General features: G+C 69.5%; 175 protein-coding genes, 1 tRNA gene and 2 pseudogenes (1 of these 178 cut by a window edge). 79 read left to right on the top strand and 99 right to left on the bottom strand.

Annotated elements, in window-relative coordinates; translation table 11 throughout:
• Nucleotides 1-158: 158 nt before the first annotated feature.
• The 4 genes from AQJ27_RS17755 to AQJ27_RS17740 form a co-directional block, all read right to left on the bottom strand.
• Nucleotides 159-2456, bottom strand: coding sequence for a HelD family protein (locus AQJ27_RS17755; protein WP_079065055.1), 2298 nt, complete (start codon nt 2454-2456; stop codon nt 159-161).
• Nucleotides 2457-2604: 148 nt separating this feature from the next.
• Nucleotides 2605-2919, bottom strand: coding sequence for a thioredoxin family protein (locus tag AQJ27_RS17750; RefSeq protein WP_096239889.1), 315 nt, complete (start codon nt 2917-2919; stop codon nt 2605-2607).
• Nucleotides 2920-2933: 14 nt separating this feature from the next.
• Nucleotides 2934-3362: a MerR family transcriptional regulator gene (locus AQJ27_RS17745; protein ID WP_054233164.1), complete on the bottom strand. Its 429-nt coding sequence runs from the start codon at nt 3360-3362 to the stop codon at nt 2934-2936.
• 28 nt (nt 3363-3390) lie between these two features.
• The gene (locus AQJ27_RS17740) at nt 3391-3906 is read right to left on the bottom strand and encodes an Lrp/AsnC family transcriptional regulator (protein WP_201264305.1); all 516 of its coding nucleotides are present in this window, start codon (nt 3904-3906) and stop codon (nt 3391-3393) included.
• 107 nt (nt 3907-4013) lie between these two features.
• On the opposite strand from AQJ27_RS17740, the gene AQJ27_RS17735 reads away from it, so the two are divergent.
• Nucleotides 4014-4901: a Rossmann-fold NAD(P)-binding domain-containing protein gene (locus AQJ27_RS17735; RefSeq protein WP_067369207.1), complete on the top strand. Its 888-nt coding sequence runs from the start codon at nt 4014-4016 to the stop codon at nt 4899-4901.
• A gap of 33 nt (nt 4902-4934) precedes the next feature.
• Here the strand turns inward: AQJ27_RS17735 and AQJ27_RS17730 are convergent, their stop codons facing one another.
• On the bottom strand, nt 4935-5705 hold the full coding sequence (locus AQJ27_RS17730) for a DUF2127 domain-containing protein (RefSeq protein ID WP_067369204.1): 771 nt from the start codon (nt 5703-5705) through the stop codon (nt 4935-4937).
• A gap of 119 nt (nt 5706-5824) precedes the next feature.
• Nucleotides 5825-7522 (bottom strand): MFS transporter, encoded by a 1698-nt coding sequence (locus tag AQJ27_RS17725; RefSeq protein WP_067369201.1) that lies wholly within the window; start codon nt 7520-7522, stop codon nt 5825-5827.
• Between the two features lie 161 nt (nt 7523-7683).
• Here AQJ27_RS17725 and AQJ27_RS17720 point away from each other — a divergent pair, with 161 nt between their 5' ends.
• On the top strand, nt 7684-8301 hold the full coding sequence (locus AQJ27_RS17720; protein WP_079065042.1) for a TetR/AcrR family transcriptional regulator: 618 nt from the start codon (nt 7684-7686) through the stop codon (nt 8299-8301).
• A 185-nt stretch (nt 8302-8486) separates the two neighbouring features.
• On the opposite strand, the gene AQJ27_RS17715 is transcribed toward AQJ27_RS17720, so the two are convergent.
• Nucleotides 8487-9908, bottom strand: a complete 1422-nt coding sequence (locus AQJ27_RS17715; RefSeq protein WP_388123618.1) for a cation:dicarboxylate symporter family transporter — start codon at nt 9906-9908, stop codon at nt 8487-8489.
• A 193-nt stretch (nt 9909-10101) separates the two neighbouring features.
• On the opposite strand from AQJ27_RS17715, the gene AQJ27_RS17710 reads away from it, so the two are divergent.
• The 5 genes from AQJ27_RS17710 to AQJ27_RS17690 all read left to right on the top strand — a co-directional run bounded on the left by AQJ27_RS17710 (nt 10102) and on the right by AQJ27_RS17690 (nt 15856).
• Nucleotides 10102-11835: an ATP-binding protein gene (locus AQJ27_RS17710; RefSeq protein ID WP_067369195.1), complete on the top strand. Its 1734-nt coding sequence runs from the start codon at nt 10102-10104 to the stop codon at nt 11833-11835.
• Entirely contained in the window at nt 11832-12512 is a 681-nt protein-coding gene (locus AQJ27_RS17705; RefSeq protein WP_067369191.1) for a response regulator, read from the top strand. The genes AQJ27_RS17710 and AQJ27_RS17705 overlap by 4 nt, the downstream gene beginning before the upstream one ends.
• A 266-nt stretch (nt 12513-12778) precedes the next feature.
• The gene (locus AQJ27_RS17700) at nt 12779-14149 is read left to right on the top strand and encodes an extracellular solute-binding protein (protein WP_067369188.1); all 1371 of its coding nucleotides are present in this window, start codon (nt 12779-12781) and stop codon (nt 14147-14149) included.
• The gene (locus AQJ27_RS17695; protein ID WP_079065041.1) at nt 14146-15009 is read left to right on the top strand and encodes a carbohydrate ABC transporter permease; all 864 of its coding nucleotides are present in this window, start codon (nt 14146-14148) and stop codon (nt 15007-15009) included. Before AQJ27_RS17700 ends, AQJ27_RS17695 begins: the two co-directional genes overlap by 4 nt.
• Nucleotide 15010: 1 nt before the next feature.
• Nucleotides 15011-15856: a carbohydrate ABC transporter permease gene (locus AQJ27_RS17690; protein WP_067369185.1), complete on the top strand. Its 846-nt coding sequence runs from the start codon at nt 15011-15013 to the stop codon at nt 15854-15856.
• 32 nt (nt 15857-15888) lie between these two features.
• Here AQJ27_RS17690 and AQJ27_RS17685 read toward each other — a convergent pair whose 3' ends face one another.
• Nucleotides 15889-16365, bottom strand: a complete 477-nt coding sequence (locus tag AQJ27_RS17685) for a GNAT family N-acetyltransferase (RefSeq protein ID WP_067369182.1) — start codon at nt 16363-16365, stop codon at nt 15889-15891.
• Between the two features lie 304 nt (nt 16366-16669).
• Between AQJ27_RS17685 and AQJ27_RS17680 the strand changes: the two genes are divergently transcribed.
• Nucleotides 16670-17299 carry a helix-turn-helix domain-containing protein gene (locus AQJ27_RS17680; protein WP_067369381.1) on the top strand — a complete coding sequence of 210 codons (630 nt, stop codon included), beginning with the start codon at nt 16670-16672 and terminating at the stop codon, nt 17297-17299.
• Nucleotides 17300-17368: 69 nt separating this feature from the next.
• On the opposite strand, the gene AQJ27_RS17675 is transcribed toward AQJ27_RS17680, so the two are convergent.
• Nucleotides 17369-18394, bottom strand: coding sequence for an ATP-dependent 6-phosphofructokinase (locus AQJ27_RS17675; RefSeq protein ID WP_067369179.1), 1026 nt, complete (start codon nt 18392-18394; stop codon nt 17369-17371).
• A 218-nt stretch (nt 18395-18612) separates the two neighbouring features.
• Here AQJ27_RS17675 and pta point away from each other — a divergent pair, with 218 nt between their 5' ends.
• The 3 genes from pta to pyk all read left to right on the top strand — a co-directional run bounded on the left by pta (nt 18613) and on the right by pyk (nt 23497).
• The gene (gene pta, locus AQJ27_RS17670) at nt 18613-20691 is read left to right on the top strand and encodes a phosphate acetyltransferase (protein ID WP_067369176.1); all 2079 of its coding nucleotides are present in this window, start codon (nt 18613-18615) and stop codon (nt 20689-20691) included.
• A 35-nt stretch (nt 20692-20726) separates the two neighbouring features.
• On the top strand, nt 20727-21944 hold the full coding sequence (locus AQJ27_RS17665; protein ID WP_067369378.1) for an acetate kinase: 1218 nt from the start codon (nt 20727-20729) through the stop codon (nt 21942-21944).
• Nucleotides 21945-22063: 119 nt separating this feature from the next.
• Nucleotides 22064-23497: a pyruvate kinase gene (gene pyk, locus AQJ27_RS17660; RefSeq protein WP_067369173.1), complete on the top strand. Its 1434-nt coding sequence runs from the start codon at nt 22064-22066 to the stop codon at nt 23495-23497.
• Between the two features lie 76 nt (nt 23498-23573).
• Here the strand turns inward: pyk and AQJ27_RS17655 are convergent, their stop codons facing one another.
• From AQJ27_RS17655 to AQJ27_RS17635, 5 genes are all read right to left on the bottom strand, one after another.
• Nucleotides 23574-24122, bottom strand: coding sequence for a hypothetical protein (locus tag AQJ27_RS17655; protein WP_067369170.1), 549 nt, complete (start codon nt 24120-24122; stop codon nt 23574-23576).
• Nucleotides 24123-24268: 146 nt separating this feature from the next.
• On the bottom strand, nt 24269-25585 hold the full coding sequence (locus AQJ27_RS17650; RefSeq protein ID WP_067369168.1) for a hypothetical protein: 1317 nt from the start codon (nt 25583-25585) through the stop codon (nt 24269-24271).
• Nucleotides 25575-26204, bottom strand: a complete 630-nt coding sequence (locus AQJ27_RS17645; RefSeq protein ID WP_067369164.1) for a DUF6114 domain-containing protein — start codon at nt 26202-26204, stop codon at nt 25575-25577. The genes AQJ27_RS17650 and AQJ27_RS17645 overlap by 11 nt, the downstream gene beginning before the upstream one ends.
• Before the next feature lie 120 nt (nt 26205-26324).
• Nucleotides 26325-26957: a DUF6230 family protein gene (locus AQJ27_RS17640; RefSeq protein WP_067369161.1), complete on the bottom strand. Its 633-nt coding sequence runs from the start codon at nt 26955-26957 to the stop codon at nt 26325-26327.
• A 653-nt stretch (nt 26958-27610) separates the two neighbouring features.
• Nucleotides 27611-28588: a tetratricopeptide repeat protein gene (locus AQJ27_RS17635; protein WP_067369158.1), complete on the bottom strand. Its 978-nt coding sequence runs from the start codon at nt 28586-28588 to the stop codon at nt 27611-27613.
• 278 nt (nt 28589-28866) lie between these two features.
• Between AQJ27_RS17635 and AQJ27_RS17630 the strand changes: the two genes are divergently transcribed.
• Nucleotides 28867-29493, top strand: coding sequence for a TetR/AcrR family transcriptional regulator (locus tag AQJ27_RS17630; RefSeq protein WP_067369154.1), 627 nt, complete (start codon nt 28867-28869; stop codon nt 29491-29493).
• Nucleotides 29494-29816: 323 nt separating this feature from the next.
• Here the strand turns inward: AQJ27_RS17630 and icmA are convergent, their stop codons facing one another.
• From icmA to AQJ27_RS17610, 4 genes are all read right to left on the bottom strand, one after another.
• Nucleotides 29817-31517: a coenzyme B12-dependent isobutyryl-CoA mutase large subunit gene (gene icmA / locus AQJ27_RS17625; protein ID WP_067369149.1), complete on the bottom strand. Its 1701-nt coding sequence runs from the start codon at nt 31515-31517 to the stop codon at nt 29817-29819.
• A gap of 74 nt (nt 31518-31591) precedes the next feature.
• Nucleotides 31592-31930 (bottom strand): DUF3817 domain-containing protein, encoded by a 339-nt coding sequence (locus tag AQJ27_RS17620; RefSeq protein ID WP_067369146.1) that lies wholly within the window; start codon nt 31928-31930, stop codon nt 31592-31594.
• Between the two features lie 89 nt (nt 31931-32019).
• Entirely contained in the window at nt 32020-32529 is a 510-nt protein-coding gene (locus tag AQJ27_RS17615) for a MarR family winged helix-turn-helix transcriptional regulator (RefSeq protein WP_067369143.1), read from the bottom strand.
• An 11-nt stretch (nt 32530-32540) separates the two neighbouring features.
• A complete protein-coding gene (locus AQJ27_RS17610; protein WP_079065054.1) occupies nt 32541-33905 on the bottom strand; it encodes an MFS transporter in 1365 nt (454 codons plus the stop codon).
• 115 nt (nt 33906-34020) lie between these two features.
• Here AQJ27_RS17610 and AQJ27_RS17605 point away from each other — a divergent pair, with 115 nt between their 5' ends.
• On the top strand, nt 34021-35007 hold the full coding sequence (locus AQJ27_RS17605; RefSeq protein WP_067369140.1) for an ArsR/SmtB family transcription factor: 987 nt from the start codon (nt 34021-34023) through the stop codon (nt 35005-35007).
• A 20-nt stretch (nt 35008-35027) separates the two neighbouring features.
• Here the strand turns inward: AQJ27_RS17605 and AQJ27_RS17600 are convergent, their stop codons facing one another.
• From AQJ27_RS17600 to AQJ27_RS17580, 5 genes are all read right to left on the bottom strand, one after another.
• Nucleotides 35028-35660, bottom strand: coding sequence for a TetR/AcrR family transcriptional regulator (locus AQJ27_RS17600; protein ID WP_067369137.1), 633 nt, complete (start codon nt 35658-35660; stop codon nt 35028-35030).
• Nucleotides 35657-36313, bottom strand: coding sequence for a DUF4166 domain-containing protein (locus AQJ27_RS17595; protein ID WP_067369372.1), 657 nt, complete (start codon nt 36311-36313; stop codon nt 35657-35659). Before AQJ27_RS17595 ends, AQJ27_RS17600 begins: the two co-directional genes overlap by 4 nt.
• 23 nt (nt 36314-36336) lie before the next feature.
• Complete coding sequence (locus AQJ27_RS17590; protein WP_067369133.1) at nt 36337-37086, bottom strand: hypothetical protein; 750 nt, start codon at nt 37084-37086, stop codon at nt 36337-36339.
• Nucleotides 37087-37235: 149 nt separating this feature from the next.
• On the bottom strand, nt 37236-37529 hold the full coding sequence (locus AQJ27_RS17585) for an MTH1187 family thiamine-binding protein (protein WP_014176340.1): 294 nt from the start codon (nt 37527-37529) through the stop codon (nt 37236-37238).
• Entirely contained in the window at nt 37526-37873 is a 348-nt protein-coding gene (locus tag AQJ27_RS17580) for a DUF3817 domain-containing protein (RefSeq protein ID WP_067369129.1), read from the bottom strand. Before AQJ27_RS17580 ends, AQJ27_RS17585 begins: the two co-directional genes overlap by 4 nt.
• A 202-nt stretch (nt 37874-38075) precedes the next feature.
• Here AQJ27_RS17580 and AQJ27_RS17575 point away from each other — a divergent pair, with 202 nt between their 5' ends.
• The 4 genes from AQJ27_RS17575 to AQJ27_RS17560 all read left to right on the top strand — a co-directional run bounded on the left by AQJ27_RS17575 (nt 38076) and on the right by AQJ27_RS17560 (nt 40735).
• The gene (locus AQJ27_RS17575; protein WP_067369126.1) at nt 38076-38708 is read left to right on the top strand and encodes an AIM24 family protein; all 633 of its coding nucleotides are present in this window, start codon (nt 38076-38078) and stop codon (nt 38706-38708) included.
• A 1-nt stretch (nt 38709) separates the two neighbouring features.
• Nucleotides 38710-39360, top strand: a complete 651-nt coding sequence (locus AQJ27_RS17570) for an AIM24 family protein (protein WP_067369123.1) — start codon at nt 38710-38712, stop codon at nt 39358-39360.
• Nucleotides 39357-40166, top strand: a complete 810-nt coding sequence (locus tag AQJ27_RS17565; protein ID WP_060900268.1) for an AIM24 family protein — start codon at nt 39357-39359, stop codon at nt 40164-40166. The genes AQJ27_RS17570 and AQJ27_RS17565 overlap by 4 nt, the downstream gene beginning before the upstream one ends.
• A 92-nt stretch (nt 40167-40258) precedes the next feature.
• Entirely contained in the window at nt 40259-40735 is a 477-nt protein-coding gene (locus tag AQJ27_RS17560) for a MarR family winged helix-turn-helix transcriptional regulator (RefSeq protein WP_067369120.1), read from the top strand.
• A gap of 86 nt (nt 40736-40821) precedes the next feature.
• On the opposite strand, the gene AQJ27_RS17555 is transcribed toward AQJ27_RS17560, so the two are convergent.
• From AQJ27_RS17555 to AQJ27_RS17545, 3 genes are all read right to left on the bottom strand, one after another.
• Nucleotides 40822-42081: an MFS transporter gene (locus tag AQJ27_RS17555; protein ID WP_067369109.1), complete on the bottom strand. Its 1260-nt coding sequence runs from the start codon at nt 42079-42081 to the stop codon at nt 40822-40824.
• A gap of 333 nt (nt 42082-42414) precedes the next feature.
• Nucleotides 42415-43371, bottom strand: coding sequence for a methylmalonyl Co-A mutase-associated GTPase MeaB (meaB, locus tag AQJ27_RS17550; protein WP_067369106.1), 957 nt, complete (start codon nt 43369-43371; stop codon nt 42415-42417).
• A 105-nt stretch (nt 43372-43476) separates the two neighbouring features.
• Nucleotides 43477-44679 (bottom strand): acetyl-CoA C-acetyltransferase, encoded by a 1203-nt coding sequence (locus AQJ27_RS17545; RefSeq protein ID WP_067369103.1) that lies wholly within the window; start codon nt 44677-44679, stop codon nt 43477-43479.
• Nucleotides 44680-44825: 146 nt separating this feature from the next.
• Here AQJ27_RS17545 and mce point away from each other — a divergent pair, with 146 nt between their 5' ends.
• The 5 genes from mce to AQJ27_RS17520 all read left to right on the top strand — a co-directional run bounded on the left by mce (nt 44826) and on the right by AQJ27_RS17520 (nt 52443).
• Nucleotides 44826-45266, top strand: a complete 441-nt coding sequence (mce, locus tag AQJ27_RS17540) for a methylmalonyl-CoA epimerase (protein ID WP_067369100.1) — start codon at nt 44826-44828, stop codon at nt 45264-45266.
• A gap of 265 nt (nt 45267-45531) precedes the next feature.
• Nucleotides 45532-49383, top strand: coding sequence for a polarized growth protein Scy (scy, locus tag AQJ27_RS17535; RefSeq protein ID WP_067369097.1), 3852 nt, complete (start codon nt 45532-45534; stop codon nt 49381-49383).
• 183 nt (nt 49384-49566) lie between these two features.
• Nucleotides 49567-50502: a coiled-coil domain-containing protein gene (locus AQJ27_RS17530; RefSeq protein WP_067369093.1), complete on the top strand. Its 936-nt coding sequence runs from the start codon at nt 49567-49569 to the stop codon at nt 50500-50502.
• A 217-nt stretch (nt 50503-50719) separates the two neighbouring features.
• Nucleotides 50720-51670, top strand: coding sequence for an ABC transporter ATP-binding protein (locus AQJ27_RS17525; protein WP_067369370.1), 951 nt, complete (start codon nt 50720-50722; stop codon nt 51668-51670).
• A gap of 2 nt (nt 51671-51672) precedes the next feature.
• The gene (locus AQJ27_RS17520; protein ID WP_067369090.1) at nt 51673-52443 is read left to right on the top strand and encodes an ABC transporter permease; all 771 of its coding nucleotides are present in this window, start codon (nt 51673-51675) and stop codon (nt 52441-52443) included.
• 54 nt (nt 52444-52497) lie between these two features.
• Here the strand turns inward: AQJ27_RS17520 and AQJ27_RS17515 are convergent, their stop codons facing one another.
• Complete coding sequence (locus tag AQJ27_RS17515; protein WP_159064365.1) at nt 52498-53460, bottom strand: hypothetical protein; 963 nt, start codon at nt 53458-53460, stop codon at nt 52498-52500.
• 201 nt (nt 53461-53661) lie between these two features.
• Here AQJ27_RS17515 and AQJ27_RS17510 point away from each other — a divergent pair, with 201 nt between their 5' ends.
• The 3 genes from AQJ27_RS17510 to AQJ27_RS17500 all read left to right on the top strand — a co-directional run bounded on the left by AQJ27_RS17510 (nt 53662) and on the right by AQJ27_RS17500 (nt 56865).
• The gene (locus tag AQJ27_RS17510) at nt 53662-54552 is read left to right on the top strand and encodes a hypothetical protein (RefSeq protein WP_067369083.1); all 891 of its coding nucleotides are present in this window, start codon (nt 53662-53664) and stop codon (nt 54550-54552) included.
• A 235-nt stretch (nt 54553-54787) separates the two neighbouring features.
• The gene (locus AQJ27_RS17505) at nt 54788-56023 is read left to right on the top strand and encodes an ABC transporter ATP-binding protein (RefSeq protein ID WP_067369080.1); all 1236 of its coding nucleotides are present in this window, start codon (nt 54788-54790) and stop codon (nt 56021-56023) included.
• Entirely contained in the window at nt 56020-56865 is an 846-nt protein-coding gene (locus AQJ27_RS17500; RefSeq protein ID WP_079065039.1) for an ABC transporter permease subunit, read from the top strand. The genes AQJ27_RS17505 and AQJ27_RS17500 overlap by 4 nt, the downstream gene beginning before the upstream one ends.
• 22 nt (nt 56866-56887) lie before the next feature.
• Here the strand turns inward: AQJ27_RS17500 and AQJ27_RS17495 are convergent, their stop codons facing one another.
• The gene (locus tag AQJ27_RS17495) at nt 56888-57220 is read right to left on the bottom strand and encodes a hypothetical protein (RefSeq protein WP_054233208.1); all 333 of its coding nucleotides are present in this window, start codon (nt 57218-57220) and stop codon (nt 56888-56890) included.
• Between the two features lie 220 nt (nt 57221-57440).
• On the opposite strand from AQJ27_RS17495, the gene AQJ27_RS17490 reads away from it, so the two are divergent.
• On the top strand, nt 57441-58469 hold the full coding sequence (locus AQJ27_RS17490; protein WP_067369070.1) for an LLM class flavin-dependent oxidoreductase: 1029 nt from the start codon (nt 57441-57443) through the stop codon (nt 58467-58469).
• Between the two features lie 256 nt (nt 58470-58725).
• Here the strand turns inward: AQJ27_RS17490 and AQJ27_RS17485 are convergent, their stop codons facing one another.
• The gene (locus tag AQJ27_RS17485; RefSeq protein WP_067369067.1) at nt 58726-59118 is read right to left on the bottom strand and encodes an SCO5389 family protein; all 393 of its coding nucleotides are present in this window, start codon (nt 59116-59118) and stop codon (nt 58726-58728) included.
• Nucleotides 59119-59362: 244 nt separating this feature from the next.
• Between AQJ27_RS17485 and nucS the strand changes: the two genes are divergently transcribed.
• The gene (gene nucS / locus AQJ27_RS17480; protein ID WP_060901300.1) at nt 59363-60034 is read left to right on the top strand and encodes an endonuclease NucS; all 672 of its coding nucleotides are present in this window, start codon (nt 59363-59365) and stop codon (nt 60032-60034) included.
• Nucleotides 60035-60130: 96 nt separating this feature from the next.
• Here nucS and AQJ27_RS17475 read toward each other — a convergent pair whose 3' ends face one another.
• From AQJ27_RS17475 to AQJ27_RS17460, 4 genes are all read right to left on the bottom strand, one after another.
• Nucleotides 60131-62701, bottom strand: coding sequence for an ATP-binding protein (locus tag AQJ27_RS17475; RefSeq protein ID WP_067369064.1), 2571 nt, complete (start codon nt 62699-62701; stop codon nt 60131-60133).
• Between the two features lie 270 nt (nt 62702-62971).
• A complete protein-coding gene (locus AQJ27_RS17470; RefSeq protein WP_030596935.1) occupies nt 62972-63295 on the bottom strand; it encodes an STAS domain-containing protein in 324 nt (107 codons plus the stop codon).
• Nucleotides 63296-63502: 207 nt separating this feature from the next.
• Entirely contained in the window at nt 63503-64351 is an 849-nt protein-coding gene (locus AQJ27_RS17465) for a 3-hydroxyacyl-CoA dehydrogenase family protein (protein WP_054233213.1), read from the bottom strand.
• 125 nt (nt 64352-64476) lie between these two features.
• Nucleotides 64477-65118 carry a TetR/AcrR family transcriptional regulator gene (locus tag AQJ27_RS17460; protein WP_067369061.1) on the bottom strand — a complete coding sequence of 214 codons (642 nt, stop codon included), beginning with the start codon at nt 65116-65118 and terminating at the stop codon, nt 64477-64479.
• A gap of 211 nt (nt 65119-65329) precedes the next feature.
• Between AQJ27_RS17460 and AQJ27_RS17455 the strand changes: the two are divergent.
• The 3 genes and pseudogenes from AQJ27_RS17455 to AQJ27_RS17445 form a co-directional block, all read left to right on the top strand.
• Nucleotides 65330-66031, top strand: a pseudogene (locus AQJ27_RS17455) (ABC transporter ATP-binding protein); the annotation flags it as partial.
• Between the two features lie 22 nt (nt 66032-66053).
• Entirely contained in the window at nt 66054-66803 is a 750-nt protein-coding gene (locus tag AQJ27_RS17450; RefSeq protein WP_067369056.1) for an ABC transporter permease, read from the top strand.
• A 13-nt stretch (nt 66804-66816) separates the two neighbouring features.
• Nucleotides 66817-67389 carry a cob(I)yrinic acid a,c-diamide adenosyltransferase gene (locus AQJ27_RS17445; RefSeq protein WP_067369052.1) on the top strand — a complete coding sequence of 191 codons (573 nt, stop codon included), beginning with the start codon at nt 66817-66819 and terminating at the stop codon, nt 67387-67389.
• On the opposite strand, the gene AQJ27_RS17440 is transcribed toward AQJ27_RS17445, so the two are convergent.
• Complete coding sequence (locus AQJ27_RS17440; protein WP_067369049.1) at nt 67386-67940, bottom strand: hypothetical protein; 555 nt, start codon at nt 67938-67940, stop codon at nt 67386-67388. The genes AQJ27_RS17445 and AQJ27_RS17440 overlap by 4 nt on opposite strands.
• A 164-nt stretch (nt 67941-68104) precedes the next feature.
• Here AQJ27_RS17440 and AQJ27_RS17435 point away from each other — a divergent pair, with 164 nt between their 5' ends.
• The 3 genes from AQJ27_RS17435 (at nt 68105) to AQJ27_RS17425 (ending at nt 71920) form a co-directional block, all read left to right on the top strand.
• Nucleotides 68105-69334, top strand: coding sequence for a sensor histidine kinase (locus AQJ27_RS17435; protein WP_067369046.1), 1230 nt, complete (start codon nt 68105-68107; stop codon nt 69332-69334).
• The gene (locus AQJ27_RS17430) at nt 69331-69972 is read left to right on the top strand and encodes a response regulator (protein ID WP_067369044.1); all 642 of its coding nucleotides are present in this window, start codon (nt 69331-69333) and stop codon (nt 69970-69972) included. The genes AQJ27_RS17435 and AQJ27_RS17430 overlap by 4 nt, the downstream gene beginning before the upstream one ends.
• A 109-nt stretch (nt 69973-70081) precedes the next feature.
• A complete protein-coding gene (locus AQJ27_RS17425) occupies nt 70082-71920 on the top strand; it encodes a glycoside hydrolase family 18 chitinase (RefSeq protein WP_067369040.1) in 1839 nt (612 codons plus the stop codon).
• A 71-nt stretch (nt 71921-71991) separates the two neighbouring features.
• Here AQJ27_RS17425 and AQJ27_RS17420 read toward each other — a convergent pair whose 3' ends face one another.
• From AQJ27_RS17420 to AQJ27_RS17290, 27 genes and pseudogenes are all read right to left on the bottom strand, one after another.
• Nucleotides 71992-72438 carry a DUF2550 domain-containing protein gene (locus AQJ27_RS17420; RefSeq protein WP_054233219.1) on the bottom strand — a complete coding sequence of 149 codons (447 nt, stop codon included), beginning with the start codon at nt 72436-72438 and terminating at the stop codon, nt 71992-71994.
• Nucleotides 72439-72567: 129 nt separating this feature from the next.
• Nucleotides 72568-72942, bottom strand: a complete 375-nt coding sequence (locus tag AQJ27_RS17415; protein WP_067369037.1) for a F0F1 ATP synthase subunit epsilon — start codon at nt 72940-72942, stop codon at nt 72568-72570.
• Nucleotides 72943-73105: 163 nt separating this feature from the next.
• Nucleotides 73106-74542, bottom strand: coding sequence for a F0F1 ATP synthase subunit beta (atpD, locus tag AQJ27_RS17410; RefSeq protein ID WP_054233221.1), 1437 nt, complete (start codon nt 74540-74542; stop codon nt 73106-73108).
• A complete protein-coding gene (locus tag AQJ27_RS17405) occupies nt 74542-75456 on the bottom strand; it encodes a F0F1 ATP synthase subunit gamma (RefSeq protein WP_067369031.1) in 915 nt (304 codons plus the stop codon). Before AQJ27_RS17405 ends, atpD begins: the two co-directional genes overlap by 1 nt.
• A gap of 21 nt (nt 75457-75477) precedes the next feature.
• Nucleotides 75478-77067: a F0F1 ATP synthase subunit alpha gene (gene atpA, locus AQJ27_RS17400; protein WP_054233223.1), complete on the bottom strand. Its 1590-nt coding sequence runs from the start codon at nt 77065-77067 to the stop codon at nt 75478-75480.
• Nucleotides 77068-77191: 124 nt separating this feature from the next.
• Entirely contained in the window at nt 77192-78016 is an 825-nt protein-coding gene (locus tag AQJ27_RS17395) for a F0F1 ATP synthase subunit delta (RefSeq protein WP_067369028.1), read from the bottom strand.
• Nucleotides 78013-78561, bottom strand: a complete 549-nt coding sequence (locus AQJ27_RS17390) for a F0F1 ATP synthase subunit B (RefSeq protein WP_067369019.1) — start codon at nt 78559-78561, stop codon at nt 78013-78015. Before AQJ27_RS17390 ends, AQJ27_RS17395 begins: the two co-directional genes overlap by 4 nt.
• 38 nt (nt 78562-78599) lie before the next feature.
• Nucleotides 78600-78836, bottom strand: coding sequence for an ATP synthase subunit c family protein (locus tag AQJ27_RS17385; RefSeq protein ID WP_015657805.1), 237 nt, complete (start codon nt 78834-78836; stop codon nt 78600-78602).
• Nucleotides 78837-78912: 76 nt separating this feature from the next.
• Nucleotides 78913-79731: a FoF1 ATP synthase subunit A gene (gene atpB, locus AQJ27_RS17380; RefSeq protein WP_483027179.1), complete on the bottom strand. Its 819-nt coding sequence runs from the start codon at nt 79729-79731 to the stop codon at nt 78913-78915.
• Between the two features lie 225 nt (nt 79732-79956).
• Nucleotides 79957-80397, bottom strand: coding sequence for a Cg1360 family ATP-synthase-associated protein (locus AQJ27_RS17375; protein ID WP_067369016.1), 441 nt, complete (start codon nt 80395-80397; stop codon nt 79957-79959).
• 284 nt (nt 80398-80681) lie between these two features.
• Nucleotides 80682-82058, bottom strand: a complete 1377-nt coding sequence (locus AQJ27_RS17370) for an MraY family glycosyltransferase (RefSeq protein WP_067369012.1) — start codon at nt 82056-82058, stop codon at nt 80682-80684.
• Nucleotides 82059-82184: 126 nt separating this feature from the next.
• Complete coding sequence (locus AQJ27_RS17365; RefSeq protein WP_067369009.1) at nt 82185-83426, bottom strand: serine hydroxymethyltransferase; 1242 nt, start codon at nt 83424-83426, stop codon at nt 82185-82187.
• A gap of 112 nt (nt 83427-83538) precedes the next feature.
• Nucleotides 83539-83781: pseudogene (locus AQJ27_RS17360) on the bottom strand (protein-tyrosine-phosphatase); the annotation flags it as partial.
• Between the two features lie 90 nt (nt 83782-83871).
• A complete protein-coding gene (locus tag AQJ27_RS17355) occupies nt 83872-84537 on the bottom strand; it encodes an arsenate reductase/protein-tyrosine-phosphatase family protein (RefSeq protein ID WP_054233230.1) in 666 nt (221 codons plus the stop codon).
• Nucleotides 84534-85181 carry an L-threonylcarbamoyladenylate synthase gene (locus AQJ27_RS17350; protein WP_054233231.1) on the bottom strand — a complete coding sequence of 216 codons (648 nt, stop codon included), beginning with the start codon at nt 85179-85181 and terminating at the stop codon, nt 84534-84536. The genes AQJ27_RS17355 and AQJ27_RS17350 overlap by 4 nt, the downstream gene beginning before the upstream one ends.
• A 53-nt stretch (nt 85182-85234) precedes the next feature.
• Nucleotides 85235-86080, bottom strand: a complete 846-nt coding sequence (gene prmC / locus AQJ27_RS17345) for a peptide chain release factor N(5)-glutamine methyltransferase (RefSeq protein WP_054233232.1) — start codon at nt 86078-86080, stop codon at nt 85235-85237.
• A gap of 123 nt (nt 86081-86203) precedes the next feature.
• Nucleotides 86204-87280 (bottom strand): peptide chain release factor 1, encoded by a 1077-nt coding sequence (gene prfA, locus AQJ27_RS17340; RefSeq protein WP_054233261.1) that lies wholly within the window; start codon nt 87278-87280, stop codon nt 86204-86206.
• A gap of 137 nt (nt 87281-87417) precedes the next feature.
• Nucleotides 87418-87639 (bottom strand): 50S ribosomal protein L31, encoded by a 222-nt coding sequence (rpmE, locus tag AQJ27_RS17335; RefSeq protein ID WP_033323852.1) that lies wholly within the window; start codon nt 87637-87639, stop codon nt 87418-87420.
• A 195-nt stretch (nt 87640-87834) separates the two neighbouring features.
• Nucleotides 87835-88977, bottom strand: coding sequence for an LCP family protein (locus tag AQJ27_RS17330; RefSeq protein WP_067369006.1), 1143 nt, complete (start codon nt 88975-88977; stop codon nt 87835-87837).
• Between the two features lie 209 nt (nt 88978-89186).
• Nucleotides 89187-91061, bottom strand: a complete 1875-nt coding sequence (locus AQJ27_RS17325; protein WP_067369003.1) for a trypsin-like serine protease — start codon at nt 91059-91061, stop codon at nt 89187-89189.
• A gap of 126 nt (nt 91062-91187) precedes the next feature.
• Nucleotides 91188-93248 carry a transcription termination factor Rho gene (gene rho, locus AQJ27_RS17320; RefSeq protein WP_067369000.1) on the bottom strand — a complete coding sequence of 687 codons (2061 nt, stop codon included), beginning with the start codon at nt 93246-93248 and terminating at the stop codon, nt 91188-91190.
• Nucleotides 93249-93636: 388 nt separating this feature from the next.
• Nucleotides 93637-94566: a homoserine kinase gene (gene thrB, locus AQJ27_RS17315; protein WP_067368997.1), complete on the bottom strand. Its 930-nt coding sequence runs from the start codon at nt 94564-94566 to the stop codon at nt 93637-93639.
• A gap of 468 nt (nt 94567-95034) precedes the next feature.
• Nucleotides 95035-96093 carry a threonine synthase gene (gene thrC, locus AQJ27_RS17310; RefSeq protein WP_067368991.1) on the bottom strand — a complete coding sequence of 353 codons (1059 nt, stop codon included), beginning with the start codon at nt 96091-96093 and terminating at the stop codon, nt 95035-95037.
• Nucleotides 96094-96099: 6 nt separating this feature from the next.
• Nucleotides 96100-97389 carry a homoserine dehydrogenase gene (locus AQJ27_RS17305; protein ID WP_067369365.1) on the bottom strand — a complete coding sequence of 430 codons (1290 nt, stop codon included), beginning with the start codon at nt 97387-97389 and terminating at the stop codon, nt 96100-96102.
• 252 nt (nt 97390-97641) lie between these two features.
• The gene (lysA, locus tag AQJ27_RS17300) at nt 97642-99033 is read right to left on the bottom strand and encodes a diaminopimelate decarboxylase (RefSeq protein ID WP_067368986.1); all 1392 of its coding nucleotides are present in this window, start codon (nt 99031-99033) and stop codon (nt 97642-97644) included.
• Between the two features lie 17 nt (nt 99034-99050).
• The gene (nrtL, locus tag AQJ27_RS17295) at nt 99051-100241 is read right to left on the bottom strand and encodes an ArgS-related anticodon-binding protein NrtL (RefSeq protein WP_067368985.1); all 1191 of its coding nucleotides are present in this window, start codon (nt 100239-100241) and stop codon (nt 99051-99053) included.
• A 385-nt stretch (nt 100242-100626) separates the two neighbouring features.
• Nucleotides 100627-101088, bottom strand: coding sequence for a response regulator (locus AQJ27_RS17290; RefSeq protein ID WP_067368984.1), 462 nt, complete (start codon nt 101086-101088; stop codon nt 100627-100629).
• 233 nt (nt 101089-101321) lie between these two features.
• Here AQJ27_RS17290 and AQJ27_RS17285 point away from each other — a divergent pair.
• Nucleotides 101322-101393 (top strand) — tRNA-Arg (locus AQJ27_RS17285).
• A 329-nt stretch (nt 101394-101722) separates the two neighbouring features.
• On the opposite strand, the gene AQJ27_RS17280 is transcribed toward AQJ27_RS17285, so the two are convergent.
• The 4 genes from AQJ27_RS17280 to AQJ27_RS17265 form a co-directional block, all read right to left on the bottom strand.
• Nucleotides 101723-101902 carry a hypothetical protein gene (locus AQJ27_RS17280; protein WP_235613529.1) on the bottom strand — a complete coding sequence of 60 codons (180 nt, stop codon included), beginning with the start codon at nt 101900-101902 and terminating at the stop codon, nt 101723-101725.
• A 524-nt stretch (nt 101903-102426) separates the two neighbouring features.
• The gene (locus tag AQJ27_RS17275) at nt 102427-103800 is read right to left on the bottom strand and encodes a tyrosine-type recombinase/integrase (RefSeq protein ID WP_067368978.1); all 1374 of its coding nucleotides are present in this window, start codon (nt 103798-103800) and stop codon (nt 102427-102429) included.
• Nucleotides 103797-103967 carry a helix-turn-helix transcriptional regulator gene (locus AQJ27_RS17270; protein WP_067369362.1) on the bottom strand — a complete coding sequence of 57 codons (171 nt, stop codon included), beginning with the start codon at nt 103965-103967 and terminating at the stop codon, nt 103797-103799. Before AQJ27_RS17270 ends, AQJ27_RS17275 begins: the two co-directional genes overlap by 4 nt.
• Nucleotides 103967-105229 (bottom strand): replication initiator, encoded by a 1263-nt coding sequence (locus AQJ27_RS17265; protein WP_235613538.1) that lies wholly within the window; start codon nt 105227-105229, stop codon nt 103967-103969. Before AQJ27_RS17265 ends, AQJ27_RS17270 begins: the two co-directional genes overlap by 1 nt.
• Here AQJ27_RS17265 and AQJ27_RS58670 point away from each other — a divergent pair.
• A complete protein-coding gene (locus AQJ27_RS58670; RefSeq protein ID WP_067368972.1) occupies nt 105158-105388 on the top strand; it encodes a hypothetical protein in 231 nt (76 codons plus the stop codon). The genes AQJ27_RS17265 and AQJ27_RS58670 overlap by 72 nt on opposite strands.
• A gap of 57 nt (nt 105389-105445) precedes the next feature.
• On the opposite strand, the gene AQJ27_RS17255 is transcribed toward AQJ27_RS58670, so the two are convergent.
• The 7 genes from AQJ27_RS17255 to AQJ27_RS17225 all read right to left on the bottom strand — a co-directional run bounded on the left by AQJ27_RS17255 (nt 105446) and on the right by AQJ27_RS17225 (nt 109547).
• Nucleotides 105446-105691, bottom strand: a complete 246-nt coding sequence (locus AQJ27_RS17255) for a SpdD protein (protein ID WP_067368969.1) — start codon at nt 105689-105691, stop codon at nt 105446-105448.
• A 25-nt stretch (nt 105692-105716) separates the two neighbouring features.
• Nucleotides 105717-105911 carry a hypothetical protein gene (locus tag AQJ27_RS17250; RefSeq protein WP_067368965.1) on the bottom strand — a complete coding sequence of 65 codons (195 nt, stop codon included), beginning with the start codon at nt 105909-105911 and terminating at the stop codon, nt 105717-105719.
• A gap of 15 nt (nt 105912-105926) precedes the next feature.
• The gene (locus AQJ27_RS17245) at nt 105927-106118 is read right to left on the bottom strand and encodes a mobile element transfer protein (protein WP_096239860.1); all 192 of its coding nucleotides are present in this window, start codon (nt 106116-106118) and stop codon (nt 105927-105929) included.
• 12 nt (nt 106119-106130) lie between these two features.
• Nucleotides 106131-106757: a DUF2637 domain-containing protein gene (locus tag AQJ27_RS17240; protein ID WP_067368962.1), complete on the bottom strand. Its 627-nt coding sequence runs from the start codon at nt 106755-106757 to the stop codon at nt 106131-106133.
• A gap of 88 nt (nt 106758-106845) precedes the next feature.
• Nucleotides 106846-108225, bottom strand: coding sequence for an FtsK/SpoIIIE domain-containing protein (locus tag AQJ27_RS17235; RefSeq protein WP_067368958.1), 1380 nt, complete (start codon nt 108223-108225; stop codon nt 106846-106848).
• Nucleotides 108225-108581, bottom strand: coding sequence for an SCO3933 family regulatory protein (locus tag AQJ27_RS17230; RefSeq protein ID WP_010985166.1), 357 nt, complete (start codon nt 108579-108581; stop codon nt 108225-108227). The genes AQJ27_RS17235 and AQJ27_RS17230 overlap by 1 nt, the downstream gene beginning before the upstream one ends.
• A 177-nt stretch (nt 108582-108758) precedes the next feature.
• Nucleotides 108759-109547, bottom strand: a complete 789-nt coding sequence (locus tag AQJ27_RS17225) for a GntR family transcriptional regulator (RefSeq protein ID WP_010985167.1) — start codon at nt 109545-109547, stop codon at nt 108759-108761.
• Between the two features lie 107 nt (nt 109548-109654).
• Between AQJ27_RS17225 and AQJ27_RS17220 the strand changes: the two genes are divergently transcribed.
• From AQJ27_RS17220 to AQJ27_RS17205, 6 genes are all read left to right on the top strand, one after another.
• Nucleotides 109655-110062 (top strand): NUDIX hydrolase, encoded by a 408-nt coding sequence (locus AQJ27_RS17220; protein WP_067368948.1) that lies wholly within the window; start codon nt 109655-109657, stop codon nt 110060-110062.
• A gap of 46 nt (nt 110063-110108) precedes the next feature.
• Nucleotides 110109-110537: an ATP-binding protein gene (locus AQJ27_RS17215; protein WP_067368946.1), complete on the top strand. Its 429-nt coding sequence runs from the start codon at nt 110109-110111 to the stop codon at nt 110535-110537.
• A gap of 179 nt (nt 110538-110716) precedes the next feature.
• A complete protein-coding gene (locus AQJ27_RS60500; RefSeq protein ID WP_341866080.1) occupies nt 110717-110875 on the top strand; it encodes a hypothetical protein in 159 nt (52 codons plus the stop codon).
• Nucleotides 110872-111249, top strand: coding sequence for a hypothetical protein (locus tag AQJ27_RS52155; RefSeq protein ID WP_079065037.1), 378 nt, complete (start codon nt 110872-110874; stop codon nt 111247-111249). The genes AQJ27_RS60500 and AQJ27_RS52155 overlap by 4 nt, the downstream gene beginning before the upstream one ends.
• Before the next feature lie 406 nt (nt 111250-111655).
• A complete protein-coding gene (locus tag AQJ27_RS52150; RefSeq protein WP_079065036.1) occupies nt 111656-113371 on the top strand; it encodes an ATP-dependent nuclease in 1716 nt (571 codons plus the stop codon).
• 305 nt (nt 113372-113676) lie between these two features.
• Nucleotides 113677-114138, top strand: a complete 462-nt coding sequence (locus tag AQJ27_RS17205) for a DUF4265 domain-containing protein (protein ID WP_067368940.1) — start codon at nt 113677-113679, stop codon at nt 114136-114138.
• Between the two features lie 389 nt (nt 114139-114527).
• On the opposite strand, the gene AQJ27_RS17200 is transcribed toward AQJ27_RS17205, so the two are convergent.
• From AQJ27_RS17200 to AQJ27_RS17190, 3 genes are read right to left on the bottom strand one after another with little or no spacing between them, the layout of a single operon-like run.
• On the bottom strand, nt 114528-117503 hold the full coding sequence (locus AQJ27_RS17200) for a DUF499 domain-containing protein (protein WP_067368937.1): 2976 nt from the start codon (nt 117501-117503) through the stop codon (nt 114528-114530).
• A 2-nt stretch (nt 117504-117505) separates the two neighbouring features.
• Entirely contained in the window at nt 117506-120289 is a 2784-nt protein-coding gene (locus tag AQJ27_RS17195; protein WP_159064364.1) for a DUF1156 domain-containing protein, read from the bottom strand.
• Entirely contained in the window at nt 120286-123444 is a 3159-nt protein-coding gene (locus tag AQJ27_RS17190) for a helicase-related protein (RefSeq protein ID WP_159064363.1), read from the bottom strand. Before AQJ27_RS17190 ends, AQJ27_RS17195 begins: the two co-directional genes overlap by 4 nt.
• Before the next feature lie 1813 nt (nt 123445-125257).
• Here AQJ27_RS17190 and AQJ27_RS17180 point away from each other — a divergent pair.
• Nucleotides 125258-126274, top strand: a complete 1017-nt coding sequence (locus AQJ27_RS17180) for a DUF6215 domain-containing protein (RefSeq protein ID WP_067368926.1) — start codon at nt 125258-125260, stop codon at nt 126272-126274.
• A gap of 100 nt (nt 126275-126374) precedes the next feature.
• Here the strand turns inward: AQJ27_RS17180 and AQJ27_RS17175 are convergent, their stop codons facing one another.
• The 3 genes from AQJ27_RS17175 to AQJ27_RS17165 form a co-directional block, all read right to left on the bottom strand.
• Nucleotides 126375-126926, bottom strand: a complete 552-nt coding sequence (locus tag AQJ27_RS17175) for a beta family protein (RefSeq protein WP_235613528.1) — start codon at nt 126924-126926, stop codon at nt 126375-126377.
• A 427-nt stretch (nt 126927-127353) separates the two neighbouring features.
• On the bottom strand, nt 127354-128337 hold the full coding sequence (locus tag AQJ27_RS17170) for a hypothetical protein (protein ID WP_235613527.1): 984 nt from the start codon (nt 128335-128337) through the stop codon (nt 127354-127356).
• Between the two features lie 1028 nt (nt 128338-129365).
• Nucleotides 129366-130013 (bottom strand): helix-turn-helix domain-containing protein, encoded by a 648-nt coding sequence (locus AQJ27_RS17165; protein WP_067368920.1) that lies wholly within the window; start codon nt 130011-130013, stop codon nt 129366-129368.
• Nucleotides 130014-130138: 125 nt separating this feature from the next.
• Here AQJ27_RS17165 and AQJ27_RS17160 point away from each other — a divergent pair, with 125 nt between their 5' ends.
• Both AQJ27_RS17160 and budC read left to right on the top strand, forming a co-directional pair.
• On the top strand, nt 130139-130555 hold the full coding sequence (locus AQJ27_RS17160; protein WP_201264303.1) for an ester cyclase: 417 nt from the start codon (nt 130139-130141) through the stop codon (nt 130553-130555).
• Nucleotides 130556-130909: 354 nt separating this feature from the next.
• Entirely contained in the window at nt 130910-131686 is a 777-nt protein-coding gene (gene budC, locus AQJ27_RS17155) for a meso-2,3-butanediol dehydrogenase (RefSeq protein WP_067368914.1), read from the top strand.
• Between the two features lie 162 nt (nt 131687-131848).
• Here budC and AQJ27_RS17150 read toward each other — a convergent pair whose 3' ends face one another.
• Together AQJ27_RS17150 and AQJ27_RS17145 are read right to left on the bottom strand one after the other, a co-directional pair.
• Nucleotides 131849-132373 (bottom strand): CAP domain-containing protein, encoded by a 525-nt coding sequence (locus tag AQJ27_RS17150; RefSeq protein ID WP_067368911.1) that lies wholly within the window; start codon nt 132371-132373, stop codon nt 131849-131851.
• Between the two features lie 459 nt (nt 132374-132832).
• Entirely contained in the window at nt 132833-133672 is an 840-nt protein-coding gene (locus tag AQJ27_RS17145) for a patatin-like phospholipase family protein (protein WP_067369353.1), read from the bottom strand.
• 232 nt (nt 133673-133904) lie between these two features.
• On the opposite strand from AQJ27_RS17145, the gene AQJ27_RS17140 reads away from it, so the two are divergent.
• From AQJ27_RS17140 to AQJ27_RS17105, 8 genes are all read left to right on the top strand, one after another.
• Entirely contained in the window at nt 133905-135575 is a 1671-nt protein-coding gene (locus tag AQJ27_RS17140) for a M1 family metallopeptidase (protein WP_235613526.1), read from the top strand.
• A 406-nt stretch (nt 135576-135981) separates the two neighbouring features.
• Nucleotides 135982-137946 (top strand): N-acetylmuramoyl-L-alanine amidase, encoded by a 1965-nt coding sequence (locus AQJ27_RS17135; RefSeq protein ID WP_067368903.1) that lies wholly within the window; start codon nt 135982-135984, stop codon nt 137944-137946.
• 687 nt (nt 137947-138633) lie between these two features.
• Nucleotides 138634-141216: a Pls/PosA family non-ribosomal peptide synthetase gene (locus tag AQJ27_RS17130; RefSeq protein ID WP_067368902.1), complete on the top strand. Its 2583-nt coding sequence runs from the start codon at nt 138634-138636 to the stop codon at nt 141214-141216.
• Nucleotides 141213-144461, top strand: coding sequence for a non-ribosomal peptide synthetase (locus tag AQJ27_RS17125; RefSeq protein WP_067368901.1), 3249 nt, complete (start codon nt 141213-141215; stop codon nt 144459-144461). Before AQJ27_RS17130 ends, AQJ27_RS17125 begins: the two co-directional genes overlap by 4 nt.
• A 128-nt stretch (nt 144462-144589) precedes the next feature.
• On the top strand, nt 144590-145594 hold the full coding sequence (locus AQJ27_RS17120) for a TauD/TfdA family dioxygenase (protein WP_067368896.1): 1005 nt from the start codon (nt 144590-144592) through the stop codon (nt 145592-145594).
• Nucleotides 145591-146673: a 2,3-diaminopropionate biosynthesis protein SbnB gene (gene sbnB, locus AQJ27_RS17115; protein ID WP_067368886.1), complete on the top strand. Its 1083-nt coding sequence runs from the start codon at nt 145591-145593 to the stop codon at nt 146671-146673. Before AQJ27_RS17120 ends, sbnB begins: the two co-directional genes overlap by 4 nt.
• Nucleotides 146674-146829: 156 nt before the next feature.
• Nucleotides 146830-147915, top strand: coding sequence for a 2,3-diaminopropionate biosynthesis protein SbnA (gene sbnA / locus AQJ27_RS17110; protein WP_067368884.1), 1086 nt, complete (start codon nt 146830-146832; stop codon nt 147913-147915).
• 260 nt (nt 147916-148175) lie between these two features.
• Complete coding sequence (locus AQJ27_RS17105; protein WP_067368881.1) at nt 148176-149936, top strand: beta-ketoacyl-[acyl-carrier-protein] synthase family protein; 1761 nt, start codon at nt 148176-148178, stop codon at nt 149934-149936.
• Nucleotides 149937-150026: 90 nt separating this feature from the next.
• Here the strand turns inward: AQJ27_RS17105 and ku are convergent, their stop codons facing one another.
• Nucleotides 150027-151133, bottom strand: a complete 1107-nt coding sequence (ku, locus tag AQJ27_RS17100; RefSeq protein ID WP_067368878.1) for a non-homologous end joining protein Ku — start codon at nt 151131-151133, stop codon at nt 150027-150029.
• Between the two features lie 182 nt (nt 151134-151315).
• On the opposite strand from ku, the gene ligD reads away from it, so the two are divergent.
• Nucleotides 151316-152182 (top strand): non-homologous end-joining DNA ligase, encoded by an 867-nt coding sequence (gene ligD / locus AQJ27_RS17095; RefSeq protein WP_067368874.1) that lies wholly within the window; start codon nt 151316-151318, stop codon nt 152180-152182.
• Between the two features lie 351 nt (nt 152183-152533).
• Here the strand turns inward: ligD and AQJ27_RS17090 are convergent, their stop codons facing one another.
• Nucleotides 152534-153337, bottom strand: coding sequence for a nuclease-related domain-containing protein (locus tag AQJ27_RS17090; RefSeq protein ID WP_067368871.1), 804 nt, complete (start codon nt 153335-153337; stop codon nt 152534-152536).
• 97 nt (nt 153338-153434) lie between these two features.
• Between AQJ27_RS17090 and AQJ27_RS17085 the strand changes: the two genes are divergently transcribed.
• From AQJ27_RS17085 to AQJ27_RS17050, 8 genes are all read left to right on the top strand, one after another.
• A complete protein-coding gene (locus AQJ27_RS17085; RefSeq protein ID WP_079065052.1) occupies nt 153435-153941 on the top strand; it encodes a protein-tyrosine phosphatase family protein in 507 nt (168 codons plus the stop codon).
• 273 nt (nt 153942-154214) lie between these two features.
• Entirely contained in the window at nt 154215-155045 is an 831-nt protein-coding gene (locus AQJ27_RS17080; protein WP_067368863.1) for a hypothetical protein, read from the top strand.
• A complete protein-coding gene (locus AQJ27_RS17075) occupies nt 155042-156379 on the top strand; it encodes a sensor histidine kinase (protein ID WP_067368860.1) in 1338 nt (445 codons plus the stop codon). The genes AQJ27_RS17080 and AQJ27_RS17075 overlap by 4 nt, the downstream gene beginning before the upstream one ends.
• A 101-nt stretch (nt 156380-156480) precedes the next feature.
• A complete protein-coding gene (locus tag AQJ27_RS17070) occupies nt 156481-156981 on the top strand; it encodes an SH3 domain-containing protein (RefSeq protein ID WP_067368857.1) in 501 nt (166 codons plus the stop codon).
• Nucleotides 156982-157061: 80 nt separating this feature from the next.
• Nucleotides 157062-158456 carry an FtsW/RodA/SpoVE family cell cycle protein gene (locus tag AQJ27_RS17065; RefSeq protein ID WP_079065030.1) on the top strand — a complete coding sequence of 465 codons (1395 nt, stop codon included), beginning with the start codon at nt 157062-157064 and terminating at the stop codon, nt 158454-158456.
• Entirely contained in the window at nt 158453-159907 is a 1455-nt protein-coding gene (locus tag AQJ27_RS17060) for a penicillin-binding transpeptidase domain-containing protein (protein WP_067368852.1), read from the top strand. Before AQJ27_RS17065 ends, AQJ27_RS17060 begins: the two co-directional genes overlap by 4 nt.
• Nucleotides 159908-160038: 131 nt before the next feature.
• Nucleotides 160039-161169 (top strand): permease, encoded by a 1131-nt coding sequence (locus AQJ27_RS17055; RefSeq protein ID WP_067368849.1) that lies wholly within the window; start codon nt 160039-160041, stop codon nt 161167-161169.
• Nucleotides 161166-161885, top strand: a complete 720-nt coding sequence (locus AQJ27_RS17050) for a TIGR03943 family putative permease subunit (RefSeq protein WP_067368846.1) — start codon at nt 161166-161168, stop codon at nt 161883-161885. The genes AQJ27_RS17055 and AQJ27_RS17050 overlap by 4 nt, the downstream gene beginning before the upstream one ends.
• Before the next feature lie 18 nt (nt 161886-161903).
• Here AQJ27_RS17050 and AQJ27_RS17045 read toward each other — a convergent pair whose 3' ends face one another.
• Both AQJ27_RS17045 and AQJ27_RS17040 read right to left on the bottom strand, forming a co-directional pair.
• Nucleotides 161904-162812, bottom strand: coding sequence for an ADP-ribosylglycohydrolase family protein (locus AQJ27_RS17045; protein ID WP_067368843.1), 909 nt, complete (start codon nt 162810-162812; stop codon nt 161904-161906).
• A gap of 69 nt (nt 162813-162881) precedes the next feature.
• Nucleotides 162882-163988, bottom strand: coding sequence for a ferritin-like domain-containing protein (locus AQJ27_RS17040; protein ID WP_067368840.1), 1107 nt, complete (start codon nt 163986-163988; stop codon nt 162882-162884).
• 150 nt (nt 163989-164138) lie between these two features.
• Between AQJ27_RS17040 and AQJ27_RS17035 the strand changes: the two genes are divergently transcribed.
• The 4 genes from AQJ27_RS17035 (at nt 164139) to AQJ27_RS17020 (ending at nt 167528) form a co-directional block, all read left to right on the top strand.
• Nucleotides 164139-165068 carry an AurF N-oxygenase family protein gene (locus tag AQJ27_RS17035; RefSeq protein ID WP_067369347.1) on the top strand — a complete coding sequence of 310 codons (930 nt, stop codon included), beginning with the start codon at nt 164139-164141 and terminating at the stop codon, nt 165066-165068.
• A gap of 209 nt (nt 165069-165277) precedes the next feature.
• Nucleotides 165278-166003, top strand: a complete 726-nt coding sequence (locus AQJ27_RS17030) for a TetR/AcrR family transcriptional regulator (RefSeq protein ID WP_067368837.1) — start codon at nt 165278-165280, stop codon at nt 166001-166003.
• 25 nt (nt 166004-166028) lie between these two features.
• Complete coding sequence (locus AQJ27_RS17025) at nt 166029-166337, top strand: hypothetical protein (RefSeq protein WP_067368834.1); 309 nt, start codon at nt 166029-166031, stop codon at nt 166335-166337.
• A gap of 102 nt (nt 166338-166439) precedes the next feature.
• Nucleotides 166440-167528: a C40 family peptidase gene (locus AQJ27_RS17020; protein WP_067368831.1), complete on the top strand. Its 1089-nt coding sequence runs from the start codon at nt 166440-166442 to the stop codon at nt 167526-167528.
• Nucleotides 167529-167543: 15 nt separating this feature from the next.
• Here AQJ27_RS17020 and AQJ27_RS17015 read toward each other — a convergent pair whose 3' ends face one another.
• From AQJ27_RS17015 to AQJ27_RS16995, 5 genes are read right to left on the bottom strand one after another with little or no spacing between them, the layout of a single operon-like run.
• Nucleotides 167544-168797, bottom strand: a complete 1254-nt coding sequence (locus AQJ27_RS17015) for a styrene monooxygenase/indole monooxygenase family protein (protein ID WP_067368828.1) — start codon at nt 168795-168797, stop codon at nt 167544-167546.
• Nucleotides 168798-168821: 24 nt separating this feature from the next.
• On the bottom strand, nt 168822-169496 hold the full coding sequence (locus tag AQJ27_RS17010; RefSeq protein WP_067368826.1) for a GTP-binding protein: 675 nt from the start codon (nt 169494-169496) through the stop codon (nt 168822-168824).
• The gene (locus AQJ27_RS17005) at nt 169477-169884 is read right to left on the bottom strand and encodes a DUF742 domain-containing protein (RefSeq protein WP_067368825.1); all 408 of its coding nucleotides are present in this window, start codon (nt 169882-169884) and stop codon (nt 169477-169479) included. Before AQJ27_RS17005 ends, AQJ27_RS17010 begins: the two co-directional genes overlap by 20 nt.
• Entirely contained in the window at nt 169881-170384 is a 504-nt protein-coding gene (locus tag AQJ27_RS17000; RefSeq protein ID WP_067368824.1) for a roadblock/LC7 domain-containing protein, read from the bottom strand. Before AQJ27_RS17000 ends, AQJ27_RS17005 begins: the two co-directional genes overlap by 4 nt.
• Nucleotides 170381-173221, bottom strand: a complete 2841-nt coding sequence (locus AQJ27_RS16995) for a sensor histidine kinase (RefSeq protein ID WP_067368822.1) — start codon at nt 173219-173221, stop codon at nt 170381-170383. Before AQJ27_RS16995 ends, AQJ27_RS17000 begins: the two co-directional genes overlap by 4 nt.
• Before the next feature lie 391 nt (nt 173222-173612).
• On the opposite strand from AQJ27_RS16995, the gene AQJ27_RS16990 reads away from it, so the two are divergent.
• Nucleotides 173613-174401, top strand: a complete 789-nt coding sequence (locus AQJ27_RS16990; RefSeq protein ID WP_201264302.1) for a protein phosphatase 2C domain-containing protein — start codon at nt 173613-173615, stop codon at nt 174399-174401.
• A gap of 18 nt (nt 174402-174419) precedes the next feature.
• Here the strand turns inward: AQJ27_RS16990 and AQJ27_RS16985 are convergent, their stop codons facing one another.
• Together AQJ27_RS16985 and AQJ27_RS16980 are read right to left on the bottom strand one after the other, a co-directional pair.
• Nucleotides 174420-174851: a MarR family winged helix-turn-helix transcriptional regulator gene (locus AQJ27_RS16985; protein ID WP_067368819.1), complete on the bottom strand. Its 432-nt coding sequence runs from the start codon at nt 174849-174851 to the stop codon at nt 174420-174422.
• Between the two features lie 12 nt (nt 174852-174863).
• The gene (locus AQJ27_RS16980; RefSeq protein WP_079065029.1) at nt 174864-175382 is read right to left on the bottom strand and encodes a MarR family winged helix-turn-helix transcriptional regulator; all 519 of its coding nucleotides are present in this window, start codon (nt 175380-175382) and stop codon (nt 174864-174866) included.
• A gap of 289 nt (nt 175383-175671) precedes the next feature.
• Here AQJ27_RS16980 and AQJ27_RS16975 point away from each other — a divergent pair, with 289 nt between their 5' ends.
• Nucleotides 175672-176499, top strand: a complete 828-nt coding sequence (locus tag AQJ27_RS16975) for a lysozyme (RefSeq protein WP_067368816.1) — start codon at nt 175672-175674, stop codon at nt 176497-176499.
• 257 nt (nt 176500-176756) lie between these two features.
• Here the strand turns inward: AQJ27_RS16975 and lon are convergent, their stop codons facing one another.
• On the bottom strand, nt 176757-179174 hold the full coding sequence (gene lon / locus AQJ27_RS16970; RefSeq protein ID WP_067368811.1) for an endopeptidase La: 2418 nt from the start codon (nt 179172-179174) through the stop codon (nt 176757-176759).
• Nucleotides 179175-179510: 336 nt separating this feature from the next.
• Here lon and AQJ27_RS55620 point away from each other — a divergent pair, with 336 nt between their 5' ends.
• The gene (locus AQJ27_RS55620) at nt 179511-179855 is read left to right on the top strand and encodes a hypothetical protein (RefSeq protein WP_159064362.1); all 345 of its coding nucleotides are present in this window, start codon (nt 179511-179513) and stop codon (nt 179853-179855) included.
• A 66-nt stretch (nt 179856-179921) separates the two neighbouring features.
• Here AQJ27_RS55620 and AQJ27_RS16960 read toward each other — a convergent pair whose 3' ends face one another.
• Together AQJ27_RS16960 and AQJ27_RS16955 are read right to left on the bottom strand one after the other, a co-directional pair.
• A complete protein-coding gene (locus AQJ27_RS16960; protein ID WP_067368805.1) occupies nt 179922-180845 on the bottom strand; it encodes a rhomboid-like protein in 924 nt (307 codons plus the stop codon).
• A 144-nt stretch (nt 180846-180989) separates the two neighbouring features.
• Nucleotides 180990-181724, bottom strand: a complete 735-nt coding sequence (locus AQJ27_RS16955; protein WP_079065050.1) for a TetR/AcrR family transcriptional regulator — start codon at nt 181722-181724, stop codon at nt 180990-180992.
• Nucleotides 181725-181926: 202 nt separating this feature from the next.
• Between AQJ27_RS16955 and AQJ27_RS16950 the strand changes: the two genes are divergently transcribed.
• The 7 genes from AQJ27_RS16950 (at nt 181927) to AQJ27_RS16920 (ending at nt 192324) form a co-directional block, all read left to right on the top strand.
• A complete protein-coding gene (locus AQJ27_RS16950; RefSeq protein ID WP_067368802.1) occupies nt 181927-183225 on the top strand; it encodes an MFS transporter in 1299 nt (432 codons plus the stop codon).
• Nucleotides 183226-183319: 94 nt separating this feature from the next.
• Complete coding sequence (locus AQJ27_RS16945; protein WP_067368799.1) at nt 183320-185077, top strand: glycoside hydrolase family 3 protein; 1758 nt, start codon at nt 183320-183322, stop codon at nt 185075-185077.
• Nucleotides 185078-185132: 55 nt separating this feature from the next.
• On the top strand, nt 185133-185810 hold the full coding sequence (locus AQJ27_RS16940; protein ID WP_067368795.1) for a spermine/spermidine synthase domain-containing protein: 678 nt from the start codon (nt 185133-185135) through the stop codon (nt 185808-185810).
• A gap of 113 nt (nt 185811-185923) precedes the next feature.
• Nucleotides 185924-186661 (top strand): response regulator transcription factor, encoded by a 738-nt coding sequence (locus tag AQJ27_RS16935; RefSeq protein ID WP_054236710.1) that lies wholly within the window; start codon nt 185924-185926, stop codon nt 186659-186661.
• Between the two features lie 47 nt (nt 186662-186708).
• Nucleotides 186709-187851 (top strand): HAMP domain-containing sensor histidine kinase, encoded by a 1143-nt coding sequence (locus AQJ27_RS16930; protein WP_235613524.1) that lies wholly within the window; start codon nt 186709-186711, stop codon nt 187849-187851.
• 282 nt (nt 187852-188133) lie between these two features.
• A complete protein-coding gene (locus tag AQJ27_RS16925) occupies nt 188134-191961 on the top strand; it encodes a multifunctional oxoglutarate decarboxylase/oxoglutarate dehydrogenase thiamine pyrophosphate-binding subunit/dihydrolipoyllysine-residue succinyltransferase subunit (protein ID WP_067368792.1) in 3828 nt (1275 codons plus the stop codon).
• A 177-nt stretch (nt 191962-192138) separates the two neighbouring features.
• Entirely contained in the window at nt 192139-192324 is a 186-nt protein-coding gene (locus tag AQJ27_RS16920) for a DUF6104 family protein (RefSeq protein ID WP_037674049.1), read from the top strand.
• Nucleotides 192325-192350: 26 nt separating this feature from the next.
• Here AQJ27_RS16920 and AQJ27_RS16915 read toward each other — a convergent pair whose 3' ends face one another.
• A complete protein-coding gene (locus AQJ27_RS16915) occupies nt 192351-193178 on the bottom strand; it encodes a hypothetical protein (protein WP_067368790.1) in 828 nt (275 codons plus the stop codon).
• Between the two features lie 233 nt (nt 193179-193411).
• Between AQJ27_RS16915 and AQJ27_RS16910 the strand changes: the two genes are divergently transcribed.
• Nucleotides 193412-194287: a DUF4097 family beta strand repeat-containing protein gene (locus AQJ27_RS16910; RefSeq protein WP_067368788.1), complete on the top strand. Its 876-nt coding sequence runs from the start codon at nt 193412-193414 to the stop codon at nt 194285-194287.
• Nucleotide 194288: 1 nt separating this feature from the next.
• Nucleotides 194289-195359, top strand: a complete 1071-nt coding sequence (locus AQJ27_RS16905) for a PadR family transcriptional regulator (protein WP_067368785.1) — start codon at nt 194289-194291, stop codon at nt 195357-195359.
• Between the two features lie 106 nt (nt 195360-195465).
• On the opposite strand, the gene AQJ27_RS16900 is transcribed toward AQJ27_RS16905, so the two are convergent.
• The 4 genes from AQJ27_RS16900 to AQJ27_RS16885 form a co-directional block, all read right to left on the bottom strand.
• Entirely contained in the window at nt 195466-196032 is a 567-nt protein-coding gene (locus tag AQJ27_RS16900) for a Clp protease N-terminal domain-containing protein (protein ID WP_067368782.1), read from the bottom strand.
• Nucleotides 196032-196241, bottom strand: a complete 210-nt coding sequence (locus AQJ27_RS16895; RefSeq protein ID WP_010984411.1) for a helix-turn-helix domain-containing protein — start codon at nt 196239-196241, stop codon at nt 196032-196034. Before AQJ27_RS16895 ends, AQJ27_RS16900 begins: the two co-directional genes overlap by 1 nt.
• Nucleotides 196242-196403: 162 nt before the next feature.
• Nucleotides 196404-197369 (bottom strand): zinc-binding dehydrogenase, encoded by a 966-nt coding sequence (locus AQJ27_RS16890; protein WP_067368780.1) that lies wholly within the window; start codon nt 197367-197369, stop codon nt 196404-196406.
• Nucleotides 197370-197638: 269 nt separating this feature from the next.
• Entirely contained in the window at nt 197639-198913 is a 1275-nt protein-coding gene (locus AQJ27_RS16885; RefSeq protein ID WP_067368778.1) for an NAD(P)-dependent malic enzyme, read from the bottom strand.
• 543 nt (nt 198914-199456) lie between these two features.
• Here AQJ27_RS16885 and AQJ27_RS16880 point away from each other — a divergent pair.
• Both AQJ27_RS16880 and AQJ27_RS16875 read left to right on the top strand, forming a co-directional pair.
• On the top strand, nt 199457-200413 hold the full coding sequence (locus tag AQJ27_RS16880) for an ABC transporter substrate-binding protein (protein WP_067368775.1): 957 nt from the start codon (nt 199457-199459) through the stop codon (nt 200411-200413).
• A gap of 38 nt (nt 200414-200451) precedes the next feature.
• Nucleotides 200452-200708 carry the 5' end (the start) of an amino acid ABC transporter permease gene (locus AQJ27_RS16875; RefSeq protein ID WP_067368770.1) on the top strand. 682 nt of this gene lie beyond the right edge of the window, so only the first 257 of its 939 coding nucleotides appear in the window; the start codon lies at nt 200452-200454; its stop codon lies off the right edge, out of view.

Here is a 200708-nt window from a genome sequence, read left to right as displayed (position 1 = left end):
GGTCAAACCCGAGCCCCACCCCGCCCACGCCCACCCCACCAGCCTCCGCCTGACCCTGCCTCCCCTGGCCACGATCTGGCTCCGCCCCGCCTGACGCGTTCAGCGGCCACGACGAGGGGCGGGGCGAAGGAGCGTGAACTCCTCGCCCCGCCCGGTGGTCAGACCGTCGCCGCCCGCAGTGCCTGAGGCAGCTCGCCCTCGTACACGATCCCGAGCGCCTGCGTCGCCCGCGTCAGCGCCACGTACAGGTCGCTCGTGCCGTACCGCGCCGGTTCGACGACGAGGACGGAGTCGAATTCCAGCCCCTTGGCCTGACGGGGGTCGAGGAGGACGACCGTCCGGGTCAGGTCGGGCTCCTCCCCCGCCGTCACGTCCTCCAGCCGGGCCGCGAGCGAGGTGTGCAGTTCGCGGGGTGCGATCACCGCGAGCCGTCCCTCGGCGGGGGTCAGTTCGGCGACGGCCTTCGCGACGGTGCCGGGCAGGTCGTCCCCGGCGGCACGTGCCCACGGCCGTACGCCCGTCGAGCGCACCGAACGCGGCGGCTCGAAGTCCGGGTGCCGCGCGCGCAGGACGCCCGCCGCCACGTCCATGATCTCGGACGGGGTGCGGTAGTTGACGGCGAGGCGCTTGTGCTCCCAGCGGTCCTCGACATAGGGGGAGAGGATCTCCGACCAGGAGCCCACCCCGGCCGCTTCCGCGGTCTGCGCGGGGTCGCCGACCAGGGTCATCGAGCGGGTCGGGCTGCGCCGCATCAGCAGGCGCCAGGCCATGGGCGAGAGTTCCTGCGCCTCGTCGACGATGATGTGGCCGAACGCCCAGGTCCGGTCGGCCGCCGCGCGTTCGGCGGCGCTGCGGTGGTCGTCCTCCTCGTGCCGCTCGGCCATCCGCTCGGCGTCGATGATGTTGTGCGCGGACAGGACCTCGGAGTCCTCCTCGTCCTTGTCCTCGAACTCGTAGGTGCGGGAGGCGTAGGACACGTCCAGCACGCCCTGCGCGTACGCCACCTGGGCGCGGCGTTCCTGGTCGGCGAGGGCGCGGGCCACGCGGTCGTCCTCGCCGAGCAGTTCGGCGGCCTCGTCGAGGAGGGGGACGTCGGCGGTGGTCCAGGCCCCGGTGACCGGGCGGCGGATCGCGGCCGCGTCCTCGTCCGGGACGTATCCCTCGGGGTCGGCGAGGAAGTCGGCGACCAGGCTCTGCGGGGTCAGCCGCGGCCACAGCTGGTCGATGGCCGACCAGACCTCGGGGTTCTCGGCGAGGTCGTCGCGGATCTGGGTGATGTCGCTCGGGTCGAGCAGGTTCGAACCGTCGAAGGGGTCGGTGCCGATGCGCTCGGCCAGCATGTCGGTGAGCGTGTTGAGGATGTGGCCCTCGAAGTACTCGCGGGCCACGTTGTGCGGCAGCTGCGCCTCACGGGTGCGCTCGCGGGCGACCTGGACGAGTCCGGCGTCGAGCATCAGGACGTCCCGGTCGTGCTCGATCGCGATGACCGGGTCGGGCAGCGCCTGGCGGCTTTGGACCACGGCGGCGAGCACCTCGGCCATGTCGGCGCGGCCCTTCACCGCGGCGGCCCGCGGGGCGTCGGTGGCGGTCGCCCGGACGCCGGGGAACAGTTCGCCGACGGTCGCGAGCAGCACGCCCGTCTCGCCGAGCGAGGGCAGTACCTCGCCGATGTAACCGAGGAAGGCGGGGTTCGGTCCGACGATCAGGACGGCGCGCTTGGCCAGCAGTTCCCGGTACTCGTACAGCAGGTACGCGGCCCTGTGCAGCGCCACGGCCGTCTTTCCGGTGCCGGGGCCGCCCTCGACGACCAGCACGCCCTTGTGCGGGGCGCGGATGATCCGGTCCTGTTCGGCCTGGATGGTCTGCACGATGTCGCTCATGCGGCCGGTGCGCGCCGAGTTCAGCGCGGCCAGCAGTACGGCGTCGCCGGTCGGGTCCTCGTGGCCGGTGCGCTCGTGGTCGCCGAGGTCGAGGATCTCGTCGTGCAGGTCGGTCACCCGGCGGCCGTCGGTGGTGATGTGCCGGCGGCGGCGCAGGTCCATCGGCGTGTGGCCGGTGGCGAGGTAGAAGGGGCGGGCGACCGGGGCCCGCCAGTCGATGAGGATGGGGGTGTGCTCGGTGTCGTCGGCGCGGACGCCGATACGGCCGATGTGATGGGTGACGCCGGAGGTGAGGTCGATGCGGCCGAAGCAGAGCGAGCCGTCCACGGCGTTCAGTGCGGCGAGCAGGCCCGAGCGCTCGGCGACGAGCACGTCCCGTTCGAGCCTGGCCTGCATGGGTGTGTTGCCCTGCGCGAGCGCGTCGCCGACGGAGGCCTCGGTGTCGCCCCGCAGCACGTCCACGCGTGCGTACAACCCGTCGATGAATTCCTGCTCGTGCAGCAATTCATCGTCGGGAAATCCTGTGGTGCCCTCTGCGTTTGCGCCCCTGTTTGACAATTCCGCTCCCGGCCGGATATACTGTGCCCAGTGAACTTCTCCGCGACTCAATTCTCCTGAAGTCGCGAATCATTCAATATACGCAGAGAAATCCCCCGAGCGCAATTGCTCGGGGGATTTCTTGTAGTTCTGCTGTATATCGGCGAGGCCGGAGCACGCCGGAAGGTCAGAGCACGTCGGACAGCTCCTCCAGCAGCCGGCGCTTCGGCCGGGCGCCCACCATCGACTTCACCGGCTCGCCCCCGCGGAACACCATGAACGTGGGCATCGACAGCACCCGGTAGGCGTTCGTCGTCAGCGGGTTGGTGTCCACGTCCAGCTGGACCACCTTGAGCCGCTCGCCCTCCTCGGCCGCCAGGGCACTGAGCACCGGCCCCATCTGCCGGCACGGCGGGCACCAGTCGGCCGTGAACTCCACCAGCACCGGGAGCTCGGCGCCGATCACCTCCGTCTCGAAGTCCGCGTCCGACACCGAAGCCACGCCTGCCACCTTGATCACCGTGTCCGCCCTTCCAGTTCGCATACGGGTTCCGGGCCGCCCGGAACCTCCGCCTCGGCCGCCAGCTCGTCACGCGCCCGCTCGGCCCGCGCCAGCTGCGCGCCGACCTCGGCCCGTACGGCCTGCAACTCGTCGATCAGCGAGTCGAGCTCGCCCAGCTTGCGCCGGTAGACCGCGAGCGAGGCCGGACAGGAGTCGCCCTCCGGGTGTCCCGCCCGCAGACACTCCACGAAGGGCCGGGTCTCCTCCAGGTCGAACCCGAAGTCCTGCAGCGTCCTGATCTGCCGCAGCAGCCTCAGGTCGTGCTCGTCGTACGTCCGGTACCCGTTCTCGCCCCGCCGCGCGGGCAGCAGCCCCCGCGACTCGTAGTACCGAAGAGTCCGCGTGGTGGTCCCGGCCCGCGCCGCCAGCTCGCCGATTCGCATGCCCCGACGGTATTCCTTGACGCCGACGTCAACGCAAGGGCAGCAGTGGCTTTCGCGGCACCGGTGAGGACAGGACGATCGAGGTCGTCGTGCGCCCCAGTGCGGAGGTCTGTTCCAGGACGTCCTCCAGGTGGAGTGTGTCCGCGACGGCGACCTTGAGGATCCAGCAGTCCTCGCCGACCACGTGGTGGACCTCGATGATCTCCGGGCGGGAGATCAGCTCCAGGGTCCTGGGGTGGCGCAGGGTGTATCCCCCGTGCGGGTCGACACGGACGAAGGCCTGGATGCCGTAGCCGAGGAGGGGTGGTGAGACATGGGCGCCGTAGCCGGTGACGGCTCCCGTGGACTCCAGCCGGCGCACGCGTTCGGCGACGGCCGCCGGGCTCAGCCGGACGCGCCGGCCCAGCTCGCTGAGCCTGATCCGGCCGTCGCTCTGCAGCAGTTCCAGGATCTGCCGGTCCACCGCGTCGAAGGCCACCGACGTTTCGTCGGCGGCGGCGCGCGGTTGCCGTGGTTCCTTCGGTGCAGCGGTCGGATCTCCCATGTCTCCCCCTTCAGACGTGACGCGTACGCCGGGAGAATTATGACCACAGAAGCCCGGTGGGTGCGGGAAGTGCGAGGGGGAGGAACGCCGTGCGCGAGATAGGTGTCATGGGCGGAAACCGCTATTTCGGAAAGCGGCTGATTGCCCGGCTGCTGGCCGCAGGAGACCACGTCACCGTCATCAATCGCGGCTCCTCCGCACCGCCCGCCGGGGCGGTCCATCTCGTCGCGGACCGCAATGACGGGAATTCCCTGGAGAAGGCACTGGGTTCACGCACCTTCGATGTCGTGGTCGACCAGGTCTGCTACTCACCGCGGCAGGCGGAGATCGCCCGACGGGTCTTCGCGGGACGCACCCGGCGGTACGTCATGACCTCCACCGTCGAGGTGTACGAGTACGAGGACTCGGCGGATCTCGTTCGGGAGGACGCCGTGGACCCCCATGCGGTGCCCGTCGACCTCGAACTGCCCTGGGACGAGCCGGAGTTCCTCGAAGACCACTACGGGGAGGGCAAGCGCCAGGCCGAGGCGGTGTTCGCGGCCGACCCCGCGTTCCCGTACGCGGCCGTCCGGGTGGCCCACGTCCTGGGCGGGGACGACGACTTCACCGGCCGCCTCCAGCACTACGCGGAGCGCATCCGCACGGGCGAGGCGATCGCCGTACCGCCCGTGAACCGCCCGGCGACGTACATCCACGTCGAGGAGATCGCCGACTTCCTGTTCTGGGCGGCGGGCGAGGACTTCACGGGACCGGTCAACGCGGCCTCCCACGGGCCGCTGACCACGCGGGAGCTGTGCGAGGCGATCGCCGCACACTTCCCGGACGGCAAGACCCTCCTGCGGCCCGTCGAGGCCGGCGAGGTCTCCCCCTTCTCCTTCGGCCGTTCCTACGGCATGGACAACTCCCGGGCCACCCTGCTCGGGTTCACCTTCGGCGACGCACGGGCATGGCTGCCGCGCGCCGTGGCCGAGACCCTGGGCTCCGACCGCCCGTAGACGATCCTCGCCGGCGCCGTGTGGCGCGGGGCGTCAGGCGTGCGCGGCTACGCCCGCCGACTCCTCGACCTCCAGCAGCGACGCGCTGTGCCGCTCCTCCTCGAACGCCTTGCGTCCGCCGCGCAGCCCGAAGAGGCGTTTGGCGAGGGCGATGTAGAGGACGGCGAGGATGTTGAGGACCAAGGTGGCGATCTTCAAGTAGCTGACGTGCTCGGTGAGTTCGTAGATCTCCAGGGGCAGGAAGGCGGCGGTGGCGACCACCGTCAGATACTCCGCCCAGCGCTTGGCGTACCAGAGGCCGCCCGCCTCGACGAGTTCGATCAGCGCGTACGCCAGCAGCAGCGCGGCCACCAGGGCCAGCGTGGAGTGTTTGTAGCCGAAGGACTTCTGGATCGTGCCGACGACCGGCGAGTGGTCGAGGTCGTAGTGGAAGTGCTTGAAGACCGGCCGGAAGACGTCGAGGTTCTCGTCGAAGAGCCGGCGCACCGAGTCCTGGCTGTTGCTGAACTTCCACACCGCGGCCGCGACCAGCACGATGAACACCCCGCGCACGGCCCGTTCGATCGCCAGGAAGCGCAGGATGAACAGATCACGCAGCACCTTGCCGCGCGGCACCAGGGGGGCGTCCTGCGCGGGGCCCGAGCCATGGGGTTCGCCCAGCACGAAGTCGCCGCAGCGCAGACAGCGCCAGGCCTCGCCGAGGCTCGTCTCGGCGCGCAGCCGCCGGCGCAGTTCCGGTTCGCCGGGCGCGTACGTCACATGACCTTTGCGCGCGCACGTCCGCCGGTCCCAGTCGATCTTCATACTCCGTGTCCTCCGCAGAACATGCCGTGCCGTGCCGGTCAGTCCGGCACGGCACGGTAGTGCATGTTCTACGAGACGGCGGCCCGAGGGTCACGGTTCCGAGGCGGGCGGGGGTGCGCTCAACGCGTCGCCGCGCCGGTGAGTTCCGGCTGTTCCTCCGCCGCCTGCTCCGGGGCCTGGCCCGGGTGCGCGCCGCCCTTCCGGGGCAGCAGGAAGGCGACCAGGACGGTCCCCACGCCCAGGATCATCGCGCCGATCAGGCTGGTGTGCGCCACCGCGTCCGAGAAGGAGGAACCGACGGCGTCCGCCATCCGCTGCGCCCCGTGGGCGAGTTGGTCGGCCTGCGCCTTCAGCTGCGCGGCCTTCTCGGTGTTCCCGGCGTGCCCCGCCCGCGCGGCCTGCTCGCCGAGCTGCCGGGCCTTGTCACCGATGCCCTGGGCGACCGCGTAGCCCGCGCCGACCGAGTCCTGCGCCGTGGACAGGGCGCCCGCCGGGAGCTTGCCGCCCGCGGTGGCGTCCGAGAGGTGCGCGGAGTACGAACTCGCCAGCACGGAACCGAGGATCGCGATGCCGAGCGAGCCGCCGAGCTCGAGCGAGGTGTCGTTGACGGCTCCGCCGACGCCGAGTTCGGCCTCGGGGAACGCGCCCATGATGGCGTCCGTGCAGGGCGAGAGCGCGAGCCCGATCGCGAGGCCCAGGATGGCGAGGGGCAGCACGAGATCGCCGTACGAGGATGCCGCGTCGACCCGGGTGAGCAGCGCGAGCGCCACCGTGCCGCCGACCATGCCCGCGGTCACCGTGATCTTCATGCCGATGCGCGGGGTGAGGTATCCGGTGAGCGCCGAGCCGACGAACACGGCCCCGGCGAGCGGCAGCATCCGCACCCCGGTGTCCAGCGCGTCGTAGCCGAGGACGAACTGGAGGTGCTGGGTGAGGTAGTAGAAGGCGCCGAAGACGGCCAGGAAGAAGAGGGCGACGGCGAGGTTGGAGCCCGCGAACCGGCGGTGGGCGAAGCGGCGTACGTCGACGACCGGGCGCGGGTGGCGCAGCTCCCACACCACGAAGGCCACCAGGCCGGCACCCGCGACGACCGCGGCGGTCACGGCTTTGACGCCCCATCCGAAGTGCGGCCCCTCGATGATCATGTAGACCAGCGAGCCGATCCAGACCACGGACAGCAGGCCGCCGACGTGGTCGATGCGGTGGTGGTGCGCGGCCCTGGACGGCGGGACGAGGACGAGGGCGCCGACGATCGCGAGCGCGGCGATGGGGACGTTGATCAGGAACGTGGACGACCAGCCGTGGTGCTCCAGCAGCGCACCGGCGACCAGTGGCCCGGCCGCGATGGCGAGTCCGGCGGTGGCGGTCCACAGGGTGATCGCCTTCGCCCGCTCCTCGCGCGGGAAGGTCGCGGCGAGCAGGGAGAGCGTCGCCGGCATGATCAGGGCGGCGCCGACGCCCATCACGGCACGGGCCGCGATGACCCCGGTGGAGCTGTCGACGAGCGAGCCCGCGACCGCGCCCCCGCCGAACACGACGAGCCCCAGGATGAGCGCGCCGCGCCGGCTGTACTTGTCGCCGATCGCGCCGAGCAGCAGCATCAGCGCGGCGTACGGGACGGTGTAGCCGTCGATGACCCACTGCAGGTCCGCGCTGGACAGGCCCAGGTCCTGGGTCATGTCCGGGGCTGCGACGGTGAGGGCGGTGTTCGCCATCACGATGATCAGCAGGCTCAGGCAGAGCACCAGCAGCGCCCACCAGCGCCGGGCGTAGGGCCGGTCCATCCCCTCGACCGGTTCGTTCATGACGAGACGCATGACTACGGTCGCCCCTTCTCTTCGCTCCATTTGCACACTGGCGTGCAGTTGCACAACCATGTGCAATGTATCTAGATGCACAACGCTGTGCAAATCAAGGAGGTGGAGCCCTTGTGGAGGGCACGACTGATCACCTCGCGCGGATCCGGGGGGCGTGCAGAATGGCAGCCATGACCACGGGTAGTGCCAGCCGCGCGGATGCGAACCGCCGCCGCATCCTCGACGTCGCGCTCGCCGAGCTGCTGCGCGACCCCGACGCGTCCATGGACCAGATCGCACGGGCCGCGGGCGTCGTACGGCGCACGGTGTACGGGCACTTCCCCAGCCGCGAGGTGCTGATCAGCACGTTGACCGACGGCGCGGTGGAGGCGGTGGCCGCGGCACACGCGGCGGGCCGGGAGAGCGGACGGGACCCGGCGGAATCACTGGTCCGCTCGACGCTCGCCGTCTGGGAGATCGCCGACCGCTACCGGCTGCTGGTCGCCCTCGCCCAGCGCAGCGTCACGGTCCAGGGCATCCGCGAGCGGCTCACGCCGGTGCGCGAGGCCTGCGCGGAGCTGCTGCGGCGCGGCCTCGACCAGGGCGTGTTCGAGTCCGCGCTGCCGGCGCCCGCACTGGCGTACGTGCACGAGCAGATGCTGTTCGCCCTCATGGAGGCGGTGAACGACGGCCTGCTGGCACCGGAAGAGGCGGGCCGCTCCGCCGCGATCACCATGCTGACCGCGGCGGGCGTACCCGCCTCCAGAGCCACCGAACTGGTGACCAAGCTGAGCGATTGAGCTTGTCCGACACATACACCGGGCGGCCAGGTCTACGGGGGGAGAACCTGGCCGCCCGGCGGCTTGGGGGCGCCCCGTCAGGGGCGCGGGGCTGTGTCATCATGCGGCTCCGCCGCGTGGGCGCGACCAGCCACGATCCACACGCGGCCTCCGAACGACCCGCAGCCCCTCTTCCAGCGGAGCGCTTACGCCTTGGCCAGCTCCTTCTCGCCGCCCTGCTCCGGCACCTCCGGGGCGACGTCGATCGCGTCGTCCTCGTCGCTGTCCAGCAGGGTCTTCTCGTCGAACGGCAGCTCACCGGCGAGTACCCGGTTCACCCGCTCCTTGTCGACCTCACCGGTCCACGTACCGATGAGCAGCGTGGCGACCGCGTTGCCCGCGAAGTTGGTCACCGCACGCGCCTCGCTCATGAACCGGTCGATACCGATGATCAGACCGACACCGTCCACCAGCGCGGGCTTGTGCGACTGCAGACCACTGGCCAGGACGGCGATACCGGAGCCGGAGACACCCGCCGCGCCCTTCGAGGCGACCATCATGAAGAGCAGCAGACCGATCTGCTGGCCGATGCTCATCGGCTGGTCCATCGCGTCGGCGATGAACAGCGAGGCCATGGTCAGGTAGATCATCGTGCCGTCGAGGTTGAAGGAGTAGCCGGTCGGCACGGTGATGCCGACGACCGGGCGGCTGACACCCAGGTGCTCCATCTTGGCGATGAGCCGCGGCAGCGCGGACTCGGACGACGAGGTGGAGACGATCAGCAGGAACTCCCGGCCGAGGTACTTCAGCAGCTGGAAGAGGCTGACCTTGGCGACGAGCTTCGTCAGCGTGCCGAGCACGATGACGATGAAGAGTGCACAGGTGATGTAGAAGCCGAGCATGATCGTGCCCAGCGCCTTCAGCGCGTCCATACCGGTCTCGCCGATGACGGCCGCCATGGCGCCGAAGGCACCGACGGGCGCGGCCCACATGATCATGCCGAGGATGCGGAAGACCAGCTTCTGGATGTGCTCGACACCCTTCAGCACCGGCTGCCCCGCACGGCCCATGGCCTGCAGCGCGAAGCCCACGAGGAGGGCGATCAGCAGGGTCTGGAGCACCTGGCCCTCGGTGAAGGCCGAGACGAACGTGGTCGGGATGATCCCGAGGATGAAGTCGACGGGGCCCTCGGCGGCGGCCTCGGCCTGCGTGTGCCCGACGCCCTTCACGGCCTCGGTCAGGTGCATCCCGCTGCCCGGGTGGATGATGTTGCCGACGACCAGGCCGATGGCCAGCGCCACGAAGGACATACAGATGAAGTAGCCGAGCGCGAGACCGCCGACCTTGCCGACCTTGGCGGCCTTGCGTACCGAGCCGACGCCGAGCACGATCGTGCAGAAGATGATCGGGGAGATCATCATCTTGATCAGGCTCACGAAGCCCGTGCCGATCGGCTTGAGCTCCTTGGCGAAGTCCGGCGCGGCGAACCCGACGGCGATGCCGAGCACAACCGCGATGATCACCGCGATGTACAGATAGTGGGTGCGGTCCCGCTTGGCGGCGGGTGCGGCAGGTGCCGTTTGGGTGCTGGCCACGGCTGCCCTCCTTGACGACGTCATCGGCATCATCCGGCGTGCGGCTCACGTCCGGCGGAACCCTGGGTGCGGCCTGCTCCGGCGGGATCCCGCGGTGCGGCTCACTCGGGGGGATCCCGGGGTGCGGCTCACTCCGGGGGATGCGGTGACTATCTCCCGCCCTGTGAGGGCGGTCACCCTTCCGTTCATTTAGTTCACGCTTATATGGAGAGGCAGACTGAACGACATGCGCTTCCTCCCCGTCCCGCGACCCCGCAGCCTGGCCGGCCAGCTCTTCGCCATGCAGGCCGTGCTCATCGCGGTGCTCGTCGCGGGGTACGCGCTGTTCAGTTACGTCAGCGACCGCAGCCAGGCCGAGGACGCGGCGGGCCGCCAGGCCATGGCCGTGGCCCGTTCGATCGCCGACGCACCCTCCGTCCGGGACGCCATCCGCACCACGAACCCCACCAAGGACCTCCAGCCGTACGCGCTCCAGGTACAGCGGGACACCGGCGTGGACTTCGTGACGATCATGAACCCGCAGGGCATCCGCTGGACCCACCCCGACGAGACGCTGATCGGCAAGCACTTCCTCGGGCACATCGGGCCCGCCCTGCACGGCAAGTCCTTCACGGAGACGTACACGGGCAGCCTCGGGGCATCCGTCCGTGCCGTCACCCCGATCCTGGACAACGGCCACATCGTCGGCCTGGTCAGCGCGGGCATCAAGGTCGAGGCGATCACCCAGCGCGTGCAGGAACAGGTGACCGCCCTCATCGGCGTCGCGGGCAGCGCACTCGTGCTCGGCGGCATCGGCACCTACGTCATCAACGCCCGGCTGCGCCGCTCCACGCACGGCATGAACGCGGCCGCGCTGAGCCGGATGCACGACTACCACCAGGCCGCGCTGCACGCCGTGCGCGAGGGGCTGCTGATGCTGGACGGGCAGTACAGGGTGGCGCTGATGAACGACGGCGGGCGGGAGCTGCTGGGGGTGACGGACGAGGTCGTCGGACACTCCGTGGCCGAGCTCGGGCTGCCCGCACCGCTCACCGGCGCCCTGCTGTCGGCGGAGCCGCGGGTGGACGAGGTGCATCTGACGGCGTCGCGCGTGCTGGTCGTGAACACCTCCCCGGTGTCCGGCGGCGAGCGGCGCGGCACGGTGGTCACCCTGCGCGATGTGACCGAACTCCAGTCCCTGATGGGCGAGTTGGACTCCGAGCGCGGCTTCACCCAGGCGCTGCGCTCGCAGGCGCACGAGGCCGCGAACCGACTGCACACGGTGGTCTCGCTGATCGAGCTCGGGCGCGCCGAGGAGGCCGTCGAGTTCGCCACCGCCGAGCTCGAACTCGCCCAGACGCTCACCGACGAGGTGATCTCGGCGGTCAGCGAGCCGGTCCTCGCCGCCCTGCTGCTGGGCAAGGCGGCCCAGGCGAACGAGCGGGGTGTGGAGCTGATGGTGTCGGAGCAGAGCGGTATCGACGACGGGCTGCTCCAGACCGGCCTGCCGGCCCGTGACCTGGTCACCGTGCTGGGCAATCTGATCGACAACGCGATGGACGCGGCGCAGGGGACGGTGGGGGCACGGGTGACCGTCACGGCCTTCACGGACGACTCCGGCCTGGTCCTGCGGGTCGCCGACACGGGCGCGGGAGTCGACCCCGCCCACACGGAGGCGGTCTTCCAACGCGGCTGGTCCACCAAACCGGCGGGGCCCGGCGGCCGGGGCCTCGGGCTGGCCCTCGTACGCCAGGCGGTGAGCCGGCACGACGGCACACTGACGGTGGCGGAGGCGCCCGGGGGCGGGGCGGAGTTCGAGGCGCGGCTGCCGTTGCCTACGGTGGCCCCTGGCGCCCCTGCCGAACCCGTGCCGGGGGCCGCCGAGGAACCGGCCCCGGCCACCGCCGAAGGGGCCACCACCGAAAGGGCCGCCGCCGAGCCCGAGTCCGCCCAGCACGCCCTGCCTGGAGGCGACGTATGACCGCCGACCCCATCCGCGTACTCGTCGTCGAGGACGACCCCGTCGCCGCCGACGCGCACGTCATGTACGTGGGCCGGGTGCCCGGCTTCACCGCGGTCGGCAAGGCGCACACGGGCGCGGAGGCGCGGCGCGCGCTGGACCGTACGCCGGTGGACCTGCTGCTGCTCGACCTGCATCTGCCGGACGTGCACGGACTGCAGCTCGCCCGCTCCCTGCGTGCCGCCGGCTATCACGCGGACGTGATCGCGGTGACGTCCGCGCGGGACCTCGCGGTCGTACGGGAAGGGGTCTCGCTCGGGGTCGTCCAGTACGTCCTGAAGCCCTTCACCTTCGCCACCCTGCGCGACCGCCTCGTGCGGTACGCCGAGTTCCACGCGTCGGTGGGCGAGGCGAGCGGCCAGGACGAGGTGGACCGCGCCCTGGCCACCCTGCGCGCCCCCGGCCCGGCCGCCCTCCCCAAGGGCCTCAGCGCGCCGACGCTGGAGCGGGTCACCCGGACGCTGCGGGACAGCGCCGAGGGCCTGACGGCGGCCGGGGTCGCGGAGTCGGTCGGCATCTCCCGGATCACCGCCCGGCGCTATCTGGAGCACCTGGTGGAGGCGGGACGGGCGGCGCGGGCTCCGCAGTACGGGCAGGTGGGGCGGCCGGAGTTGCAGTACCGGTGGGTCAAGGGCTGATCGTTCGGGGCGTCAGCCGTTCGGCAGGATCACGGCGCGAGCGTTCACCCGAGGTGTCGGGCGTCGTCGACGAGCAGGGCCGATGTCCCGGTGGGACATGAGACCCGGTGAGACTTATGTCCACCGGGACATCACACGCGGCCCCGTCTCCGCGAGCAGCCGCAAGGTCACGAGCCGCTGCAAGGTCATTGACGTGGACTAGTCCACGCTCTTACGTTCACCGGGCAGACAGCTCGGCCACCAATGACGTCGGCCAGTAGGAGGTCGTGCCCGTGCGCCCCACCGCCGCCCCGCTACTCCTCGCCACTCTGCTCACCGCGACCGCGCTCAGCGCCTGCGGATCGGGCTCCGGAAGCGATCCGGACACCGTGAAGGTCTCCTTCAAGCAGTCCACGGACAACTCGATCCGCGTCATGGACACCTACTTGGGGGAGATGAAGAAGGAGTTCGAGAAGGCCAACCCCGGCAAGAAGGTCGAACTCGTCCCGATCAAGGCCCCGGACTCCGAGTACTACACCAAGCTCCAGCAGATGCTGAGATCCCCCAAGACGGCCCCCGACCTGGTCTACGAGGACACCTTCCTCATCAACTCGGACATCACGAGCGGGTACTTGAAGCCCCTGGACCCCTACCTCGACAAGTGGCCCGACTGGAACCAGTTCGTCGACACGGCGCAGTCGGCCGCGAAGGCACAGGACGGGAAGACGTACGGCGTCCCGGACGGCACGGACACCCGGGGCCTCTGGTTCGACAAGGGCATCTTCAAGAAGGCGGGCCTGCCCGCCGACTGGCAGCCGAAGACATGGGACGAGGTGCTGGCCGCCGCACGCACCATCAAGGCGAAGGTCCCCGGCGTCACCCCGCTCAACGTCTACACGGGCAAGCCCGCGGGCGAGGCGGCCACCATGCAGGGCTTCGAGATGCTGCTGTACGGGACGGGTGACGGCACGTCGGACCCTCTGTACGACACGGCGTCGAAGAAGTGGATCGCGGGCAGTCAGGCCTTCAAGGACGCGCTCACCTTCGTGCAGACGGTCTACAAGGAGAAGCTGGGCCCCGACGTCTCGGACGCCCTGGACCCGAACTTCCCCACGACCGTCCGCGGCGAGCTGATGCCCAAGGGCAAGCTCGGCATCAACCTGGACGGCAGCTGGCTCCCGCAGGACTGGCTGAAGGGCGCGGGGCACGAATGGCCCGAGTGGTCGCAGAAACTGGGCCTCGCGTACATGCCCACGCAGACCGGCCAGGCTCCCGGCAAGGTGAGCATGTCCGGCGGCTGGACCTGGTCGATCCCCGCCAAGGCGTCCAACCCGGACCTCGCCTTCAAGTTCATCGAGACGATGCAGACCAAGGCGAACGCGCAGAAGTGGTACATCGCCAACTCCGGCATCGCGGTGCGCAAGGACGTGGCCGCCGACCCCGGGTACGTGCAGGCGCAGCCCGGCATCAAGTTCTTCACGGACCTGGTCGCGAGCACGCACTACCGCCCCGCGTACCCGGCCTATCCCAAGGTCTCGACGGCCGTCCAGGAGGCCATGGAGGGTGTGACGACGGGTGACAGCTCGGTCGACAAGGCGGCGAGCGGGTACGACGAGGAGCTGAAGACGGCCACCGACAACCAGGTGATCAGGAAGTGAGGCTGCGCCGCACCCTGACCCGCGCCCTCCCCCTGACCCCCGCCGTCGCCCTCCTGCTCCTCTTCCTGGCGGGCCCGATCGCGTACTGCGCGTACATCGCCTTCACCGACCTCCAGCTCACCGGCCAGGCGCACTCGTCCTTCGTCGGCTTCGAGAACTTCCGGGCGGCGTTCAAGGACGACGCGTTCCTGAACGCGGTCTGGCTGACGCTGGTGTTCACGGTCCTGTCGTCACTGGTCGGCCAGAACACGCTGGGCCTGGCGCTGGCCGCGCTGATGCAGCGGGCGTCGAAGCCGGTGCGCACGGTCGTGGGCGGGATCGTGATCACGGCGTGGGTGCTGCCGGAGGTGGTGGCGGGGTTCCTCCTGTACGCGTTCTTCCGACGGGAAGGCACGCTGAACGCGATCCTGGACTGGCTCCACCTGCCCACCCAGAACTGGCTGTTCACGCTGCCGATCCTGGCGGTGTCGTTCGCGAACGTCTGGCGGGGGACGGCCTTCTCCATGCTGGTGTACTCGGCGGCCCTGAACGAGATACCGAAGGAGATCACCGAGGCGGCGGAGGTGGACGGGGCGGGTGGCTGGCGCCGTATGTGGCACATCACGTTGCCGATGATCCGCCGCTCCATCGGCACGAACCTGATGCTCAACACCCTACAGACGCTGTCGGTGTTCGGGCTGATCTGGGTGATGACGAGGGGCGGCCCGGGGAACAGGAGCCAGACGCTGCCGCTCTTCATGTACGAGCAGGCCTTCCAGAAGAGCATGATCGGATACGGCACCGCGGTGGCGCTGCTCCTGCTGGTGGTCGGCTCACTGTTCTCGCTGGTGTACATGCGGCTGCTGCGGACGGAGGTGTGACATGCCGGTTCGTACGAGACTGAGATCCCGCCGCACCGGCCGCCGGCTGGCCGCCGACGCGGGCCTGCTGGCGGTGGCCGCCGCCTTCGCCCTTCCGCTCGCCTGGGTGGTCCTGTCCGCCCTCGACCCGCACGCGGGCCTCAGGGTGCGGGTCCCGGACGGTCTCACGCTGGACAACTTCGACGCGGTCCTGAAACCGGACATCACCTACACACCGCTGCTCAACAGCCTGATCCTGTGCGGGGGCGGGACGCTGCTCACGGTGGTGTGCGCGGCGCTGGCCGCGTATCCGCTGTCGCGGTTCCGCTCGCGACTGAACCGTCCCTTCCTCCTGACGATCCTCTTCGCGACGTGCCTGCCGATCACGGCGATCATGGTCCCGGTGTACGCGTTGTTCGTACGGGTGAACCTCATCGACACCGTGCAGGGCACGATCTTCTTCTTCGCCGCGTCCCAACTCCCCTTCGCCATCTGGCTGATGAAGAACTTCATGGACGGCGTACCGAAGGAACTGGAGGAGGCGGCGTGGACGGACGGGGCGTCGTCGCTCCAGTCCCTGGTACGGATCGTGCTGCCGCTGATGGGGCCGGGGGTGGCGGTGGTGACGGTCTTCTCGTTCGTGATGATGTGGGGGAACTTCTTCGTCCCGTTCATGCTCCTGCTGACACCGGACCAGATGCCGGCGTCCGTGAGCATCAACGACTTCTTCGGAAATCGGGGAACGGTGGTCTACGGACAGCTGGCCGCGTTCTCGGTCATCTACTCGACGCCGGTGATCCTGCTGTACGTACTGGTGGCCAGGCGATTGGGCGGGGGGTTCGCTCTGGGCGGCGCGGTCAAGGGGTGAGGGCCGGGCCCCTCCGCCCCGCCGAGGCGGACCTACATCTGCTCCAGCTCCAGCACTCCCACCGTCTGCCCCCCGCTCGTCTCTCCGGTCAGTTTGAATCCCAGCCCGAGGTAGAAGCCCTCCGGGCCGGTCTCGCCGGGGTGCCAGGTGACCGTGAGGCGGGTGCCGCCACGGCGCCTGATCTCGGCGGCCACGGCCTCGACCGCGAAGCGGCCGTATCCCCTGCCCTGTTCCCCGGCCGCGATGTTCAGACGCCACAGCCCGGAGCGGAGGTCGGTGCGCGCCTCGCCTCCGTCCCAGTTGATGTCGAAGAAGGCCATCAGAAACCCGACGGTCCGCTCCCCGTCCATGATGAGGCGGGGCCAGGCGACACCGGGATGCACATACGCCTCGGCCAGCGACTTCACGACGGGCGCGACCAGGTGCTCCTGATCGGGGCGGACCTTCAGTCCTATCGCGGTGTCGAAATTGCCGGGGGTGATCTTCTCAAGGCGCAGTGCAATCGTCATGTCCTCACCCTAGGTGACCGACTCAACCGATTTTTCGACGCACCCTGAGGGGCGCGGGGAACCGCGCGACCAGCCACCACCCGCCCGCAGACCGAATCCCGGCCCCGAAACCCTGGGAGGATCGGACGGGAAGGGGCAGTGAGGGCAGAGCCGTATGTTCGTACGATCCGTGATTGTGTCCGAACAGACCGTAGTCACCACCGCCCCGGCCCCATATTTTGTGCGCGTGCAGCGACCGCAGGCCCATCAGCCCACCCCGCCCTTCAACGCTCCGGCCGCCCGCAGACTGCGGGCTGCACTCGGCATGGGCCCCGAGCACGTCGCGTACGGGATGAGAGCCTCGTACGGGCTGCCTTACGTCACCCCCGACCTCGTCCTGGCCTGGGAGAGAGGCACGACCACCCCCAGTGGGCCCGAACTCACCGCGCTCGCGGGCGTGTTGTGGTGTTCGGCCGGTGAACTCATCGGCGCGCCAAGGACGTTGCGCGAGCACCGCGTGTCACGCGGGCTGGCCCAGGAGGACATCGCCCGTACCGTCGGCCTCGAACTCCTCGCCTACCAGCGGATGGAGGAGGCCGACGAGTGGCGCGGCAACGACCGGCAGTCGGTCGCCCTCGCCGACATCCTCGAACTGTCGCTGCGGGACTTCATCACCGTCACGGGACGCGACGGCAAGCTGGCCGAGCTGTTGCGCAGCGCGGTGACCACGCGCTGGCAGGCGTACGTCCGTCCGGTCGGGAAGATGATCCCGCTGGACCGGCGCCTCCTGGAGGACGTCCTCCAGGAGATGCACACGGAGTACCAGGGGCAGATGGTGGTCACGCTCAGCTGGAGCGGCGGATCGGCCGCCGCCGACGCCGACGACTCCGGCCGCGACTTCCTCGACCGGATCGTCGATCACTTCTGGGCGATGCTCCAGAGAACCACGTACTGAGTCCGCTCGAACCGAGTTCGTACGACCCAAGGCCGTACGACCCGGCCCGTACGACCCGGCCCGTAGGACCTAGAAGACCGACTCCGCCTCGTCCATCCGGTCCTTCGGCACCGTCTTCAGCTCCGTGACCGCCTCCGCCAGCGGCACCATCAGCACCTCCGTCCCGCGCAGCGCCGTCATCCGCCCGAAGTCACCCCGGTGCGCCGCCTCCACCGCGTGCCAGCCGAACCGCGTGGCGAGCACCCGGTCGTACGCGGTCGGAGTGCCGCCCCGCTGCACATGGCCGAGGATGACCGGCTTGGCCTCCTTGCCGAGGCGCCGCTCCAGCTCGTACGCCAGCGCCGTACCGATGCCCTGGAAGCGCTCGTGGCCGAACTGGTCGATGGCACCGTGGCCGTAGTCCATGGTGCCCTCGACGGGGTGGGCGCCCTCGGCGACGCAGATGACCGCGAACTTCTTGCCGCGGGCGAAGCGCTCCTCGACCATCGCCATCACGTCGGACGGGTCGAAGGGACGCTCGGGCAGGCAGATGCCGTGGGCGCCGGCCGCCATGCCGGACTCCAGGGCGATCCAGCCCGCGTGCCGGCCCATGACCTCGACGACCATCACGCGCTGGTGGGACTCGGCCGTGGTCTTCAGGCGGTCCATGGCCTCCGTGGCCACACCCACCGCCGTGTCGAAGCCGAAGGTGCGGTCGGTCGACGAGATGTCGTTGTCGATCGTCTTGGGGACACCGACCACCGGCAGCCCCGCGTCCGACAGCATCCGGGCGGCCGTCAGCGTGCCCTCGCCGCCGATCGGGATCAGCACGTCGATGCCGAACTCGCGGGCCATGTCCTGCGCGTTCTCGCAGGCCTCGCGGAGCCGGTCGCGCTGCAGTCGCGAAGAGCCGAGAATCGTGCCGCCACGGGCGAGGATGCCGCTGACCGCGTTGAGGTCGAGGGTGCGGTAGCGGCCGTCGAGCAAGCCCGCGTAGCCGTCCTCGAAGCCGATGACCTCGTCCCCGAAATTGGTGACCGCTCGGTGCACGACCGACCGGATCACGGCGTTCAGGCCCGGGCAGTCGCCGCCTGCGGTGAGAACTCCGATACGCATCGTGCTGTGTCTCCTGCTCGCTGCTGGTACGTGTGAGCCAGTCCGATTGTTCCACGAGACGAAGGGCACCGACGATTCCCTCCTTCCCACCAGGACCTTTGTCCTGGCGGGCGCCTTAGCTACCCTCAGAGGTATTGTCAAGAGGGTTCCGCTCACCCCAGTGGGCCATTTTTCCGAGCCCCGAAACCACCCAGCGCCGCAACGGATGGAGAGCACGCGTGACCCGCAGCGTCTACGTGACCGGGATCGACCGCGGCGACGGCCGCCAGGTCGTCGAGCTGGGGGTCATGGAGCTCCTGACTCGCCAGGTCGACCGGGTGGGCGTCTTCCGTCCACTCGTCCACGACGGCCCGGACCGGCTCTTCGAGCTGCTGCGCGCCCGCTACCGGCTGACCCAGGACCCGGCGAGCGTGTACGGCATGGACTACCACGAGGCGTCCACGCTCCAGGCCGAGCAGGGCGCGGACGAGCTGGTCTCCTCCCTCGTCGACCGGTTCCACCTCGTCGCCCGCGACTACGAGGTCGTCCTCGTCCTGGGCACCGACTTCGCCGACACCCAGTTCCCGGACGAGCTGGCGCTGAACGCGCGGCTCGCGAACGAGTTCGGCGCCTCCGTGATCCCCGTGGTCGGCGGACGCGGGCAGACCGCCGAGTCCGTGCGCGCCGAGACCCGCAACGCCTACCGCGCGTACGACGGTCTGGGCTGTGACGTCCTCGCCATGGTCGTGAACCGGGTGGCCCCGGCCGACCGCGCCGAGATCAGCGAGCGGATCGACCACCGTCTGCCCATCCCCTGCTACGTCCTGCCCGACGAGCCCGCCCTCTCCGCGCCCACCGTCGCGCAGATCACCCACGCCCTCGGCGGCAAGGTGCTCCTCGGCGACGACGCGGGCCTCGCCCGGGACGCGCTCGACTTCGTCTTCGGCGGCGCCATGCTGCCGAACTTCCTGAACGCCCTGACCCCGGGATGCCTCGTGGTCACCCCGGGCGATCGCGCCGACCTGGTCGTCGGCTCGCTCGCCGCGCACAGCGCCGGCACCCCGCCCATAGCCGGCGTGCTCCTCACCCTGAACGAGCGGCCCAGCGACGAGGTCCTCACCCTCGCCGCCCGCCTCGCCCCCGGCACCCCGGTGATCTCGGTGGCCGGCAACTCCTTCCCCACCGCGGCCGAACTCTTCTCCCTGGAGGGGAAGTTGAACGCCGCCACCCCTCGCAAGGCGGAGACCGCCCTCGGTCTCTTCGAGCGGTACGTCGACACCAGCGATCTCCTCAGGCGCGTCTCCGCGCCGAGCAGCGACCGCCTCACCCCGATGATGTTCGAGCACAAGCTCCTCGAACAGGCCCGCTCCGACAAGCGCCGCGTCGTGCTCCCCGAAGGCACCGAGGCCCGCGTCCTGCACGCCGCGGAGGTGCTGCTGCGCCGGGGCGTGTGCGACCTGACACTGCTCGGTCCGGTCGACCAGATCCGCAAGAAGGCCGCCGACCTCGGCATCGACCTCGGCGGCAGCCAGCTGATCGACCCGGTCACCTCCGAGCTGCGCGAGCGCTTCGCCGAGAAGTACGCCGCCCTGCGCGCCCACAAGGGCGTCTCCGTCGAGCTGGCCTACGACGTCGTCGCCGACGTGAACTACTTCGGGACTCTGATGGTGCAGGAGGGGCTCGCCGACGGCATGGTCTCCGGCTCCGTGCACTCCACCGCCGCGACCATCCGACCCGCCTTCGAGATCATCAAGACCAAGCCGGACACCAAGATCGTCTCGTCCGTCTTCTTCATGTGCCTCGCCGACAAGGTCCTCGTCTACGGCGACTGCGCGGTGAACCCCGACCCGAACGCCGAGCAGCTCTGCGACATCGCCATCCAGTCGGCCGTCACGGCCGAACAGTTCGGCGTCGAGCCCCGGATCGCGATGCTGTCGTACTCGACGGGCACGTCCGGGTCGGGCGCCGACGTCGACAAGGTGCGCGAGGCCACCGACCTGGTGCGGCTGCGCCGCGACGACCTGAAGATCGAGGGGCCGATCCAGTACGACGCGGCGGTCGAGCCGACCGTCGCGGCGACCAAGCTGCCGGACTCGGAGGTCGCCGGGCAGGCGTCCGTGCTGATCTTCCCCGACCTGAACACCGGCAACAACACCTACAAGGCCGTACAGCGCTCGGCCGGCGCGATCGCCGTCGGCCCGGTGCTGCAGGGCCTGCGCAAGCCCGTCAACGACCTGTCCCGCGGGGCGCTGGTACAGGACATTGTCAACACGGTCGTGATCACGGCGATCCAGGCCCAGACTTCGAGCAAGGCATGACCACCACCATCCTCGACCCAGAAGGCACCCCCGCAGTGACCGCCACCCGCGTCCTCGTCCTCAACTCCGGCTCCTCGTCGGTGAAGTACCAGCTGCTCGACATGCGCGACAGCAGCCGCCTCGCCATGGGCCTCGTCGAGCGCATCGGCGAGAGCACCTCCCGGCTCAAGCACACGGCGCTCACCACGGGCGAGACCCGCGAGACGATCGGCCCCATCGCCGACCACGCCGCCGCGCTCAAGGCCGTCGCCGATGAGCTGGCCAAGGACGGCCTCGGCCTGGACTCCCCCGAGCTGGCCGCGATCGGCCACCGGGTGGTGCACGGCGGGCAGCGGTTCACCGCGCCCACGGTCATAGACGAGGCCGTGCTCGACGAGATCGAGCGGCTGATCCCGGTCGCCCCGCTGCACAACCCGGCGAACCTGATCGGTATCCGTACGGCCCAGGCGCTGCGCCCCGACCTGCCCCAGGTCGCCGTCTTCGACACCGCCTTCCACACCACGATGCCGGAGTCGGCGGCGCGCTACGCGATCGACGTGGCGACCGCCGACGAGTACCGCATCCGGCGCTACGGCTTCCACGGCACCTCGCACGCGTATGTGTCCCGGGCGACGGCCGAGCTCCTGGGCAGGGCCCCCGAGGACGTGAACGTCATCGTGCTGCACCTGGGCAACGGCGCGTCCGCCTCCGCCGTACGGGGCGGCCGCTGCGTGGACACCTCCATGGGGCTCACGCCGCTGGAGGGACTGGTCATGGGCACGCGGTCGGGCGACGTGGATCCCGCGGTCATCTTCCATTTGATGCGTGTTGGCGGGATGTCCACGGACGAGATCGACACTTTGCTGAACAAGAAGAGCGGCCTGATCGGTCTGTGCGGCGACAACGACATGCGGGAGATCCGTCGCCGTGTCGACGAGGGTGACGAGCAGGCGCGGCTCGCCTTCGACATCTACATCCACCGCCTGAAGAAGTACATCGGCGCCTACTACGCGGTACTGGGCCGGGTGGACGCGATCGCCTTCACCGCCGGAGTGGGCGAGAACGCCGCTCCGGTGCGCGAGGCGGCGGTGGCCGGCCTGGAGGAACTCGGCCTGGCGGTCGACGCCGACCTGAACGCGGCTCGAGGGGACGGGCCCAGACTCGTCTCCCCCGAGGGCGCACGGGTCGCGGTCGCCGTGGTGCCGACCGACGAGGAACTGGAGATCGCCACGCAGACCTACGCACTCGTGGGCGCGTCCCACGACCTCATCTGAGCGGCACACGCCACCTCGAACGGGGGGCAGGTGCCACCTCAGCTGAGCGGCAGCGCGCCCCTTTGTATCTTCCGCCAGACGGAATATTCCGTAGCGAAACAAACCGATAGGATCGCCCTATGCGCCGTTCGAAAATCGTCTGTACTCTCGGCCCCGCGGTCGACTCCCACGAGCAGCTCGTCGCGCTGATCGAAGCCGGCATGAACGTGGCCCGCTTCAACTTCAGCCACGGCACGCAGGCCGAGCACCAGAGCCGCTACGACCGGGTCCGGGCCGCCGCGGCCGAGACCGGCAAGGCCATCGGTGTCCTCGCCGACCTGCAGGGCCCGAAGATCCGTCTGGAGACCTTCGCCGAGGGACCCGTCGAGCTGGTGCGCGGTGACGAGTTCACCATCACCACCGAGGACGTGCCCGGCGACAAGCACATCTGCGGCACGACCTACAAGGGCCTGCCCGGTGACGTCTCCAAGGGCGACCCGATCCTCATCAACGACGGCAACGTCGAGCTGAAGGTCGTCGAGGTCGACGGTTCCCGCGTCAAGACGGTCGTCATCGAGGGCGGTGTGATCTCGGACCACAAGGGCATCAACCTGCCCGGCACGGCCGTGAACGTGCCGGCGCTGTCCGAGAAGGACGTCGAGGACCTGCGCTTCGCGCTGCGGATGGGCTGCGACATGGTCGCCCTGTCCTTCGTGCGTGACGCCAACGACGTGAACGACGTGCACAAGGTGATGGACGAGGAGGGCCGCCGGGTCCCCGTCATCGCCAAGGTCGAGAAGCCGCAGGCGGTCGAGAACATGGAGGCCGTCGTCGCGGCCTTCGACGCCGTCATGGTGGCCCGTGGCGACCTGGCCGTCGAGTACCCGCTCGAGAAGGTCCCGATGGTGCAGAAGCGCCTCGTGGAGCTGTGCCGCCGCAACGCCAAGCCGGTGATCGTCGCGACCCAGATGATGGAGTCGATGATCACCAACTCCCGCCCGACCCGCGCCGAGGCCTCCGACGTCGCCAACGCGATCCTCGACGGCGCCGACGCGGTCATGCTCTCGGCCGAGTCGAGTGTGGGCGCGTACCCGATCGAGACGGTCAAGACGATGTCGAAGATCGTCGTGGCGGCGGAGGAGGAGCTCCTCTCCAAGGGTCTGCAGCCCCTGGTCCCCGGCAAGAAGCCGCGCACGCAGGGTGGTTCGGTCGCCCGTGCCGCCTGCGAGATCGCCGACTTCCTCGGCGGCAAGGGCCTGGTCGCCTTCACCAAGTCCGGTGACACCGCCCGCCGGCTCTCCCGCTATCGCGCGGCCCAGCCGATCCTGGCCTTCACCACCGACGAGGGCACCCGCAACCAGCTCGCGCTGAGCTGGGGCGTCGAGTCGCACGTCGTGCCGTTCGTGAAGAGCACCGACGAGATGGTCGACCTCGTCGACCACGAGCTCCAGAAGCTCAAGCGGTTCAACGACGGCGACATCGTCGTGATGACCGCCGGCTCGCCCCCCGGCGTCCCCGGCACCACCAACATGGTCCGGGTGCACCACCTGGGCGAGAGCGGCCGCACCGCCTGACCCGCGGCCCCCGTACGCCACTGAGGGCGCCTCCTGCGACAGGGGGCGCCCTCAGTGTTCGATGATCACGGACGGTTCACGGCAACTCGCCGGCCAACCGCTGATACGCCTCGAACTCACGCCACCGCGGGTGATCCGCAAGGAGCCGGGCCAGGGCGTGCACGGGCGCGAGCAGCAGTCGGATCATCCGGAGCGCACGCATCTGCGCATGCGCCAGCTCACGCCACCGCGGGGCGAGCTCGGCTGCCTCCTCCGGGCTCATCGGCATGGCGTCCAGCGCTCGTTCGAGCACGGGTCCGGGATCGAACAGGGGGACGTCCGCACGCGGCCCCACCTCCTGCACCAGCCAGGACCTGAGCCACAGGTCGCGCAACAGCCATTCGTTGCGCTGCGTGCCGGTCGCGCGCTCGGCGGCCGCCAGCAGGGCCGTCCACGCCTCGGCGATCGACCGCCACTGCTCGTCGCTCACCCCGGCCGGGTCAGCCTGGATGCGGGCGGCGAACTGCTGGGCCGCGGCCACCCATTGGCTCACGCCCCCATGGGCGTCGTCCGTACCCGCCGCCGACCAACGACGCGCGTGCGCGTCCAGGTCGAGCCGGCCCAGGCCGTCGAAGAGGCCACTCATCAGAACATCTCCCCCGCCGCCGCGCATGCTTGCCTGCCGAGCTGCTCCGCTCCGTTCAGGACTGTGGCCCGGCCCCTCCGCGTGAGCGGAGGAACCGGGCCACAGTCCTGTGCGGCTCCCGAACGGGTCTTGGTCGTGACCGGCCGTCAGCCGGTCACGTACTGGTGCAGCCCGGGGATGGTCAGTGTTCCGCCGAACTGGCCGGCCTGTACGACCTTCACCTTGGTGAAGTAGATCAGCGGAATGTTCAGCGGCGGCGGGTTGTCCGGGCTGAACGTGATCGGGATCAGGCCGAGCAGGTTGCCGGAGATGCTCTCGGTGTACATCACCGTCTTGCCGTTACGGATGGTGGACGTCGTACCGCTGCCGGCCTGGACGTGGTACGTCTTGCCGGACTGCGTGTCGTTCACCGTCTGGTGCAGGTCGCCGATGTCGGTGCCGTCGGAGATGACGTACTTCAGGACCTTCTTGACGGTGCCGTTGGCGGTCTTCACCTTCACGATGCCCTGGTAGTCCGCGCCCTTGAGGAGCAGCGAACTGGCGTTCAGGTACCAGGGGTCGTCGGGCAGGGTCACCGGGTTGTCGACGCCGCCCTCGGCGTCGGTGGCGACCGGGCAGTTGGCCGCGTCGGTGGTGGAGCTCGCGGAAGGGCTGGGGGACGTGACCGCGTCGGTCGCGTCCTTGACCGCCTTGGTGGTGTCCTCGGCCGCCTTGGTCGCCGTGTCGGTCGTGTCCTTCACGGTGTTCTTGACCGTGTCGGCCACCTTGCCGGTGGTGTCCTTGAGCGTGTCGGACGTGGTCTTGTCGCCGGTGTCCTTGGTCGCGCTCGCCGAGGCGGACGCGGAGGCCGACGGCGTGGGGCTCGCGGTGGCGCTCGCCGTGGAGTCGCTGCCGCCGGTGAGGATGCCCGTGATCGCGTCGCCGATGGTGCCCAGCAGGTCGCCCCCGCTGCTCGCGGACGCCGACGGGGTCGCCGTCGAAGTACTGCCACCGCCACCGCTCTGCGCCGACTTGCTCGCGGACGGCGTCGGCGTGGACCCGGCCTTGTCGTCGGAACCTGAATCCGACGAAGAGGTCTTGTCCGGGGACGAGGACGTGCTGGCCGAGGGGGTCGGCTCAGGCTTGTCGGCGGACGCGGAGGCGCTCGCCGAGGAAGAGGAGGAGGCCGAAGCGGACGGAGTCGGGCTGGCCGACGTGTCCTTGCCGTCCACGGCCTCGACGCACTTCTGGTACTCGTCGGCGGTCAGGCTCTTGGCGGGCGAGTGGTCGTCGGCCCGGGCGAGTGTCGGCGTGAACCCCATCCCCATGAGGACCGCGGTCGGCATCGCCGCGATGGCGACGGCCTTGCCCGCGGGCACATGGAACCTGGTGAACAGCGGCTTCCTCGGGGCCGCGTGGCGCGGCCCGGTTCTCACCCGGGACTCGTCCACCTCGGTCCCGCGGGTCACCTCGTCAGCCGGCACTGTGCCTCCCGTTCGCCCCGTAGGCGGAGCTCATTCCTGACAGGTCCTTCGGCTCGCGCGACTCGTCGGCGACCGCGGGACCCGCGCTGTCCGCACCGTGCTCGATGCCCGTGGACTCCGGGCTCTGCGGCAGGTGGGTGTTCGGGGTGTTCGGGGTGGTGTCGGGGGCGCCCGGGGCGCCGCCCTCGCTCTTCTGCACCGGCACGCGCTGCTCCTCGCCGGGCTCTCCAGGAACCCAGGAGACCGCCATCGCGCCGCCGGTCATGGCGAAGAGGAAGCCGATGAGGAAGCCACCGAGGTTCGACACCGGGATGGAGACCAGCGCGAGCAGGATCGCCGCGACCCCGGCGAAGGTCCGTACGTGCTTCTGGAACCAGAGACTGATGCCCAGGACCCAGAGCAGCACGCCGATGATCAGGGAGCCGGCGCCGGCGGTGGTGGACATCGCCAGCGTCAGGTGGCCGATCTGGAGGTTCGCATACGGGAAGTAGGCGATGGGGAAGCCGCCGAGCAGGATGAACAAGCCGGCCCAGAACGGGCGATCGCCCCTCCAGGTACGGAAGTTCCGCCGGAAGACTTGGAGATAGTGCTCGCTCTGCCCGGGTGACTCGGCGCTCATGGAAACGGCTCCCTGGAACGGCTTTACTGTGAGACGTACGCGCTTGAGAAGTTCACGTACTGCGGGAAAAAGTGGGGCGGGCGAGGCAGCTGCCGGCTCCCCCGCCCGCCCCTGGAGTGCCTAGTAGCACTCCTTGACGCCCTTGGACAGCGACATCTTCAGGCCGCTGAGCTTGAACGTACCGGCGGTGGTCGCCCACGCCGTCTGCTTCACATCGGTCAGGTCGGCCGAGTCGGCCTGCTGGGCGAATCCGTACGGGTTCGCCTGGTCGCCCTTGGCGATGCCCGGACCCTTGCTCGCGTCCTTTGCCGCAACACCGATGTCGATGTTGTGGAACACCGCGTCAGCCTGCAGGTCCTCGACGTCGATGTACAGGTTCTCGGCCTGGACCGGAGTGCCACCGCCGCCCGCCTTCAGGACCAGACTGACCGATCCGAGCAGCGGGATGTTCGGGGTAACCACGGACTGGCACATGTTGGTGATCGACGCGGACTTGAACGCCGAGACCGCGACGGGGTGAGCCGTCTTCTGACCGTCGAGGGTGTACCCCGAGTCGATGGCTCCGTACTGCGAGAAGCCTTCTCCGTGGAGCGAGTCCGCCGTCACCTTGAACGACTGACCCGACACACTGAACGATGCGGCGAGAGCGCCCTGCGCGAGGGCGACACCTATCGCTGCCGTGGCGGCCACGCTGGGCACCATCACGACCGCGAACCGCTTCCATCTGGTCCCGCCACGCACCTGGGACTCCATATTTCCTCCTTCTCGGACGTACATCTCCTGGCCCTGACTGCCCCATGTCGGCGGCTCAGCCGGGCAGGGATGGGAGAAGTGCTACGTCCTCGGGAAGGAGAGCGCCCGTACTCGTCGAACGTGCGCTCGACATCACCGGCGATCACCCCCGAGCGACAACCACTGGTCGCGCCTGACACACATCACGCACAACCTGCTGGACAGGCTCCGCCTGACAGCAGAGACCCCCCTGTCCAAGGGCCGGCGCCACTGCCGCCGCCCCTACTCGGTGGGGACCCAGAAAACCCCTTGACCCGATTGGCTGTCGGGGTAGGGGGAATGGACCGAGCGTCGCCGATCGTGGTGCATTCTGGCCGCCCGCACAAGGGGGTTCGTTACTGGCTAGTAACGGCCGGATAACCGAACAACGACCCGGCGGTATCGGTCGGCAACTCTGGGTGGCACCAAGGGGGACACCAAAACAGTTGATCCACGGACAGAATCCGACAGATCAACGCCCCTGACTTACTCCCAGTAACAGCGGCCGCGTTTACCAAGTTTTGGTAAAGCGCGGCCACCTGCCGCTCTCTCGGCAAATCTTTCACCTGGGCATCACAGGCCCCGGCGTTTAGGAACAGGTCAGCACACCGGGCGGAGCCCGGTCCGGGAGCCGATCAGAACAGCGCCCGCGCCAGCGCCCGGCGCGCCGCGATCACCCGCGGATCGTCGCCGCCCACGACCTCGAAGAGCTCCAACAGCCTCAGCCGTGCGGCATCCCGGTCGTCGCCCGCCGTGCGCTGCACCGTGTCGATGAGCCGCCCGAACGCGTCTTCGACGTGCCCGCCCACCAGGTCGAGGTCCGCGGCCGCGATCTGCGCCGGCACGTCCTTGGGCTTCTCGGCGGCGTCCTTGCGCACCTGGAGCGGGTCGGCACCCTGCACGCGCTGCAGCAACTCGGCCTGCGCGAGGCCGAGCTTGGCCTCCGTGTTGCCCGGGTCGTCGCTCAGCACGTTCTTGTACGCCTGCACGGCGCCGCCGAAGTCACCCGCGTCCAAGGCCTGTACAGCGGCCTCCAGGAGCGCGTCGTAGGGCCCTGCCGGCACCTCGTGCACCTCCGGGGCGCTGCCGGGCTCGCCGTCGGGGTCGACCGTCAGGCCGGTCAGGCCGAAGCGCTGCTCGGCGACCTCGACGAGCTGGTCGAGGGTCCCGCGGATCTGCGCCTCTGCGGCCGCACCCTGGAAGAGCGGCAGTGCCTGCCCCGCCACGACGGCGAACACGGCCGGGATTCCCTGGATCCCGAACTGCTGCATCAACATCTGGTTGGCGTCGACGTCGACCTTGGCGAGGACGAACCGTCCGTTGTACTCGACGGCGAGCCGTTCGAGCACCGGGCTCAACTGCTTGCAGGGCTCGCACCACTCGGCCCAGAAGTCGATGACGACCGGAACCTCGGTGGACCGCTGAAGGACATCGCGCTCGAATCCCGCCTCGTCGACATCGATGACGAGGCCGGCGGGAGACACGGCCCCGCCTCCGCCGCCCTGCCTGGCCGCTTCGGCGCGCGCCTGCTCCGCCTTCGCCTTGGCCTCCTGGGCCGCCTTCACCGCGGCGAGGTCGACGACTCCGCTCATGGACATGTTCCGTGGCTGCATGAGTACATCCTCCCCCTTCCTCGCGCACGTGTGAAAAGCGTTGTGAAAGCCGGGCCGCTTTACGACGCGACCCGACTCGATCCGTGCTGTCGGGCGCCGGGTCCCCACCTGGCGCCCATGGTTGTCGCCCGTCCACGAGTCACTGTGTACGAGCTTTCGCTACGGCTCGTAGCGTAACTGTCCCGCGACCCCCCTGTCCGCCATACCGCGGTGATCTCCCTCACGACTTCACACAACCGCCTGATTTGGTCGGCCGGAGCGGCGGATAAGGTCCTGACATGCAGAGTCGCGCCACCACCCCCCGCACGGGACGCCCGCGCAGCGCTGCCGCGGACGCCGCGATCCTGCAGGCGACGCGGGCGGCGCTGGTCGAACTGGGCTGGTCCAAGCTGACGTTGGGGGACGTGGCGACCCGGGCCGGGGTCGCCAAGACGACCCTCTACCGTCGCTGGGCGGGCAAGAACGAGCTCGTGGTCGACGCGGTGGCCGTCCTCTTCGACGAACTGGAACTTCCCGACCGCGGGAGCCTCGCCGCCGACATCGAGGGCGTGGTGCTTCAGTTCGCGGCGCTCCTGAACCGGCCCGAGACCGCGACGGCCCTGATGGCGGTGGTGGCCGAGTCGACCCGTGACGAGCCGCTGCGCGAGCGCATCCGCACGTCCATCGTCGACCGGCAGAAGCGGCTCGTCGTGGAGGGGCGGGCCCGGGCCACCGCGCGCGGCGAACTCCCTCCGGAGTCCGACCCCGAGGCCGCCGCGCGTACGGCGGACCTCATCTTCGACGTGGTCGCGGGGGCGGTGGTGCATCGCACTCTCGTCAGCGGGGAGCCCGCGGACGAGGAGTGGGTCCGCGCGTTCACCCAGGTCCTCCTCCTGGGCCTGACAGGCACACCTCCCGCCCCCTGAACAGCCGAGGCTCCCAGGCGCACGGCGAACTGCGCGAACGACGAATCGGGCGGACGCGGGATCCGCCTAGGGACGCGGGGAACTGCGCGCCCAGCCCCCACACACCCGCGGACAAAGAAGGACGCCCGGGGTCCGGGGCGCAGCCCCGACTCAAGGGGCGCGGGGAACTGCGCGCCCAGCCCCCACACACCCGCGGACAAAGAAGGACGCCCGGGATCCGGGGCGCAGCCCCGACTCGAGGGGCGCGGGGAACTGCGCGCCCAGCCCCCACGCACCCGCGGACAAAGAAGGACGCCCGGGGTTCGGGGCGCAGCCCCGGGGGGTCAGAAGCCCGCCGGTTCCGTGTACACCCCCCACTCGTCCCGGAGCACGTCACAGATCTCGCCGAGCGTAGCCTCGGCCCGCACCGCCTCCAGCATGGGCACGATCATGTTCGACCCGTCCCGCGCGGCGGCGAGCATCGCGTCCAGCGAGGCCCGTACGCGCGCGTCGTCGCGCCCACCCCGCCGCACTCCCAACTCCCGTACCTGCTCCCGCTCCACTTCGTGACTGACCCGCAGGATCTCCAGATCCCCGGTCACGGACCCGTGATGGACGTTCACGCCCACCACCCGCTTGTCACCCTTCTCCAACGCCCGCTGGTACTGGAACGCCGACTCGGCGATCTCCCCGGTGAACCAGCCGTCCTCGATGCCCCGCAGGATGCCGGAGGTGATGGGACCGATCGGGTGCTGCCCGTCGGGATGCGCCCGCAGTCCCCGCTCCTTGATCTGCTCGAAGATCTTCTCCGCGTCGGCCTCGATCCGGTCGGTGAGCTGCTCGACGTACCAGGAACCGCCCAGCGGGTCGGCGACGTTGGCGACGCCTGTCTCCTCCATCAGCACCTGCTGCGTCCGCAGGGCGATCTCGGCGGCCTGCTCGGACGGCAGCGCGAGCGTCTCGTCCAGCGCGTTGGTGTGGAGGGAGTTCGTGCCGCCCAGAACGGCCGCGAGCGCCTCCACCGCCGTACGGACGACGTTGTTGTACGGCTGCTGCGCCGTCAGCGAGACACCCGCGGTCTGCGTGTGGAAGCGCAGCCACTGCGCCTTGTCCGACTTCGCCCCGTACACGTCCCGCATCCACCGCGCCCAGATCCGCCGCGCGGCCCGGAACTTGGCGATCTCCTCGAAGAAGTCGAGGTGCGCGTCGAAGAAGAAGGAGAGGCCGGGGGCGAAGACGTCCACGTCGAGGCCGCGCGAGAGTCCCAGCTCGACGTAGCCGAACCCGTCCGCCAGCGTGTACGCCAGCTCCTGCGCGGCCGTGGAGCCGGCCTCCCGGATGTGGTAGCCGGAGACGGACAGCGGCTTGTACGCGGGGATCTTCGCGGCGCAGTGCTCCATCAGGTCGCCGATGAGGCGCAGGTGCGGCTCGGGCTGGAAGAGCCACTCCTTCTGGGCGATGTACTCCTTGAAGATGTCGGTCTGGAGGGTGCCGTTCAGGACGGCCGGGTCGATCCCCTGCCGTTCCGCCGCGACCAGGTACATGCAGAAGACGGGTACGGCCGGTCCGCTGATCGTCATCGACGTCGTGACGTCACCCAGCGGGATGTCCTTGAACAGGACCTCCATGTCGGCCGCCGAGTCGATCGCGACCCCGCAGTGCCCGACCTCGCCGAGGGAGCGCGGATCGTCGGAGTCGCGTCCCATGAGCGTCGGCATGTCGAAGGCGACCGACAGTCCGCCGCCGCCCGCGGCGAGGATCATCTTGTAGCGCTCGTTCGTCTGCTCCGCGTTCCCGAACCCGGCGAACTGGCGGATCGTCCACGTACGCCCTCGGTAGCCGGTCGGGTACAGCCCGCGGGTGAAGGGGTACTCACCGGGCCAGCCGATCCGCTCGAAGCCGTCGTACTCGTCCCCCGGCCGTGGCCCGTACACCGGCTCCACGGGATCGCCGGAGAGCGTGGTGAAGTCGGCCTCACGCTTGCGCGAGGTGTCGTACCGGGCCTGCCAGCGTCGGCGGCCCTCTTCGATGGCGTCAGCGTCCATGCTTCGAATTTACTAGGACGTCCTACTAAATGTCGATGGCAAACCGCCACGGACCACTCCCGTGGCGGTAAGAGTTACGCCTTGACGACCGCCGGAGAGTCCTCCGCGACCTTCGACTCCAGCTCCTGGGTGATCTTCCGCTCCACGAAGAACGCGGCCGTCGGAATGGTCCCCGCGAGCAGCACCCACAGCTGCTTGCCCACCGGCCACTTCGCCTTGGAGCCCAGGTCGAAGGCGAATACCAGGTAGACGACGTAGAGCCAGCCGTGCGCGATGGCGACGACGCGGGTGAAGTCCACGGCACCGTTCATGTCGAGCACGTACTTGGCGATCACACCGAGGGTCAGCAGGACCAGCAGCACACCGGTGACGTAGGCCATCACGCGGTAGCGGGTCAGCACGCTCTTCTTCATGGGGATGAGCGTAACGACCCCATTTGCGCGATCTACGAGCACCCCCGCCCCGACGCGCCTCTTTTCTCTGTTCCTCGTCTATCGCTCGTCTATTGCTCGTCGAAGTCGCTCGCGGCGATGCGCAGGGGCCGCAGCATCGCGAAGATCTCCGCGCACTCCTCGGAGTCGTAGGCCCCGAGCCCGAAGTCCATCGCCATCAGGTCGCGGGTCGCCGCGTCGCAGACCTCACGCCCCTTCTCGGTGATGGAGGCGAGCGTGCCGCGCCCGTCGTTGGGGTTGGGCCGCTTGTCGACGAGCCCGGACTTCACCAGCCGGTCCACGGTGTTCGTGACGGAGGTCGGGTGCACCATGAGGCGCTCGCCGATCTTGGACATCGTGAGCTCGCCGGCCTTGGAGAAGGTGAGCAGGACCAGTGCCTCGTAGCGCGCGAAGGTGAGTCCGTACGGCTTGACGACCGCGTCGACCTCGGCGAGCAGGATCTGGTGCGCGCGCATGATCGAGGTGATCGCGGCCATGGACGGCACGGATCCCCAGCGCTGTTTCCAGAGTTCGTCGGCGCGGGCGATGGGATCGAAGGCAAGGCTGAGCGGCTTCGGCACGGCATAAGACCTTACCCGCCGGTCATATGCTGGTCAGCCCCGTCTCGCCTTTCGGTCCCGGGCCCCTCTGCGACGGGGGTCGCGGACCCCTCCGTACGCCGCGCCTCCACCGCCAGCAGTACGCAGCAGACGGTGCCGAGCACCCCCGCGCCCACGACGGTCGCCCGCACTCCGGCGAACTCGGCCGCCACCCCCGACAGCGCCATCCCCACCCCCTGGACGGTCATCAGACCGGCGGTGTTCAGCGTCATCGCCCGCCCTCGCAGTTCCTCGGGCACGGCCCGCACGAACCACTGGTCCAGGCCGAGCGAGTACGCGGATCCGGTGCCCGCGAGCAGCAGCAGGGCCAGCGACCAGCCGAGGTCCGGCCGCAGGACGTAGCCGACGTACGGCAGCAGGGTGACGCAGACGAGCGGGAGGGCGATCCGGGTGCGGGTCGCGGGCCGCAGCCTCGAACCCGCGTACAGCTCCCCCGCGATCGTGCCGACCGGCAGGGCGCACATCAGCAGGCCGAGCCCGGCCGATCCGACGCCGAGCCCGTCGGCGTAGGGCGCGGCCAGCGCCTCCGGCGCGACGGCGAACATCGGCGGCACCCAGAACAGCAGGAGCAGGGCCCGTACGCGCCGGTCGGCGAGGATCCGGCGGGTTCCGCGGAGCGAGTCCCGTACCAGCGCGCCTTCGTGACGGGCCCGCGCGGGCCGACGCCGGGTGCCGAAACGCAGCAGCGCGGCGGAGGTCAGGAAGGTGCACACCGTGATGAGGAGCGCGCCGCGCGGTGACACGACGGTGAGCAGCACGCCGCCGAGCCCGAACCCGGCGAGCAGCGCGCCCTGCGAGACGATCCGCAGCAGGGAGCGGCCCAGCACGAACAGGTCGCCGTCGCCGAGGACGTCGGTCAGGGTCGCCGTCCGCGCCCCCTGGAAGAGCGGTGAGACGACGGCGAGCGCGCAGCGCATGGCCAGCAGTACGGCGATGGGCGCGCCCGGCACCACCATGACGGCCACGCAGCCCGCGCACACCAGGTCGCACACCACGAGGACCCGGCGGGCCGGGAAGCGGTCCGCGGCGCCGGCGAGGAGGGTGCCGCCGACGAGGTACGGGAGGAAGCCGAGCGCGAACGTCAGGGCGCTCATCAGGGGCGAGCCCGTCAGGTCGTAGACCAGGACGGACAGGGCGAGCTCGCTGACCACGAGTCCGAGCAGCGAGAACGCGTGGGCGGCGAAGACGGCGCGGAACTCCCGTACGGCGAAGACTCGGCCGTAGCCCGTGGCTTCGGGCGCGTTCGGTGGGGTGGTCGATGGGGCGTCCTCCGGGGTGGTCGGTGGGTCGGGCAGCGTCGTTGTGGCCTTCGTCTCCGCCATCTCTGCTTCCGGCATGGGCAACAGCGTGCTCACCCGCCGGACCGGGTCGTAGAGTTTCGGCTCCAGCCGAATCTTCAGCTCGAATCTTCAGCTCGAACCTTCAGGCCCGATCTTCAGGGGGTGCCGTTCCTTGCCTTCCCTTCTGCACTTCGGGGAAGACGACCTCCTCAACTGCCGTTTCGCGGTGTCGCCCCTGTGGGAGACGCAGGAGGCGGTCCGCACGCTCAACCGTCCCGCGCGGCACGGCTACCACGCGCACTGGCTGCGCCGTATCCGCGCGGCCGCCGCCGGACTCGACCTCGCACCGCTGTGGCTGCTGATGCCGCAGCGCGGCTACTGCCCCGACTGGCTCTGCCCGCCCCCGATCGGTCCTGCGGCCACCTTCGAGGACGAGATCGCGGCGGTCCGCGCGGCCGACCCCGAGGCGGCCCACGAGGAGGCCGCGAGGTCACTGGCGGACACTCCGGGCGCCCTCCAATCGTCCCGGGGCCGGTCGCTGCTGAAGGACCCGACGCGCATGGTCCAGGAGCTGGCCGACCTGATGGAGACGGCCTGGCACGCGCTCGTCGAGCCGGACTGGCCACGGCTGCGCGCCCTGCTGGAGGCGGACATCGCGTTCCACTCGCGGCGGCTCGCGGAGGTCGGCCTGGGCGGGCTGCTGCCGGAGATCGACCGTCGGTTCGGCTGGCGCTCCCACACGCTGACCATCGAGTGGAAGGGCCGGCACGAGCGGGACCTCGCGGGCCAGGGCCTGGTTCTGGTGCCCAGTGTCTTCCTCTGGCCGGAGGTGGTCAGTTCCTTCGAGCCCCCCTGGCAGCCCACGCTCGCCTACCCCGCCCGCGGCATCGGCGGCCTGTGGGCCGAACCGACGGACCACACCCCCGACGCCCTCGTGCGACTCCTGGGACGTGGCAGGGCCACCGTCCTCACGGCCCTGGACGAACCCACCACCACGACAGCCCTCGCCCACCGCCTCCGGCTCGCCCCGTCGTCCGTCTCCGCCCACCTCACGGTCCTGCGCGCCGGAGGCCTGCTCACCTCACGCCGCTACGGCCACCAGGTCCTGTACGAACGCACCCCCCTGGGGATGGCGCTGGCGTCGGGTACGGAGAGATAGCCCGCCCCGCGTCGCCCCGGTCAGCCGCGCGCGGTGCGGCGCAGGTGGTGGCGGATGGCTCGCTGGGCGACCGGGCCGAGGGTGTCGACGGCGGCGACCAGTGCGGCCAGTTGTTCCAGGGCGTCGAGGGCGGCCCGGGAACCCTCGGGGTCGACCCCCTCGTACAGCTCGATGCCGACGAAGGACGCGGCGACGGCACGCGCCAGCCCGGCCGGATCCGCGAACTCGCCGAACGGGGTCGGCGCGAGGACCCGGACCAGGACCCGCTCGATCTCGGTGATCCACAGATCCAGCCCCGCCGAGGTCGCGGGCGCCAGACGCGCGTCCGTCTGCGCCCCGGCGAGGAGCTGCCCCAGGACGGCGACATGCCCCTGGGCCCGCTCCACCTCGTGCATCTCCCGCCCGAACGCCAGGAGTTCCGCCAGCGACCCGACCTCGGCGAGCCTCTCCCGGTAGTGCGCGACCCGTTGCTCAGCTCCGTACCGGACCGCGGCCGACAGCAACTCGTCCACAGACCCGAAGTGGTAGAAGACGAGGGCCTGGTTGACTCCGGCGGTCGCCGCGATCGTACGGGCCGAGGTCTTCGCGATCCCCTGCTCGGTGAGCGTCCGCAGGGCACCCTCCAGCAGTTTCGCCCGGGTCGCCGCACTCACGCGCGCGCCTCCTCGCGGACGGGCCGCAGCCCGGGCCGCACCCCGCGGGTACGGACGTCGGTGTACGTCGCCCTGAAGCTGCCCTCGTAACCGAAGAGCGGGCCGAAGTGGCGGTTCACGACCCGGACCTGGATGTGGAAGCGACCCGTGGAGTCGTCGAAGGACTCGCGCACCTCCGCGTCGGCGCCGATGAGTTCGGGGACGCCGACGTCCACCGGGCCCTCCCGGAAGCGGTGTTCGCCGGAGCGGATCAGCAGGGAACCGTCGGGCTCGGCGCGCAGGTGCAGGTCGCTGGCGAGGTGCTGATGCGTGCCGAGGTAGTCGAGGACGCGGTCGCCCTTGGGGCTCAGCACCATCTGGGCGTCGAAGCGGCGGGAGCGGCCGGGCAGGTCGAAGGTGCGCACGAAGCTCACCGTCTCACGGCCGAAGGTGTCGGCGTAGGGCACATTCTCGATCATGAAGGGGACGTTCCGGCCCGCACGCGGGACGAGGATGTTGCGGGTGCCGCCGAGGGCCAGGAACGGCTTCACGAAGCCCCTCCCGTGCCAGACGCGGTCCATGACGCCGTGGCCGGTGCACGCCTCGCCGCCGGCCAGGCCCACGGAGAAGCGTCGCCGCAGCTCGGGGTGGAGGCGGTCGAAGTCGGCGCCCATCGCGGTGCGGAAGATGGAGGGGGTCACCGCTGCTCCAGGGTGGCCAGGACGCGCGGCGCACGGGCCTGCGCGATCGGGGTGCGCAGGCAGCGGCGGGCGGCCGGGGTGCCGGGCAGCGGGGGCGCGAGGAGCGCCAGGAGGGCGGCGACGACGGCCAGTACGGGGGTCGAGTAGAGAGCGAGCGGCGCCAGCGGGCCCGCCGCGTCCACGAGCGCGCCGTACACCGTGCCCGAGCAGGCGGCCAGCAGGACGAAGCCGCGCACGGCGCACTCGGCGAGCCAGTGGCGCAGTGCCCGCTCCGGTGTGATGTCCCGCTCCAGCCACAGTCGCAGCCGGTCGAAGGACCAGGCCGTGGCCCAGCCGATGAGGGGGCGGAAGAGGAGCCGGTCGGCCACGGCTCCGAAGCGGCCCCAGCGCGGGCGGTAGTCGTACCCGGTGAGGAAGCGGACGCCGTCGGCGTCGGGGACGTAGCGCCAGTAGCCGCTGCCCTCGGCGAGGAGGGAGAGCGGGTGCGGGGAGGCGAAGCGCAGGGCGGAGGTGCGGGTGCCGTCGGGGCGCTCCTTCTCTCCGGCGGAGACTCCCGTCCCGGCGACGGTCAGGAAGGGCAGCACACGCGTGGCGTACCGGAAGCGCTGCGGCTCGCCCTCGACGCGCGGGAGATGGTCGATGGAGGTGAACCTCAGGTCCCAGCGCTGGTGCTGCGCGGGGTCCTGCGTCCGTGCCCACAAGTCGTCGAGATCGCCTCGTACATGTGTCTCTACGTAGAGCCCCATTTACCGAACCCCCAGATCAGTGACCACTTTTGAGCGATCGCTCAATCGATCACGCCTGAGATTACCGGGGTTTGAGCGATCGCTCAAACGGTCGGGCGCGAAAAACCCCGGCCCACTGGGCCGGGGTTTCGGGTCTTCCCGCCGGAGGCCTACGCGGACAGGTGCCGCTCCACCGTCTCCACCTTGGAGGTCAGACCGTCCGTCACACCGGGGCGGATGTCCGCCTTCAGGACGACGGAGACGCGCGGCGCCCGTGCCTCGACGGCGGCGACGGCGCGCTTGACCACGTCCATCACCTCGTCCCACTCCCCCTCGATGGAGGTGAACATGGCGTCGGTGCGGTTCGGCAGCCCCGATTCACGCACGACCCGGACGGCGTCGGCGACGTACTCCCCCACGTCCTCGCCGACACCCAGGGGCGTCACGGAGAAGGCGACGATCATGAGGACTTCACGACTCCCTCGCGGCGGGCACGGGAGGCGATGACCGCGTCCTCGCTCTCGCGCCGCAGCTTGCGCTCGGCGAAGAAGCCGCCGGTGGGCAGCACGGAGAGGACGAAGTAGAGGGCCGCCGTCTTCTTGCCCCACTTGGTGCGGTTCCAGGCGTCCGCCCAGAAGATCACGTACAGGATGAAGAGGATTCCGTGGATGGAGCCCATGACGGGCACCCCGTTGAAGTCCGTGGTCCGCTTCAGCACCGAGCAGAGGAGCAGCAGCAGGAAGGAGACGGCCTCGGGGGCCGAGACCAGGCGGAGGCGGCGGAGGGCGGTGGCGGTCTTTATGTCCACGGGTCACCTTCGGTGGGAGATTCGCTTTCGGCGGGGAGCCGCTTTGTGAACGTAAGCACAAGCGTCCACCATTGTGGCACCCGGGGCGCGGCAGCCCCTCCCGGGGGTGCCCGTCTTGCCCCCTAAGGGTCCGCTCAGGGGTGAGATCCGCCTCTGGACCCTGTCCGGGCTCCCGCCCTGCCGCTACCTTCACCACGTGGCGATGTTCCGACTTCAAGGCAGCAAGGTGCTGGCCGTCGACATGACCGGGGACGCCGTGAAGGCGAAGAACGGCTCGATGGTCGCGTACGACGGTCAGATGGCGTTCAAGAAGCTGAGCGGCGGTGGGGAGGGGATCCGCGGGATGGTGACCCGGCGCATCACCGGTGAGCAGATGACGGTGATGGAGGTGAGGGGGCAAGGGACCTGCTGGTTCGCGGACCGGGCCTCCGAGATCAACCTGGTGAACCTCCAGGGGGACAAGCTGTACGTCGAGTCGAGCAACCTGCTCGCGACCGACGCGGGCCTGCGGACGGGCACGTCCTTCACGGGCCTCAGAGGCGCCTCCCAGGGCAACGGGCTGTTCACGACCACCGTCGAGGGCCACGGCCAGGCGGCGATCACGTCCGACGGCCCGGCGGTGGTGCTGCGTGTCAGCTCCCAGTACCCGCTGACGGTCGACCCGGGGGCGTACATCGCGCACCAGGGCAATGTCCGGCAGTCCTTCCAGGCCGGCGTGACTTTCCGCACGTTCATGGGCGAGGGCGGCGGCGAGGCCTTCCAGATCCGTTTCGAGGGTGACGGACTGGTCTACGTACAGCCCAGTGAGCGCAACACGATCGCGGGGGACGTGTGACATGCCGTTCCGCGAAGTGAACTCCAAGATGATCGAGGCGACGGTCCTGCCCGGCCAGCGCCTGTTCAGTCAGCGCGGCGCGATGCTGGCCTACAAGGGCGAGGTCTCCTTCACACCCAACGTCCAGGGCGGCCAGGGCGGGATCATGTCGATGATCGGCCGTCGGGTCGCCAATGAGGCCACCCCGCTGATGACCGTCGAGGGCAGCGGCACGGTCTTCTTCGGGCACGGCGGCCATCACATCCAGGTGATCAACCTCACGGGCGACACCCTGTACGTCGAGGCGGACCGGCTGCTGGCCTTCGACGGCACCCTCCAGCAGGGCACGATGTTCCTCGGCTCGCAGGGCGGCGTCATGGGCATGGTCCGCGGCCAGGTGACGGGCCAGGGGCTCTTCACGACCACCCTCAAGGGGCACGGCGCGGTGGCCGTGATGGCCCACGGGGGCGTGATCGAGGTCCCCATCTCCCCCCAGCGCCCCGTCCATGTCGACCCCCAGGCGTACGTGGCGCACCACGGTGACGTACGCAACAAGCTGTCCACGGCGCTCGGCTGGCGCGACATGGTGGGCCGCGGCTCGGGCGAGGCGTTCCAGCTGGAGCTGAGCGGCAGTGGTGCGGTGTACGTCCAGGCCTCGGAGGAGAAGCTGTGAGCGCGTACGGGACTCCGGGCGGCCCGGTGATCTACGACCCGATGACCCTGCCGGTCGACGACAACGTCAACAAGTACACCTTCTGCGTGGAGCTCAAGGGGAGCCAGTGGTTCCTGCAGAAGGGCAAGATGATCGCCTACTACGGGTCGATGGATTTCAACGGCATCGGGCACGGCCGACTGGACCGTCTCGTGCGCACATCTTTCCATTCGCCTCTGCACGCGAGCGACTGGGTGGTGGCGGAGGGCTCGGGCAAGATGCTCCTCGCCGACCGGGCCTTCGACGTGAATTCGTATGACTTGGACGAGGGCAACCTGACCATTCGCTCTGGCAACCTGCTCGCTTTTCAGCCAAGTCTCGCGCTCAAGCAGTCGATCGTGCCGGGCTTTTTGACGCTGATCGGAACCGGCAAGTTCGTGGCGGCCTCTAACGGTCCGGTGGTGTTCATGGAGCCTCCCATCCGGGTGGATCCGCAAGCGCTTGTCGGCTGGGCCGACTGCCCGTCCCCGTGCCATCACTACGACCACGGGTACATGACAGGCCTCATGGGCGGTCTACGTGCACTGACAGGCCTCGGCGGGGCCTCTGGAGAGGAGCACCAGTTCGAGTTCGTAGGGGCCGGCACGGTCCTGCTGCAGTCCACGGAGGTCCTCATGGCCGAGCAGGCCACGGGGGCCGTTCCGCATGAGCCGGGCGTGCCCGGCGGTGGCGGGGTACCCGGTCACCAGGGACAGCACGGTCAGCAAGCCGGCACACCGCGTCTTCCCGGACAGCTCGGGGACCTCCAGCGTCGCTTCGGTCTGTGAGCGGTAGTCTGCGGAGTGTGACGTCGAACGCGTGCGCGTAGTCACACCACCCTCACTAGTTCGCCTTTCAACATTTTAGGTAGACTTCATTCATGGAGACCGAGACGGCCACGCGCTGGCTGACCGATGCGGAGCAGTGCGCCTGGCGCACCCACCTGGAGGTCAACAGGCTGTTGACGTACCAGCTCGAAAGGGATCTGCAGCCGTTCGGGCTGACGATGAACGACTACGAGATCCTGGTGAACCTTTCCGAGTCGGAGGGCTTCCGGCTGCGGATGAGCGACCTCGCGGCCGCCACCCTCCAGTCCAAGAGCCGGCTCTCGCACCAGATCACCCGCATGGAGAACGCGGACCTGGTCCGGCGCGAGAACTGCGAGTCCGACCGCCGGGGACTGTTCGCCGTCCTCACCGAGCACGGCATGGAGACGATGCAGAAGGTCGCCCCGCACCACGTGGCGTCCGTACGCAGGCACTTCATGGATCTGCTGTCCCCGGAGGCCCTGGAGGAGCTGCACAAGTCGTTGCGGCCGATCGCGGAGCATTTGCGGGGGCAGCGGGGCAAGCCGTAACGCTCCGCTGAGTGCGGGCCGACCGTAGCCGCGGGTTGCCTGTCACTGCGGGTAGTCCGTGGCTGGTCGCGCCGTTCCCCGCGCCCTTAAGGGGCGTGGGTCAGCTCGGGCGTATCCCTGGAGGCTCCGTGCGGCGCCCTCGCCGCACGAGCACCCTGCGTTGAGAGCACGCCCGCCGCCACCGCCACCGTCCCCGACAGGGCGAAGCACAGGCTCAGGGGTAGGTGGCCCACCAGAAGGCCTACTCCCGCGGTGCCGCCCGCGCTTCCGGCGTTCACCGCGGTGTTGACCCAGGCTCCGGCCTGGGTACGGCGGCCCGGCGGGGCCGCCTCGTCGGCGATCAGGTAGGACGTCGTGAGCGCCGGGGCGACGAAGAAACCGGCGCAGGCCACGGCGACGGTCAGGGTGCCGAGGCCGGGAGCGAGGCCCGCGGCCGACAGGGCGAGGCCCAGGCCGCCCGCCAGCAGCGGCAGCCGCGCCCGTGCGGGCATACGCCAGTCGACGGCGCCGTTCAGGAGACCGCCCAGGGCGCTGCCCAGCGACAGTGCGGCGAGCACCCAGGCCACCACGTCGTTCCCGTGCTGATGCCGGGTGGCGTAGGCCATCACCAGAAGGTCGACGGCCCCCACGGACAGGCCGACGCCCGCCGCGACGACGACGGGCTGCAGGAGCGCGCGTCCGTCACGGAAACGGCGCCCGCGCCCTGGGCGTGCGACGGGCTTCGTGACGGCCGGACGTACGCCCGCCACGGCCGGCGACAGGACGAAGGCGAGGGTTCCGGCCCACACCAGCAGGGCGCAGAGCGCGAGCGCGGCGGCCGGGGGTGCGAACTGGACGACCGCGCCCACCAGCAGCGGACCCGAGACGAAGAGGATCTCCTCGGCGATCCCGTCCAGGCTGTATGCCCGCTGCAGGACCCGGTTGTCCTCGATGACCTCGCCCCACAGGGCGCGCACCGTGGGGCCGAGGGGCGGTGTGCAGGCGCCCGCGGTGGCGGCGAGGGCGCCGAGGGCGGGTGCGGGTGTTCCGGGCCGCCAGGCCGCTGTCGCGAGGGTCGCGAGCAGGGTGGCGTAGAGCGAGGCCATCGGGAGGAGGGCGCGGCGGGGGCCGTGGCGGTCGATCAGGGCCGCCCTCACGGGTGACAGGAGCACGCTTGTCGCGCCGAACAGTGCCATGACCGTGCCGGCGGCGGCGTACGAGCCGGTGGCCTCGGTCACGCTGAGCATCACGGCCAGCGAGACCATGCCGTAGGAGAGCCTGCCGATGAGGGCGGCGGTGAAGGTGTGGCGGGTGTGGGGGATGCGGAAGAACGCGGCGTACGAGGGCCGCGGCGTGGGCGCAGACATGTTGGGGTTCCTCGACCGGGAGGTGGACAGGGGTCGCCTGAGTGCCGCGACGACGCACCCACCGGTGTCCGTCGCGGGCCTGGGCGGGCCCTATGCCAAGAGGAGGAACATGCGCCCTAACGTAACAGCGGGCGCCAAGAGTTGACAGGTACGCACCCCCCACCTTCAAGGGGCGCGGGGATCCGGGGCGCAGCCCCGACCCCAGGGGCGCGGGGAACTGCGCGACCAGCCCCCGTCGGCCCGCGGGCGAAGAACCCGCCCGGGGGTCTGGGGGCGGAGCCCCCGGGGACGGGATGGGACGGGTAGGGGCGGCGGGGGCGAGGAAACCCCGCCTCAGCCCTCCGTCAGGCCCTCCACCAACGAGTCCGCCGCCCGGTAGGGATCCAGCTCCCCCGCCACGATCCGCTCCGCGAGCGCACTCAGGCGGCGGTCACCATGAAGGTCACCGATACGTTGGCGCAGCGCCGTGACGGCGATCGTCTCGACCTCCTGGGACGCCCGGGCGAGGCGGCGCTCGGCGAGGACACCGTGCTCCTCCATCCAGGCGTGGTGCTTCTCCAGGGCCTCGACGACCTCGTCGATGCCCTCGCCCCGCGCCGCGACCGTCTTCACGATCGGCGGCCGCCAGTCCCCGGGTCCTCGGGACTCGCCGAGCCCGAGCATGTGGTTCAGCTCACGCGCGGTCGCGTCGGCACCGTCCCGGTCGGCCTTGTTCACCACGTACACGTCGCCGATCTCCAGGATTCCGGCCTTCGCCGCCTGGATGCCGTCGCCCATGCCGGGGGCGAGCAGGACCACCGAGGTGTCCGCCTGGGAGGCGATCTCCACCTCCGACTGGCCCACACCGACCGTCTCCACCAGGATCACGTCACAGCCCGCCGCGTCCAGGACGCGGATGGCCTGGGGGGCCGCCCAGGCCAGACCGCCCAGATGGCCTCGCGTGGCCATCGAGCGGATGTAGACACCGGGGTCGGAGGCGTGCTCGGACATACGGACACGGTCGCCGAGCAGGGCGCCTCCGGAGAACGGCGAGGACGGGTCGACGGCCAGGACCCCGACCCGCTTGCCCTGCCGCCGGTACGCCGTCACCAGCGCCGAGGTCGAGGTCGACTTGCCCACGCCCGGAGAGCCGGTGAGCCCGACGACGTACGCGTTGCCGGTCAGCGGGGCCAGCGCCGCCATGACCTCGCGCAACTGCGGGGACGCCCCCTCCACCAGGGAGATCAGCCGGGCCACGGCCCGCGGCCTGCCTTCCCTGGCCTGGGCCACCAGCGAGGAGACGTCCTGCATCACAGCTCCGTTCAGATCCGTTCAGAGTCGTACGCACCGAGGTCGTTCACAGTCGTACGCGCCAGGGTCGTACGCATCAGGGTCGTACGGAAAGGGACAACGGCTTCACGCCTTGGGTACCCGCACGATCAGCGCGTCACCCTGCCCGCCGCCACCGCACAGCGCCGCCGCGCCGACCCCGCCGCCGCGCCGCCTGAGCTCCAGGGCGAGGTGCAGCACGAGGCGGGCGCCGGACATCCCGATCGGGTGACCGAGGGCGATGGCACCGCCGTTGACGTTCACCTTTTCCGTGGATACGCCGAGGTCCTTCATTGACTGCACGGCGACCGCGGCGAACGCCTCGTTGATCTCGATCAGGTCGAGGTCGGAGACGTCGAGGCCCTCCTTCTTCAGGGCGTGCAGGATCGCGTTCGAGGGCTGGGACTGGAGGGAGTTGTCCGGACCCGCGACGTTGCCGTGCGCGCCGATCTCGGCGATCCACTCGAGGCCGAGCTCCTGCGCCTTGGTCTTGCTCATCACGACCACGGCCGCGGCGCCGTCGGAGATCTGCGAGGAGGTGCCCGCCGTGATCGTGCCGTCCCGGGTGAAGGCGGGGCGCAGCTTGGCCAGCGACTCCACCGTCGTCTCGGCGCGGATTCCCTCGTCCTTGCTGAAGACGACGGGCTCGCCCTTGCGCTGCGGAATCTCCACGGGCGTGATCTCCGCCTCGAAGATGCCGTTCTTCTGGGCGGTGGCCGCGCGCTGGTGGGACAGGGCCGCGATCTCGTCCTGCTCCGGGCGGGCGATGCCCAGGCGTGTGTTGTGCTTCTCCGTCGACTCGCCCATGGCGATGTTCTCGAAGGCGTCGGTGAGACCGTCGTACGCCATCGCGTCGAGCATCTCGATCGCGCCGTACTTGAAGCCCTCGCGGGACTTGGGGAGCAGGTGGGGCGCGTTCGTCATGGACTCCTGGCCGCCCGCGACCACGATGTCGAATTCACCCGCGCGGATCAGCTGGTCCGCGAGCGCGATGGCGTCGAGACCGGACAGACACACCTTGTTGATCGTGAGCGCCGGGACGCTCATCGGGATGCCCGCCTTGACCGCGGCCTGGCGTGCCGGGATCTGCCCCGCCCCGGCCTGCAGCACCTGACCCATGATCACGTACTGCACCTGGTCGCCACCGATTCCCGCACGGTCGAGGGCGGCCTTGATCGCGAAGCCTCCGAGGTCGGCCCCGGAGAAGGACTTCAGCGAGCCCAGCAACCGTCCCATGGGCGTTCGGGCGCCCGCGACGATCACCGAGGTACTGCTGTTCGTTCCAGACATGAGGTGCGATCCCCTTACCGGCTGCACAGCCGAGGAGTGAACGAGGGTTTACTTGAATGTACTGAGCGGTAGGCCACCCGTCATCCGGCAGTCAGTGTGATCGCGCGCACGTTGCGTAACCGCCGTATGAGCGCTGCACTGACTCCATGCTGACGCGAATCGACCACATCGGTATCGCCTGCTTCGACCTCGACGCGACCGTCGAGTTCTACCGGGCGACGTACGGCTTCGAGGTCTTCCACTCCGAGGTCAACGAGGAGCAGGGCGTCCGCGAGGCCATGCTCAAGATCAATGAGACGTCCGACGGCGGCGCCTCCTACCTCCAGCTCCTGGAGCCGACCCGCGAGGACTCGGCCGTCGGGAAGTGGCTGGCGAAGAACGGCGAAGGTGTCCATCACATCGCGTTCGGTACGGCGGACGTCGACGCCGAAGCCGCCGATATCAGGGAGAAAGGCGTTCGAGTCCTCTACGACGAGCCCCGACGCGGCTCCATGGGGTCACGAATCACGTTCCTTCACCCAAAGGATTGCCACGGTGTCCTGACAGAACTGGTCACTTCGGCGGCTGTTGAGTCACCTGAGCACTGACCTCCGTATATCTGGGCCGGTAGGGTTGGGGTTGGCCGCTGCCGTTTCGGGGCGGCCCAGGGCCTGTCCGGCGACGGGCCCTGAGGTCATGCCGTCCTGAGGACGGCGTGGCCAAGGGCCGGGGTCCAGGTTTCGGGGGACGAGCGTCGGGGCGACAGCCCGTGCTCCGCTGTTGATCTGACACCATTCCCCGGGGGCCCCGTTCGGCGGATGGACGGGGTTCGTTTGGAGAGACTTGCGACCAGGGGACGGATGGGACCGCGCAGTGCGGGGCTACGAACGCCAGGAGCGAGAGCCGGCGGCTGACGTCGACCACCTCTCTCGGTTCGAGGCCGAGATGGAACGGCTGAAGACCGAGCGGGAGAAGGCCGTCCAGCACGCCGAGGACCTCGGCTATCAGGTCGAGGTGCTGCGCGCCAAGCTGCACGAGGCGCGCCGCAGTCTGGCGACCCGGCCTGCCTACGACAGCGGCGGCGACCTCGGCTATCAGGCCGAGCAGTTGCTCCGTAATGCCCAGATCCAGGCCGATCAGCTGCGCGCCGACGCCGAGCGCGAGATGAGCCAGGCCCGGGCGCAGACGCAGCGCATCCTCCAGGAGCACGCCGAGCAGGCCGCCCGGTTGCAGGCGGAGCTGCACCAGGAGGCGGTCGCGCGCCGCCAGCAGCTCGATCAGGAGCTGGCCGAGCGCCGTCAGACCGTCGAGTCGCACGTCAACGAGAACGTGGCGTGGGCCGAGCAGCTGCGCGCCCGCAGCGAGCAGCAGGCCCGCCGGCTCCTGGAGGAGTCGCGCGCGGAGGCGGACCAGGCGCTGAGTGCCGCCCGTGCGGAGGCCGAGCGGACCGCCGCCGAGGCCCGCCAGCGGCTGACGAACGACGCCGAGTCGGCCCGCGCCGAGGCCGAGGCGCTGCTGCGCCGGGCCCGCACGGACGCCGAGCGGCTGCTGAACGCCGCGTCGACGCAGGCCCAGGAGGCCACCGACCACGCCGAGCAGCTGCGCAGCTCCACGGCGAACGAGTCGGACAGCGCCCGCCGCCAGGCCACCGAGCTGAGCCGGGCCGCCGAGCAGCGCATGTCGGAGGCCGAGTCGGCGCTGCGCGAGGCGCGGACCGAGGCGGACAAGGTCGTCGCCGAGGCGAAGGAGGCCGCGGCCAAGGCCCTGGCGAGCGCCGAGTCGGCGAACGAGCAGCGCACGCGGACGGCGAAGGAACAGGTCGCCCGGCTGGTCAGCGAGGCCACCAAGGAGGCCGAGACCACCAAGTCCGACGCCGAGCAGGCCGTCGCGGACGCCAAGACCAAGGCCGAGAAGATCGTCGCGGAGGCCGAGGAGACCGCGCGCAGCCTCACCGCCGAGGAGACCGCCTCCCAGCTCTCCAAGGCGGCCCGTACCGCCGAGGACGTCCTGAACAAGGCGTCCGAGGACGCCAAGGCGACCAGGAAGTCGGCGGCCGAGGAGGCCGAGCGGATCCGCACCGAGGCGGAGTCCGAGGCGGACCGGCTGCGTGCCGAGGCGCACGACATCGCCGAGCAGCTCAAGGGCACGGCGAAGGACGACACCAAGGAGTACCGCGCCAAGACGGTCGAGCTGCAGGAGGAGGCGCGCCGGCTGCGCGGCGAGGCCGAGCAGCTGCGCTCCGACGCCAATGCCGAGGGCGAGCGGATCCGCTCCGAGGCCCGGCGCGAGGCCGTCCAGCAGATCGAGGAGGCGGCCAAGACCGCCGAAGAGCTGCTCGCGAAGGCCAAGGCGGACGCGGACGAGCTGCGGAACACGGCCACCGGCGACAGCGAGCGGGTGCGCACCGAGGCCATCGAGCGCGCCACGACGCTGCGCCGCCAGGCCGAGGAGACCCTGGAGCGCACGCGCAAGGAGGCCGAGCGCAACCGCGAGGAGGCCGTCGAGCTCTCCGACACGATCAAGGCGGAGGCCGAGCGGGCCGCCGAGGGGCTGCGCGAGGAGACCGAGCGCGCCATAGCGGCCCGTCGGACGGAGGCCGCCGAGGAGCTGACCCGGCTGCACACCGAGGCCGAGCAGCGGCTCGTCTCGGCCGAGGAGGCGCTGAGCGACGCACGGGCGGACGCCGAGCGGATCCGCCGCGAGGCCGCCGAGGAGAGCGAGCGGCTGCGTTCGGAGGCCGCCGAGCGGATCCGTACGCTCCAGGCGCAGGCCGAGGCGGAGGCGGAGCGGCTGCGCAACGAGGCCGCCGCGGACGCCTCCACGTCGCGCGCCGAGGGCGAGAACATCGCCGTACGACTGCGGTCGGAGGCCGCGGCGGAGGCCGAGCGGCTGAAGTCGGAGGCCCAGGACAGCGCCGACCGGGTACGGGCGGAGGCCCAGGCCGCGGCCGAGCGGCTGGCCACCGAGGGCGCGGAGACGCTGGCCGCCGCCCAGGAGGAGGCCGCCCGGCGCCGCCGCGAGGCCGAGGAACTCCTCGGTTCCGCGCGCCAGGAGGCCGACCAGGAGCGCGAGCGGGCCCGCGAGCAGAGCGAGGAGCTCCTCGCCTCCGCGCGCAACCGTGTCGACGAGGCCCAGGCCGAGGCCGTACGGCTGGTCGAGGAGGCCGACCGGCGCGCGACCGAGATGGTCTCCAGCGCCGAGCAGACCGCGCAGCAGGTGCGCGACGCCGTGGCGGGGCTGCACGAGCAGGCCCAGGAGGAGATCACCGGCCTGCGCAGCGCCGCCGAGCACGCGGCGGACCGGACCAGGACCGAGGCGCAGGAGGAGGCGGACCGGGTCCGCGCCGACGCGTACGCGGAGCGGGAGCGTGCCTCCGAGGACGCGAGCCGTATCCGGCGCGAGGCGGCCGAGGAGACGGACGCCGCCAAGTCGCTCGCGGAGCGTACGGTTTCGGAGGCGATCGCCGAGTCCGAGCGGCTGCGTTCGGAAGCCGCCGAGCACGCCCAGCGGGTGCGCACCGAGGCCTCCGACACCATCGCGAACGCCGAGCAGGACGCTTCGCGCAGCCGTGCCGAGGCCCGGGAGGACGCGAACCGGATCCGTTCGGACGCGGCCACGCAGGTCGACACGCTCATCACCGAGGCGCGCTCCGAGGCGGAGCGGCTGACGAACGAGACGAACGCCGAGGCCGAGCGCGTACGCGCGGAGTCCGTGGCCAAGGCCGAGCGGCTGGTCTCGGACGCGACCGGGGACGCGGAGCGGCTGCGCGCCGAGGCCGCCGAGACGGTCGGTTCCGCGCAGCAGCACGCCGAGCGGATCCGCAGCGAGTCCGAGCGGGTCAAGGCCGAGGCGGCGGCGGAGGCCGAGCGGCTCACGTCCGGTGCCCGCGAGGAGGCCGACCGGACGCTGGACGCGGCACGCCGTGAGGCCAACAAGCGGCGCTCCGAGGCGGCCGAGCAGGTCGACACGCTCATCTCGGAGACGGCGTCCGAGGCGGACAAGCTGCTCGCCGAGGCGCAGCAGAGCGCGCAGAAGACCACGGCGGACGCCGAGTCGCAGGCCGACACGATGGTGGGCGCGGCACGCAACGAGGCCGAGCGGCTGGTCTCCGAGGCGACCGTCGAGGGCAACACCATGGTGGAGCGGTCCCGTACGGACGCGGACGAGCTCCTGATCGGCGCGCGTCGGGACGCGACCGCCATAAGGGAGCGGGCGGAGGAGCTGCGCGACCGCGTCACCACCGAGATCGAGGAACTGCACGAGCGGGCCAGGCGTGAGTCGGCCGAGGCGATGAAGACGGCCGGCGAGCGCTGCGACGCGCTGGTGCGGGCCGCCGAGGACCAGCTCGCCGAGGCCGAGGCGAAGGCGAAGGACCTGGTCTCGGAGGCCAACTCCGAGGCGAGCAAGGTCCGTATCGCCGCGGTCAAGAAGGCCGAGGGGCTCCTCAAGGAGGCCGAGCAGAAGAAGAGCTCGCTCATCGCGGAGGCGACGGAGATCAAGGCCGAGGCCATCCGCGAGGCGCGGGCCGCGGTCGAGGAGGGCAAGCGCGAGCTGGAGGTGCTGATCCGCCGGCGCGAGGACATCAACGCGGAGATCTCCCGTGTCCAGGATGTCCTGGAGGCGTTGGAGTCCTTTGAGGCCCCGTCCGCAGGCAAGGACGGTGGGGTCAAAGCGGGCGCTGCCGCCGGCGCAACTCGTGCGAGTGGCAAGTCGTCAGAAGGGTAGCCATAACCACCCAATCCGTGCTTTGAACGGACCTTTGTCACAGGTTCTGGCAAGCCGTCTGACAGTTAGCCACCCAAAAGGAGTCTCATTCTCCAGATCAAACACGCATCCGCTCGATGACACACCGCTTTGGCCCCTAGGATTCCCCCTATCACCTCACCGGTCTCATTCGACAGGAACCCCATGAGCGACACTTCCCCCTACGGCTTCGAGCTTGTGCGGCGTGGGTACGACCGCGCTCAGGTGGACGAACGCATTTCGAAGCTCGTCTCCGACCGTGACAGCGCTCTGGCCCGTATCACTGCTCTCGAAAAGCGCATCGAGGAGCTCCACCTCGAAACGCAGAACGCCCAGGCCCAGGTCACCGACGCCGAACCGTCGTACGCGGGTCTCGGCGCGCGTGTCGAGAAGATCCTCCGCCTCGCCGAGGAGGAGGCGAAGGATCTGCGCGAGGAGGCCCGTCGCGCGTCCGAGCAGCACCGTGAGCTCGCCGAGTCGGCCGCCCAGCAGGTCCGCAACGACGCAGAATCGTTCGCTGCAGACCGCAAGTCCAAGGCCGAGGACGAGGGCGTCCGGATCGTCGAGAAGGCCAAGAGCGACGCCTCCCAGCTGCGCCAGGAGGCGCAGAAGGACGCGCAGTCCAAGCGCGAGGAGGCGGACGCTCTCTTCGAGGAGACCCGTGCCAAGGCCGCGCAGGCCGCCGCCGACTTCGAGACGAACCTCGCCAAGCGCCGCGAGCAGTCCGAGCGTGACCTGGCTTCGCGTCAGGCCAAGGCCGAGAAGCGCCTCGCGGAGATCGAGCACCGCGCGGAGCAGCTCCGCCTGGAGGCCGAGAAGCTGCGCACGGACGCCGAGCGCCGCGCCCGCCAGACGGTGGAGACGGCCCAGCGCCAGGCCGAGGACATCGTGGCCGACGCGAACGCCAAGGCCGACCGCATCCGCTCGGAATCCGAGCGCGAGCTGGCGGCGCTGACGAACCGTCGCGACTCGATCAACGCTCAGCTCACGAACGTCCGCGAGATGCTCGCGACGCTCACGGGTGCCGCGGTGGCCGCCGCGACCACGCCGGCCGAGGACGAGCCGATCTCCCGCGGGGTTCCGGCCCAGCAGACCCGGTAGGTTCGGGTAGTTTCCGGCAGCACTCCGGCCCGCGCTCTCTTCTCGGGAGCGCGGGCCGTTGGCGTGCCCCAAGAGGGGCGCGGGACGGTGACATTGTGCGGCTCCGCGGTGCGGGCCCGACCAGCCAGGATGACGCGGCGGTCGGAGACGGTGAACATGCGGCAAACACACCGCCGCCCAAGTGGCACGGGCCCAGACCGCGTCCTACCGTGTGCGCATGATCGAGCTTGAGGGGCTGACCAAGCGGTACGGCGAGAAGGTGGCGGTCAACCATCTGACCTTCACCGTCAGACCCGGTATCGTCACGGGGTTCCTCGGTCCGAACGGCGCGGGCAAGTCCACGACGATGCGGATGATGCTCGGCCTCGACCGCCCCACCGCGGGCGACGTACGCATCGACGGGCAGCATTACGACCACCTCAAGGACCCGCTGAAGTACATCGGCGCCCTGCTGGATGCCAAGGCCATGCACGGCGGCCGCAGCGCCTTCAACCACCTCCTCTGTCTCGCCCAGAGCAACGGCATCCCCAAGGCGCGGGTGGACGAGGTCCTGGACACCGTGGGCCTCACCTCGGTGGCCAGGAAGAAGGCCAAGGGCTTCTCGCTCGGCATGGGCCAACGACTCGGCATCGCGGGCGCGCTCCTCGGCGACCCGCGGATCCTGATGTTCGACGAGCCGGTCAACGGCCTCGACCCCGAGGGCATCCACTGGATCCGCAACCTGATGAAGTCGCTGGCAGGCCAGGGCCGTACGGTCTTCGTGTCGAGTCACCTCATGAGCGAGATGGCGCTGACCGCGGAGCACCTCGTCGTCATCGGCCAGGGCCGCCTCCTCGCGGACACCTCCATGGCCGACTTCATCGCGCAGAACTCGCGGTCGTACGTCCGTATCCGCTCCCCCCAGCGCGAGCGGCTGCTCGACGTCCTGCACGAGGCGGGGATCACCGTCGTCGAGAGCGGCAGCGGGACGCTGGAGGTGGACGGCGCGAAGTCGGAGCAGATCGGTGAGCTGGCCGCGCAGCACCAGCTCGTGCTGCACGAGCTGAGCCCCCAGCAGGCCTCCCTGGAGGACGCGTTCATGCAGCTGACCGCGGAGTCGGTGGAGTACCACGCGCACACCGATGCCCCGCCCCAGCAGTGGGGCGGCGGCTGGAACAAGGAGACCTGAGCATGGCGGCGACCCAGGTCCTCAAGTCCGAGTGGACCAAGATCCGGTCCGTCGCGTCCACTGTCTGGACGCTCAGTCTCGCCGCGGTGGTCACGATCGCGCTGGGCATCCTGATCTCTCTGCTGTCGAAGAACGAGTTCGACAAGATGGGCGACAACGACCAGCTCTCCTTCGACCCGACATACATCAGCTTCGCGGGGATGAGCCTCGGCCAGCTCGCGATGATCGTGTTCGGGGTGCTCGTGGTCGGCAACGAGTACAGCACCGGCATGATCCGCACCTCGCTGGCCGCGGTCCCGCAGCGCGCCACGTTCCTCTTCAGCAAGATCGCGGTGGCGGCGGGGCTCGCCCTCGTCGTCGGCATGATCACCAGCTTCATCGCCTTCTTCCTGGGACAGGCGGCGCTCGGCACGCACAGCGCGTCGATCAGCGACTCCGGGGTGCTGCGCGCGGTGATCGGCGGCGGCCTCTACATGACGCTGATCGCGGTCTTCTCGATGGGCGTCGCGACGATGCTGCGCAGCCCGATGCTCTCGCTCGGCATCCTCATGCCGTTCTTCTTCCTGATCTCCAACATCCTCGGCGCGGTGTCCGCGACCAAGAAGATCGGCCGCTACCTGCCCGACCAGGCCGGCAGCAAGATCATGCGGGTGGTGACCCCGATCGGCGACGACACCCCCTACGGCCCCTGGGGCGGCCTGGCGATCATGGTCCTGTGGGTGGTCGCAGCGCTCCTCGGGGGCTATCTGCTGCTGAAGAGGCGGGACGCGTAGACACTCAGGGCCCGGATTCCTCTGCACACTCAGGGCCTGGGCTCCTCTCGTCATTCAGGGCCTGGGGTCCTCGCCGTTCGGGTGGGGTTCCAGGGCGTCGAAGTCCGTCCAGCCCTCCCAGCGCCACACGTCCTTGTCCAGGTCCGGCTGGAGCGGCACGAAGCGGCCGAGTTCGAAGTCGCCCGCCTCCAGGTCGAACCAGCGCTCGTCGGCGACCTCGGTGCCCAGGCCCACGGTCCGCGCCGTCAGCCGGACAAGGAGCTTGACGCCGTACGAGCCGGACAGCTCCTTGCCCTGGATCCGCCGGAAGGGCAGTTCGGCCACCGGTGCCTCGACCGGTATCCACACGGTGAACGGCGCCCCGCGCTCGACCGCGAGCCAGTACCGCTCGTCGGCCGGTTCGCCCTGCGCGTCCAGGACCTTCAGCCACTGCTTGTAGATGACCAGGCTGCCGTCGTGCGGGGAGCGCTCCAGGTAGCGCAGATGGGCACGGGCGCGCAGATCCACGACGGACAGGTTGTCGAAGCGGTTGTAGAAGCGGACGGCGATGATCGCGTCCTCGCTGTCGGCGTGGCGCCGCGAGTAGCCGGGGAAGTCCGCGGTCCAGGCGTGCGAGACGCTGGCCCGCTGCCGCCAGACGAACGGCCGCAGCGCGAACATCTTGATCAGGACGATGCCCAGCAGCACCGCGGGCACCAGGGAGCCCGTGACGGAGGCGACCGTGGCGAGCAGCTGGTGCGCGGTGCTGTCCGGCTCGGGGTTGAGATTGTCCGTACCGACACTCGCCCGCAGCGCCGCGAGGCTGAGGTCGAAGAGCCGCTCCCCGTTCGAGAACCGCTGCGCCATCGACCGCGACGAGTGCTCGGTGAGCGTCCACGCCGTCGCGATGACGACGGAGAGCCCGGCCAGCGCGCCCAGCGTCATCAGGAGGAGGGCGTGGACGGTACGTCCGGCGATCCACCAGCGAACGGACGTACGGAAGCGCGGATGGGCCCGACCCCGCCTCGAGGACCCCACCCGACTCCACCCGCGTCTCATCAACCTCAACTCACGTCCCCCGTAACCCACTTCGCCCCCACTCGTACAATGGGACGGCATGATTCCCGGTGTCCGTTCCGGCCAACCCCGCCCGAACGGGGAGACCAGGCCCCGCCCCGGGTACACCTCGCGTGGAAGGCTGTTGCCCCTATCGCGCGACCACCCCCGAAGGGCGTCACCGTGACGACGAAGGACCGAAGCCTGCAGGCGCTGGGCCTGGACGACGTGCCCGCGAAGCAGCCGCTCACCTATCCCGGCCGTCCCACCACCGAGCCCTCGCTGCTCACCGGCGGCGAACTGCTCCAGCTCGACGTGCGGCCGCTGCGGCTCGGCGAGTGGTACGTGGAGGAGCGCCAGGAGCAGCAGCGGCTCGACGAGGCGCTCGCCGACCTCGGCCAGGTCGGCACCGGGAACCGCCACCCGGTGATCGCCGTCGGCTCCAACGCCTCCCCCGGCCAGGTCGCCCACAAGCTGACCCGGCTCGGCATCCCGGCGGCGGTGCCGATGGTGCCGGTGCGGGTGCACGGCATCGGGGTGGGCTGCTCAGGACACATCAGTCCGGCGGGGTACGTGGCGGGGACGCCGTACGTCGACCCGCGCGCCGAGACCACGCTCGTCGTCACCTGGCTGGACTCGACGCAGCTGAAGGCGGTCGACGACACCGAGTTCCCGGATTACCGGCGGGCGATACTCCCGGGCGACGCGTTCGCGATGACGATGCCCTCCGGGGAGCGGCTCGGCGGCGCGTACATCTACTTCAGCGCGCACGGGGTGCTCGCCGATCCGGCCACCGGGCAGCCGCGTCCGGGCGGCGGCGACCAAGCGGAGCTGCTCGCCGCGCTGCTGGCCGGCTCCGCCCGGCTGCGCGAACTGCTCGGCCCCGACCCGGCCGCCTGGGTGCGGCGCGCGGGAGCCGACCGCGCGCTGCGCGAGCGGGGCACGCTGGTCTTCGGTGAGGAGGGCTGGGTACTGCCGCAGACGGACTTCCTGCCGTATGTCGACGACGCGTCCGAGCTGCGGCTGTACGACGACCTGCCGCCGCTGGACGGCTCGCTTCCCCGTCGGGCGTGAGGCGTGCTCCGTATCGGGTGCGGAGGTTCCGTTTCCGGCCTGACCAGGCAGGACGGGTACCTGACAAAGGTAGGGTGCGGGTAAGGCCCCAGGTAAGACCGTTCTCCCGCCAGTCCCCCGCGTGACCTGCATATTTTTACTTTCTCTTGAGTGGAACCGTCAACGCCCCGATATCCTCCTAACCCTTACGGGGGCGTGCGCCCCGACGTCCTGAACCTTTCGATGGGTGCGGAGCATGATCGAGGCAGTCGGCCTGACGAAGCGCTATGGCGCCAAGACGGCCGTGTACAACCTTTCCTTCCAGGTGCGGCCGGGTGCCGTCACCGGCTTCCTCGGGCCCAACGGCTCGGGCAAGTCGACGACGATGCGGATGATCCTCGGCCTCGACAACCCCACCTCGGGGCAGGTCACCATCGGCGGCTTCCCCTACCGCAAGCTGCCCAACGCCCCCCGCCAGGTCGGCGCGCTCCTCGACGCCAAGGCCGTGCACGGCGGCCGGCACGCCCGCAACCACCTGCTCTGCCTCGCCCAGCTGTCGGGCATCCCGGCCCGCCGGGTCGACGAGGTGCTCGGCGTGGTCGGGCTGCAGGACGTGGCCAAGAAGCGCTCCAAGGGCTTCTCGCTCGGCATGGGACAGCGGCTCGGCATCGCCGCCGCGCTCCTCGGCGACCCTCAGGTGCTGCTCTTCGACGAGCCGGTCAACGGCCTCGACCCCGAGGGCATCCTCTGGGTCCGCAACCTGATGAAGGCGCTCGCGGCCGAGGGCCGCACGGTCTTCGTCTCCTCGCACCTGATGAGCGAGATGGCGCTGACCGCCGACCACCTGATCGTGATCGGCCGCGGTCAGCTGCTCGCCGACCAGAACATCAAGGACTTCATCTCGCACAACTCGGCCGACTTCGCCCGGGTCCGCACCCCGGAGACCGAGCCGCAGCAGCGCGAGAAGCTGACCGCCGCGCTCACCGAGGCGGGCGGCCAGGTGCTGCCCGAGCAGGACGGCGCGCTGCGCGTGATGGGCCTGGCGCTGCCCCGCATCAGCGACCTCGCGCACTCCGCCGACGTACGCCTGTGGGAGCTCTCTCCGCACCAGGCCTCGCTGGAGGAGGCGTACATGCGGATGACACAGGGCTCCGTCGACTACCGCTCGACCATCGACCAGAAGGCCGGGCTCCAGCAGGAGCTGCCGCCGGGTGCCATGCCGCCGCCGCAGCTGGCGGTCGCGGGCCAGGGCCAGCCGGGCTGGTACGCACCGCCGCCGCCCCAGCAGGGCGGGCAGCCGTTCGCGATGCCGCAGGGCGCCCCGCAGGCGGGTCCCTACGGCGCTCCGGGCACCCCGGGTGCGCCGGGTGCCGCGGATGTCAACCCGTACGCCCAGCCCGCTCCCCAGGCCCCCGCGCAGCCGCCCGTCGCGCCCCCGGCGCCCGCCGCTCCCGCCACCCCCGACCTGACCAAGCCCGAGGACGCCCGATGAGCACGCCCCCGCCCCCGATGCCGCAGCAGGCCGCCGCTGCCCCCACCTGGCAGGCGGCGCCCGGCACTTCGTACAGCTCGCCGATCCCGGTCACCCGCACCCACCTCGGCCACGCGCTCACCTCCGAGTGGACGAAGATCAAGTCGGTGCGCTCGACGCTCTGGACGCTCGGCATCTTCCTGCTCCTGGTGGTCGGCATCGGCTTCCTGGTCGCCGCGCAGACCCAGGACGCCGACTTCAGCGACGTGCCGTACACGATCCCGGCCTTCTTCGGGCTGATCCTCGGCCAGATCTGCCTGATCACGCTGGGCGTCCTGGTCGTCTCCTCCGAGTACGGCACGGGCATGATCCGCACCACCTTCACGGCCTCGCCGCAGCGCCACCGTGTGCTCACCGCCAAGCTGATCATCTTCTTCGCGGTGGCGTTCACCGTCTCGGTGTTCTCCATCGGCCTGGTCGGCCTCATGACCTCGGCCATGCACAGCGGTTCCTCGAACGTCTCGTGGGGCGGCACGGTCGTCAAGGGCGCGCTGTACGTCTCGCTGCTCGGCGTCCTGTCCCTCGCGGTGGGCTCGATGCTGCGGCACTCGGCGGGCGCGATCACCACGATGCTCGGTGTCGTGCTGGTGCCCGCGATCCTGCCCGCGTTCCTGATGCTGTCGCAGAGCATGCGCACGATCGGCGAGAAGATGCAGGAGTACGCCGCTCCCAACGCCCTCGCCAGGGTCTTCGCGCTGGACAACGAGAACGGCGGCGGCGGCGCGCAGCTCGGCCTGCTCGCCGGGGTGACGGCGGCGGCGATCGCCGGCGCGTACGTACTGCTGGAGCGCCGGGACGTGTGAGTCCGCTCCGGCCCGAAGTGGCCTAGAACCTGGGCGCGTTACGGGACCGCTGCACCCTTGAGGTGCGGCGGTCCTTCGCGTTCCAGCAGGCCTTGTGCCAGTGGCGGCGCTCGTCGACGCCCGAGTGCTCCGGCCAGGCCACCACGTGCGGGACGCCGGAGGGGATCATCTGGTCGCAGCCCGGGCAGCGGTAGGTCTTGCCCTCGGCGCTGGCGCCCGCCACATGACGCACGCTCCACTCCTCGCCCTGCCAGCTCTCCGTGGACTGCCAGCCGCCGTACCGCCCGGAGCGGTCGTCCTCCGCGCTCCGGTCGGAGGGGTCGGAACCCTTGGGACGGTTGCGACGCGGGGACACAGGACACCTCACGGAGCTATACAGGGAGCAGGGTCTGCTCCAGCCTACGCGGAGCAGACAGGGGTAGCCGTACCCCACCAACCCCCTCAGATCGCCCTCCCGTCGGCTCATTCTGCAGACAATCCGCAAATCTCTCCGACAGGCCGTGTCCTCGGCACGTGTCGGGCGGTTATGCCGGTGGGGGAGCTCCGCGTCGGAGCCGAGGAAGCAGGAAAGCACCATGCACGTTGGAAGTTTTGTACTGGCGGCCCAGTTCCCTGGCCAGGGCCAGGGGGAGGCCCTGCACCGCGCGGTGCGCACGGCCGAGGTCGCCGAGGAGGCCGGGCTCGACGCGGTGTGGCTGGCCGAGCACCACTTCGTACCGTACGGGACATGCCCGTCGGCGGTCACCCTGGCCGCCCTGCTGCTGGGCCGCACCAGCCGCATCCGTGTGGGTACGGCGGTGAGCGTACTGCCCACCGTCCACCCCGTCGCCCTCGGCGAGCAGGCCGCGCTGCTGCACGTGACGTCCGGCGGCCGTTTCACACTGGGCGTGGGGCGGGGCGGGCCCTGGGTGGACCTGGAGGTCTTCGGCATGGGCCTGGAGGCATACGAGAAGGGGTTCCCGGAATCACTCGATCTGCTGGTGCGCTGGCTGCGCGAGCCGTCCGTGGAAGGGCGGGGCGAGCGGTTCAGGTTCCGCGAAGTGCCCGTCGTGCCCCGGCCGTCGGAGTCACTGAGCGGCTCCCCCGGCCCCGAGGTCGTCGTCGCCTGCACCTCTCCGGCGAGTGTGCGGCTCGCCGCCGAGCGGGGGCTGCCGATGCTTCTCGGTATGCATGTCGGTGACGAGGAGAAGGCCGAAATGGTGTCCCTGTGGCGACAGTTGGCGCGTGTGGCGGGACGTTCGACGGACGAGATCCGCGGCGCGGCCCATGTGTCGGCCGGCGTCTGCCAGATCGCGGACCGCCGCACCGACGCCGTCGAGACACTCCTCAAGGCGATGCCGGGCTGGCTGAGGCAGGGGCTGGACGCGCATGTGACGGTCGACGGCCGCGCCCGCGCGATGCGGGACCCGCTGGCGTACACGGAACTCCTGTGCGGGCTGCACCCGGTGGGCACGCCACGCCTGTGCGCCGACCGTCTCGCGGCCACCTCGGAGCGCACCGGCATCTCCCGCTTCGCCCTCCTCGTCGAGGGCTCCGGCGACCTGGCGGCGACAGAGGAGAACGTCCAACGGCTCGGCGCCGAGGTACTCCCCCACCTCCGCTGAGACAGTTCACCGCGGACGGCGTGGGCCCGGGAGAGGGTGCGGGCGCCCTGGGCCCACCAAGGGTCTCCAGGGCCCCACAACCGACTTGTCCCGCCCCGCGGCCCGGACAACTCGGTCTCCCTGACCCGACGCACACACCCACCCACCCACGATCCGCGTCCCGCCGTCGGCCCGGGGATCCGGGGGAGCCTGCCGCCCCGTACAGATGCACCTCCCGCGTACGGAGCGGCAAGCAATGCGGCATCAAGGCGTCACGTCAGCAGTCTCGGAACTCCGGCGACTGATTCAGCAGCTGACTGCGCACCGAGGTGAAGCGTGCCAGCGTGTCGTCCACTGAGGTGTCCAGTGGGAACACCGCCACCCGATGGCAGTTCTGGAAGGCCAGCCGCACACCGAAGTGCCGCTGCAGCGCGCCGCGTATCGCGTCACTCGCGAGCGCACGCAGCAGCTGGCCACGCGCCTGCTCGTCCGGCGGAGGCGTCTGGTTGTCGGCGAAGTTGCCGCCGTCCACCTTCAGCTGAGCCACCAGGGAGCTGATCATCTCCCATGCGTAGGGCAGGGAGGTCCGGACGCAGTCGACGAATTCTGCTTCGTCGACCTCGCCTCGCTCGGCCTTCTCGAGTAGGGCCGGTGAGACGTCGAGCGACATGGGTTCTCCTCTCGCACCCCCAGACCTCGGGGGTTGCCGGACAGGTAAGGGACATTCGCGATGTCGAACACTCTGAGTACACGCATCGCGACCTCCCGTTTATACGGTAAGCAACGTACGGTGACGGCACCAGGAGAATGCGCACATAGCGAACTCCCAGTAGGCCCACAATCAGCCACGACCGAACAGGCGTCTTCCAGGGCGAATCGCGTGGACCTCTGCCCGTCGAGTAGCGTTGCGGACCATGCGTCTCGTCATTGCCCGCTGCTCCGTTGACTACGCGGGCCGGCTCACCGCCCATCTCCCGTCGGCCCCCCGTCTCATCCTGGTGAAGGCGGACGGCAGCGTCTCGATCCACGCTGACGACCGGGCCTACAAGCCCCTCAACTGGATGTCGCCGCCCTGCACCCTGAAGGAGGGCTCCGGCGACGAGGAGGGCGTCTGGACCGTCATCAACAAGGCGGGCGAGAAGCTCATCATCACGATGGAGGAAGTCCTCCACGACTCCTCGCACGAACTCGGCGTGGACCCCGGCCTGATCAAGGACGGCGTGGAAGCGCACCTCCAGGAGCTCCTCGCCGACCGCATCGAAACGCTCGGCGAGGGCTACACGCTCATCCGCCGTGAGTACATGACGGCCATCGGCCCCGTCGACATCCTGTGCCGCGACGGCGAGGGCCAGACCGTGGCCATCGAGATCAAGCGCCGCGGCGAGATCGACGGTGTGGAGCAGCTCACCCGCTACCTGGAGCTGCTCAACCGCGACCCGCACCTCGCGCCGGTCCGTGGCGTCTTCGCCGCCCAGGAGATCAAGCCGCAGGCGCGCGTCCTCGCCACGGACCGCGGCATCGGCTGCACGGTCCTGGACTACGACGCGCTGCGGGGCATCGAGGACGACAAGCTGCGGTTGTTCTGATTCGAACGACTTTGACTCAATCGGTCATGTAGTTCAGCGGTCAGAAGTGAGGGCCGGGTCCGATGTCGGACCCGGCCCTCACTTCTGTCGTGGTGCTCAGATCACCGAGCCGCCGGATGAACCGGCCGCGCTGCTGCTCGCCGGACCACTCACAGAACTGCTTTGCGGAGCGCTGGCAGTGGTGCTCGCGGGGACGCTGGAGGCGGGGCCGCTGGCGGAGGTGGTGGTGGACGGCGGCGTGGTCGGAGTGGTGGTGGGCGCGGAGGTCGATGTCGACGGCGAGGGATCCGTCGGGCTCACCGACGACGAAGGACTCGTCGGCGGCTTCGAGGTCGACGACGACGACGGCTTGGTCGTCGGCGACTTGGACGGCGACTTGGACGGCGACGTCGACGTACCCCCGCTCCCCTTCGTCCCGCTCGGGCTGTCCGAAGGCCGCTCGCTCGTGCTCGCCGGCGGGGTCGGGTCGTCCGAGGTCCCGTACGTGCCGTCGGGGCCCGGGTCCGTCGGCGTGGTCACCACGCCCGCGTCGTTGCCTCCCCCGCCACCCTTCTTCGCCTTGTCGGCGCCGAGGCTGTCGTCCTGGCCGCCCTGGCTGGCCGAGGGGTTGACCCCGACCTTCTCGGACGGGTTGTCGGTGTTGTTGTTCGAGGTCGCGCCGAGCGTCACCACGGTGCCGAGCACCGCGACGAGCAGCGCGCCCGCGCCCGCGGCCACCAGGTTGCGCCGGGTGCCGGCCACCAGACGACTGCCCACGCCCACGCCCACGCGCTTCGACGCCGGACCCGGTTCGGCCCGGTTGGTGACCAGCGTCGAGGGCTCCCCGACCGGAGCGGAGAGCACGAACGCGGCCGGTACGCCGCCGGGCGGCGATGCCGATTCCTCGTGCCGCGCGTCGGGCACCTCCTCGCCCGCCGCCGTGCGCCCGCCGGGCAGTACGGCCCCGGAGCGGTCGGCGACCAGCGCGAGGGCCCGGCGGCCCGCGACGGTGCCACGCTTGTCGGCGAGGGCAGCGCGCAGCCCGATGGAGGACTCCAGCTCGGCGCGGGCCCGGTCCAGCTGACCGCCACAGAGCGCGAGGATGCCCAACTCGTGGTGGAAGTAGGCCTGTTCGCCGACCTCACCGGCGAGCCGGGAGGCCTCCGCGCCGGAGCGCAGCGCGCGCTCCCAGGCGTTCCAGTTCAGTCCCGCGGCGAAGGCGGGCGAGGCCGTGCGGGCCAGCTGCACGGCGACGCTCTCGTCCTGCTCGTCGGCCGGGGCCGTGGTGAGCGGAACCAGGAGGGTGAGGGCGGCGAGCACGGCGTCGGCCTCGGCACAGACCCGTTCCGGGGTGACCGAGGGGTGGCCGGCCCACCAGGTGTAGTGCTGGGCCGCGGTGCGGGCCTGCTCCTCCAGCCCGTCGGCGTATCCGGCGGCCTCCAGCTGGGCCTGCACACCGGCGGCGAGCCGGTAGCGGGAGCCGACCGGGGAGACCAGCGCGCAGCCCGCAAGTTCGGCGAGCGCGGCGTCGGCGTGGGTGTCGTCCACGAGGGCGGGCAGATGCGTCTGGTGCGGCACCTCACCGCCGAGGGCGATGGCGAAGCGCAGGGTGGCGCGGGCCGATCCGCTCAGCCGGGAGGCGAGCAGCGCGGCGGGCGCGGCCCCCTCGGCGAGCGAGGGCAGCGGTACGTCGTGGCCGTCGGCCGCCTCGAAGGGCGCGTCGACCGGCAGGTCGACCGGGGCGTCCTGGAAGACGCCGAAGTCGTCGAAGGCGTTCTCCTTGGCCTGCAACTGGTCGCGCTGTCGCAGCAGGGCGCCGGCCTGCATGAAGCGCAGCGGCAGACCCTCGGACTCGAACCAGAGGTCGCCCGCCCAGTTCGCCTCCTCCTCGGTCAGCACACGTCCGACCGTCCGCTCCAGGAGCTCGAGGCCGCCACTGCGGTCGAGTCCGCCGAGGAAGACCTCTTCGAGGAGGGAGTCGGCGGAGGGCGCGGGGACGTCGGGGGTCGCGGCGATGGCGAAGGCGCACTCGGGGGTGGCGTCGAGGAGTTCGTCGAGCGCGGTGCCGCCGATCTCCACGTCGTCGAGGACGACGACCGCGCCGATCCCGTGGACGAGTTCGAGCAGTTCGTCCCGTTCGGGACGGTGGAGGGGCGCGTTGTATACGGCGGCGAACAGGTCGTACAGCAGGTCGGTCGCCGTGCGCCGGTATCCGGAGAGGCGGACGACGCCGTCGGGGGCGAGGTCCGCGCAGTCGTCGGCGACGGCGTCGAGCAGGCTGGTGCGGCCGGAGCCGGCGGGGCCGGTGAGGCGTACGGAACGCCCGCGCGCCAGCAGGCGGACGAGCCGCTCGCGCTCCTCCTGGCGCTCCAGGAGCGGCAGTCGGGGCTGGGCGGGGCCCGGCGGTACGGGTGGCAGGGCGGCGCGGGCCAGGTCGGCACGCTCGGCGGCGCTGAACTTCGTGGGCCGTTGCGGTCGCTCTCCCGGCGGGCAGGCCTCTATCTCGCTGCCGTCGACGGGATTGACCGTGAGCAGGAAGTCGCCCGAGACGAGCTGGACGGTACGGGCGAGTGCGGGTGTGTGCTGGCCGAGGTCGGCGGTGAGCGCATCACGCGGCGGGCGCGAGCGAGGCGCCTGGCCGTCGTCGTCATGGCCGTACTCTTCGGGTCCCCGGTTGTTCGGGTCCATGTTCCAAGCCCCCCAAAAGCGTCGTGTGCGGATCTTGTCGCCGGGAGTCCGGTGACAAGGACCCAGGCCCCTCCCGGCCTTGCTGCACACCGCGCTGTCGCTTCTGGTCCGGTGCCCGCTCGTAGGGTTTCGGGTGGCGGGCAGCCGAACCCTAAACCTTCGCACAGTATCTCCGACAGGCCGGGGTACCGCGCCGTCCGAGACGTCACAGTCTCGTGAGGATTGTGCGCGAGGTGCCTTTCGTGCGCCGCTCAGGAGGCGCACGCCGGGTCACACCCGGGGCAGTGACTCGACTCCGATGCCGCCCTCGATCGCGAGGATCCGGTGCAGCCGGGTGGCCACCAGCAGGCGCTGCATCTGTGGTGGGACGCGGCGCAGCACGAGCCGTCGGCCGCACCGCCCGGCCCTTCGGTGGGCCCCCATGATGACACCGAGGCCGGTGGCGTCCCAGGAGTCCAGCTCGGACAGGTCCAGCACCAGGTCGCCGACTCCGTCGTCGACGGCCGAGTGCAGGACCGTACGGGCGTCCGCCGCGCTGCGTACGTCGAGGCGGCCCCCGACGACCAGCTCGGCGTGGTCGCCCCTGATGTACATATGCGCTCCCCGAGAGTGCGTCTCGTACTCTGCGTCAGTCCCTCTGCGTCAGCGTCGGTCCGCGTTTTGCGTGTGCACCGTCTGACTGACTTGAGGCCGCAGAGGTTGCCGTCTGTAAGCGAACCGATACCGAATTCACCTCATGGGGTGACACCCCAGAGGCACGTGCGGTTTCCGTGACGGGTGATGCTGGATCACTCGCTTGATTCAGTGCTTGTAGAAGCCCTGCCCGCTCTTGCGCCCGATGTCACCGGCGTCAACCATCCGGCGCATCAGCTCCGGCGGGGCGAACTTCTCGTCCTGGGTCTCGGTGTAGATGTTGCCGGTGGCGTGCAGGAGGATGTCGACGCCTGTGAGGTCGGCCGTGGCGAGCGGGCCCATGGCGTGGCCGAAGCCCAGTTTGCAGGCGAGGTCGATGTCCTCGGCGGTGGCCACGCCGGACTCGTACAGCTTGGTCGCCTCGACGACGAGCGCCGAGATGAGACGGGTCGTCACGAAGCCGGCCACGTCACGGTTGACGACGATGCAGGTCTTGCCGACGGACTCGGCGAACTCCCGTGCGGTGGCGAGGGTTTCGTCGCTCGTCTTGTAGCCGCGCACCAGTTCGCACAGCTGCATCATCGGCACGGGCGAGAAGAAGTGGACGCCGACGACCCGTTCCGGGCGCTCGGTGGCCGCGGCGATCTTGGTGATCGGGATGGCGGAGGTGTTCGAGGCGAGCACGGTGTCGTCCCGCACGATCTTGTCGAGCGCGCGGAAGATGTCGTGCTTGACCTCGAGCTTCTCGAAGACGGCCTCGACGACGATGTCCGCGTCCGCGGCGGCGTCGAGATCGGTGGTCGCGGTGATCCGGCCGAGCGCGGCGTCGGCGTCGTGCGCCTCCAGCCTGCCCTTGCTCACGAACTTGTCGTAGGAGGCCTTGATGCCGTCGATGCCTCGCGTGAGCGCCTCGTCGGTGACATCCCGCAGAACGACGTCCCAGCCCGCCTGCGCGGACACCTGAGCGATACCGGACCCCATGAGCCCGGCTCCGATGACGGCGAGCTTCCCTGCCACTGTGCGACTCCCCTGACGCGCTGTATATGTCTGCTTCTCGGGCGGACACTAGCGCTCGTGAGGGCCTGTGTGACCGGTAAGTAATGCGCGTCACGTCTCATCTGACGGACATCACACCGGATGGCTCACCCCTCGTCGCGGACCGCGTAGTTGAGCACCTTCTCGCTCAACAGTTCCTCCATGTCGTCGAGGAGAAGAAGTACCTCACGTGACACTTCGTCCGGATTGCGGCCGGCCATCATCTCCCGCCCGATGACGGCCATGACCGTCTGGTGGACCCAGTTGATCTGTCCCGCGATCAGACCGGGCAGCGGGTCGTCGGCGGACGCGCCGGTCTCCTCGCGCAGCGCCTCCTCCAGGTTGTCGAGCACCTCCTGACCGATCGCCCACAGCCGTGAGCGGAGCGCGGGAGCCTCGTGGATGACCCGCATGAAGCGCGCGTATCCGACCATCAGGCCGACCCGGGGCGAGACCGCCGCGACCTCGTCACGCAGTTCGCGCAGCACGGCGACGGCGGCCGACTCCCCCTTCTCCCGGCCGCGTACCCAGCGGGCGAGCCGGTCGACGACGCCCTGGGAGCGGTCGAGGAAGAGGTCCTCCTTGGTCGGGAAGTAGTTATAGACGGTGTTGACGGAAACGTCCGCCGCGTCCGCGACCTCCGCGACCGTCACCGCGTCGAAGCCGCGCTCCAGGAACAGACCGGTGGCGACATCCGAGATGTACTGCCGGGTCTGCCGCTTCTTCCGCTCCCTGAGCCCTTCAGCCATGTCCGCATCGTAGCTTCGCTGGAGCCGATGAAACCTTGGTGGCATGGAAAATTTGGAGACAGCGAGATCTTGGAGACAGAGAATTCTTGGTGTCATTGCAAATTTTCAGGGACTCTGTTTCTCTGGGCGCATGGCAATCATCAGTACGGCCGGTCTGGCGCGTACCTTCCGGACGAAGCGCGGCCTCGTGGAGGCCGTCCGCTGCATCGACCTCACCGTGCGGCCCGGCGAGATCCTCGGCTTCCTCGGCCCGAACGGCGCGGGCAAGACGACCACGCTGCGCATGCTCACCACACTGCTGAAGCCCACCGGCGGCGCGGCCACCGTCGCGGGCTGCGATCTGGCCACCGACCCGGCCGGGGTGCGCCGCGCCAGCGGTTATGTGGCGCAGTCGGGAGGCGTCGACCCGCACGTGAGCGTGCGGGAGGAACTGGTCACCCAGGGGCGGCTGTACCGTCTGCCGAGGGCTCAGGCGCAGGAACGGGCCGAGGAGTTGGCGCACGACCTCGGCCTGACCGGGCTGCTCGACCGCAGGACGGCCGCGCTCTCCGGCGGGCAGCGCCGCCGCCTGGACATCGCGATGGCGCTCACGCACCGCCCGCGGGTGCTGTTCCTGGACGAGCCGACGACCGGCCTGGATCCGGCCAGCCGCGCGGACCTGTGGGACCTGGTCCGACGGCTGCGTGACGAGCACGGCACCACGGTCTTCCTGACCACGCACTACCTCGACGAGGCGGACGCCCTCTCCGACCGGCTCGTGGTCGTCGACCGGGGAGTGGTCGTGGCCGACGGCACACCGAGCGCGCTGAAGCTGGCGCACGGCGGGGCGTCCGACGCGTCGCTCCAGGACACGTTCCTCGCGATCACCGGGCGCGGCCCGGCACCCACCGACTCCGCCCCCGTGGCCGTATAGGACGTAGAGGACCCAGGAACCGATGCTTCTCCACGACACCGCGCTGATCTTCGGGCGCTACGCCCGCCAGACCCTCCGCTCCCGCTTCGCGATGCTCTTCGGCGTCCTGATGCCGCTGCTGTACCTGCTCTTCTTCGGCCCGCTCCTGACCGGCCTGCCGCTCCGCTCGCGGGGCAGCTCCTGGCAGGTCCTGGTCCCCGGCCTGCTGCTCCAACTCGGGCTGTTCGGAGCTGCGTTCGCCGGTTTCACCATCATCATCGAGAAGAGCCAGGGGATCGTGGAACGGATGCGGGTCACCCCCGTGAGCCGGCTCGCGCTGCTGCTCGGCAGGGTCCTGCGCGACGCCGCCGTCTTCGTCTTCCAGGCGGTGCTGCTGGTCCTGGCGGCACTGGCGATGGGGCTGCGCGCGCCACTCGCCGGCATCCTGATCGGCTTCGCGTTCGTTGCCCTGCTCACCCTCTCCCTCGCCTCCCTCTCCTACGCCCTGGCCATGAACGTCCGCACCCCGCAGGAGTTCGGCCCCGCCATCAACGCCCTGACGATGCCGGCCATGCTGCTGTCCGGCCTGATGCTCCCGATGACACTGGCTCCCGGCTGGCTGGACGTGCTCTCGCACTTCATGCCGTTCCGCTATCTGGTGGACGCGGTGCGGGACGCGTACGTGGGCTCGTATGCCACGGCCCACATGTTGTACGGCGTCCTGGTCGCCCTCGGCTTCGCGACGCTCTCCGTGACGGTGGGCACACGTGTCTTCCGGAAGGCCGGAGCATAACTACGCTGGCCCCATGGTCAATCTGACGCGCATCTACACCAGGACCGGCGACCAGGGCACCACCGCTCTCGGGGACATGAGCCGGGTCGCCAAGACCGATCCCCGGATCTCGGCCTACGCGGACGCCAACGAGGCGAACGCGGTCCTCGGGACGGCGATCGCACTGGGCGGCCTCGACGAGGAGGTCGTCGCGGTCCTCACCCGGGTGCAGAACGACCTCTTCGACGTCGGCGCGGACCTGTCGACCCCGGTGGTCGAGGACCCGAAGTTCCCGCCCCTGCGCGTCGAGCAGTTCTACATCGACAAGCTGGAGGCGGACTGCGACCGCTTCAACGACGAGCTGGAGAAGCTGCGCTCCTTCATCCTGCCCGGCGGCACCCCGGGCGCGGCACTGCTGCACCAGGCGTGCACGGTCGTACGACGGGCCGAGCGCTCGACGTGGGCGGCGCTGGAGGTCCACGGCGACATCATGAACCCGCTGACCGCCACCTATCTGAACCGGCTCTCCGACCTGCTCTTCATCCTCGCCCGCACCGCGAACAAGGAGACCGGGGACGTGCTGTGGGTCCCTGGGGGCGAGCGTTAGCCGCCGGACCGGCCCCGGGTGACCGGGGCCCGTTTGGGCCGGAGCAGATACGTCAGGGCGATCAGGCCGTGGAGCCCCACCGCCCGTAGCGCCACCCACTGGAAGTCGCGCAGCGACGAGGTGTCGCCGACGCCCACGAACCAGATCGCGCCCTGGAGGAGGGCGCACGCGACGGTCGCCGCGAGGAGGGTGCGCAGCCACAGGCGGCCCTCGTGGGCGGCCCGGGGCAGGCCGAAGCGCGGGGGCTTCGGCGGGGGCGGGCCACCGGCCAGGTGGTGGGCGGCGTGGCCGTCCAACCAGCGGATGGTGTAGTGGCCGTACGCGACGGTGAAGCCGATGTAGAGCGCGGCCAGGCCGTGTTCCCAGCTCGGTTCGGCGCCGTTTCTGAGGTCGATCGCCGTCACCACGAAGAGCACCACCTCCAGCAGCGGCTCGCACAGCAGCAGGGCCACGCTCGTGCGGCGCAGCCCCAGCAGATAGCGGACGGCGAGGCCCGCGGCCAGCAGCACCCAGAATCCGGCCTCGCACGCGACGATCAACCCGACGATCACGGTTCGCTCCTCTCGGTCACCCCTCCAGGCTCGCGTCCGGGGCGGCTCGGATCGTCATCGGCGGTGACGAGGTCCCGGTACATCGAAAGATGCAGTTCCGGACCCTTCCCGGGCATCAGGCGGTCAGCCGGTGCGCCGTGTTGGATGGAGTCATGGATGGAGTCATGGCCGGGCGACTGCCCCGCCCCCACCGCGACGACGTGGGCATCGCGGTCGGCGGACTGCTCGGCGGGCTCTTCCTGTGGAGCGTCGGTCTCTACAGCCGCGCCCCGGACGATCCGATGTCCCGTGCGGACCAGGGCTGGGCCGTCCTGGTGCCGCTGGCCGTGACGGCCTGCTGCGAACTGCTGCGCCGGGCACGGCCGCGCACCGCCCTGCTCGTGGGCACCCTCGCGCTCGTCGCCGACCTGCTGACCCGCGGCAGCCTGGCCACGGTCGTGATGTTCACGGACCTGGTCTACGCGGCCGTCCTGTACGGCTCCCCCGGCGCGGCCCGCCGTATCCCCTGGATCACCGGGCTGATCACGGTGATCGCGACCGTGTGGCCGGTCGCGGCCTGGCACAAGCCGGAGGGGCTGCTGATCGGCGCCTTCACCGGCCTGGTGACGTTCACCCCCGCCGCCACCGGCTGGATCGTCCGCAACCACCGCGACACCGCCGTCGCCGAACGGCTGCGCGCCGAACAGACGACCCTGCTCGCCGAGATGGACCGCACCCACGCCGTCACCGCCGAACGAGCCCGGATGGCACGGGAGTTGCACGACATGGTGGCCAACCATCTCTCCGCGATCGCGATCCACTCCACGGCCGCGCTCTCCATCGACGACCCGAACACGTCCAAGGACGCGCTCACCGTCATCCGGGAGAACAGCGTCGAGGGGCTCGCCGAGATGCGTCGGCTGATCGGCATCCTGCGGGACGGCTCCGGCGAGCGCGAGCCGTCCGCCGCCCCCACCCTCGACGGACTCGGCGCCCTGGTGGCCGGCGCCCGCACCAACGGACTCGACGTCACGCTCACCACCGAGCACGGCAAGGTGCCCGCCCCGGTCGAACTCGCCGCGTACCGCATCGTCCAGGAGTCGCTGACCAACGCCCTCAAGCACGCGCCCGAGGGCCGTGTCACCGTGACGCTCACCCAGCGGGACGGCTCGCTGACCATCGCGGTGACCAGTCCGTACGGCGGTCCGAGCGGCCCCCGCGCCCCCGGTTCCGGCGCCGGTCTCGTGGGGATGCGGGAGCGGGCCGACCTGCTGGGCGGCAGCTTCGAGGCGGGGCCCGCGCCCTCCCCCCACAGCGGGAACATCAAGAACGGCAAGGGTGGGAAAGACGGCAAGGACGGCGAGATCTGGGCCGTACGCGCCACCCTGCCCCTCGTCCAAGGAGAACCCGAATGATCCGCGTGCTCGTCGCCGAGGACCAGTCCGCCGTACGGGCCGGGCTCGTCCTCATCCTGCGCAGCGCGCCCGACATCGAGGTGGTCGGCGAGGCCGCGGACGGCGAGCAGGCGGTCGCACTCGCCCGCGAACTCCGTCCGGACCTGGTCCTGATGGATGTGCAGATGCCCCGGCTCGACGGGGTGTCCGCCACCCGTCAGGTCGTCGCCGAGCGGCTCTCCGACGTGCTCGTGCTCACCACCTTCGACCTCGACGAGTACGTCTTCGGGGCGCTGCGCGCGGGCGCCGCCGGGTTTCTGCTGAAGAACACGGAGGCGAGGGACCTGCTGGTGGCGGTGCGGACGGTGGCGGGCGGCGAGGGGCTGATCGCCCCGGCCGTGACGCGTCGCCTGATCGCCGAGTTCGCCGCGAAGCCGGTACGGGAGCCGAGCGCCGACCCGGCGGCGCTCGACGCGCTGACGCGCCGGGAGCGGGAGGTGCTGTCCTGCCTGGGTGAGGGGCTCTCCAACGCGGAGATCGCGGGCCGGCTGGACATGGCGGAGGCGACGGTGAAGACCCACGTCAGCCGTCTGCTGGGGAAGCTGGAGCTGCGGAGCAGGGTCCAAGCGGCCGTGCTGGCCCAGGAGTTGGGAGTCTGACCCGCCTCACGGGTGCACTGGTCCAGACCTATTGACCTATGGTCCAGACCTTTCTATTCTCGCCGCACTGCGCTTAGCCATGCCCACGACACCCCCGAGGAGAGGCATCATGCGCTTCAGAACCAGAGTCCGACAGCGAACCGTGGCGGGACTCACCACCCTGCTGCTTCCGCTCGCCGCCCTCGTCGGGCTCGCGAGCCCCGCCTCGGCAGCCACCTCCGCCACCGCCACGTACACCAAGACGCAGGACTGGGGTACGGGCTTCGAAGGCAAGTGGACGGTCACCAACACCGGCACCACCAGCATCAGTTCCTGGACGATCGACTGGGACTTCCCCTCCGGCACGTCCGTCACCTCGGCCTGGGACGCCGACGTCACCTCTTCCGGCACCCACTGGACCGCCAAGAACAAGTCCTACAACGGCACCCTCGCCGCGGGCGCCTCCGTCTCCTTCGGCTTCAACGGCGCCGGCACCGGATCTCCGTCCAACTGCACGCTCAACGGCGGCAGTTGTGACGGCGGCACCACGGTCCCCGGCGACAACCCGCCAAGCGCGCCCGGCGCCCCCACCGCCTCCGCGATCACCGACACCTCGGTGAAGCTCTCCTGGAGCGCGGCCACCGACGACAAGGGCATCAAGAACTACGACGTCCTGCGCGGCGGCACCAAGGTCGCCACCGTGACCACGACCTCGTACACGGACACCGGTCTGACCGCCGGCACCGACTACTCGTACACCGTCCAGGCCCGTGACACCGCCGACCAGACCGGTCCGGTCAGCGGCGCGGTCGCGGTCCACACCACCGGTGGCACCACCACCCCGCCGCCCACCGGCAACGCCGTCAAGCTCGGCTACTTCACCGAGTGGGGCATCTACGGCCGCAACTACAACGTCAAGAACCTGGTGACGTCCGGCTCGGCCGCCAAGATCACGCACATCAACTACGCCTTCGGCAACGTCACCAACGGCCAGTGCGCCATCGGCGACTCCTACGCCGACTACGACAAGGCCTTCACCGCCGACCAGTCGGTCAGCGGCGTCGCCGACACCTGGGACCAGCCGCTGCGCGGCAACTTCAACCAGTTGCGCGAGCTGAAGGCCAAGTACCCGAACATCAAGATCCTCTGGTCCTTCGGCGGCTGGACCTGGTCCGGCGGCTTCGCACAGGCCGCCGCCAACCCGGCCGCCTTCGCGCAGTCCTGCTACAACCTGGTCGAGGACCCGCGCTGGGCCGACGTCTTCGACGGCATCGACATCGACTGGGAGTACCCGAACGCCTGCGGTCTGTCCTGCGACACCAGCGGCGCCGCGGCCTACAAGAACCTGATGCAGGCCCTGCGTGCCAAGTTCGGCACGGGCAACCTGGTCACCGCGGCCACCACCGCCGACGGCACCTCCGGCGGCAAGATCGACGCCGCCGACTACGCGGGCGCCTCGCAGTACGTCGACTGGTACAACGTGATGTCGTACGACTTCTTCGGCGCGTTCAACGCACAGGGCCCGACCGCCCCGCACTCCCCGCTCACCTCCTACAGCGGCATCCCGACGCCCGGCTTCACCACGGCCGACGCGATCGCCAAGTTCAAGGCGAAGGGCGTGCCCGCGAGCAAGCTGCTGATCGGCATCGGCTTCTACGGCCGCGGCTGGACCGGCGTCACCCAGGACGCGCCGGGCGGCACGGCCACGGGTCCGGCGCCGGGAACGTACGAGCAGGGCATCGAGGACTACAAGGTGCTGAAGACGTCCTGCCCGGCCACCGGCACGATCGCCGGGACGGCGTACGCGCACTGCGGCAGCAACTGGTGGTCCTACGACACCCCGGCGACCATCGGCACGAAGATGGCCTGGGCCAAGAGCCAGGGCCTGGGCGGTGCGTTCTTCTGGGAGTTCAGCGGAGACACCAGCAACGGCGAACTGGTGAGCGCCCTCACCGGCGGGCTCGGATAGCCGCCAAGCAACGTTGACGCTCCCCCGGACTTCGTCCGGGGGACCCCCACCCGGCGAGTGAATGGGGCCTTTCAGGCCACATTCACTCGCTGTCCGGGCGGGGCCGCCTCCAGCCACGCGAGGAAACCGGTCAGCGCGTCCTCGCTCATCGCCAGTTCCAGGCGGGTGCCCCGGTGCACACAGGCCAGGATGATCGCGTCGGACAGCAGAGCGAGCTCCTCCTCGCCGTCCGGGGTGCGGCGGCCGGCCACCTCGATCGCCGAGCGTTCCAGGACGCGGCGCGGGCGCGGGGAGTACGAGAAGACGCGGTACCACTCGATGCGGTCGCCGTTGTAGCGGGCGACGCCGTAGCCCCAGCCTTTTCCGTTGGGGTCGCTCTTCTCCGGGACGTCCCAGCGCAGGCTGCAGTCGAAGGTGCCTCCCGAGCGCTGGATCAGCCGGCGGCGGAGGCCGAAGACGAACAGCCCCACCACCACGAGCGCCACTACCAATCCGCACACAGTCAGAGCGAGGACCATCGACACCGACCTCCTCGTCTCCTAGGTAACGGAAAAGAAAAAACCTCCGCATTTGCCTCAGCCGCGGCGGGGTCCGGAGTCATCCGGTCCCCGCCGCGGCTGAGGCAAAGCATCACACAGCGCGGCGACTCAGCGCGCCGACACCGCCCGCAGACGGACGTCCGCGCGGCGCTCGGCGGAGGCATCGCCCTCCGCCTTCGCGCGCTCGAGCTCCCGCTCCACGCGCTGGACGTCGATCTCGTCCGACAGCTCGGCGATCTCGGCCAGCAGTGACAGCTTGTTGTCGGCGAACGAGACGAAACCGCCGTGCACCGCGGCGACGACCGTTCCACCATCACTCGTACGGATGGTCACCGGGCCCGACTCCAGCACACCGAGCAGCGGCTGGTGACCGGGCATGACGCCGATGTCGCCGGACGTGGTACGCGCGACGACCAGGGTGGCCTCGCCGGACCAGACACTGCGGTCCGCGGCGACGAGCTCGACGTGCAGCTCAGCAGCCAAGGTGGGCTCCTCGGGTCACCACCCGGCATGGCTGCCGGGTGTTGGGTCAAAGTCTAATGGGCGTACGGAGGGGGACGGGACGCGCCCCGCGAGGTGCGGTCCCGTCCCCCTCCTTCACGAACACGAGTTCCTCAGGAACCGGAGTCCCTCAGGTACGCGAGATTCAGGAGACGCCGAGCTCCTTGGCGTTGGCCTTGAGGTCCTCAATGCCACCGCACAGGAAGAACGCCTGCTCCGGGAAGTGGTCGTACTCACCGTCGATGATCGCGTTGAAGGCCGCGATCGACTCGTCCAGCGGGACGTCCGACCCGTCGACGCCGGTGAACTGCTTGGCGACGTGGGTGTTCTGGGACAGGAAGCGCTCCACGCGACGGGCGCGGTGGACAGTGAGCTTGTCCTCCTCGCCGAGCTCGTCGATACCGAGGATCGCGATGATGTCCTGGAGGTCCTTGTACTTCTGCAGGACCGACTTGACCCGCATCGCGGCAGCGTAGTGATCCGCCGCGATGTAGCGCGGGTCCAGGATGCGGGACGTGGAGTCCAGCGGGTCCACGGCCGGGTAGATGCCCTTCTCGGAGATCGGACGGGACAGCACCGTCGTCGCGTCGAGGTGGGCGAACGTGGTGGCCGGGGCCGGGTCGGTCAGGTCGTCCGCGGGGACGTAGATCGCCTGCATCGAGGTGATCGAGTGACCACGGGTCGAGGTGATGCGCTCCTGGAGGAGACCCATCTCGTCGGCCAGGTTCGGCTGGTAGCCCACCGCGGAGGGCATACGGCCGAGCAGGGTCGAGACCTCGGAACCGGCCTGCGTGAAGCGGAAGATGTTGTCGATGAAGAACAGCACGTCCTGGTTCTGGACGTCACGGAAGTACTCCGCCATCGTCAGACCCGCCAGGGCCACGCGCAGACGGGTGCCCGGGGGCTCGTCCATCTGACCGAAGACAAGCGCCGTCTTGTCGATGACGCCCGAGTCCGACATCTCCTCGATGAGGTCGTTGCCCTCACGGGTGCGCTCACCGACACCGGCGAACACGGAGACACCGTCGTGGTTGTTGGCGACGCGGTAGATCATCTCCTGGATGAGCACCGTCTTGCCGACACCGGCACCACCGAACAGACCGATCTTTCCACCCTTGACGTACGGGGTGAGAAGGTCGATGACCTTGACGCCGGTCTCGAACATCTCGGTCTTCGACTCGAGTTCGTCGAAGCGCGGGGCCTTGCGGTGGATGGACCAGCGCTCGCCCTCGTACTTCTCGTCGGAGTTCAGCACCTCACCGAGGGTGTTGAACACCTTGCCCTTGGTGAAGTCACCGACCGGGACGGTGATGCCCGTGCCGGTGTCGGTGACCGCGGCCTGGCGGACCAGACCGTCGGTGGGCTGCATGGAGATCGTGCGGACCAGGCCGTCACCCAGGTGCTGGGCGACTTCCAGGGTCAGCGTCTTCTTCTCGCCGGCGTTGGCCGGGTCGGCCACCTCGACGTGAAGGGCGTTGTAGATGTCCGGCATCGCGTCGACGGGGAACTCCACGTCGACGACCGGGCCGATGACCCGGGCGACGCGGCCCGTGGCAACGGCCGTCTCAGAAGTCGTCGTCATTACTTGTCACTCCCCGCGGTCGCGTCGGCAAGGGCTGCGGAGCCACCGACGATCTCGCTGATTTCCTGGGTGATTTCGGCCTGGCGGGCCGCATTGGCAAGACGGGAGAGCGTGGTGATCAGGTCTCCCGCGTTGTCGGTCGCCGACTTCATCGCGCGGCGGGTGGCGGCGTGCTTGGAGGCAGCCGACTGGAGCAGCGCGTTGTAGATACGGCTCTCGACGTACCGGGGCAGCAGGGCGTCGAGGACGTCCTCCGCCGACGGCTCGAACTCGTACAGCGGAAGGATCTCGCCCTTGGGCGCCTCTTCCGCGACCTCTTCGAGGCGCAGTGGCAGCAGGCGGCCGTCGACCGCGTTCTGCGTCATCATCGAGACGAACTCGGTGTAGACGATGTGGAGTTCATCCACGCCGCCGTCCTCCGTCGCCGTTTCGATGGCCTCGATGAGCGGCGCCGCGACCTTCTTGGCGTCCGCGTAGGTGGGCTCGTCGGTGAAACCCGACCACGACTCCACGACCTTGCGCTCGCGGAAGTTGTAGTGGGCCAGACCGCGGCGGCCGACGATGTACGTGTCGACCTCCTTGCCCTCCGCCTCAAGACGGGCGGTCAACAGCTCCGCCGCCTTGATGGCGTTGGAGTTGAAGGCGCCGGCCAGTCCGCGGTCGCTCGTGAGGAGCAGCACCGCGGAACGGGTCGCCGACTCCGCCTCCGTGGTCAGCGGGTGCTTGGTGTTCGAGCCGGTGCCGACCGCCGTGACCGCGCGGGTGAGCTCGGTCGCGTACGGCGCGGAGGCCGCCACCTTGCGCTGCGCCTTGACGACACGCGAGGCGGCGATCATCTCCATCGCCTTGGTGATCTTCTTGGTCGCGGTGACGGATCGGATGCGACGCTTGTAGACCCGGAGCTGGGCTCCCATGAGTCAGGTCCCTTCCTTACGTCACTTGGCCGCGGCCGGAACGTCTTCGCCGAGAAGCTTGCCGTCCGAGGTCTCGAACTGCTTCTTGAAGTCCGCGATGGCGTCGGCGATGGCCGTGAGGGTGTCGTCCGACATCTTGCCGCCCTCCTTGATGGAGGTCATGAGGCCCTGCTCCTTGCGGTGCAGGTACTCCAGGAGCTCCTTCTCGAAGCGGCGGATGTCGGCGACCGGTACCTCGTCCATCTTGCCGGTGGTACCGGCCCAGACGGAGACGACCTGGTCCTCGGTGGCCATCGGCTGGTACTGAGCCTGCTTGAGCAGCTCGACCAGGCGCTGACCGCGCTCCAGCTGGGACTTCGACGCGGCGTCCAGGTCGGAACCGAAGGCGGCGAACGCCTCCAGCTCGCGGTACTGGGCGAGGTCCAGGCGGAGTCGGCCGGAGACCTGCTTCATCGCCTTGTGCTGGGCGGAGCCACCGACGCGGGAGACCGAGATACCGACGTTCAGGGCCGGACGCTGGCCGGCGTTGAACAGGTCGGACTCCAGGAAGCACTGGCCGTCGGTGATGGAGATGACGTTGGTCGGGATGAACGCCGACACGTCGTTCGCCTTGGTCTCGACGATCGGCAGACCCGTCATCGAACCGGCGCCCAGGTCGTCGGAGAGCTTCGCGCAGCGCTCCAGCAGACGGGAGTGCAGGTAGAAGACGTCACCGGGGTAGGCCTCGCGCCCCGGCGGACGGCGGAGCAGCAGGGACACGGCGCGGTAGGCGTCGGCCTGCTTCGAGAGGTCGTCGAAGATGATGAGGACGTGCTTGCCCTCGTACATCCACTGCTGGCCGATGGCCGAACCGGTGTACGGCGCAAGGTACTTGAAGCCGGCCGGGTCGGACGCCGGGGCGGCGACGATGGTCGTGTACTCCAGCGCGCCGGCCTCTTCGAGGGCGCCACGCACGGAGGCGATGGTTGAACCCTTCTGACCGATGGCGACGTAGATGCAGCGGACCTGCTTCTTGGTGTCGCCCGAGCGCCAGTTGTCGCGCTGGTTGATGATCGTGTCGACGGCCAGCGCGGTCTTGCCGGTCTGACGGTCGCCGATGACCAGCTGACGCTGGCCACGGCCGATCGGGGTCATCGCGTCGACGGCCTTGTAGCCGGTCTCCATCGGCTCGTGCACCGACTTGCGGACCATGACGCCCGGGGCCTGCAGCTCGAGGGCGCGGCGGCCGGTGGTCTCGATCTCGCCGAGGCCGTCGATCGGGTTGCCGAGCGGGTCGACGACGCGGCCGAGGTAGCCCTCGCCCACGGCGACGGACAGCACCTCACCGGTGCGCTGCACCGGCTGGCCCTCCTCGATACCACTGAACTCGCCGAGGACGACCGCACCGATCTCGCGCTCTTCCAGGTTCAGCGCGAGACCGAGGGTTCCGTCCTCGAACTTCAGCAGCTCGTTCGCCATCGCCGAGGGAAGGCCCTCGATCTTGGCGATACCGTCGCCGGCGACGGTGACCGTACCGACCTCCTCGCGCGAGGCCGCGTCCGGCTTGTACGACTGGACAAAGTTCTCCAGCGCGTCCCGGATCTCCTCCGGCCGGATCGTGAGCTCCGCCATCTGGGTTCCCTGCTCTCCTTGTTGGGCCCGAAGTTTTCTTGGGGGGTCTGGGGTCAGCCCCCAGGAATCCTCTGCACGGCCCAACCAGGGCCGTAAGTACTACGTGGTTACGCGTATTGAGTTGCTACTGGCCGACGATGCGGCGGCGCGCGTCCTCGAGTCGGTCCGCGACGGCACCGTCGATGATCTCGTCGCCGACCTGCACCCGCATCCCGCCGACGACCGCGGGGTCCACGTCGAGGTTGAGGTGCATCGGGCGGCCGTAGAGCTTCGCCAGAGCGGCACCGAGGCGCTGCTTCTGTCCGTCACTCAGCGGGACCGCCGAGGTGACGACGGCGACCATGCGGTTGCGGCGCTCGGCGGCGAGCTTGGACAGGGACTCGAGTCCCGCCTCCAGGCTACGTCCCCGGGGCGCGGCCACAAGGCGCGTCACCAGGCGTTCGGTGGTCGGGTTGGCCCGGCCGCCGAGCAGGCTGTGCAGCAGCTCGCTCTTGGCCGCCTTCGAGGCGGTGCGGTCGGTCAGCGCGGCGCGCAGCTCGGTGTTCGAAGCGACGATCCGACCGAAGCGGAACAGTTCGTCCTCGACGTCGTCGAGCGCGTTCGCCCGCTGGGCGGCCGTGAGGTCGGCGATGCTCGCCAGCTCCTCCAGCGCGTCCACCAGGTCACGCGACTGCGACCAGCGCGAGCGCACCAGGCCGGTCACCAGGTCCGCGGTCGACCCGCCGACCTGGCCGCCGAGCAGGCGCTGGGCCAGCTCGGCCTTGGCCTCGCCGGGCTGCGCCGGGTCGGTCAGGACCCGACGCAGCGACACCTCGCGGTTGAGCAGCGCGGTGACGGCGGCCAGCTCGTCGCCGAGCTGGACCGCGTCCACGGACGTCGAGTCCGTCAGCGCGTCGAGACGCTCACGAGCTGCAGCGAGGGCCTCGCGGCTTGCTCCGTGTGCGGTCATCGAGTCGCCTCGGCCTTCTCCTCGAGCTCGTCGAGGAAACGGTCGATGACGCGGCTCTGCCGGGCGTGGTCCTCGAGGGACTCACCGACGAGCTTGCCGGCCAGGTCGGTGGCGAGCTTGCCCACGTCCTGTCGCAGCGCCTGCGAGGCGGCCTTGCGGTCGGCCTCGAGCTGCGAGTGACCGGCGGCGATGATCTCCTCGCGCTGCCGCTGGCCTTCCGCACGCATGTCGGCGATGAGCGTGGCGCCCTGCTCCTGCGCCTCCTGGCGCAGCCGCGCGGCCTCGTGCCGTGCCTCGGCGAGCTGGGCCTTGTACTGCTCCAGCACGCTCTGGGCTTCGACCTTCATGGCGTCGGCCTCTTCGATACCGCCTTCGATCGCCGCGCGGCGCTCTTCCAGAACCTTGTTGATGTTCGGGAGGAGCTTCTTCCAGAAGAAGAAGAACACGATGGCGAAGGCGATGGTGCCGACGAGCAGCTCGGGACCCGCCGGGATGAGCGGGTTCTGCTCTTCCTCGGCTGCGAGTGCAACCAGGTTGGCGATCACATCAGTGCCTTTCGTCGTTTCGTGTCAGTAAGGGGTGATTACTTACCGAACACGAACGGCATAACGATGCCGATGAGGGCGAGCGCCTCACAGAAGGCGAAGCCGAGGATCTGGTTTGCGCGGATCAGACCGGCGGCTTCGGGCTGACGGGCCAGGGCCTGGGTGCCGTTACCGAAGATGATGCCGACGCCGACGCCGGGGCCGATGGCGGCGAGGCCGTAGCCGATGGAACCGAGCGAACCGGAGACAGCGGCGAGGGTCTCAGTGGCAGCCATGCTGAATCTTCCTTCTCTTTCTTGGACCGGCGGGGGTTGGCCACCGGACGTTCTGGGGTTTGCGGGGGGCGGTGACTCAGTGGTGCTCGGCGAGCGCGCCCTGGAGGTACGAGCAGGCCAGCAGTACGAAGACGTACGCCTGGACGGCCTGCACGAAAAGCTCGAAGAGGATCATGACGATGGTCATCACGAACGACACACCGGCCGCCGGGACCATCCAGCTGTTCAGCAGGTACCAGGAGGCGACCGTGAACATGACCAGCATCAGGTGGCCGGCGAACATGTTGGCGAAGAGTCGGACCGCGTGCGTGAAGGGGCGGACGATCAGGTTCGAGAGGAACTCGATGACCATCACGAGCGGCAGCACCCCGCCGAGCGACTTGTCGTAGCCCGTCACGTTCTTGAAGAAGCCGACGAAGCCGTGGCGCTTGAACGTGACCGAGACCCAGAGGATCCAGACCAGCGCGGCGAGTACCACCGGGAAGGCGAAGACCGACGAGACCGGGAACTGGGCCAGCGGGATCACGGACCAAATGTTCATGATCCAGATGAAGAAGAACAGCGAGACCATCAGCGGGACGTACTTCTCGCCCTCGCGCTTGCCGAGCGTCTCGTAGACGATGCCGCGGCGCACGAAGTCGTAACCGGCCTCACCGACCATCTGCAGCTTGCCCGGGATCACCTTGGCCTTGCCGAAGGCCGCCCAGAAGAAGGCGACGACAAGGATGGAGGTGAGGAGGGCGAGCAGCATGACCTTGTTGAACTCGAACCCCCCGACCGTGGCGAGCGGCTTGAAGAGGAACGAGTGCAGGCCCGGAGCCGGAAAGCCACACCCGTTGTCGGACATGATCCGACAGCTCCAGTCAAAGGCGAGCTGGGTCTGGTCAGCACTCACCACGGGCTCCTTCGGCGTGACGCATAGGTACGGCAACCTCGTTGTGTCGGCGCGGCGCGCAGCCGCGGTTCGGCACTGGACTGGTGTAACGGATGTGAGGGCGGCTGTGGGGCATCAAGCCTCGCGATTGAGCAGGCGTCAGCTCAGATGCCCGCGCCCGCGATGCCGCAGTTGGCACCGGACGATAGCAGGATCTCCCACATGGCTTTATCCCACCCCTACCCCTCACGACGAGGACCCTGATTTCTCGGGCTTCTCGCTCTTCTTCTCGGGTTCGGGGTCGACATAGAAGATCTTGGCCTTCATGTGCGCCCGCGCCTGCGCCGCCATCCACACGACGGTCGCGAGGACGAGGCCGACCGCGAACGCCTTGGGGTTGAACAGAGACGTGTTCTTGAAGAGTGCCACGAAGATCAGGAGCAGCAGGAGCTGGGCCACGTAGAGCATCAGGCCCATGGCCTGGAACAACTGCGGGAGCGTTTTTGCCGTCCACTGCAGGACGTAGAGGCCGATCCCCATGAAGAGGATGGCCAGCAGTGTGCCGATGCCCGCGCCGAGCGCGCCTTTGCCACCCGCGATCACGCCACTGACGGCGACGGCGATCGCGCCGACAGCCGCCGTGGGGACAGCGGTGTGCAATAGGTTCCGGGCGTCATTGGACGGCATGGCGGCAACTCCGCTTGCTTCGGGGGCAGGGTGTCGTCATGGACGAGCGTAGTCCCGGGCTGAGAGGGAACCTCACGCCAAGGGGCCGTCTCACTACGGTCCTTCGGCTCTACCCCGGGTTCTCGTGAACCGTATCACAAACTATTTGATGCGGTCTTTACCTAGAAGGTGTGCTCGCTGTCACACATGAGAGTGAACCTGCGCGTATGTGCAATATCGAGGGCGACTTGTCTGGTATTGACACGGTTTGCCGGTGATCCCTCTTGCAGAACTCTTACTTTGCGTCAGCGTGAAGATTCGGCTTTGCGCCCTTCCAGGAAGCGCGCACGGGGCCCAATTGCCGTCGCTCCGTTGACTCCTGAGACACCCGTGGTGACCGGGGAACGGTGTTCGCGCACGCCCTCTTCCCGCTCCTGGGCCGCCTTCTCGTGGGACGTCGGCTCCTCGTACGCGACGGAGGCCACGGCCGCCTCGGCCGCCAGGGCCACCCTGCGACGGCGGCGGTAGCGCGGCGGCACCAGGTGCTCGGCCCAGCGCGGGGCACGCGGCGTGAAGCGCGGCAGCAGAAGCAGTACGAGACCCACCGCGCTGAGCGCCGCGATGCCGAGCACGATCCACATGGACGCCGAGTTCACGGAGAAGGCGAGCGCTCCGAAGGCGATCAGCGCCGACCAGAAGTACATGATCAGGACGGCCCTGCTGTGCGAGTGGCCGACCTCCAGGAGGCGGTGGTGCAGGTGGCCGCGGTCGGCGGCGAAGGGCGACTGACCGCGCCAGGTGCGCCGCACGATGGCGAGCACCAGGTCGGCTGCCGGGACCGCGATGATCGTCAGCGGCAGCAGCAGCGGGATGTAGACCGGCACCGTCTGGTGCACGGTGTTGCGCTCCGAACCGGAGAACAGGTTCATCGCGTCCGGGTCGATCTGCCCGGTGATGGAGATCGCGCCGGCGGCCAGCACCAGGCCGATCAGCATCGAGCCGGAGTCGCCCATGAAGATCCGGGCGGGGTGCATGTTGTGCGGCAGGAAGCCCAGACACATGCCCATGAGGATCGACGCGAAGAGGGTCGCCGGGGCGGCGGCCTCGATGCCGTAGCTGTACCAGATGCGGTACGCGTACAGGAAGAACGCGGCGGAGGCGATGCACACCATGCCGGCGGCCAGACCGTCGAGGCCGTCGACGAAGTTCACCGCGTTGATCGTGATGACGACCAGCGCCACGGTGAGCAGGGTGCCCTGCCACTGGGTCAGCGCGACCAGGCCGACGCCGGGGATGGGCAGCCACAGGATCGTCAGACCCTGCATGACCATCACACCCGCGGCGATCATCTGGCCGCCCAGCTTGATCAGGGCGTCGATCTCGAACTTGTCGTCCAGGACACCGATCAGCCAGATCAGCGCGGCGCCGGAGAGCAGTGCGCGGGGCTCGTTGGAGTCCGAGAAGACCGCGTTGAGGTTCCGCAGATGGTCGGCGACCAGCAGACCGGCGCACAGACCGAAGAACATCGCGATGCCGCCGAGCCGCGGCGTGGGTTCCCGGTGCACGTCACGTGCCCGGATCTGCGGCATGGCTCCGGCCACGATCGCGAACTTCCGTACCGGCCCTGTCAGCAGATACGTCACCGCGGCCGTGATGCAGAGCGTCAGCAGATATTCACGCACGGGCTTCCCCACAGGTCTCGCTGGCCATCTCAGCCCCACACCCTAGCGATGCGCGCATATGGTTGGGGACTTCCGGGTAGCGACGATGGTTGCACGAGTGGCTGTGCACACGTGTGCGTGTACCCCTCACTCGTCCGGATAGGGCGGAAATCTCCCGGCCAGATCCCTTACTTCTTCACGTGCACGCTTGCTGTCGGCCTCGTTGCGCAGCACCGCCGCGAACAACTTCGCGACCTGCGACATCTCCGCCTCGCCCATCCCCTGCGTGGTCAGCGCGGCCGTGCCCAGGCGCAGGCCACGGACGTCGCCGTGGGGCAGCGCGCAGGTGTCGAGGACCATTCCGGCGGCGGCCAGCCGGCCGCGCGCGCTGCGTCCGTCGAGACCGAGCGGAGCGGTGTCCGCGGTGAGCATGTGGGTGTCGGTCCCCCCGGTGGTGAGGGCGAGCCCCTCCGCGGCCAGCCCCTCGGCCAGCACCTTCGCGTTGGCGACCACCTGATGCGCGTACGCCGCGAACGCAGGGGTCGCGGCCTCGCCGAACGCGACGGCCTTGGCGGCGATGGTGTGCATCTGGGCGCCGCCCTGGGTGAAGGGGAAGACGGCCCGGTCGACCCGCTCGGCCAGCTCGCCGCCACAGAGGATCATGCCGCCGCGGGGGCCGCGCAGGACCTTGTGCGTGGTGGCGCAGACGACATCGGCGTACGGCACCGGACTGGGCGCCGCTCCCCCGGCGACCAGGCCGATGGGGTGGGCGGCGTCGGCGATGAGATAGGCGCCGACCTCGTCGGCGATCGCCCGGAAGAGCGCGTAGTCCATGTGCCGGGGGTAGGAGATCGCCCCGCAGACGATGGCCTTCGGCCGGTGCGTACGGGCCAGTGTGCGCACCTGCTCGTAGTCGATGAGCCCGCTCTCCGCCTCCACCCCGTACCCGACGAAGTCGAACCAGCGGCCGGAGAAGTTCGCGGGCGACCCGTGCGTGAGGTGGCCGCCGAACGGCAGCCCCATGGCCAGGACGGTGTCCCCGGGGCGCAACAGGGCGGCGTACGTGGCGAGGACGGCCGAAGATCCGGAGTGGGACTGCACGTTGGCATGCTCGGCGCCGAAGAGGGCCTTGGCGCGCTCGACGGCGAGGCGCTCGGCGACGTCGACGATCTCGCAGCCGCCGTGGTGGCGGGCGCCGGGATACCCCTCGGCGTACTTGTTCGCCAGCGGCGACCCGAGGGCGGTCAGCACCGCCTTCGAGGTGAAGTTCTCGGCCGCGATCAGCTGGAGCGTCGTCGACTGCCGCGCCAGCTCCCCCATCAGGATCTCGGCGAGCTCCGGGTCCTGCAGACGCAGAACATCCGCTTCCAGCGTTTGTGTGACCGGCATGGTGGACTCCGGGCCTCGGCGGGGTGCGCTACGTCCAATGTAGAACCGGGACCGGTGGGACGCCCGGTATTACGGCCTATCGGGCGCTCCCCGAGAAAACACCCACACCGACCTACGCGCGCGCCCGCACCCCCGTCAAGGCCGTCACCACCGGATCCAGTGCCTCATTGATCTCGTCGCCGATCGAGCGGAAGAACGGCAGGGGCGCGCCGTACGGGTCGAAGACCTCGTCCGCCTCCGCCGTGGGCGCCAGCAGCCACCCGCGTAGAGCGGCGGCAGCCCGCACCAGGGCACGGGCGCGTTCGACCACACCGTCCTCCAGAGGAGGAAGCGTGGCGGGGGCCAAATCCCGCACGCGCCCCTCGCACCGCTCGGCCCCGGCGGGCCTCCCGGGCTTCGGGTCGCTGCGCCGGACTCCGTCCGTCGAACCCCCACCAAGGGCGGATCAGGCTCGCGCCCGCACCCCGGTCAGCGCCGTTACCACCGGATCCAGTGCCTCATTGATCTCGTCGCCGATCGAGCGGAAGAACGGCAGGGGCGCGCCGTACGGGTCGAAGACCTCGTCCGCCTCCGCCGTGGGGGCCAGCAGCCACCCGCGTAGAGCGGCGGCGGCCCGCACCAGGGCACGGGCGCGTTCGACCACACCGTCCTCCAGAGGAGGAAGCGTGGCGGGGTCTATGGCGCGGACCAGCCTGGTGAACTCCTTCAGGGTGAAGGTGCGCAGGCCCGCGGAGTGGCCCATGGAGATGACCTGGGCGCGGTGGTCGCGGGTCGCGGTGAGGACCAGGTCGGCCCTGATGACGTGGTCGTCGAGGAGCTCGCGGCCGACGAAGCCGGAGGGGTCCGCGCCGAAGTCCGCGAGGACCGTCTCGGCGTTGGCCTCCATGGGGGCGCCCTCGTGCCCCCAGGTGCCGGCGCTCTCGACGATGAGTCCGCCCCACAGGGGGTCGCCCAGCCGGTCCGCGAGGGCATGGCGGGTCAGCCGCTCGGTGATCGGCGAGCGGCACACGTTGCCGGTGCTGACGTGGAGGATGCGGAAGGACCCCCTGGGGGACCCATTGGTCCCCGTGATCCCCGTGCCTATGCCACGCCCCGCGTCAGGGGCTGTCAATTCGCCACCTCGAGGTCGGGTACGACCTTCCGGAGCTCCTCCGCCGACAGGGCACCCGCGCGCAGCAGGACCGGCACCTTGCCGGTGACGTCGACGATCGAGGAGGGAACGTTGCCGGGGGTCGGACCGCCGTCCAGGTACACGGAGACGGAGTCGCCGAGCATCTCCTGCGCGGCGTCACAGTCCTCCGGCGCCGGGTGGCCCGTGAGGTTCGCGGAGGAGACGGCCATCGGGCCGACCTCCGTCAGCAGTTCGATGGCGACCGGGTGAAGCGGCATACGAATGGCCACCGTGCCCCGGGTGTCGCCCAAGTCCCACTGCAGGGACGGCTGGTGCTTGGCGACGAGGGTGAGCGCACCCGGCCAGAACGCGTCGACGAGCTCCCAGGCCATCTCGGAGAAGTCCGTGACGAGGCCGTGCAGGGTGTTCGGGGAGCCGATGAGGACAGGGGTGGGCATGTTGCGGCCCCGGCCCTTGGCCTCAAGGAGGTCGGCGACGGCTTCCGAGGTGAACGCGTCGGCGCCGATGCCGTACACCGTGTCCGTCGGGAGGACCACCAGCTCGCCACGGCGGACGGCGGACGCGGCCTCACGCAGACCGGTGATGCGGTCGGTCGCGTCGTTGGTGTCGTATCGCCGTGCCATTTAGCGGGCCTCCTCGTACACGTACTGCTGGCTGGGGGTCACGATGCGCGCGCTCACGGCATCGCCTTGCGGGCGGTCGCGAACCGCGGCCGGTTGTTGAGGTCCGGGTGGTCGGCCGCGTCGGCCCAGCCCCGCTCCTCGGTGAAGATCCACGGCACCTGCCCGCCCTGGGTGTCGGCGTGCTCGATGACGACGACGCCGCCGGGGCGCAGCAGTCGGTGCGCGGTGCGCTCGATGCCACGGATGAGGTCCAGTCCGTCCTCGCCCGAGAACAGGGCGAGTTCGGGATCGTAGTCCCGGGCCTCCGGCGCCACGTACTCCCATTCCGTGAGCGGGATGTACGGCGGGTTGGAGATCACCAGGTCCACCTGGCCGTCGAGGTCCCTGAAGGCCTCCAGGGCGTCTCCCTGGCGCAGGTCGACCCTGGACCCCTCGACGTTCTTGCGCGTCCACTGAAGGGCGTCCTCGGACAGCTCCACGGCGTGTACGCGGGAGCGCGGGACCTCCTGCGCGAGCGCGAGCGCGATGGCGCCCGAGCCGGTGCACAGGTCGACGATCAGCGGCTCGACGACGTCCATCGCGCGGACGGCGTCTATGGCCCAGCCGACGACGGACTCCGTCTCCGGACGCGGGACGAACACCCCGGGGCCCACCTGGAGTTCCAGATAGCGGAAGTAGGCGTGTCCGGTGATGTGCTGGAGCGGCTCGCGGGCCTCGCGGCGCGCGGTCACCTCCCAGTAGCGGGCGTCGAAGTCCACGTCCTTGACGGTGTGCAGCTCGCCCCGCTTCACGCCGTGCACGAAGGCGGCGAGCTCCTCCGCGTCGTTGCGCGGCGAGGGCACGCCGGCGTCGGCCAGCCGCTGGGTGGCCTGGGCCACTTCCGCGAGCAGCAGGTTCACGCTGGTCCTCCGGGGCTGAGCTGTTGTCGTACGGCTTGACGAGCAGGGCTTAACAGGTACGGCCTCACAAAGCTGCGGCCGGCCGTCCGGCCGTTGCGCCGTTCGGCCGTCCGCCGTTCCGCCTTACGCGGCCGCGAGCTTCGCGGCCGAGTCGGCGTCGACGCACGCCTGGATCATCGCGTCGAGGTCCCCGTCGAGCACCTGGTCCAAGTTGTACGCCTTGAATCCGACGCGGTGGTCCGAGATGCGGTTCTCCGGGAAGTTGTACGTACGGATCTTCTCGGAGCGGTCGACGGTGCGGACCTGGCTGCGGCGGGCGTCGGCGGCCTCACGCTCCGCTTCCTCCTGCGCCGCGGCGAGGAGCCTGGAGCGCAGGATACGCATCGCCTGCTCCTTGTTCTGCAGCTGGCTCTTCTCGTTCTGGCAGGAGGCGACGACTCCGGTCGGAATGTGCGTGATGCGCACCGCGGAGTCGGTCGTGTTGACGGACTGGCCGCCGGGGCCCGACGAGCGGTAGACGTCGATGCGCAGGTCGTTCGCGTGGATCTCGACGTCGACCTCCTCGGCCTCGGGCGTGACCAGCACACCGGCCGCGGAGGTGTGGATGCGGCCCTGCGACTCGGTCGAGGGCACCCGCTGCACGCGGTGCACCCCGCCCTCGTACTTCAGGCGCGCCCAGACACCCTGACCGGGCTCGGTGGCACCCTGGCCGCCCTTGGTCTTCACCGCGACCTGGACGTCCTTGTAGCCGCCGAGCTCGGACTCGGTGGAGTCGATGATCTCGGTCTTCCAGCCCACGCGCTCGGCGTAGCGCAGGTACATGCGCAGCAGGTCGCCGGCGAACAGGGCCGACTCGTCGCCGCCCGCGCCCGCCTTGATCTCGAGGATGACGTCCTTGTCGTCGCTGGGGTCGCGCGGGACCAGCAGCAGGCGGAGCTTCTCGGTGAGCTCCTCGCGCTGCTTCTCCAGCTCCTTGACCTCGGCCGCGAAGTCGGGGTCGTCGGCGGCGAACTCCTTCGCCGTGCCGATGTCGTCCCCGGTCTGCTTCCAGGAGCGGTACGTCGCGACGATCGGGGTCAGCTCGGCGTAGCGCTTGTTCAGCTTGCGCGCGTTGGCCTGGTCGGCGTGGACCGACGGGTCAGCGAGCTTCTTCTCCAGATCGGCGTGTTCACCGATGAGTTCCTCGACCGCCTCGAACATCTCCGGCTCCAATGGACTGTCCCCAGCTCCATCATGGGCTCAGGGACGTAGGTAAGACGAATGTGGGGGCTGCACCGCAAAGCGCCGGTCCCGGCGCCCCCGTGCCGGGGACGCCGAAGACCGGCGCTGTGGGCTCGCTACTTCTTGGCAGCGGCAGCCTTGCCGAAGCGGGCCTCGAAGCGGGCCACGCGGCCACCGGTGTCGAGGATCTTCTGCTTGCCCGTGTAGAACGGGTGGCACTCGGAGCAGACCTCGGCGCGGATGGAACCGCTGGAGATCGTGCTACGGGTGGTGAACGACGCGCCACAGGTGCAGCTGACCTGCGTCTCGACGTACTCGGGGTGGATGTCGCGCTTCAAGGTGTCTCCTAGTTTCGGGAGGGCGCCGGGTCGCCACCGCGGGATGCGGGTGCGTGAACCGGAGCCGACGTACCAGTCTGCCAGGACTGGCGCCATCCCCCAAAACCGGGGGCTTGGACGATCTATTCCCGAGCCTGTGTACGGGGCTCGTACGGGCCCCGGCGCGGCCTCCGTACCGGCTCGGCCGGACAGGTCCTAGCTGACGACGCCCTTCGCGGTGCCCGTGGCCGTGCCCTTCGTGGCCGCCTTCGGGATCGTCCGGTCGTTCTTCAGGGCGGTCCACACCTGCTGCGCCTTGGCCTTGTCGACGAGGACGCGGTTGGCGTCCGCGCTGTCGTACTGGACCGGCATCGTCACCATGTTCATGTTCGACGAGCTGATGCCCTTGAGGCCGTTGGCGAAGGACGCGAGGCTCTTGACCGTGCCGAGGTCGGAGTCGGTGGTGACGGTCTTGGTCGCGGTGTCGGCGAGGTCGTACAGCTTCGTGGGGCTGGACAGCACGCCGATGTGCTTGACCTGGTTGACCAGGGCCTTGATGAACGCCTGCTGGAGCTGGATACGGCCGAGGTCGGAGCCGTCGCCGACGCCGTGCCGGGTGCGGACGAGGCCGAGCGCCTGCTGTCCGTCGAGGGTGTGCGTGCCGGCGGTCAGCTTCAGATGGCTGTCGGGGTCCTTGATGTTCTTGGTGGTGGTCACCCGAACACCGCCGAGGTCGTCGATGAGCTTCTGGAAGCCGCTGAAGTCGACCTCGATGTAGTGGTCCATGCGGATACCGGACATGGATTCGACGGTCTTCACCGCGCAGGCGGCCCCGCCGGTGGAGTACGCGGAGTTGAACATCACGCCGGTCGCGGCTTCGTGGGTGACGCCCTTGGCATCGGTGCAGGAGGGGCGCGGGACGAGGGTGTCGCGGGGTATGGAGACCACGCTGGCCTTCTTGTGGCCCTCGTATATGTGCACGATCATCGCCGTGTCCGAGCGGGCGCTGCCGTCGTCGGTGCCGCCGCCCAGCTTCTTGTTGCTGCCGGAGCGGGTGTCGGAGCCCAGGACCAGGATGTTCTCGGAGCCGTTGTCGACCTTCAGCGGCCGGTCGGCACCGAGGGCCTGGTTGATGTCGACGGTCTTGATGTTGCCGTTGAGCTTGAAGTACAGGTACCCGCCGCCGGCGCCCCCCAACACCACGATGCCCGCCGCGGTCCAGGCCGTGATGAGCAGGGCCTTGCTGCGCGTGCTGCGCGTGCTGCGCGGCTTGCGGCGGCTGCCCTTCGCGCGCTGACGCGGGTTGCTCGTGCCGGGCTCACCCGGTGTACCGGGTTCCGGCATGCTCTCGGCAGGCATGGGCTCCTCTTGTCCTCGTTGCGGTCGGTTACCCCCTGTTTTCAGGGCCAAGCCCGGTTCGGTGCGCCATGTAGAGCCTCATGGTCACTCCGTACGGTCAGACGGGGAAACTCGGGCAAGGGTTGCACAACGCACTGCGCCCACCGCGTGGCGCGATGGGCACAGTGCGTGATGGACGGGCAGGGGATAAACCCCGCTCACCTGCGATTTCAGCCGAAGATGTCGTACTGCTTGAAATCAGTGCCGATCTTGATGGCTGTGGCGAAGATCTCGCTGGTCGCCTTGCCGGTACCGGGGTAGAGGTAGAGCGTGCCCGCGGGCGTACGGGCCAGGAAGTCGGCCTTGCCGTCACCGGTCACGTCACCCACCGCGTCGAAGGCGTTGTAGCCGGCCCAGGTGCGCACCTTGATCCGGCTGGAGAACGCGCCGGAGCCCGCCTTGCCGGTGCCCTTGAACAGGTAGACGTACGAGCCGGTCTTGCTGCGCGCGATCAGATCGGCCTTGCCGTCGCCGGTGAAGTCGCCGTGGGCGCGCAGGGAGTTGTACTGGTTCCAGCCGGAGCTCACCTTGACGCGGGCCGAGAAGGTGCCGTTGCCCTTGCCCGGGTAGATCCACAGGACGCCGCCGGAGTCGACCGAGAGCAGGTCGGGCAGGGCGTCACCGGTGACGTCGCCCGGGGCGACGACGCGGGTGCGGGTCTTCCAGTCGCTGAAGAGCTTGGTGTCGGCCCACTTGCCCGTGGACGGCAGGTAGTGCCACCAGTGGATGTCGCCGTTGGAGGTGCGGCGCTCGACGACGTCCTGGTAGCCGTCCCGGTCGAGGTCTGCCTGCAGGACGACGTTCGACGCGCTCCAGCCGCCCCAGGACTGCCGGGCTCCGAACGAGGTGCCCTTGGAGTCCTTCTCGTACAGCGTCTTGGTGGCGGAGTTGCGGACGAACAGGTCGGCTTTGTGGTCACCGCTCAGGTTCGTGTCGTCGATCCGCGGATAGGTGGCACCGACGTACGTGCTGACCTTGGTGAAGACGCTGTACGCGCCCTTCTGGACGCAGTCCACCACGCCCCAGGAGACGACGCCCACGATGCGGCCGCCGACGATCAGCGGACCGCCGGAGTCGCCGTTGCAGGCGGAGGTGGTGCCGGTGTCGCTGCCCGTCGCGGGGTTGCCCGCACAGACCATGTGGCCCTTGATGAACTCGGTCTTGTAGTAGCCGCCGCACGTGGCGTCGGACTTGATGGGCAGCGTGGCCGTCTTCAGGGTCTCGGAGATGTCCTGGGTGGCGGAGGAGGTGCGGCCCCAGCCGTAGAGCGTCGCCTTGGTGCCGGAGGCGTACGAGGCGGTGTCGCCCGACGTCGTCATCCGGATCGGCTTGGCCTTGACGGGCCCGTCCAGCGTGAGGACCGCGATGTCGTTGTTGATGGTCGACGCGTTGTACGAGGGGTGGTTCCACTGCCGCGATACGAAGCTGGCGGTGCCGCCGTGCAGATCGGTTCCGCCTCCCGAGGGAAGCTGAGAGGTGCCGGTCACGACGGCGCCGTGGGCCTTCCAGTCGTAGCCCTTGACGCAGTGCGCGGCGGTGAGGATCTTCGTCGGCGAGACGACGGAGCCGGCGCAGAAGAAGCCGACGTCGTCGCTGGTGCTGCTGGTGCCCTTGTCGTCGGAGTACAGGAGCTGGGCCATCCACGGGGCGGTGGTGATGGTGGTCGTCGTGCCGCCGATGATCTTCGGGTCGACGGAGGCGCCGCTCGTGTTCGCGCTCGCGCCCGTGCTCGTACCGGTGGTCGCGGTCTTGCCCGTACCTGTACCCGTACCCGTGCTGGCGCTCGTGCTCGTGCCCGTGCTCGGGGAGGACTTGGCCGTCGGCTGTCCGGCCGTGCCGTCACTCGCGATGGCCCCGGCGATCCGCTTCTCCAGCGTGGCCAGGCTCGGCGAGGTGCCGGTCGCCCTGGCGAGCGGAGCCGGCTGCGTGGAGGCTGCGTTCGCCGACGACATCAGGAGCGCACCCCCGACGGCCGCCGCCAGAGCCGCCGCCGCGACAGGCACGGCGATGCGTATCCGGCGTCTGTGACGACCGCGCCCGGACATGGACGTATCCACTCAAGTCCCCCCTGAGACTCATACGTTGAAAGAGAGCGCGATCGTACAGGTGTCCCAGGCAGCACAAAGGGCCGCCCCCGTCACGGGGAGCGGCCCTCAGCTGTGCGGATGTCGTCAGTCGTTGCCCGGCATCGGCGTCGTCTTCTGAATCTGCAGCAGGAACTCGGCGTTCGACTTCGTCTGCTTCATCTTGTCGAGCAGCAGCTCGATCGCCTGCTGCTGGTCGAGCGCGTGGAGCACGCGACGCAGCTTCCAGGTGATGGCGAGCTCGTCGCTGCCGAGCAGGATCTCTTCCTTACGGGTACCGGACGCGTCGACGTCCACCGCCGGGAAGATGCGCTTGTCGGCGAGCTTCCGGTCGAGCTTGAGCTCGGCGTTGCCGGTGCCCTTGAACTCCTCGAAGATGACCTCGTCCATGCGCGAGCCGGTGTCGACGAGCGCGGTCGCGAGGATGGTCAGCGAACCGCCGTCCTCGATGTTGCGCGCGGCACCGAAGAAGCGCTTCGGCGGGTAGAGGGCCGTCGAGTCGACACCACCGGACAGGATGCGGCCGGAGGCCGGGGCGGCGAGGTTGTACGCACGGCCCAGACGCGTGATCGAGTCGAGCAGGACGACGACGTCGTGGCCCAGCTCCACGAGGCGCTTGGCACGCTCGATGGCGAGCTCGGCGACCGTGGTGTGGTCCTCGGCCGGGCGGTCGAAGGTCGAGGAGATGACCTCGCCCTTGACCGACCGCTGCATGTCGGTGACCTCTTCCGGACGCTCGTCGACCAGGACGACCATCAGGTGGCACTCGGGGTTGTTGTGCGTGATCGCGTTGGCGATCGCCTGCATGATCATGGTCTTGCCGGTCTTCGGCGGGGCCACGATCAGACCACGCTGGCCCTTGCCGATCGGCGCGACGAGGTCGATGATGCGCGTCGTCAGCACGCCCGGGTCCGTCTCCAGACGGAGGCGGTCCTGCGGGTAAAGGGGCGTCAGCTTGTTGAACTCCGGTCGCCCGCGCCCGGAGTCGGGGGCCATGCCGTTGGTCGAGTCCAGGCGAACGAGCGCGTTGAACTTCTCGCGGCGCTCGCCGTCCTTGGGCTGACGGACCGCACCCGTGACGTGGTCACCCTTGCGCAGACCGTTCTTGCGGACCTGGGCGAGGGAGACGTACACGTCGTTCGGGCCCGGCAGGTAGCCGGACGTACGGATGAACGCGTAGTTGTCGAGGATGTCCAGGATGCCCGCGACGGGGATCAGGACGTCGTCGTCGGCGAGCTGCGGCTCGTTGGTGGCGAACTCGTCGCGGCCACGACGGCCCCGACGGTCGCGGTAGCGCCCGCGACGGCCGCGGCGGCCGCCCTCGAAGTCGTCGTCGTCCTGCGGGCCGTTGTCACGCTGCTGGCGGTCCTGGCGGTCCTGACGGCCGCCGCCCTGCTGCTGACGGTCCTGACGGTCCTGGCGCTGCTGACCGGCGCCACCCTGGCCCTGACCCTGACCCTGACCCTGGCCCTGCTGCTGCTCGTCACCCTTGCCACCGCGGCGGTCACGGTCACGGCCGCCACGCTCGCGGTCGCCACGCTCGCCGCGGTCACGGCGGTCCCGGCGGCCCTGCCGACCGTCGACGCCGTCACCGGCGTCGGTCCTGGTCTCGGCGGGGGCCTCGACGGCAACGGCCTTCGGCTCGCTCTTCGCCTCGGCGGTGACCGTCTCGGGGCTGCCGGCCTCGGCCACGGCACGGCGACGGCGGCGCTCGCCCGCGGGGGCGTCGTCGCTGGCCGGCTGGCCGGGGATCTCGATCTGCTGCTGGGCCACGGCCTTCTCGGCCGCGGGCTTCTCGGCGGCCTTCTTCTCGGCGGCCGGAGCGGCGTCGTCGCCGGTACGGGCCTTGGAGGTGGCCCGGCGCTTCGGCTTGGTCTCGGTGGCGGCCTCGGCCTTGGCCGGGGCACCCCCGCCCGCCTGCGCCTCCTTGATGACCTCGATCAGCTGGCTCTTGCGCATCCGCGCGGTGCCCCTGATACCGAGGCCGGACGCGACCTGCTGCAGCTCGGCCAGCACCATGCCCTCGAGGCCGGTACCGCGGCGCCGCCGGGAGCCGGCACCGGAGGCAGGCGCGGCAGAGGCGTCCGTGGCGGGCGCGGCAGCGGTCTCCTCGACACGTGCGCCCATCAGATCGGTGGTGTCGCTCACGAAGGGTCCTTCCCTGGAGCGGACGTCGGCCTGTCTGGCTCGGCGACCGGTTGTGCTGTCCGGCATTGGTCCTTGCTGTGTGGACCGTGCCGGGGCGGTGGTCCGCCAAAGAGGCGGAAGGCATATCTGGTGATGACGATTCCGGAGCCGTGGCACTGAATTGCGGTGTCATCGGCACGGTCACGCCGGTTCCGGAGCGTGCTCAGCACTGCTCAGCGCATAGCACCCAATGCATGGCACAAAGCAGTTTGGGAGGCTCCCGGAAGAATGGTTGTCCCGGACGGGGACACGAAGCACCTCGCCATGGTGGGGTCGGGTGCAGACTTGAGGTTAACACTACCGGATCCAACAAACATTCCCCCTCTCCAAATCCGGCAACCGCGCGCTTTTAATGGACGCCCGCCGGAGCGAGCGGCAGGACGCACGCCCCCGCCTCGTCGAGGTCCAGCCGATTGGCGGCCCATCCCTGACCTGCGAGATGAGCGACCTTGTCGGCGGATTCCTTGTCGGCCAGCGCGAGGACGGTGGGGCCCGCGCCGGAGATCACCGCGGGGATGCCGTCGGCCCGCAACCGCTCCACCAGCGCCGCGCTCTCCGGCATGGCCGGGGCGCGGTACTCCTGGTGCAGCCGGTCCTCGGTGGCGGGCAGCAGCAGCTCGGGGCGCCGGCTGAGGGCCTCGACGAGCAGTGCGGCCCGGCCCGCGTTGGCGGCGGCGTCGACGTGCGGAACGGTGCGCGGCAGCAGACCGCGCGCGGTCTCGGTGAGGACCGGCTTTCCGGGAACGAAAACCACCGGAACGATGGAATCGGCAGGGTCCATCCTGATCGCCCGTGCGGCTCCGGCCTCCATCCAGGAGAGCGTGAATCCGCCGAGCAGACAGGCCGCGACATTGTCGGGATGGCCCTCGATCTCGGTGGCGAGCTCAAGAAGCGCGGTGTCGTCGAGTTTGCTGTCGCCGCCTATGGTCACGGCGCGCGCGGCGACGATTCCGGCGCAGATGGCAGCCGAAGAGGAGCCGAGGCCCCGCCCGTGCGGAATGCGATTGGCGCAGACGATCTCGAGGCCGCGCGGTTGTCCGCCCAGCAGATCGAAGGCGGTGCGCAGGGAGCGTACGAGGAGGTGATTCTCGTCGCGGGGCAGCGTCTCGCTGCCCTCACCTGCGATGTCGATGTGCAGCCCGGAGTCGGCCACCCGGACGACCACGTCGTCGTACAGCCCCAGTGACAGGCCGAAGGCGTCGAAGCCCGGCCCGAGGTTGGCGCTGGTGGCGGGGACGCGCACCCGGACGGCGGCGGCGCGGAACGCTGGACCGGCCATCGCTCGATGACTCTCCTTGAGCTGCGTGATGTACGAGATTTTCGATGTGCTGCGAGAGGAACTGCGTGTTTCGGATGAACTCGGATGAACTGCGAGAGGGACTGCGATACGTACGGAAGACCCGGAGACCGCAGTGACTGCCCTGACTGCACTGACGACGCGGCACCGCGGCATATGCGGCGGGCGGGTTCGGTACAGCCTATCGAAGGAAGGTTCTGTGGCGACATAGGGCGCACAGGAGGCGCACGATGCGTGTCGTAAGCCCCCCGTGCACCCCCTGTCGGGTTGCGGTAGGGGTGACCTTGGCGGCGGCCGGATTTCGCCAACTTCTGGCGAATTCCGCCCGCCGCCGATGGCCTCTGACAGGCCCCGACGGCTTTTGGCGGATGTGCGCCAGGCGGCTTTACGCCACTCTGCCCACCCCGCCGTCCGCCGGTCCGAGCCCCTTTGCCCTACGGCTTTTCTGCCTTACGCCAGTCCGAGCCGCTCCGCCGCCGCGGCCGCGTCCACAGGAACGGTAACCGGCTGCGGGGCGCCCGCGACGGCCCAGTCCGGATCCTTGAGCCCGTTTCCAGTGACCGTGCAGACGATCCGCTGGCCGGGGTCGACCTTGCCCTGCTCGGCGGCCTTCAGCAGACCGGCGACCGACGCGGCGGACGCGGGCTCGACGAAAACGCCCTCCTGCGCGGCCAACAGCCGGTAGGCGCGCAGGATCTCACGGTCCGTCACCTCGTCGATGAAGCCACCGGACTCGTCCCGCGCGGCCAGCGCGAACTTCCACGAGGCCGGGTTGCCGATGCGGATCGCCGTGGCGATCGTCGACGGGTCCTTGACGACCTCGCCGCGCACGATGGGCGCGGAACCGGAGGCCTGGAATCCCCACATGCGCGGGGTGTGCCCGGCGATGCCGTCGGCGGCGTACTCCGTGTAGCCCTTCCAGTACGCGGTGATGTTGCCCGCGTTGCCCACCGGCAGGACGTGGATGTCGGGCGCGTCGCCGAGCATGTCCACGATCTCGAAGGCGGCGGTCTTCTGGCCCTCGATGCGCACCGGGTTGACCGAATTGACCAGCGCCACCGGGTAGTTGTCGGACAGCGAGCGCGCGAGCGTCAGGCAGTCGTCGAAGTTGCCGTCGACCTGGAGGATCTTCGCGCCGTGCACGAGGGCCTGGCCCATCTTGCCGATGGCGATCTTGCCCTGCGGGACGAGCACGGCACACACCATGCCCGCACGCACGGCGTACGCGGCGGCGGAGGCGGACGTATTGCCGGTGGAGGCGCAGATGACAGCCTTCGCGCCCTCCTCCTTGGCCCGCGTGATGGCCATGGTCATACCGCGGTCCTTGAAGGACCCGGTCGGGTTGGCGCCCTCCACCTTCAGGTGGACCTCGCAGCCCGTGCGCTCGGAGAGCACCTGCGCGGGCACGAGCGGCGTACCGCCCTCACGGAGTGTCACGACCGGCGTGCTGTCGGACACCGGAAGCCGGTCCCGGTACTCCTCGATGATTCCGCGCCACTGGTGGGTCATTGCTGGTTACTCTCCTTCAACCCGCATGATGCTGGCGACACCCCGCACGGTGTCGAGGCTGCGCAGCGCCTCGACGGTCCCGTTCAGGGACGCGTCGGACGCTCGATGGGTGACCACGACGAGAGAGGCCTCGCCGTCCTTGCCCTGCTGGCGCACCGTATCGATCGATACGCCGTGCTCGGCGAAAACGGTGGCCACCTGGGCGAGAACACCAGGTTTGTCCGCCACGTCGAGGCTGATGTGGTAGCGCGTCACGACCTCGCCCATGGGCGAGACGGGCAGCTGGGTGTACGCGGAGTCGCCGGGCCCGGTCGCGCCGCTGAGCTTGTTGCGGCAGACGGCGACGAGGTCACCGAGCACGGCGGACGCGGTCGGGGCGCCGCCGGCGCCCGGCCCGTAGAACATGAGCTGCCCGGCGGCATCCGACTCGACGAACACCGCGTTGTACGCGCCGCGCACGGAGGCGAGGGGGTGGCTCAGCGGAATCATCGCCGGATGCACGCGCGCCGTCACCGATCCCCCGTCCGCCGCCCGCTCACAGATGGCGAGCAGCTTGATGGTGCAGCCCATCTCCTTCGCCGAGGCGAAGTCGGCGGCGGTGACCTCGGTCATGCCCTCGCGGTACACGTCGTCGAGGCGCACACGCGTGTGGAAGGCGATTCCGGCGAGGATGGCGGCCTTGGCGGCCGCGTCGAAGGCCTCGACGTCGGCGGTCGGGTCGGCTTCGGCGTATCCGAGCGCGGTGGCCTCGTCGAGGGCTTCCTGATAGCCGGCCCCGGTGGAGTCCATCTTGTCGAGGATGAAGTTCGTCGTCCCGTTGACGATCCCCATCACGCGGTTGATCTTGTCACCGGCGAGGGACTCGCGCAGCGGCCGGATCAGCGGGATGGCGCCGGCGACGGCGGCCTCGTAGTAGAGGTCCCGGTTGTTCGCCTCCGCCGCCGCGTGCAGGGCTGCCCCGTCCTGGGCGAGGAGCGCCTTGTTGGCGGAGACGACGGAGGCGCCGTGCTCGAAGGCGGTGGTGATGAGGGAGCGGGCGGGCTCGATACCGCCGATGACCTCGACGACGACGTCGATGTCCCCGCGTTTGACGAGGGCGGTGGCGTCGGTGGTGACGAGCTCGGGATCGATGCCCTCGCGCACCTTGGAGGGCCGGCGGACGGCCACGCCCGCCAGCTCGACGGGGGCCCCGATCCTGGCCGCGAGGTCGTCGGCGTGCGTCGTCATGATGCGCGCCACCTCTGAGCCGACAACCCCACAGCCCAGCAGCGCCACCTTCAGCGGACGCGTACGCATCATCCGACCTCGTTTCCTCATACCGTCTACGGTTGGACCAGTCTCACTCACCGGACGGGAGTTTCTATCCCTGGTCCGGATCGTGAGACATCTATTTCATTATTCCGACAGGCGGCGGCAGGAGATCTTCCACCTGCGCCGACCGTCGATTCCGACCTCGATCAGCCGGTCATTCCGACGGTCATTCCGATCGAGGTCGCAACGACCCTGGCTGGTCGAATCGGCCGGTCGTTCCGGCCTTCGACCGACCGTTCACCCGACGTCGAGACGCAGGAGGTCCTCCTCCGTCTCCCGGCGGACGATCACCCGGGCCTCGCCGTCGTGCACGGCGACGACCGGCGGGCGCAGGGCGTGGTTGTAGTTGCTGGCCATGGACCGGCAGTAGGCACCCGTGGCGGGTACGGCGATGAGATCGCCGGGGGCCAGGTCGGAGGGCAGGAAGGCGTCCTTGACCACGATGTCGCCACTCTCGCAGTGCTTGCCGACGACGCGGACGAGCATGGGCTCGGCGTCGGAGGTACGCGAGACGAGGGCGACGCTGTACTCGGCGTCGTACAGCGCGGTCCGGATGTTGTCGGACATACCCCCGTCGACGGAGACGTACGTCCGCAGCCCGTCGAGCGGCTTGATGGTGCCGACCTCGTAGAGCGTGAAGGCGGTGGGCCCGACGATGGCCCGCCCCGGCTCGACCGAGATCCGAGGCGTCCGCAGCTTCGCGGCCTCGCACTCCCGCGTGACGATCTCGCCCAGCGCCTTCGCGATCTCGTACGGCTCGCGGGGATCGTCGTCACTCGTGTAGGCGATGCCGAGACCACCGCCGAGGTCGATCTCGGGCAGCTCGACCCCGTGCTCGTCACGAACGGCGGCCAGCAGCGACACCACCCGCCGGGCGGCGACCTCGAACCCGGCCATGTCGAAGATCTGCGAACCGATGTGCGAGTGGATCCCCACGAGCTCGAGCCCGTCGAGCGCGAGCGCCCGCCGCACCGCCTCCGCGGCCTGGCCGTCGGCCAGCGCGATCCCGAACTTCTGGTCCTCGTGGGCGGTGGCGATGAACTCGTGGGTGTGCGCCTCGACCCCCACGGTCACGCGGATCTGCACCCGCTGCCGCTTGCCGAGGGACTGCGCGATGTGGGCGACGCGGACGATCTCCTGGAAGGAGTCGAGAACGATCCGCCCGACCCCGGCCTCGATGGCGGCGGTGATCTCTTCCTCGGACTTGTTGTTGCCGTGGAAGGCGATGCGGTCGGCGGGCATCCCGGCGGAGAGGGCGGTGGCGAGCTCACCGCCGGAGCACACGTCGAGGTTGAGCCCCTCCTCGTGCAGCCACCGCACGACGGCGCGCGAGAGGAAGGCCTTCCCGGCGTAGAAGACGTCGGCGTCGTGCCCGAACGCGGTCCGCCAGGCACGGGCGCGCTCGCGGAAGTCGGCCTCGTCGATGAAGTAGGCCGGAGTGCCGAACTCCTGGGCGAGCCTGGTGACTTCCATCCCGCCGACGCTGACGACGCCATCGTCCGTTCGGCTGACGGTGTGCGCCCAGACCTTGGGGTCGAGGGCGTTGAGGTCGGCGGGCGGGGCGCTGTAGTGGCCCTCGGGGAGGACATCGGCGTGGCGGGGCCCGGCGGGGTGTGCGGAACGGCTCATTTTTCTCTCACAGACGGTCACAGATAGTCAGGGGCGCTGATGCCGAGCAGGGACAGGCCGCCGGCCAGCACCGTCCCGGCGGCTTCGGCGAGCGCGAGCCGGGCGCGGTGGGCGGCCGAGGGTTTCTCGTCGCCGAGCGGCAGCACGGTGTGCTGGAAGGCGAGGAGGGCGTCGGCGGTGGTGACGAGGTGCCGGGCGAGCCGGTCGGGCGCGCGGTGCAGGGCCGCCTGCGTCAGCACGGCCGGATACCCGGCGAGCGCTCCGACGAGCTCGTCGCCGCCGGGTACGTCTTCGGGTACGTCACCGGGGTCGCCGGTGCAGCCGAGCGCGGCGGCGTTACGGGTGAGGGCCCGGGTGCGGGCGTGGGCGTACCGGACCCGGAAGAGGGGGTTGCCCTCCCGCTGAAGCAGGTGATCGGCACTGATCCGCGGCCGGTCGTGGCACGCGGGGTGCAGCAGGGCCCAGCGTGCGGCGTCGGGGCCGAGGGGGGTGGGGTCTTCGGGGGCGGGGGTGGGGCGCAGGGGTGTGGTCTGGGGGTGCGGGCGATGGGGATGGGGGTGCTGGTCGTTCGGGGGATCGGCCTGCGGCGGCTTGGTGCGTGGGGGCTCGGTGCGGGAGGGCTCAGTGCCTGCGGGCGCTACGTGCGAGGGCTCAGTGCCTGCGGGCGCTACGTGCGAGGGCTCAGTGCCTGCGGGCGCTACGTGCGAGGGCTCAGTGCCCGCGGGCTCGGCGCGCCAGGGATGGATGTGGTGCACCTCCGCACGGCCGCCCTGGGTGGCCACGATCCGTACGAGCGTGTCGGCGACGACTTCGGCCCGGATGTCGTACGGGATCCGGAGCGGGACGATCTGCCCGGCGAGAATGTCGCCGTGCCCATAGGCGTCACGCCGACGCCGGATCTCCCGTACGAGCGAGGCGCCCGCGCCACCCCCCAGCCGAATGTTGAGGAACCCCGGCCCGGTGATCGCGACCTCGGCGACACCTTCGCTGCGGGTGAGGTGGGGCCGCAGGATCTCCGCGACCTGCCGTGCCGGCCGCCCGGCGGGCCGCGCCAACTGCAACGCGATGTTCGTGGCGTAGTCCCCACACCCACCCGGCCCCGGCGGCGTCACCACCACCCGCGCCGGCACGACCACGCTCAGCTCCCCCTCGTCCACGGCACGACGCACCGCGCGCAGCACGGTGCGGGAGAGCTCGACGGGGGTCACGGGACAAGCGTAGGGGAGGAGGGGGGTGGGTAGGCGAGTCGGTTTTGCCAGGTTCCGGGATGTGGACGGGGCAGGGAGGGCGAGGGCGCATTCACTGACGGACGGCGAGCGAGGGAGGACACGGCCGACGCTCGACGAGGTGGACGGAGTAAGAGTGGTGACATGGACGGAGTACGGGGACGTAGGCGAAGCGGAGCCGGAGCCGCACGACGGCCGCACGACGGCCGACGGAAAACCCACCACTCTCACGGATCTCACGCAGCACCGGTCATCGATCACCGATCACCGATCACCGATCACCGACACGGATGGGCAGGTGCCCGCAGGGCCGACCACCGCCAACCACCGCCGCCCCCTCATCACCACTCAGCGGCGCGGCACCCGCTCAATGACCGGCGCGCTGGGCCTCCTCGGCCCCGACCTCCTCGGCGCCAAGCTCATCCGGACCGAACGCTTCCTCGCCAAAGACACCGCCCCCACCGGCCCCACTCCCCCGCCGCTCCATCAACTCCCGTACCAGTCGCACGAGTTCGGCGGGCTCAAAGGGCTTGGCAAGAAAGGCGTCGACGCCGACGTCGAGCCCGCTCTCGACCTCGTACTGCGTACAGGCGCTGACGATGGCGAGGGGAAGATTCCGGGTCCGGGGATCGGCACGCAACCGGGCGGCGGTACGCAACCCGTCGAGCCGAGGCATGACCACATCCAGGGTCACGACATCGGGCCGCACGTGATGCACGACGTCCAGGCATTCGGCACCATCGGCCGCGGTCACGACCTCGATGCCCTCCAGCTCGAGGTTGACCCTGATCAGCTGCCGGATGACCTTGTTGTCGTCCACAACAAGCACCCGACCGGACGCGCCTGGCACAACTCGAGAGTAGGTCCGCGCCCACCGCGCCGTCCGGGTTTTCCCCACTTCCACCCCCGTCCGGGGGTCCAGACCACCCCAAGGACGCCCCCCGCGGACGCCTCCACTCCCCCACCCCCCAACACCGCCCCGCCCCCACATAAACCCATGCCAGTCCCCCACGAAAGAGCTGGTAGGGTTCTACCCGTCGCCGCGAACACCGCGCCCGACACGCCCCCGTAGCTCAGGGGATAGAGCAACGGCCTCCGGAGCCGTGTGCGCAGGTTCGAATCCTGCCGGGGGCACCCTGTATGAGGTGCCCAAAGACCCCGTCACCAGCGGAAACGCTGAGGCCGGGGTCTTCGCGTATGTGCAGCCAGGTGCCGCCCGGAGCGGCCGTATGTCGGGGTCCGTGGACGAGGCGTGGACGGGATCTTGAGGCGTCGTCACAGGTGAGCGTCTTAAAACAATGAGGCCTGCACCACCGCCAGACACCGCACCCCGGACATTGATCACGCCGCGGGGAGCACCGACTGGCTACCCGTAGGGATGGCCGGCACCGCGATGAGGCGCACCAAACTCTCGTCCACAGTCGATACGGCCCGATCAGGAGGGGCCCGGCCGGCCCGACCGCTTACGACGGCTGACGATCATCGGTCCCACCATCTCGTGCGGTGTTCCGCAGAGCTCCACGGGCCTCGCGCCAGGCTGAGAACAGCTCGGGGAGTTGACGCAGAAGGGCGGCGATGAGGGTGATCAAGAGGCCCAGGAAGCCGAAGACGGCCAGGGCGCCACTGATTGCGACGTGTTCCATGGCAACGAGCATGGGTCTGGCCTCTGACCAGGGCAAACGTCGAAATTGGGCACAGTTTTTCTATTTTTGAGCATGCCAAAGATAATACTTTTGTAGCTCCACGGCGACCCTCTTGCAAATTGACGGAGCCGTGAGCTGCGCTGATCGAATTCTTCGGCAGCCACAGGCTTATTTAAGCGACTCCGCTTAAGCAATATCGGCAGCCAATGAAGTTGACGGCGAAGTTGACCTGAAACATGCGGTCTTGGCCGGGAAGGTGCTCTTGACGATCGGCTGAAGACATCTCGGGCCCCCTCCGCCGTGACTGCGTTGATCAATGGCGCATGGGCGCTGGAGGCCTGTGGATGGTTTACGCATGACGCGCCGCTCGCCTGCTCGTTCGAGTCGTCCTCCGGGAAACATCGACCACGGGGTAGACCTGCCGACCGTCGCGCCGGTACTCAACCGGCGCGACCGGCGAAGGAATCGATAGAAGCGAGGCCCCTGGACAGATGACGAGCGACCTCAGATTTGGACAGGTGATGTCAGTCGTACTCGCGGAGCAGGTCCTCGATGCGCCTGTTGGCGACATCCTGCCGTCCGTCGAGGCATTTCGCGTAGCGGGTCAGCAGGACCTCGACGCTGTTGCCAGCGCGCTCGGCCACCTCCGTGGGATCGACACCCGCGTTGAGCCACGTGGACAGGGCCGAGTGCCGCAGGTCGTACGGCCGACTCGCGAGCGGCGAGGCCGCGACAGCCGTTGGCAACGCGAGGAGGCGAGCCTCCTGCCAGACCCGGTAGTAGGTGGACGACGGAACGACCGAACCCTTTTCGCTGAAGAAGAGCCGCCCGTCGTCTGTCGTGCCGAAGGTGGCCAGGTGCTCGCGGAGCACAGCGACGAGGTGGGGCGGGATCGGCACACGCCTGACGTCCTCAGCCGGGCGGTTCTTCAGACCGCGGTCGTCATGGGTCTCCCCCGAGTCCGTCCATTGCCTTCCGACCGACGGACGCGTTCGGTGGAGGAGAGCCGATCCCCAGCCCTGGGGAGGCAGAACCAAGTCCGTCTCGACGAGGCCGATCGCTTCAGCCGGCCGGAGACCGCCGAAGTACATGGCAGCGAAAAGACCCACTAGGCGCCGACCACGGGCACGCCGGTAGCCACCCACGTAGGAGACGGCCGCCAGGAGATTGCGAGCCTGCTCAGGGTTCGCGACAACGCGAGGGTCAACCTGGTTCGAGACCTTCGGTTTCTGCCAGCGCACGGCTGTGATCGGGTTTTCGCGCAGCTCCCCCAGGTCCACCGCGTAGTTGGCGGCGTTGACGAGCGTGCGCCGCTTACGCCGCACGGTTTCGGCTGCCGCAGCCGTGCCGTCGAGCTTGAGTTTCAGCGAGTCCAGCACTGCACGGGCCGTGGCGGGTTCAGCGAGATCGGCGAGTGGCCGCGATGCCTTGGACACCCAGTGAAGGACGTTCCGTACATCGTCCGGGACCTCTCGGTCATCGGGTCCCGGCAATACGAAGGCCCAGTTGCGGAGCGCTTTACGGATGTCCTGGTCGGACGGTCGTCCAGCCCGCTCATCGAGGAGCTCCACAGTCACGCTGGTTAGTGATTCGTTGATGCCGTCCCGCGTATTGGGAGCGGCGTGGGGCCACTTCATCGCGAGGTACCTGAGGGCGAAGTCGTACCACGACACGGCCGACTTCTTCTGTTCCATCGAGTCCGGGAGACCGGACTCCTTGTCGAACTCCTCACCATCGCGCATCGCGCGCATGAGCTTCGCGCGATAGTGGTCGGCAAGCGCCTTGGTGCGGAAGGAGTCGGAGAAGACGTTGCCCGCCACGGACCAGCGGACGCCGTATGAGGGCGTTTTGGTATCGCGCTTGCGCACAGCCCAGACCTTCACGTCGAGAGACTTCACGCTGCGGCCTCCAGCTGTCGCAGCCACGTGGTGAAGTCACTCCGCCACACTCGGAGCTCCCCGTTGGGCAGCTTGAACGCGACCGGCCCATATCCCAACTCACGCCAGCGGTAGAACGTCCGGCGTGAGACGCCACCCAGCTCATCCAAGACTTGGCGAACGGTCATCAGCTCGTCGCGACGTGGGTCCACGTCGGTTCTCCTTCCGTGCCAGGGGCGGGTTCGAGGGATGCGGCAAGCCAGGCTTCGGCACTGCTGAGGCCGATGCCGGCGAACACCCAGTGCGCGAGGACGAGGGTCGTCATTTCGGTCTCGCCCTCGGTGGCTGCTGCGGCTTGAGCGCGGCGCCATTCGGCGCGGGCCGTGCGGAGGGCGCCGAGGGTGGTGGAGTAGCGGCGGGACTTGGTGGAGAAGTGGCCGCGGAAGCCGAGCATGTGAGCCCAGGCCCGGAGCCGGAGATCTTCTAACTCCTTGCGGGCGCCGAGGGCCCAGGCGGTGCGGATCAGTCGGCGGGCATGGTCGCTGATGTCGAGCTGGGCGAGTTCGGCGAGGAACTTGAGCGGGCGGTCGAGAGCTCCCGTGGCGGTCTCGGCGCCCTTGGTGGCGTACTTGGCGATGTACGAGGCAACGGCCCGCTCGGTCAGCTCCTGACCGCCGTCGAAGTCGGCGGATCGGATGGTGCGGACATCGATCTGACGGCCGAAGGTGAAGGTGTGGGCGCGTCCGTCGATGACTGGGCCGTCCACGCGGACGTGGGCAGCGGCGGCGCGTATGGCGTAGGTGAGCAGCTCGGCGGTAGCCCAGGCCGGAGGCGGGGTGTCGCCTCCCTCGGGGCCGTCGATGCGGATGACGGCGTGGAAGTGGACAGCGCCGCGCTTCTGGTACTCGGCGACCTTGGCGAAGGACACCCGGGCGTGCTCGCGGAAGGTGCGCTGTGAGAGTCCGGCCCGCTTGGCGACCTCCCGGCGCAGGTAGGTGGAGAAGCGCCGCCAGAGCGGACCAGCGTGCGCGTTCCAGAGAACGGCGGCTTCGTAGTCGTACGCGTCCGGTTTGAGAGGAGTGCCGAGCGCGGCGTCGTCCTGGTCGTGGAGGACCCCGCACCGGCAACGGCGAACTGAACCGGCCGGACCCGAGGGGCGGTTGTGGACCGGCCCGAAGCTGGGGGCGGTGAAGGTGGCGAAGACGCGGGGGTGTGCGGCGACGCGTTCGGGGACGCCCTTACCGCCGCGCAGGCCGGAGGTGATCAGGTGGAAGGTGTCGCGGCGGTAGACCTCCGCGCAGGCGGCGCAGCGGGTCGTGCGGCGGTTGTTGCAGCGGACCAGGAGATGACCGGCCGGGAGGCTGGTGGAGTCTAGGCGGTGGAGGACGTTGCCGATCTCGCCGGTGCGCGTGTTGACGTCGTATTCGGTGCGGTGGCCGTCGAAGCGGATCGGGTTGGTGCAGCCGCCGAGTCCGGAGAGCTGCCGGAGGATACCGGGCAGGGTGCCGTGCTGGGCCAGCTTGGCGAGTTCGGGCAGTGGGGGCGGGGTGGGGCGGGTGAAGATGGCGTTCTCCTTCTGGCTGGCTTGCTGGCTGGTCAGGAGGGATGAGCCCCGGGGCGGCGGATGCTTGGCCGTGTCGAACCGCCCCGGGGCATCAGGCGCCGTTCAGCGCCGGTGGTGGTCGCGGAGCATCGAGCGCAGGACCACGGCGGCGATGGCGACGGATATGGCCGTGACGGCGACGGCGGCCAGGAGCGCGGTCAGCACGACTCCGCCGACGAGGACGGCCGCGACCGCTCCGGGACTGATGGAGATCTGCGGGAGCGTGCGTCGTACGGGTGCCGCATCGGCCGGGGCGTGGGTGTGTGCGGGCGGCGGGGTCGGGTTGTCGGGGTACTTGGGCAGGAACACAGCGAAGCTCTCCTTATCTACTCGTCTAGTCATGTGTGCCGTTGACAATGCCCACGCCGGAACGCGTGCCGGAGTCGATGGCGGGGGCCATGAAGGTGTGCGAGAGCAGGAAGCCGAACAGGGCGATCACGACGACGATCCAGGTGCGGACGCCGAGGAACTTGACCGCCCCCCAGGCGATGAAGCCGAGGACGACGACGAGCGGGAGGCTGACGGTCACGTGGTGCGGGTCCTTTCAGCGGACGGGGCAGCGGTGGGTACGGGCGGCGAGTTCGGCGGCGGCGCGGCTGTCGTAGTCGGCGGAGAAGCCGCAGCGCGGTGCGGTGCAGGCGGCGGTGTGCTTCTCGTGGCCCCGGTCGTCGTACGACGTTCCGACCTGGACGGGACCGATGCGGGTGACGGAGCGGAAGCGGCGGTTGGGGATCACTCGGATGTCCTTTCAGAGGTGGGCGGCGATGGCTTCGGCCATGGGTGCGGGGACGCCGAGCCGGGCGCGGAGGGTCGGGGTGTCGATGACCGTTCCGGTGCGGGTGTGGTGTTCGGCGGCGACCTTGCGGGCGTGCTCGACCAGGGCAGCCGGGACAGTCACGGCAGGCGGAGCGGGGGTCGGCTCGGGAGCCGGTTGTCCGGGGAGCTCCGGGGCGGGATCGGGCGCGTCCTCCTGGTCCTGCACGTCCTCGGTGTCCTCGTGCGGGGCCGGGGCCGGGGTCGAGTGGGCGAGGAGGGTTCCGCCGAGGAAGGCGACCGCGGGCCAGCCAGCGACGAGGATGCGCAGCCATGCCGGCACCTGCTCCAGGTCAAGGAGTCCGGCGGTGGCGACGTTGGCCCCGAGGGACGCGGTGAGCGCGATGACGAACCAGCACCAGCCCGCCGCTTTCGCGTCGCCGGTCCGCAGTCGGCGCCAGGCGGCGACGAGCAGCAGGTCGACGGAGATGGGATACGCCCAGGCCTTCCATCCGTCCTGACCGGCCGCCGAGGCGACGTCGTGCAGGTGGGCGAAGGACAGCGCTGCGGCGATGAGCGCCTGGACGAGTACCGCGTCGATACGGGCCAGTTGGGCGCGCATGCTGCGGCTCCTTCCGGATTCAGGCGTGGCAGGGGTAGGGAGTTGGCGCGAGGCGGTCACGCCGACCGGGGTGGGGAAGGGACGAGCGTCAGCCGGTCACGGGGCGCGGCTGGAGTACCGGGGCCGTCACAGTCTCGACAGGCCGCACGGGCGCGTCGGGCCGGAAGCGCTTGAGCGCGGGCAGGTCGGGCACCAGGTGGGCCGACTCGCGGCAGATCTCGGCGGCCTCGCCGAGGGAGAGATACGGCGTGCGAATGCGGGACCAGCCGCCGGAGGTGTCACCGGCAACGGCCAGGCCAGGCCGTTCGGGCGCGATGGCGCACGCAGCGGAGACGGCCTCGGGGGCGATGTCGCCAAGGGCCATCTTGGCGGAGGCTTCGTCGTTGACGCGATGGCAGACGCGGCCGGTCAACTGGGCCCGGAGCATGGTCGCTCCCTTGCCTAGCTCGGCGCCGAAGCGCTGCCCGCAGACCTCCAGATAGATACCGGCGGCTCGGCCGAGCTGAGCGAGGCGGATGAGCTGGGTGACCATCTCGTCGCGCCGGTCCTCGTCCTTGCGGGTGGCGACGAGGAAGAGTTCGGCCACCTCGTCCACGAACAGCACGATGGGTACAGGGCGTTCGTGCTCAGGCAGTCCCCAGATGTCCGAGGTGATCTCCTCGTCGGGGGCGTCCGGCGCGATCCCCTGCCGGGCCTTGATCAGGTCGTATCGGTCCTCCATTTCCTTGACGAGCACCGGCAGCAGCTCGGCCGCCTGCTCCGGGTCAGTGGCCAGCGCCGAAAGCCGGGCGGCGAACGGCGACAGCTCCACACCGCGCTTGCAGTCGATGCCGACCAGGGCGACGGGTTGCGGGGCGAGCCCGGCGACGAGATGCCGCAGGTACATGGACTTGCCGGACAGCGTTGCGCCGAGGGTCAGTTGATGAGGAACGCTCCGGTAGTCCCGCACGAAGGGAGTCGCGTCCTCCCGCAGCGCCACAGGCACCTTGAGGAACCCGCCATCAACCTTGCGCGGCATCCGTACCCGCCGCAGCACGTCGAAGCCGACGAGCCGCAGCTCGACCACACCGGGCTTGACGGTCGTGACGTACACGGCGTGGACGCCCCAGGCGTGCCGCAGCCGTTCGGCCGAGGCGGCGACGTCGGCGGGTTCCTGCCCGGGGGCGAGCCGCAGACGAAGCCGTAACCCGGTGGACGTAGGCCGGATAATTCCCCGACGCGGCGGTATAGGGCGTATCTCGCGTCGGGTGGTGGCCTTGACCGCCAGGACCCGCAGCCGGGAGGGAGCGACGGTCAGGCCGCAGGCCTCCATGACGGAGCTGTAGGAGCTGAGCAGCCGGGCCGTGGAAATCGGGAGGCCGACCGTGGACCAGTAGACGCCGGGGCGCTTGGCCCGGGTGTAGGCAGCCCCGCCGCCGAGCGCGGCGACAGGACCACCCACCTCCAGAAGCGTTGCCAGATCGGTCATCAGGCCGTGGCCCCCATGGCGGCCGGGAACGCGGCCGGAGTGACGGCGGCGGAGCGGTAGGCGATGCCGTGCCGCTGCTGCCCGTTGAACACGCTCTCCCACGGCCGGGCCACGAGCCCCGGCAGCGAAACCGGAGCGCCGAGCGCGAGCCCCTCCGAGACCCCGCTCTCCGGAACCGTGACCTTGATGAGGGAGGACTCCCCTTCCTCGATGTAGACGACGCCGATCGTCATCAGTGCCTCGCCGCTGTTGATGTCCTTGGCGATCTCGCCGGTCTGACGGTCGCGGACCTTGGGCTCGGGCGCCTCGGTCAGCAGGATCGTCGCGGCCGAGGTCTCCACACGGATGGTGCGCAAGAGTTCTTCCTGTCTACTCGTCTATACAAGATGCAGCCTTCGAACCCGATCTCCGGGAACGACGACCACCCTGCCACACGACTTGCCCACTCGTCTATACGAGTATGCCTGTCGGCGTGTACGAGTTCCGGGAAGCGACCCCGCGCACCACCGCGGATCACCCGCCACTCACGCCGATCACGTCGCCGGGAGCTGGTACGACAGGACGTACGCATCCGCCGCCATGACCGTGTCGCAGACCTCCACGGCCCGCCCTTCGGTGTCGTACGCGGTGCGGATCAGGTGGATCACGGGCACGCCGGAAGCCAGCCGGAGCGTCTTGACCTCGGACGGCGAGGGCATCCGGGCCCGGATCTCCTCCTCAAAGTGGTCGAGGCGGTGGCCGAGCTCCTCAAGACGGGCGTAGATGCCGCCGGGGCCAGGGTTGGGCTCGGCGATCGGCGTGTCCCGGGCGATGTCGAGCGGGAGGTACGAGGTGGCGAACTCGACCGGACGACCGTCGAGCAGATACCGGCGCCGGCGAGCGAGCACGCGCCGCACGGACCCGAGCCGGGTGGAGATGTCCTGGCTGGCCTTCTCCTCCTTGACCTCCAGGCTGTCCACCTGCGGGTGACTTCCGGCGGCGTCGGCCTCGACGATGAACGCGGACTTCCCCTGTTCACGGTGGCGCCGGGCGAACCGGTCGGAGGCGAGCCGCCGCACGGGTGGCCGTGGTCGCACGAAGACGCCCTTCCCGTGCTCGGCATGGACGAGCCCCTCGCCCTGGAGGATGGAGAAGGAGTTCCGGACGGTCATCCGGGACACGCCGTAGTGCTCGACGAGCTCAGCTTCCGAGGGGAGCTTTTCGCCCTCCTTGAATCGCCCACGGTCGATGGCCTCGCGCAGCTGGTCGGCGATCTGCCGGAACACCGCACGATCGCTCGTGGGGTCCAGATCGCCGAGCAGACTGGTCGGGAGTGAGGTCACGAGTACTCCTTTAGGTATCTAGACGAGTGGGCGAGTGTTGTTGCTACGGTGGAGAGCCTAGCCATCCGAGAAGGCCGAGGAACGTGACCACTGACCGCCCGCACTCCGTGAGCGTTGCCGGAGTCATTGTCGACGACCAGGGCCGAGCCCTGCTGATCAAGCGTCGCGACAACGGTCACTGGGAACCCCCGGGTGGCATCGTCGAGCGGGAGGAAACCCTCCCCGAGGCGCTTCAGCGCGAAGTCCTCGAAGAAACCGGAATCAAGATCGCGCTTCCCGCGACCCTCACCGGCGTCTACAAGAACATGACGGGCCTGATCGTCTCTCTGGTCTTCCGCTGCAAGGCCGCCGACGGCACACCCACCACCGGGGACGAGACCTACGCACTGCGCTGGGCCACCCGCGAAGAAGTCACCGAACTCGCCGACGAGGCGTACGCGATCCGCGTCCTGGACGCACTCGACGCGGCATCTCCGCCGGCCATCCGCGCCCACGACGGCGTGAAACTCGTCTAGCCCGAACCCGCTGCACATGGCGGCCTACCAGCACGAAGGAACTTGTATGCACGAGTATACGAGCACTGCGCGGGTCTGGGGACTCACTTGCCCAGGTTTCCCCGAAGAGGTCAGCAGGGCCCGCCGCTGGACGCGGGACATCCTGCGCGGCTCGCCGTTGGCCGAGGACGCCGAACTGATCGTGAGTGAGCTGAGCGCGAACGCGATCCTCCACACCGCCAGCGGACAGCAGTCTGGCAGCTTCCATCTGGCTCTCGCGGTCTCTTCCCAGGTGGTTGCCCTGTCGGTCACGGACGACGGCGGCACCGGGACGACACCGAAGGCCGAGCACGCCGACCAGGACGCCACACAAGGGCGAGGCCTCGGCATGGTCAGCGCAATCGCCCACCGGGTCCTGGTCCACGACAGCCAGGCCGGCCACACAGTCACCGCGGAACTCTTCACGAGCATCCGCCCGGGGGGCCACCCGTGCTGACGTCGACTCCCGAGGACTTAGCCGCGGCGGGGCAGGACGGCACGTACCGCTGCTGGGCCACGGCCTACCCGCTGCACGAAACCAGCTCCATCCCCCTGGGATCACACGATGCGACAAGCCCACGCCTCGCGATGCGATGGCTTCGCGAGCGCACGAGGAACGTCACGGACCAACTCGACATGGCATACGCCCAGCCGGGCCGCTACTGGCTGCGCGACGAGACCGAGCACGAACGAGCCCTCGCCTACCTGACCGCAGGCACGGCCTACCAACTCACCTTGCACGACGAGAACACGCGCTACGTCCTCGTGGCCTACCCGCCGGGAGCGACCCCGTGAACGGATACACCCGCGGCTTCTGGTGCGAATGCTGGACCGAAGACCTCACCCAGACGCGACAGCCGACCCTCCGCGGCTCCTTCGACGCCAACTCAGCCGGACAAGCAGACCGCTGGATAGCCATCGCGCTGCGCACCATCACACCAGCACTGGACCCCAGAGCCTCCGACGAAGCATGGGAATGGCTCTACGAGGGCCGCATCGAGACGAGGAGAGCTCTCCTGTGCTCGGAACCCTGCACAGTCACCATCAACCAGGACGGCACACGCATCACTTGGACGGCCCGACCAGCGCTCTTCCTACCCCTGGCGCACCGGAGAAGCCTTGAACTTCCGCGCTGCGCGTATGACTTCAAGCCCCACGCGACCGACTGAGTTACAACTTTCTCTACTGGTTCAAGGCGGCTCGCTCCGCTCTCCGCGCGCGGCCCGGCCCCCGGCCGGGCCTGCGCTCCTGTCTCCGCCCCGCTCCAGCCCGGCCGGCGCCCGTGCCGCGCTCACAGCAACCAGCCATCTGATGCGAGAAAAGAGGTACCCCGTCGCTGGGCAGCCGGCTCCACAGCTTTGGCCTGTCCTCTATCGGGGCTCGTAACGGCTGGCCTTAGGACGGCACTCGTCCACGAGACAGGCTTGAAGCAGCTACCGCACGGCGTCCGCTCCCTGATCACGCTTGACTCCCGACCGGACAGGCCAGAGGCCAACCTGTTCCGCTAGCCCACGGATGGACTGCAATCCACACGTTTTGATCATGCCATCAAAGATCATCTGACACTATGCCGCCATGACGCAGACTGCACCCGCACTTCCCCACTTGACCATTCACGCTAACGAGGTGTTCACGTCAAATCTGGAAGCGAACCCTGAATTCCTCACGCTGGACGACTGGTCGATTCCCGTCAGCTTTTTTGTTGGCAGGAACGGAAGTGGAAAGTCAAAGACGGCTCACGCCATCGCCCGCAGATTCGGGGCGCAGACGCGAATCTTGTCCACCGACAGACTTTCCGGGCTGATGTCGTACTCGGTATACCAATGGGGGTCAACGCCCAGCGAAATGAAGGGTATCCCCATCGGAGAGACCGAGCGTCAGCAGATGACGAACACCATGCGAGACAAGGGAATGGGAAATGACGAATTGTACACCCTTAAGGAGGAACCTGAAGTATGGCTGCGCGTCGCAGCATTTCTCCGCCGAGCGCTTGGAAGGGTAATCGAGCTTCGAGAAAGTGCAGGATTCCTCGATCCGTATGTTCGGATTGGCAATATCGAGTACTCACTGCTACGTGAAGAAGGGCATGGTCTCAGAGAACTTGTCATCTTGCTCGCCGCCGCATATCGACAAGACTGGCAGCTTTTGATTGTGGATGAACCTGAACTCCACTTGCATCCCTCCATGGCCCGACTTTGGGTTACTGAGCTCAGTATGGAATGCGAACGATCTGGCAGACGAGCAATTATCGTTACGCACGAACCCACCCTACTCAAACCGAAGAGCGCGAATGATTTGGCCGCTATTTGGTACTTCAGTGCCGGCCGAACGCCAACAAAACTCTCGCAACATGTACTCGACGCACAGAAAGATCGCGTAACTGCCTCGTTGCAGGGGAATCCACAGCTGGTAAGTCAGCTTGTTTTCTCGCCTCGGCCGGTTTTGGTTGAAGGGCCACACGATGTCGCAGCATTCACAGTATCCCTTGGCCGCACCCAACCACCTGAAGTTGTGGCACAAACCGACCTTGTAGAGTGCGGCGGGAGCGGAGCGGTTGCCCTTTGGTTTGAGGTGTGCACGAAGGTCGGCTTGGATGTAAAATCGGTGGCCGACCTCGATGCATGCTTTGCTCCTGAAGTACGGCGGGCAATGGATGCCATCTCCAAGGTGACCGAGGGATATCGCAATGAGCTAGCCATTGATCCACCCACCACCATGAATGCGCTCAAGCAGCTGATCACGGCCATGGATACCGCAAAGGTGAAAAGCGACCCAAAGAGCCGGGGGGCATGGTTGGCGTCATCTGTTCCAGAAAACTCAGGAAACTCCGTCAGGAAGAACAAGCTGCTCGAAATCTGGCGAAGTGCGGGACTCTGGCTGCATCCTCAAGGAACCCTGGAGGATGTCTTGTCGATTGAAAACAAGGGTGCCGATCAAGCCAGAGTGGCCGCTCAAAAAGAGGGAGTTATCGACGAGGTTACCAACTGGTGTGCCTACTCGCTTGATCTGATGGGTGACGTCTTCATTCTTCTCGAGGCGGCCGTCGAGAGGATTGCACACTCAGTAATGGAGAGTCAGCGCCTAAACCCGGAAATTGCGCTCAATAGTCCAGTAGGGCCCTCATCCAAGACTGATTCGAGAATCGTCACCGTGGAATGTATATCTGAAGGACGTCACCGCCTAACCGTCCACGCGCCTAGGGAGTTCTCTGGGTATTGGGTTGAATTCTCTAGAGATACTCCGTCATCCCAACTAAACCTCCATCCCCCCCGCGAGGGCCATGGGACATGAATTCACGCTCGGCATAGACACTGCAGCAGTATTGAGCTGAGGGCTCAGGCCCCGCCGTTCGTTGTCACGGGTAGGCCGTCGCAGCTCGTTCTGGTCGACGACATTGGCAACGTGGCTAAGGGCGGTGGGGGTGCAGCGAGGCACACGCGTGCCTGGTCGGTCGGCGCACCCGCCGTCGTGGCTGGCTGTCGTCGGCTGAGGCAATGGCGAACCTGCCTTCCACTCTGCGCTGGTGTGCTCAATCACCCGCCTGCGGCCGACGTTGCAGGGCCGGGCACCCTTGGCGGCATGATGGTGGCCCGTACGTGAAGGTGCACTTCCGGCTTGAGGTCAAAGACAACTGGCCCCCGGCATGGGTGGAGAGCCTGTGGGCCGTCGATCAGGGCGACGGCACCGTGCGGCTCGACGACATCCCCTGGTTCGTTCGAGGCATCTCCTGCGGAGACATCCTGGCCGTCGAGCCCGACGAGGAAGACGTGCGATGGGCCGGCGAGGTCGTTCGTCGTTCCAAGAACTGCACCATCCGCCTCATCGTGCTGCGCGGGGGCGGCACCGGCGCCGCACGGCAGAGCGTGATCAACGCGTTTCAGGAACTCGGCGTCGACGGCGAAGGGACCGAGCAGTTCCGCATGGTCGCCCTGGACGTCCCGCCCACCGCCGATCTCACCAAGGTGCAACGGTTGCTGAAGCACGGCGTCACCAAGGGCTGGTGGCACATGGAAGAAGGGTGCATCACCGCGGAGTGGCGTGCTGCTTCCACCAGCTGACGCACCTTGTGCACTCCATAGCTGGGCCGTCCCCGGGCCGTCCGAGGTCGCTCAACAAGGACCAACGACGACCAATGACGACCACTCAGCCGCATGTGAGACGCGCCCTGAGCTGCGAAAACCCAGCTCATCAAGATCCCCGACAAGACCCAGGGCAAGAAGAAGTAAGCCGGCCCGACTCAGCCTCCTGCCTATAGCCTTCGCGCGGGCAGGAGGCTCAGGGTCATGCGCGGACCTCAGCACACCGGATACACCGGCCGGGGCACTGCGATTCCGCGTCCTTTTCCAACCCCTCAGCCTCCGGCCAATCGCGGTTCGGCACAGGGCAATCCTCTGCCCGGCTGCGCTTAATACCAGTGCCTTGGCGTCCGTTCACGCCGCCCGACTGGCTAGAAGTCGTCGTCCTCGACCCTAACGCGTGCCCCTGCCTGTATGGCCTTTTGCTCAATCGCCCCCTGTGCGCCCTCCGTGGTGATAAGCGTGACGCTCAGGCTCATGAGCTGATGGTTAGCGCTGGGTGCGTCTAGGACCTTGCTCAGTTCCTTAAGGAGTTGCCAGACCTGCTCACGGGCCTCTGGGGCAGTAATGCTGCGGTTGGTGAGTTCAACGATGTATCGCTTGAAGGAGGTGGGATCCGAGCTGCCAGGGGTGCTATCTCCGGTGCCGGCCTCGCTGGCCTGTCCTGCCGTAGCCCGATAGTCCTGGTCGTCGACGCCAAACAATCCGCTCGGCCCTCCGCCTCTGACTGGCTCGCCCGGCTGCTTAGGGATCGGGATCGTCGTCGTGCTCTTGGACGGAACACCGGCGGCAGGCACAGTCTCGGCCGCCTTGACGGCGCGGCGAAGACTCTGGCTGATGGAGCCAATCGAGATTTGTTCCGGGGAGGCGATGGCGAGCTTGTCACCGTCGGAGTCTGCCAGTTCCCAACCGCTTCGAAGCAGAGCGAAGATTGCCTGGCGTATCTCGTCGGTCGCGGCAACCAGGGGGAACATCGAGTTCTTATAGAAAGATTGCACGACTTCGCGCGGTGTCAGTGTGCGCTCGAAATTATCCAGCAGGGCTGCGAGATAGTCCGCCGAGAGTCCTGCCGTATTCGTTGCGCGACCAGCCTCGACGAGCGCCGCCCACACCTGATCGCCGCGCAAGGATGTCTTGCCGTCGTCGTCAAGTCGCTTGAACTCCACATGCAGCCCGTCCGAGGCTCGGACAAGGTAAGCGTAGTGCTGAAAGGCCTTTTCGATGTCCTTCTTGAGCTTGTCCTCAGCCTCGGTCACCTTGGTGGTGGCTTCGCGGAATTCGTCGACGTCCTCAGGGCTGATCTGCTTGAGCACACTGCGCCAGGCGAGGACTTCCCTGGCTCGCTTGCGCGCCACGTCCCGCCGCTGTGTGTTCACACAGGCCACGACGCAGCTGGCGGCATTGTCCACGCGCAGAGCGTCGGGTCCGAGCCCAAGGAGAGCGGTAATTTCGGCGCGGCTGACAGTGTCCTTGCCGTTGAGCAGAGTCCAGCGGCGTGAGTCGAGCACGACGAGGCGGGTGACGGCCGAGTCCACCCCGTCAAATGTGCGCGGGAGGTCGATGTCCCCGGTAGCAATCGGCGCGTCGATGAAGCGGATCTCGTCGAAGGTTCCGCGCCGAGCCAGTCTCTGCGTCTGCTCCCAGACCAGCTTTTCGCACGAGGGTGGGTCCACGAGCGCAAGGGAGGCGGTGAAGTACATCCGGAGCGTCTGCCTGATCGACAGGTAATAGCGCCCGGGTGCGTTGGTCGGCTGGGTGATCTCAAGTGCGCCAAGGCCATCCTCGCCGGTAAGGGCGTTGAAGATCTCCTCAGCGTCCGTGTAGGGGGACCCAGGCTTCGGAGTCGGCTCGAGGATGGCCGCGAGCATCTCGGCCTTTGTCGCCCCCCGACCGCCGCGCGGGCGGGCGACCATCGAGTAGCAGAACAGGGCGGTGGCCATGCGCACGCCCGCGTGGTCCTGGCGAGCGGTGACACCGGCAATGCGCAGCCGCTGGTCGATGGCGACAGCGCGTCCTGCGGACCCGTCTGTGCTCGTGATGTCAGTGGTGGCGACGGAGCGATAACCTTGGATGGCCCGGTCGTTGCCCATGAAGAGGCCGGAGGACAGCAACTGCTCGAGGGCGGTGGTGAGGGGGATGTCGCCGACGCCGATGAGGGCTGGCGCCCAGCGCCCGGCCTGGTGCTCGGTAACCCAGTGCAGCGCGGTCCGGGCGAAGATCGCGACCGTGGAGCGTACGCGCTGGAAGTTCTGGACCTGTGACCACTCCTCTCGCACGAGTCGCATGAGCTCGGGGTGGAAGGGGTAACTTGCTTCGACTCGCTCGGCGAAGCCTGTCAACGCACGGTTCGGGCCGAGCTTGTCGAACACTTTGTCTCGCCAAGCGGTGTCGCTTGCCGTGTCGTACTGCTTGGCCAAGTGCGACGCCGCAGCACCCACCTCGGCCGGCTCGAACAGGCGGCGCTGGATGATCGAGGCGAAGTCGTGGGACTCAGTCACCGCAACCCTGCCATCCGGGCCGTTACGCACAAGCCGGTCAGACACATAGCTGCGGAAATCATCAGCGAGCGGCGGATATCCGCGCTCGTCCAACTCGCTACGTATCATGACCACGACACATACGACACGGGGAACGTCGTCGCAGGCATCCATGAGGGCATTGAGGAACGCCTTCTCGTTGGGCATGCGGTCGACGTTGGTCGCGTCGGCGAGCTGCAGGGCGTAGTCCATGAGCTCGTCAAGAAGAATGAGTACCGGCCGTCCCGCGTCGCTGAGCGCTTGCTGCAGCGTCCCCTTGTTTGGCCCGCCCTCGACGTAACGCTGGTAGCGGTCCATATCGCCGCCCGTCAGCGACCAGAGGAACCGCTCGAACAGGTTCGTGGCCGGGCCGAATGTCTCGCTGGGCTTGCCTGGGCTGAAGTAGTCGGCCGTGAGGACGACGGCCTGGGCGCAAGTGAGGTCTACGTCGCGGCCACCCTGCCCCGCTTCACTGCGGACCTTCCGGCCCAGCTCTGTGGCGAAGAACTCCTGCGGTGAGTTGGCCATGTGGTAGAGACCGACAAGGGCATGGCTCTTGCCTCCACCCATGCCTTGGTCCAGGTGGAACAGCGCCGTGGTCTCGGCGTCGGTGCCTAGCCGACGAGCAACGCGACTAAAGAAGCCAACGAGATTCGGGGTGGGCTGGGTGATGTCACCGTAGTAGTCGACCTTGCGGTAGGGCACGTCAACGGTCTGGTAGACAGCCTTGTGCAGGCTCATCTGCAGCTCGCCCACTGAGCCGTCGGACGCGGTGACCTCGGGCCGGAGCGTGAGGACATCGGCCCAGTGCGAAGCGGTGCCGGTCGACATGCTCAGGACTCCTTGGTGGTGAACGGCAGGGTGAGCTGGTCGTCGCGCTCGCTGGCAGCAAGCTCAGTGGCGACGTGGTGCGCAAGGTTGGCGATGGTGCCTGCGTTGCGCTGAACGGCGGTGAGAGCCTTGGCCACTGTGTCGCTGGGAGGCAGCTGGGCAAGGATCTCCCCGACGACGGCCCACAGGTGCGCGTCAGTGGGCTGCCGGTCAGACTCAGCGACGACAGCGGCAACGCCTTCGGTGGCGCCCTGGTCCCAGGCGGCGGCCATAGCCCGGACCACCTCGAACGTGGAGGACTTGTCGTTGACGGCGCTCGGGGCGTCGAGACGCAACTTGTAGCCGCTCTTGCTCTCCGTGAGTAGCGCGCCGCGCAGATCCTCCAGGCGGAGGTTGTCCGCCTGCGCCTGAAATCGGGCCTCGCCCTTGGGAACGTCCGACCGTGCGAAGAGCCGCTGCCAGAAGACGGCGAACCGGGTCGGTGCGTCAAACGTCTCAAGTGGCAGCTCGTCCAGCTTGAGCGCTGTGGCGTCGCGGACCGCGGTACGCGCCAGCGTGAGGTAGCGGTCGAGCTCGGCCTGGCTGCCGTCGGGCTTGAGAATCTTGGCGTAGCGGCCGAAGACCTCCATCGCTGGCCCATACGCGGCCATGAGCTGGTCATTGAGGGCCAAGCCGTCACGGTCCCACTCCCGTACGGCGGTCTTGACTCGCTCGGCGACCTCACGGTCGACCTGAGCGGCGGTAGCGACCGGCCGGTTCACGGCGGCAACGCGACAGCCAATCGCGACTGTGACCTTGATGCTCGCCACCCCGGTCGAGGCCGTCTCGGTCCTCGACGGCCACGAGCTCGTGACGACGAAGCCGGCATCGTGAAGGGCTCCGAGCAGCCGTCGCCACGCGTCAGGGTCGGAGTGCCCGAACACAACGACGAGGTGGCCGTCCACTCGCAGCACGCGCCGTGCCTCGCCGAAAGCACGGCTGAGCATTTGCTCGTAGAAGTCGCGGGTTCGGTGCTCACCCGGAGCATTGCCGCGCTTGACGATGATCTCGTCGGTCTTGTCCTGCAGCCCTGGAACATCGAAAAGATCGGGGAACACGTCGAAGAGGCAGCGCTTCAGCCAGACGTGAAAGAGATCCGACGCGTCGGCGTAGTCGATCATGTTGTAGTACGGCGGGTCGGTTACGACCGCATCCACCGACCCGTCGCGGAAGGGCAGGGCTATCGCGGAGGCGCGGCGGAATCGGCCCGGCCGTCCTGCATCGCTTCCCTGGATGACCTTCTTCAGCGCCTGCAGGCCGCTGTCAGAGACGCTGTCCCAGGTGCCCGGTCCGGTGCCCGGCCCGGCCTCGAGGTAGTCGAACTGGAAGGACACCTTGCTCTCGTCCGCGAAGATGTCGTGGACCTGGACCCACGTGCCCTTGCGCGAGGCGTTGCCACCGAAGGCAGCGAGCTTTGCGCCTCGGGTGGAGCGCCGAAGTCGTCGCTGCATGTTTGCTGCCGCGTAGGCCGTGAGCGCGTCCGCGTAGTCGGTGGTGAGTCGCGCAGCCAAAAGGTCGGTACGAATGCCCCGAATGGCGCGGACTGTCTCGGTGAAGAGAAGGGCCTGTCGGTCGTTCATGAGGGCGCCGTAGGTGCGGTAGCCGTAGCCACTGGCCCGGATTGTGTCTTGATTGCCAGGCGGGATCGCCTCGTCTGGAACAGCAGTGAAGGGGCCGAAGCTGTCGAGCTGGGCAAGGTCGACGGACTTCGCGGCTGTAATCTCGTCAGCCGTCGGGGCGCGGAAGGTCTTGCCGACCCCCTCGTTCTCCTCACCGACGGCGAGGAGTTCGTCCTCATACTGACCACCGAAACCCTTCGCCTTGACAGTGTCGAGCGTGTGGACGTGTCCGCAGGACGGAAACGGGCAGCGAGCACTCTTGCCCTTGCGGCCCGCCGCGGCCGAGAACGTCGGCTGCTGGGCGGGGTCTCCGTCCACGACCTGGGGACGCCACCGGTCCCCGTCGATGACGAGTTCGAGCGACTGCCCGTAGTCCCCCTCACGCCCAGACGGAAACTGCAGCCGCATGCCGCCGATGAGCGGGAAGCGCCGGCGGCACTGGTCACAGGGGATGCTGACGGCCCACAGATACGCCCAGGGCACCTTGCCGCGGCTATCGGTCGGGTAGTAGGGCGCGACAGCCTTGGCCACACGCTTGTTCACTTCAGCGAGTACGGCGCGGACATCGCGCAGCAGCCGCGGCTCATCGTCGCTGAAGAGTCTGTCTTCCGGCTCGGCTCCACTGGCGAAGGGAACAGCAGCCTCAGTCGACCAGTCGCGCAGCGGGTAGTCGGCAAGGAGGCGCCCACCCAGCGTTGCGACCGGGCTGAGGTCCGTTCCGACAGCGGTCGCGCCGAGGCGCGCTGCTTCGAGGGGGATGATGCCTCGGCCACTGAAGATATCGAGTACGACGGGGCGACCGGAGGGGTACTCCTCCGCGATGGCTTCGCGAAGTCGACCCAGCGCAACGCTGCTGCCCGCCTCTACGGCCAGTCGGACATCTGCGTGAAGGTCATCGCGGTCAGGTAGCAGGGTGGTAAGTACGGCGGCACGGGCCTGCGCGATAGGGCGAGAAGCGAACCAGGTGAAGAGCGCCTTCTCGCTCCGGCCGGATCCCGCCGGAGTGCCGACGGCAGCGTCAACCGAGGAGCACGGGAACCAGTGGTCGATCAGGCGGCTGCGTACGTCACTGGCGGGATCCGCGTTGGCCGTTGCGCCAGTCGACGGCGCTTGGGTGGTGGTGGTCACCGATGCTCTCCCATCAGCCGACGTAGGTCGGCAACCTTGATCTGAAACCGCTCGATGCGCCGTGGCCCGGTGGCTAGCAACCCAGCCGGGTCCTGGGCGCGGACGAGGACTGTCGGCGATATGGCGCAATCGGCAACGACGTAGAGCCAGTAGTCCTGGCCGCGCTGCTGCGCCTGAGCCCACTCGTGCTGCTCCAGCCACACCGGCTCCAAGCCTGCGTGGAAGCCCTTGACCTCAACGAGGCGTTGTTCTCGGGTCGTGCGGTGCCGGGCGAGCAGGTCGTAGCCGACGCCAGCGGTCTGACGGTCGTCCACGTCGAAACCAAGCCGGTCCAGCTCGGCCAGAACGGTGGCCACCGCGACCGCCTCGCTGTCCGGGTCGTAGCCGAGCTGATCGGCACGGGCCTCACCGATGACGTGTGCCCAACCGACCAAGCGGGGAGCGCTCTGCCCGACCTTGTTGATGTCATCGAGCTGCGCGAGACGGTGGCGCTTGAGCTCCTCGAAGCGAGACATCCGCTCACGCCGTTCGGTGGCGGGCAGATCCTCGAGCTCGTCCATGTAGCGGTACTCGACCTGGTCAAGCTGCTGGCGCGCCTTGTCGACCCACGCCTCCCGCTCCGCCCGCGCGCGGACGACCTCGCGCGTGAGCGCAGCGCGGGCTTCCAGTTCGCTGTCGTGCCTCAGCGCTGGCGACAGGGGCGGCGCGACATGGCTGGCTCCGGTCGGCCGGAGCAACATGAGGGACTCCCAAGCGCTCTCGAATGCTCCGGCGCCGGAGTACCGGATGAGGACCGGGGACTTTCGCCGCTGCCGGCGGACGCCGTCGTGTACCTCGACCTCGGCGTCGTAGACCAGGACGGTGTAGTTCGTCAGCGACGCGGGGTCGCTGAGGACCGTGCCCCGGATGAGCTCGCTCTCACCGGTACGCAGCGCAAGGTCGGTCAGTTCGGCGAACGACTCTTCGGTAGGCCCAAGCACGATGACGTCGTCCAGCCCCTGAGAGCCGTCATTGATCGCCTGCCGAACGGAAGAACCGTCAGCAGCGACCAGCGCCTCGTGCTCACCGCCGAGGGTTGGCGGCAGCAGCCGGGCCGAGTTGACCCGGCGGATGCCCTTGGCCGGCCCCGGGCCGAGGCGCCACTGCTCGGCACGGGCGAGCTGGTCGACGAAGCCGTCAACTATGACGGGGTTGATCGCCTCGAGGCGATCGCTACGGAACCGGTCGAGCGCGGCCTCGGTGTTGGCGGGCGTGTGAAGCCGGTCCTCGTCGCTGACCAACTCCTGCGCCTTGGACAACAACTCGGCTGTATCGGGAACCGTGACGGCCTGACCGGCTTGAGCGTCGATGAGCGCGCGGGTGTAGTCGAAGCCAGCACGGGCGGCGGTCGCGTCGAGCAGATCGAAGATCCGTCCGTCGAGCGCTTCTCCGGCGGCCTCCAGGTTGCCGAGCATGACCTCCTGGACCCGGCCCTCACGGGTATCGGGCGCAACGAGGTGGTAGATGTGCACCGGCTTGGTCTGGCCGATACGGTGCAATCGACCCATGCGCTGTTCGAGGCGGACAAGGGACCACGGAATGTCCCAGTTGACCATGACGTGGGCGGACTGCAGGTCGATGCCCTCGCCGCCGGCGTCGGTGGAGACGAGGACCTGGAACTCACCGGCGAGAAACCGCTGCTGGAGCTGGTCGCGCTCATGGTGCCTGACTGCACCCTCGAGGGTCTCGACGCTATACCCGTCGTGGGTGAACTGACTGGCGAGCCAGCGGGCAGTGTCGGCGAACTCGGTAAAGATGAGCAGCTGGCCTTGCCCCGGAGCGATGCCGTGGTGGGTGAGAAGCTTCTGGGTGCGGAGCCACTTCGTGGACGGGCCAGCGGTCGTGGCCAGTCGAATGGTCGCGATGACCCCGTCAATCGCCGTGAGCTCTTCGCTCTTGCTGCGGCTGCGAGCATTGACGACGATGTCCTCGGCGCGCTCCCATACCTCGTCGTCCTCGACGGCAAGGTTTACTGAACCGTCACCCTGAGCGAACTCGTCAGGTATGGGGCCGTCGACTCGGCCGGACGCTGGGCCCTTGAGGGCCTCGTGCCGCCGCGCGATCGTGGCGGCAGCGGCCACCAGTGCAGAGGCGGCTCGCTTGCCGTAGATCGAGCGGGCCAGGGTTGCGTTCTCGCCGTAGTAAGTGTCGACGTAGTCCATCACCGCGGTGTAGGCCGCGAGTTCGGGGCCGCTGAGGTCGACCGACACAGTCTCGGCGTACCGAGGCGGGAAGAGATCATTCCCCTCGAAGTCCTTCAGCTCCTCCTTCATCCTCCGCAAAAAGGACAATGTCGAGGGCCTCAGCGCATTGTCGTACTCGGTCTGTCGCGGGTCCCAGGGGTACAGCGTGGGGTCGAGGAGGCTGAGCAGGCCACGGAAGTAGTGCTCCTTGCCCCGGTGCGGCGTTGCGGTCAGCAGCAGGAAGTGGTGGGTGCGGCTCGCCACATCCCTTGCGGCGCCGAGGTACTGAGAAGTAGGCGTCAGTCGGTGCGCCTCATCAAAGACCGTGAGCGACCACGATGCCCGGGCCCCGGAGATCTTGCGCCGAACGTCCGTGTTGTAGGTGTACAGGTCCACACTCACAACCCACACGCTGACGCGCGGGTCGAGGTCACGAGGGTCCCTGGCCACGTCAGGAGTGACCGTGGCCGCCTCAATCGCGAAGTAGCGGCGCAAGTCCCGCTTCCACTTCTCCACGAGGTGCGCGGGTACGATGATCACCGTTCTGCCAGGTATCAAGCCTCGCCGCGTACCCTCGGCGATGTACATACCTGTCATGATCGTCTTGCCGGTGCCCGGTTCATCGGCGAGCAGGAATCGCAGGCGTGGCTGGGCCAGCATGTGGCTGAATACGGCCTCGTCCTGGTGCGCATACGGCCGCAGCGGGCGCGTGGCAAGGACAGCAGAACGGATACGGGGGACGGCGTACTGCATCCACCGGCCCCACAGTGCGGCCAGCGCCCGGGCAGGATCACCATCGGCATCATTGACAGGCACGACAGCCGCATGCAATTCAGCAAGGCTCAGCGCAACGTCGGTGAGTGTGCCATCGCTGCGGCGCACGACGAGGTCGACGCCATCGCCAGCACCGGTAGCCGCGACGACGGTAGCCATCCCTCCGTCGATGAAGAGTTGGCTACCAGGGGACGGTAGATCGTCCGAGTCCTTCCCGCTCATATCTAACCCCGCTCGCGGCTGACAGTGCCCACCGGACCACGCCCACTAGAAGTCCTTCGCGGCGCCCAGTACCCCCCGGACACCACCGAGAATCGTGCAGAACTGTACGTGTTTCTAAGAGAGTTGGTTACCAAAGACCTCTGGGACGCCGCACTCGCGCACGTCGCTGACGTGGCCCCTCCGGAGATAAAGCATGACTGGTTAACGGTCGTGTGGATCATCATGCATACCGCGAAGGTGATGTGGAGATTGCGTGATCAAAGCGTGATCCATGTCAGGCATCACCGCGAACGCGACCAGCGACCGTGAGCATGCGTCAGCACCACAATCGCGGCGACGTCGACCGCGCCTGCGGGTCTCTGGACGTCTGTTGCTGCCGCCCCCCGTCCCCGGCCAAACGCCAGGGAGGCGCAACGGAGCGGGACGGTGGCGGAATACTCCGGCTAACGCGTGCACTGGCTACCTCATGCGTCGGCACGCCAGTGCGGACTACCCGTTGAACTCCCACCACATGGGGGTCAGATCGGCGAGTGGGCCTGGCGGCTTAAGCGCTTTGCCTTCGATCGCAGGCTTGGCCTGCACGATGCGATGCCGGGGACGCTGTGCCTCCTGAGCGGCTGCCTTCTGTTCCAGCCACGAGGTGCGCTGCTCAGCAGCCTGGTCGCTTTGTCGCTGCACCCGTTCCCGAGCCCGCTGGTGTCGGGACTTGGGACGTGATTGCTGCTGAGCCGGAGGTGCCGCGGCATCCTGCACCTTCTGGTGGCATCGCCGACACAGGTAACCCTGAGGATACGGCGTTGCTCGGGCCATGTTCCGGCAGTCCGGCTGGCTGCATAAGGCGGTGTTCAAGCTGTCCCCCCTGGACGCACTGGGCGTCTACGCTACTCTGTGTGCCCAGGAAGCACCACCATGGTGACATCTTCAGTCATCGTCGAGGCCCAGAACCTCCTTGAAGCGCGAGAGCCCTTCGTGTGCCCGCTCCCTATGTATGGGGTGATCCGGTCTCGTGTGGCCGCGGGAAGGTCTATCCACCTCCGCCATCAGCTCGACGTACTCGCTAAAGACTTGTAGGTACAGGATGGCGAGTTGGCCAACCTGCCGATGAATGAGGTCATCCGAAAGAAGTCCGCCTCGAACAGTGCCAAGGCGTCTTCGAGGACGGAGTGGCGATTCGGAGACAGGGCGCCAGGCGTTGGTCGATCGTCGATATGCACAGTCTGGATGCTCAGTCGGCAATCGGGAAGGTCCCCGGGTCTGTGGACTATCTGTGGACTTGGATACACCCGGTTGAACTCATGCAAGGCCGTGACCTGCCACTTTGTCGACGAAGCAAGCGCCCTCCGGAGCCGTGTGCGCAGGTTTGAATCCTGCCGGGGGCACAGAGGCCGGACCAGCGTGATCGACCCGCTGACCAGCCGAAGTGCCAGACATTAAGAGCCGGATCCAGTCCTACTGGGCCCGGCTCTTTGTCATGGTTACGCACTGATCGCGAGTGAGCAGCGAGTGGGTTTCAGGAACCTGGCCGGTAGCGGACAGCGGGGCACGGGCGTGCCGTGGGTGTGCGGGCTCAGGGCAGTGGGGTGGTCCAGAACATCAGGCAGCTTTGGCTCAGCCCTGGCACCCGCTGTCGTCCCGATAGCCGATCTCGGGATCGTCGGCTTGGCGTCTTTTGCTTCGGCAGGCCCTGCACGTGCCCGGAATTGTGGCTTCCATCATGGCGAATGTGATCTTGTCCTGGTGAGATCGCCAGATGCTCGGTTTCCTCCTCCGTCTCCTGCCGTTCTGGGTCCGTGAGCCCCTGCTCATCGCGGTCGGGTCTGTTCTCGGCGTACGCATCATGTATCTCGCCGTCCGCGATCACGATCGGGTCGCGGCCGGTCTCGGCGTGGTGTTCCTCGTGTTCACCGCAATACGCGTCTACGCGGTGATCCGGGCCCTGCGCGCACGCCGGAACCCGAGTCCGACAGCCTCCGCAGACGGGGCGGCAGTCGATGCTGCCACCCAGCCTCAGGCCCAGGCCCAGCCCCAGGCCGGGGCCGGGCCGCGTCCCAGCCCGAACACTCCGGAGAAGGAGCACAACGCATGGGGCCAGGCCTTCGCGGCCGTGGCAGTGTTCGGGGCACTCGCGGCCACGCTGTGGCTGGGCCCCCGCTTCATGCCGTCCGACGACAACACCCCGAAGCCTGCCTCGTGTTCGGACGAGACGCACGAGGAGCTTCCGAAGGCCTACACGGACACGCCCCAGCCTGTGACCGGTGAAGAGCTGTGCAAGGCGCTCAACCGGCCGGACCTGGCCAAGCTCCTTGGAACGCCTGAAGAGACCGCGACCACTGTTTCCAGCAACAACAACACCGCTCCTCTGACTGATGGGAAGGTCGCCCAACCGGAGGTCGAGGTCACGTTCGAGACGTACACCGTGAATGTCTCGGCCACTTACAACGAGCTGACGACCCACCAGTACGTGAAGCTGATGAAGTTCGGGAATGAGAGGGACATCAAGACGCTTACGGTTCTCGGTCGGCCCGCGGTCCTCTTTTCGGATCACACCATGAAGTTCGAGATCAATCTCGGGAGTGGCGGATCCGGCGGACCGGTCGAAGAAGGCCCCCTGGCCAGGACGCTGTCCGTGGCCCTGGACCGTAATGACCGAGGCGGCTACTGCGAAATCACCGTGTGGAGCACGTCCGGAGCCCTCCCGAACGACAGCGCTCTCCTCGACATCGCCGAGAAGGTTCTTCCGAAGATCCCCGAACGACCTGCCCGATGAGACGCCGAAAACGTCTCGGCGAGAAGATCGGTCCAGTCGCTTCCCACGCTGGACGTACTCAGCCATAGGAGTGGACTGGGGGCGACGGACCAAACCGTGATCACAGGGCTTCAGTGGTCGCTTCGGCCGGGAGTTCCCTGGCCCGATCCGAGTGCACTGGGCCGGCATCGACCAGCAGATCGACTTCGTCTGGAGCCAGCCGTACTGCTCGAAGAAGGTCCCGCATCTGATCTCCGCAGGGGATCGAATCGCCGAGGTCCTCCGCCGCAGATATACACAGGCATGCCCCGCGCAGGTGGACCGCGGAAACCGCTGCCACCTCTGCCAACCCTTCATCAGTGTCGGAGCACCTGAAGACTGGGCACATGGCGACGCCCCGGAGCCCCAGAGACTCGCCAACTCTTACAAGGGGCCGACCCACGTCCCCTCTGAGCACGCGGACGGGAGGCAACGCGCCACAGTCAACTGTGAGAATCATGCCGTCTGGCACGTGCTCCATCGCGTGCTCGCAGAAGGTCTCCAGCAAGTCCCGGAGCTCCAAGTCCGGCACGATCTCCATCACGGAACGGAGCTGAGCCTGCACCTCCGCTGTGACGTGTCCCAGCGCCAGAAACTCGCCCGCTTTGCCCTTCAGAATAGGAACGTAGGCCACCAGCCACCCCCAAGCGCTCCCCACACTCAGCCAGTTGTGGTGCTAGTCCCTCTTGACAGGGTGACGGGGTAAAACAGTGGTAGGTAGAGCGCTGTTCGAGCCACGGGGCACAAAGTTGAGGGACGAACGACGCACGCAGGCCACATACCGAGGCGGTAGGGCTCCTCGGAGTCTCTCCGAGTGAGTAGCGGGTGAACGCGCCTCCCCCGAGTCCATGCGGCGACGTTCTTGCAGTTCAAAGGGCGGAACTGCGACGTGAACGGCTTGCCCTCCGGAGCCGAGTGGGCAGGTTCGAATCCTGCCTGGGACACCCTGTGTGAGGTGCCCGAAGACCCCGTCACCAGCGGAAACGCTGAGGCCGGGGTCTTCGCGTATGTGCAGGCGTAAGAAGCCCGAGGCGGCTCTACGTCGGGGACCCGCTCCGCGGTCAGGACGTACAGCGGGGCACCGAGCTGATGGGCCGGCAGTTGTTGGGGGTGTTGTCGACGATCCGGCTGTTGACGAGGTTCAGGACGCTTGGGGACGGCGCTTGCCAGATACCGCCGCCGTTGAGCGCACTGTTGTGCTGCACCACTGTTTTCGTGAGCGTACTGCTGCCGTAATTGGCGATACCGCCACCCAACTGGCCGGCACGATTGTCGGCGATGGTCGTCGAGGAGATGTCCATCGGGGCGCGGTCGTTGTAGATTCCGCCGCCCTGCTCGAAGGCGCGATTGGCGCCGATGTACGACTTCTTGATGGTGAGAGAGGCCCCGGCGGTGAAGATGCCACCCCCAAGTTGCGTAGCCTGATTCCGCTCCACTTTGGTGTTGTCGAGCAGGGTGGTGCTGCGCGGATCGTTGTAGATGGCGCCTCCCCGCTGTGCCGCGCTGTCCCGCAGGACGCTGTCATGGACTTCGAGGGTGCTGCCCTGGTTGACGTAAATGGCGCCCCCTTGGTTCGCCGTGCTGTTGGTGACCGTGCTGTGCCGGAGGATGAGCGTCGCTCCGTCGGTGGGCAGGTAGGTGCCGGCGTATTCGAGGTAACCGCCACCGGTCGCCGTGACACCGTCGACGGTCAGGCGCCCATTGGGGCCGTCGATCTCCGCGATGCGGAAGGCATCGGAGGCGTCGGGGTCCCGTCGGATGGTGGTGTTGTGACCCAGCAGGGTGACGGTGCCCGTGATCTGCGGCAGGGCGTTGGCGCCGAGCCCTCCGGTCGACGCTGGAGTGGTGACGTTGTAGACGCATTTGGTCGCGAGCCGGATGGTGTGCGGTCCGGTGTTGTTGTTCGCGGCGACGATCGCGTTGTTGAGCGCGTTGACATCACACGGGATGGATACCTGGGGTTCCGCGTTTGCCACGCTTCCCATGCCGAGCACAGCCACAATCGGCATAGCCAAGGCCACAGCGCTGAGTTGACGTCTGAGCATCTCTTCTCCAGATCGCATTGAGTGATCAATTGATCACTTTAAGCAACAGTGAGCAGTTTTCCGCGAGGTCGCAACCTGTCATTCGCGGCAAAGGCAGGACCGGCAGCCGGGTATCGACGCGACAGCCATGACTTTCGACGCGTCCCAGCGGGTATGCGCGGCCGCACGCCGGCGGGCGCACCAGCGGCGGTGGCGCAGGCCGAGGGCGGTGGCGCAGACCGAGGGCGGTGGCGCAGACCGAGGGCGGATGGGAGGCCGGTGGGTACGGAGACCTCGACGCTATTGCCGGCGCGCTCGGCCACCTCGGTAGGGTCGACGCCGGCGTTGAGCCACGTCGACACCGCCGAGTGACGAAGGTCGTGCGGGCGGCTCGCGAGCGGCGGCGTCACGACGGCCGGTGGAAGGGCCAGGAGCCGGGCCTCCTGCCACGCCGGACGTCCTCAGCGGGCCGGTTCTTCAGACCGTGGTCGTCTTGGGTCTCCCCCGAGTCCGTCCATTGCCTTCCGACCGACGGCCGCGTTCGGTGGAGCAGAGCTGATCCCCGGCCCTGGGGAGGCAGAACCAAGTCCGTCTCGACGAGGCCGGTCGCTTCAGCCGGCCGGAGACCGCCGAAGTACATCGCAGCGAAGAGATCGCGGACCCTGAGCAGGCTCGCAATCTCCTGGCGGCCGTTTCCTACGTGGGCGGCTACCGGCGTGCTCGCGGTCGGCGCCGGAGACCTTCGGTTTCTGCCGGCGGGCGGCTGTGATCGGGTTTTCGCGCAGCTCCCCCAGGTCGACCGCGCAATTGGCGGCGTTGACGAGCGTCCGCCGTTTACGCCGCACGGTTTCGGCTGCCGCGGCCGTGCGATCGAGCTTGAGTTTCAGCGAGTCCAGCACTGCACGGGCCTTGGCCAGATCGGCGAGGGGGCTGCAGCGGGCAGGGGTGCTGGGACATGCGTGGTGGACGGTGCCGCTGTTCCCGTGGCACGCGTCGGCTCCACGCCGACGATGCCGATCGCAGGTCGGTGAGGCTGGTGCGCAGCTTTATTACTGCCGCGGCGATCTCTCGTTCGTGGGCGGGAGCGGATCGGCCGGGCGGCTCGTCGCACGGGTCTGCAGGCGGACGCGGAGTCCGTCGCCGCCTGCCAGGTAGAGCACTTCGGCCGGCTTTTCGCCGGCTGCGCCGAACCAATGGGGAATCTGGGTGTCCAGTTCGGCCGCGTCGCCGGGACCGAGATCGAGGCTGGTGTCGGCCAGGGCGAGCTGGACCTCGCCGGCCAGGACACACATCCACGCGTAGCCGTCGTGACGGCGTTGATCGGGCGTTTCGTGCGGGGGCAGGATGAGCCGGTACGCCTGGATACCGCCTGTGTGGTGGGAGAGCCGTTGCGCGTCGATACCGCGGCGCCGTCGCGGCGAGTGCACGACCGGTGGCTCCCCCGCGTGCTCCACCACCGAGACCATTTGTTCGAGGGGAGTCCCGTAGACGGCGGCCAGCGGGACCAGCAGGTCGAGCGAGGGCTGACGCCGCCCGCCTTCCAAGCGCGAGAGCGTGGATACGCCGATGCCGGTCAGAGCGGCCACCTGCTGCAGCGTCAGCCCGGCGGCCCGGCGAAGCACGCGCATCCGGGGGCCGATCTCCGGGAGCAGTTGCGCTATCTGATGGCGCTGGGGGATCGCCGAGAGGGTTGCCATGGCCGGCAGTTTTGCAGTTTCCGCATCTTCGTGGACCGCGATGTGCGCTGCGGTGGACTCTCACACGGGCCGGATCACGGCCTGTCACAACGGTCAACGGTCGCATGCAGAAAGGCGGTGGCGGCGTGACGGGACAGGATTCCCACGCGGACCACATGCGGTACTTCGTCGAGCAGGTGCAGGAGAAGGGACACCTCGGCCTGATCGACGAGCTCGTCCATCCCGGCTTCCGAAACCACACCGTCGAGCCGGGACAGCGTGATGACAGGGACGGGGTGCGCGAGACCATGGCGGCCCTGCACGAGGCCTTCTCCAACCTGCGGGTCGAGGTCCTGCACTGCGTCGGCGACGGAGATCTCGTAGCCACCCACAAGGTTTTCCGCGCCACGCACACCGGCTCGTGGTTCGGCATCCCGCCGTCGGGCACTCGGGTCGAATTCAGGGTGATGGACCTCTTCCGCTACCGGGACGGGCAGCTGTTCGAGCACTGGGCCGTCGCCGACACGGTGAACCTGCTGCGTCAGACCGGCGCCCTGCCGTAACCCCTGCCGCCCGGCCCGGGGTCGCTCGGCTCGCCCCGTTGCGGCCGGTGCGGATGTCGGAGGAACCCGGCTGCTGTTCCCTCTGGCATGCCCAGTCCGGGGCACGGCGGTCCGGCATCGCGCTGAGATGACGGCCGTCGCGCTCGGCCCTCGGCCGGCCGACGGACGCGGAGGACGCCGTCCAGGACGCCGCGCTGTTGGCCGTGAGCAGGGTCGGGGACCTGCGGGTCCCTACCGCGGTCCGGCCATGGCTGATGGCGAGCCGACCACTGTTCGCGAACGTTCGCTTCTTCCGCCCGTGCCGACGCACGGGCGACGACATCTTTTTCGTGCATGAGGAGTTGGGGATTTCCGATGGCTGAGGACAAGTTCACGGGCAAGGTCGTCATCGTCACCGGCGGCGGATCGGGCATCGGCGCGGCCACCGCTCACCGCTTCGCCGCCGAGGGCGCCACGGTGGTGGTCATCGGCCGGACACGGGCGAAGCTGGACAAAGTGGTGTCCGACGCGCCAACGGGCTCGACCCTGATCGCCCGGGTCGGTGACGTCTCGGACGAGGAAGAGATCACCAGGCTGGTGGATGCCGTGGCTCACGACCACGGCCGGTTGGACACTCTGGTCAACAATGCCGCGACGTGCGAGCCGTTGGGCACCGTGTCCGACATCGATGCGACGGGCTGGCGACGTGTCATGTCCACCGATCTCGACGGAGTCTTCTTCGCCTCCAGGGCCGCACTTCCGCATCTGCGTGCCGTGGGCGGCAGCATCGTCAATGTCGGTTCGGTATCCGGGCTCGGCGGTGACTGGGGCCTGGCCGCCTACGACGCCGCCAAGGGCGCGGTGACCAACCTGACCAACGCGATGGCGCTCGACCACGGCGCGGAAGGCGTGCGGGTGAACGCCGTCCATCCCAGCATGATCTCCACAGACATGACTGCGGGATTCCTGCAGAACGATGAGATCGTCGCCGCCGCGCTCAACCGTGTACCCATGCAACGCTTCGGCGAGCCTGCCGAGGCGGCTTCCGTCATCACGTTTCTGGCCGGTTCGGCGGCGAGTTACGTGAACGGGGCTCATATCCGCGTCGATGGAGGCCTCGGCGCCTCGAACGGCAATCCGCACATCGCGTAACACCGCGACATGCGAGGCCGATCCCCTCAGCCGTCGGCGACCGCGTTCACCGCCACCCTCCGGGGCAGGTCAAGAATGGTGGTCTTTACCCGGCTGAATGCGGCGGCCTCCGCGAGCACTGAATCTGGGCGACATGTGTCTTCACGACTGCCGCACACAGCGTCAGGGCGCGTACTGGCACACCGTGATCGAGCCGGTGGGAACGCCGCTCTTGGTGCCGCAGCCGATCTTCCCGTACCTCTCGCTGATCATGTTGTAGTAGTGACCCCACTTCTTGTAACCGGGGCTGTCGGTGTCGTGGTTGGGGTCGGCGTCGTAGGCGCTCTTCTCCGCGGCCCATTGCCCCGTGGCCTGGGTCGCCGAAGAGGAGGATATGTTTTCGGCGGCGTTGCTCATCGGGCCGTGGTGCAGGCTGCCGCCCGCGGTGGATTCCGGGTTGTCGGCCCAGTCCTGGGCTGCCTTGGCGAGCGAGTCGTCCCAGGTCAATGGTGACTGGCCGGCCTGTTGGCGCACACTGTTGGTCTCGGAGACGATGGCTTGTTGATCGGAGGGGCTGACCTCGGAGACGGTCGCGGAAGCACCCGTCGTCAGGGCGGAAACACCCGTCGTCAGTATCGTGCCACCGGTCAACAGCGCCGCCGCGACGATGGTCGCGGCGCGACGGTGCAGCAGAGTGGAGTTCTTCATCGCGACTCCCTGGTCGCACAGAAAACAGCAGCGGCGAGAAGCCTGCTGGGGAATGTCGGCGTGGAGCACGGCTGCCACGGAAGCGAGCCGCACCGCCGACTCATGCCGTGGCCAGACAGCCACCGGCGACAAAGTGGTCTCGTCGGCGGCCGCATGGCCGCATTCGGTACGCCCAGCCTATGCCCGGGGCGCCCGTGCAGCGACCGGAAACACAGCGACACGGGGCCAGGGATCGTGGGGTCACATGCCTTCGCGACGAGGCGTCACCGTCGTAGGGGAGGTGGGGTGGCGGAGAGGTGTGGCGACGTGGCCGAGGTGATAACTCCCGTACGGTCGCGGTGAGTTCAGTGGGTGTGGCACCCGGCTCGGCTTCCACGTTCCGCAATCGTGCGGCTCCGAGCCCCAGTTGGCTTCGAGTGATCGCAGTCTCCCGACCCGGATCTCGAACTCCGTCGAGGCTCAGCCGTGCCAGACGGCTCGGACCTCTTCGGCGTACTCGGCCGCCTGGCGTAGGCCCGCCTGGGCCGCGCCCGGAATGCGGGACGCGTCCAGAGGCTTGCGGCCGAAGGCGCGGCGGGCCGCTCGGTCCGGGACCAGCAGGGCGGCCCGGGTACCGCCCGCCTCGAGGGAGGCCACCTGATCGAAGGCGCTCTGGGTCGCGCCCGGCACGTCGGGGATCGGGGCCAGGACCACAACCCGTCGGCTGTCGTGCGCCAAGTCGGCATTGGTCGTGGAGCGTACGCCCCCGTCCATCCAGCGGCCCGCCCCGATCGTGATCGGCGGGAACAGCGGTGGCAGTGCACACGTGGCCGACATCGCCGTCACCAGGTCGACGCCGCTGTCGGCGCTGAAGCCGGTCGGTTCACCGGTGAGCGCATCCACCGCGAACAGCCGCACGGGCCGCTTCGGCCAGTCCTGAACCGGCAGTTGAGGGCGGATCGCGTCGAAGAGGTCGGCCTCCGTCACATCGCGCACGTTCAGGGAGAGCCGGCCCAGCCGCTTGACCACGGTCGCCGGATCGCGCGAACCGAGCGCCGCCCACAGGTACTTGACCGTCATGAAGAAGGTGAAGTCCACCTCCATCATGGCTCGCTTCCGGGCGACCTGTACCTCGTACAAGTCGGCGGGCGCCGCTCCTGCGGCCAGTTCCACGGCGAGCAGCGAGCCGGCCGACGTGCCGGCGAGCACGTCAGCGCCGCCGAGGTCCAGCCCCGCGTCGGCCAGCCCCGCCAGCATGCCGACCTGCCATGCGTACGCGGTCAGGCCGCCCCCGCCCAACACCAGCGCCGTATCCGCCACGTCCACCCTCCCCACCAACGGGGACCAGTCCCCGTTTCCTGCTCTGACGCTAGCACGTAAACGGGGAGGAATCCCCGTTTCTGATCGCGGTACCCAATGGCGGTACCCGACGGGGTACCCAATGGCGGTACCCATGCCAGTAACCGCACGAGGTGACCGCCCATGAAGTGACCGACAGGGATGTGGGCCGAAATAGGCGGTTATGGGCTGATCCTGCTGGCATAGTGCGGCCATGGAGATCCACGACCCCCGGCAGCCGAATCAGTCCCGTGGCCTCCGCGGCCTCCGTGGTCCCCGCGGCCTCCGTGGTCTCCCAAGCCCCCGCACCCGCCGTACGGCCCTCCTCCTCACCCTCACCGGCGCCGTCGGGATCGGGATCGGCGGTGCCGTCGTCCTCGTCGGCGTCCTCCCCCACAAAGACCACCCCTCCCCCGCCCGCCCAGGCACCCTCGCCACCACCAACCCCTCCGGCACCGTCCCCTCCAGCACCGACCCCTCCGGCACCACCCCCTCCGCCGGATCACCCGGCGCGGCCCCCTCCCCCGGTGCCCCGGGTATCGGCGACCCGCTTCTGCCGCTCGACGGCAACGGGGGGTACACGGTCACCCGCTACACGCTCGCCTTCGACTGGCGGGCGCCCAGGACGCGCTTCGACGCCAGTACGACCATCAGCGCGAGCGCCACGCAGTCCCTGTCCCGCTTCGACCTCGACTTCGCGGGCAACACGCTGCACTCGGTCACCGTGGACGACGTACCGGCGAGGACCGTGCGCGACGGAGACGAGCTCGTCGTCACGCCCGCGAAGCCGATCCCCCAGGGCGCCGCGTTCACCGTGCGGGTCGCCTACACCGCCGACCCGACACAGCGAAGGCACCGCGGCGACGCGATCGGAGACTACGGCTGGGTGCCCACGCCCGACGGCACCGTGCTCTATCCGCAGCCCGACGGGGCCAAGATGATCTTCCCGGCGAACGACCATCCGAGCCTGCGGGCGCCGGTCACCTTCCTCATCACCACTCCACCGGGTGTCAGCGCGGTGGCCAACGGGCGGCTCGTCGAGCGCGCCCCGCGGCCCGACGGACGGGTCCGGTGGACGTACGACTCCGAGCAGCCGGTCGCGGCGCAGCTGGTGCAGATGGCGATCGGGAAGTTCACGTTCGTCGAGAGCACCGGTCCGCACGGGCTGCCCGTCCGGGACGTGGTCCCCGGCGACCTGGTCACCGAGACCAAGGCCTATCGCTCGCTGACGCCCGAGCACCTGGCCTGGCTGGAACAGCGGCTCGGCACGTACCCCTTTCGCCGTTACGGCGTGCTGGTGGGGGACACGGACCTGCCGGTGGCGCTGGAGACGCAGTCGCTGTCCCTTGTGCCGAAGGGCGACCTGCAGGGTGACCGGGTCGACGCCGAGCGCGACCTCGTGCACGAGCTGACCCATCAGTGGACCGGCGACAGCGTGGCCATCCGGCGGTGGTCCGACCTGTGGCTGAGCGAGGGTCACGCCCGTTTCTACGAGCGTCTCTACTCCGAGGCGCACGGCGGCGACGGCGTCGAGTCCGCGATGCGGGCGGCGTACGAGCAGCACGACCAGTGGCGTCACGACGACGGGGCGCCCGCCGAACCCCGCACCGAGGCCGCCCTGTTCAAGCAGGTGCGGTACGACGGCTCGGCGCTCGTGCTCTACGCCCTCCGGGAGAAGGTCGGTGAGGGGGCGTTCGAGCGGATCGAGCGGTCCTGGGTGACGAAGTACCAGGGGCGGGCGGCCAGCACCCAGGACTTCGTCGCGCTCGCGTCCGAGGTCGCGGGCGAGGACCTGAAGCCGTTCCTGACTCCGTGGCTGTACGGGGACCGCACCCCGCCCATGCCGGGACACCCCGACTGGCAGGTGGACCCGGTCCAGGACTGAGCCGTCACCTCCCCCGTACGACGGGACTCCCGCTCGACGGCGCTCCCGCACGCCCGCACGACGGCACTCCCGCGCACCCCGTACGACGGGACTCCCGCACGCCCGTACGACGGGACTCCCGCACGCCCGTACGACGGCACTCCCGCGCGCCGCGGCGGGCTCGCGCCGACTCCCCGCCGTGGCGGACGTTCTGCCGCCGACCGGGTGGCCTCTGCCGGGTGGCTGGGCCACACCAGTGACGCTTGGCGCGACGGGGCGTGTCGGGCACGGAAACGTACGGGGGGTGATGCAGAGGGCAACTCCTTTGTCCTGATTGCGACGAGCATGATTGGAGACCCTTGCGATGAGAAGACGTGTCGCCCCCCGTGTCCCCAACTCCCCACGTGAGCACCGCCGTACAGTCCGCATGACCGCCTCCGCGGCGCTCCTGATGCCGCTGCTGGCCGGCCCGGCGGCGTGCGCCGGAGGGACATCGGCCGACCGCCAGCTGCAGAACGTCTTCACGGACGCCGCGAACGAGTACCACGTGCCGCGCAGTGTGCTTCTGGGCGTGTCCTACCTGCAGTCGAGATGGGACACCCGGCCGGGCACCCCGAGCGTCGTCGGCGGCTACGGGCCGATGCACCTGGTCGACGCCCGCCAGGCCAAGACCAAGGGCAAGTCCCCGGCACCGACTCCGTCGGAGTCGCACCGCGGAGGTGCCCAGCCGCCCGCGGCCGCGGCGGGGCCCTCGGCCTCGCCCGGGGCGGGCTCCCCGGGCGGACGCTCCGCGCAGCCCGCGGACCTGCGCCGGGCCGCCGGCCTGATCGGAGCCCCGGTGGCGCGGCTGCGGACCGATGCCGAGGCCAACGTACGCGGAGGTGCGGCGCTCCTCGCGGAGACACAACGGCAACTCGGCAAGCCGCTCAGCACCAACCCGGCGGACTGGTGGGAGGCGGTGGCACGCTTCCCGGGGACGGGAGACACCACGTCGGCGGCGGAGTACGCGAACAACGTCTTCGCGTTGATCCGCAAGGGCGCGCACCGCACCACCGACTCCGGTCAGCAGGTCACCCTCCCCGCCACCCCGGGCGTACACCCCCGCACCCCTCACCCCGAGGCGGCACGGCGGCCCAAGGAGGTCGAGTGTCCCGCGGCGCTGACCTGCGACTGGCTCGCCGCGCCGTACGTCGAGTACGACGACGACGGCGACTACGGCAACCACGACCTGGCCGACCGGCCCAGGGACCAGAAGATCGAGTACATCGTCATCCACGACACGGAGGCGGACCTGCCGTCCATGCGTCAGACCGTGCAGGATCCGACGGAGGCGTCCTGGCACTACTCGATCCGCTCCAAGGACGGCCATGTCACCCAGCACATCAGGACCAAGGACGTGGCCTGGCACTCCGGGAACCAGTTTGTGAACGCACGTTCGATCGGCATCGAGCACGAGGGATTCCTCAGACAGCCCGACGCCTGGTACACGGAGCAGATGTACCAGGCCTCGGCCAAACTGGTGCGCTACCTGGCGAAGAAGTACGACATCCCACTCGACCGGCAGCACATCTTCGGGCATGACAACGTGGCGTCGCCGACCGGCTCGAGCATCCCCGACATGCACGACGACCCCGGTCCCTTCTGGGACTGGCGGCACTACTTCGACCTCCTCGGCGCGCCCCTGCGTGCGACGGCCGGGCCCAACAGCGACCTGGTGACCGTGCTGCCGGACTTCGGCACCCACAAGCCGGTGTTCACGGGGTGCACCAAGAGCGGTGTGAAGTGCGCGCCGCACGGCTCCAGCGCCGTCCGCCTGCACACCGAGCCGGACGAGCACGCGCCACTGATCCAGGACCCGGGCCGGCGCCCCGACGGCGAGGCATCCACGGAGGACGTCAACGACCTGGGGTCGCGGGTCTCCGCCGGCCAGACCTACGCGGTCGCCGGACGCAGCGGCGACTGGACGGCGATCTGGTACCTGGGCCACAAGGCGTGGTTCAAGAACCCGAAGAACCGTCCGACGGCCGTCGGCGCGAGCGGCGCGTTCGTGACTCCGAAGGAGGGCGTGAGCGAGATCCCGGTGTTCGGGCGTGCCCTCCCGGAGGAGGATGCCTACCCGGAGGGAGTGGAACAGCAGTCCGAGTCCCCGCTCCCGTACACCCTCCTCGCGGGCCAGCGGTACGTGGCGCAGTCCCGGCCCGTCGGTTCCTACATCGACAGGTCGACCTTCAGCGACACACCGAGCCTGGTGGTGACGGGGCGCGAGGAGTACTACGAGATCCAGTTCGGCCACCGGATCGCCTACGTCCGCGCGAGCGACGTGGACCTGGTACGTGTACCCGGCACGGAGAAGGCGCCGTCGGGACACGCGGCGCCCCCCGCCGGGCAGTAACGGGGTCCCGGTCCGAGCCGGAGGCGCCCACGCGACCGCGTGGGCGCCTCCGGCTCAGTCGTGCCGGGGGTGCCGACGGCACTTCTCTCCGTACCTCTTCATGCCTCTCCGTACCTCTTCATGCCTCTTCACGCCTCCTCATGTCCCTCGGCATCCCTCCGTGCCTCTCCGTGTCTCTCCGTTGTCTCCGTTCTCTCCGTGTCTCTCCGTGGACGTCCCTGCGCCCTCTCCTCGGCCCGCGTGAGCGGCTCGTGCCGCACTTCTCCTCCGCGCGTCCGCGACCCCGTCGGCGGCGTCCGGCCACCCTTCCGGATCAGGTACACGCCACTCGTACGCAGTAAGGCGAATCCCGTGCGCAACTCCTCGTCATCCCCTCGGTCGGGATCGTGGACGGGGAGTGAAAACGGGCGCCGACCGCTCTGTGCCGCGGGCACCGGGCGTCAGCGGCGAGACCCCCCTGACGCCGTCGAAGGCCAGTGCCATACCGACACGATCCGGTTCGAGTGGCAGCCCCACGGATGGACGGCTAAGACTGAGGCAACGGCCTTGTGACCGGCCCGGTTTTGCGACCGGAACAGATCCTGACCTCATGGCTTCCGGATTACTCGCTCCGGCCGCCGAAAAGCGCGCGTACAGGGCGTCGACCGTATTGGCAGGCGGCGTTCGAAAGTTCCTCAAGGAGCTCGCATGGAGGAGAAGTCCGTCGAAGTCCTGACGCCTGGTACGGGTGAATCCGCACTCGACAAGCGTGGGTATACCGGACCGAAAATCGTCATCGAGAAGGAGCTCGCAGAGGTGCTGGCCGGCGTCATCGACGTCGAACGAGTATCGGTCGAGAGTCACTTCTTCAACGACCTCGGCGCCAACTCATTGGTGATGGCTCAATTCTGCGCACGGATCAGGAAGCGGCCGGATCTCCCCTCGGCGTCGATGAAGGACATCTACCGGTACCCGACGATCCGGAGCCTTGCGACGGGTCTCGCGGACACCGAACCGCTTCCGGCCGAGTCGTCGGTTCCGGCGCCGGCCACGGTGGTGACGCGGGCCGGGACGGCACGGTACGTCCTCTGCGGAGCGCTTCAGTTCTTGTTCTTCATGGGATATTCCTTCCTCGCCGGAATTGTCGCCGACCGGGGCTACGGATGGGTGTCCGCCGGCTCGAACGCGTTCGGCATCTACATGCGATCGCTCGTCTTCGGCTCCATCGGTTTCGTCGCTCTGTGCACCTTCCCGATCGTGGCCAAATGGATTCTCGTCGGCCGGTGGAAACCGCGCGAATTCCCGATCTGGGGACTGACGTATCTGCGCTTCTGGACGGTCAAGGCGCTGATCCACGCCAATCCGATGATCTTCTTCGTCGGCAATCCCCTGTACGTGCTGTACCTGCGCGCCCTAGGCGCCCGGATCGGCAAGGGGGTCACGATCCTCTCCCGCCAGACTCCGGCCTGCCCCGACCTGCTCACGATCGGCGCCGGAACGGTGATCCGCAAGGACTCGTTCTTCCACTGCTACCGGGCGCACGCGGGGCGTATCCAGACCGGTCGGGTCACCCTGGGCCGGGACGTGTTCATCGGCGAGAAGACCGTGCTCGACATCGACACGTCGATGGGCGACGGGGCGCAGCTCGGCCACACGTCCACGCTGTACAGCGGCCAGACGGTCCCGGACGGTCAGCAGTGGCACGGATCCCCGGCACAGCCCACCGAGCACGACTACGTGCGGATCGAGTCGGCCGCGTGCGGCACACTGCGCCGGGTCGGCTTCGGTTTCGTCACCCTGCTTCAGGTGTTCTTCCTCTACGTGCCGCTGATGGTCGGGGGCGCGTACATGCTGATCGATCTGGTTCCCGCGCTGCACGACCGGCTGGGCCCGGGGTCGGTGGGGTACTCCTCACCGGCTCTCTACGGCGACGCGCTGGCCCTGTCCTTCGTGCTGTTCTTCGGCTTCGTCGTCTTCGGCGTGGCCGTGCTGTTCACCGTTCCGCGCCTGCTGAACCTGGTCATCAAGCCGGACAAGGTCTACCCGCTGTACGGCTTCCACTACTCGACGTTCCGCGCGATCGGGCGCATGACCAACATCAAGTTCTTCAAATGGCTGCTCGGCGACAGCTCCTACATCGTCTACTATCTGCGCGGCCTCGGATACGACTTGTCACGGATCGAACAGACCGGGTCGAACTTCGGCACGGAAGTGCAGCACGAGAGCCCGTATCTGTGCTCGGTCGGCAGCGGCACGATGGTCGCCGACGGGCTCTCCATCGTCAACGCGGACTATTCGAGCTCCTCTTTCCGGGTGTCCAAGGCCTCGATCGGACCGCGCAACTTCATCGGGAACAACATCGCCTATCCGTCGGGGGCCAGAACGGGCGAGAACTGCCTCCTCGCGACGAAGGTGATGATTCCGCTCGAAGGAGAGGTACGCGAGGGTGTGGGCCTGTTGGGCTCGCCGTGTTTCGAGATTCCCCGGTCGGTCGAGCGCGACTCACGGTTCGACCATCTCCGCAGCGGCGAGGAGTTCCGTCGCAGTCTCGCCGCGAAGAATCGCTACAACATCCGCTCGATGACCCTCTTCCTGATGGTGCGGTGGATCTACTTCTTCGTCCTCACGGTGGTCGCTCTCGCCGATGTCGATCTGTACGACTCCTACGGGCATGTGCTGATCGCCGCGTTCCTGATGTTCAGCCTCGCTTTCACACCGCTCTACTTCGTCATGGTGGAGCGCTGTATCGCCGCGTTCCGCGGGCTGCAACCGCAGTTGTGTTCCATCTACGAACCGTACTTCTGGTGGCACGAGCGCCTCTGGAAGGTGCCCGAGAACTATCTCAACATCTTCAACGGGACCCCTTTCAAGAGCCTGATCTGGCGGATGCTGGGCGTTCGGATCGGCAGCAGGGTCTTCGACGACGGCTGCCACCTGACGGAGCGGATGCTCACCACCATCGGGAACGACTGCACGCTCAACGCGGGAAGCAAGATCCAGTGCCATTCGCAGGAGGACGGCACCTTCAAGTCCGACCGCAGCACGATCGGCGCCGGCTCCACGCTCGGTGTCGGCGCCCACGTCCACTACGGCGTGACGATGGGCGACGGAGCGGAGCTCGCCCCCGACTCCTTCCTCATGAAGGGCGAGGAAGTCCCGGAGCGCGCCCGGTGGGGCGGAAATCCGGCGGCCGAAACGCGCGAGGCCCCCTACCAGCCTGCCGCACTGGCGTACAAGGCACAGCGTGACCACTCCGGCCTGCAGGCCCAGTCAAACGGGAAGATGCGATGAGAGTGCAAGTGGAAGCCGATCGTGAGTTCTGGCGCGGTCAGCTCGTGGCCGGTGGGTTCACCGCGGTGCCGCGGTGGACGCCCCAGCCGGTGGCGGGCGTCGCCGACCACGAGACGACGGTCCCGGAGGACGTCGCGGGACCGTTGCGCGGGCTGGCGCAGGACCTGGCGGTACCGCTCGACTCGGTGCTGCTGGCCGCGCACGCCAAGGTGCTCGCCGCGCTGTCCGGCGAACGCGAGGTCGTGTCCGGTTACGTCCCCGCCGACGGCGGCCGGCCGCTGCCCTGCCGGCTGACGACCGAACCCCCGACGTGGCGGACGCTGCTGCTGAACGCCCATCGGGCCGCGTCGGAGGTGTTGTCGCACAAGGACTTCCCGGTCGACGACCTCAGGCGCGAACTGGGCCTGAACGAACCGCCGTTCGAGGCCGTCTTCGATCCGGGCGGTGTGGGCGGCGACCTGGCCGAGGACACCGTGGTGCGGATCGGGTTCTCGTCGCGGGACGGCCGGCTCGTGCTGCGGCTGCGGTACCGGACCGACGTACTCGACGCGGACTGCGCCGCACGGATCGCCGGTTACCACGTCGCCGCGCTCGCCCGGATCGCCGTCGGTCCGGATGCCGAGCACGGACGGCAGATCCTGCTCTCCGCCGAGGAACTCCACTTCCAGCTCGAAGGGCTCGCCGGACCCCACCGGGAGCTGCCCGACCGCCGGATGCACGAGCTGTTCGAGCAGCGGGTGCGCGAACACCCGGACGCCGTCGCGGCCGTACACGGTGAACGGCGGTGGACCTACCGCGAGCTCAACGCCCGGGCCAACCGGCTGGCACGCGCGCTGCTGGCGCGCGGGCTGCGCCGGGAGGGCGTGGTCGCGGTGGTGACCGAACGCAACCTGGACTGGCCGGCCGCCGTGCTGGCGGTCTTCAAGGCCGGGGGCGTGTACCTGCCCATCGAGCCGCACTTCCCGGCCGGCCGCATCGCCACCACCCTCACTCGCGCCGGGTGCGCCCTCGTGCTGACCGAGCACGGCAGCACCACCACCCTCGACCAGGCCCTGGAGTCCCTGCCCGGGACCGGGAAGGTCCTCATCGACGCGGCCTACGCGGAGGACCACGCCGACGACGATCCGGGCGTGCCCGTCGCACCGGACCAACTCGCCTACATCTACTTCACCTCCGGCTCCACGGGTGAGCCGAAGGGCGCGATGTGCGAGCACGAGGGGATGCTCAACCACCTCTACGCCAAGATCGACGACCTGGGGCTCGGCGAGGGGCAGGTGGTCGCACAGACCGCACCACAGTGTTTCGACATCTCGCTGTGGCAACTGGTGTCCGGGCTCCTGGTCGGCGGGCGGACCCTGCTGGTGGAGCAGGAGGTGATCCTGGACGTCCAGCGGTTCGTCGACAAGATCGTCGAAGGCCGGGTCGCCGTCCTCCAGGTCGTGCCCTCGTACCTGGACGTCGTCGTGTCCTGTCTGCGGCAGCACCCCCGCGAGCTGCCGGACCTGCGATGCGTGTCGGTCACCGGCGAGGCGTTGAAGAAGGAGCTCACGGAGCGCTGGTTCGCCGTCCAGCCCGGAATCAAGCTGGTCAACGCCTACGGGCTCACCGAGACCTCGGACGACACCAACCACGAGGTCATGGACCGGGCGCCGGAGCGCATCCTGCTCGGCCGCGCGGTCAACAACGTACGCGTCTACGTCGTCGACGAACACCTCACCCCGGTGCCGCTCGGCGCCCCCGGTCTGATCGTGTTCTCCGGCGTCTGCGTCGGCCGCGGCTACATCAACGACCCCGAGCGCACCCGGCAGGCCTATCTGGCCGATCCGCACCGTGAGGGCGCCCGGCTCTACCGGGGCGGCGACTACGGCCGCTGGCAGCCCGGGGGCAAGCTGGAGTTCCTCGGCCGCCGGGACACCCAGGTCAAGATCCGTGGCTTCCGGATCGAGATCGGCGAGATCGAGAACACCCTGCTGCGGGTGCCGGGGGTGCGCGACGGCGCGGTGGTCGTCGCCGAGCGGGCCGATCAGAGCAAGCACCTGGTGGCGTTCTACTCGGGCCCGCGGGCCCTCGACGGCGACGTCCTGCCGGCCCGGCTCGCCGAGTCGCTGCCCGAGTACATGGTCCCGTCGGCCTTCCACTGGCGCGAAAGCCTGCCGCTGACCGCCAACAGCAAGATCGACAGGAAGACCCTGCAGGCGCTCGCCGGAGACCTCGACGTCGTCCAGGACGACTACCACGCGCCGAACACACCGACCGAACACCGGCTGGCGGCCGCCTGGGCGAAGGTCCTCGGCGTCCCGCAGGACCGGATCGGACGCCGCGACCACTTCTTCGACCGCGGCGGCACCTCCCTCTCGGCGGTGAAGCTCGCCATCACCCTGGACCGTGCGGTGTCCCTCAAGGACGTCACCCGTCACCCGGTCCTCGCCGACCTGGCCGCGCTGGTCGACGGCAGGTCGCAGCGGCGCCCCGGGCTGCTGCACCCGCTGTCGGAATCGGACGACACGCGGGGCGGGGCCCTGGTGTGCTTCCCGTACGCCGGCGGCAACGCGGTGAACTTCCAGCCGCTCGCCAGGGCGCTGCCGCCCGGCGGGCCCGCCGTCTACGCGGTCGAGCTGCCCGGTCACGACGTGGCCGCCGACAGCGAACCGTTCGCGCCGATGACCGAGGTGGTCGAACAGGTCGTCGACGAGATCGTCCGGCGGGGCCTGACCAGGATCCTGCTGTGGGGCCACTCCTCGGGCGCGGCGCCGGCCGTGGAGACGGCCAGAAGGCTCCAGGAGCGTGGGGTGGACGTCCAGCGGGTGTTCCTCGGCGCGCAACTGCTCGGCGACGCCGCCCGGCGGCGTGCCGCCATCGACGAGCTGACGGAACTGAGCGACGCCGAGATCGCCGCGCGGCTGAGCGCGGCCGGCGGGTACACCGAACTCGGCGAGCTGGACGCACGGCACGCCGAGCACGTGGGCGCCGCCTACCGGCACGACTGCGTGTCCGCGCACCGCTGTTTCGCCGACCTCCTGGACAACCCGCCGACGCCCAAGCTGTCCGCTCCGGTCACCGTGGTCGTCGCCGCCGACGACCCGAGCACGGCGGACCACCCGCACCGCTACCGCGACTGGCAGCTCCTGGCCGAACAGGTCGACCTGCACGAGCTCGCCGACGGCGGCCACTACTTCCCGCGCACCCGTCCGGCCGAAGCGGCACAGGCCGTTCTGCGCGCCGCCGAACTGTTCGCTCCTTCCTGAGTGACAACTGACAGGTGACAACTGACAGGTGACAGGTGACAACCGACGAATGACAACCGACAAGTGACAACCGACGAGTGACTGACCCGAGTGACAACCAACTGAGTGGCTACGGAAAGGAAATCGAGATGTCGTCCACTTCCACGGCGTCGATGGTCGACGTGGAACTGCAGCCCGGCAGGCCTCCGCTCCTGCGGGCCGAGGCCACCGGTGGCGCGGCGGGCTGGGCAGCCGCGCACCGGGACGCGCTGCGCGCCGTCGTCGCCGAACACGGCTGCGTCCTGGTCCGCGGTCTCGGACTGCGCGACGCGGCCGAGACCGGTGCCGTCTTCTCGAAGCTCGCCACCGGTCTGATGACCGAGAAAGAGGTCTTCGCACCCCGCCGGACCTACTCCGACGGCGTGTACTCCTCGACGAAGTGGCCGCCGAACCAGCCGATGTGCATGCACCACGAACTGAGCTACACGCTCGAGTTCCCCGGCCTGATGATGTTCGCCTGTCTGAGCGCGCCCACCGACGGCGGGGCGACCGCGGTGGCCGACGCGCCGACCGTGCTCGACGCGCTGCCCGCCGAGTTGACCCAGCGGTTCGAGCGCGAGGGCTGGCTGCTCACCCGCAGCTACAACGACGAGATCGGGGCGTCCGTGGCCGAGGCGTTCGGCACCGAGGACCGTGCTGCCGTCGAGCGCTACTGCCGCGCCAACGCCATCGCGTTCGAGTGGCAGCCGGACGGTGGGCTGCGCACCCGACAGCGCCGCAGCGCCGTGGTGAGTCACCCGGTCACCGGCCGCCGCTGCTGGTTCAACCAGATCGCGTTCCTCAACGAGTGGACGATGGCCCCCGAGGTGCGTGAGTACCTGATGGACGTTTACGGGGCCGACGGGCTGCCGTTCAACACCCGCTTCGGCAACGGCGACCCGATCGGCGAGGACGTCGTGGAGCAGCTCAACAGCGTCTACGAGGCCCACACCGCACGCGAGCCGTGGCAGGCCGGCGACCTGATGCTCGTCGACAACATCCGCACCGCGCACAGCCGGGAGCCCTTCGAGGGACCTCGCGAAGTGCTCGTCGCCCTGGCCGACCCGGTGCGTCTGACCGACTGCTCCCCGACCGTCGAGGTGACCGCGTCATGACCACCACCCGTTCCACCACGCGGGAATCCGCACCGATGTCCGCTCCGGCCGCGCCGGTCACCGTGCCGCCGTTCGCGGTGATCCCCGGCGCCCAGGTGCAGCGCGCGCTGCGCGGCCGCGAGAAGCAGATCATGGAGTTGGTCGAGGCCACCTACCGGGTGCACGGCGCCGGTGACTCGGTGAACCCGCCGTCGTACTTCCTGAAGTTCCCCGACCGTCCGTCCTCCCGGATCATCGCGCTGCCCGCCTCGATCGGCGGGGAGGTACGGGTGGACGGCCTGAAGTGGATCTCCAGCTTCCCGGAGAACGTGGCGACCGGTGTCCCCCGGGCCTCGGCCGTACTGATCCTCAACGACCACGACACCGGCTACCCGTTCGCCTGTCTGGAGAGCTCGATCATCAGCGCCACCAGGACGGCCGCGTCGGCCGCGGCGGCCGCCGGCCGGCTCAGCCGTGACCGGCCACGACCGGCACGGGTCGGCTTCTTCGGGGTGGGCCTGATCGCCCGGTACATCCACACGTTCCTGGTCGGCACCGGCTGGTCGTTCGACGAGATCGGTGTGCACGACCTGTCCACCGACAGCGCGGCGGGTTTCCGGTGCTATCTGGAACAGTCGGGCGCCACCGGCCGGATCACCGTGCACGACAACGCCGAGCAGCTGATCCGCAACAGCGACATGGTGGTCTTCGCCACGGTCGCCGGGCAGCCGCACGTCAGCGATTTGTCCTGGTTCGAACACAACCCTGTGGTATTGCACGTGTCGCTGCGCGACCTCGCGCCGGAGATCCTGCTCGCCTCGACCAACATCGTCGACGACATCGAGCACTGCCTGAAGGCCGACACCTCGCCGCATCTGGCCGAGCAGCTCACGGGCAACCGGGACTTCGTGCACGGCACGTTGGACGACGTGATGGCCGGGCGGGTGACCGTGCCGGCGGACCGGCCGGTGGTGTTCTCGCCCTTCGGCCTCGGGGTGCTCGACCTCGCGGTCGGCAAGTACGTCTACGACGAAGTGGCCCGCGGCGGCGAACTGCACGTCGTCGACGACTTCTTCCACGAACTGAGCCGGTACGGGTGAGTCGGCCTCGAACCCGGGCCGCACAAGACAGCAGCCCCTGACACAGGGCCCTGTCCGACTCGGATGGACACGGGCTCCCGCCCGCAGAAGCGAGAAGCCCGCCCACGGTCGGACGGACATTCCGAAAGTGCCCTGCTCCAGATTGAGGAGACCGTCGTGCCCGTCATTTCCGTTCCCCAGGCCTTCAACGAAGAGGATCTCTATGTCGACCTCCGGGCGATCATCGGGCACCCGCTCTTCCTGAAGTGTGAGGGCTTCAACTTCGCCGGTTCGATCAAGATGAAGGCCGCCCTCGAGATGGTGGAGGCCGCCGAGCGGGACGGAGTTCTGAAGCCGGATTCGATCCTGGTCGAGTCCTCGTCCGGGAACCTCGGCGTAGCGCTGAGCATGATCGCGGCGAGCAAGGGTTACCGGTTCCTGTGCGTGACGGACTCCCGCGGCAACCTGTCGACCAGGATGATGATGGAGGCCCTGGGCAGCCAGGTGCACATGATCGCCGGTCAGCAGGAGAGCAACGGCGGCTATCTCGGCGCGCGGATCGAGTACGTGCGTGCGCTGTGCGCCTCCGACGCCCGGTATGTGTGGCTCAGCCAGTACACCAACCCGAGCAACTGGAAGGCGCACTACCGCAGGACGGCGCCGGAGATCGCCCGTCAGTTCCCGCAGCTGGACGTGCTGTTCGTCGGGGCCGGCACCACCGGCACCCTGATGGGCTGCGCGCGCTACTTCCGGGAGTGGCACCGGCCGGTGCGGGTCGTCGCGGTGGACAGCGTGGGCTCGGTGTCCTTCGGTGGTCCGCCCGGCCGCCGAATGATTCCGGGCCTCGGGATGAGCATGCGCCCGCCACTGCTCGACGAGTCCTACGTGGACGAAGTGATACGAGTCGAGGAGAGGGACACCGTCCGTACCTGCCACCGGCTGGCCAGGAGAGGGTTCGTGTTCGGCGGCTCCACCGGCACGGTGGTCAGCGGCGCGACGGACTGGTTGAGCCGGCACGACGCGCGCGAACTCACCGCCGTGGCCATCGGCCCGGACCTCGGCGAGCGCTACCTCGACACCATCTACCAGGCCAGCTGGCTGCGGGATCTCTACGGCGACGACGTGCTCAACTCCGAAGAGATCGCCGCCGATTCCTGGGCGCCCTCCCCCACGCCACCGACACGGTGGAACCGGGCGGCCGACCTCCAGAACGGCGAGCGCAACAAAACCCAACGCCCTCAGCTCCAGGACCGTAAGGCGTAGGGCCCGTCTTCGCGGGTGGGCGGGGTCCGGTACGTGCCGGGCCCCGCCCCCGTGTCGCCCGCACCGGGGCGGCACTTCGACGAACTCGGCGGCCACGGGATTCAGTTGTCCGACCAGGGGCGGTAGTAGAGATACGGGAGCGAAATACTGATCACTGCTTTCGGTGACGTTGCCCACTATGCGGTGGGGACATCTAGGCAATTCCTACTTTGTCGCCGAAAGTTGGGGACGGAAATCCCCACAGAAAGCAATCGCTCCCCATGCGCCGTTCGTCCGACGTTCCCGTACAGCCCCACGCCGTCACCGTCGCCGAAGTGATCCCTGGCGATCTGGTCGCCCTGTCCGAACAGGATGTGGCGGAGAACACCTGGTACGTGGTGATGCACACCCTTCCCGAAACTCCCCACACCATTCGCCTGACATTGCGGCCGCCACTCGGCGGAATTGATCACGACGAGGTATTCGAGCGTGGTCACCAAGTGACCACCGCCTGCCGCCGAATGGATGTCGGGGCAATTCCCGAGATCACCTCCACCGACCTCGACCCGGTGGAATTCCGGGACGGCGACCGCGTCACCTCACTGCGCGCCGTGGACCCCCGGGCCGTCGAGGAGTCGTACACCCGCAGGTGGGGTCACTGGTACCGGGACCTGGACCGCAGGGCCGAGGATCCCGTCCCCGACGAGGAACTGCGGGACCTGACCGAACAAGCCACCCAAAAGGGACATGTCGTACGTCATTACCCGCGTCCGAGGCGGGCCGCCGAGGCGTACGTGCCCCGCCGGGTCGTCGTCACCGGGCTCGGTGCCGTGACGCCGCTCGGTGTCGGGGTCGAGGAGCTGTGGCGGGGCCTGGTCGAGGGCCGGTGCGGGATAAGCGAGTTGGAGGGCGAGGAGTTCGCCGAACTGCCCGTGCGGGTCGCGGGCAGCGTGCCCGTGGACCCCGTCGGACTGCTGCCCCGGCCGCAGGCGCGGCGGATGAACCGGTCCGCCCAGTTCGCTGTGCTCGCCGCCCGCGAGGCCTGGCAGGACGCCGGGCTGGACCCGGCCGGCACGACGGAGGGCGGGCTGGCGCCCGAGCGGGTCGGCGTCTCGGTCGGGGCCATCCTCGGTGACGCCTCCGTGCTCGTCGGCGGCGACCGCAAGCTGCGGGACAAGGGCCCGCGCGCGGTCTCCCCGCTCACCACTCCGATGACCGTGCCCTCGCAGGCCGCCTCCCAGGTGTCGCTCGCGCTGCACATCACCGGCGAGGCCCGCACCGTGACCAGCGCGTGCGCCTCCGGCACCGAGGCCATCGGACAGGCCATCGACCGCATCCGCTACGGCCGGGTGGACGTCGCGCTCGCCGGGGGCGCCGAAGCCGTCGTCACCCCCGCGATCATGGCCTCGTTCGCCGCCATGCGCGCGCTCTCCACCCACGAGCTCGGTTCCACCAGCCCCTCCCGGCCGTTCGCGAGCGACCGCGACGGCTTCGTGAACGGCGAGGGCGCGGGCTTCCTGCTCCTGGAGGCCGAGGAGCACGCCCGGGCACGCGGCGCGCGCGTCTACTGCGAGGCCGCGGGCTGGGGACTGTCCGCCGATGCCCACCACATGGCCGCGCCCGACCCGTCCGGCAGCGGCGTGGCGCTGGCACTGCGCCGGGCCGTCCACGACGCCGGTGCCCATGTCGTGGACGTCGTCCACGTCAACGCCCATGCCACCGCCACCGTCGACGGCGACCTCGCCGAGGCGAGCGCGCTGCGCGCGGTGCTCGGCGGGAGCGTGCCGGTGACCGCGCTGAAGGGCCACCTCGGCCATCTCCAGGGAGCCGCGGGCGGTGTGGAGGCCGTCGCCACGGTGCTCACCCTCCACCACGGCCTCATCCCGCCCACCATCGGCTGCGACGAGCAGGACGAAGCGATCGACCTGGACGTGGTGACCAAGAGCCCCCGCCGGCTGCCGGCGCTCGGCGACCTCGCCCTGAGCAACTCGTTCGGCTTCGGCGGGCACAATGCGGTGCTGGCCCTGCGGCGTACAGGGTGATCCGTACGAGGTGAGCCGTACGAGGCGATCCGTACGAGGCGATCCGTACGAGGTGACGGGGCTCCGGGGCCCGCGGGTGCCCCGGGGCGGTCAGGCCGAGGCGCGGCCCCGCGGGGTGGCCTTCTTCGCGGCCGTCTTCTTCCCCGTCGCCTTCTTGGCGGTCGTCTTCTTGGCCGCCGTCTTCTTCGCGGTGGACTTGGTGGCCGCCGCCTTGCCGGCCGCCTGGCCCGTCGACTTCGCCGTGGACTTCGCGACGGCCTTCTTCGGCGGCGTCTTCCTCGCGGTCGACGTGGACTTCTTCCCGCCGACCTCCTTGGGCGCCGTACGGGCCGACCTGCGGGAGGGCAGCGGGGTGACCTCGGCGGATTCGCCGGTCCGCGCCCCGGCTTCCTCACCCGTCTCCTCGCCCGTCTCCTCACCCCGGGACACCTTGGCCGCGCGCACGCTCTTCTCCAGGGCGGCCATCAGGTCGAGCACCTTGCCGCCGGCCCGCTCCCCGGCGGGCGGCGCGGCCGGGAGTTCGCCGGAGGCCTTGGCGGCGATGAGTTCCTCGACGGCCTCGCGGTAGTCGTCGTGGAGTTCGGTGAGCTCGACCTCGCCGAGGGTGTCCATGAGTGCGTCGGCCAGGTCGAGTTCCTTGTCCCGTACGGTCACGCTCGCGTCCGGCGCGACCTCCTCCGTGGACCGGATCTCGTCCGGCCACAGCAGCCCGTGCATGGCGATCACGTCGTCCACCACGCGCAGCATGCCGAGCCGCTCCCGCCCGCGCAGTGCGAACTTCGCGACGGCGACCTTCTGACTGCGCTTGAGCGCCTCGCGCAGCAGGACGTACGGCTTGGTGGCGGGGACGCCGTTCGCGGCCAGGTAGTACGCCGTGTCCATCTGGAGCGGGTCGATCCGCTCGGCCGGCACGAACGCCACGATCTCGATCGTCCTCGCGGTGGGGATCGGCAGCGCGGCCAGTTCCTCGTCCGTGACCGGGATCAGCGTGCCGTCCGCGTCCTCGTACGCCTTGCCGATCTCACCGGTGGTGACCTCGCGGTCCTCCAGTTCGCAGAACTTGCGGTACCGGATGCGGCCACCGTCGTCCAGGTGGACCTGGCGGAAGGAGATCGAGTGGCTCTCCGTCGCGTTCACGACCTTGATCGGGATGCTGACCAGACCGAAGGAGATGGCGCCGTTCCAGATGGATCGCACGTGCGGCACCTTCCTGGTGGTTCCTGCTGACGCGGGTTCTCGGTGAGTACGGGTTCTTGCCGACGCGGGCTCGCGGGTGCGGTTGAAAGCCAGGCTAGACGGGTGTGCGCGACCTCACATCCGCAAGGGGGCGGCGGGGCGATCTCGGCGCTTTGACGGCGATTTCATGCGACTCTCGTCGTATGACGCCGATCACGGAAGTGGAGGGACGGCGGCTCGCGCTCACGAATCTGGACAAGGTGCTGTACCCCGCGACCGGCTTCACCAAGGGTGAGGTCCTGCACTACTACGCGACGGTCGCGGAGCCGCTGCTGGCGCACCTCCACGACCGGCCGGTCTCCTTCCTCCGCTACCCCGACGGACCGGACGGACAGGTCTTCTTCACCAAGAACGTGCCGCCCGGCACCCCCGACTGGGTCCGGACCGCCGAGGTCCCCCGGACGGAGGGCCCCGCCCGGATGGTCCTGGTCCAGGACCTCCCCTCGCTGATGTGGGCGGCGAACCTCGTCACCGAGTTCCACACGCCGCAGTGGCAGGTGGACGCGCCCGGTCTGGCCGACCGGATCGTGTTCGACCTCGACCCGGGGGCGCCGGCGACGGTCGTCGAGTGCTGCGAGGTCGCGTTGTGGCTGCGGGAGCGGCTGGCTGTGGACGGGATCGAGGCGTACGCGAAGACGTCCGGGTCGAAGGGGCTGCATCTGCTGGCGACGGTGGTGCGGATGCCGTCATCGGACGTCAGCGCGTATGCGAGGGAGCTGGCCGTGGAAGCGGAGCGGGTGTTGCCTGCGCTCGTCACGCACCGGATGACCAAGAGTCTGCGGCCCGGGAAGGTGTTCGTCGACCACAGTCAGAACGCCGCGCGGAAGACGACGGCCACGCCGTACACGCTGCGTGCGCGGTCCGCGCCCACCGTGTCCGCCCCCGTCACGTGGGACGAGGTCGCGTCCTGCGGGGACCCGTCCGGGCTCGTGTTCCACGCCGACGACATCGCTCCGCGCCTGCACCGACACGGCGACCTCCTCTCCCCCCTCCTCACCCCGTCCCCCTGACCAACCGGTCCCTCGCCCCCGCCGCCCCTACCCGTCCCATCCCCAGGGGCTCCGCCCCTTCCACCCCGCCAGGGGCGCTGCGCCCCCTGGACCCCCGCACGGCCTGAACGGCCTCGTCCTCAAACGCCGGACGGGCTGAAGTCACGGGCCGGGCTGGGTGGATCGCGGCCCCCGGCCCCGACCTCACACGCCGGACCGGCTGGAGGGTGCGGGCCCAGGTCGGTTCGCTGGGACCTCACCCTCGACCCCCGACCGAGCCGAGGCTCTCAGGGGCACGAGGAACCGCGCGACCAGCCCCCACCCACCCGCGGCCGAACAGATACCGGCCCGCAGCGATCCAGGGCTACGAGGTCACGTTCGTAGCCATGTGTGGCGGTCGCGGGCCATCGCGTGCAGGGCCTCCACGTCCGCCGGCTTCAGGACACCCCCGAGTCGGGCCAGCGAGGACAGGTCGGTGTCCTGCAGGACGCGGACCTCCCGGAGGGGGGCGAGGACATCGAGCTCGGCGGGGCCCGCCACCGCCAGGACGGCGTGGACCTCGGCGGTCAGCGCGTACGAGGCCCGGTCGGCGTCGGCTCGGACCCGGCGCAGCAGCGGATACGGCTCCCGGCGGCCGACGGTCACCATGGGGTCGGCGACGAGAACCCGCTGCTTGCGGGCGTGCAGGGAGCGCAGGGCGAAGATGCCGCCGGGGCCGATCAGCAAGTGGTGGACACGGTCGCCGCCGGGGAGCGGGATGGAGTGGAGGGTGTGCCAGCCCGCGCCCTCCAGATGGTCCAGGGCCTCCCCGACCGCCTGCTCGGCGGCGAGCGCACGGCGCCGCGGGTCGGGCCGCAGGCGGCGCGCCGGTCCCGGGTCGCGGTCGAGGTCGATCATCAACGCCTCGCCGGGCCGGTTCGGCGCGAGGTCGTCGTCCGGGTGGAGGGTCAGCCGGGCCAGTTCCGCGGGGGTCGGGACCGGTGGGGGCCCCACCGTCACCGGGCCGGTCAGGAACGGGCCGAGCGCGTCGAGCACGTCCTCCCGCCGCTCCTCGCTGAGCAGATTGACGCGGGCGGCCTCACGGTCGTACCAGGCGACGTTCCTCCCGTCGGTCAGGCACACGTACAGGCGCTCCTGCCCGTGGCGCCAGGTCGGTATGACGCGCAGTCCGTTCATGCACCATCACCCCACGACCATGGGAACAGGCGGGGTGCTCCAGGGGCAAGAACCCGGTTACCTTTGTGAGCAGTTGGGGGAGTTGTGGGAGGCGCTGTTGCGGACTCGCAGAAAGCAACCCGATGTGCCCGCTCCGGACAGCCCGTGGAGCGAGATCGTGCCAGGCCTGTGGATGGGCGGGCACGCGTTCGCGGGGCGGGCCGGCGAGCCGGAATTCGCGGTCGTGAGGGATGAGTTCGACCTGGTCCTGACACTGCTGCGGCTGCCGGGGCACGGCCCCGACCCGGGCGTCGAGCACCATGTGTGGCCGATTCCGGACGGTCCCCTGGACGGGACACAGCTCGCGGGGGTGATCCGGCTCGCGCGGGCCGCGGACGACGCACTGGAGGACGGGCGCCGGGTCCTGGTGCGCTGCTACCACGGCTACAACCGCTCGGGGCTCGTGGTCGCGCACGCGCTGGTCCTCGCGGGACACACCTCCGACGAGGCGATCCGCCTGATCCGCAGCCGCCGCTCGCCCTGGGCCCTGCACAACGAACTGTTCGTGGAGTACCTGCGCGCCGGTCTGCCCACGGCCCGCCTCCTGGAGGAACTGGCGGAGTAGCCCCCCGGCCCTTGGCCTCCAGCCCCTGGCCCCCGGCACCTGACCTCCGGCCTCCGCCGCCCGCACGTCCGGCACCCCACGGCCTCACGCCGTCGCGCCCTCACGTCGGCACCCCGTCATGTTCTCACCGGCCTCACCGACCCCACCCGCGAACAAAAAGGACTTCCCTACGAATATGGTGTGGGGCGTCGGTTTCGTCGATTTCACGCCGACCTCGCGCACCGAGCCGTCCCCCTGGCCCCGGATCGAGGCCGGCCCGGACGCAGGAGAGCAGTGACCCCCACCCGGCCTAGCCGTCTCGTGCTCGCAGTCCTCGTCGCCCTGCTGGCGGCGGCCGTGGCGGGCTGTGGCGACTCCGGTGCCCTGCGGGGCGCGGGGGCGACGCCCACCGCCGTCGGCCCGGCCCGGCTCTGGCCCGAGCTGCCGCCCGCGTCGACGGCCGCCCTCGACTACGGCGAGGCGGACACCGAGACGGTGACGGGCATCACGGCGCCGGGCGACGACATCCACAAGGTGGACCCGATCGCCGTGTTCCGTGCCGAGGTCGGCCGCCACCCGGACGAGTACAGCGCCGTCCACGCCCCGTACCGTGAGACGGCCCAGCAGCTCAAGTACTGCACCGGCAAGGGCACGCTCGGCGGGAAGTGCCCGATCCTCCAGGCGTACTACCGTGATCTCACGGGCGACCGGAAGGACGACCTGGTGCTCGGCATCCGCTTTCCGCAGAACCAGCTGGCGGTGCGTGTGTACACCTTCGAGCACCACAAGCTGGTCCAGATCATGGGCACCGCGGACAGCACGATCAGCGTCGAGGTCGCGGGCCGTGACGTGATCATCCGCTCGCCCTCGACCCTGCCGGGCTACGAGTACCGCACGGTGTGGACCTGGGACCCGCACCAGCACGCGATGCTGGCGACCCGGGACGAGATCCTCCGGGTGGGCACGCCCAGCCCCACCCTGCGCGGCACCGCCGCACCCGTCCCCTCGGCACCCCCCGCCCCACCGGTCTCGCCCTCAGCCTCTCCCGCGGCCTCTCCGTCGGCCTCGCACTTCGTCTCCCCCTCCACCTCCCCCGCGCCGTCGACCGCCGCGAGCGCCCCATGAGGCTGCGCCCGCGCCGCTTCCGGCCGCCCCGCCGTCTCCCCCACTGGGCCGGCACCCTCACCTGGAAGGCCGCCGCCTTCATCACGGTGATGTGCTGCGGTCTCGCCGCCCTGCTCGGCGTCCTCGTGCATGTCTCGGTGACCAACCAGACCGTCGGCGAGGCCCGCGGCCGGGCGCTCGACCGGCTGGCGGAGGTGACGGCGGCCTACGAGGCGGGCGACCGGCTGCCGCCGGGCGCGGGGCTGGACCTCCCAGGTCTGCCGGCGCCGCTGCGCGAGCTGGCGACGGACGGGCACCGCGGCACGATGGTCGGGGACAGCGACCCGCACCCCACCATGTGGGCGGCCGGACCCGCAAGCGGCGGGCGGGCGCTCGCCGTGCAGTTCGACTACTCCCAGGGCGCGCACGCCATCGACGCCCTGGACCGGTCGATCGTGTGGTCCTCGGCGCTGGCGATCGGCGCGACGCTGCTGGTGGGAGCGTTCGCGGTGACGCGGGTGACCCGTCGGCTGCACGCGACGGCACAGGTGGCCCGGCGGATCAGCGCGGGCGACCTGGACGCGCGCGTCAACGATCCCCGTACGGCCGTGGACCCCCGTACGCGGTACCCGGCCGGCCCCCAGGACGAGGTGGCCGCGGTCGCCGGGGCCCTCGACACGATGGCGTCCTCGCTGCAGAGCAAGCTGATGAGCGAGCAGCGCTTCACCGCGGACGTGGCGCACGAGCTGCGCACCCCGCTGACCGGGCTGCACGCGGCGGCGGAGCTGCTGCCGCCGGGCCGGCCGACGGAGCTGGTCCGCGACCGGGTGGCCACGCTGCGGACGCTCACCGAGGACCTGCTGGAGATCTCCCGGCTGGACGCCGGGCGGGAGTTGCTGGAGCTGGACTCGGAGCCGCTGGCCCCGCTGGCCGAGCGGGTGGTGCGGGCGTCGGGCACCGAGACCGAGGTGCGGGTCGTGAGTGATGTCCGGGTGGAGACCGACCGGCGCCGTCTGGAGCGGGTGCTCGGCAATCTGGTGGCCAACGCGCACAAGCACGGGGCGGGCCCGGTGGTACTGACCGTCGACGGCCCGGTGGTGACGGTGCGGGACCACGGCGGCGGCTATCCGGAGTACCTGCTGGAGCACGGGCCGCAGCGGTTCCGAACGGAGGGCGGTTCGAAGGGCCATGGACTGGGGTTGACGATCGCGCTCGGCCAGGCGGAGGTGCTGTGCGCGCGGTTGGTCTTCGCCAACGCTCCCGCGGGCGGTGCGATCGCGACACTGACGCTTCCTCAGGACGAGCGGGGCGCGCCCGGCCCGACCGGTGGGGAAGGGCCGACCGGGGCACGCTGAGCGTCCCCGCGTCCCCGATGGCTCAGTGCGGCCTGCGCGCGCCCGAGCTCACTCCTAATGTGGCGATTAGTCAGATTTACCACCTTTCCGGAGGAGCCCCCATGTCCCTGCGCCACACCCTTGCCCGCACCGGGATGGTGCTCGCCGCCGGCACGCTCATCGCGGCCGCGGGCGCCGGACCCGCCCTCGCCGCCGGCAAGCCCACCGCGATCACGGGCACCGGCCCCGGCATCGTCGACGACTCCGGTAACTTCGCCCACGACTGGGACAACGGCGACTGGGACAACGGCGAGGACCCCTACTTCGACGACGGTCTGGGCGACAGCTTCGACGACCCGTACTACGACGGACGGTACGACGACCACCGCCGCTTCGAGGGCCGGGTCGTCTCCCGCGACGGCCTCGCGCTGCACAACCGGCCCGACCGCCGCAGCCGGATCATCCGTATCGCGCCGTACGGCGAGCGGGTCCACATCTACTGCAAGACCAGAGGCGAGCGCGTCGGCGGCAACCCGATCTGGTACCTGATCACCGACGGCACCTGGTCCTGGGGCTCGGCGCAGCACATCGACAACGTCGGCCCGTCCCCGCGCTGGTGCTGACGCCGGGTCGCACCCACCGGATCGGCCCGTTCGTCATCACCTAACGGGACATCAGGTTCGGCGCTTGCTACGTTCCGGACATGAACCAGCCCGGAATGCCCGGAATTCCCGGTACGCGGGGAACGACCGTGGCAGCGGACCCGCCCGCCCCCGCTGTCCGCCTGCCCCGGCGCCGTGGCATCGAGTTCACCCTGATCGTCATGGCCGTACTGCTGTCCGTGTTCGGCTACTGCGCGGTCGCATACGCCCGGCACACCGCCCTCCCGCCCGGCGCCGCGGTCTACGGTGCCGGGCTCGGCGTGCTCGCAGTCCTCGCGCATGTCGCGGTGCGGCTGCGGGCGCCGTACGCCGATCCGCTGCTGCTGCCCATCGCCGTCCTGCTCAACGGCCTGGGCCTGGTGCTGATCTACCGCCTGGACCTGGAGACCCCGGGTGACCGGGCCGCCCCCATCCAGCTCATCTGGTCGACGCTCGGCGTCGCGCTCTTCATCGCGGCCGTCCTCTTCCTGCGCGACCACCGCGTCCTGCAGCGCTACACCTACGTCTCGGTCGTCACGGCGCTGGGCCTGCTGGTCCTGCCCATCCTCTTCCCCGCCGTGAACGGCGCCCGGATCTGGATCCGGATCGCCGGGTTCTCCATCCAGCCGGGCGAGTTCGCGAAGGTGCTGCTCGCGGTCTTCTTCGCCGGCTACCTCGCGGCCAACCGCAACGCGCTCGCCTACGCGGGCCGCCCCGTCTGGCGGTTCAAACGGCTCCAGCTCCCCACCGGCCGGGTCCTCGGCCCGATCGTCGCGATCTGGCTGCTGAGCGTGGTGGTCCTGGTCCTGGAGCGGGACCTCGGCACCTCGTTGCTGTTCTTCGGCCTCTTCGTGATCATGCTGTACGTCGCCACCGGCCGCACCGGCTGGATCGCCGTGGGCCTGCTGCTCGCCTGTGTGGGCGCGGTCGCCGTCGGCTGGCTGGAACCGCACGTCCACAGCCGGGTGCAGGACTGGCTGCACCCCTTCGCGACGATCGAGGCGGGCCAGGGACCGAACCAGCTCGCCCAGTCCCTGTTCGCGTTCGCCGCGGGCGGGATGCTGGGCACCGGCCTCGGGCTCGGCCACTCCATCCTCATCGGATTCGCCGCCAAGTCGGACTTCATCCTGGCCACCGCGGGCGAGGAACTGGGCCTCTTCGGACTCTGTGCGATCTTCCTCCTCTACGGCCTCCTCGTGGAACGCGGCTACCGCGCCGGCCTCGCCCTGCGCGACCCCTTCGGACGGCTCCTCGCCATCGGCCTCGCCTCGATCGTGGCGCTCCAGGTCTTCGTGATCGCGGGCGGCGTGACCGGTCTGATCCCGCTGACCGGGATGGCGATGCCGTTCCTCGCCCAGGGCGGCTCCTCGGTCGTCACCAACTGGATCATCGTGGCGCTGCTGATCCGCGTCAGTGACTCGGCACGCAGCCAGTACGACGGGACGACGGCACCATGACCAAGTACATCCGCCGGGCCGCCGCGCTCTGCGCCGTGCTGTTGCTGGCGCTCCTCGTCAACGCCACCCGCGTCCAGGTCTTCCAGGCCGGGGCGTACGACGACAACCCGGCCAACCGGCGCCAGACGATCGCCCGCTACGGCCAGCCGCGCGGTGCCATCCTCGTCGGGGGCCGGCCGGTCACCGGCTCCAGGGACAGCGGCCAGCAGCTCCGCTACGAACGGACCTACACGGACGGCCCGTTGTACGCGCCCGTGACCGGCTTCGCCTCGCAGGTGTACGGGACGACGTTCCTGGAGAACTCCGAGGACGGCATCCTCTCCGGCAGTGACCCGCTGCTCTCGCCCTTCCCCCTGTGGAACGACGCCACCCGCGCCCAGAACCCCGCCGGCAAGGTGGTCACGACGATCGACCCCGCCGCACAGCGCGCGGCGTACCGGGGTCTCGGTACCCGGCGCGGGGCGGTCGCCGCCATCGAGCCGTCCACCGGCAGGATCCTCGCGCTGGTCTCCACCCCGTCGTACGACCCCGGGGAGCTGTCCGGGACGGGCAGGGCGGTCAAACACGCCTGGGAACGGCTGAACGGGGCGGCGGACAAGCCGATGCTCAACCGGGCGATCCGGCAGACCTATCCGCCCGGGTCGACGTTCAAGGTGGTGACGGCCGCGGCGGCCCTCGACGCGGGGGTGGTGACGGACCTCGACACGCCGACCACCTCCCCGGACCCGTACCGGCTGCCCGGCACCACGACCCGGCTGACGAACGAGCTCGAGGGCTGCGAGGACGCCTCGCTGCGGTACGCCTTCGAGTGGTCCTGCAACACGGTCTTCGCCAAGCTGGGCGTGGACGTGGGGCTGAGCGACATGACCCGCACGGCGGCGGACTTCGGTTTCAACGACCGCCTTCGGATCCCCTTCTCCGTCGCCCCCAGCAACTTCGACACGACCCTCGACAAGGCGCAGCTCGCGCTCTCCTCCATCGGTCAGTTCAACACCCGGGCCACTCCCCTCCAGATGGCGATGATCTCGGCGGCCGTCGCGGGCGGCGGGTCCGTCAAAACGCCCTATCTGGTGGAGAAGACGACCACCCGGAGCGACAGCACGGTCTCGACGACCGGTCCCCGCACGCTCCACCAGGCGATGAACCCGGCGACCGCCCTGCGGATGCGCGAGCTGATGACGGACGTGGTGACGGAGGGCACCGGCGCCAACGCCGCGATTCCCGGAGCGACGGTCGGCGGCAAGACCGGGACCGCCCAGCACGGCATCGACAACCTGGGGACGCCGTACGCCTGGTTCATCTCCTGGGCCCAGGCGGACGGCACGATGGAGCCCGCGGTGGCGGTCGCGGTCGTCGTCGAGGACGCGGCGGCCGATCGCGGGGACATCAGCGGGGGCGGGGACGCGGCGCCGATCGCGAAGGCGGTGATGGAGGCGGTCCTCGGGTTCTGAGACGGGAGTTGGAGCCGCCCCCAGGGAATGGACGCCCCCGCCTGAACGGACGTACCGATACGGGCGTATTTATGGGGAGGGGAACCCACCCACGAGATTCCAGCCCGTGCCCTGCCGGAGGTACCTCGCCCGTGAGCACCACCAAAGCGGTCCCGCCCGGGGCCGACCACCGCGACGCGGACGCACCCGACGGTCCACGGGAACAGACGGCCGCACCGGACGGTCCGAGGGAACAGTCGGCCGCACCGGACGGTCCGAGGGAGCAGGCGGCCGCACCGGACGGTCCGAGGGAGCAGGCGGCCGCTTCCCAGGGCTGGCAGTTCAACTCGCCGCTCGTCCTGGTCATGCTGCTGCTCGTCCTGGTGGTGGCGCAGGGGCCGATCCGCCGGGCGCTGTCGGCGCCGGTGATGCAGAGCTGGATGACCGTGTTCGTCGCGGTGGTCTGCCAGGCGCTGCCCTTCCTCGTCCTCGGTGTGCTGCTGTCGGCGGTCATCGCGGTGTTCGTGCCACCGGCGTTCTTCGCCCGGGCGCTGCCGAAGCGGCCCGCGCTGGCCGTGCCGGTCGCCGGGATGGCCGGGGCGGTGCTGCCCGGCTGCGAGTGCGCGTCGGTGCCGGTGGCGGGGGCGCTGGTACGGCGGGGGGTCACGCCCGCGGCGGCGCTGGCGTTCCTGCTGTCGGCGCCCGCGATCAACCCGATCGTGCTGACGGCCACCGCCGTCGCGTTCCCCCGCAACCCCGAGATGGTCCTCGCCCGGTTCGTGGCGAGCCTGCTCGTGGCCTGCGTGATGGGCTGGCTGTGGCAGCGGCTGGGGCGGGCGGACTGGATGCGGCCGCCGGCCCGGCCCTCGCACGAGGGGCTCGGCAAGGGCGCCGCGTTCTGGGATTCCGTACGGCACGACGTGATGCACGCCGGCGGGTTCCTCGTCATCGGGGCGATGGCGGCGGCCACCCTGAAGGCCGTCGTCCCGGCGACCTGGCTGCACGCCGCGGCCGCCAACCCGGTGGTGGCGATCCTCGCCCTCGCGGTCCTCGCCGTGCTGCTGTCCATCTGCTCCGAGGCCGACGCGTTCGTCGTCTCCTCGCTGACCCAGTTCTCGCTGACCGCGCGGCTGGCCTTCCTCGTGGTGGGACCGATGATCGACCTGAAACTCTTCGCCATGCAGGCGGGCACGTTCGGCCGCGGGTTCGCCCTGCGGTTCGCGCCCGCCACCTTCGCCCTGGCCATCCTCGGCTCGGTCCTCGTCGGGACGGTGCTGCTGTGAACCGGCAGGCACAGGCGGCGGTCCTGTTCCTCGTCGGCGCGGCGGTCCTGCACGCCGGACTCACCGACCTCTACCTGCGATACGTCAAGGCGGGACTGCGGCCGTTGCTGCTGGCCGCCGGGGTCGTGCTGATCATGGCGGCGGTGGCGACGGTCTGGTACGAGCGGCGGGGCCGGGGTGAGGCCGGCGACGGGCATGGGCACGTCCACCGCGAACCCCGTGTCGCCTGGCTCCTCGTCCTCCCCCTCCTCGCCCTGATCCTGGTCTCCCCGCCCGCGCTCGGCTCCTACAGCGCCATGCACGCCGGTACGGCCCTGCAGGCACCCCTCGCCTACCCGTCCCTGCCGGCCACCGACCCGCTCCCGCTCGGCGTCGTCGACTACGCGGGCCGCGCCGCCTACGACCGCGGCCGCACCCTGGCCCACCGGCGGGTCGAAGTCACCGGCTTCGTCGCCCTCGCCGAGGACGGGACCCCGTACCTGGTCCGGATGGCCCTCAACTGCTGTGCCGCCGACGCCCAGCCGGTCAAGATCGGCCTGACCGGCCACATCCCGCCCGTCCTTCAGCCCGACACCTGGCTCCAGGTCACCGGCACCTACACCGCCAAGCAGACCAAGGACCCCGTCAACGACGGCCGCATCCCGTTCCTCGACGTCACCGCGGCCAAACCGGTCCCGACCCCGCACGACCCGTACGACGAGAGCTGGAACAACTGAGGCAGTGCCCGGCGCGGCCTAGGCGGCGCCGGGTACCGGCTCGCGGCGGCTCAGCCATTCCTGGGGTACGTGCCCCACTCCTGTCCGGGCGCCCACGATGCCGCCCGTGATGGCGCAGGTCGTGTCGACGTCGCCGAAGCCCTCCGCCGTGCTCCACAGGGCCGAGGTCAGGTCGTCGGGGTGGCGGGCGGCGCACCAGACGGCGAAGGGAACGGTGTCGTCGGCGCGAACCCGATGGCCGTTGCCGAGGATGTCCGCGGCCTTCCAGGGTTCGGTGGTGAAGGGGAGCCCCGCGGCACGCCGCAGCCCCTCGCGGACCGCGCTGTCGGGCGTGGCCTCCACCACCGTGTGGATGTTCAGGTCCCACCGGGTGGACAGCGCCGCCGCTACGGCCACCGCCACCGCGCCCGCGATGCCCTCCGGGTGGGCGTGGGTCACCTCCGCCGACAGCGTCGCCTGTGCGATCACCAGGCGCAGGTCGCGCCGGAACCAGGCGCCCAGCGGAGCCACCCGCATCGCCGCGCCATTGCCGAGGCTGCCCTCGCCGTCGAAGAGGCCGCGCGCCAACTCCGCCCAGCGGTCCGGCTCCTGGAGGAGGCGCGGGAGCAGCTGGTGCATGCCGTAGCCGTAGCCCCGGGCCGGATCGGCGTCGTAGCCGAGGGCGAAGGCCTGGGCCAGTTCCGGTTGCCGGATCTCGCCGTGTTCGTCGAGGACACGGAGGATGCCGAGTGCCATGGCCGTGTCGTCCGTCCAGTGCCAGTCCGGTTCCTCAGGGGTGCGCCGGGCGCGGATCTCCTCGTACGCCTGGGGGCGGTCCCGGAAGAGGGGGAACCAGCGTTCGCCGAAGGCGTCGCCCAGGGCCAGGCCCTCCAGGCTGCGGCGGGCCAGGGCGTGGGGGGAGAGACCAGGGTTCGGGGTGGCTGTCATGGTGTGAGCATGGCGGTCGGGGTGGGCCTGCGCACGCGTGTTTGAGCGGGCCGTTTCCGGCGGTCCGCCTTACGAGTCCTCGCCCTCCTCGATCATCTCCGCCACCTCCGCCACCCGCTCCCTCTCCTCCGCCGCGAACCGCTCCGCGTCCAACCGCTCGGCCACCTCCTCGTCCTGGGCCATCAGCAGGTCGAGGTTGGAGTCGCCCATCCCGAAGACGCCCATGTCGACGTAGGCCCGCTGGAGGCGTTCGCCCCACAGGCCGATGTCCTTGACGCACGGGACGATGCGGCTGAAGAGCAACTGGCGGAAGAGGCGCAGGAATTCGGACTGCTCGCTGTATTCCTCGGCCTCGGCCTTCGGGATGCCGAAGTTCTCCAGGACCTCGACGCCGCGCAGCCGGTCCCGCATCAAGTAGCAGCCCTCGATGACGAATTCCTCGCGCTCGCGGAGTTCGGCGTCGGAGAGTTGTGTGTAGTAGTCGCGCAGCGCCATCCGACCGAAGGCGACATGGCGGGCCTCGTCCTGCATCACGTACGCGAGGATCTGCTTGGGGAGGGGCTTGTCGGTGGTGTCCCTGATCATGCCGAAGGCCGCCAGGGCCAGGCCCTCTATGAGGACCTGCATCCCGAGGTACGGCATGTCCCAGCGGGAGTCCCGGAGGGTGTCGCCGAGGAGTGACCGCAGGTTGTCGTTGATCGGGTAGAGCATCCCGATCTTCTCCTGAAGGAAGCGGGCGTAGATCTCGGCGTGGCGGGCCTCGTCCATGGTCTGGGTGGCCGAGTAGAACTTCGCGTCGAGGTCGGGGACCGACTCGACGATGCGCGCCGCGCAGACCATGGCCCCCTGCTCACCGTGCAGGAACTGGCTGAACTGCCAGGACGCGTAGTGCTTGCGCAGCTCGCCCTTGTCCCGGTCGGTCATCTTCGCCCAGTGCGGGGTCCCGTAGAGGGTCATCGACTCGTCGGGGGTACCGAGGGGGTCATAGGGGTCGACCTCCAGATCCCAGTCGATTCTCTTCTGGCCGTCCCACTGTTTGTCCTTGCCCTTCTGGTACAGGGCGAGGAGTCGGTCGCGGCCGTCGTCGTACTCCCAGCTGAAGCGTGCCGCCCCTGAGGCCGGTACCTGCCAGCGGGGGTCTCCCGGGTCCTTGGCGTACAGCTCGTGCGTCGGCATACATCGCAGGCTCACACGGGGTAGACGCGTCGTCAACAAGTCGCGCGCAAGGGATTGACGAGCTTGCTGACAGGCAGTCTCATAAGTCGTGACCGTCGGTAACCCGGATGGATGCCGTACTTGATCCCGTACGACGAGGTGGGAACAGCCATGACGACCGTGACGGAAGTGGACATGCTGCGCGATGCGCTCGGTCTGCTCAAGGACCGGGAGCAGGTCGCCGAGCGGCTGCTCGACTCCTCCGCCAAGCACTCCTTCGACCCGGACAAGGAGCTGGACTGGGACGCGCCCTTCGAGGAGGGCAAGTGGTTCTGGCCGCCGGAGCTGGTGTCGCTGTACGACACCCCGCTGTGGAAGCGGATGAGTGAGGAGCAGCGGATTCTGCTCTCGCACCACGAGGCCGCCGCGCTGGCTTCGCTGGGGATCTGGTTCGAGATCATTCTGATGCAGCTGCTGGTGCGGCACATTTACGACAAGGCGGCGACGAGTGCGCATGTGCGCTACGCGCTGACCGAGATCGAGGACGAGTGCCGGCACTCGAAGATGTTCGCCCGGCTGATCTCGCGCGGTGGAACGCCGTACTACCCGGTGAGCCGGACCCATCTGAATCTGGGACGGGTCTTCAAGACCATCTCGACCACGCCCGGGTCCTTCACGGCGACTCTGCTCGGCGAGGAGATCCTCGACTGGATGCAGCGGCTGACCTTTCCGGACGAGCGGGTGCAGAGCCTCGTACGAGGGGTCACGCGCATCCACGTGGTGGAGGAGGCGCGGCACGTGCGGTACGCGCGGGAGGAGCTGCGGCGGCAGATGGTGACGGCGCCGCGGTGGTCGCAGGAGTTCACGCGGGTGACGTCGGGGGAGTTCGCCCGGATCTTCTCCGTCGCCTTCGTCAATCCCGAGGTCTACCCGAACGTCGGCCTCGACCAGCGGGAGGCCGTGGCGCAGGTGCGGGCGAGCGGGCACCGGCGGGAGGTCATGCAGACCGGCGCCAAGCGGCTGACCGACTTCCTGGACGACATCGGGGTGCTGCGGGGAGTCGGGCGGCGGCTGTGGAAGGCGTCGGGGCTGCTGGCCTGAGGGCGGGGCGCCCGCGGGATCGGTGGGTGGGTCGGGGCCGCGGCGGTACGTCGAGCCCGTCGCCGCCGGATCAGACGTGGGCCGGGCAAGGGAGCCGCTGCTCGATCCGAACGTGCGCGACGGGCTTGCGACGTACCGCCACGGCCCCTTGCGCAGTCCGGCGGCTGCGGGTGAGTGGGGGCTCGTGTCCTGGCCGTTACGCTGCCGATATGACCTCGCAGGCTCCCACCCCCGCATACCGCCGGCTGAGTGTCGAGGAGCGGCGCTCGCAGCTTCTCGAAGCGGCGCTGTCCCTCTTCGCGCACCGGGCACCCGAGGAGGTCTCGCTCGACGACGTGGCGGAGGCGGCGGGCGTGTCGCGGCCTCTTGTGTACCGGTACTTCCCGGGCGGCAAGCAGCAGCTGTACGAGGCCGCCCTGCGGTCCGCCGCGGAGGATCTGGAGCACTGCTTCGCGGAGCCCCCCGAGGGGCCGTTGAGCGAGCGGCTGGCCCGGGCCCTGGATCGCTACCTGGCGTTCGTGGACCAGCACGACGCCGGGTTCACCGCGTTGCTCCAGGGAGGCAGTGTCGTCGAGACCTCCAGGACGACGGCCATAGTGGACGGCGTGCGGCGGGCGGCGGCGGAGCACATTCTGGATCATCTGGGCGTGAAGGATCCGGGGCGACGGCTGCGGATGACCGTGCGGATGTGGATCACGGCGGTGGAGGGCGCCTCGCTGAGCTGGCTGGACGGGGGCAAGGAGCCGCCGTTGGACGAGCTGCGGGACTGGCTCGTGGAGCAGTTCGTGGCGATGCTCGTGGTCAGTGCCGGACGCGATCCGCAGACCGCCGGCGTGGTGCAGGCCGCACTCGCCCTGGAGGGGCGGGACGGGGCCCTGGGAAAGCTGGCCCGGGCGGTTCTTCCGGTGATCGGTGACGCCGCGCGGCTGCTGTGACGGGTGCGTTTGTGACACTGGTGCCGTGAAGAGCGAAGACACCCCCTTCGAGGGCGGCCCGCTGGACGGGCGTGTACTGCCCGTCCTGCTCGGTCTGACCGGACACCCGCCGAAGGTGTACCGGGTTCCGGTTCCGGATGCCGACGGCGGCCCGCCGACCGTGCTCGTCTACCGGCGGGTCCAGGCGCGGGTGAGCAAGCGACTGGGGCTGCACCAGGCGTGGAAGTACGCGTACGACCCCTCGGGCGACGCGGGGAGCGGGCGCAAGTGGCCCTGGTCCAAGCCCGGCGGCAAGAGTGCGGGAGCCACGCCGGAGTCCCACGCCGACGAGTGAGGTTCTTGGGCCGAACCGGTCAGTCGGCGCGCGCTCGGGATGCGCCTCCCTGATCCTGCCGGTGCGAGGTGGAGGTACCACCTCGGCACCGGAGGTGATGACGTGTCAGGAAGGCTTGTGCGTCTGGCTTGTACGGCCGCGATGGCGTCGGGGGCGCTGCTGGCCTCCACGCCGGCGGTGGTGGCCGCGCCGGATCCCGGGGCCGAAGCGCGGTCCGTGACCCAGTTGCTGACGGATCTTCAGCAGCTTTACCAGGACGCCGAGCGCGCCACCGAGACGTACAACGCCACCGCGGAGAAGCTGAGGAAGCAGAAGGCCGAGGTCGCCCGGCTCGACGGGAACCTCGCCAAGGCCCGCCTCTCGCTGAACGACAGCCGCGCGGCGGCGGGGCGGCTCGCCCGGCAGCAGTACCAGAACAGCGGCGAGATCTCGTCGTACGTACGCCTGCTGCTCGCCCGTGATCCGCAGCACGCCCTGGACGAGGGGCACGTGATCGGGCAGCTGGCGCAGGAGCGGGTCGAGACCGTCGACCGGCTGCGGGGAACGGAGCGCAGGACCGACGGTCTTGCACGGAAGGCGCGCAAGGCGCTCGACGGTCAACTCGCCCTCGCCGAACGGCAGAAGAAGGAGCGCGACGAGGTGCGGGGGCGGCTCAAGGACGTCGAGGTGCTGCTCGCCTCGCTCAGCGCCGGCCAGCTCGCCGAGCTCGCCCGGCTGGAGAAGTCGGGAGTCGCCGAGGCGCAGCAGAAGTTCGTGGCGTCAGGGGCGCTCAGCAGTGCGCGGCCGCCCACGCAGGAGGGCGAGAAGGCGGTGCGGTACGCCGTGGAGCAGATCGGGAAGCCGTACGTGTGGGGGGCCGAGGGTCCCGGGGCGTACGACTGCTCGGGGCTCACTTCGCAGGCCTGGGAGCACGCCGGGCGGCCCATCCCCCGGACCAGCCAGGAGCAATGGGCCCATTTGCCCCACATTGCGCTGAGCGAGCTTCGCCCCGGGGATCTGGTGATCTACTTCCCCGAGGCCACCCATGTCGCCCTGTACCTGGGGGACGGCCTGGTCGTGCAGGCCCCGAGACCGGGAACCGACGTCAAGGTCTCCCCCATCGCCGCCAACCCGTTGCTCGGAGCCGTCCGCCCGGACCCGGACGGAAAGCCCCTGCGGCGCTACACACCGCCGAGGCTCGCGTCCCATTAGGAGTGCCCGACAGGCTCAGGCCCCGGCCACGGAAGCCAGGTACGCCTCGGTCTTCTCGGGCTCATAGAAGAAGTTCTCGAAGTCCGCCGGATTGTTGAACCCATTGGCGAAACGATGCGCCACCGCCGGAATCTGCCCCCCGGCCCCGATCAGATTGAGGACGTGCTCCGGCGGCACGCCCAGCATGGCGTTCGTCCACTTCGTCACGTGCTGGGCCGTGTCCCAGTACCGGTCGAACGCGGATCGCATCCACGCCTCGTCGAACTCCTTGTCCTCGTGCTCGAGGATCGCGCCGAGGTACGCCGCCGCGCACTTGGAGGCGGAGTTGGAGCCCTGGCCGGTGATCGGGTCGTTGGCGACGACCACGTCGGCGACGCCCAGGACCAGGCCGCCGCCGGGGAGGCGGCCGATCGGGTTGCGGACGGTGGGCGCGTAGCGTCCGGACAGCGTTCCGTTCGCGTCGGTGAGTTCGACCTTGGTGGCCCGGGCGTACTCCCACGGCACGAACTTCTCCATGAGTTCCAGGGTCAGGGAGAGGTGTTCGGCGGGGTCCTTGATGCCGTTGAAGGCGTCGACCGGGCCGCCGGGTATGCCCTCCCAGAAGAGGATGTCCGCGCGGCCGGAGGTGGTGAGGGTCGGCATGACGAAGAGCTCGCCGACGCCGGGGACCAGGTTGCAGCGGACCGCGTCGTAGTCGGGGTGCTCGGGGCGCGGGCCCAGACCGTGGACGTAGGCGACGGCGAGGGCGCGCTGCGGCTCCGCGTACGGGGAACGGGCGGCGTCCCGGCCGAACATGGAGACCAGCTCGCCCTTGCCCGCCGACACCAGGACCAGGTCGTACGTACGGGCGAAGTAGTCCAGGTCGGAGACCGCCGCGCCATGGATGACCAGTTGGCCGCCGCGCTGGGCGAAGGTCTCCATCCAGCCGGCCATCTTCACCCGCTGGTCGACCGACTGCGCGTAGCCGTCGAGCCGGCCCACCCAGTCGATGGCCCGCTGGGTCGGACCGGGATCGTGCGAGCCGGGGGCGGCGACCGAGACGCCGAGTCCTTCGATCTTCGGGGCCTGGGACTCCCAGAAGTTCAGCTGGAGATCGCGCTCGTGCTGGAGTGCCGTGTGGAACATGCACTGCGTCGACATGACGCGGCCGGTGCGGATCTCGTCCGCCGTCCGGTTCGACATCAGGGTGACCTCGTACCCGTGCGACTGGAGGCCGAGGGCAAGCTGGAGTCCGGACTGACCGGCTCCGACGACGAGTATCTTCCGCATGCGCGTCCTAACTCCGTGTACGTCTTATTCGGGGCTCACGTCGAGCGCGTGCCCCACCAGCGCGAGCAGGGTCTCGACGACCGAGATCCGGCGCCTGGCGTCCATGATCATGACAGGTATGTGTGAAGGCACCGTGAGGGCCTCGCGCACGTCGTCGGCGTCGAACTGCTCGCTGCCGTCAAAGTGGTTGACCGCGACGACGTACGGCAGTCCGCAGCTCTCGAAGTAGTCGAGCGCCGGGAAGCAGTCCTTGAGGCGACGGGTGTCGGCGAGGACCACGGCGCCGATCGCGCCGCGCACCAGGTCGTCCCACATGAACCAGAACCGCTGCTGGCCCGGCGTCCCGAAGAGGTACAGGACCAGGTCGTCGTCGAGTGTGATGCGGCCGAAGTCCATGGCCACGGTCGTGGTCACTTTGTCCGGAGTGCCGGTGAGGTCGTCCGTCTCCTCGCTGGCCTGGGTCATCAGCGCCTCCGTCTGGAGGGGCGTGATCTCGGAGACCGCGGTCACCAGCGTGGTCTTGCCCACGCCGAAGCCGCCCGCCACCACGATCTTCGTCGCGATCGGGGCACGGCTGCGGTCGGTCTGCCAGGCCTGGAGGTTCTCGTCGGACTCGGGCAGCGGCACCGGGGCCAGAGGCATCGGAGCCGAGGCGGGGGAGGCCGTTCTCGGCGCACCCTCAGAGACGACGGAGTCCATTCAGCACCCTTTCCAGCAGAGCGCGGTCCGGCTGTCCCGGGCCGTGACCTGTTCCGTACACACGGATCTTTCCCTGGTCCGCCAGGTCGCTCAGGAGGACGCGGACCACGCCCAGCGGCATCCTGAGGAGGGCGGCGATCTCGGCCACCGTACGCATCCGGCGGCAGAGTTCGACGATGGCCCGCATCTCGGGCATCACCCGGGTCGCGAGGGAGCCGTTGGTCAGCTCCTTGCGCTCCTCGGGGGCCTCGAGCGCCGCCACGAACGTCTCGACCAGCAGCACGTGCCCGAAACGGGTACGGCCGCCGGTGAGCGAGTACGGGCGCACGCGGGCCGGTTTGCGGTCCCCGCCACGTATGGGGAGCTTGGGCGCGGAGGAAGGACTCACTGGGCACTCCCCGTCGGCTTGGCTTCGAGTGACTGGCGTAGCTCGCTGCGGAGTTCGGGCGTCAGGACGTGCCCGGCGCGGCCGACGAACAGCGCCATGTGGTACGCCACCACGCTCATGTCGCAGTCCGGGGCGCCGTGCACCCCGAGCAGCGAGCCGTCGCTGATCGACATGACGAAGAGGCTGCCCTCGTCCATCGCGACCATCGTCTGTTTCACCCCGCCCGCCTCCATCAGCTTCGCGGCGCCGATGGTGAGGCTGCCGATGCCGGAGACGATGGTGGCGAGGTCCGCGGAGGATCCCTTGGGGCCGGTGGGGCGCGCCTCCGCTCCGGTGCGGGCCTCCGCGTTCCTCCCGGGGTCGGAGGACAGCAGCAGCAGACCGTCGGAGGAGACGACCGCGACCGACTGGAGGCCCGGCACCTCCTCGACGAGGTTCGTCAGCAGCCAGTGCAGATTGCGGGCTTCACTGCTCAGGCCGAAGGTACTGGGCGCGGTCAACTGCTTGCCTCCTCGACTGTGCCCCCCGATGCGTCTACTGCGTCCTGCTGTCGCACCGCGTCCTGCGCTTGGTCCTGCGCGGTGTTCCGTGCGGTGTGGTGCGGGGTGGGCGTCTGGGCCGTCTGTTCGGCGATCTCGGCCTCCACGTCGCGGCGGCCCTCCGTCGCGCCCCGGTGGAAGCCGCCGAGCCTGCGCCGCAGCGCCTCGGCGTCCACACCGCCGACACGCGGCCGGGGAACCGCTGCGGGCGCCGAGATCTTCGGCGTCCGCTTGGGCAGTCCCTTGTCGGTGACCCGTTCCGCCTCCTCGTCCGACACCCGTTCGTGGGAGTCGGGGCCGATGGCGTAGGGGTCGGGAGCGGCGGCGGACACCGCGGGCTCGGGCGCCGGGGCCACCGGCTCGTCCGGCGGGACCAGCGGTGCCAGCAGCTCCATGGTGGTCTCGGAGGGCGTCGGCTCGGGGGCGTAGGCCACCTCCTGCGCGGCGGCGCCCGACCATACGGCCTCCTCCGCGGCGGCGTCCGCTCGTACGGCCTCCTCCGCGGCGGCGATCAGCGGGTCCTCGTCAACGGCGGGAGCGGTGGGAACGCCCGGGCTCGCCTGGCCCCGTGCCGTGAGGGCCGAACGGCCGCGCAGTACGTTCGAGTTGGCCTCCGCGTCGGCGCCCGGGAGGACGACCGAGGGGGCGGCTCCGGTGACCGGGGAGGCCGAGGGGACCGTGCCGACGGGGGCGGTCGCGAACAGCGTCTTGGGGAGGACGACCACGGCCGCGGTGCCGCCCTGCTTCTGTTCTCGCAGCTGTACGCGGACGCCGTGCCGGTGGGCGAGCCGTGCCACCACGTACAGGCCGAGCCCGAGTCCCTCGCCGCTCTCCTGGTCGTAGGTGTCCTCCGGGTCGAACTCGGAGAGACGGGCGTTGAGCTGGGCCATCCGGTCGGGGGCCATGCCGATGCCCTCGTCCTGCACGGAGAGCATCACCTCGCCGTTCTCCAGCAGCCAGCCGGAGACCTCGACGGGCAGGTCGGGGGGCGAGAACGAGGAGGCGTTCTCCAGGAGTTCGGCCACCAGATGCGAGAGGTCGTCCGCGGCGAACCCGGCGAGGTGCGCGTGCGGCGGCAACACGGCGATGCGGACGCGCTCGTACCGCTCGATCTCGCTGACCGCGGCCCGCACGACGTCGACCAGCGGGACGGGGCCCGCGTGGTGCTGGACGTGTTCGTGGCCGGCGAGGACGAGCAGGTTCTCGCTGTGGCGCCGCATGACGGTCGCGAAGTGGTCCAGCTTGAAGAGCGTTCCCAGGCGGTCCGGGTCCTGCTCGCGCTCCTCCAGTCCCTCGATGACCCCGAGCTGCCGCTCGACCAGGCCGAGGGTGCGCAGCGCGAGGTTGACGAAGGTGCCGTGGATGGTGCCGCGCACCTGCTCCAGGTGGGCCGCCGTGTCGGCGAGTTCCGCGCGCAGCCTGTCGCGCTCGTCGGCCATCAGCTGGCGCTGCCCGATGAGGTGCTTGCGGTCCGCCTCGAGGGTGGTCAGCCGTTCATGGAGCGCGGCGGCGTGCGCGTGCAGCGCGTTGACGGAGCGGACCACCTGGGCGAACTCGTCGTTGCGCCCGGTGAACTTGACCGGCTCCTGCGTGCCCGGGTCGGCGGCGAGGCGGGCCGAGCCCCGGCGCAGTACGGACAGCGGGCGGGTGAGCGTACGGGCCATGGCCATCGAGACGCCGACCGCGACCAGCAGCAGGGTGCCGATGAGGGCGATCCGGATCTCCAGCGCGGTGACGTCGTCGTCCCGCAGCCGCTCCAGGTCCTTGGTGCGGTGGTCGTACAGCGAGGCCTCGGCGCCGCGCATCAGCTCGACGCGGGCGGAGAGCGCCGCGTCCACCTTGTTCGTGCTGGAGTCGAGCTCGGAGTCGGAGAGCGTCGGCTGGTCGGTGAGGTCGGTGAGGTACTTGTCCGCGGTCGTGACGTCGGGTCCGGTGACCGTGGAGTCGTACGAGTCCTTGGCGTCCTCGGGGGCCGTCTCGCGGAAGTCCGCGAGGGCCGCGTCCGAGCGGAGCCGGGCCTGCTGGGCGGCGGCGCTGAGCGCGTCGCGCTGCTTGGTGTCGGCGGCGGACGAGCCGCTGGTGGTGGACGCCAGACCGGTGACGGGGTTGATGACCGTCTGGGTGGTGCGCGGGATGTCGAGGGCCGCGAGGAGCAGTCCGCGGGCGGCGGCGGACTGCTGGACCGCGGAGTCCAGCTCGGCGAGGGCGTGCGCGCCGGAGCCCGCGCGGGGCGGCAGCTGCTCGGCCAGGTCCTCGGCGAGTGCGTGGAGTTCGGTGATGACGTCGGAGTACGCCTCGTGCGCTTCGAGAGCGGTGCTCTTTCCGGTGAGCGCCGCTCTGCGGGCGGTGCCGATGCCGTCCAGGTCCTTCAGGAGGACGGCGGGCGCGTCCTCGTCCGCCCGCACCTCGTCGACCTGCCGGTCGACCCGGGCGCTGCGCTGCTCGGAGGGCGCCTTGGACTTCGGCCGGCCCGCGGCGATGTACGAGGTGACCTCGTCGCGCTCGTCGGCCAGCGAGTGGGCGAGCGTCAGCGCCTGCTGGGTCCGCCCGGCGAGCGTCACCAGGTTCTGGGAGTCGTTCAGCTGCTCGGAGGCCGCGAGGACCGTGGGGGCTCCGGCGCCGGCGATGGCGGCCGCGACGACCGCCACGGCGACGATCAGCCGATTGCGTACGTGAGCGGAGCGGCCCTTGCCCGCAGGGGTCTGCCCCGCGGCACCCGGCGTGCGTTCCGCGCCCCCTTCGGAGGCCGACTGCTTGCCTGTGCGCCGAGACCGCATCTTCTGCACCGGTGCTCGCATTCCTGACTCGTGTACCTAGGGCCCGGGTGACGTTCCGTCAACTGGGCGTCCGCCCTCCCCAAGCTCGCGACTTCGCTCGAGCAGGGGGTGTCCCATCGGCTCCCGACCCTCCCAGTGCCGGTGGGCAGTGGTCCCGCATCATCCGGCCCGCCACCCGAAGGAGTGAACCCCGGACCGGAGTTGGCGGGCAAGTTCCCCTGGCGCGTGCGACCCCCTTGCACGGCGGGCCGGTTGGACGTCTGCGGCGCGCTTTGGCAGTATTCGCCGCCACGCCTTGCCGGAGTCGATCATTCCATGCCAAACCCGGCGGCTGAGCTGCTGGTCCGCACCGGTCCTGCGACCGTTGCCAGCCTTTCGTGGACCTTGTGAAGGGCTCGTGCAGACTGGCTGGATGCGCATCGAACTCGTCTCCGAGCCGGGTGACCCGGCCCGCCCCAATGAGGACTTCGCATCGGTCGGCCTTCCGGCGTCAGGACAAGGGGGATCACTGGTCGTCCTCGACGGCGTGACTCCCCCGCCGGGCGACGACGGCTGTCTGCATTCCGTCCACTGGTTCTCCGCACGCCTCGGCGGAGCCCTGACCGAACTGTCCGTTTCCCGGCGGGATCTGACCCTGGCGGAGATCCTTTCCCGGTCCGTCCTGCGCACTTCCGAGGCCCACTCCGACACCTGTGACCTTTCTCACCCGCGCACGCCCCAGGCAACCGTGGTCCTCGCCCGCTGGTCAGGCGACCTCGTCGAGTACCTGGTCCTCTCGGACTCGGCCCTTTTGCTGGAGTCCCCCGCGGGCGAGGTGACACCGGTCCTGGACGACCGCCTCAGCCGTGTCCCCCGCGCCTCTCTCGCCTCGGACGCGATCGCCGACGCGACCGTCCGCAACAAGGAGGGGGGCTTCTTCACGGCCGCCGCCGATCCGTCGGTCGCGGCCCGGGCGGTGACGGGGACCGTGCCCCGGGCCGAGGTCCGTGCCCTGGCCGCCCTGACGGACGGCGCGACCCGCTGGGTGGAGAAGTTCGAGGAGGGCGACTGGGGCGGCCTGTTCACCACGGTCCGCAAGGAGGGCGCCCAGGCCCTCGTGGACCGCGTACGGACGCTGGAGCGGGCCGACGCCGAGGCGCGGGCACGGCTGAGGCGGAGCAAGACGCACGACGACGCGACCGTGGTCTTCGTGGAGTGGTGAGTGGGGCGGATCGGGGTGTTACTTCTCCATGACCTGGTTCAGCTGGTGGAGCAACCGGGCCAGTTCGGCGACCTCGTGCGGGTCCCAGCCCGCGAGTTCACGGACGTACCGTGCCCGGCGCGCCTCGCGCACCGTACGGAACCGGCGGCGGCCCTCGTCCGTGAGACGGACCAGCCAGGCACGACCGTCGACGGGGTCGGGCTCACGGGCGACCAGACCGAGTTCCTCCAGGGCGTGGAGCTGACGGGACATCGTGGCCTTGCCCACGCCGATGTACGCGGCCAGTTCGGTGGCGCGCTGGCGGCCGCACTCGTCGAGGCGGAAGAGGAGCCCGTACGCGGAGGACTCCAGGTCGGGGTGGACCTCGCGGGCCATCTCGCCGGAACTGGCCCGGGCGCGCCGCAGCAGCAGGGTCAGCTCCCGCTCCAACGCGGGGAATTCCTGGTCCATGCCCGCCTCCTCCTACTTCTCCATGCCGAGGTTCAGCTGGTGCAGCAGCCGCGCCAGCTCCGCGACCTCGCGAGGATCCCAGTGGGCGAGCTCGCTCACGTACCGGGCGCGCCGCGCCTCGCGCACCTGGCCGACCCGGCCGCGGCCCTCCTCGGTGAGATGGACGAGCCAGGCACGGCCGTCGGCGGGGTCGGGCTCACGGGCGATGAGGCCGAGCTCCTCGAGAGCACGCAGCTGGCGGGACATGGTGGCCTTGCCGACGCCGATGTAGGCGGCGAGCTCCGTCGCACGCTGGCGACCGCACTCGTCGAGGCGTACGAGGAGTCCGTACGCGGCGGACTCCAGGACCGGATGGACCTCGCGGGCCATCTCGCCCTGGTTGGCGCGGGCACGGCGCAGGAACACGGTCAACTCGCGCTCCAGGGAGAGGAACTCGGGGTCCGGGCCGCCGTGCGCGGCGGGCTGGTCCACACCCCGGCCCGACCCGTCGAGCCCGGCCGGACGCCGGCCTCCGTTCCTGTCCTCGCGCACGTCTGCCCCTCACCCGGTTTCCCGACTCTGAAAGTTTCCGCCAAAGGTGGCCATAGCCACAGCTCCGTAAGTATTTCTCAGGCGTAGACCAACGGCAGCCCACGGCCCCTCTTCCCAGCACGTTCTCCCCGTGCGTAGCTTCGTGAACAGGCATCCAATGGCATGCCCACGCCGCCAGGTCGACGAGGGCCTGACCCCCCACTCACAGCGCGCATGCCCACACCACTCACGGCACGCATGTCCGCACCATTCCCCCCACCTGGCTCCATCGAGCCTTCGGAGGCACGTCATGCCCGTGCACAGATCCGGAACGCCCCACCGCCTGCGCCTGCTCGCGCTGGGAACCCTGCTCGCCGCCTTCTCCCTCCTCTCCACCCTCTCCGCCCCGCCCTCCTCCGCCGCCGACACACCCGCCCGGGGCTCCGCCCGCATGGGCATGGGCGTCCTCGCGCACGACGGCCAGGCCGGCACACCCACCACCGGTGACGCCACCCAGACGGAAGGCGTGGACGTCAGCGGCTACCAGGGCAACGTCGCCTGGTCGACCCTGTGGAGCAGCGGGGTCAAGTGGGCCTACACCAAGGCCACCGAGGGGACGTACTACACGAACCCCTACTTCGCCCAGCAGTACAACGGCTCCTACAACGTCGGCATGATCCGCGGCGCGTACCACTTCGCGACCCCCGACACGACGAGCGGCGCCACCCAGGCCAACTACTTCGTGGACCACGGCGGCGGCTGGTCCGGCGACGGCAGGACGCTGCCGGGCACGCTCGACATCGAGTGGAACCCGTACGGCGCCGCCTGCTACGGCAAGACGCAGAGCGCGATGGTCAGCTGGATCAGCAGCTTCCTCGCCCAGTACAAGGCGCGCACCGGCCGGGACGCCGTGATCTACACGGCGACCAGCTGGTGGAGCGACTGCACCGGCAACTACGGCGGCTTCGCCTCCGCCAACCCCCTGTGGATCGCGCGGTACGCGTCCGATCCAGGGACGCTGCCTTCCGGGTGGTCGTACTACACCATTTGGCAGTACACGTCGTCCGGGCCGACGGTCGGGGACCACGACAAGTTCAACGGCGGGCTGGACCGGGTGCGGGCACTGGCCAACGGCTGATCGATGACCGATGGCGGCTGACGGCTGACAGCTGACAGCTGACAGCTGACAGCTGACAGATGGCGGATGGCGGCTGACACCTGACGGCTGACAGATTTCAGCTGACAGATTTCAGATTTCAGACGACCAATGTCGGCCGACAGCCGACAGCCGACAGCCGACAGCCGACAGCCGACAGCCGACACAAACGGCTGACGGCACGGCGAAGGCCCGGGCCTCCCTCACGGGACCCGGGCCTTCCCTTCCGGCAGCGTCCGTCACGCCGCTACCGGAACCTCCGGCGTCGCGCCGTTCGTCGCCGGCGACAGCGCCAGTTCCAGGACCTGACGGACGTCCGTGACGGCGTGGACGTCCAGCTTCTCCAGCACCTCGGCCGGGACGTCGTCCAGGTCGGCCTCGTTGCGCTTCGGGATGATGACCGTGGTGACACCCGCCCGGTGCGCGGCGAGCAGCTTCTGCTTCACCCCGCCGATGGGCAGGACACGGCCGGTCAGCGAGACCTCGCCCGTCATCGCCACGTCCGTGCGGACGAGTCGGCCGGACAGGAGCGAGGCCAGCGCCGTCGTCATGGTGACGCCCGCGCTCGGACCGTCCTTGGGGACCGCGCCCGCCGGGAAGTGGATGTGCACGCCCCGGTCCTTCAGGTCGCCGACCGGCAGTTCCAGCTCGGCGCCGTGCGAGCGGAGGAAGGAGAGCGCGATCTGCGCCGACTCCTTCATCACGTCACCCAGCTGACCGGTCAGGGTCAGACCGGCCGCGCCCGTCTCCGGGTCGGCCAGCGACGCCTCCACGAAGAGGACGTCACCGCCCGCGCCCGTCACGGCCAGACCGGTGGCGACACCGGGCACCGCGGTGCGACGCTCGGCCGGGTCCTGGGCGGACTCGGGCACGTGGTGCGGACGTCCGATGAGTCCGCGCAGATCGGCGTCGGTCACCGTGAAGGGCAGCTCCCGCTCTCCGAGTTCGTGCTGCGCCGCGACCTTGCGGAGCAGGCGTGCGACGGCCCGCTCCAGGTTGCGTACGCCCGCTTCCCGGGTGTACTCCCCGGCGAGCTTGCGCAGCGCGCTCTCGTCGAGCGCGACCTCCTCCTTCTCCAGACCGGCCCGCTCCAGCTGACGCGGCAGCAGGTGGTCACGGGCGATGACGACCTTCTCGTCCTCGGTGTACCCGTCGAGCCGGACCAGCTCCATACGGTCGAGCAGCGCCTCCGGGATGGCTTCGAGCACGTTGGCCGTCGCCAGGAACACCACGTCGCTGAGGTCGAGCTCGACCTCCAGGTAGTGGTCCCGGAAGGTGTGGTTCTGGGCGGGGTCGAGGACTTCGAGCAGCGCCGCGGCGGGGTCGCCGCGGAAGTCGGAGCCGACCTTGTCGATCTCGTCCAGCAGGACCACCGGGTTCATGGACCCGGCCTCCTTGATGGCACGGACGACACGGCCGGGCAGCGCGCCGACGTACGTACGCCGGTGGCCGCGGATCTCGGCCTCGTCCCGTACGCCGCCGAGCGCGACCCGGACGAACTTGCGGCCCATGGCGTGCGCGACGGACTCGCCGAGCGAGGTCTTGCCGACACCGGGCGGACCGACGAGCGCGAGCACGGCACCGCCGCGCCGCCCACCGACGACGCCGAGACCACGCTCGGAACGCCGCTTGCGCACGGCCAGGTACTCGGTGATGCGCTCCTTCACGTCTTCCAGACCGGCGTGCTCGGCGTCCAGGATGGCCTTGGCGCCCTGGATGTCGTACTCGTCCTCGGTGCGCTCGTTCCACGGCAGTTCCAGGACGGTGTCGAGCCAGGTCCGGATCCAGCCGCCCTCGGGCGACTGGTCGCTGGACCGCTCCAGCTTGTCGACTTCCTTGAGCGCGGCCTCGCGGACGTTCTCGGGGAGGTCGGCGGCCTCGACGCGAGTCCGGTAGTCGTCGGACTCCTCGCCCTCCTTGGCGTCGCCGTTCAGCTCGCGCAGCTCCTTGCGGACGGCTTCGAGCTGGCGCCGCAGCAGGAACTCGCGCTGCTGCTTGTCGACGCCTTCCTGGACGTCCTTCGCGATGGACTCGGCGACATCCTGCTCGGCGAGGTGCTCACGCAGCTGCTCGGTGGCGAGCTTCAGCCGGGCGACCGGGTCGGCGGTCTCCAGCAGCGTGATCTTCTGCTCGGTGCTCAGGAACGGGGAGTAACCGGAATTGTCGGCAAGGGTGGACACGTCGTCGATGGCCTGTACGCGGTCCACGACCTGCCAGGCGCCGCGCTTGCGCAGCCAGCTGGTGGCGAGGGCCTTGTATTCCTTGACCAGTTCGGCGACGTGGCCGGGCAGCGGGTCGGGCACGGTCTCGTCGACCGGGGTGCCCTCGACCCACAGGGCGGCACCAGGTCCGGTCGTCCCGGCGCCGATCTTCACGCGCCCACGGCCGCGGATCAGCGCGCCCGGGTCGCCGTCGGCCAGTCGGCCGACCTGCTCGACGGTGCCGAGCACTCCCGTGCTCGGGTACGCCCCGTCGATGCGTGGCACCAGCAGCACCTTCGGCTTGCCGGGCTCCGACCGCGCGGCGGCCTGGGCGGCCTCCACCGCGGCGCGTACATCGGCGTCGTTCAGGTCCAGCGGAACCACCATCCCGGGCAGCACGACCTCATCATCGAGCGGCAACACGGGCAGGGTGAGCGGTGTGGACGTCAAAGCCATTATCTCTCCCTAGGCAGTCAAGTTGAGCTATGCCGACTCAATGCACGTGAGCCCCGGATTGTTCCCCGGGGCCTGTTCGCTGTGAGCGATCGCTCTCCACGGAGACATTTGTGCAGGTCAGCGGGGTATCCGCCACGCTTCCCTCTTGGCCGGCGCCACTCCGCCGCAGATCCGCGGCCAACGCCTGTGGTGCGGTCAACGCCGTCGGCCCGCCGTCCCTTCCCGTGTCACACCGCGGGCTCATCCACAGGCTGTGGAACCACGCACGGGGAATCGGGGCACGACGGGGGCGAGGGGCAGCAACAGGGACGGGGGTCGACTCGGCGCCGGGTGATCGTGGGTGCCGGGACGGCGCTCGGGGCGGCCACGGTGCCGGCGGCGGACACGGACGGGTCCGAGCGGACGGCCCACCGACGGGCGACGGCGGCGCCGGCCGTCGGGCGGGCCCCCGCCACCGCGACCGCCGCCACCGGCGGCACTCGTTCCGGGCGGCCCAACATCCTGGTCGTCGTCACCGACGACCAGCCCAAGGAGACGGAGTGGGCGACGCCCGAGACCGTCGACCGGCTCGGCAGGCACCGTGTGACCTTCGAGCGGGCGCACGCCAACACACCCTCAAGCTCCACGCGAGTGCGGAACAGGAGCGCCGCCTCGGCGTCCCAGATCTGGCCCGGCGGCTGATGGCGGCCCGGACCACCTGACCTGACCGAACCGGACTGGTCCGGACCCGCCCCGACCGCCCGGATGCTACGCGGCGACGGTGCCGGACGTCTGAGCGTGAGCGGTGTGTACGGCGGCGGGGGCGGCGGGGCCGGCGGCCGCCTCCGTACGGGCGCGGCGCCAGCCCCGGACCAGCGGCCAGGTCGACACCCCGATCGCCAGGGACATCGCATGCCCCCAGTCCGTCATCGGGTCGGCGAATTCGAGCAGGTCCCCGACGACCATCGAGCCGAAGACGACCAGCAGCGGCCAGCGCAGCCAGGGCCTCAGCAGCCCGGCGAGCGCGCCGACGCTCGTGGCGACGCCGAAGCTGATGCCGTAGTCGAGGCGGTGCAGGGAGCTGTCGGGGAGGTCTCCCACCAGCACGGACAGGCCGATGGGCACCTCGGTGGCCAGGGTGGCCACGACATGCCCGAGCAGGAAGACTCCGGCGGCCCGCAGGCCGCCTATCCGCCGCTCCAGCGCGGTCAGCACCAGCACGAACCCGAGGGCGTACGGCGAGGTGATCCCGCCTGCCATCCACAGCGCGCTGGCCAGCAGCACCAGCACCGGTTCGTGTATGAGGTGCGCGACGTCGGTGCTGGACCCCTGCTGCAAGGCGTGGACGAGGGAGGGGTCCGCGTAGTCGGTGACCATCGCGGTGACGGTGAGCACGGCCGCGTAACCGAAGGTGAACGGCGTTCCGGTGGGGGTGGGCAGCAGCCGCCAGGGACGGAGCGACCGGAGCCGGGCGAGGGCGCGGGAGACGGGTGGAGCGGGAGGGGCGAGCGCGGGGGGTGTCGTCGCCGGGCGGGGGGCGGGCGGCACGGTCGTGGCGCCGCGTTGTCGCGGCACCCCGTCCAGGAGAAGCGAGCCCGTCTGTGGGTCCTTGAGCGCGGCATCGGCCGAGGAGGCCGTCGGGGCCGTGGTCGTCGCCACTGCCGTCGCCGTCGCGGTGGTGCTCCGGTCCAAGGTGAGGGGCTCCTTCCGTCCCGCTCCACCCTTGGGGGCCCGCGACGCCGCTGTCTATGACCGACGCCACGTGGGAGGCGATTCATAGCAACCTGATAAGCGCATACGGCGTCCGCGGTCGCCGTGTCCGCACACCCGTCCGAGTCAGTCCGTGCGCGCGTCCGAGTCGGTCCGTACGCGCGCACGAGTCAGTCCCGTATGCGCGTCCGCCGGCAGCCCCGCGCCCGAGACGGTGATCGAGCGCAGCAGCCGGTCAAGGTAGGCCCGCATTCGGGCGGCCATGTCGACGCCCGCGGGGTCGAGGGCCCACTGCAACTGGATACCGTCCATGACGGCGGCGAACTCCTCGGCCAGCGCCTCGCAGTCGGTGTCGGGCTTCAGTTCGCCGCTCGCGACCGCCTCGCGCAGCGCGCCCGCGCTGACCTCGACAAGATCGGCGTAGCGCTTCACGAAGAACGCGTGGGCGGGGTGGCCGGGATCGCCCGCCTCGGCAAGCAGGACGTTGAACATCTTGGTGCGTCCCGGGCGCCGGCTGTTGTAGTCGGCGAGTCCCACCAGCGCCGCGAAGAACTCGGCGGCCGAGTGCGCCTCGACGGCGAAGAACCGCTCGACGTCGTGCTCCTCGCTGCGCCGCAGGACGGAGACGAGCAGGTCCTCCTTGCTGCGGAAGTGGTGCAGCAGGCCGCCCTGGGTGATGCCGACGTCCTTGGCGATCCGGGCCAGTGAGGAGGCGTGGAAGCCCCACTGGGCGAAGTGTTCGACGGCGACGTCGAGGATGCGCAGCCGGCGTTCGTCCCCGACGGCGTAGGTGCCCCGGACGGCGCCCGGAACCTTGCGCTCCGCCTCCACGCTCTCCTCCGACCTCCGGTTTCGGACCATGCCCGCCACCATAGCCGCCGCACAGGCTGCCGCCCGGGCCGTCCCGACCGGCGGTTACACGAGTCAACCCGCCCCACTTTCAAGCCACACGCAGCGTGATTCTGGCCACATGAACAAAACCTAGTACCCACTCGGTTTTGATGTTTCTCTGTGGTCGCCGGCGTGGCAAGGAAGCCGCGCCTCGTCCCCATGGAGAGCCGCCATGGCCGTCACTCCCGATTCCTCGCTCGGTGCCCGCTCGCCCGAGCCGCTGCACGACGCGCCTTCCCCCCAGGCCCCTGCGAACGCCCCCGCCAAACTCGTCCTCGGACTCGCCCTCGCCCAGTTCGGCGCCTACCTCGCCGTCCTCACCCCGGTCATGGTCACCCTCGCCCTGCGGGTCAGCCAGATCGTCCCGGAGGGCGACCGCGGTGCCGCCCTCGGCCAGGTGCTCTCCGTCGGTGCCCTGCTCGCGATGCTCGGCAACCCGGTCTTCGGCGCCCTGTCCGACCGCACCACCAGCCGCTTCGGGCGCCGCCGCCCCTGGCTGGTCGGCGGCATGACCGCGGGCCTAGCCGGGCTCATGGTCGTCGCCCTGGGCGGCAACGTCCTGACGCTGATGCTCGGCTGGGCCCTCGCTCAGCTCGGCATCAACGCCGCCCTGTCCGCGCTGACCTCGTGCGTCCCCGATCTGATCCCGCCGCACCAGCAGGCCCGGGTCTCCGGCATCGTCGGCATGACGACGTCGTTCTCGATGATCGCGGGCTCGGTACTGGCCAATGTCTTCAGCGGCTCGATGGCACTGGCGTTCCTCGTCCCCGGCGTCATCGGGCTCGCCGCGGTCGGCTATCTGGTCGCGGTGATGAAGGACCGCCCGGCCCGCGCCGGCGCCTTCGAGCCGTACAGCCTCCGCGAGTTCCTGCGCAGCTTCTGGGTCGACCCGCGCAAGCACCCCGACTTCGCCTGGAACTTCGCCGGCCGCTTCCTGGTCTTCACCGGCGCCTCCTGCGTCACCAGCTACCAGGTCTACTTCCTGATGGACCGCCTCGGCTACAGCGACGACGCCGTCTCCGGCAAGGTCCTCGTCGGCACCCTCGCCATGGTCGTCGCGACCGTGGCCGGCTCGCTGCTCGGCGGCCAGCTCTCCGACCGCTCGGGCCGCCGCAAGCCGTACGTCCTCGGCTCCTCGCTCGTCATGGCCCTCAGCCTGGCGCTGCTCGCCGCCGCGCAGTCCTTCGGGATGTACGTCGTCGCCGTGATCGTCTTCGGCCTCGGCGAGGGCCTCTACCTCTCCGTCGACCTGGCGCTCGCCGCCGCGGTGCTGCCCAACCCCGACGAGTCCGCCAAGGACATGGGCGTCCTCAACATCGGCAACGCCCTGCCCCAGTCCCTCGTCCCGATCGTCGCCCCCGCGCTGCTCGCGATCGGCGGAGGCGGCAACTACGGGGCGCTGTTCCTCTTCGGCGCGATCGCCGCCGTACTGGGCGCCCTCGCCGTCCAGTTCATCCGCTCCGTCAAGTGACCCCCTTCAAACAGCCCCCTTCTTTAGGAAGCCCTTTTCTCTAAGAAGCCCGTCACACAGCCGCCTCCAGCAAGAAGGAAGCAAGGAAACCGGGATGCCCTCAGGGAAGACCACCGCCACGTACCGCGATCCGCACCGTCCCGTCGACGAGCGCGTCGAGGACCTGCTCTCCCGCATGACGCTGGAGGAGAAGGCGGGTCAGCTGTTCCACTCCATGCTCTCCATGAACGCGGACGGCACCTTCGCCACCGACGGGCCCTTCGTGCACGCCCCCACCCCCGAGCTGATCGAGGGCAGGGCACTGACCCACTTCAACCTCATCGGCCAGTACGGCGTGCGCGAGACGGCCCAGTGGGTCAACCGGGTCCAGGAGCTGGCCGCGAGCACCCGTCTGGGCATCCCGGTCACCCTCTCCACCGACCCGCGCCACGCGTTCACCGACAACCCGGGCGCCTCCTTCAACTCCGGCGCCTTCTCGGCCTGGCCCGAACCCCTGGGCCTGGCCGCGATCGGCGACCCGGCGCTGGTGGAGCGCTTCGGGGACACGGTCCGCCGCGAGTACCTGGCGGTGGGCTTCCGGGTCGCGCTGCACCCCCAGATCGACCTGGCCACCGAGCCACGCTGGTCGCGCCAGAGTGGCACGTTCGGATCCAGCGCGGAACTGACGAGCGAGCTGGTACGGGCGTACGTACGCGGTCTCCAGGGGATGAGGCTCGGACCGGACTCCGTCGCCGCCATGGTCAAGCACTTCCCCGGCGGCGGACCGCAGAAGGACGGCGAGGACCCGCACTTCGCGCACGGCAAGGAGCAGATCTACCCGGGCGGCATGCGCGAGTACCACCTCCAGCCCTTCAAGGCGGCCGTGGAGGCGGGCTGTTCCCAGGTGATGCCGTACTACGGGCAGCCGATCGGCACCGACTGGGAGGAGGTCGGCTTCGGCTTCAACCGCGATGTCCTCACCGGTCTCCTGCGCGAACGCCTCGGCTTCGACGGCATCGTCTGCACCGACTGGGGCCTGCTCACCGACGCGCCCGTGCTCGGCGAGCTGTTCCCCGCGCGGGCCTGGGGCGCCGAGCACCTGACCGTCGCCGAACGCGCGGCGAAGGCCCTGGACGCGGGCAGCGACCAGTTCGGTGGCGAGCAGTGCCCCGAGGTGATCGTGGAACTGGTCCGCTCGGGCCGCGTCACGGAGGAACGCGTCGACGAATCCGTACGTCGACTCCTGCGCGAGAAATTCACACTCGGCCTCTTCGAAAACCCCTACGTGGACCCCGACCAGGCGGAGGAGACCGTCGGGGCCGACGAGTTCACCGCGCTCGGCGAGGCCGCCCAGCGCCGCTCGCTGACCGTCCTGACCAACCACGGACTGCTGCCCCAAGAGGGCCGCCCGAACCTGTACGTGCGGGGGATCTCCGAGCAAGCGGCCGCCGCGTACGGCAATGTCGTCCCCGATCCCGTCGACGCGGACCTCGCGGTGCTGCGACTGCGCACGCCCCACGAGGAGCGCCCCGGGCTCTTCGAGTCCTTCTTCCACTCGGGGTCGCTGGCCTTCCCGGAGGACGAGCTCAAGGAGATCCTGCGGCTGCTGGACGCGGTGCCCACGCTGGTGTGCGTCAACCTCGAACGGCCCGCCGTCCTCCCCGAGATCGCCGCGAAGGCGGCCGCGCTGGTCGCCGACTTCGGCGCGAGCGACACGGCACTCCTGGACGTCGCCTTCGGACGGGCGCGGGCCCAGGGGCGGCTGCCGTTCGAACTGCCGCGCTCCATGGCGGCGGTCCAGGCGTCACGGCCCGACGTCCCCGACGACACCGAAGACCCCGTGTTCCCCTACGGGCACGGACTGAACCTCTGACCCCCTGAGGGTTAATTCGGCTGCCCATCCTGGTGAAAGTGCCAGGATGGGAGCCATGACTGCCTCGTACGACATCCCTGTAGTCATCGATCGCCGGGAAGGCCCCTACGGCGAGGTCGTGTTGCGGCGGCACGGCGCGCTGCTGCAGATCATCGCCAACGGGTGCTTCCTGATGGACACTTCCGACGGCCGCTCGGAACGGCTGCTCGTCGACGCCGCGCTGGACGCCCTGGACGGGCGGGCGGAGCCGAAGGTGCTGATCGGGGGACTCGGTGTCGGGTTCTCTCTGGCGCACGCCTCCGCCGACCCGCGCTGGGGGCACATCACCGTCGTCGAGCGCGAAGGGGCCATCATCGACTGGCACCGTGACGGACCGCTGGCGCAACTCTCCGCGGCGGCGCTCGCCGACCCCCGGACGAAGATCGTGAGATCCGATCTGCTCGCTCACGTCAATGAGACTTCCGACACGTACGACGCACTGTGCCTCGACATCGACAACGGGCCCGACTGGACCGTCACCGAGGACAACACCGGGCTGTACGGACCGGCCGGACTGGCAAGCTGCGCAAGGGTGTTGAAGCCGGGCGGGGTGCTCGCCGTGTGGTCGGCGCAGCCCTCTCCGGAATTTGAAGGAACGCTGCGGAATGCCGGATTCCACCAGGTGCGTACCGAAGAGATCCCCGTTGCCCGGGGCGTTCCGGACGTCGTCCATCTCGCGGTCGGGCCTGGATAGCCGAGCGAAGGTGACTGCCCGTACCCTGCTTCCCTGGCGCAGATCATTCAAGCGTCAAGCGCAGTCATGGGATCACCCCACGGATTCCGGAAAGCACACCTCAGGGGCGGGCGATGGAGCAGACACACACCTCGCACAACGGCACGGCGGCCACGCCAGGCGCTCAGCGCCGGGTGCTGGTGGTCGAGGACGACCCGACGATCGTCGACGCCATCGCGGCCCGCCTGCGAGCCGAGGGATTCCTCGTGCAAACCGCGGGCGACGGACCGGCCGCCGTCGACACAGCAGAGGCCTGGCAGCCCGACCTGCTGATCCTCGACATCATGCTGCCCGGCTTCGACGGCCTGGAGGTCTGCCGACGCGTGCAGGCCCAGCGCCCGGTGCCGGTGCTGATGCTCACCGCGCGCGACGACGAGACCGACATGCTGGTCGGGCTCGGCGTCGGCGCCGACGACTACATGACCAAGCCGTTCTCGATGCGCGAGCTGGCCGCACGCGTGCACGTCCTGCTGCGCCGGGTCGAGCGGGCCGTGGTGGCCGCCTCGACGCCGCGCAGCGGCATCCTGCGCCTCGGCGAGCTGGAGATCGACCACGCGCAGCGCCGGGTACGGGTGCGCTCGGAGGACGTGCACCTCACGCCCACCGAATTCGACCTCCTGGTATGCCTCGCCAACACTCCGCGCGCGGTACTCTCCCGCGAGCAGTTGCTGGCCGAGGTCTGGGACTGGGCGGACGCCTCGGGCACCCGGACCGTGGACAGCCACATCAAGGCGCTGCGCCGGAAGATCGGTGCCGAGCGGATCCGCACCGTCCACGGCGTGGGCTACGCCCTGGAGACCCCGACTCCCTGAGCCGGGTCTCCGCAGGGACCAGGAACCTCATGTAGGGGGCTGATGTCATGAGCGGGCTCGGTGAATCGGGCAGAACCACGGGCGTCACGAGCGGTCCCGGTGAGCCGGGCCGCGGCGAGGGGTTCTGGGGCTCCGTGCGCCCGTTCTCGATCAAGACCAAGCTGGGCGCTCTGGTCGTCATCTCCGTGCTCATCACCACGGGTCTGTCGATGATCGCGGTGCACACCAAGACGGAGCTCCGCTTCATCACGGTCTTCTCGATGATCGCCACACTGCTGATAACGCAGTTCGTGGCCCATTCGCTCACCGCGCCGCTGGACGAGATGAACACGGTCGCCCGCTCCATCTCGCACGGCGACTACACCCGCCGGGTGCGTGACGACCGGCGGGACGAGCTGGGCGACCTGGCGCAGACGATCAACCTCATGGCCGACGAGCTGGAGGCCCAGGACCGCCAGCGCAAGGAACTCGTGGCGAATGTCTCGCACGAGCTGCGCACCCCCATCGCGGGCCTGCGCGCGGTCCTGGAGAACGTCGTGGACGGTGTCTCCGCCGCCGACCCCGAGACGATGCGTACGGCCCTGAAGCAGACGGAGCGGCTGGGCCGGCTGGTCGAGACGCTGCTGGACCTCTCCAGGCTGGACAACGGCGTCGTACCCCTGCGCAGGCGCCGTTTCGAGGTGTGGCCGTACCTGTCCGGTGTACTCAAGGAGGCCAACATGGTCGCCTCCGCGCGCGCGGGCATCGCCTCGGGCTCCGGCAGTCACACCCGTACCGACGTCCATCTGCACCTCGACGTGTCCCCGCCGGAGCTGACCGCGCACGCGGACCCGGAGCGGATCCACCAGGTCGTGGCGAACCTCATCGACAACGCGGTCAAGCACAGCCCGCCGCACGGCCGGGTGACGGTCAAGGCGCGGCGCGGCAACTACCCGGAGTCACTCGCCCTGGAGGTCCTGGACGAGGGCCCCGGCATTCCGCAGTCGGAGTGGCACCGGGTCTTCGAACGCTTCAACCGCGGCGGGGTGCCCTCGCCGCACGGCCCGGGCAGCGACGGCGGTACGGGCCTCGGGCTCGCCATCGCCCGCTGGGCGGTCGATCTGCACGGCGGCCGCATCGGCGTGGCCGAATCCCAGCGGGGCTGCCGGATTCAGGTCATCCTTCCAGGGCTTCCTTCTCTGCCAAGTTGACGTAAAGTTCGAACCGGAGCCACAAGATCCATCGCCGTCCCGTGCTCGTGGACACGTGTGATCAGGCACAGGGCCGTGTGAGTCGTACCGCGACCCTGGATCGACGTACCCATTCCGGACCGAAACCCCGCTTGTTTCCCGCCATTTCCTTCCCCGAAACACGCTTTCCGATGTGACTTACACGACGTTGGACCGGCCCGGCCTGACCTTCTCGGCCATGGGGGCGTAGCCTTGATTCCCGCTGTCCATCACCTTGTGAAGCGGAAGAGGGCGGTTGCCGCCGTGTCGCCACAGTCCCCCAGTAACTCGAGCATCTCGACCAATGACCAAGCCGCCGGGAAGAACCCCGCGGCCGCGTTCGGTGCGAACGAATGGCTCGTCGACGAGATCTATCAGCAGTACCTCCAGGACCCGAATTCGGTAGACCGAGCCTGGTGGGACTTCTTCGCCGACTACAAGCCGGGGGCTCCTGCCGCCTCGGCTTCGGCGGGTACTGCGGCCGCGGGGGCCGCAGGGACCACCACCCCGTCAGTGACGCCCCAGGCCACGCCTGCCGCTCCGGCAGCCCCGGCCGCGCCCGCGACGCCCGCAGCCCCGGCTCAGGCCGCTCCTGCGCCCGTCCAGGCCGCCGCTCCCGCGGCCGCTCCTGCGGCGCCGAAGCCCGCTGCCGCCGCCCCGGCCCCCGTGAAGGCCGCTCCGGCCGCCGCGAAGCCGAAGGCCGAGCCCGCGACCGAGGGCCCCGAGGGTCCCGAGTACGTGACGCTGCGTGGTCCCGCCGGCGCCGTCGCGAAGAACATGAACGCCTCCCTGGACCTGCCCACGGCCACGTCCGTGCGCGCGGTCCCGGTGAAGCTGCTCTTCGACAACCGCATCGTCATCAACAACCACCTGAAGCGTGCCCGGGGCGGGAAGATCTCCTTCACCCACCTCATCGGCTACGCGATGGTGCAGGCCATCAAGGCCATGCCGTCGATGAACTGGCACTACGCGGAGAAGGACGGGAAGCCCACCCTCGTCAAGCCCGCGCACGTCAACTTCGGCCTCGCCATCGACCTGGTGAAGCCGAACGGCGACCGCCAGCTCGTCGTCGCCGGCATCAAGAAGGCCGAGACGCTGAACTTCTTCGAGTTCTGGCAGGCCTACGAGGACATCGTCCGCCGCGCCCGTGACGGCAAGCTGACGATGGACGACTTCACCGGTGTCACGGTCTCCCTGACCAACCCCGGCGGCCTCGGCACCGTCCACTCCGTCCCGCGTCTGATGCCCGGCCAGTCGGTCATCATGGGCGTCGGCTCCATGGACTACCCGGCGGAGTTCCAGGGCACCTCCCAGGACACCCTGAACAAGCTCGGCATCTCGAAGGTCATGACGCTCACGTCGACCTACGACCACCGGGTGAACCAGGGCGCCGCCTCCGGCGAGTTCCTCAGGATCGTCGCGAACCTCCTCCTCGGCGAGAACGGCTTCTTCGACGAGATCTTCGAGGCCCTGCGCATCCCCTACGAGCCGGTCCGCTGGCTCAAGGACATCGACGCCAGCCACGACGACGACGTCACGAAGGCCGCCCGCGTCTTCGAGCTGATCCACTCCTACCGGGTCCGCGGCCACGTCATGGCCGACACCGACCCGCTGGAGTACCGCCAGCGCAAGCACCCCGACCTCGACATCACCGAGCACGGTCTCACCCTGTGGGACCTGGAGCGCGAGTTCGCGGTCGGCGGCTTCTCCGGCAAGTCGATGATGAAGCTGCGCGACATCCTCGGCGTGCTGCGCGACTCGTACTGCCGCACCACCGGCATCGAGTTCATGCACATCCAGGACCCGAAGCAGCGCAAGTGGATCCAGGACCGCGTCGAGCGCCCGCACTCCAAGCCGGAGCGCGAGGAGCAGCTGCGCATCCTGCGCCGCCTGAACGCGGCGGAGGCCTTCGAGACCTTCCTGCAGACGAAGTACGTCGGCCAGAAGCGCTTCTCCCTGGAGGGCGGCGAGTCCGTCATCCCGCTCCTCGACGCCGTCATCGACAGCGCAGCGGAGTCCCGCCTGGACGAGGTCGTCATCGGCATGGCCCACCGCGGCCGCCTGAACGTCCTCGCCAACATCGTCGGCAAGTCGTACGCGCAGATCTTCCGCGAGTTCGAGGGCAACCTCGACCCGAAGTCGATGCACGGCTCCGGCGACGTGAAGTACCACCTGGGCGCCCAGGGCACCTTCACCGGCCTGGACGGCGAGCAGATCAAGGTCTCGCTGGCCGCGAACCCCTCCCACCTGGAGACGGTCGACCCGGTCATCGAGGGCATCGCCCGCGCCAAGCAGGACATCATCAACAAGGGCGGCACGGACTTCACCGTCCTGCCGGTCGCCCTGCACGGTGACGCGGCCTTCGCGGGCCAGGGTGTCGTCGCCGAGACGCTGAACATGTCGCAGCTGCGTGGCTACCGCACCGGCGGCACGGTCCACATCGTCATCAACAACCAGGTCGGCTTCACCGCCGCCCCGGAGTCCTCGCGCTCCTCGATGTACGCCACGGACGTGGCCCGCATGATCGAGGCGCCGATCTTCCACGTGAACGGCGACGACCCCGAGGCCGTCGTCCGCGTCGCTCGCCTGGCCTTCGAGTTCCGCCAGGCGTTCAACAAGGACGTCGTGATCGACCTCATCTGCTACCGCCGTCGCGGGCACAACGAGTCGGACAACCCGGCGTTCACGCAGCCGCTGATGTACGACCTGATCGACAAGAAGCGCTCGGTGCGCAAGCTCTACACCGAGTCCCTGATCGGCCGCGGCGACATCACCCTCGAAGAGGCCGAGCAGGCGCTGCAGGACTTCCAGGGCCAGCTGGAGAAGGTCTTCACCGAGGTCCGCGAGGCCGTCTCGCAGGGGGCCGAGGTGCAGATCTCGGACCCGCAGGCGCAGTTCCCGGTGGCCGTGCAGACCGCGGTCTCCCAGGAGGTCGTGAAGCGGATCGCCGAGTCCCAGGTCAACATCCCCGACAACGTCACCGTCCACCCGCGTCTGCTGCCGCAGCTGCAGCGCCGGGCGGCGATGATCGAGGACGGCACGATCGACTGGGGCATGGGCGAGACCCTCGCCATCGGCTCCCTCCTCCTGGAGGGCACCCCGGTCCGGCTGTCGGGCCAGGACTCCCGCCGCGGCACCTTCGGCCAGCGCCACGCGGTCCTGATCGACCGGGTCACGGGCGAGGACTTCACCCCGCTCCAGTACCTCTCCGACGACCAGGCCCGCTACAACGTCTACGACTCCCTGCTCTCCGAGTACGCGGTCATGGGCTTCGAGTACGGCTACTCGCTGGCCCGCCCGGACGCCCTCGTGATGTGGGAGGCGCAGTTCGGCGACTTCGTCAACGGCGCGCAGACGGTCGTCGACGAGTACATCTCGGCCGCGGAGCAGAAGTGGGGCCAGACGTCCGGCGTCACCCTCCTCCTCCCCCACGGCTACGAGGGCCAGGGCCCGGACCACTCCTCGGCCCGCATCGAGCGCTTCCTCCAGCTGTGCGCGCAGAACAACATGACGGTCGCCCAGCCGACGCTCCCGTCGAACTACTTCCACCTCCTGCGGTGGCAGGTGCACAACCCGCACCACAAGCCGCTGGTCGTCTTCACCCCGAAGTCGATGCTGCGCCTCAAGGCCGCCGCGTCGAAGACGGAGGAGTTCACCACGGGCGCCTTCCGCCCCGTCATCGGCGACGACTCGGTCGACGCCGCGGCGGTCCGCAGGGTCGTCTTCTGCGCCGGCAAGCTGTACTACGACCTCGAGGCCGAGCGGCAGAAGCGCGGCGTCACGGACACGGCGATCATCCGCATCGAGCGTCTGTACCCGCTCGCGGGTGCCGAGCTCCAGGCGGAGATCGCCAAGTACCCGAACGCCGAGAAGTACCTGTGGGCCCAGGAGGAGCCGGCGAACCAGGGCGCGTGGCCCTTCATCGCCCTCAACCTGATCGACCACCTGGACCTGGCCGTCGGCGCCGACATCCCGGGCGCCGAGCGGCTGCGCCGTATCTCCCGCCCGGCCGGCTCTTCCCCGGCCGTGGGCTCGGCGAAGCGGCACCAGGCCGAGCAGGAGCAGCTGGTGCGTGAGGTGTTCGAGGCGTAGCCCTCGATCCGCTCAAGTCCGGTGAAGGGCCCGGCCTCCGAGAACACCGGAGGCCGGGCCCTTCCCTGTGCCACCGTTGCGGCGGTGACTCGGGGTTCGAGGCCCTCCGGGCGCCCCGTGGACCCACTTATCCTTTTCTCAGCGTTCCCCTTCACTTTCAGCGACGGAGCACCATCCATGTACTTCACCGACCGTGGCATCGAGGAACTGGAGAAGCGGCGCGGCGAGGAGGAGGTCACCTTCGAGTGGCTCGCCGAGCAGCTGCGTACGTTCGTCGACCTCAATCCGGACTTCGAGGTGCCGGTGGAGCGGCTGGCGACGTGGCTGGCGCGGCTGGACGACGAGGACGACGACGAGGAGTAGGCCCCCGGCGTCGGGACGGGTGGGCGTCAGTCGAAGGCGCGCAGCCGGTCGTACGCGAGGCCGAGCGCCCCGTGGAGCATCAGGAGTGTGCCCGCGACGATCCAGCCGGCGCTGTGGCGCCGTACGCCCCACACGGTGAGCGGCAGTCCGGCGGCCAGCTGCCCGGTCGCGAGGACACGGGCCCGGCGCCCGCGCAGCCAGGAACCCCCACCGGCGCCTTCCGCCGCCTCCAGCTCCGCCCTGACCGCCGCGCGCCACCCGTTCCACTCGATCTGCTCGGCACCGGGCTGGGTCCGGGCCACCTCGAGGAGCCGGTCGGCCGGCTCCCCGGGTCCGAGCCCGGCCGGCAGCAGCACCCCCGCGCGCGTGAGGACGGCGAGCAGTCCCCGCAGGCGTGTACGGGCGTCCGCCCCGGACACCGGCCTGGTCAGCGGGTCGAGCGCTTGCATGTCGAGGACCGGGTCGAGGCCGAGACGCGCGGCGAAGGTGCGCATCGCCTCGTCCTCACCGACCGGGGTGCCGTTCGCCAGCCATTCGTAGCCCACGCTGCGCCGGAAGCCCGCCGCGAGGGTGAGCCCGCTGCGGTCCGCGTCCCACCACAGGGCCAGTACGGGCCAGGGGGCGCTGACGGCCAGGGCGGTGGCCCACCCCGTGACCACGCGATCGACGGGCTCGGCGCCGTGCAGCCAGGGCTCCCCCTCGGGAACGAGCACGCTCCACTCGGGGCCCGCCCCGGTGAGCAGCATCCGCTCCCGCAACAGCTGGGCGGCCAGACCGACGGACTCGTGCCCTGCCCGGCAGAGCAGCAGGGCGCCGGCGGCCTTGGCCTGGGACGAGTCGGGCGTGGTGGACATGGGCACACCGTAGATCGCCCACGACCCGAATAACCCGTTTTGCCCGTCAAGTCCCCACCACTCACCCGCAAGCCCCGATCGCGAGAGCGCCGCTTCCCCCAAACGAGTGCCTTGACTTTCCGCATCCGCGATATATCGTGAATGACGGAAGACGCGATATGGCGCGTCGAGTCCAGATTACGTCGAGTCCAGACGCACGCTCTGTCTGGTCGGGTCGTTGGGAGGTCTGCACCATGTCCGAGTGGTCCGTCGCAGAGCCGAGGAAGCTCACCTTCGACGACCCCGTGACGGCACTTCATGTGCGCGTCGTCAACGGAACAGTGAACGTCGTGGGGACCGACGAGGGTTCCGCCCGCCTGGAAGTCTCCGAGCTGGAGGGCCCGCCGCTGCTCGTGACCCAGCAGGACGGCACGCTCACCGTGGCGTACGAGGACCTGCCCTGGAAGGGCTTCCTCAAGTGGCTCGACCGCAAGGGCTGGCGCCGCAGCGCCGTCGTCACGCTGGCCGTCCCGGCCGGCACCCCCGTCGAGGTCGGCGTCGTCGGCGCCGCCGCCGTGGTCTCCGGGATGGAGAACCGGGTGGCGGTCAGGGGCGTCACGGGCGACACGACCCTCGTACGGATCGCCGGCCCCGTCCGCGTGGAGACCGTCTCCGGGAGCCTGGAGGCCCAGGCCGTCACCGGCGACCTCCGTTTCAACTCCGTCTCGGGCGACCTGACGGTGGTCGAGGCCTCGGGCTGCTCCGTGCGCGCCGAATCGGTGAGCGGCTCGATGATCGTGGACCTCGATCCCAGGGGCACCCCCACCGACGTCCAGCTGTCGAACGTCTCGGGGGAGATCGCCATCCGCCTCCCGCACCCCGCGGACGCCGAGGTGGAGGCCAACACCGCCAGCGGCACCGTCTCCAGCGCCTTCGAGGACCTCCGGGTCAGCGGCCAGTGGGGCGCCAAGAAGATCACCGGCCGACTGGGCGCGGGCAACGGCAAGTTGAAGGCGATGACCGTCTCCGGCTCCATCGCCATGCTCCGCAGGCCGACGGCGGAGGACGAGCCCCACGAGGACGGGTCGTCCGCTTCTCCGGAGACCCCGACCGACAAGAAGGTGCTCTGACATGCCTCCCGTCTTCGCCCACGGCCGCCTGCGCCTCTACCTGCTGAAGCTGCTGGACGAGGCCCCCCGCCACGGGTACGAGGTGATCCGGCTCCTGGAGGAGCGTTTCCAGGGGCTGTACGCGCCCTCGGCAGGCACCGTCTACCCCCGGCTGGCGAAGCTGGAGGCGGAAGGCCTGGTCACCCACACCACCGAGGGTGGCCGCAAGGTGTACGCGATCACGGACGCGGGCCGCGCCGAACTGGCCGACCGCAGCGGCGAACTGGCCGACCTGGAACTGGAGATCCGCGAGTCGGTCGCGGAGCTCGCCGCGGAGATCCGCGCCGATGTGCGGGGCGCGGCGGGCGATCTGCGCCGAGAGATGCGGGCCGCGGCCACCGAGGCGAGGCGCGGCGGCAAGAGCGGCACTGGCACCGGCTCCGACACCGGCACCGGCTCCGGAGAACACGAAGGTCCCGCGGGCGAGTTCGGGGACTTCGGAGACTTCCGCGACAAGGACTCGTGGCGGGTCGCCAAGGAGGAGATGCGGCGGGTCAAGCAGGAGTGGAAGGAACAGAACCGGCGCGCGAAGGACGAGAGCCGCCGGGCCCGCGACGAGGCGCAGCGCGCTCGGCGCCAGGCCAAGGAGGCGCAGGAGGAGATGCAGCGCATGGCCAAGCGGGTCCAGGAGCAGGTGCAGGACCGCTTCGCGCGCGGCGACTGGCCGAACGGGGTCCGTGAGGGCCTGAGCGAACTGGCCAAGGAATTCGGCGACTTCGGGAAGACCTTCGGCAAGGACTTCGGCTTCGGCCGCGCGGGTACGGCGGCCACCGGGTCGGCGAAGCCCGAGTACGCCGAGTACACGGACACTCCGGAGGACTTCCCCGCCGACTACGCACCCTCCTGGGCCCACGAGGACTCGACCGGCGACCCCGCCCGTGACCTCGAACGCCTCCTGGACCGCTTCCGCGACGACATCCGCGACTCCGCCCGCGACCACGGGGTGACGGAGGACCAGCTCCGCTCGGCCCGCCGTCACTTGTCGACGGCGGCGGCGCACATCGGGGCCGCGTTGCGCACGCCGAAGAGCTGACGTCCATCGCCACCCGGGGCTTTCCGAGGCCCGAGGGAATCCCCCCGGGCTCCGGCCGGGGACCTCGGAGAAGCCCCCGGCCGGAGTCCCGGTTCCGACCGCTCACTCACCCCGCCTTGGCCTCCCCGCCGCCGTACAGCACACGCGTGACCGCCTCGTAGGTGACCCCGTGGTCGGCGAGCACCTCCGCCGGCACACCGGGCCGAGCGGTCAGGGCCATCAGCAGATGCTCGTCGCCGATGTGCCGGTCATGACGGGCGAGCGCGGCACGAAGAGACCGCGTCAGCACGTCCTTGGCCCCCGGGGCGAACGGTCGACGCCTGGAACGGCGCCCGCCGCCGCCCCCGTTCCCCGATCCCAGCGCCCCGACCCCGTGGGCCTCCTCCACTCGGGAGACGATCTCCGAGAGGTCGATCCCGAGCCCGGAGAGCGCCTCCGTGTCGGCACGGGAGAGCCCACCGCGCCGGCGCGCCTCGGCAAGCGACCGTTCCATCGAGTCGCGACGACCGGCCGCGCCGAGCGAGGCCAGCGCGAACGAGCCACGGCTGCCCTCCCGATCGAGGAGGGCGAGAAGTATGTGCTCCTCGTCCACCACCTCGGCACCCGTGCGTTCGGCGTGCCCGACCGCTCCCACGACCACGGCCCGGGCGTCCTTCGTGAACCGCTCGAACATCACTGCCTCCCGTACTTCTTGTGCACGGCCTGCCTGCTCACTCCGAGTTCCGCGGCGATCTCCTGCCACGACCAGCCCTGATTGCGCGCGCTGCGCACCTGCACCGCTTCCAACTGCTCCAGCAGCCTCCGCAGCGCGGAGACCGCCCGCAGTCCGATCCGCGGATCGCGATCACCCGCACGCTCGGCGAGATCCGTTGCTTCGGTCATGATGTCAATCTAAGTTGACACCAGGGCGGCCGTCAACCCCAGTTGACAAGCGGAACGCGAAACGGCGGGCCCGGATCCTCCCGAGCCCGCCGCGACCGCACTGCATCGCACTGCACTGCACCTCGGCCCGAACGGCCGAGGGAATCCCTCAATCCCTCGCTCTCATCCCACCGCGAGGACGATCTTCCCGAACTGGTCGCCCGCCGCCAGCCGCTCGAACCCTTCCCGGGCCCGGTCCAGCGCAAGCACCTCATCGATGACGGGTCGCACACCCGTGGCGGCGCAGAAGGAGAGCAGATCCTCCAACTCGTCCTTGGTGCCCATCGTGGAGCCGACGACCTTGAGTTCCAGGAAGAAGATGCGGGTGAGCTCGGCGTGCGAGGGGCGGTCGCCGCTCGTCGCGCCCGAGATGACCAGCGTGCCGCCGGGCCGCAGCGACTTGACGCTGTGCGACCAGGTGGCCGCGCCGACCGTCTCGATGACCGCGTCCACGCGCTGCGGCAGCCGTGCGCCGGACTCCAGTGCCTCCACGGCGCCCAGCTCGACCGCCCGCTTGCGCTTGGCCTCGTCGCGACTCGTGGCGAAGACCCGAAGACCGGCGGCCTTGCCGAGCACGATCGCGGCGGTCGCCACGCCGCCGCCGGCGCCCTGGACGAGGACGGAGTCGCCGGGCCGCACTCCGGCATTGGTGAAGAGCATGCGGTACGCCGTCAGCCATGCGGTCGGCAGGCAGGCGGCCTCCTCGAAGGAGAGTTCCTTGGGCTTGGGGATGACGTTCCACGTCGGGACGGAGACCTGTTCGGCGAACGTGCCCTGGTAGCGCTCGGTGAGGATGGAGCGGGGCTCCTTCGGGCCGACCCCGTGCCCGGTCTGTCCGATGACCGAGTGCAGCACGACTTCGTTGCCGTCCTCGTCGACGCCGGCCGCGTCGCATCCGAGGATCATCGGCAGCTTGTCCTCGGAGAGACCGACGCCGCGCAGGGACCAGAGGTCATGGTGGTTCAGGGACGCGGCCCTGACGTTCACGGTGGTCCAGCCCGGCCTCTGCTCGGGGGCCGGGCGCTCCCCCAACTCCAGGCCGGTGAGCGGCTGGTCACGGTCAATGCGGGCGGCGTAGGCAGCGAACATGACCTTGACGATAGGCTCCGCCCCCGCCCGGCGGAACCACGTCCCCCTGTGACACACGTCCCGCCACCCTCACGCTCCACGTCACACCGGTCCGCTCCGACCGCAAGCGGAAACGACCGCCGCCCTCCAGCCCGGGACTCCGCCCCACTCCGGAACCAAGCCCGTACCCGTACGGAAGAACCAAGTCCGTACCCGTACGGACCAGTCCGGGACAGAGAGCAGGGCCCCGCCGGGAGCACCCGGCGAGGCCCTGGAATCACACGGCCGCGTCAGCGGCGGGCAACGCCCTCGGCCCGAGCAGCCGCGGCCACCGCCGCGGTCACCGCAGGAGCCACCCGCTCGTCGAACGGCGACGGGATCACGTAGTCCGCGGCAAGGTCGTCCCCGACGACCGCAGCCAACGCCTCCGCCGCCGCGATCTTCATACCTTCGGTGATCCGGGACGCCCGCACCTGCAACGCCCCCGCGAAGATCCCGGGAAACGCCAGCACGTTGTTGATCTGGTTCGGGAAGTCCGACCGCCCGGTGGCGACCACGGCCGCGTACTTGTGGGCGATCTCGGGGTGCACCTCGGGGTTCGGGTTGGCCATGGCGAAGACGAAGGCCCCCTCGGCCATCGACGCCACCGCCGGCTCCGGCACCGTACCGCCGGACACGCCGATGAAGACGTCCGCGCCCGCGAGCGCCGACTCCAGCGTCCCCGTGAGCCCCGCCTTGTTGGTGATCCCGGCAAGCTCCCGCTTGACGTCGGTCAGGTCGTCCCGGTCCGCGGAGACGATGCCCTTGCGGTCCGCGACCGCGACGTCACCGATCCCCGCCTCCAGCAGGAACTTGGCGATGGCGACCCCGGCCGCCCCCGCCCCCGAGATCACCGCACGCAGATCACCCAGCGTCCGCCCGGTCAGCTTCGCGGCATTCCGCAGCGCCGCCAGGGTCACGATCGCGGTTCCGTGCTGGTCGTCGTGGAAGACGGGAATGTCCAGCCGCTCCTGGAGCTTGCGCTCGATCTCGAAGCACCGCGGCGCCGAGATGTCCTCCAGGTTGACGCCCCCGAACGAGGGAGCGAGCCGGACCACGGTCTCCACGATCTCGTCGACGCCCGTGCAGTCCAGCGCGATCGGCACGGCATCCACCCCGCCGAACTGCTTGAACAGGATGGCCTTGCCCTCCATCACGGGAAGGGAGGCCTCCGGGCCGATGTCACCGAGTCCCAGCACCGCCGTACCGTCCGTCACCACAGCGACGACGGACGACTTCCACGTGTAGTCGTGGACGAGCTCGGGCTGCTCGGCGATGGCGCTGCACACCTTCGCCACGCCGGGCGTGTACGCCAGGGACAGGTCGTCCTTGTCACGGACGGGCACGGTGGCCTGCACGGCCATCTTGCCGCCACGGTGCAGCGCAAAGGCAGGGTCGAAGTCGAGGGAGTCGACGGAACCGTCGGAACCGACGGTGTCGACGGAGCCGGCGGAATTGACCGGCTCCACGTCGCCTTCAAGACCCGTATTGCTGTCGCTGCGAGGATTGACGATCTCCGCTGCCACTTTGTTTTACCCCTTAAGTCTTCATTGATTTGAGGGTGACCACTCCTGGTTGAGGGGTGGGCGGGCACCGCGTAACCCTGCCGCCGTGGTGGTGCGTACGGGCGGATACGCGACGGGCGCGCCGCACACGCGCCCTGAGCCCCGGATGAGGGGTGTAGAGAACCTTCTTACCGGACGGACCAGGTCGGCGACGAGTCCATACCGCGAAGCTCACACGCCGGTGACATGACTCATACCTGGATATGTGGACAAGTCCAAGACATGACCCCAAGACACTACAAGTGCGGAGTAGTGGCGGCCCGCATCGTGAGATGCGCCGAAGATCTTCCGGCCGGAAGGAGGGATTCCCGCACAAGGTCCGGCCCCCATGGAGTCGTCCGTGGCGGTTCGGGGGTCACCCGTTATCCGATTTTGACATAGCGAGTCCCCTGAAGCGCGCAGTCCGAATGGCAAGATGCCGTCATCACACGAGGTCGCGACACCCGAAGGTGTGTGTTCTCGTCGACCCATCGGCAACTCCCTCATCCGCCGGAGGAACCCACCATGACCGCAAGCTCCACCCGTCGTACGACCGCCGCGCAGTCCCGTATAGCAGCGGTCGGTGCGATCGCGGTCGCCGGGGCCCTGATCCTCACCGGCTGCGGTGACCAGACCAAGAAGGACTCCAACAGCTCCTCCTCGAGCGCCGCCTCAGCTCCGCTGGCCTCCAAGCTGCCCGCGTCGATCCGTGACGCGGGTGTCATCAAGGTCGGCTCGGACATCGCGTACGCGCCCGTCGAATTCAAGGACAGCTCCGGCAAGACCGTGGGTATCGACCCCGACCTGGCGGACGCGATGGGCAAGCAGCTCGGAGTGAAGTTCGACTTCCAGAACGGCACCTTCGACACCCTCATCACGGGTCTGCGCTCCAAGCGGTACGACATCGCGATGTCCGCCATGACGGACACCAAGGACCGCCAGGAGGGCATCGACGCCGACACGGGCAAGAAGGTCGGCGAGGGCGTCGACTTCGTCGACTACTTCACCGCGGGTGTCTCGATCTACACGCCCAAGGGCAAGACCCAGAACATCAAGACCTGGTCCGACCTGTGCGGCAAGAAGATCGTGGTGCAGCGCGCCACGGTGTCGGAGGACATGGCCAAGGCCGAGTCCAAGAAGTGCACCGGCGGCAAGAAGATCGCCATCGAGTCGTACGACAACGACCAGCAGGCCCAGACCCGGCTGCGCGGCGGTGGCGCCGACGCCGGCTCCTCCGACTTCCCGGTCGCCGCGTACGCGGTGAAGACCTCGGGCGGCGGCAAGGACTTCGAGCTGGTCGGCGAGCAGGTCGAGGCGGCGCCGTACGGCATCGCGGTCGCCAAGTCCAACACCCAGCTGCGGGACGCCCTGCAGGCCGCACTGGACGCCGTCATCAAGAACGGCGAGTACGACAAGATCATCGCAAAGTGGGGCGTCGAGGCCGGTTCCGTCAAGACGGCCACGGTCAACGGCGGCAAGTGACCGCGGAACCGAGCGGGCACTGAAAGGCAACAACACCCGTGACTGTTGACATAGACAAGACGGCGGGCCCGGAGGACACTCCCCCGGCCGGACCGGAAGCCATCAAGGCGATCCCGGTCCGGCACTACGGGCGGTACGTCTCCGCGGTCATCGCGATCGCGCTCCTGGTCTCCGTGATCTACGCGTTCTCCCAGGGCAAGATCAACTGGGGAGCGATCCCCGACTACTTCTTCGACGACCGCATCATCAACGGCGTCCTCAAGACGCTGCTGCTGACGGTCCTCTCGATGCTGAT

Origin of the sequence: Streptomyces olivochromogenes (assembly GCF_001514115.1) — a bacterium.
GTDB classification, from domain to species: Bacteria; Actinomycetota; Actinomycetes; order Streptomycetales; family Streptomycetaceae; genus Streptomyces; species Streptomyces olivochromogenes.
The sequence above is the reverse complement of the archived record's forward strand: the minus strand, read 5'-3'. Positions and strand labels throughout refer to the sequence as shown.

Bases quoted from the DNA above. Each gene is read 5' to 3' on its own strand.
- AQJ27_RS17745 (WP_054233164.1), bottom strand. From the start codon at position 3,362: ATGCGAATCGGCGAGCTGGCGGCGCGGGCCGGGACCACCACGCGGACT.
- AQJ27_RS17740 (WP_201264305.1), bottom strand. From the start codon at position 3,906: ATGGGAGATCCGACCGCTGCACCGAAGGAACCACGGCAACCGCGCGCC.
- AQJ27_RS17735 (WP_067369207.1), top strand. From the start codon at position 4,014: ATGGGCGGAAACCGCTATTTCGGAAAGCGGCTGATTGCCCGGCTGCTG.
- AQJ27_RS17730 (WP_067369204.1), bottom strand. From the start codon at position 5,705: ATGAAGATCGACTGGGACCGGCGGACGTGCGCGCGCAAAGGTCATGTG.
- AQJ27_RS17725 (WP_067369201.1), bottom strand. From the start codon at position 7,522: ATGCGTCTCGTCATGAACGAACCGGTCGAGGGGATGGACCGGCCCTAC.
- AQJ27_RS17720 (WP_079065042.1), top strand. From the start codon at position 7,684: ATGGCAGCCATGACCACGGGTAGTGCCAGCCGCGCGGATGCGAACCGC.
- AQJ27_RS17715 (WP_388123618.1), bottom strand. From the start codon at position 9,908: ATGATGCCGATGACGTCGTCAAGGAGGGCAGCCGTGGCCAGCACCCAA.
- AQJ27_RS17710 (WP_067369195.1), top strand. From the start codon at position 10,102: ATGCGCTTCCTCCCCGTCCCGCGACCCCGCAGCCTGGCCGGCCAGCTC.
- AQJ27_RS17705 (WP_067369191.1), top strand. From the start codon at position 11,832: ATGACCGCCGACCCCATCCGCGTACTCGTCGTCGAGGACGACCCCGTC.
- AQJ27_RS17690 (WP_067369185.1), top strand. From the start codon at position 15,011: ATGCCGGTTCGTACGAGACTGAGATCCCGCCGCACCGGCCGCCGGCTG.
- AQJ27_RS17685 (WP_067369182.1), bottom strand. From the start codon at position 16,365: ATGACGATTGCACTGCGCCTTGAGAAGATCACCCCCGGCAATTTCGAC.
- AQJ27_RS17680 (WP_067369381.1), top strand. From the start codon at position 16,670: ATGGGCCCCGAGCACGTCGCGTACGGGATGAGAGCCTCGTACGGGCTG.
- AQJ27_RS17675 (WP_067369179.1), bottom strand. From the start codon at position 18,394: ATGCGTATCGGAGTTCTCACCGCAGGCGGCGACTGCCCGGGCCTGAAC.
- pyk (WP_067369173.1), top strand. From the start codon at position 22,064: ATGCGCCGTTCGAAAATCGTCTGTACTCTCGGCCCCGCGGTCGACTCC.
- AQJ27_RS17655 (WP_067369170.1), bottom strand. From the start codon at position 24,122: ATGAGTGGCCTCTTCGACGGCCTGGGCCGGCTCGACCTGGACGCGCAC.
- AQJ27_RS17645 (WP_067369164.1), bottom strand. From the start codon at position 26,204: ATGAGCGCCGAGTCACCCGGGCAGAGCGAGCACTATCTCCAAGTCTTC.
- AQJ27_RS17640 (WP_067369161.1), bottom strand. From the start codon at position 26,957: ATGGAGTCCCAGGTGCGTGGCGGGACCAGATGGAAGCGGTTCGCGGTC.
- AQJ27_RS17635 (WP_067369158.1), bottom strand. From the start codon at position 28,588: ATGCAGCCACGGAACATGTCCATGAGCGGAGTCGTCGACCTCGCCGCG.
- AQJ27_RS17630 (WP_067369154.1), top strand. From the start codon at position 28,867: ATGCAGAGTCGCGCCACCACCCCCCGCACGGGACGCCCGCGCAGCGCT.
- icmA (WP_067369149.1), bottom strand. From the start codon at position 31,517: ATGGACGCTGACGCCATCGAAGAGGGCCGCCGACGCTGGCAGGCCCGG.
- AQJ27_RS17620 (WP_067369146.1), bottom strand. From the start codon at position 31,930: ATGAAGAAGAGCGTGCTGACCCGCTACCGCGTGATGGCCTACGTCACC.
- AQJ27_RS17610 (WP_079065054.1), bottom strand. From the start codon at position 33,905: ATGCCGGAAGCAGAGATGGCGGAGACGAAGGCCACAACGACGCTGCCC.
- AQJ27_RS17595 (WP_067369372.1), bottom strand. From the start codon at position 36,313: ATGGGCGCCGACTTCGACCGCCTCCACCCCGAGCTGCGGCGACGCTTC.
- AQJ27_RS17590 (WP_067369133.1), bottom strand. From the start codon at position 37,086: ATGGGGCTCTACGTAGAGACACATGTACGAGGCGATCTCGACGACTTG.
- AQJ27_RS17585 (WP_014176340.1), bottom strand. From the start codon at position 37,529: ATGATCGTCGCCTTCTCCGTGACGCCCCTGGGTGTCGGCGAGGACGTG.
- AQJ27_RS17575 (WP_067369126.1), top strand. From the start codon at position 38,076: ATGTTCCGACTTCAAGGCAGCAAGGTGCTGGCCGTCGACATGACCGGG.
- AQJ27_RS17570 (WP_067369123.1), top strand. From the start codon at position 38,710: ATGCCGTTCCGCGAAGTGAACTCCAAGATGATCGAGGCGACGGTCCTG.
- AQJ27_RS17560 (WP_067369120.1), top strand. From the start codon at position 40,259: ATGGAGACCGAGACGGCCACGCGCTGGCTGACCGATGCGGAGCAGTGC.
- AQJ27_RS17555 (WP_067369109.1), bottom strand. From the start codon at position 42,081: ATGTCTGCGCCCACGCCGCGGCCCTCGTACGCCGCGTTCTTCCGCATC.
- meaB (WP_067369106.1), bottom strand. From the start codon at position 43,371: ATGCAGGACGTCTCCTCGCTGGTGGCCCAGGCCAGGGAAGGCAGGCCG.
- AQJ27_RS17545 (WP_067369103.1), bottom strand. From the start codon at position 44,679: ATGTCTGGAACGAACAGCAGTACCTCGGTGATCGTCGCGGGCGCCCGA.
- mce (WP_067369100.1), top strand. From the start codon at position 44,826: ATGCTGACGCGAATCGACCACATCGGTATCGCCTGCTTCGACCTCGAC.
- AQJ27_RS17530 (WP_067369093.1), top strand. From the start codon at position 49,567: ATGAGCGACACTTCCCCCTACGGCTTCGAGCTTGTGCGGCGTGGGTAC.
- AQJ27_RS17525 (WP_067369370.1), top strand. From the start codon at position 50,720: ATGATCGAGCTTGAGGGGCTGACCAAGCGGTACGGCGAGAAGGTGGCG.
- AQJ27_RS17520 (WP_067369090.1), top strand. From the start codon at position 51,673: ATGGCGGCGACCCAGGTCCTCAAGTCCGAGTGGACCAAGATCCGGTCC.
- AQJ27_RS17505 (WP_067369080.1), top strand. From the start codon at position 54,788: ATGATCGAGGCAGTCGGCCTGACGAAGCGCTATGGCGCCAAGACGGCC.
- AQJ27_RS17500 (WP_079065039.1), top strand. From the start codon at position 56,020: ATGAGCACGCCCCCGCCCCCGATGCCGCAGCAGGCCGCCGCTGCCCCC.
- AQJ27_RS17490 (WP_067369070.1), top strand. From the start codon at position 57,441: ATGCACGTTGGAAGTTTTGTACTGGCGGCCCAGTTCCCTGGCCAGGGC.
- AQJ27_RS17485 (WP_067369067.1), bottom strand. From the start codon at position 59,118: ATGTCGCTCGACGTCTCACCGGCCCTACTCGAGAAGGCCGAGCGAGGC.
- nucS (WP_060901300.1), top strand. From the start codon at position 59,363: ATGCGTCTCGTCATTGCCCGCTGCTCCGTTGACTACGCGGGCCGGCTC.
- AQJ27_RS17475 (WP_067369064.1), bottom strand. From the start codon at position 62,701: ATGGACCCGAACAACCGGGGACCCGAAGAGTACGGCCATGACGACGAC.
- AQJ27_RS17470 (WP_030596935.1), bottom strand. From the start codon at position 63,295: ATGTACATCAGGGGCGACCACGCCGAGCTGGTCGTCGGGGGCCGCCTC.
- AQJ27_RS17460 (WP_067369061.1), bottom strand. From the start codon at position 65,118: ATGGCTGAAGGGCTCAGGGAGCGGAAGAAGCGGCAGACCCGGCAGTAC.
- AQJ27_RS17450 (WP_067369056.1), top strand. From the start codon at position 66,054: ATGCTTCTCCACGACACCGCGCTGATCTTCGGGCGCTACGCCCGCCAG.
- AQJ27_RS17445 (WP_067369052.1), top strand. From the start codon at position 66,817: ATGGTCAATCTGACGCGCATCTACACCAGGACCGGCGACCAGGGCACC.
- AQJ27_RS17435 (WP_067369046.1), top strand. From the start codon at position 68,105: ATGGCCGGGCGACTGCCCCGCCCCCACCGCGACGACGTGGGCATCGCG.
- AQJ27_RS17430 (WP_067369044.1), top strand. From the start codon at position 69,331: ATGATCCGCGTGCTCGTCGCCGAGGACCAGTCCGCCGTACGGGCCGGG.
- AQJ27_RS17425 (WP_067369040.1), top strand. From the start codon at position 70,082: ATGCGCTTCAGAACCAGAGTCCGACAGCGAACCGTGGCGGGACTCACC.
- AQJ27_RS17420 (WP_054233219.1), bottom strand. From the start codon at position 72,438: ATGGTCCTCGCTCTGACTGTGTGCGGATTGGTAGTGGCGCTCGTGGTG.
- atpD (WP_054233221.1), bottom strand. From the start codon at position 74,542: ATGACGACGACTTCTGAGACGGCCGTTGCCACGGGCCGCGTCGCCCGG.
- AQJ27_RS17405 (WP_067369031.1), bottom strand. From the start codon at position 75,456: ATGGGAGCCCAGCTCCGGGTCTACAAGCGTCGCATCCGATCCGTCACC.
- atpA (WP_054233223.1), bottom strand. From the start codon at position 77,067: ATGGCGGAGCTCACGATCCGGCCGGAGGAGATCCGGGACGCGCTGGAG.
- AQJ27_RS17395 (WP_067369028.1), bottom strand. From the start codon at position 78,016: ATGACCGCACACGGAGCAAGCCGCGAGGCCCTCGCTGCAGCTCGTGAG.
- AQJ27_RS17385 (WP_015657805.1), bottom strand. From the start codon at position 78,836: ATGGCTGCCACTGAGACCCTCGCCGCTGTCTCCGGTTCGCTCGGTTCC.
- AQJ27_RS17375 (WP_067369016.1), bottom strand. From the start codon at position 80,397: ATGCCGTCCAATGACGCCCGGAACCTATTGCACACCGCTGTCCCCACG.
- AQJ27_RS17365 (WP_067369009.1), bottom strand. From the start codon at position 83,426: ATGCCGGTCACACAAACGCTGGAAGCGGATGTTCTGCGTCTGCAGGAC.
- AQJ27_RS17350 (WP_054233231.1), bottom strand. From the start codon at position 85,181: ATGGCACGGCGATACGACACCAACGACGCGACCGACCGCATCACCGGT.
- prfA (WP_054233261.1), bottom strand. From the start codon at position 87,280: ATGTTCGAGGCGGTCGAGGAACTCATCGGTGAACACGCCGATCTGGAG.
- AQJ27_RS17330 (WP_067369006.1), bottom strand. From the start codon at position 88,977: ATGCCTGCCGAGAGCATGCCGGAACCCGGTACACCGGGTGAGCCCGGC.
- AQJ27_RS17325 (WP_067369003.1), bottom strand. From the start codon at position 91,061: ATGTCCGGGCGCGGTCGTCACAGACGCCGGATACGCATCGCCGTGCCT.
- thrB (WP_067368997.1), bottom strand. From the start codon at position 94,566: ATGGCCGGTCCAGCGTTCCGCGCCGCCGCCGTCCGGGTGCGCGTCCCC.
- thrC (WP_067368991.1), bottom strand. From the start codon at position 96,093: ATGACCCACCAGTGGCGCGGAATCATCGAGGAGTACCGGGACCGGCTT.
- AQJ27_RS17305 (WP_067369365.1), bottom strand. From the start codon at position 97,389: ATGCGTACGCGTCCGCTGAAGGTGGCGCTGCTGGGCTGTGGGGTTGTC.
- lysA (WP_067368986.1), bottom strand. From the start codon at position 99,033: ATGAGCCGTTCCGCACACCCCGCCGGGCCCCGCCACGCCGATGTCCTC.
- AQJ27_RS17280 (WP_235613529.1), bottom strand. From the start codon at position 101,902: ATGGAACACGTCGCAATCAGTGGCGCCCTGGCCGTCTTCGGCTTCCTG.
- AQJ27_RS17270 (WP_067369362.1), bottom strand. From the start codon at position 103,967: ATGACCGTTCGCCAAGTCTTGGATGAGCTGGGTGGCGTCTCACGCCGG.
- AQJ27_RS17240 (WP_067368962.1), bottom strand. From the start codon at position 106,757: ATGCGCGCCCAACTGGCCCGTATCGACGCGGTACTCGTCCAGGCGCTC.
- AQJ27_RS17235 (WP_067368958.1), bottom strand. From the start codon at position 108,225: ATGACCGATCTGGCAACGCTTCTGGAGGTGGGTGGTCCTGTCGCCGCG.
- AQJ27_RS17215 (WP_067368946.1), top strand. From the start codon at position 110,109: ATGCACGAGTATACGAGCACTGCGCGGGTCTGGGGACTCACTTGCCCA.
- AQJ27_RS60500 (WP_341866080.1), top strand. From the start codon at position 110,717: ATGGCATACGCCCAGCCGGGCCGCTACTGGCTGCGCGACGAGACCGAG.
- AQJ27_RS52150 (WP_079065036.1), top strand. From the start codon at position 111,656: ATGACGCAGACTGCACCCGCACTTCCCCACTTGACCATTCACGCTAAC.
- AQJ27_RS17200 (WP_067368937.1), bottom strand. From the start codon at position 117,503: ATGTCGACCGGCACCGCTTCGCACTGGGCCGATGTCCTCACGCTCCGG.
- AQJ27_RS17190 (WP_159064363.1), bottom strand. From the start codon at position 123,444: ATGGCTACCGTCGTCGCGGCTACCGGTGCTGGCGATGGCGTCGACCTC.
- AQJ27_RS17180 (WP_067368926.1), top strand. From the start codon at position 125,258: ATGCTCGGTTTCCTCCTCCGTCTCCTGCCGTTCTGGGTCCGTGAGCCC.
- AQJ27_RS17170 (WP_235613527.1), bottom strand. From the start codon at position 128,337: ATGCTCAGACGTCAACTCAGCGCTGTGGCCTTGGCTATGCCGATTGTG.
- AQJ27_RS17165 (WP_067368920.1), bottom strand. From the start codon at position 130,013: ATGGCAACCCTCTCGGCGATCCCCCAGCGCCATCAGATAGCGCAACTG.
- budC (WP_067368914.1), top strand. From the start codon at position 130,910: ATGGCTGAGGACAAGTTCACGGGCAAGGTCGTCATCGTCACCGGCGGC.
- AQJ27_RS17150 (WP_067368911.1), bottom strand. From the start codon at position 132,373: ATGAAGAACTCCACTCTGCTGCACCGTCGCGCCGCGACCATCGTCGCG.
- AQJ27_RS17140 (WP_235613526.1), top strand. From the start codon at position 133,905: ATGGAGATCCACGACCCCCGGCAGCCGAATCAGTCCCGTGGCCTCCGC.
- AQJ27_RS17135 (WP_067368903.1), top strand. From the start codon at position 135,982: ATGACCGCCTCCGCGGCGCTCCTGATGCCGCTGCTGGCCGGCCCGGCG.
- AQJ27_RS17130 (WP_067368902.1), top strand. From the start codon at position 138,634: ATGGAGGAGAAGTCCGTCGAAGTCCTGACGCCTGGTACGGGTGAATCC.
- AQJ27_RS17125 (WP_067368901.1), top strand. From the start codon at position 141,213: ATGAGAGTGCAAGTGGAAGCCGATCGTGAGTTCTGGCGCGGTCAGCTC.
- AQJ27_RS17120 (WP_067368896.1), top strand. From the start codon at position 144,590: ATGTCGTCCACTTCCACGGCGTCGATGGTCGACGTGGAACTGCAGCCC.
- sbnB (WP_067368886.1), top strand. From the start codon at position 145,591: ATGACCACCACCCGTTCCACCACGCGGGAATCCGCACCGATGTCCGCT.
- AQJ27_RS17105 (WP_067368881.1), top strand. From the start codon at position 148,176: ATGCGCCGTTCGTCCGACGTTCCCGTACAGCCCCACGCCGTCACCGTC.
- ligD (WP_067368874.1), top strand. From the start codon at position 151,316: ATGACGCCGATCACGGAAGTGGAGGGACGGCGGCTCGCGCTCACGAAT.
- AQJ27_RS17090 (WP_067368871.1), bottom strand. From the start codon at position 153,337: ATGAACGGACTGCGCGTCATACCGACCTGGCGCCACGGGCAGGAGCGC.
- AQJ27_RS17075 (WP_067368860.1), top strand. From the start codon at position 155,042: ATGAGGCTGCGCCCGCGCCGCTTCCGGCCGCCCCGCCGTCTCCCCCAC.
- AQJ27_RS17070 (WP_067368857.1), top strand. From the start codon at position 156,481: ATGTCCCTGCGCCACACCCTTGCCCGCACCGGGATGGTGCTCGCCGCC.
- AQJ27_RS17065 (WP_079065030.1), top strand. From the start codon at position 157,062: ATGAACCAGCCCGGAATGCCCGGAATTCCCGGTACGCGGGGAACGACC.
- AQJ27_RS17060 (WP_067368852.1), top strand. From the start codon at position 158,453: ATGACCAAGTACATCCGCCGGGCCGCCGCGCTCTGCGCCGTGCTGTTG.
- AQJ27_RS17045 (WP_067368843.1), bottom strand. From the start codon at position 162,812: ATGACAGCCACCCCGAACCCTGGTCTCTCCCCCCACGCCCTGGCCCGC.
- AQJ27_RS17040 (WP_067368840.1), bottom strand. From the start codon at position 163,988: ATGCCGACGCACGAGCTGTACGCCAAGGACCCGGGAGACCCCCGCTGG.
- AQJ27_RS17035 (WP_067369347.1), top strand. From the start codon at position 164,139: ATGACGACCGTGACGGAAGTGGACATGCTGCGCGATGCGCTCGGTCTG.
- AQJ27_RS17030 (WP_067368837.1), top strand. From the start codon at position 165,278: ATGACCTCGCAGGCTCCCACCCCCGCATACCGCCGGCTGAGTGTCGAG.
- AQJ27_RS17015 (WP_067368828.1), bottom strand. From the start codon at position 168,797: ATGCGGAAGATACTCGTCGTCGGAGCCGGTCAGTCCGGACTCCAGCTT.
- AQJ27_RS17010 (WP_067368826.1), bottom strand. From the start codon at position 169,496: ATGGACTCCGTCGTCTCTGAGGGTGCGCCGAGAACGGCCTCCCCCGCC.
- AQJ27_RS16995 (WP_067368822.1), bottom strand. From the start codon at position 173,221: ATGCGAGCACCGGTGCAGAAGATGCGGTCTCGGCGCACAGGCAAGCAG.
- AQJ27_RS16990 (WP_201264302.1), top strand. From the start codon at position 173,613: ATGCGCATCGAACTCGTCTCCGAGCCGGGTGACCCGGCCCGCCCCAAT.
- AQJ27_RS16985 (WP_067368819.1), bottom strand. From the start codon at position 174,851: ATGGACCAGGAATTCCCCGCGTTGGAGCGGGAGCTGACCCTGCTGCTG.
- AQJ27_RS16975 (WP_067368816.1), top strand. From the start codon at position 175,672: ATGCCCGTGCACAGATCCGGAACGCCCCACCGCCTGCGCCTGCTCGCG.
- lon (WP_067368811.1), bottom strand. From the start codon at position 179,174: ATGGCTTTGACGTCCACACCGCTCACCCTGCCCGTGTTGCCGCTCGAT.
- AQJ27_RS16955 (WP_079065050.1), bottom strand. From the start codon at position 181,724: ATGGTCCGAAACCGGAGGTCGGAGGAGAGCGTGGAGGCGGAGCGCAAG.
- AQJ27_RS16950 (WP_067368802.1), top strand. From the start codon at position 181,927: ATGGCCGTCACTCCCGATTCCTCGCTCGGTGCCCGCTCGCCCGAGCCG.
- AQJ27_RS16945 (WP_067368799.1), top strand. From the start codon at position 183,320: ATGCCCTCAGGGAAGACCACCGCCACGTACCGCGATCCGCACCGTCCC.
- AQJ27_RS16940 (WP_067368795.1), top strand. From the start codon at position 185,133: ATGACTGCCTCGTACGACATCCCTGTAGTCATCGATCGCCGGGAAGGC.
- AQJ27_RS16935 (WP_054236710.1), top strand. From the start codon at position 185,924: ATGGAGCAGACACACACCTCGCACAACGGCACGGCGGCCACGCCAGGC.
- AQJ27_RS16930 (WP_235613524.1), top strand. From the start codon at position 186,709: ATGAGCGGGCTCGGTGAATCGGGCAGAACCACGGGCGTCACGAGCGGT.
- AQJ27_RS16920 (WP_037674049.1), top strand. From the start codon at position 192,139: ATGTACTTCACCGACCGTGGCATCGAGGAACTGGAGAAGCGGCGCGGC.
- AQJ27_RS16915 (WP_067368790.1), bottom strand. From the start codon at position 193,178: ATGTCCACCACGCCCGACTCGTCCCAGGCCAAGGCCGCCGGCGCCCTG.
- AQJ27_RS16910 (WP_067368788.1), top strand. From the start codon at position 193,412: ATGTCCGAGTGGTCCGTCGCAGAGCCGAGGAAGCTCACCTTCGACGAC.
- AQJ27_RS16905 (WP_067368785.1), top strand. From the start codon at position 194,289: ATGCCTCCCGTCTTCGCCCACGGCCGCCTGCGCCTCTACCTGCTGAAG.
- AQJ27_RS16900 (WP_067368782.1), bottom strand. From the start codon at position 196,032: ATGTTCGAGCGGTTCACGAAGGACGCCCGGGCCGTGGTCGTGGGAGCG.
- AQJ27_RS16895 (WP_010984411.1), bottom strand. From the start codon at position 196,241: ATGACCGAAGCAACGGATCTCGCCGAGCGTGCGGGTGATCGCGATCCG.
- AQJ27_RS16890 (WP_067368780.1), bottom strand. From the start codon at position 197,369: ATGTTCGCTGCCTACGCCGCCCGCATTGACCGTGACCAGCCGCTCACC.
- AQJ27_RS16880 (WP_067368775.1), top strand. From the start codon at position 199,457: ATGACCGCAAGCTCCACCCGTCGTACGACCGCCGCGCAGTCCCGTATA.